This window comes from Actinospineispora acaciae DSM 45401, from assembly GCF_000620785.1.
Lineage (GTDB): Bacteria > Actinomycetota > Actinomycetes > Mycobacteriales > Pseudonocardiaceae > Pseudonocardia > Pseudonocardia acaciae.
On sequence record NZ_JIAI01000003.1, the window covers coordinates 113099 to 340489 of the forward strand.

Sequence of the window (227391 nt, forward strand, 5' to 3'; positions counted from 1 at the left end):
GCTATGACACCGCTAACCACTCACGGGTCTTGACCTGCACGTTTAGCCGAGGACGGACTGGGTGAAGGTCGCGGTGATGCGGACTAGGACGTCGTCGGGGTTGGCGGCCCAGACGGACTCGTTGAAGATCTCGACCTCGATCGGGCCGGTGTATCCGGCGGCGTCGACAGCGCGGGTGAGCGACGGGATGTCGATCGCGCCGTCGCCGGGGATGCCGCGGCCGAACAGCGGGTGCGGTTGCGGCACCAGCCAGTCGCAGACCTGGTAGCTGATCGTCCGCGCGCCCGCGCGGTCGAGGGCCGGCAGCAGGTTGGGGTCCCACCAGACGTTGTAGGTGTCCACGGCGAGGCCGACGTGCGCCGGGTCGAACCGCTCCGCGACGTCCAGCGCCTGGTCCAGGGTCACGATCACGGACCGCTCCGCGCACATCATGGGGTGCAGCGGCTCGACGGCCAGGCGCACGCCGGCGGACGCGGCGTACGGCACCAGCTCGGCGATGCCGTCGGCCACGGCGTGGCGAGAGGCGGCGAGGTCGAGGTCGTCGCGGACGCCGCCGGCCACCAGGTACAGCACGTCGGCGCCGATCGCGGCGGTCAGGTCCACGGCGCGCCGGTTGGCCTCGCGGTCCAGGCCGCCGCCGTCGGGGTTGGTGCCGGTGAAGAAGCCCGCACGGCAGACGCTGGAGACCCGGACGTCGTGGTCGCGCAGCAGCCGTGCGGCACGCTCGACCCCATACTCCTCCACCGGGCCGGTCCAGGCGCCCAGCCAGCCGATCCGGTGCCGGGCAAGGGCGCGGACGACCTCCTCGAACGACCAGCGCTTGACGGTGATCTGGTTGATGCTCAGCCGCTCGGTGCTCACGATGCCGGCTCGAGGGTCAGCTCCGGGACGTCGATCCAGCGCCGCTCGCGGTGCGACCGCAGGGCCAGCTCGGCGAGCTGCACGCCCTTGGCGCCTTCGAGGAGGTCCCAGCCGAACGGGGCGTCCTCCACGACGTGGCGCAGGAACATCTCCCACTGGATCCGGAAGGCGTTGCCGAACTCCTCGTTGTCGGGCACCTGGCTCCAGCCGGCGCGGAAGTCGATGGGGTTCGGGATGTCGGGGTTCCAGACCGGCATCGGGGTGTTGGCCCGCTCCTGGGTGCGGCAGTCGCGCAGGCCGGCGATGGCGCTGCCCCGGGTGCCGTCGAGCTGCCACTCGCCGATCTCGTCGCGGTACGGGCGGGTCGCCCAGGAGGTGGTGAACTGCGCGAGCACGCCGTTGTCCAGCTTGAACATGCCGTACGCGGCGTCCTCGGCGGTGGATCGGTACTCGACCCCGGCCTCGTCCCAGCGCTTCGGGATGTGGATCTCGGCGTGGCAGAGCACGGAGCGGATCGGCGAGACCACGTTGTCGATCAGGTAGCGCCAGTGCGGGTACATGTCGAGCACCAGGCCGCCGCCGTCCTCGGCGCGGTAGTTCCAGGACGGGCGGTTCAGGTGCTGCCAGTCGCCCTCGAAGACCCAGTAGCCGAAGTTGAGCCGGAAGCTGAGCAGGGTGCCGAAGAAGTCGGCGTCGATCAGCCGCTTGAGCTTGCGGATGCCCGGTAGGAAGAGCTTGTCCTGCACGACGCCGTTCTTGACACCGGCGGCGGCGGCCAGGCGGGCCAGGTCCAGGGCCTCGTCCAGGGAGGTGGCGGTCGGCTTCTCGCAGAAGACGTGCTTGCCGGCGGCGATGGCCTTGCGCACGGCGGGGGCGCGTTCCTTGGTGGTCAGCGCGTCGAAGTAGATGGCGTCCTCGGCGTTGTCCAGCGCCTCGTCCAGGTTGGTGGTCCACCTGTCGATGCGGTATCGCTCGGCGAGGGCCTCCAGCTTGGCCGGGTTGCGCCCGACCAGGATCGGGTCGACCACCAGGCGGCGCCCGTCGGCGAGCTCGAGGCCGCCCTGGTCGCGGATGGCGACGATCGAGCGGTCCAGGTGCTGGCGCGTCCCCATCCGGCCGGTGACGCCGTTCATGATGATCCCGACGCGAACTTGGTCCATGGCTGTCAACCCTTCTCGATTTCTGTAAGCGCTTTCTACTGGCGGCGTTCGTCGGATGTCAAGGAGCGCGGGTCAGCAGCCGAGCAGGCGGTACGCGTTGGCGCCGAGCACGGCGGTGCGGTCGGCAGGGGTCAGCCCGCCGGCGGCGGTGACCGCGCGCACGGCGGCGGCATCGCCGGTCGGGAACGGGTAGTCGCTGCCCAGCAGCACCCGGTCGGCGCCGGCGAACTCGACCAGCCAGGACAGTGACCGGGAGGAGTGGGTGAGCGAGTCGTAGTAGAGCGTTCGCAGCACGTCGCTGGGGGTTCGCGCGCCGTCCGGCCGGTCGGGAGCCAGGCGCGCGATCGCGTCGAACCGGCCGGCCTGGTACGGCAGGAACCCGCCGCCGTGCACCACGCACACCCGCAGGTCAGGATGCCTGTCGAACACGCCGGCCAGCACCATCGCGCCGACCGCCGCCGTGGACTGCGCCGGGTTGTCGACGATGTCGCCGAGCCGCGGCCCCTCGCGCGCGCCGCCGGGGGCGGCCGGGCGCTGCCACGGGTGGAGCAGGACGAACGAACCTCGGGCGGACGCCTCGGACCAGAGTGGGTTCCAGGCGGGGTCGTGCAGGGGCGGGCCGGAGCCGGCGGCGGGCAGCTCGACGCCGACGACCCCGGGCACGGCCGCGGTGCGGACCAGTTCGGCGGTGGCGGCGGCCGGGTCGCGGCGGTCGAGGAGTACGAGCGCGCGCAGCCGCTCCGGCTCGGTGGCCGCGAGCGCCGCCATGCCGTCGTTGAGCAGGCGCAGGAACGCCGTGGCGGCGTCCGGCTCCAGCTCGTCCGGGCTCAGCTCCAGCCACGGCGAGACCACCTGCACGTCGACGCCGGTGTCGTCCATCGCCGCCAGCCGCGCCGCCGCGTCGGTGAGCGCCGGCGACACCGGCGGCGTCGACCGCGAGCCGAACCGGATCCGGTCGTCCCCGCCCAGCTCGGGCAGGGACCCGGGCGACGAACCGCGGCGGCGCGAGCGCAGGGCCGCGAGCAGGTCCGGCGGCACCGCGTGCGCGTGGACGTCGACGATGCGGGACGGCGGATCGGGCCTTGAGGTGTTCGTCATGCTGTGCGAGCATAGCCCGAACTGAAAGCGCTTTCTAAGGAGTGTCATGGCTGACCGGGAGGGGACGCTGCGCGGCCGGGTCGTCGCGGTGACGGGCGGCGGGCGAGGGATCGGCAGGGCCGTGGTGCTGGCCGCCGCGGCGCAGGGGGCGAACGTCGCCATCGCGTACCACGACAGCGAGGCGGGCGCGAAGGACGTCGCCCACCAGGCGCGCGGGTACGGGGTCGACGCCGAGGTGTTCGCCTGCGACGTGACCGACCGCGAGCACGTGTTCGGCTTCATCCAGGGCGCGGAGAAGTGCTACGGCCGGGTCGACGGCCTGGTCAACAACGCCGGCATCATGCCGGACTCACCGTTCCTCGAGATGACCGTCGAGGAGTGGGACCGGGTCATCGCCACCGACCTGACCAGCGCGTTCCATGCCTGTCAGGCCGTAATCCCGGGAATGCTGGAGCGCGGCAGGGGCTCCATCGTCAACATCGCGTCCCGGCTCGGGCTGACCGGCTGGCCCGGCGTTGCGCACTACGCGAGCGCCAAGGCGGGCGTCGTCGCGCTGGCGAAGTCGATCTCCCGGGAGTTCGGCCAGCGCGGCGTCCGGGCGAACTGCGTGGCGCCCGGGGTCACCAACACCGACATGGGCCGCACCGTGATGGAGGGCGAGGTCGGACGGCGGCGGATGGCCGAGCTGCCGCTCGGACGGTTCGGCGAGCCCGAGGAGGTCGCCGACTGCGTGGTGTTCCTGCTCTCGGACGCTTCCTCGCTGCTGATCGGCCAGACGCTGAACCCCAACAGCGGCGGGCTGATGCCATGAGCCTCGGCACGGTCCACGATGCCGTCAACCTCATCGACGACGGCGCGGCCGTCTGGGTGGGCGGCTCCGGGGCGGGGCACGGCGTCCCGCAGGCGTTCATCGACGAGCTGGCGGCGCAGTTCGGGCGGGCCGGCCGTCCCCGCGACCTGACGACGGTGCGGGTGGTCGGCATCGGCGACTTCGCCGACGTCGGGTTCTCCCAGCTCGCGCTGCCGGGGCTGGCGCGGCGCACGATCGGCAGCAACATCGGCAACGAGCCCCGGCTCGGTGCGCTCGTGAAGGAAGGCGCGCTGGAGGCGTACTCGCTGCCGCAGGGCGTGCTGTCCGCGCTGTGCCGGGACATCGCGGCCGGGCGCCCCGGGCACGTCACGCACGTCGGCCTCGGCACCTACGTCGACCCGCGGCAGACCGGCAGCCGGCAGAACGCGCGGACCACCGAGGACATCGTCGAGGTCGTCGAGCTGGCCGGCCGGGAGTGGCTGTTCTACCGCGCGCTGCCGATCGACGTGGCCGTCATCCGCGCCACCACCGCCGACGAGGACGGCAACCTGACCTTCGAGCACGAGCCGATCCTGGGCGACTCGCTGGCGCTCGCGATGGCCGCGCACAACAACGGCGGCCGGGTGATCGCGCAGGTCGAGCGGCTGGCCGGCCGGGGTTCGCTGCGCCCGGCCGACGTCCGCATCCCCGGCGCGCTGGTCGACCTGGTCTACGTCGACGCCGCGCAGCGCCAGACCTACCGCACCCCGTACTCGCCCTACTACTCCGGCGAGCTGCGCGCGCCCGCGTCCGGCCAGGGGCACACCCCGCTGGACGTCCGCAAGGTCATCGCGCGCCGCTCGTTCCTGGAGTTCCGGCCCGGGGACATCTGCAACCTCGGGTTCGGCATCTCCCAGCAGATCGGCTCGATCGCCGCCGAGGAGGGCGTGTCCGACGCGCTGACGCTCACCGTCGAGCAGGGCATCTTCGGCGGGGTGCCGGCGTTCGGCGGGGACGGCGGCGCCGGGCACAACTACCAGGCGCGGCTGGAGCAGCCGTCCATGTTCGACTTCTACGACGGCGGCGGGCTGGACATCGCCAGCCTGTCGTTCGCGCAGGTCGACGCCGCCGGCAACGTCAACGTGCACGCGTTCGACGACACCGCGCGCGGCCCCGGCGGGTTCATCAACATCAGCACCAGGACACGGCGGCTGTGCTTCGTGGGCACGTTCACCGCCGGCGGCCTGCGGGTGTCCTTCGACGGCGGCGAGCTGCGCATCGTCCAGGAGGGACGGCACCGCAAGTTCGTCGACGCCGTGACGGAGATCAGCTTCAACGGGGAGCTGGCGGCCGGCAAGGGGCAGTCGGTGCGCTACGTGACCGAACGCGCCGTGTTCGAGCTGGGTGCGGACGGGTTGGAGCTGGTCGAGGTCGCGCCCGGCATCGACGTCGAACGCGACGTGCTGGCCCACATGGACATCAAGCCCGTGGTCGGCGCGTCACTCACGACGATGGATCCCAGGCTGTTCCGGCCGGAGCCGATGGGGGTGTTCCGGTGACCGAGCTGGTGCGCCTGACCCGGGGGGCCTGCGCCGAGATCGTGCTGGACAACCCGCCGATGAACGTGGTGACCGCCGAGCTGACCGCCCAGCTGCGCGCCGCGTTGCACGCCGTGGCCTCGGACGACGAGGTTCGCGCGGTGATCGTTTGTGGTGCCGGCGGGCGGGCGTTCTGCGCCGGGTCGGACATCGCGGAGTTCGAGTCGCTGCACGGGCGCGCCGCCGAGGGCAAGCTGCTGCTGGAGAAGCTGGTCTACCGCCAGCTCGCGCGTCTTCCGGTGCCCACCATCGCGGCGATCGAGGGGCACGCGCTCGGCGGCGGGCTGGAGCTGGCGCTGTGCTGCGACTTCCGGGTCGCCACCCGCCGCTCCAAGCTGGGCATGCCGGAGCTGAAGCTCGGCGTGACGCCCGGCAGCGGCGGCACCCAGCGGCTACCCCGGATCGTCGGGCCGGCGCGGGCGAAGGAGATCATCCTGCTCGGCGAGCCGATGGACGCCGAGACGGCGCTGTCGATCGGCCTGGTCACCCGGGTCGTGGACGTCGGCGGCGCGCTGGACGCGGCGCGCGCGATGGCCGCCACCCTGGCCGGGCGCGGGCCGGTGGCCGTGCGGGTGGCCAAGAAGCTGCTCGATGCGGCCACCGAGACGCCGCTGGAGGAGGGGCTCGCGCTGGAGACCGACGGTTCCGAGCTGGTGTTCGGCACCGACGACGTGCTGGAGGGCGCGCGGGCCTTCCTTGACAAGCGCGCGCCGCGGTTCACCGGCCGCTGAAGCGGGACGGAGAGGGACGGATGACGATGCGGACTGTGGCGCTGTTCGGAACGCCGCTGCGGCGGCGGCACTCGGTGGTCATGCACAACGCGGCGTTCGCGGCGGCCGGCGTCGACGCGCGGTACGAGCTGCGCGAGGTGGACGAGGCCGGGCTGGCCGCGCAGGTCGGCGAGGCCCGCCGCGACGGCTGGCTGGGCTTCCAGGTCACCGCGCCGCACAAGCGGTTCGTGATGACCCTGCTCGACGAGATCGAACCGGACGCGCGGCGGATCGGCGCGGTCAACAGCGTCGCCGCGCGGGACGGCCGGCTGGTCGGGTTCAACACCGACGTGCTCGGGTTCCTGGCCGGCCTGCGTTCGTGTCATCCCGGCGAGCTGGCCGGGCGCTCGGTGGTGGTCGCGGGCTCCGGCGGGGTGGGGCATGCCGCGGTGTACGGGCTGGCCAGCGCCGGGGTCGGTCGCCTGACCGTGCTCGATCTGGATGCCGCCGCGCCCCGGCGGCTGGCCGAGGAGTTCGCCGACTTCGCCACGATCGAGCCGCTGGCCTTCGCCGATCCGGCAGTACCGGCGCGACTCGGTGATGCCAACGTGTTCGTCAACGCCACCTCGGTGGGCATGCTCTCCCCCGGGCCGGTGGTGGACGTCGAGACGGTCAACCGGTCGGCGGCCGTGTTCGACGTCGTCTACATCCCGGCCGAGACCGAGCTGGTCCGCCGCGCCCGCGCCCGGGGTATGCGCGCCGCCAACGGCGACCGCATGCTCGTCGCCCAGGCCGCGACGGCGTGGACCAGGTGGACGGGCCTGCCCGACCCCTCCGCCGTGATGCGCGACGCCGTGGCCCCCCTGCTCGCCGACCCCGACCTGGAGCCCTGACCGCACGGCCGGCACAGCCAGAGTCCGACACTTCGTGATCGTGAACGGAGTGGGGTCCTGCTCCGTCTTGATAGATCGTTCTAGCTCTTGATAGATCGTTCTACTCGAACGGGTGGAGGAGCGGAGGAGCGGGCGGCCGGACGGACGGGCGGACGGGCAGGGCAGACGGGCGGACGGGCAGGGCGGACGGGCCCGCCCGACCCCTCCGCCGTGATGCACGACGCCGTGGCCCCCCTGCTCGCCGACCCCGACCTGGAGCCCTGACCGCACGGCCGGCACAGCCAGAGTCCGACACTTCGTGATCGTGAACGGAGCGAGGTCCCCTCCGCCTTGATAGATCGTTCTAGCTCTTGATAGATCGTTCTACTCGAACGGACGGGCGGCCGGAGGAACGGCCGAGCGGACGGGCGGGGCGGACGGACGGAGCGGACGGACGGCCAGGCCGACGAGACGGACGGGGCAGGGCGGTTGACGCGCCCGCCACCGCTGCGGTCGGCACGCGTCAACCCACCACGGCGGCCACCAAAATGCGATCCTGTGCAGGCCGTGGCGCTCACAGGGAGGGCATCTGGATGGGACGGGTGGACGGCAAGGTCGCGCTGATCACCGGCGCGGCACGCGGGCAGGGCCGATCACACGCGCTGCGGCTGGCCGAGGAGGGCGCGGACATCGTCGCGGTGGACGCCTGCACCGACCTGCCCACCGTGCCGTACCCCGGCGCCACCGAGGCGGACCTAGCCACCACCGCCGCGATGGTGCAGGCCCGGGGCCGGCGGATCCTCGCGCACAAGGCCGACGTCCGCGACTCCTCGGCCCTGCGAAAGATCGTGGCCGAGGCGGTGGCCCAGCTCGGCCACGTCGACATCGTCTGCGCGAACGCCGGCATCGTCAGCTTCGGCCCGACCTGGGAGCTGACCGACGAGGCCTGGCAGGAGGTGATCGACGTCAACCTGACGGGCGTGTGGAAGACGGCCAGGGCCGCGATCCCGCACATGATCGCCCGCGGCGCCGGCGGCTCGATCATCCTCACCAGCTCGGTCGCGGGCCTGGTCGGCTCGCCGAACCTGGCGCACTACGCCAGCGCCAAGCACGGCCTTGTCGGGCTGATGCGCACGCTCGCCGTCGAGCTCGCCCCGCACTCGATAAGGGTCAACTCCGTGCACCCCACCACCGTGGACACCCCGATGGTCGACAACGACCCGGTCCGGAGCCTGTTCCTGCCGGGCGCCGCGCATCCGTCCAAGAACGACGCCGAGCCCAGGATGCGCAAGCTCAACGCGCTGCCCGTGCCGTGGCTGGCGGCCGACGACGTCAGCAATGCCGTGCTCTGGCTGGCCTCCGACGAGGCCCGCTACGTGACGGGCGCCGCGCTGCCGATCGACGCCGGCGCCACCGCGCCCGCGAAGCTCCCACACCGCTAGTCAGGGCCGCGAGGGGCGGCCGGTCAGGGCCGCGACGACGCCGAGCGCCAGGTAGGTGCCCCCGGTCAGGTACCGCTGGCGGCGCAGGAACGCGGGGCGCCGGCCGATCCAGCCGCCCAGCGTCCCGGACGCCAGCGCGTACAGCACGTCGCTGGACAGCCCGATGATCGACATGACCAGGCCGAGCACGATGATCTGCGCGGCCACCGGCCCCCGGCCGGGGTCGAGGAACTGCGGCAGGAAGGCGACGAAGAACAGCGCGACCTTCGGGTTCAACAGGTTGACCAGCATGCCCTCCAGGAAGACCCGGCGCAGCGACTGCGGCGCCCCGGCCGTGTCGAGCGTCAGCGGCTGGTAACGCAGCAGCGTACGAACTCCCAGGTACACCAGGTACGCCGCGCCGAGGTAGCGCACCGCGTCGTAGGCCAGCGCGGAGGAGGCGATGAGCGCGGCCAGCCCGGCCGCCGCGGCGGCGATGTAGACCAGCGTGCCGGTCTCCACGCCGATCGCCGACGCGAGCCCGGCCGCGCGCCCCTGGCTCAGGCCACGGGTGACTATGTAGATGTGGTTCGGCCCGGGGATGGCCACCAGGACGCTCCCGGCCAGCACGAACAGCAACAACGTCGTCAGGCTTGGCACCACGCCATCCTCGCGCACCCGGCCGCTAGCGTTCCAGCCGGCGGCGCTCCAGCTCGAGCGTGAGCCGACCGGCCGCGCCCCGCAGGGCGTCCACCAGCGCCCGCGCCGGGCCGGCCGTGGACTCGGCGGGCCTGGCCAGCAGCACCGGCCGGCTGGCCCTCGGGTCGGCCACCCGCACCAGCGCGACGTCCCGGCGCACCGTGGCGGCGATCAGCCCGGGCACCATGGTGACGCCCAGGCCGGCGGCGACCAGCGCGAGCTTGGCCAGCCAGTCCCGGGCGGTGAACGCCACGGCGGGCGCCCGGTCGCCGTCCGGCCAGGCGCCGAGCAGCCCGTCGGCGCTGTTCGCGCTGCCCACTATCCACCGTTCGCCGGCCAGCTCGCCGGGCCGCACCGCCGAGGCGCCCGCCAGCCGGTGGCCCCGGCCGACCGCGAGCAGCAGCGGGTCGTCCAGCAGTAACTCGGCGGCCACCCCCGGATGCTCCAGGCCTGACGCCTCGGGCACCGCGCCGACGATGGCCACGTCCACCGTGCCGGCCGCGACCCTGCGCAGCTGTGACGGCGTGGTGCCCTCGCGCAGCGTGACCGCCAGGTCCGGGTCGGCGGCGCGCAGCTCGGCGATGGCCAGCGGGGCGAGCGCGGCCATCGCCGTCGGGAACGCCCCGAGCCGCAGCCGCGCCGCCCGTCCCCGCCTGGCGCCCAGCTCGCGCTCCGCGACGGCCAGCCGGTCGAGCACCGCGGCGGCGTGGCCGGCCAGCACGGCGCCGGCGTCGGTGAGCCGCACGCCCCGGTTGGTACGGGTGAACAGCGCCGACCCCGCCGCCGCCTCCAACGCCGCGACCTGCCGCGACACCGCCGACTGGGTGTAGCCGAGGGCGTCCGCCGCCGCCGAGAACGAGCCGCGAGACGCCACCTCCCGCAGCACCCGCAGGCCCTGCACGGTCAGCTCGGACATGTGCCTCCCGCATGGCTGCCATATGCGTCACGCACCACCCGCATACCAGACGCCACCGTACCGCCCGCGGCTAGACTGGCCGCCGTGGCAACTCCCGTTCACGCCGCCGTCGTCCGCTAGCCAGCCGCCGGCACCCGCGCGGTGCCCTCGGCCGACGACATCCTTGATCAACCGAACGGGACCCCATGGACGCACGCCCCGACCCCTGCCCTCACCTCGTCGTGGCCGGCACCACCGTCAGGTGGCTGTCCGCGACCGGCCGGCCGCCGCCCGAGCGGGTGGTGGAGGTGGACGACCGGCTCGGCGCGGACCGGGCGCTGCGGCTGGCCACCCGCCGCATCGGCATGCTGTGGCGCGGCGACTACCGCAACGCGCGCCAGCTGCTCGCCGCGCTGGACCGCCGGGTGCGGCGATCCTCGACGCCGTCGGGGTTCCACGCGCACCGCCGTGAGCAGGCACGTCGCGCCGGCGTGCTGAACATGCTGCTGGTGCCGCTGGACGCCGGGTACGGGCTGGCGCTGCGCCACTCCCCCGACGTGCGGCGGGCCTGCCTGGACGTCTACCCGCCGGACGACGACTACGACGGCGACTACGACGACGGCGACGACGACGACGTCGTCGGTGGCCCGGCGGCGGTGGCGCTGCGGGAGCTGCTCGGGGTGATCGGCGCGCGCGAGTGGCGGGTCACGGGCATCGAGGTGCCGGCGCTGGGCGCGCGCGTGCACCCGCACTACGGGGTGTTCGGCCCGACCCGAGGCGAGTACGTCGACCTGGTCGCCGCCGCCCCGCTGCCGGCCGAACCGCCGGCGCTGGCCTACGACGTGGGCACCGGCACCGGGGTGCTGGCCGCCGTGCTGGTCCGCCGGGGCGTGCGGCGCGTGCTGGCCACCGACATCGACCCGAGGGCCGTGGCGTGCGCGCGGGAGAACGTCCAGCGCCTCGGCATCGCCGACCGGGTGCGGGTGCGGCGGGCCGACCTGTTCCCCGCCGGCCGGGCCGACCTGGTGGTCTGCAACCCGCCGTGGCTGCCGGCCCGCCCGCGCACCCCGCTGGACCGCGCGGTGTACGACCCCGGCGGCCGGATGCTGCGCGGGTTCCTCGACGGGCTCGCCGCCCACCTGAACCCGGCCGGCGAGGGCTGGCTGGTCCTCTCCGACCTCGCCGAGCTGCTCGGCCTGCGCCCGCGCGCCGAGCTGACCGCCCTGATCGAGGCCGCCGGCCTGAGCGTCATCGCCCGGAGCCGGACCCGCCCACGCCACGCCACCGCCGTGTCCGACCCAGCCGCCGACCCGCTGCGCGCGGCCAGGGCCGCCGAGGTGACCTCGCTCTGGCGGCTCAGACGGTGACCCGCTCGCCCGGCCGGGGCAGGTGGAACCGCTCGGCCAGCCCGCGCCGCCCGAACGCCGCGCGCAGCTCCTCGGCGCCCTCGGTGAAGTGCGCCCAGCCCTCGAAGTGCAGCGGTACGACCTGCTCGGCGGCCAGGATCTCGGCGGCCTCGGCGGCGTCCTCGCTGGTCAGCGTCAGGGGACCGCCGGGGACGAGCTCCGTCCGCGCGGCGCCGGCGAACAGCACGGCCACCTGGACCGGGCCGATCCGCCGCGCCACCTCCCGCACCACCGGCAGCGACGCGTTGTCCCCGCTGACGTACACCGTGGGCAGCCCGTCGCCGGACAGCACGAACCCGGTCACCTCGCCGACCAGCGCCTCGGTGCCGTCCGGCCCGTGCTGCGCCGGCACGCCGGTGACCCGCACCGGGCCCAGCTCGACGTCCGTCCAGTTCGGCACCGCCCGCACGTTGCCGCCCAGCCGCCCGGCCGCCGCGTTCGTGGACAGCACCGTCGGCACCGTGGCCAGGTACTCCCGGCCGGCACCGTCCAGGTTGTCCGGATGCTGGTCGTGCGACAACAGCACCGCGTCCACCCGCCCGATCTCGGCCGGCCCGAACGCAGGCCCGGCCAGCTTGGTCAACTTACGGTCGCCGATCGGATAGTCCCCCGGCGGGTCGAAGGTCGGGTCGACCACCAGCCGCACCCCGCCCAGCTCCAGCACCGCCGTCGGCCCGCCCGCGTACCACACATCCACGCTCATGGACCCACCTTCGTCGACGACCGCCGAGACCGCCACGGTCGGGGTCGATCTCGGACGGGGCCGTAGGCCATTCGGGCGGTTCCTATGCGGTTCACAGGTACGGATGGCAGGGTGGCCGACGGCGTTGTCCAGCCCCCCGTGTGCCCGTCGGATCCGAAGCGAGAGTCGACATGGCAAGAAGCGCGTCGTCCGTGATCGTCACCCGGCCGGCCGGGGCGTCGGCGCTGTGACCGGGGCGGCCTGGCACGGCGAGGTGGACGGCTGGTGGGCCGACGTGCTGAAGGTTCCGGCGGACGCGCTGCGGGCCGGCGGCGTGCTCGGGCTCGACCACCTGGACCACGTCGGGGTCGTCGCGGTCGCGGGCGCGGACGCCCCGCTGGTGTACGGGCCGGCCGAGCTCCAACCCGCGCTGCGCGCCGCCGTGCGCGCCAGCGACGGCGACGGTGACCTGCTCGGCGGCGAGCTGCTCACCGCCGCGCTGCCCGGCACCAGCCGCGCCCTGGGTCCCGCCTGGTACGGCTACGCCACGGCCGCGCCCCCGGGCGGCGACGGCCTCGGTGACGGCGTGCGCCCGCTGGCCGAACCGGACCTCCCGCAGCTCGCCCGCCTGCGCGAACAGACCCCCGGACCGGAGCGCGACGAGAGCGGCACCGACGGGCTGCCCGCGTTCGGCTACCGGGAGGACGGCGAGCTGCTGGCCGTCGCCAGCCTCGGCGACTGGCACGGGATGCCCACCATCGGCGTGCTCACCCACCCCGGCGCGCGCGGGCGCGGGCTGGGCGGACGGGTCGTCGGCGCCGCCGTCCGCACCGGCCTGACCCGCCGCGCCGTCGTCCAGTACCGGGCGTGGCACCGCAACCAGGCCTCGATCGCGCTGGCCCGCCGCTGCGGTTTCGTCCACTACTGCGACGGCCTGGTCATCGACCTCGGCGGCCCCACCCCGCGCCCCCACCCGTGAGTGGTTAGCGTTGTCATAGCAACGCTAACCACTCACGGCTCAGTGCCCGACCAGGAGCAGCAGCTGCAGCTCGCCGACCACCGCGCCGAGGATGCCGCCGACCAGGATCAGCTTCCACTCGTCCTGCCGGAACGCCGGGCGCAGCACCGACTCGAACTCCTCCGGGGTGAGCGCGCGCATCGCGCCGGCCACGGTGTGCTCGACGGCCAGGGCGTCGCGCGCGTAGGCCATCGCGGGGGCCATCGCGGCGGGCGCCTCGGCCAGGACGCGGGCGGCGATGTCCGCCTTGAGCCGGCGGTAGCGGTGCGAGCCGACGGTGAGCACCACCAACGGCAGGGCCGGCCCGAGCTGGCGGTCCACCACCCGAGACACGTGCCGCTGCACCAGCCCGATCAGCCGGTCCGACTTGGGGCCGGTGAGCAGCGCCGCCACGATCTTGGGCGCGGTCAGCACCTCGTCCGCGACCACCCGCCCGTAGTCGGTGGCCACCTCGGTGCGCCGCTTCTGGAACAGCCCCTGCCAGCGGAACACGCCGAGGAACCGCCGCTCCTCGCGCGGGTAGAAGATCATCTTCAGCGCCAGCCAGTCCGTGCTCAGCCCGACGATCGCGCCGAAGACCGGCATCACCAGCGGCTCGTGGGTGAGCGACCAGACCGCCGCCTGCAACAGCCCGATGATCAGCCCGAAGTACAGCCCGCTGCGCGCGATGAACCGCAGCTCCGGCTGGCCCACGTCCTTGACCAGCCGGTTCAGCACGCCACGGTCGCCGGCCAGGTTCCGCAGCGCCATGTCCCTGGTGTCCAGGTAGGCCTCGGGGTTGCGCGCGAGGTCGGCCAGCAGCTCGGCCACCGCCTCCGGCGCCTGCTCCGCGACCTGCTCCAGCAGCCGCCGCCGGGCCCGCTCCGGCAGCGCGTCCCACAGCCGGGGCTGGTACCTGGTCATCAGGTCGGTGCCGATCTCGGTCACCGCCCGGCGCAGCGGCTCGCGCAGCTCCTCGGTGATCCGGCCCGGGTCCACCCTGGCCAGGATCTTGCCCGGATCGATCAGGCGCCCGAGCAGCAGGTTCACCGCGACGCTGCCGATGCGCCCCACGTTGCGCGGGATCACGCCCTGCCAGCCCAGGAACGGCCGCACGCCCACAAACTCCACCGGCCGGAACATCATCTCGATGGCCACCAGCTTGGTGACGTATCCGATGAACGCGGCGAGCAGCGGCATCGACAGAACGGTCAGCCAGCTCACCCGATCCCCCGGTCGGTCACCCCGTCATCTTGCCGGACCGCTGGGTGGCCCGGGCGCGAACGGTCGGGGTCTGGGACGGCGTTCGCGCCCGGGCCTGCTCGGCGGCCTGCGAGCGGGCCTTCTCGAAGCCGACGTTGACGATCCACTGGTACCGGATCCGGCCGTCCGGCAGGCGGCGGAACACCGGCTCGCCGACGTCCCGGCGCAGCCGCCGCACCTCGACGGTGACCAGCGACAACCACAACGACTGGGCGGCGAGCCCGAACACGGCGGCGAATGCGTCGACGGTCATGCGCGGCCTCCGGCCCTGGTGGCGGTATGGTGGAGACTCTATCACGCTATCTCGTAATTGCGAGAAGGAGATGGGTATGGCGACGCCGACGGTGCGCAAGCTCCAGCTCGGGCACGAGCTGCGCCGGCTGCGGGAGGCGGCCAGGCTCACCCCCGCCGACGCCGCCCGCGCCCTGGCGTGCACCACGGCGAAGATCAGCCGCCTGGAGTCCGGCGAGAACGCGATCAGCCTCGGCGACCTGAAACTGCTGCTGGAGCTGTACGAGGACGGCCCCGAGCACCGGACGTGGATGATCGAGCTGTCCAGGGACAATCGCCGCCGGCGCCGCTGGACCGGGCACTGGGCCGCCGTTCCGGAGTGGTTCCGCACGTTCGTCGACCTGGAACGGGACGCCGAAGACATCCGGATCGTGGCGTCCGAGGTGATCCCCGGCCTGCTCCAGACCGAGGCGTACATGCGCGCGCTGTTCGAGACGGGGTCGGCAATTGGCGGCCCGACGGACGTCGAAAGCTCGATCAAGACGCGGCTCGAGCGTCAGGCCCTCCTCGACAAGGACGACCCACCGATGCTGAGCATCATCCTGTCCGAGTCCTGCGTGCGCCGGATGGTCGGCGACCGGGCGCTGATGGCCGAACAACTGGAGCACGTGGCCACCATGGCCGGCCGCCGTCGCATTCAGCTGCAATTGCATCCGTTCGACGGTGAAACGACAGTCGTTTTGAAACGTTTCATAATGATCCGGGTACGGACCCTGGGCGGCGACGCGTTACCGTTCGCCTACTGCGAGGACCCGGACGACGCCCGCTACATCGACGATCCGAGGGCGCTTCGGATCTACGAGTCACTGTGGGGCGCGCTGCAGGCTGCGGCGCTCGGACCAGGTGAAACCCGGAGTAGGCTGCGGGAGATGGCCGGTCGGCTCGCGGAAGGTTCTGTCGATGACCACGGATGACTTCGCCGACGCGACCTGGTTCAAGAGCAGCCGCTCGGACGAGAATGTGGCCGAATGTGTCGAGGTCGCCGTGCTTCCCGGCCGAGTCGGAGTCCGCGACTCCAAGGCTCACGGCCACGGCCCCGTCCTGACGTTCCCGCCCGCCCAGTGGCGCGCCTTCGTGACCGCCGTACTCACCGACAAGCTCACCCCGCGCTAGGCCACCGTTTGGGCAGGTCAGAGGCCGTGAGTGGTTAGCGGTGCCATAGCACCTCTAACCACTCACGGGTGGTGAGCTGGGGGTTCCCGGCCTGTGGGGGAAGGCGGTGCGGCGCGTCTCGTAGAGCATCAGTGCGGCGGCCACCGCCAGGTTCAGCGACTCGGCGGTGCCCACCATCGGGATCCGCACGCACGTGTCGGCGGCTTTGAGCAGCTCGTCCGGCAGCCCTTCGCCCTCGCTGCCCAACAGCACGGCCAGCGGCGGGCGGTAGGTCACCGACCAGTGCGCGCGCTCGGCGTACCCGGAGGCGGCCACCACGTCGACGGCCCGCTCGCGCGCCCAGGCCAGGAACGCGTCCGCGCCGGCGGCCGCGATCGGCACCGCGAACAGCGAGCCCATGCTCGCCTTCACGGCGGCGGGCGCGAACGGGTCGGTGGTCTCGCCCAGCAGGATCACCCCGGCCGCGCCGGCGGCGTCGGCGGTTCGGATCACGGTGCCCAGGTTCCCGGGGTTGCCGACGTCGTGCAGCGCCACGAACACCGCGTCCGGCGGCACCGGCAGCTCGCCCAGCGTGGACGTCCGCGCCCGCACCACGGCGAACAGGCCGGGCGGGCGGTCACGGTCGGTCAGCCTGGCCGCCAGCTCCGCGCTCAGCTCGGCCACCCGGGTGCCGTCCGCGCGCCGCCGCGCCACCATCGGCTCGGCGGACGCCGGCAGGTGCTCGGGCACCACCAGCAGCGTCTCGATCTCCCAGCCGGCCTCCACCGCGCGCCAGACCGGCTGCACGCCCTCCACCACGAACGCACCCTCGCGGCGTCGCCCTTTCCGGTCCGTCAAGGCCCGAACCCGTTTGACCAGCGGGTTGGCCGCGCTCGTGATCAACTCCGGTGGACTCATCGCGGCACCAATCTAACTACCGGCGCGCGGAGGGCTTTACTAGCGTGGGACACAGGCACCCCCGAAGGAGCTTTCATGGCCCAGTCCGACTCCTCCCCCAGCACACCGGCCAAGACGGCGCGGCCCAAGACCTCGCGCGCCAAGACGAAGAAGCCGCCCGAGCCCGCGCCGGTGGACGTGGTCACCGAGTTCCTGGCCGCCCTGGAGCGCCTGGACACCGACGCCGCGCTGGCCCTGCTCTCCGACGACGTCGTCTACCAGAACGTCTCGCTGCCCGAGGCCCGCGGCCGCGATGCGGTGGGCAAACAGCTCGCGCTGCTCAACCGCTACGCCACCGGGTTCAGGGCGATCAACCACCGGATCGTCGGTGACGGCCGCACGGTGCTGACCGAGCGCACCGACATCATCGAGATCCGCCGGGTGCGCGCGGCGTTCTGGGTGTGCGGGCGGTTCGAGGTCACCGACGGGAAGATCACCGAGTGGCGCGACTACTTCGACTGGGCGAACGTACTGGCCGGGTTCGCCGCCGGCGCCGGGAAGGCCGTGCTCGGCCTGCTCCGCCGCGCCCGCTGACGCTCGCGGTCAGTCCGGCAGCCGCTCGCCGCTGGTCGGGTGGAAAGCGTGCGTGCGCCCCTGGCCGCGCAGCCCGACCCGGACGGTCTCGCCGAACGCCGGGATCTCCGCGCCCGGCGTGCGCACGATGACCCGTTTCGGCTCCGAACCGATCCGGGCCTCGCCGTACACGAACGCGTCCGCGCCCAGCTCCTCCACCAGCTCCACCGTCATCGAAAGGCCCGGCTCGTCCGCCCCGACCAGCCGCAGCGCCTCCGGCCGGATGCCCAGCGTCACCTCGCTGAGCCCTTCGGCGCGCGCCGCGTCCACGGTGGCCCGGGACAGTGGCACCGCCAGCCCGTCCAGCTCGACGCCGCCGTCGGACAGTGGCACGGCGGTCAGGTTCATCGCGGGCGAGCCGATGAAGCCGGCCACGAACGTGTTCACCGGCCGGTCGTAGAGCTCCCTCGGCGTGGCGCACTGCTGCAGCACGCCGTCCTGCAGCACCGCCACCCGGTGGCCCATGGTCATCGCCTCGACCTGGTCGTGGGTCACGTAGATCGTGGTGGTGCGCAGCCGGGTCTGCAGCGCGGTGATGTTCGCCCTGGTCTCCACCCGGAGCTTGGCGTCCAGGTTGGACAGCGGCTCGTCCATCAGGAACACGCTCGGCTCGCGCACGATCGCCCGGCCCATCGCCACCCGCTGGCGCTGCCCGCCGGACAGCGCGCGCGGGCGGCGGTCCAGGTACGGGGTCAGGTCGAGCATCCGCGCGGCCTCGGCGACCCGCTCGGCGATCTCGGCCTTGGGCCGATGCTTGAGCTTGAGCGCGAACGCCATGTTCTCCGCGACGGTCATGTGCGGATACAGCGCGTAGGACTGGAACACCATCGCGATGTCCCGTTCCTTGGGCGGCATGGACGTGACGTCCCGGCCACCGATGCTGATCGCGCCCTCGTCGACGTCCTCCAGCCCCGCGAGCATCCGCAGCGCCGTGGACTTGCCGGAACCCGACGGGCCGACCAGCACCAGGAACTCACCGTCGGTGATGTCCAGGCTGAGCTTGTCGACGGCGCGCACGGGCGGGGAACCTGGGAAGAGCCGGGAAGCGTCCCGGTAGCTGACCTCGGCCATCCCGGATCATCCTGGCATCTCGCCGCCCGCTTGGGCAGACCTCGGACGAAAAAGAGTCAGCGGAAAAGGCGGCGCAGCAACACCAGCACCACCAGTACAACGATCCCGATCAAGGCGAACTTGATTTTGGGGTCGGACAGCTTGGCGTGTGCCGACTCGTTGACGTCCTCGACCAGCCGCTTCGGGTTGGCCCTTTCGGCAAGCTCATCCAGGGTGCCCGCGAGCGCCGTGCGAGCGTCCTCGATCTCGCGCTGGATGGTGTCCGGGTCGCGTGCCACGACTCCTCCTCGCCTCGAAACGCGCGCGGGACGCGCGCAGGGACCAACGGTAGATCACCCTTTCGTCTGTCGGTGAGCCAGCCGGCCTTCCGCTCACTCGAAACGCGGATAGGCTTTGGACGTGGACGCGGACGAGATTCGTAAGCAGGGCAAAGAGCTCGCCGACAAACTGCGCCACGGCGCGGGCGAGCAGGTCGCCCAGCACGAAGACAAGATCAAGGAAACGATCGGCAAGGTCGTCGACTTCGTCAACGCCAAGACCGACGGCAAGTACGCCGAGCAGGTCGGCAAGGCGGCGAGCTTCGTCGAGCACGGGGTGCACCGGTTGGCCGAGGAGGGCCGCCCGGCCGACCAGCCGGAGGCCACCTCGACGGCGGAGGGCACGGCGGGCGCCGAGAAGCCGGCGACCGGGACATCGACACCCGAGGCGCCGGGGCGGACCGACACCGCCCCACCCGAGACGTCCACGCCCGAGACCTCGCCGTCCGGTACGCCGACGCCTGAGACGCCGAAGCCTCAGACGTCCGCATCCGAGACACCGAGTGCGGAGACGGCGGCGGCCGACGACACTCCCGGCGAGAGCGGCGGCGGGTCGACCCGGGGCGGGACCGGCTCGGGCTCGGATGCGCCGTCGACCGGCTGATCGGGGCAGCGGTAGCGTCGGGGCATGACCTCCCGCCTCGAGCCCGGTGACCCGGCGCCCGGTTTCACGCTGCCCGACGCCGACGGCAAGCCCGTGTCGCTCGCCGATTACAAGGGCCGCCGGGTGATCCTCTACGCCTACCCGGCCGCCAGCACGCCGGGCTGCACCAAGCAGGCCTGCGACTTCCGCGACAACCTCGCCGAGCTCAACGACGCCGGCCTGGACGTCATCGGCATCTCGCCGGACAAGCCGGCCAAGCTGGCCACCTTCCGCGACGCTGAGGGCCTGACGTTCCCGCTGGTCTCCGACCCGGACAAGGCGGTGCTCACGGAGTACGGCGCGTTCGGCGAGAAGCAGATGTACGGCAAGACGGTCACCGGCGTCATCCGCTCCACGTTCGTGATCGACCCGGACGGAAAGATCGAGCACGCGCTTTACAACGTGCGCGCCACCGGTCACGTCGCCAAGCTGCGCAAGGACCTGAAGCTCTGAGCGCGGGTGCCGGCGGCGGGATTCGAACCCGCACTGGCTAGGACCTAAACCTAGTGCCTCCTGCCAATTGGGCTACGCCGGCGCGAGGGTCAGAATACCCAGCCGGGCCGGTCACCCCACGGCCGCTTCCCGCTCGCCCGGGCGCAGCGCCCCGTGCAGGAACAGGTCGACGGCACCGTTGACGTCGAGCACCGGCTCGTTCTCCGACCACCCGGGCGAGCGGGACAGCGCCATCACGACGAAACCGAACCACGAGGCCAGCGTGTACGCGGGCAGGCGGAGCCGGTCGCTGTCCGGTTCGAGCAGCTCGGCGAGCGCGGCCGAAGTGGCGGTGAGCGACTCCTCCCGGCTGTTCTCCGGGGCCGGCGGTTCCGGCCGCTCGCGCTGCAGCGCCCCGGAGGCGTACAGCGCGCCCACCACGGCGCCCATCCGTCCCAGGTAGGCGGTCAGCGCGTCGGCGGCCTGCACCAACCGCTCGCGCAGCGGGTCGTCCAGGGAGATCGACGCGAGCTCGGTGAGCATCCGGTCCGGGCGGATTGCCTCGGCGACGCAGGCCCGCAGCAACGTGTCCTTGTCCTCGAACGCCCGGAAGATCGTCGCCTCCCCGATGCCGGCGGCGCGCGCGATCTGCTGCGTGGAGACGCTGGAGCCGTACTCCGCGACCAGCGGGAGGGCGACCTGGACGATCATGTCCCGGCGCTGCTCGGGGCTCATGCCCGGGGCGCGCTTCCTCGGTGGGTTCATGGCGTCCACCATACCGGAGTGAGTTCTCACTCCGTCATGTCGTCGGCTTTATGCAGAAGTAATCCTTACGAATTTCCTTCAGAAACATCCGCTTGTCCTTGATGGTTCGTCCTATCACGCTGAACGCCATGACAACCACCGAGCTGTCCACACGCCCGCAGGCCGGTCCGGTCGCGGCCTACACCGCCCGGTTCGACCCACGCCTGCTCGCCGCGGTGGGCAGCCTGTGCGTGGCGTTGTCCTCGACGTTCATCAAGGTCTCCGGGGCGAGCGGGGCGACCAGTTCGTTCTGGCGCTGCCTGGTGGCGCTGCCGCCGCTGGCGCTGCTCGCCCTCGCCGAGGCTCGGCGCACCGGCGTCCGCGCGAAGGTCAGGCTGCCGCTCGTGGCCGGGCTCGGGCTCGGGCTGGACATGGTGCTGTGGGGCGAGGCCATCCCGAGGGTCGGCGCCGGCGTCGCCACTGTGCTGCTGTCGGTCCAGGTGGTGATCGTGCCGGTGCTGGCGCTGCTGTTCCTGTCCGAACGGCCGGGGCGGCGGTTCGTGTTCACCACCCCGGTGCTGCTCGGCGGCATCGTGCTGGCGGGCGGGTTCGCCGGCACCGCCGTCACGGGTGCCGACCCGTTCGTGGGAGCGCTCGCCGCGCTCGCGGCCGGCGCCGGGTACTCCGTCTATCTGCTCCTGCTGCGGGTCGGCGGCGGATCCTCGACCCAGGTGCGTTCGTTGCTGCTGGCGACGTTGTCGGCGGGCGCCGTTGCCGTGGCGGTTGGCCTTCCGTCCCACCGGCTCGACCTCGCGCCCGGCTGGCCGACCCTCGGGTGGCTGGTGGCGCTGGGCGTGATCAGCCAGGTCGCCGGGTGGCTGCTGATCGCCGGTGCGCTGCCGAGGATGTCGGCCGCCACGGGCGCGACGCTGATGCTGCTGGAGCCGGTCGCGGCGGTCGGGTTCGGGGTCGTGCTGCTGGGCGAGCGGCCGAGCCCGTTGCAGCTGATCGGCTGCGCGGTCGTGATCGCCGCGGTCTGCTTCGCCGGCCGCGGCCGGCCGGTGGGCGACCCCGCGGTGCCGGGCGGCCTTCTCAACGGCTCGCCGACGTTTCCTCGCCGGGTGCGGGGTGCCGCCCAGGCCCTCCTCGGCCGGTTCGCCCGCCGTGCGGCGCCTGGCCCGATCCCGCCGCCGAGTCGGGGATACTGCTGACGTGAGCCTCCCGATCCCGAGCCTGCTGGTGCCGTTCCTGGTGGTCGTCGCGGTCATCACGATCACGCCCGGCCCGGACATGGCGCTGATGCTGCGCAACGGAGCGCGCGGCGGCGTCCGGTTCGCCTGGTACACCGGGTTGGGCTGCTGTACCGGGATTGCGATGCACGCGTGCGCGGCCGTGCTCGGGCTGTCCGCGCTGCTGGCGGCGTCGGCGACGGCGTTCACGGTGGTCAAGCTCGTCGGGGCGGTGTACCTGGGGTGGTTGGGGGTGTCCGCGCTGTGGCACAGCAGGCCGCGCGGACTCCGTACCCGCCACCGCCCGCACGGCCCGCTCCGTCCGCACCCGAGACAGACCGACCGTCGGTCGGTCTCCGACGACGCGCCCGCCGCGACGCCGGCCAGGCCATTTCGGCGGCGCGACGGCTACCGCCAGGGGCTGCTCACCAACCTGTTCAACCCCAAGATCGCGTTGCTGTTCCTCACCCTGCTGCCGCAGTTCGTCGCCGGCGGCGAGCCCAGGGCCACCACCTCGGCGGTGCTGGCCACGGTGTTCCTGCTGGTCGCGGTGCTCTGGTGCCGGCTGTTCTCGCTGGCGGCGGGCGGGCTGGCCGGCGTGCTGGCCAGGCCGGCGGTACGCACCGCGCTGGAACGCGTGACCGGGGTGGCGCTGCTCGGCCTCGGCGTGCGGGTCGCCGCCGACCGCTCCTAGTCTGTGATCATGCCGTCGGAGTTCGATCAGGGTCTGCTCGCCCCGGTCTGGGCAGGCAGCCTCGCCGAGGCCCGCACCGGGGACGCGGCGCTGGTCCGCGCGCTGCTGGACGCCGAGGTCGCGCTGGCCACAGCGCTGGTCACCGCCGGCCTGGCGCCGGCCCGGTCCGCCGACGTGATCACCCGGGTGGCCGCCGAGCTGCGCCCCGACCCCCGCGAGCTGGCGCTGGCCGCCCGCGCCGGAGGGAACCCGGTAATCCCGCTGGTCCGCGAGCTGCGGGCGGCGGTGTCCTCCGCCGACGAGGACGCCGCGGTCTGGGTCCACCGGGGTGCCACCAGCCAGGACATCCTGGACACCGCGCTGGTCACGGTGTCAGCCCGGGTGTTGGACGACGCGCTGCTGCCCGCGTTGGCCACCGCCGCCGACGCCGCGGCCGCCCAGGCCGCCGCGCACCGAACCACCGCGATCGCCGGCCGCACGCTCACCCAGCACGCGGTGCCCACCACGTTCGGCGCCAAGGCGGCCGGCTGGCTGTCCGGGCTGCTGGACGCCGAGCAACGCTGCCGCGAGGTGCGCGCCCGGCTGCCCGCCCAGTTCGGCGGCGCGGCCGGGACGCTGGCCGCGCTGGGCGAGCCGACCGGGGGCCTGGCCGTCGGCGAGGCGTTCGCCGCCGCGTGCGGGCTGGCGTACCGGGAGACGCCGTGGCACACCGTCCGCACTCCGGTCGCCGAGCTGGCCGCCGCGCTCGCACTCGCCGCCGGGGCGTGCGGCAAGCCCGCGCTGGACGTCACAGTGCTGGCCCAGTCCGAGCTCGGCGAGGTCGCCGGCGACCCGGGCGGGGAGTCCTCGGCGATGCCGCAGAAGCGCAACCCGGTGACCGCCGTGCTCGTCGTGGCCGCCGCAAGAGAAGCACCGTCCGCGCTCGCCGCCGTCCACCTGGGCCTGCTCGCGGAGAACGAGCGCCCGGCCGGGGCGTGGCACGCCGAGTGGCAACCGTGGCGTTCGCTGCTGCGGCTGGCCGGCGGCGCGGCGGAGGCCACCGCGCGCCTGCTCACCGAGCTGCGCCCGGACCCCGCCGCGATGACCGAGACCATCCGGCGCGCCGAGGGCAGCCTGCTGGCCGAGCGGCTGGCCGGCGCGCTGCGGCCGACCCTGGGCACCGGCGCGGCGGCGGCCGTCCGGGAGGCGGCGCTGGCCGGCCGGCTGCCCGAGCTGCTCGCCGAGCACGGTGTGGACGATCCGGCCGGGTACCTGGGCGCGGCGCCGAAGTTCGTGGACCGCGCGCTGGCGCGGTACGCACGTCAGACGGGAAGGGAACCGCATGGAGCTTGATCCGGACGGCCTCGCGGTGCGCCGCGAGGTGCTCGGGCCCGAGTACGTGGACGCCGCGGTGGCCCGCGCCGACGAGTTCACCTCGGAGTTCCAGGAGCTGATCACGCGGTACGCCTGGGGGACGATCTGGACGCGCCCGGGCCTGGACCGGCGGATGCGCAGTGCGATCACGCTGACGGCGCTGGTCGCGGGCGGGCATACGGACGAGCTGGCGCTGCACGTGCGGGGGGCGCTGCGCAACGGCCTGACCGCCGACGAGATCGCCGAGGTGCTTCTGCAGTCCGCGATCTACTGCGGCGTGCCGGCCGCCAACTCCGCGTTCGCCGTCGCCCGCAAGGTCATCGCCGAAGAAACGGCCCCCTGACCGACGCCGGGCACCCCGCGAAACCGGACGGAACCGATCGCGCACCGCTCGCGTCCATACAAGTAGCCGGCCAGACACCGCCACCAGCGGCGCGACCAGCGAACTCCGGCGGCGGGCACGACCGCCGTCGGAGCGGACGACGCGTACGGTTCCCGGCCCGTTCGGGCGCGGGCCGGGACCACGTGCCCGCCGTTCAGTGGATCACGTGCGCCTACCTGGGGGAGGGGGGAGGGCCCACACACAACCACGACCCACGGCACCCACGCCGCCGCCCCCGCGAGTCACCCCCCGGCCAGCTCCCGCAACGCCGGCAGCAACGCCCGAAACGCCCGCCCCCGGTGCGACGCCGCATCCTTCTCGGCGGCCGACAGCTCCGCCGACGTCCGCTCCTCCCCATCCGGCACGAAGATCGGGTCGTACCCGAACCCCCCCGACCCACGAGGCGCACGAGCCAACCGCCCGCGCCACTCCCCATGCGTCACGGTCGTCGCGCCCTCCGGACTCACCAGCGCCGCCGAACACACGAACGCCGCCCCCCGACGCTCGTCCGGCACATCCGCGACCTGCCCGAGCACGAGCTCCAAGTTCGCGACATCATCCCCATGCCGCCCGGCCCACCGCGCCGACAACACCCCCGGCATGCCGTTCAACGCATCCACCGTCAGCCCGGAGTCATCCGCAACCGACGCCAACCCGCTAGCCCCCACCGCATCCCGCGCCTTCGCCAGCGCATTCTCCGCGAACGTCGCACCGGTCTCCGGCGCCTCCGGATACGGCGCGACATCCCCCAACCCCAGCACCTCGATCTCCAGACCAGGCCCGACCTCACCCAGAATCCGCCTCAGCTCACGCAGCTTGCCCGGGTTGCGGGTGGCCAGCAGCAACTTCATTCCTCGTCGGCCCCGGGCAGCTGCCCCGGATACGGCTCGGCCAGCGCGTCGGCCTGGGCGGTGGCCAGCTTGGCGCAGCCGGCCAGCGCCAGGTCCAGCATGGAGTCCAGCGTCGACCGGGTGAACGTGGCCCCCTCCGCGGTGCCCTGCACCTCGACCAGGGTGCCCACGTCGGTGGCCACCACGTTCATGTCCACCTCGGCCCGGGAGTCCTCGTCGTAAGGAAGATCCAGCCGCACCCGTCCGTCCACCACCCCGACGCTGACCGCCGCGATCTGGCAGGACAGCGGCTTCGGGTCGTTGAGCATGCCGGCCGCGCCCAGCCAGGTCACCGCGTCGGCCAACGCCACATAGCCGCCGGTGATCGCCGCGGTGCGGGTGCCGCCGTCGGCCTGCAGCACGTCGCAGTCGATGGCGATGGTGTTCTCGCCGATCGCGGCCAGGTCGATGCAGGCACGCAGCGAGCGGCCGATCAGCCGGCTGATCTCGTGGGTGCGCCCGCCGATCCGCCCGCGCACCGACTCCCGGTCGCTTCGGGTGTGGGTGGCCGAGGGCAGCATCGCGTACTCGGCGGTCACCCAGCCCAGCCCGGAGCCCTTGCGCCAGCGCGGCACGCCGGGCGTCACGCTGGCCGCGCACAGCACCTTGGTCTCGCCGAACGACATCAACACCGAGCCCGCGGGATGCCGCTGGAACCCCCGGACGATCCGAACCGGGCGGAGCTCGTCATCCGCCCTACCGTCTTCTCGTGTCACCGGCCCACCCTACGGCGGCGGCACATCCCACCCCTCCGCACCCACCGTCGCACCACAACATCACCATGCGCAACAGCGGAGATGACGCCAACGTCACTGTGAACCTCGGTGACCCCCCGAGCGTTGGTCCAGGTATGACATTGATCGGCGGACTGCCCGCCCATCCACTGATCGTTCACGGGGTCGTGGTGCTGCTCCCGCTGGCAGCCGTGGGCACGCTGGTGGTCGCGGCCCGGTCGACCTGGCGGCGCAGTCTGGGCGTGCCGGTGTTCCTCATCGCGCTGCTCGGGGTGGGGCTGGTCCCCATCGCGACCAAGACTGGCGACCAGCTCGAACACGTGCTCGGCGGGACCAACCCGCAGATCCAGGTGCATGAGGCCCGCGCGGACCGACTGCTCCCGTTCGCGTTGATCTTCCTGGTGCTGCTGTTGATCACACTGCTGCTGGGCTGGCGCGCGGACCGCGCCGCCGACACCGGCGACGCCGGCACCGCCCGGACGCAGGCCCGCCTGACCACGACGGCGTCGGTGCTGGCCGCGCTCGCCGGGGTGCTGGTCGCCGGCCTGGTGGTGTGGATCGGCGAAGCCGGCGCCACGTCGGTCTGGGACCACGTGGTGGCCGAGTGACGGCTGTGACGGATAAGACGACTGTGACGACAGGAGACGGCTAGACCCGGTACGTCGCGCCGGCGGTGACCACCTCGACCGGGCCGTCGAACGCCGCCTTGGCCTCGGCGAGCAGGTCGGCCGGGTCGTACCACACCTGCACGTGGGTGAGCAGCAGCCGGCCGACCCCGGCGGCGGCCGCGTGCTCGCCTGCCTCCCGCCCGGACAGGTGCACCCCCGGCGGGCGCGGCCCGGTGTGCGGCCAGGTGGCCTCGCAGAGCAGCAGGTCCGCGCCCCGGGCCAGCTCGACCAGCGCGTCGCAGGCCCCGGTGTCGCCGCTGTAGACCAGGCTGCGCCCGCCGTGCTCCAGGCGCACCGCGTAGGACTCGCAGGGATGCACCGTCCGGCACGCCCGCAGCGCGCAGCCACCCACCGACACGCGCAGCCGTTCGGAAAGCTCCCGGAACTCGAAAACGTCGGAGAGGTCCTCCTCGGCGCGCTCGGCCGCCGACGCCGAGCACAGCGCGCCCAGCCGGTCCGCCGTCTCGAGCGGTCCGTAGACCGGCAGCCGCCGGGCGGTGGGCGGGTACGGCGGCGTCGGGTGGTAGCGGCGGTACACCACCAGCGACGCGACGTCGGCGCAGTGGTCCGGGTGCAGGTGCGAGAGCAGCAGCGCGTCCAGGTCGAACGGATCCACATAACGGTGCAGCGCACCCAGGGTGCCGTTGCCGAGGTCGAGCCCGAGCGCGTGATCGTCCATCCGTACCAGGTAGCCCGACGACGGCGAGTCCGGTCCCGGTCCGCTGCCCGAGCAGCCCAGCACGGTGAGTTCCATGGCGGACATCTTGCCCGCACCCGGCCGCTTTGGCCCGATATCTCAGTGGTCAGCCGGCCCGAGGCGACGCCCGGTCCGGAACAGCCACAGCAGCCCCAGCACCGGCAGCACCAACGGCACCCAGCCGTACCCGGCGCCGTACCCCGACCACACCGTGGCGCGCGGGAACGCCACCGGGTCGAACACGCTCAGCGAGCCGACCACCAGCACCCCGACCAGCTCGACCAACACCGCGGTCCAGGCCAGCCGCCGCGCCCCCGGGCCGGACCGGGCGAGCCCGACGGTGGCCAGGATGTACACCACGCCGGAGAACGCGGACAGCAGGTACGCCACCGGCGCCTCGGAGAACCGCGTGGCCAGCTGCACCCCGGCCCGGGCGGTGGCGGCCAGCGCGAACACCGCGTACACCGCGATCAACGCCCGCCCCGGCCCGGTCGCGGTGGGCCGCGCCTCAGCCACCGGCACCGCCCCACAACGAGAGCAGCCGCAGCACCGCCACCCCGACCGCGACCGAGCCCACCGCGATCACCGTGCCGCCCCACCGGTTCGGCGGCTCCGCGCGGGCGAACTGCAGCGCGATCGGCAGCACGCACACCGAGACCAGCAGGTAGATCAGGAACGTGGACGTCTCCGCCGGCCGCGCCCCGCCGAACACCCGGGCGGCGCCGATCAGCGCCTGCGCCACCAGCACCGCCTCGACCGCGCCGGCGGCCAGCACGTGCTCCCGCCCCGGCGGGCGCGCCAGCACGGTGCTGACCAACCCGAAGATCGCCAACGCCCCGGTCAGCACCAGCGCGACGACCGCCAACGAGTGGATCACGAAGCGGACGATACCCGCCCGGGCTCAGGCGCCACCGAACGCGGCGGGCACCGCGACCGGCCCGATCTCCGGCCCGAGGAAGCGCCGGCCCAGCCGGCGGAACGGCTCCGGGTCCCCGGTGGCCAGGAACTCGTGCCCGCGCTCCGGCTCCTCCGCCGGCTCGCGCAGCAGCTCCAGCTCGGAGAGCACGCGGAGTACGTCCTTGGCGGTCTCCTCCGCGCTGGACACCAGGGTGACCTCCGGCCCGAGCGCGAGCTGCAGCACGCCGGACAGCAGCGGATAGTGCGTGCAGCCCAGCACCACGGTGTCCACCTCGGCGCGCTGCAGCGGCTCCAGGTAGCTCTGCGCCAGCCCGAGCACCTGCCGCCCGCTGGTCATGCCGCGCTCCACGAAGTCCACGAACCGGGGGCAGGCCACCGGCACCACCTCGACGTCGCGCGCGCCGGCGAACGTGTCGGTGTAGGCGCCGGACCGGATGGTCACCTCGGTCCCGAGCACCCCGATCCGGCCGTTGCGGGTGGCCGCCACCGCGCGCCGCACCGCCGGCCTGATCACCTCGACCACCGGCACCGGATACCGCTCACGGGCGTCCATCAGGCACGCCGACGACGCCGCGTTGCACGCGATGACCAGCATCTTCACCCCGCGCCCCAGCAGCTCGTCGCCGAGCGCGAGCGACAGCCGGCGCACCTCGGCGACCGGCCGGGGCCCGTACGGGTTGTGCGCGGTGTCGCCCAGGTACACCAGCCGCTCGGCGGGCAGCTGGTCGATCACCGCGCGGGCCACCGTCAGCCCGCCGACCCCGGAGTCGAACACCCCGATCGGCGCGTCCACCGGCAGCTCACGGAAGCTCTCCGACCGCCGCACCCACGGCCTCACCACACCACGCCCCTCCGCACACCGCCCGCTCGTCCCGGTCCGAACGGCCAGTATGACGGCCTCAGCGTGGCAGCACCGGGCCGCCCGCGCCGGACCATCCGCCCGGCGACGGCCCTGGTCCGGCCGGTCCGTACCCGCCGCCCTCCGCGCCCGGGCCGCCGGGACCGACCTCGCGCCGCGCCCGCCGCCGGTCCGCGCCGGCCACCAACCGGGCCGCCAGCACCCCGGCCAGCGCGCCGCACAGGTGCGCCTGCCAGGACACCCCCGGCGTGCCCGGCAGCACCCCCCAGAGGATGCCGCCCCAGAAGAAGAACAGCACCAGCCCCAGCACGATCTGCTTGCCGCTGCGCGCGAAGAACCCTCTGACCAGCAGGAACACCAACCAGCCGAAGATCACCCCGGAAGCGCCGATGGTGGACGCGTCGCTCGGGCCGATCAGCCACACGCCCATCCCGCCGAGCAGCCAGATGGTCGCGGTGACCGCGATGAACTGGCGTATCCCGCCGGCCATGGCCAGGAAGCCGAAGGCCAGGAACGGCAGCGTGTTGCCGGCCAGGTGGTCCCAGTTGGCGTGCAGCAGCGGCGAGAACACCACGCCGTCGAGGTGGTCGACGTTGCGGGAGACGATGCCGCCCGCGCGGTCCAGCATCCCGCCGGTGCCCTGGTCGACGGCCTCGATGACGTAGAGCAGGAACGTGAACACCGCCATGGCCACGGCGGCGGCGAACGGCCTGGCCGGGAGCACCCTGGCGACCGAACGGCTGGATGACGACCGGAGTGGGCTCACCATGGTTTCGAGGCTACGCGAGCGCGGGCGCCATGGGACCAACGAATAATCAGGCCCAGAGCTGGCCGTCCAGGGCGCGCGCGCTCTCGTCCAGGTCGCCGGAGTAGGCGCCGGTGGACAGGTACTTCCAGCCGGCGTCGGCCACCACGAGCACGATGTCGGCGCGCTCGGCGCCGCCGGCCGCCTTCTCCGCGACCGCCAGCGCGGCGTGCAGCACCCCGCCGGTGGAGATGCCGGCGAAGATGCCCTCCTTCTCCACCAGCTCGCGGGTGCGGCGCAGCGCGTCGCGGCTGCCCACCGAGTACCGGCCGGTGAGCACCTCGGGGTCGTACAGCTCGGGCACGAAGCCCTCGTCCAGGTTGCGCAGCCCGTACACCAGCTCGCCGTACCGGGGCTCGGCGGCCACGATCTGCACGTCCGGCTTGTGTTCACGCAGGTAGCGGCCGGTACCGACCAGCGTGCCGGTGGTGCCCAGGCCGGCCACGAAGTGGGTCACGGTGGGCAGGTCGCGCAGGATCTCCGGCCCGGTGGTGCGGTAGTGCGCGAGCGCGTTCTCCGGGTTGCCGTACTGGTAGAGCATGACCCAGTCCGGGTGCTCGGCGGCCAGCTTCTTGGCCACCGCGACGGCCTGGTTCGACCCGCCGGCCGCCGGCGAGGAGATGATCTCCGCGCCGTACATCTCCAGCAGCGTCCGCCGCTCCTCGGAGGTGTTCTCCGGCATCACGCAGACCAGCCGGTAGCCCTTCAGCTTGGCCGCCATGGCCAGCGAGATGCCGGTGTTGCCCGAGGTCGGCTCCAGCACCGTGCAGCCCGGCCGCAGCCGCCCGTCCGCCTCCGCCGCCTCGATCATGGCCAGCGCCGGCCGGTCCTTGATCGATCCGGTCGGGTTGCGGTCCTCCAGCTTGGCCCACAGCCGCACGTGCTCGGCCGGGGCGAAGGACGGCAGCCCCACCAGCGGGGTGTCGCCCACGGCGGCCAGCAGCGAGTCGTAGCGCGCCATCAGGCTCAGGCCCCTCCGGCCACCGCTGGCAAGATCGTCACGGCGTCGCCGTCCGCGACCGGAGCGTCGAGGCCGCCGGCGAAGCGGACGTCCTCGTCGTTGACGTAGATGTTCACGAACCGATGCAGCGAACCGTCCTTGACCAGGCGGTTCTTGATGCCGCCGTGCCGCGAGTCCAGGTCCGAGATGATCTCGGAGACGGTGCTGCCCTTCGCCTCGACGGACTTCTCGCCGCCGGTGTGGGTGCGCAGGATGGTGGGAATCGAAACGGTGACGGCCATGGGTCCTCCTCGTGGTGCGGCCGGGCCGGGAACTGGCGAGCCGGTGGAGACGTCACGACGGGGCCGGATGGATAGAGCGCCCCGCGCCGCGACGCCGGTCAGCGACAGTCGGGGACGTCGTCGGCGCCGGTGTGGGAGAACATGTAGCTCTCGACCACGTCGACCGGCTCCTCGGTGACCTCACCGTCGACGATGCGGAACGACCGGAACTTCGGCTCGATGGCGGGGTTGGTGGCCACCAGCACGTAGTGGGCCTCGGGATACCCGGCGATCTTGACGTCGGTGCGCGAGGGGTAGGCCTCGGTCTCGGTGTGCGAGTGGTAGATCACCACCCGCTCCTCGTCGCGGCTCTCCAGCTCGCGGTGCAGCCGCAGGTCCTCGCCCGAGTCGAACTGGTAGAACGTCGGTGACCGGGCCGCGTTCGTCATCGGGATGAACCGCTCCGGGCGGTCCGACCCGGCGGGCCCGGCGATCACGCCGCAGGCCTCGTCGGGATGGTCCCGACGGGCGTGCGCAACGATCTCGTCCACGAGATCCTTCCGGATCACCAGCACCTGTACAGGGTACGGGCACTCCGCCGAGGTGCGCACGCGATGCGCGCCACTCCCAGGACCGCTAGGCCCGCCGCTACCCAACGCCGGCCCCGACCGGTTCGCGGCGCGCGTCGTACTCGGCCCGCGCCGTCTCCACCTCGGCCATGTGCCGGTACGCCCAGCCGTTGATCGTGCTCAGCAGGTCGACCAGCGAGCGCCCGAGCGGGGTCAGCCGGTAGTCCACCCGCACCGGGACGGCCGGCGTGACGGCCCGCTCCAGCAGCCCGTCGCGCTCCAGCGCGCGCAGCGTCTGGGTGAGCATCTTCTGGCTCGCGCCCGGCACCTCGCGGGACAGCTCGCCGTAGCGGCGCCCGCCGTCCGCGAGCGTGACCAGCACCAGGCTCGCCCACTTGTCGCTGAGCCGGCCGAGCAGCCGTTGCGTCGGGCAGGTCCGCACGTACTCCTGGTACGCCGCGGCCGCCTCGTGGCGACGCTGCGCGGCGGTGCGGGTCGGCATCCGCTCTCCTTCCGGTGCGGTACGCACTCGCGAGTGCCTTCTTACCAAGGCACACGCCCCGTCCATATGTTCCCGATCGGCGAACACAGTGCCGAGACGAGCAGGAGGAAGCGATATGCGCGCGGTGGTGGTACGGACGTTCGGCGGGCCGGAGGCGTTGGAGGTCGCGGAGGTCCCGACGCCGGTCCCCGGGCCGGGCCAGGTGCGGATCCGGGTACGGGCGGCGGCGGTGAACCCGGTGGACGCGTTCGTCCGCTCCGGGATGGCCACCCAGGTCGGCATGCAGCCGGAGCGCGACGGCGACGTGGGCGTCGGCTGGGACGTGGCCGGCGTGGTGGACGCCCTCGGCGAGCACACGGCGGGGTTCTCGGTCGGTGACGAGGTGATCGGGCTGTCCGACCGGCTGGACGTCCCGACCGGCGGCTACGCCGAGTACCTGGTGCTGGACGCCGGCGCGGTGGCGCGCGCCCCGCGCGGGGTGTCCCCGGAGCTGGCGGCCACGCTGCCGCTCAACGCGCTGACCGCCGCCCAGGCCCTGGACCGGGCCGAGCTGGACGCGGGCCGGACGCTGCTGGTCACCGGGGCGGCCGGCGCGGTCGGCGGGTACGCCGTGCAACTGGCCGCCTCGGACGGCATCCGGGTGCTCGCCACCGCGTCCGCCGCCGACGAAAAGCTGGTCAGAAGCCTCGGCGCCGCCGAGTTCGTCCCCCGAGGCGAACACCTCGCCACCGCCGTCCGCGCCCTCGTCCCGTCCGGGGTAGACGCCGTGATCGACGCCGCCGCCCTCGGCACCCGGGCGCTGGACGCGGTGCGCGGCGGCGGCACGTTCGTCGCCGTGCTGGACGTGGCCGTCCCGAAGCCCCTGCGCGGCACCCGGGTCCGCACCGTCTACGTCCAGGCCGACGGCCGCCGCCTCGCCGACCTGGTAGCCCGCACCGAAACCGGCCGCCTCACCCCGAGAGTGGCCGAGACCTACCCCCTGGACAAGGCCTCCGAAGCCCACCACCGCCTCGCCCAAGGTGGCCTGCGCGGGCGCCTCGTGCTGGTGCCGTGACCGACCCGTGAGTGGCTAGGGCCGCTATGACGGCCCTAGCCACTCACGGGGGTCTACAGCGCGGTCGAACGGGTCTGGACGAGGGCGTCCTGTACGAACGTCAGCCAGTGGTAGACGCTCAGGTGCGCGGCGGCGGTCTCGTCGGGCGGTGGGTCCTCGGGCATGTCCTCGGTCACGCCGAGGGTGGTGCCCACGGCCAGGCGCACGTCGTTCAGGGCGGCCAGCCAGGCGTCGGCCTGTTCCACGGTCAGCTCGGCGCGGCCGCCGTCGGGCGGGCAGGTCTCCAGCACCACGGCCGCGGCCTGGGCCTTCGCCTCGATCAGCTCCGGCTCCCTGGCCGCGCGCAGCATGCCGGACAGCTCGGAGTCCTCCCGGTGGAAGTCCGGCAGCAGCCTGGCCAGCACCGCGTCCTCGGGCGCCCGGGTGTGGCCGGAGCGGATGCCGGTCAGCTCGGCCAGCTCGTCGGCGGGGGCGTCCGCCACCCGGTCGGCCAGCATCGAGCTGACCTGCCCGACCAGGCCGCGCAACAGGCTGGCCTCCTGCTGGTCCAGCACCCCGATCAGGCGCAGCTTCGCGCCCCGCCCTTGTCGTTTCCAGCCGTTCACGAGCGCTGCATGGTGGCCCACAGGCCGGCGGCATGCAGCTTCGCCACGTCGCCCTCGACCTTCTCCCGCGATCCGGAGGAGACCGTCGCACGGCCCTTGTGGTGAACGTCGAGCATCAGCTTCGTCGCCTTGTCCCGGTCGTAGCCGAACAGCTTCTGGAACACGTAGGTCACGTAGGACATCAGGTTGACCGGGTCGTTCCACACGATGGTCTGCCAGGGCACCTCGATGGCACCGGTCTCGTCCGCGACCTGCTCTGCCGACTGGGCAGGCGTGGAAAGTGGTGCGGCCATGTCCCTATGGTGACAGCTCCGGCGCGGGCCGTGCACGCCCGGGCGGGAAATCCGGACCGGTCGTGGCGGGCGATTAGGCTGGCGTTCCATGACCGGTTCCCGGAACGACGGCGCCAGCACGGGGCTGCTCACCGACAGGTACGAGCTGACCATGCTCGCCGCCGCGCTCGCCGACGGCACGGCCGATCGCCGCTGCACGTTCGAGGTGTTCGCCCGCCGGCTGCCGGACGGACGGCGCTACGGCGTGGTGGCCGGCACCGGGCGGCTGCTGGACGCGATCTCCCGGTTCCGGTTCGGCGACGCCGAGCTGGCCCAGCTCGCCGAGACCGGGGTCGTCGGGGCGGACACGCTGGACTGGCTGGCCGGCTACCGGTTCTCCGGCGACATCGACGGCTACCCCGAGGGCGAGCTGTACTTCCCCGGCTCCCCCGTGCTGACGGTGACCGGCACCTTCGCCGAGGCCGTGCTGCTGGAGACGCTGGTGCTGTCGGTGCTCAACCACGACTGCGCGATCGCCTCGGCGGCCGCCCGGATGGTGGGCGCCGCCGGTGGCCGTCCGCTGATCGAGATGGGCTCGCGGCGCACCCACGAGCAGGCCGCGGTGGCCGCCGCCCGCGCCGCCTACCTGGCCGGCTTCGCCAGCACGTCCAACCTGGCGGCCGGCCGCGCGTTCGGCATCCCCACGGCAGGGACGGCGGCGCACGCGTTCGTACTGCTGCACGATGACGAGCAGCGCGCGTTCGCCAGCCAGGTCGCCGCCCAGGGCACCAAGACCACGCTGCTGGTGGACACCTACGACATCCGCCGGGGCGTGGAGCGGGCGGTGGCGGCGGCCGGCACCGAGCTGGGCGCCATCCGGATCGACTCCGGCGACCTGGGCGAGCTGGCCCGCCAGGCCCGCGAGCAGCTCGACGAGCTGGGCGCGCGGGCCACCCGGATCGTGCTCTCCGGCGACCTGGACGAGTACGCCATCGCCGCGCTGCGCGCCGAGCCGGTGGACGCCTACGGGGTGGGCACCGCCCTGGTCACCGGCTCCGGGGCGCCCACCGCCGGGATGGTCTACAAGCTGGTCGAGGTGGAGGGGCGGCCGGTGGCCAAGCGCAGCTCGTCCAAGGAGTCCAAGGGCGGCCACAAGTCCGCGCTGCGCCGCTACAAGCCGACCGGCACCGCCCTGGAGGAGGTCGTCCACCCCGTCACGGACCCGGTGCCGCCCGGCCCGCACGACAGGGTGCTGCCGGTGCCGCTGGTCTCCGCCGGCGAGCCGGTGCCCGGGCTGGACACCCTGGAACAGTCCCGCGAGCGGCTGCGCGCCGCGCTCGTCTCGGTCCCCTGGGAGGGCCTCAAGCTGTCCAGGGGCGAGCCCGCGATCCCGACAGTGTTCTCCTAGGGAGCCCACGATGCGTGCCTTGATCATCGTCGACGTCCAGCTCGACTTCTGCGAGGGCGGCTCGCTGGCGGTGGCCGGCGGCGCCTCGGTGGCCGAGCGGATCAACGCCCGCTCCACCTCCGGCGACTACGCCGAGGTGGTGGCCACCAGGGACTACCACGTCGACCCCGGCGACCACTTCTCCGAGACCCCCGACTTCGTGCGCTCCTGGCCGCCGCACTGCCGGGTCGGCACCGCCGGCGCGGCGTTCCATCCCGCGCTGGACGTGGCGCCGGTGCGGGCGGTGTTCTCCAAGGGCGAGTACACCGCCGCCTACTCCGGCTTCGAGGGCGCCGAGCCCGGCGGCCAGGCGCTCGCCGACTGGCTGCGAGCCCGCGGCATCACCGAGGTCGACGTGGTCGGCATCGCCACCGACCACTGCGTCCGCGCCACCGCCCTGGACGCCGCCCGCGCCAACTTCACCACCACCGTCCTCACCGACCTGACCGCCGGCGTCTCCCCCGACACCACCACCGCCGCCCTCACCGAACTCCGCGCCGCCGGCATCACCGTCGCGTGATCCGCGTGGCACACCCACTCCGTATGCCACACACGCGCTGGAGCAGGTGTGCCGGGTACGAACCGGGTGTGCGGCCCGATCGCGGCACGGGCACGCGGTAGCGTCAGCGGTCGTGCCGAGCCAGCTCACCGCGAACGCCCCGACCCCGACGGAGCTGCCTGGGGTGGATGAGTTGTTGGCCACTGCCGTCGAGGCGGTGGGGGGACAGCCGAGGGACGGGCAGGCGCGGATGGTGCATGCGGTGCGGGATGCGCTGCGGTCGGGGGAGCACCTGGCCGTGCAGGCCGGCACCGGGACCGGGAAGTCGCTGGCGTACCTGGTGCCGTCGATCCGTCATGCCATCGAGCGGGACACCACGGTGGTGGTGTCCACCGCGACGATCGCGCTGCAGCGCCAGCTGGTGGACCGCGACCTGCCCCGGCTGGCCGAGGCGCTGGCGCCGGTGCTGGGGCGGGCGCCGACCTTCGCGATCCTCAAGGGCCGGCGCAACTACCTGTGCCTGCACCGGCTGGACGGCGGCGCGGACGCCCCGGAGCCCGACGACCAGCTGTTCGACCCGTTCGCGGTGTCCGCGCTGGGCCGGCAGGTCAAGCGGATGCACGAGTGGGCGGCCAAGACCGACACCGGCGACCGGGACGAGCTGGTGCCCGGGGTGCCGGACTCGGCGTGGCGGCAGGTCTCGGTGTCCGCGCGGGAGTGCCTGGGGGTGTCGCGCTGCCCGGTCGGCACCGACTGCTTCGCCGAGCGGGCCCGGCACGAGGCCGGCCGGGCCGACGTGGTGGTCACCAACCACGCGCTGCTGGCCATCGACGCGCTGGAGAACCGCGCGGTGCTGCCCGAGCACGACGTGGTGGTGGTCGACGAGGCGCACGACCTGGTGGACCGGGTGACCGGGGTGGCCACCGCCGAGCTGTCCGCCGGCCTGGTCAGCGCCGCCGCCCGCCGCTGCGGCCGGCTGGTGGACCAGGCGATCGCGGACCGGCTGGCCGAGGCCGGCGACGGGCTCGGCATGGTGCTCACCGACGCCCCGCTGGGCCGCTGGGAGCGCGGGCTGCCGCCGCCGGTCAAGGGGGCGCTCGTGACGGTGCTGGACGCGGGCGCGAGCTGCCGCACGGCGATCGGCTCGGAACGGCGCGAGGACCCGGCCCAGGCCACCGCGCGCAAGCTCGCGCTCGCCCTGCTCGACGAGGTCACCGAGACCTCCGCGCGGCTGCTCAAGGCGTTCGACGAGGAGGACCCGGCCAAGCGCTACGACGTGGTCTGGCTGGGCGAGCAGGGGCCGGACTCGTCGCGGACCAGGGCGCTGCGGGTGGCGCCGCTGTCGGTCGGCGGGCTGCTGCGCGAGCGGCTGTTCGGCCAGCGCACCGTGGTGCTCACCTCGGCCACGCTGGCCCTGGGCGGATCGTTCGACGCCCTGGCCAGACAATGGGGGCTGGGGCCGGAGAAGCCAACCGAGCCGGACAACACCGAGGAGCCAGACCCGATCCCCGACCCGGAGCGCCCGCGCTGGTCCGGGCTGGACGTCGGCTCGCCGTTCCAGCACCAGCGCGCCGGGATCCTGTACGTGGCCAAGCGGCTGCCCACCCCCGGGCGCGACGGCCTCCCGCCGGCCTACCTGGACGAGATCGCCGAGCTGGTCACGGCGGCCGGCGGCGGCACGCTCGGGCTGTTCTCCTCGATGCGCGCGGCCAAGCAGGCGACCGAGGCGCTGCGTCCCCGGCTGGAGCAGCCGATCCTGTGCCAGGGCGACGACGCCACCGGCCTGCTGGTCACCAGGTTCGCCGAGGACGACGCCACCTGCCTGTTCGGCACGCTGTCGCTGTGGCAGGGGGTGGACGTGCCGGGCCGCTCGCTGCGGCTGGTGCTGATCGACCGCATCCCGTTCCCCCGGCCGGACGACCCGCTGGTGTCCGCGCGGCAGCGGGCGGTGGACGCGCGCGGCGGCAACGGCTTCCTCACCGTGTCGGCCACCCACGCCGCGCTGCTGCTCGCCCAGGGCGCCGGCCGGCTGCTGCGCGGGATGGACGACCGCGGCGTGGTGGCCGTCCTGGATCCACGGCTGGCGACCGCCCGCTACGGCGGTTTCCTGCGCGCCTCGCTGCCGCCGTTCTGGCCGACCACCGACCCCGAGGTGGTGCGTGCCGCGCTGCGCCGGCTGGCCTCGGCGGGCGCCGGCATCACCCGATAGGGCACACTGCCCTATCCATGAGCCCTGTCAGCCGCCGCCGCAGGCCGGCGAAGAAGAAGCGGACGGCAGCACGACCACGCCCGCCACTCCCGTCGCTGCACCCGGCCGAGGAGCCCGACCCTCCGGACGATCACAGTGATGATCACCATGACAACCACCAGGACGACCACCCGGCCGACCGCAGGGCCGACCGCCGGGCCGACCCGAGCCCGCACGAACCGCTGGAGGACCTCCTCTCCGACGCCTCGGACCTGAGCGCGTCGGACGACCCGTGGCTCGCCGAGCAACGCGGGGCGGCGGTGGTCGAGCTGGCCGAGCGCCGTGGTAGCCAGGAGGGTGACCGGGAGCGCACCCTGCTGGACGAGGTCATCCCGCTGCTCGAGGAACGCGCGGACGCGAGCGCGGCGGCGCTGCTGCTCGCCGTCGGCGCGGTGGCGTCGGGCGAGGCCGGGCACACCGCGACGGCGGCGGCCGGGCGGCTGCTGGCGGCCGGGGCGCCCCGACCACCCTGGGCCGACGAGCTTGCCGAGCCGGTGGGGCTCGACGAGTGCTGGCGGGTGGCGCTGCCGACCGCCAAGCTCTCGCTGCTCGGCGCGGTGTGCCGTCGGGCCGAGCGCTCGCGCGCGTTCCTGGTCGTCGTCAACGAGGCCGAAGGCGGGGCCGCCATCGACATCATGTCGGTGGCCCCCCAGCGCCTGGCCGGGGCGATGGAGACGATCGCCGGGACCGAGCCGCGCGACGACCTCAAGCCCACCAGGACCGAGGTCGACCCGGACGAGTTCCGCCGGCTGGTGGTCTCGGCGCTGGACGCGCGGGCCGAACCCGGTCAGGACGACGAGTTCCCCGAGACCGGGCGCCTCAACGGTCCCCCCTTCCGGGTCCTCGCCGCCGTGGTGCGAGCCAACCTGAGCCCGGATATATCCGGGCACGCGCCTTCACCGGTTACCTAAACTCCGCCGGGTGCTCGCCGCCCGTGTAACCGATCCGGTGCTGGCCGCCGGCGTGGGCATCGTCGTCGTCCTGGGCACGCTGCCCCAGCTGCGCGGGCTCGCGGACCTGACCGGGCACCGCGCGCTGGCCTGGGCGCTGATCGCGGCCGCCTGCGCCGCGCTGTGCGTGCGCCGCCGGTATCCGGTGGCGGTCGCGGCGGTCACGCTGGTCGCTGCGCTGGCCTACTACCCGTCGGACGTGCCGGACGGTCCGATCGTGCTCGCATTCGTGGTCGCGCTGTACACGGCGGCCGCGCGTGGGCGGCTGGCCGCCTCGGGGGCGCTGGCGGCCGTCGCATTGATCGCGACCGGGGCCGGCGAGCTGGCCGCGAGTACCCCGCCGCTCGGCGCCGCCGCCGTGTCCCTGCTGGCCGGCTGGCTGGTCGCGGCGGTCACCATGGGCGCGCTGGCCCGCAACGCCGAGCTGCGCGAGCGGCAACGGATCGCCGGCGAGCTGCACGACGTGCTCGGCCACGGCGTGTCGCTGATCAACGTGCAGGCCGGCGCGGCGCTGCACCGCATGGGCGACGACGTCGAGCCGGCCCGCGCCGCGCTGGAGTCGATCAAGCAGACCAGCAGGCATGCGCTGCGGGCCAGCCTGGGCGTGCTCCACGACACGGACCGGCCGGGCCTCGCCGAGCTGACCGCACTGGTCGAACGGGCGCGCCGGGCCGGGCTCACGGTGGTCGCAACGATCGACGACCGCCCGGTGCCCGACGAGCCGGCGCGCGCCGCCTACCGGATCGTCCAGGAGTCGCTGACCAACGTGGCCAGGCACGCTCCGGGCGCTACCGCCACCGTCCGCGTCACCGTGACCACCGACGCCCTGCTGGTCACGGTCGAGGACGACGGCACGGCCGAACACCCGGTTACCGAAGGCACCGGCATCCGAGGCATGCGCCTACGGGCCACCGCGCTCGGCGGCGCGCTCGACGTAGCCCGCACCCCCTCCGGCGGCGTCCAGGTGTCCGCCCGCCTCCCCCACCCGCCGGCATGATCCGGGTGCTGCTCGCCGACGACCAGACCCTGGTCCGGGCCGGGTTCCGGGCCATCCTGGACGGCGAGCCGGACATCGACGTAGTGGCCGAGGCCGGCGACGGCGAACAAACGCTGCGCGCCGCCGCCCGACACCGCCCCGACGTCGTGCTCACCGACATCCGCATGCCCGACCCCGACGGCGTCCACACCACCGCCCGGATCGCCGGCGACCCCCACCTGGCCGCCGTGAGAGTGATCATCCTGACCGGGTTCGACCTGGACGAGTACGTCTACGGCGCGCTGCGCGCCGGGGCCAGCGGCTTCCTGGTCAAGGACGTCGAGCCGGCCGAGCTGGTCCACGCGGTACGGGTGGTGGCCAGGGGCGACGCCATGCTCGCGCCCTCGGTCACCGCCCGGCTCATCGCCCGGTTCGCCCGCCGACCGCTCCTGCCCGCCCGCCTCTCACACCGCGCCCGGCTGCGCGCCCTGCGCACCCTGACCGCCCGCGAGCGCGAGGTCCTCGAACTGGTCGCAACCGGCCTGTCCAACGACGAGATCGCGGCGGAGCTCGTGCTCAGCCCGGCCACCGCGAAGACCCACGTCAGCCACGTCATGACCAAGCTCGACGCCAGGGACCGGGCCCAGCTCGTGATCACCGCCTACGAGTCGGGCCTGGTCACCCCGGGGACGTAGGACCGCAACCCCGGTGGTACCCGAACACGCAACCCCAGCCCGACGACCCGCGCCGCCAGCCCGGCCATGATCGGCGTCATGGCTCGCACCCTCCGGTTCGCCGTCGTGCTCGTCTTCTGCTGGCTGGCCACGATGCTCTACGGCGCCCTGCTGCTGGAGACGTTCGTGTTCTACCCGGACTTCTTCCGCGACGTGCCCAGGTCGCTGACGCTCACGGCCGAGTTCATGACCCCCGTGAAGCCCGGGCACTTCTTCCGGCCGGTCGGGATGGCCACCACCGCGTTCGCGCTGGCCGCCGTGGTCGCGGCCTGGCGGGTGGCCACCGCCCGCCACCTGTTCGCCGCCGCGCTGGCCCTGCTCGGGATCGGCGAGGGCGTCTACTCGGCGCTGTTCTTCTGGCCGAAGTGGACGATCCTGATGACCGAGGGCGCCGCCGTGCACCCGGCCGGCTACCTGCGGCAGGTGGCCGACCAGCTACAGGCCTGGCACTGGCTCCGGGTCGGCGCCTTCACCCTGGCCGTGGCCTGCGTGTTCGCCGGCCTGCTGGCGTTCCACCGGGACCGCGTCACCACCGCCGTCACCACCGCCGTCACCACCGCGCAGCGCAGGTGACCGTGCCCGGCTCGACCTCGGTGAAGCCCGCGTCGCGCACCAGCACGGTGTTCCGGGACGCGCCGCCGTCCGCCTCGGCCAGCACCGCGCGCCACCGATCCGCCGTCGCCGTCCGCACCGCGCAGCGCAGCCCGCCGGCCTGCCATCGCTCCAGGTGATCGGCCGGCAGCGCGGCCGCCAGGATCATGGTGGCGTGCCCGACCTGGGCGGCCGCCTTGCCCACGGTCAGCTCCACCTCGGGGTTCAGCCAGATCACCGGCACCCCCGGCGGCGGCTCCCCCGGAGAGTCGGCCGGAAGGTCCGTGCCGGAGATCTGCAGGCGAGTCACCACCCGTGGCATCGACGACACCAGCCCCGGCACCAACGCCCGCGCCTCGGCGCCACCGACGGCCACGGTCACCCCCGGCAGCTCCTGCACCGCGTCCCAGTGCGCGCCCCGAGCCCGCCTCGCCACCTTCCGGATCTGCCGTGTCACCCAGGCCAGGACCTCGTCGTGCCACTCCCCGCCCGGCGCCGAACGCGGGTCCAGGCACACCGCGACCGCCGCGCTCGCCGCCGCCTCCAACAGCGGGGTCCGCTCCGGCGGCTCCCCCCGCTCCACCCGCAGCACCACCGGCATCGCCCGCACCACCGCGGGATCGTCCTCTACGCCCGTGGCCGCCGCCGGCAGCCGCAGCCAGTCCACATACCGCGCCGCCAGCGGTTCCAACACACCTGTCATGGCAGGGGAACCCGCCGCAGCACGCCCTCCGCGGCGTCGGCGACCTCCACCTCGTCGCGGGTGATGCCCAGCACGAACAGCACGGTGTCCAGGTACGGCACGGACAACGCGGTGTCCGCCACCTCGCGCAGCGCCGGCTTGGCGTTGAACGCCACGCCCAGCCCGGCGGTGTCCAGCATGTCGATGTCGTTCGCCCCGTCACCCACCGCGACGCACTGCTCCAGCGGGATGCCGTACTCGCCGGCGAACCGGCGCAGCGCGGTCGCCTTGCCGGCCCGGTCCACCACCTCGCCGACCACCCGGCCGGTCAGCCGCCCTTCCACGACCTCCAGCTCGTTGGCCTCGCAGAAGTCCAGCCCGAGGTCGTCCACCAATCGCCGCACCACCGGGGTGAACCCGCCGGACACCACGCCACACCGGAAGCCAAGCCGCTTCAGCGTCCGGATCGTGGTCCGCGCCCCCGGCGTCAGCTCCAGCTCGTCGGCGACCTCGTCGAGCACCGTGGCCGGCAGCCCGGCCAGCACCGACACCCGCCCGCGCAGCGACTCGGCGAAGTCCAGCTCGCCGCGCATCGCCGCCTCGGTGACCGCCCGCACCCTGGCCTCGGCGCCGTCCCCGGCGCGGGCGGCCAGCATCTCGATGACCTCGCCCTGGATCAGCGTGGAGTCCACGTCGAACACGATCAGCCGCTTGCTCCGCCGCGCCAGCCCGGCGCGCTCCACCGCCACGTCCACCCCGACCGAGGCGGCCACCTCCACCAGCCGGGCGCGCAGCGTGCCGTGCGGATGCTCCCTGGCGTCCGCCGGGTCCGGCGAGACCATCAGCTCCAGCGCGGTGACCGGGTAGTCGGCCACCCTCCGTATCGAGTCGATGTTCGCCCCGACGCCGGCCAGCGCCCGCGCCACCTCACCGAACGCCCGCGCCGTGATCGGCCGCCCCATCACCACCACGACGTGCGTCGACATCCGCCGCCGCGCGGTGGCCTCGTCCGCTTCTATCGACGTCCGCACCGTCATCGCGATGCTCGCCATGGCCTGCTCCACCGACTCCTGCAGGCCCTCCGGGTCGTGCTCGGTGGCCACCAGCGCACCGAGCGTCAACTGCCCACGGATGACCACCTGCTCGACGTCGAGCAGCTCGACGCCGTGCCGGATCAGCGCGGCGAACAGCACCGAGCTGACCCCCGGCCGGTCCGGGCCGGTCACCGTGATGAGCACCGCCACCCTAACGGTCATCGAGGCGCCCTTCGCGGAGTCGGCTCAGTGTTCTTTGGGGTCACCGCCAGGCACCGCTTCCGGCCCGGATTTCGCCGCCGCCACTTCCGACGGTGTGGCGTGCCTGGAGCCGTGCGCCTCGGCCCGCAGCCGGGGCACCAGGTGCGGGTAGTGCAGCTCGAAGGCCGGGCGCTCGGAGCGGATGCGGGGCAGCTCGGTGAAGTTGTGCCTGGGCGGCGGGCACGACGTGGCCCACTCCAGGGAGTTGCCGTGCCCCCACGGGTCGTCCACCGTGACCACCCTGCCGTAGCGGTAGCTGCGGAAGACGTTCCAGATGAACGGCAGCGTGGACGCGCCCAGCACGAACGCGCTGATCGAGGACACCGTGTTCAGCGTGGTGAACCCGTCGGTGGGCAGGTAGTCCAGGTACCGGCGCGGCATGCCCTCGTTGCCCAGCCAGTGCTGGACCAGGAAGGTGCCGTGGAAGCCCAGGAAGGTCAGCCAGAAGTGGATCTTGCCGAGGGTCTCGTCCATCATCCGGCCGGTCATCTTCGGGAACCAGAAGTAGATGCCGGCGTAGGTGGCGAACACGATCGTGCCGAACAGCACGTAGTGGAAGTGCGCCACCACGAAGTACGTGTCGGTGATGTGGAAGTCCACCGGCGGCGAGGCCAGCAGGATGCCGGTCAGCCCGCCCAGCAGGAACGTCACCACGAACCCCACCGCGAACAGCATCGGCGACTCGAACGTCAACTGCCCCCGCCACATCGTCCCGATCCAGTTGAAGAACTTGATGCCGGTCGGGATCGCGATCAGGAACGTGGTGAACGAGAAGAACGCCAGCAGCACCGCGCCGGTGGCGTACATGTGGTGCGCCCAGACGGCGACCGACAGGGCGGCGATGGAGATCGTCGCGTAGACCAGCGCCTTGTAGCCGAACAGCGGCTTGCGGCTGAACACCGGGAACACCTCGGTCACGATGCCGAAGAACGGCAGCGCCACGATGTAGACCTCGGGGTGGCCGAAGAACCAGAACAGGTGCTGCCACAGGATGACCCCGCCGTTGGCCGGGTCGAACACGTGCGCACCCAGGTGGCGGTCCGCCTCCAGGCCGAGCAGCGCGGCGGTGAGCACCGGGAACGCGATCAGGACCAGGATCACCGTGATGAAGATGTTCCAGGTGAACACCGGCATCCGGAACATGGTCATGCCCGGCGCGCGCAGGCAGATCACCGTGGTCAGGAAGTTGACACCGCCCAGGATCGTGCCCAGACCGGCGATCACCAGACCCATGATCCACAGGTCGCCGCCGACGCCCGGCGAGTGCGTGGCGTTGGCCAGCGGGGTGTAGGCGAACCAGCCGAAGTCCGCGGCGCCGCCCGGGGTCAGGAACCCGGACATCACGATCGTGCCGCCGAACAGGAACAGCCAGTACGAGAACGCGTTCAAGCGAGGGAACGCCACGTCCGGCGCGCCGATCTGCAGCGGCAGGATGTAGTTGGCGAAACCGAACAGGATCGGCGTCGCGTACAGCAGCAGCATGATCGTGCCGTGCATGGTGAACAGCTGGTTGTACTGCTCCGGCGAGAGCACCTGCGCGCCCGGCCGGGCCAGCTCCACCCGCATCAGCAGGGCCATCGCCCCGCCCGCCATGAAGAACGCGAACGAGGTCACCAGGTAGAGAATCCCGATGTCCTTCGGGTCCGTGGTGTGCAGGAAGCGCACCAGGGACGTTCCCTTGACCGTCCGCCGCGCCGGGTACGGGCGCGTCGAGATCGGCTGGGGGGCGACGGCGGTCACTACTACCTCCTGCGGCACCTGCGGATGCGTCTGGGCAATATTAGATCCCGCCGCGCCGCCCCCGGCGGGCCGGTGTCCACAGCGGGTGCGTGAGCTTGGGCTCACGGTTACGCTGAGTGTTTGCTGAGACCCGCAGTGGGGGCACGCACGGGACGATCTAGGTCGCGGGTACGGTCGACCCCGACGGGGGTTCGCCACCAACGTGGCACAGCAGAGACAGCCGAGCCCCCGCCGACAGGCCAGGCGGGGCAGCCGCCAGCCGGGCGCAACCAGCGCTCGGTACCAGACCCCGGTGGAGCGGTCCAGGGACGGCTGGATAACGGATTGATGACAGTTACGCGGCGATACCACCAGGCGCCGGGCCCGCCGTGGGGCGAGCCCGTGTTCCTCGTCATGCGCATCGATCCCGTGCACGCACCGTTATACATGACAAAACCCGAGGCCAGCCCCCCGATGGGCGGCTCGGCCACGCCCGCCCGATACGGCTATGTCTTTGACGCTGCTTGTGATGCGACCGACCATGGAGCGGGTAACAACGAGCCTGCACATGTCGACGTTTCAGGGGATGTCGGGTTGGTGCGAGAACTCGGTCTGGGATCAGACGTACGCCCGGTCAGGGCCTGAAGCAACGGAGGTCAATTGATGGGTCGCACACCCACGCGCGTCGGGGTGGTCGGTTACGGGTACTGGGGCTCCAAGCACGTACGCGTGCTGAACAGCCTGCCCGACGTCGAGGTCACCGTGATCGACCAAGACGAACAGCGGCTGCGTGAGGCGATGTCGAGCTTCCCGTCGGTCCGCATCGCCACCGACCTGGCCGACGAGCTGGAGTCGCAGGACGCCGTCGTCGTCGCCACCCCGCCCGGGGTGCACGCGCCGATCGCGCTGCAGGCCCTCAAGGCCGGGCTGCACACGCTGGTGGAGAAGCCGCTGGCCACCTCGGTCGAGGAGGCCGAGTCGCTGGTGGAGGCCGCGCGCTCCGCCGACGTGCGGCTCATGGTCGGTCACACCTTCGAGTACAACCCGGCGGTCTGGAAGCTCAAGGAGATCATCGCCTCCGGCGAGCTCGGGCGGGTCCTCTACATCGACGCCGCCCGGCTGAGCCTGGGCCGCTACCAGCACGACTGCAACGTGATCTGGGACCTGGCGCCGCACGACATCTCGATCGTGTCCTACCTGCTCGACGAGGTCCCGCAGACCGCGTCGGTGTGGGCGCAGCGCAACGTGGGCGGCCAGCACGAGGACGTGGCCTACATCCGGCTGGAGTTCGAGCAGTCCGGCGCGCCGGCGTTCGTGCACCTGAGCTGGCTGCACCCGGAGAAGGTCCGCCGGGTCACCGTGGTCGGCGAGAAGAAGATGGCCATCTACAACGACATGTCCGACAACGAGCGGATCCGCATCTACGACGTCGGCGTGGACCCGGCCCAGGTGGACGAGGGCGCCTCGCACGGCTTCCCGGTCAGCTACCGGTTCGGCGACATCGTCTCCCCGTTCATCCCGTTCCAGGAGCCGCTGCTGGTCCAGGACGGCCACTTCGTGGAGTGCGTGCGCACCGGCCGCGAGCCGCAGACCCCGGGCGAGCGCGGGCTGGACATCGTGCGCGTGCTGGCCGCCACCGACGTGTCGACCGCCACCGGCGGCCCGGCCACCATCCCGTCCACCCTCGAGGTCGCCGGGAACGGCACCGGCAACGGCTCGGTGCGCCTGAGCGGGGTGCGCCCGTGAGCGAGAATCTGGAGCCGGTCCCGTTCCTGGACCTGGCCGGGGTGAACGGCGCGCTCCGTGAGGAGTACGAGCGGGCGTTCTCCGGCGTGCTGGACCACGGCAAGTTCATCGGCGGCCCCGAGGTCGCCGCGTTCGAGGCCGAGTTCGCGGACTACTGCTCCGCGCGCGAGGCCATCGGGGTGGGCAACGGCACCGACGCGCTGGAGCTGATCCTGGCCGGGCTGGGCATCGGCCCCGGCGACGAGGTGATCGTCCCGGCCAACACGTTCATCGCCACCGCCGAGGCGGTCTGCTACGTGGGCGCCCGGCCCCGGTTCGTGGACGTGCTGCCGGACACCCTGCTGCTCGACCCGGACGCGGCCGACGCGGCGGTGAACAAGAACACCGCGGCGATCATCGGCGTGCACCTGTTCGGCCAGATGGTGGACGTGGACCGGGTCGGCGCGGTGGCCGCCAAGCACGGCGTGGCCTTCGTCGAGGACGCCGCGCAGGCGCACGGCGCCCGGTTCGCCGGCCAGCGCGCCGGCAGCGTCGGGGTGGCCGCCGGGTTCAGCTTCTACCCCGGCAAGAACCTCGGCGCGCTCGGTGACGCCGGCGCGGTGGTCACCCAGGACGCCGAGCTGGCCGGCAAGATCCGCCGGCTGGCCGACCACGGCCGCTCCGCCGACAGCCGCTTCCACCACGACCTGCGCGGGCGCAACAGCCGCATGGACTCGGTGATCGCCGGCGCGCTGTCGGCCAAGCTGCGCGGGCTGGACGCGGCCAACGCCGGCCGGGTGCGGGCCTGGGAGCAGTACGTGGCCCAGCTGCCCGCCGGCGCCACCCCGGTCGCCCGCCACCCCAAGGCCGAGGCCGTCTACCACCTCGGCGTGGTGCAGGTGGAGAACCGCGAGCAGGTCTGCAAGACGCTCACCGAGGCCGGCATCGGCTGGGGCCTGCACTACCCGGTGCCCTGCCACCTGGACGCCGCCTACGGCGACTTCAGGGAGTCGCTGCCGGTGGCCGAGGCCGCGGCCGAGCGCATCCTGTCGCTGCCCATGTCGCCCACCCTGGACTCGGCCCAGGTCGCCAGGGTGTGCAACGTCCTGCGAGATGCCACCAGGGGTGCACCGGCATGACACGTCCGTCCGACGCGACGCGGGGGTCGGGGAGCAACAGCACCCCGACCGCCGTTCCCGGCAACCGGCAACCCCTGCCCGGGCCCCCCGGTGGGCCGCAGGGCGGGTTCCGGCCCGGGCCGCGCTTCGCGCCAGCGCCGCCACCCCGGCGGCGGCTGACGCCCGCGCAGGGGTCGCGCCTGGGCCTGATCTCGGGCCTGATCGTCGTGCTCGGCGCGGCGGCCGGCCTGGCGGTGACGCTGCTGGTGCCCACGCTCTACGCGGCGCGCACCGACATCGAGTACACCGTGTCGAGGGAGAACGCCAGCGAGTTCCTCCGCACCGACCGCAACCTGACCACCCAGACCGTGCTGATCACCAGCCGCACCGTGCTGGGTCCCGTCGCCGACGCGAACGGCGTCTCCCCCGACGAGCTGACCGGCCGGGTCAGCGCCAAGATCCTGATGGGCAAGGACCAGGTCACCAGCGAGGTCATCGAGGTGACCGTGCTGGACCCTGACCGGCAGGCCGGCGTCAAGCTGGCCGACGACGTGGCCAAGCAGTACCTCAAGGTGTTCTCCCAGAACGGGCCGAAGGCCTACCTGCAGGCCCAGCTCGACGAGGCCCGCCGCCAGCTGGCCTCCGCGCCGGCGGCCACCGCGCCTCAGGTCCAGACCCGGATCAACACGCTGCAGGGCCAGCTGGACACCGTGAACATCGCCGGCAACCGGGCGGCCATCCTGGTGCCGGCATACTCGGTGTCGGCACCCGCGTACCCGAACCCCATGCTGTTCGCCGCCACCGGCGCGCTGTGTGGTCTGGTCGTGGCCGCGCTGGTGGCGATCGCACTGTCCCGACGTTGGACGCGGAGTTGATGCTCAGATGACGCGCGCCTCAGACGCCGCCCGCAACACCGGCGACGCCGACCGGCCACCGCGGCCCGGCGGCGGAAGCTCGGGCGGCGGCTCTGGCCCGTCCGGCGGGTCCAACGGCGGCGAGGGCTCGGGCTCCGGCCAGGGTTCCGCCGCCCCGTCGAGACAGCAGCCCGCACAGCAACCGGCGCAGCAGCCCGCCCCGCCCAGGGGTCGCCAGCCGCTGCCGGGGCCACCGCCCGGTGCCCGGGTGCCCGGCCCGCCCATGATGGGTGGCGGCCCCCGGTTCGCCCCGCCCCCGCCGCCGCGCCGCCAGCTCAGCGCCGGCCAGCGCACCAAGCTGGTCGGCATCACCCTGGCGCTGGTCGCGGTGGGCGCCCTGCTGGGCTCGGTCGTCGCGCTGGTGATTCCCACCCAGTACGCGGCGCAGACCACCATCCAGTACAACATCGCCGGCGAGAACACCGGCGACTTCCTCAAGACCGACCGCAACCTGACCACCCAGGTGGTGCTGGTCACCAGCCGCAACGTGCTGCAGCCGGTCGCGGACGCGAACGGCATCTCGGTCGACAGCCTGACCAGGCGCGTCACCGCGACCATCCTGAACAGCAGCAACATCATCCAGGTACAGGTCAAGGACCCGAGCCGGGAGAACGGCATCAACCTGGCCAACGCGATCGCCAAGCAGTACCTCACGGTGGCCAACAGCAGCGGCCCGCAGGGCTACCTGCAGAACCAGCTGAACGAGGTGCGCCGCCAGCTGGCCGCGCCGAGGCCGGGCACCACCGCCGCCGAGACCCAGGCGCTCAACGCGCGCGCGGTCACCCTGCAGTCCCAGCTGGACGAGATGAACGTGACCGCCAACCAGTCCACGGTGCTGGCGCCGGCCTACTCGGTGACCGACCCGGTCTCGCCGAACAAGGGCGTCGCCGGGCTCACCGGCGGGGTGGCGGGCCTGCTCATCGCCCTGATGACAGTCGTGACGCTGAGCCGTCGCTGGACCCGGAGCTGACCATGCCCACCACCGTCGACCCGCACGGCCCCCGGATGTCCTGGCGGATGCCCCGGGTGCTGATGTACCACAACTTCGGCCACCCGCCGGCCAGCGGCGACCCGGAGCACCTGTTCGTCCCGGTTGACGTCTTCCGCGCGCACCTGGAGCTGCTGCGCGACGGCGGCTGGCAGGCGCTGTCCCTCGACCAGTTCATGGCCGTGCTGGACGGCGCCCCGGCGCCGCGCAAGTCCTACCTGGTCACGATCGACGACGGGCACGAGTCCGTGCTCAGCACCGCCGCTCCCATCCTGGCCGAGTACGGCGTCCCCTCGGTGCTGTTCGTGCCGCCAGGCGTGCTCGGCGGCCCGGTGACCTGGAACCCGGCGTACGCGTCGGAGAAGCTCTCCAGCAAGGCCGAGATCGCCACCCTGGCCGGCACCGGCATGGAGGTCGGCGTGCACGGCTACGACCACATCCGGATGCTCGACCTGGACGCCCCGACGCTGCACCGCAACGTGGTGGCCGCGCGCGACGAGGTCACCGAGATGATGGGCTACACGCCCCGCTCGTTCGCCTACCCGTACGGCAGCCACGACGCGGACGCCCGCGCCACGCTGGCCGCCACCGGCTACGCGGTCAGCTTCGCGGTGGCCAGGGAGCGCGGCCGGTTCGCGGTGGACCGGATCTACGTCAAGGGCACCGACTCGCTGGGCATGTTCCGGTTCAAGCTCTCCATGGCCTACCGGTTCGCCTCCAGGGTGGGCGGGCGCACGCCGTGGCTGCGGCACAAGGTCAGGGCACTGGTACAGCTGGTCAAGGGAGGCCAGCGGCGGGACTCTCCCGATCAGGCGGGTCATCGGGGTGGATAGTCCCACCGCTCGATCATGACGGCGGAAGGAGTTCAAGGCGGGTGAGTCGCGGGCACCCACCGAAACCTGGTTCAGACGCGTTCACACAAGGGGCAGCGAAGCGTGAAGGTACGTCCCGATCCGATCTCGATCCGCTCGTCGCGGCGGATCCGGGGCTGATCGCGATGGCCGAACCCACCACCGTCCCGATGAACATGAACCCACACGCCTCGGACGACTCCGCCCGCGAGGCCACCGCCCGCAACTCCGTCACCGTCGTCGTCTGGACCCTGCTGAGCAGGGTGGCCGGGCTGGCCCGGGTCCTGATCATCGGCGCCCTGATGGGCCCGACCTTCTTCGCCAACATCTTCCAGGCCGGCTACGTCCTGCCGAACACCATCCACTCCACGCTGGCCGGCCCGATCCTGGCCATGGTGCTGATCCCGTCGATCGTGCGGGCACTGGACGGCGCCGGAGCCACCCGCGCCAAGGAGCTGCTCAGCAAGGTCGCCGGCCGCATCCTGGGCCTGGCGGCCCTGGGCGCCGGCGGGCTCATGGTGCTCTCCCCCGCGGTGGCCTGGTCGTTCGTCGCCGGCTTCCCGGAGCCGATCCGGCAGCGGGCCTGGGTGCTCACCATCATCCTGATCCTGTTCGTGGCGCCCCAGATCGTGCTCTACGGGGTGTGTGCGTTCGGGGTGGCCGCGCAGCAGTCCCGGGGGCGGTTCGCGCTGCCCGCCGCGGCGCCGGCGATCGAGAACGTCGGCTCCATCGTCACCGTCCTGCTGGCCTCGTGGATCTACGGCACCGGGCTGGAGGTGGACCAGGCGCCGTTCGGCATGATGATCATGCTCGGGATCGGCACCACGCTCGCCGTGGTGCTGCAGGCCGTGCTGCAGATGTACGGCACCTACCGGTGCGGGCTGCTCACCCTGCCCCGGCGGGGCTGGAAGCGCGACCCCGAGTCGGCCGACGCGATCCGCCGGGTGCTGCGCTCGGTGCCGGTCGCGGCGTGCCCCTCGGTCACGAACTACACGCTGACCGCCATCTCCTCCACCGCGCCCGGCGGCGTGCTGGTGGTGCAGCTGTCGTACCAGGTCTACTACGCGCTGTCCTTCCTCGGCACCCGCGCGGTCTCCATGGCCGCGCTGCCCCGCCTCGCCCAGGCCGCCAGCTCGACGAACCTGCGCCGGTTCGGCGTGGCCTGGCGGCAGGGGCTGTTCTTCGCGGTGATCGCCGGGATGCCGCAGCTGTGCCTGCTCGCCGCGTTCGCCGCGCCGACCGCCGACCTGCTGGCCAACGGCGAGCTGCGGGAGGCCAACCTGATCAACGACCTGGCCGGCTGCCTCGCGGTGGCGGCGTTCGCCCAGATGGCCGGCGGCATCCACGACTTCGGCCGGCAGGCGCTGTTCTCCCGGATGGACGACAGGGGCCCGCTGATCGCCAGCTTCGTCGGGCTGTTCGTCGGCATCGCCATCGCGTTCAGCACGCTGGCCCTGCCTCCCGACGGCTCCCGGCTGGCCGGGCTGGTGGTGTGCGTGCTGGCCGGCGAGACGGCCTCCTCGATCACCGTGCTGACCAGGCTGCGGCGGGCGATCCGACCCGAGGCGTTCATCCTTCGCGGGCACATGCTCGCAATCGGGCTGGCCACGGTGGCAATGTTCCCGGTGATCGCGGCGGGGTGGTGGCTGTTGTGGCTGCTGCACCCGGAGCGACTGGTGGAACTGGGTCTCCTGCTGGCGTGCGGGGCCGTCTCGCTCGGCGCGTTCCTGCTGGTGGTCCGGTACATCGGCATGAAGCTAACGGCGGAGCAGGCATGACTCAGACGCACCCACCACCGTCCGCTGCGCACCCGGTGCGCATCGAGGCCAAGGACCCGACCAAGGGCACCGGCTGGATCGTCGGGCTGGCCGTGCTGTGCTCGGCGGTCGCCGGGGCGCTGGGCGCCGCGATCGGCCAGGCGGCCGCCTACGGCTTCGTGGGCGGGCTGTTCGGCATCATGCTGGTCGCCGCCGCCGCCCGGTACCCGCTGTTCGCCACCTACGCCTATCTGTGCACCATGCCGATCCTGGCCGGCATGGACCGGGACAAGCTGATCCCGCTGGTCCGGCCCAACGAGGCGCTGCTGGTCATCGTGATGGCCGGCGCGGTGATCGGGGCGTACCTGCGGATGCTGCGCGGCGACGACGTCCGGCCCCGGTTCCTGCCGGCGGTGGACATCCCGCTGGCGGTCTTCCTGCTGTTCGGCACCATCTGGCCGCTGGCCTCGCTGACCCTGCGCGGCCAGATCCCGACCGGGACGGAGTGGGCCGGCACGCTGATCATCACCAAGCTGGTCGGGATCTACTTCCTGGTCCGCTACACGGTGAGGACCGAGCAGGACATCGTCAGGGCCATCCGGTTCATCGTCTGGCCCGGTGCCGTGGTCGGGCTCATCGCGGTGTTGCAGACGCTGAAGTTCCCGCCGGTGATCGCGCTGCTGAACACCTTCTGGGCGTCGGCGGAGAACGCCGGTGAGATCGCCGAGCTGGGCTCTCGCGGCAGCGCCACCCTGGGCTCCCCGATCGCGGCCGGCGACGTCATCATCATCTCCCTCATCCTGGTCCTCTGCTGCGGCGCCAGGGGCATCCTGGGCCGCCAGGAGCGGCTGATCCTGGCGCTGTGCCTGGGCAGCGGGGTGTTCGCCGCCGGCCAGTTCTCCACCTGGATCGCGGCGCTGGTCGGCTTCGCGCTGATCGCCTGGCGGTTCCCGGAGATGCGCCGGCAGGCCAAGCGGTTCGCCCCGCTCGGCGTGGTCGCGTTGATCATCGGCGCGCCGGCCTTCATCAACCGGCTGGAGGGCATCGGCGAGTACGGGGTGCCCGTCCCGGAGAGCTGGATGGGCCGCTACGACAACCTGGTGTACCTGTACATGCCGCACTTCGATTGGGTGACGATCCTCATGGGGGTGTCACCCAACACGGTGCTGCACGCCCCCGAACGCTGGCGCGAGGTCATCTACCTGGAGTCCGGCATCCTCTGGTTCATCTGGATCGGGGGCCTGCCACTGCTGCTGGCGTTCCTGTGGCTGTCCTTGAGGGTGTTACGCACAGTGCGCCCCGCCATCCGCCATCCGGGTGCCTTCGGTGCGTGCGCGTCAAGTCTGGAAATCGTTTGGCTGTTCTTGCTCGTTCTTACTCTCATTGACCCACATCTTCAGCTCCGTGGCACCGGAGACCTGATCTTCACGTTGCTGGCGATCACCGTTGGAGGGATCGATGCCCGACGTCGGACTTGACTCTGCACTGCCTCAGGCAGCGACTTGGGAGTCAGTTGCGCGCCGAGCGGTGGATCTGTTGGTCTCGGGTCTCGCGCTGGCCGTGCTGGCCATACCGATGATCATCATCGGCCTGACGATCAAGTGGACCAGCGTCGGGCCGGCGCTGTTCCAGCAGCAGCGGGTAGGCCTGGGCGGCCGCACGTTCACCATGTACAAGTTCCGCACCATGCGCACCGGTGTGGGTGACGAGATGCTCCGCGAGCTGATCGCCGCCGAGCTGCGCGGCGAGGACACCTCGTCGAACGGCAGCTACAAGCTCGACGCCGACCCCCGGGTCACCCCGATCGGGGAGTTCCTGCGCAAGACCAGCATGGACGAGCTGCCGCAGCTGATCAACGTGCTGTTCGGCGACATGTCCCTGGTCGGCCCGCGCCCGTGCCTGGAGTGGGAGGCGCGGATGTTCCCGGCCGAGTTCCAGGCCCGGTTCGCGGTGCGCCCCGGCCTGACCGGCCTGTGGCAGGTCTCCGGCCGCTCCACCATGGGTACCCTGGAGATGCTTCACCTGGACCTGGCGTACGTTCGGACCCGCAACCTGGTAGGCGACCTCTCCATCCTGGTCCGGACCATCCCTTCGATGCTGCGGGAGAGCGGCGCTCGATGACCACGCTGTTCGTCGCCACCACCGGCGGTCACCTGGCCCAGCTGGACGGCCTGTCCCGACGGATCCCGCACGACCCGGACTCGGTCTGGGTGACGCATGCCAACGAGCAGTCCACCTCGCTGCTGGCCGGCCGCGACGTCGAGTACGTGCCGTACATCGGCTTCCACTCGGTGCCCGGGGTGTTGCGGGCCGTGCCGCATGCGGCGCGGCTGCATCGGGAGCGGCGGTTCACCCGCGCGGTCTCGACCGGGTCCGGGATCGCGTTGGCGTACCTGCCGTACCTGGCCGCGCGGGGCGTGGAGTGCCACTACATCGAGAGCGCCGCCCGGGTTACCAGCCCGTCCGCGACCGGCAAGCTGCTGCGGCGGTTCCCCGGTATTCATACGCATACGCAGTACCCGAGCTGGGCGGATCCGGGCTGGCACTACGGCGGCAGCAGTTTCGACGTCTACCGTCCGGTCGAGCAGGTTCGTGAGTTCGGCGACACGGTCCGTGTTGTGGTCACTGTTGGGACCGCTGGGGAGTTTCCGTTTCGCCGGCTGATCGAGCCGCTGGCCGAGTTGCTGCGCGAGGACGGGCCGTTGGCTCGTGCCGTGGGGCGGCCGGTGGAGGTGCTCTGGCAGACGGGGTGTACTCCCGTTGACGATCTGGGGATCGCGGCCAAGCCGTTCCTTCCGGCGGCTGAGCTGGCGGAGGCGTTGGCGGAAGCTGACTTCGTGGTCGCTCATGCGGGGACGGGGTCGGCTATGGCGGTTCTGGATGGCGGCCGGTTTCCGCTGATGGCGTTGCGGAAGGAACGCTACGGCGAGGCCGGGGATGACCATCAGCAGGATCTGGCCGCCGAGCTGGTGCGGCGTGGGTTGGCTCGTACTATTCCGGATCCGTCGGCTTTGTCCGTTGACGATCTGATGGGGACTCTGGGGGTGGCCGTGGTGAAGACGGACACGCCGCCGCCGTTCTTGTTGAGTGGATCTGGTTCGTGATCGTGCGTGCCGTCTTTTGTTTCGTTCGAAAATCGCTGGCGCGATTTCCGACGACCTGAGTTTGTAGGTTGCTTGGTGCCGTCCCCCGGTGGCGGCTGGGCGCGTTGGGTCTGGCTTCCTGCGGCAGCCAGGTTTTGTCGGTGCCTGCCGCTAGCGTCTTGGGTATGGCAAACGGGCAGGTCACGACGGGGTTGGCGGAGCTTGCGCCCGGCCCCGAGCTGGCTGCTGCCCTGGATGGGATCGATCTGTCCACAGTGTCGAACGGTGAGATTATCGCGGTGTTGCAGGCCCGCTCGCGGCAGCGCGCCCACGATGACGCCCGGTTCTTGGCGGTGGTGGCTGAGGTCGGCCGCCGCGACCCTTTCGCCGCCCTGGACGAGATCGGGCGGTTGGGCGGGCCGGCGCGGTATGGCGCGGACGAAACCCGGCTGGCGTTGGCCTGGACGCGGCGGGCGGCGGAGGCCGAACACGACTTCGCCGAAGCGCTGACCTCTCAGCTACCGGCGGTGTGGGCGGCGTTGGATGTCGGGGAGATTGACCGCCCCAAGGCCCGCGCTTTCACCGACCATTTGGTAGGTCTGCCTGCTGCGGAGATTGAGCGGATCTGCCGTGCGCTGTTGCCGAAGGCCGGGGGGTTGACGTCGGGGCAGTTGCGGGCGCGGCTGGCGCGCATGGTCATCGCCGCCGACCCCGAGCGTGCCCGTGACCAATACGAGAAGGCCGTCACCGAGCGATCCGTGGTCGGGTATTTGAACCCGGATGGCACCGCCGTGATCACCGCCGACGGGCTGCCACCTGACGAGGCGGCAGCGGCGTGTGAACGGATCGACCGGTTGGCTCGCGCGGCGAAACGAGCCGGGCATCCCGGGCGGTTGGATCAGATCCGCGCGGATGTGTTCCTCGGGCTACTCAACGGCCGCTACGACCAGATGGACCGCGAGCAGATCATCGCCCACCTCCTGCACACCCACAGCGACGGTGCGGCCGTTCCCGCCGGCGTTGAGGTGCGGGTCGAGCTGGCCACCCTGCTCGGCCACAACGACCATCCTGGGGAGATCCCCGGCTGGGGGCCGCTGCACGCCCACCTCGCCCGCCACGTCGTCGCCCGCCAACGCCGCGCCGAATGGCGCTTTGCCATCACCAACCACACCGGCCACCTGATCTGCGGTGGCATCACCCGCCACCGACCCGCCGGCGTCCAGGACGGCGCCGACGGCGGGGTCGTCGAGCTGCACATCCCGGCCACCCTCTTGGCCAAGCTGGCCGCGAACCCGCCACCCGGCTGGGCCTCGGTGATCAGCGACCTGGCCCGCCAGTACGCCGCCTGGCCAGCCACCAAACGAGGGTTCGACCAGAAACCCGGGCGGCGGCTGCCCACCACCGGGCTACGCCGACACACCCAAATCCGCGACCGCACCTGCCGCGGACCGGGCTGCCGCCTGTCGGCGATCAAAACGGAGTTCGACCACACCCGCGACTATCGGTACGGCGGACCCACCATCGAGATCAACGGCGGTCATGTCTGCAACCACGACCATGACCTCAAAACGAAGGGAGGCTGGCGACTCGAACAACCCGAACCCGGAACGTTTACCTGGATCAGCCCACTCGGACAAACCCACATAACCCAGGGCGAATCCGTCATCACCCCACTACTACCCGAGCCCGACGACGATCTACCACCGTTCTGAGCGACGGGCTCATGAGCGGCGGACAAGGTGTACACAGCTGACGCACAGGCGGCGTTCCTACCTTGGGTGCGTGTCCACAGCCACGATCCGCGTGATCCGTCCGCTTCCCGTTACGACGGTTGTCGTGACCGACCGGCCCTCGGCCGCCGCAATGGCGGCGTGGGGGCGGCTGGTGGCCGAGACCCCGGGCGGTGACGTGGCGCAGCTCCCGGGGTGGGCCAGGTTGCGCGGCACGGTGGGGTTCGCGGCGCGGTACGTGTTCGTGTACGCGCGCGGCGAGGAGCACGGACCCGAGGCGGACGGTGAGCTGGTCGGCGGCGCTCAGGTCCTGGAACGGCGGCTGCCGGGCCTGGGCCGTGTGGGGTATGTGCCGTATGGGCCGTTGGTCTCCGAGCGACTCAGTGGCCAGCCAGCGGTCCGCGCGGCCGTCGTCCGGGAGCTCGTCGACGCGCTGAGCGACATGGGGCGGGAGCGGCTGGGGATGCTGTTCGTGCAGCCGCCGCCGGGGGTCGACGCGGTCGGTGGAGGGCTGCTCGGGCGTGGGTTCCGGGTGTCCGACGCCGGTATCGCGCCGGGGCAGTCGCTGCGGCTGGACCTGCGCCAGGACACCGCGGCGCTGCGGGCGGGGCTGAGCAAGCGGCTGCGGACCTGGACCAACCGGTGGGAGTCACGGGGGGTTCGGGTACGGACGGCCACGGTGGACGACCTGCCGACGGTGGCGCGGCTGGTGGCCCAGTCCGGCGAGCACCAGGGGTTCGCCGCGGTGGGCGACGGGTACCTGCGGACCTTGCTGACCGAGCTGCCGGGAGCCGTGGCGTTCATCGGGGAGCTGGACGGCGCGCCGGTGGCGGCCGCGATCTTCACCCGGTGCGCGGACACCGTCAAGCTGCGGTTCGCCGGCATGGACAGGGACGACGCGGTGGCCAAGCTCAACGTCCCGGCCGCCGTGCAGTGGCACGCCATCGGCTGGGCGCGGGCGGCCGGGGTGCGGTGGTTCGACTTCGGCGGCATCAGCCCGGAGGCGGCGGACCTGCTGGCCGACGGCGGGCGCCGGGACGGGCTGCGCGGGGTGGACAGGTTCAAGGCCGGGTTCGGCGGCGAGCTGTACCGCTACCCCCAGGCCGTCGAGCTCATCGCGGGGCGGATGACCAGGTTCGGCTACGACCTGTCCCGGCGGTGGCCGGCGGGGCGGCGGGCGATCGAGCTCGCCAAGGCCGCGTTGCGCACCGGGCGGCTGGGCAGGTCGGCGCCTGTCACTTCGGACACACCAGAACCATCTGTCACACCGATCAGGTTCATCGGCGCGGTCCGGAGCGGATCTGGGCGTGGGGTTGAAACGCCGAACGGGGGGTCGCGCGATACACAGGGTGCCGGCCGCTGAGCCATTGGGTTGAAGCACTCAGCCATTGGTGAGCCGCCGGTCCCGACCGACGTACCGACGAGCGATGAACCGAGGGTGGTCAGGCATGTCCGAGCGGCGTTCGATGGGATCCGGCGAGCTTCGGCTGGAGGAATGGCGTCCGTCGCCCGCCGACATCGCCGAGATCGGCGGCACCGGGGATCTGCTCGGCTCGCTGCGCGGCGTGCTGATCGACTTCGTGCCCGCCCTGCCGTACACGTCGGTGCCGGCCCAGCGCACCACGCCCGAGGTCGCGGCGCGGCTGCGTGGCCACGGCTGACCAGCACGGTCACGGCCCGATCCGGGGCGGCTCAGCGCGACGAGCGGTTGCCCCGGGCCTGGACCGGCCGGGAGGCGGGGTCGGCCTCGTACGCCGGGCGGTCCACCAGCATGACGTTGTCCAGGACGGCGCCGTCGGTGGAGCCGCCGGAGAGGTAGACCCCCCGGTACAGGTTCGGACCGGTGATCGTGTTGTCCCGGACGTCCACGTGCGGGTAGCCGTCCAGGCCCACCGCCTGCGCGCCGCCGACGTCGCAGCGGTTGCCCGCGAACGTGATCGCCCGCGTGTCGGCGGGCACCCCGGGGTTGCCGTGGCGCCCGGTGGCGATCAGGCACTGCTCGTCCACCCGCTCGCAGCGGTTGTCGGAGATCAGTACGTCGTAGCTGGGCGGGCCGTCCGAGGTGAAGGTCTGGAAGCAGTCCGGGTGCGGCGCCTCGTTCTCGGCGTAGCCGGCGGCCGAGATGTCGTGCACGGAGTTCTGGGTGATCCGGAGCTCGCTGCCGAAGAAGCGCACGCCGTCGGCGTCGGCGGCCTTGCGGCGCACCGACCCGCTGACCGCGTTGCCCCGCACGGTGATGCGCTGGCCGGACACCCAGATGCCGGTGCCGTCGGTGCCGTCCACCACGTTGGACTCGACGGCGCCGTCGGTGCAGTTGCAGGTGATGCCGCTCTGCCGGGCGTTGAGCACGTTGTTGTGGTGCGCGCGCAGCCCGGCGCCGCGCAGGCTCAGCCCGCCGCCGTCGCGCAGCGTGAACCCGGCCACCTCGACCTGGTCGGCGTGCACGCTCAGGTCCTGCACCTCGGCGCCGTCGGAGAGCACCCGGATCGGCTGGCCGGGCGCACCGGACCTGGTGATCCGCAGGTTCGCCGAGACCAGCCCGGGGCCGCCCAGGCACACCTGGTCCCCCGGCCGGGCGGTGTCCAGCGCCCGCTGCGCCACGCCCGGGTCGTCGATGAGCGCGCAGCCGCCCGGGGGCAGCGCGTTCTGCGGCGCCGGCGCCGGTCGGTTGGCCGGCACGCCGCCTCCGCTGGCGTTCGCGCCGGTACCGCCGCCGCAGCCGGCCAGCGCCACCGCGAGCACCCCCGCCAGCAACCCCGTCAGCAACACAGCCTGGGGCCTGGACCACACCGGCACCGCGCTCCCCTCGTCGGGTCGTCTGGAGGCGACCGTGTATGTGAAGGCGACAGGGTATGCGAACGGCACCGGCCGGCCAGACAGGTATCGTGGCGGGCGGGACGCTCGCGGGGTCCAGTGATCATGTCAGAGCTCACGTCAAGGAGAGCACCGTCAACGCGATTCAGCGGGTAGACCCCCGCACGGACCCCGGCTGGCAGCGGCTGGCGGGTGGACCGGCCGGCGGCCTGTTCACCTCGCCGCCCTGGATCCGGGCCGTCAGCGACAGCTACGACTTCACCCCGGAGGCCCGGCTCTCGGTGTCCGACGCCGGCGAGCCGGTCGGCGGCTTCGCCTGGGTCACCGTCGACGACATCAGGGGCGAGCGGATCTCCAGCCTGCCGTTCTGCGACCGGGCCGACCCGATGGTGGTCGAACCGGGCGCCTGGGCCGGGCTGGCCGACGACGCGCTGGCCACCGGCACGCCGCTGACCATGCGCTGCTTCTCGGACAACCCGGCGACCGCCGACCCCCGGCTGCGCGCCGTGGGCGAGGTGGCCTGGCACCACACGCCGCTGGCCGGCCTCACCGAGGAGGAGCTGTACAAGAAGATCAGCTCCACCTCCCGGCGCAACCTCAAGGCCGCCGACCGCAACGGCGTGACGGTCACCGCCAGCACCGAGCTGGACGCCGTGCACACCTTCCACAAGCTGCACGTGGGGCTGCGCAAGCGCAAGTACCGGCTGCTGGCCCAGCCGGTGGAGTTCTTCGAGAAGATCTGGCAGCAGTTCACCGGCGAGGACGCGGTGATCACCCTGCTCGCCGAGGTCGACGGCGAGATCGCCGCCGGCGCGATGTACCTGGTCTGGGGCGACAAGCTGTACTACAAGTTCGGCGCCTCGCTGTCCGAGCACCTGCCCAAGCGCCCGAACGACGCGCTGTACTGGGCGGCGCTCAAGCTTGCCATGTCCCGGGGGCTGACCAGCGTGGACTGGGGCGTCTCCGACCTCGACCAGCCCGGGCTGGTGTCCTACAAGCGCAAGTGGGCGAGCGAGGAGCGCCGCGTCGTCACCCTGCGGGGCGGCCCGGACCCGACGCCCAAGAGCGAGGTCGGCGCCATGCTCGGCGAGCTGACCAGGCTCTTCACCGAGGAGTCGGTGCCGGACGAGATCAGCACCCAGGCCGGCGCGCTTCTCTACCGTCACTTCTGTTGACAGGCATTCCACGAGTTTCGTGAGGGGTTCGTTCCAAATGACACAGGACACACGCCGGGTGGTCATCCTCGGCCAGGGCTACGTGGGGCTGCCGGTCGCGATGCGGGCCGTGGAGGTCGGCTTCGACGTGGTCGGCTTCGACGTGGCCAAGGACCGGGTGGACCGGCTGCGCCGGGGCGAGACGTTCATCGACGACATCACCGACGCCGAGGTGGCCGCCGCGCTGGCCACCGGCCGCTACACCCCGTCCTACGACCCCGCCGACATGGCCGGCTTCGACGTGGCCGTCATCTCGGTGCCGACCCCGCTGCAGGACGGCGCGCCCGACCTGTCCTACATCGAGCGGGCCTCGGACACGCTGGCCCCGCACGTGAGCAAGGGCTGCTGCGTGATCCTGGAGTCCACCACGTACCCGGGGACCACCGAAGAGATCGTGGTCCCCCGGCTGGAGGGCGGCAGCGGGCTGCGCGCCGGCGAGGACTTCCAGGTCGGGTTCAGCCCGGAGCGGATCAACCCCGGCGACAAGGTGTACCGGCTGCAGAACACCCCGAAGATCGTGTCCGGGATCGACGAGGGCTCGCTGCGCGCGGTGTCGGAGTTCTTCGGCGCGCTGGTCGACGAGGTCGTGCCGGTGACAGGCACCAAGGAGGCCGAGCTGGCCAAGCTGCTGGAGAACACCTTCCGGCACGTCAACATCGCGCTGGTCAACGAGCTGGCGGTGTACTGCCACGGGATGGGCATCGACGTCTGGTCGGTGATCGACGCGGCGGCGAGCAAGCCGTTCGGCTTCATGAAATTCACCCCGGGACCCGGCGTCGGCGGGCACTGCCTGCCGATCGACCCGTCCTACCTGTCCTGGCAGGTGCGCCGCTCGCTGGGGCAGAGCTTCCGGTTCGTGGACATCGCCAACGACGTCAACGACCACATGCCCGACTACGTGGCCACCCGCGCCACCGCGCACCTCAACCGCGACCGCAAGGCCGTCAACGGCAGCACGATCCTGCTGATCGGGCTGGCCTACAAGCCGAACTCCGGCGACGCCCGCGAGTCCCCGGCCATCGCGGTGGCGAACCGGCTGCGCGACCTGGGCGCGAACCTGCGCGCGGTCGACCCGCTGATCGACACCGAGCACGTGCCGTCCGGGATCGAGCTGGTGGACTGCACGGAGGCCGAGGTGACCGGCGCCGACCTGGTCATCGTGCTGACCGACCACGACGTGGTGGACTGGCCGCTGCTGGAGCGCCACGCGCAGAACGTGCTGGACACCCGCAACCGGCTGCGCAGCCCGTCGGTCGACCGGCTCTAACGAACCTTGGACGGGGTGAGCTGCTCGCGCGCGGACTTCGCCCCGGGTACCGGCACGGCGGCGGCCAGGGTCCGGACCGTGTCCCAGGCGCGGACCCTGGCCGGCCCCTGGTCCTGGGAGTCCCAGACGGCCGCCACGTGCGGCGAGAGGTACGGGCGCAGGAACCGGCTCAGCGAGTAGTCGTCCCGGCGCAGGTAGGACGGCGCTTCCTTCAGGTCGCGGGTGATGTCGATCCAGTACAGGCCGCGCTGGTAGGGCGTCTGCACGGGCCGCTCGCCGTAGACCAGGTGGCGGTACTGCAGCCACGGGAAGTTGATCCCGGCGTGGTACGCCAGCGCCGCCGACAGGTTGTGCCGGGCGTTCACCTCGATGATCTTGTAGACGCCGTCCCGGGGGTCGCGCTTGAACTCGACGTTCGCGAACCCGTGGTAGCCCAGCGCGCGCAGCATGTCCCGGCCGGGGCCGAGCACGTCGGGCAGGTCCCTGGAGACGGCCACGCACGGCGAGCCGGTCTCGGCCGGGGAGTTCCTGATCTTCGCGGCGGTCATCTCCACCAGCGGCTCGCCGGCCCAGAAGTACGCGTTGTAGTTCGCCCCGCACAGCTCGTCGCCGGGGATCAGCTCCTGCAGGATCACCTCGAGGCCGGCGTCGTGCGCCTGCCGGTACTCCGCGACCGCGTGCGCCAGGCCGTCCACCCGCGTCCACTTGCGGCCGAACACCGCGTAGTAGCGGTGGCTGATGGTGGGCTTGAGCACGGCGGGGAACGGTGCCCGTGCGGCGTAGCGCTCGATGTCACCGACGCCGGCGACCGCGATGGTGGCCGGCGAGGGCACGCCGTTGCACTCCGCGAGCAGGTAGGTGTCGGACTTGTCCAGGCACACCCGCGCCACCCGGGCGTCCGGCGCGGCCACCACGTAGCCGGCCCGCACCAGGGCGGCGGCGTTGCTGGACACGGCGGCCAGCGCCTGGTCCGAGCTGGGCACCAGCATCGCCTTCGGGTACCGCGCGGCCAGCCGGACCAGGAACGCCACGAACCTGGCCTCCTCGGCCTCCGGGTGCGGGCAGTCCACCAGCTCCCGGACGAACTTGGACGCCTGACCCATGTCCCGCTTGTGGTACCGGGCCACGACCACCGGAACGCCCCTCGAACCGAGCGCCCGGATGACCGCGAGCCCGGGGGTATAGGCCCCCACCACAACCACAGGCCTCATGAACCGCATCCCTCCCCGCCGAGTCGGTTCGACTCCACCGGCCGGACGCGCTCCGGGCCTTCGGGTGGCCGTCAGCGGCAACCATCGGCTGTCAGCGGACCGACCGTTATCAAGCAGGAACCGAGCGTACGTGACCCCTGTGATAACAGTTTCGGCCGCCCGCCGCGCGCTGAGCTGGGTGAACTCGCGCGCGGCCGTGAGAAGCCGCTCAGCCTCGCTGCGCCGTCTCACCCAACGTCACACCCATTCCCCGACCGCTGCTCCATCCAGCCCGCATTTCACACGGAATTGCGGCAACTGGGTCCACAGCGTGGCGCCTGACGGCGAGATGGCGGAGAAACGTACCTCATCGGGTGGGTGGACCTTGAAAAGTTCCGCCACCATGCGTGTTGGTCGGCGGTGCGGGCGCTCGGCCGGGTTATGGCTGGTGGCGGGCCAGCGTTCGGCGGAGCCTGGCCAGCGCGCCGGGGCGCACGTGCACGCTGTCGAGCGGCAGCCGCTCGCGGCGCAGCGCCGCGCGCACCGCGCGGTGGTCGTAGGGCACCGCGAGGAACCGCACGGTGATCGCGGCGGGGCCGGACTCGGGGACCTCCAGCAGCGCGCACCGCGCCAGCGGCCGCCGCTCCCGCTGCCGGGACTGGCCGACCGAGCCGGGGTTGACCAGGTACCTGGACTCGTGGGCCAGCGTGACCTCGGTGGCCTGGCCGGCGGCGCGCGCCGGTACGGCGTCGGGGATGGTGCCCGAAACAGAATCACGGCCCTGGCGGTAGAGCCACGCGCGGTGGGTGTGGCCGAGCACGAGGACCCGCGCGCCGGGGTGCTCGGCGGCCAGCAGGTCGAGCTGCGCCTCGGCCTGGTCCTCGCGGCGGACGTACTCCTCCGGGTCGGTCAGCGAGCCGTGCGCCATCACCACCCCGGGCACCTCCGCCAGCGGGGGCAGCGCGGCCAACCAGCGGCGGGAGTCGTCGGTGAGCACCGTCCGGGTCCAGGCCAGCGACGCCCGGGCGCGCGGGGAGTACCTGTCGTCGGGCAGCTCGCCGAGGGCGGCCAGCTCGTGGTTGCCGACGATGCAGACCGGGTCGAGCGCGGCCAGCTCGGCGACGCACTCGTTCGGCTGCGGCCCGTAGTCGATCACGTCGCCGGCGCACAGCCACCGGTCCACGCCCAGCTCGGACAGCCGCCGCACGGCGGCGGTCAACGCCGGCAGGTTGGCGTGGACGTCGGAGAGCAGCCCGTAGCGCATGATGTGACGGTCATCGCGCACGGTGCTCAGACTGTTACACACTGCTAAGGACCGCGCCGACGGCGGGTGCGATGTCGGTGAGCCGGCGCACCACCCGGTACCGGCCGCCGCCGCGCTCGGCCAGTGCACTGGCAGCCCGGGTGGCTTCCTGAGCGTCCGGGGCCAGTGGGCAGAGGACGTGCAGGCGGTCGATGCCGGCCAGCGCGGTGGCGGGGTCCGCGCCCGTGGTGTGCTGGCCGTCGGAGAGCAGGATGGCGACACGCTCGTCGGCGGGAGCGGAGGCGAGCTGGCGGGCGGCTTCCCGCAGCGCGGCCGCGATGTCGGTCAGGCCGTGCCCGCGCAGCGAGACCAGCTCGGCGACCAGGTCCTCCGGCGGGCGGTGCACGCCGTGCGGGGCGAGCACGGTGACCTCCTCGCCGAACGCCAGCACGCTCGTGTCCAGCCGCCGGCCCCTGTCGTTCCCGCTGGCCAGCACCACGCCGGCGGCGGCCACCGCGGCCAGCGCCACCGCCAGCCCGGACATCGAGCCGCTGGAGTCGACCAGCAGGCAGACGGCCCGCCGGTGCGCCGTCCAACCCAGCGTGACCAGCTCGTCCCCGGCCGGCGGCCAGCGCCCCGACCAGCCGTCCAGGGTGCGTTCGAGGTCCAGGTCGCCGTCCCCGCCCCGGCGCGGGCCGATCCTGCGGGTGCCCCTGGCGCGGGCCGGCCCGGTGCGGCCCAGCTCGATGAACACCCGGCCGGCCAGGCGGCGGGCGGCGGCGCGCAGCTCACGGTCGGTGGCGCGGGCCAGCTCGGCCAGCAGCGCGGCGGCCGCGTCCGGGTCGGACCGCATGGCCTCGGCGAAGGCATCCTCGTCCAGCTCGCCGACCTTCGGGGACACGGTGGCGAAGGCCTCGTGGCGGGCGGCCAGCTCGGCGCGGCCGTGGGTGCGGGCGGACTGGTTGCGGCGGGGACGGGAACGCTGTGGGGGGCCTGCCCCGTTCGGTGGCGGCGGCAGGCTAGGGGCTTTTCCCGGATCGCCCCCTTCTTCGGGGGGCTCGTCCGGCTCGTCGGGCTCGTCGGGGGGCCAGAGCTGGTCCAGCAGCTCGTCGATCACGGACTCGGCGGTGCGGTCCACGCCGTCGGCCACCCGGATCCGGCCGGACAGCGCGGCGTAGGCGGCGTCCCGCGCGGTCTCCCGGACCGGGGCCGGCTCGCCGCGCAGCCGGCCCAGCCCGGTCAGCAGGTGCACCAGGTCGATGGCGCCGCGCACGCTGGAGCCCATCCGCACGTCGCGGTGCTCCCTGGTGGCCCTGGCCAGCGCGACCGACAGCTCCACCGGCCGCCCGGCGACCCCGGTCATCGCGGTGGTGATGGCCCGCTCGGCGGCCTCGTCCTGGTAGCCGAGCACCACCCGGCACATCCGGTCGGCGATGGCCTGGCTGACCCGGGCGGTCCCGACCGCGTCGAACGGGTTCATCGCGGCGATCAGCCGGAACCTCGGGCCGGCGTGCACCGTGCCCAGCCTTGGCACCGCGATCTCGCCCTCGGTGAGCACGGTGATCAGCACGTTCAGGGTCTCCTCGGGGACCCGGTTCAGCTCCTCCAGGTAGAGCAGCCCGCCCCCGCGCATGGCGGTGAGCAGGGGGCCGTCCAGGAATGTGTCCGGGCGGTAGCCCTCGGAGAGCACCTGGGACGGGTCGAACGCACCGATCAGCCTCGCCGGGGTCAGCTCGGCGTTGCCCTCGACGAACACGACCTCCTGGCCGGTCTCACGCGCGATGGACCGCAGCAGGGTGGACTTGCCGGTGCCCGGCGGGCCCTCGATGACCACGTGCCGGCCGGTGTCCAGCGCGACGGTCAGCACCTCGCGCTCGCGGCGCAGCCCGATGATCGGTGCCAGACCCGTGCTCACGTGTCGTAGCGAATCACACCCCGCACGTTCTTGCCGTCCAGCAGGTCCCGGTAGCCCTGGTTGACCTCGTCCAGGGTGTACGTCCTAGTGATCAGTTCGTCCAGCTTGATCTGGCCGGCCTGGTACATGTTGACCAGCCTGGGGATGTCCCGGAACGGGTCGCCGGAGCCGAACAGCGAGCCCTGGATGCGCTTCTCGAACAGGGTGAGCAGCGCGCCGGGGATCTCCACGGTGTTCTTGGTCGGGTCGGCCAGGCCGGTGATCACGACCGTGCCGCCCTTCCGGATGCAGTGCACGGCGGCCGTGGTGACCTCGGTGTTCACGATGTCCACCGTGATGATCGCCTTGTCCGCGCCGACCCCGTGGGTGAGCTGCTGGATCAGCTCGTGCGCCTCCTCGGCGCCGGCCACGCTGTGCGTCGCGCCGACCTGCTCGGCCATCTCCCGCTTGTTGGCCAGCGGGTCGATCGCCACCACGTTGGCCGCGCCGGCCAGCGCGGCGCCCTGCACGGCGTTGATCCCGATGCCGCCGATGCCGTAGATGGCGATGGTGTCGCCCGGCTCGGTCTCGGCGGCGTGCACGGCCGAGCCGAATCCGGTCGGCACCCCGCAGCCGATCAGCACCGCCTTGTCCAGCGGCACGTCGTCGGCGACCTTGACGCAGGACGTCTCGGAGATGGTGGCGCGCTCGGAGAACGTGCCGATCATGCACATGGCGCCGAGGTCCTCGCCGTTCTGGTGGAACCGGAAGGTCCCGTCCGGCATGCAGCCTTCCAGGATGGTGGCGCCCAGGTCGCACAGGTTGGTCTTGCCGCTGGCGCAGAACCGGCAGTGCCCGCACACCGGCAGGAACGAGCAGATCACGTGGTCGCCGGGCGCGAGCCGGGTGACCCCCTCGCCCACCTCCTCGATGATCCCCGCGCCCTCGTGGCCGCCCACGATCGGGAACCGGGGCACGATGTCGCCGTGGCGCAGGTGCTCGTCCGAGTGGCACAGGCCGGCCGCCACATACCTGATCAGGACCTCGCCGGCCCGGGGCGGATCGAGGTCCACCTCGGTGACCTCGAAGTCCTGGTTCACTCCGCGCAGGATCGCAGCTCTGGTCTTCATTGACCCTCCCAACCGCGCTTCGGGTCATTCGTTCATAGCACCGCGCCCGGGGGTCGTGAAAGATCCGAAAGAGCCTATGCCGCGCTCCGCCGGGGGGTCGGCGGGCGATAGCGTGTCCGGAATGGAACGCGGCCCGGCGACCGAGCCCGAGCCGCCGAGCACGGCGCGCGGTTCGGCCACGGTCGCGGTGTGGACGCTGGTCAGCAGGGTCACCGGGCTGCTGCGGGTGGTGGCCATCGGCGCGGTGCTGGGGCCGACGTTCTTCGCCAACGCGTTCCTGTCCGCGAACACGGTGCCGAACCTGACGTACACCGCTCTGGCCGGCCCGATCCTGGCGCTGGTGCTGGTGCCCGCGCTGGTCCGGTCGCTGGCCGAGCGCGGCGTCGCGGCGTCCGGGGAGCTGCTCGGACGGGTCAGCGGGTACCTGCTGTTCTGGTCGGGGGTGGCGGCGGCCGGGCTGGTGCTGGCCTCGCCGCTGGTGGCGCTGGCGGTGACGGCGGGCATCCCGGACGCGGACACCCGCTGGCGGGCGTGGCGGCTGACCGTCCTGGTGCTGGTGTTCGTGGCGCCGCAGGTGCTCTGCTACACGCTGGCCGCGATCGGGGCGGCGGTGCAGCAGGCCAGGGGGCGCTTCGCGCTGGCCGCCGCGGCGCCCGCTCTGGAGAACCTGGGGCTGGTCGCGACCGTGGGCCTGGTGGCGCTGTGGTTCCGGCCCGGGGTGGACGTGGCGAACGCGTCGCTGACCATGGTGTTCGTGCTCGGGGTGGGCGCCACGGCGTCGGTGGCCACGCATGCGGTGGCGCAGTTGGTCGGCGCCTGGCAGGTCGGGATGCCGGTGCTGCCGCGCCGCGGCTGGCGGGCGGACGAGGCCACCCGGGAGGTCACCGGGCGGTTGCGCCGCTCGGTGGTCGTGGCGGCGTTCCCGTCCGTGTCCATGTTCGGGATGCTGGCGGTGGCGGCCACCGTGCCCGGCGGGGTGTTCGTGTTCCAGGCCGCCATGTCGGTGTACTTCGTGATCGCCGCGCTGGGCGCCAAGGCGGTGACGGTCGCGGCGCTGCCGGGGATGAGCGCCGCTGCGGACGGGCAGGACGCCGAGAGGTTCGGCACCGCGTGGCGGCAGGCGTTGAGCTACTCGGTGATCGCCAGCCTGCCCGCGCTGTGCCTGCTGTGGGCCTACGCCGAACCGGTGGCCGCCACGCTGGCCAACGGCAGGCTGCACGACCCCTCGATCGTGCGCTGGCTGACCGCCTGCCTGGTCGTGTTCGCCATCGCGCAGTTCGCCGACGCGGTCAACGAGGTGGCCCGCCAGGCCCTGTTCGCGCGCCTGGACGTGACCGGGCCGCGCTACGTCAGCACCGTGACGCTGGCGGTGCGGCTGGCGGTCGCGCTGGGCGCGCTGGCGCTGCCGGCCGGCGGGGATCGGCTGATCGGGCTGAGCTGCGCGGTGCTGCTGGCCGACCTGGTCGCCGCGGCCCTCGCGCTGGCCATGGTGCGCGCGGCGATCCGCCCGCAGCCGCTGCTCGACCCGCGCCGGCTGACCGCCGTGCTCGCGGCCGCCGTGGCCATGGTCCCGGCGGCGGTGCTCGGCGCCTGGGCGGTGGAGCGGCTGCACCACCGGGTGCCGCAGCTGGTCGCGGGGGTCGCGCTGGGCGCCACCGCACTGGCCTGCTTCGGGTTCGCGCTGGCGCTGTTCACCGGGCAGCTGCCGACGGTGATCGCCAAGGTGCGGGCTCGCGTGTCCGGCTCTTAGTACCGGGGCAGCCCGCCCCGGCGCATCCAGCCGCGGGCCCGGTCCACCAGGAACCGTCCCGCCGACGCCGAGTCCAGTGCGTCGTAGCCGGCGCGCAGCAGCGTGGACGAGATCAGCTCGACCGCGCGCGGGTACGCATGCAGCCGGCCGCCGAAGGCGACCTTGAACAGCTCCGGCCCGGTCAGCGAGGACGTGCTGAAGCCCTCCGCCCGCACCACCGAGGCGGCGTCCTCCGACAGCCCGCCCACGTCGAACTCGCGCAGGCCGGCGCGCTTGGCCCAGCGGATGGCCTCCCAGTCCAGCGCCGAGGTCACGCTCAGCCGCACCGCCGGGCTGGAGCGGTCCAGGCCGGTGAACCGGCTGCGCAGCACCCCGCCGCAGGCGGTGAACAGCTCGGCGGCGACCGGCTCGCCGTCCACCTCGCCGACGAAGATCTCCGCGTGCCCGCCGCCGGCGAGCCGGTGGTAGAGGTTGCGCACGTAGCGTCCGGACAGCTCGGGGAAGCCCTGGTGCGCGGCGGTGCGGCCGATCAGCCCGATGAGCAGGTCCACGTCACGGGCGGTGCCCCGGCGCACCGCGACCCCGCAGCGCTCCCACTTGCCGGTCCAGCGGCGGATCCGCCTGCTCATGCCGGCGCGCAGCTCGTCCTCGTCGACGGACAGGTCGATGCGCACCGTGGTGGCCGGCGCCACCCCGGCCGTGGAGCACCGGAACCCGCGCGCCAGCAACGCGCGGCTGACGTCGTCCCCACCGTCCGCCGGCTGGACGAACAGCGCGCGCAACCGGTGTCTGGCCAGCCGAGACAGCGCGTCGGCGAGCGCCGTCACCACGGCCGGGCGAGGGGCGCCGGCGGCCACCAGCGGACCGTAGGCGACGTAACCGACCGTGCCGATCACCGGCAGCCGGCGCATCAGCACCTGCGCCCCGCCGACCAACCGTCCGTCCCGCCAGGCGAACACGTACAGCGGCCGGTAGCCGACGCTGCCGCGCACCCCGGCCCAGCCGCTGAGCTGGGTGACATCGCTGCCCGGCAGGTCGGAGACGAGCCCGTCCCACGTCGACAGCGTGGCGACACCGGGCTGCGCGGACACGGTCGTGGAGATCGGCTCGGTCTTCACTCGCAACCGGTCGTCCACCTGCCCTAACTCCAACCGCACCCCCGGACACTAGCAACGTCATAACAGTTTCGAGATGACCGCCGCGGCGAACTCGGCCGTGCCGAGCGCACCGTCCCCCGATCGGTGCGGCGTCAGGTCGTAGGTGTGCCTGCCGTCCGCGAGCGCCGCGGCCACGGCGTCCTCCACCCGGCGCGCGGCCTCGTCCTCACCGAGGCGACGCAGCGCCAGCGCGCCGGACAGGATGGTGGCCACCGGGTTGGCCCGGTTGCGGCCGGCGTGGCGGGGCGCGCTGCCGTGCGCGGGCTCGAACAGCGACACGCACGAGCCGTGGTTCACCCCGGGGACCATGCCGATGCCGCCGACCAGGGCACCGCCGAGGTCGGCCATGATGTCGCCGTACTGGCCGGGCAGCACCAGCACGTCCAGCTCCTCCGGCCGCTGCACCAGGTGTGCGGCCAGCGCGTCCACCGCGATGGTGTCGAACTCCAGGTGGGTGCGGGCGGTCACCACGGCGCGGCCGGTCGCCACGAACAGCCCGTCGGTGGCCGGCAGCACGGTGGCCTTGTGCACGGCGGTCAGCCTGCGGCGGCCGTGGTGCTCGGCGTAGTCGGCGGCGAACTCGAACGCCCGCCTCGCCCCGGCCGCCGAGGCGACCTTGACCGCCAGCGCCGCCCCTGCCGGCACCGGCATGCCCCTCGCGCGCAGCCAGTCGGCCAGCTCCTCGGCGCTGTCCTCGGCAAGCTCGATGCCGGCGTAGACGTCCTCGGTCGTCTCCCTGATGATGATCAGGTCCACGTGCCGCCCCGGAACGCCGGGCAGGGTCCGCACGTGGCGGGCGTTGGCGTACAGGTCCAGCTCGCGGCGCAGCGCGATGTTGACCGAGGGCATGCTGCCGTCCGCCGGGGTGGTGAACGGCCCCTTCAGCGCCACCCCGCGGTCCGCGATGGCCTCGACGACGTGCCGGGGCAACGGCTCCTTCGCGCCGGCGGCCAGGGCGGTCAGGCCAGCCTGGTGGACCTCCCAGTCGAGGTCCGCGCCGGAGGCGTCCAGCACGGCGCGGGCCGCCGCGGTGACCTCCGGCCCGATCCCGTCGCCCGGCAGCAGGATGATCCGGTGACTCATCCGATCGCGCGGACCCGGCCGGTGACCGCCCTGGACACCCGGCCGGCGGCCCGCGCCAGCGCCGGCCCCGGGTCGCTCAGCCGCAGGTAGGGCAGGATCTGGCGGCCATGCGCGACGCTGCGCAGCCAGTCCGCGACGGTCAGCTCGCCGGTGCGGCGCAGCGCGAGCAGGGCGCGGACGTCGTTCGTCGGGTGCCACAGCCGCAGCCCCTCGCGGTACGTCCTCGGCCAGCGCACCGGCTCGCCAAGGATCCGCCGGTAGACCAGCCGCGCCAGGTCGATGCCCGCCGCCGCGACCAGCGCGTTCGACGCCACGAACCGCGCGTTGCACTCCATCAGCCTGAGCGTGCCGTCCCGCGGGTCGCGCTTGAACTCCACGTTGGCCAGCCCGCGCACCCCGGCCGCCCTGACCATCCGCAGCCCGACGTCGCGGACCTCCGGGTTCACGTCGGTGACGTGGTAGCAGCCGAATCCCTGCCGGGGCGGGAACCGACGGATGATCCGCTTGGTGAAATGGAACGCCGGCTCGCCGTCCTCCGCGATGTAGGTGAAGTAGCTGCACAGCAGCGAGTCCGGGCCCTCGATGGTCTCCACCAGCATGCACTCGATGCCGGCCTCGCCCATCGCCCGGTACTGGGCCACCAGCTCCCCGCCGTCGCGCGCGGTCCTGAACTTGCCGGGGAACCGCGCCTGGTACTCGTGCGAGCGCAGCGGCTTGAGCAGCAGCGGGTAGGCGAACTCGTCGCGGCGGGCGAGCAGCTCGTCCGCGCCGCCGACCATCCAGTACCTCGGGGTCGGCACGTCCGCCTTGGTCGCGATCTCGTACGTGGCGTGCTTGTCGAGCATGTCCAACTGGGCGGCCGGGTCGGAGATGTCCAGCTCGAACCGCTCGGCCAGCCGCTCGCGGTTGCGGGCGACCAGCGTCAGCGCGACGTCGTCGCAGGCCAACAGCACGGCACCGGCCAACCGGGCGCCGGGCGCGCCGAGCAGCCAGTCGGTACGGACCCGCTCGTCGTTCTCCCCCGGTAGGAACACCGTCCGGAACGCCCGCGAGTGGCGCAGCTCGCGCCCGGTGCCCAGCCCGTACACCCGCACCCCGAGCGCGGCCAGCCGACGCCCCACCGACAGCGTCTGCGGGTTCCCGCCCACCAATAGCGCCGGCGGCCTCATGGCGAGACCTCGCAGTGCAGCGTCTCCAGGATGTGGTCGGCCCAGCCGTTGTCGAACTCGCCCCGGTCCACCACCCGCACCGTGCACGCCGAGCCGACCAGCGGGCCCACGCCGGGATGCGGTCGGGCCGAGCGGGGCGGCTCGGACCACTCGCGCGTGGTGTCCATGAGCGGCGAGCCTAACCAGGCCGAGGGCCGCGATCACGGCTACCCGTGGCCGGTATTCTCGCCGCGTGCCGCGCATCATCCAGCGACTCGAGCCGCGCCACCGCGCGGTCTGGGGCCGGCACACCGTCAAGCTCCGCCACGGCCTCACCGAGCTGGACCTGTTCTCCGACGAGGTGCTGGCCGCGCTGCTCGATACGTACGACGAGAAGCGCCTGATCATGCACACCATGGCCGACGACGTATCGACCTGGAAGTCGGTGGCCAGGGGCGGGGTGTCCGGGCGGCGCATCCTGGACGCGGTCCGCTCCGGCCGGGTGTGGATCAACATGACGGACGTGCAGGACGCCGACCCCCGATTCCGCGAGCTGCTGGACGCCATCTACGCCGAGTGGGCGCGGGAGGTTCCCGGGTTCAACGCCTTCAAGCGCAAGATCGGACTGCTGGTCTCCTCGCCGAACGCCCGCGTGTTCTACCACTGCGACCCCGCCGGCCAGGCGCTCTGGCAGGTCCGGGGCCGCAAGCGGATCTACCTCTACCCGCCGGCGCCGCCGTTCCTGCAGCCCGCCGAGCTGGAGAACGTGATCCGCAGCGTCACCGCCGAGGAGCTCAGCTACCAGCCCTGGTACGACGACCACGCCGAGGTGTACGACCTCGAACCCGGCCAGATGCTGCACTGGGCGCTCAACTGCCCGCACCGCATCGACAACCATGACGAGATCAACGTCTCGCTGACCAGCGAACACTTCACCCCGGAGATCCTCCGCCGGTGGGCCGTGAACTACGGCAACGGGGTGCTGCGCTCGCTGGGATACACGCCACGCTCGCGCTCGGTGCACGGCGCGGCATTCTGGACGAAGGTCGCCGTCACGACGCTGTGGCGCGCGACCGTCCAGGAGAGGCAGAGTTACAAGCGCGTCCCGGAGTTCGTTCCCGATCCGGACGCCCCCAACGGGGTGCGCCCGATCGCCGCCGCGGGCGTGAGCTGAGGGATTTTCAGTATGGGTGCCCGGTCGTGACCGGGCAGGGGGAGAGTCGCCCGCATCGGGTGACTCACGAAGGGGCCTGTCGTGTTATCAGTTATCGACCCACTCGACGCGCACCAGCGCGAGCTGTGGGGCCACCAGACCGTCAAGCTGCGCCACCACCTGGCGGAGATGGACCTGTTCTCCGACGACTCGCTGGCCAAGCTGATCGAGACCGCCGCGCCGAAGAGCCTGGCCATGCACACCGAGGGCGGCACCGACCCGTCCACCTGGCCGTCCGTGGCGCGCGGCACCGTGCCCGGCGCCGGCGTCCTTGAGGCGGTGCGCGACGGCAAGCTGTGGATCAACCTGGTCGGCATCAGCGAGTGGGACCCGCGCTTCGCCGAGCTGGCCGACAAGATCTTCGCCGAGTTCGCCGCCCAGGTGCCCGGCCTGGACGTGGTCAAGCGCAAGCTCGGCGTGCTGATCTCCTCGCCGAAGGCCACCGTGCATTACCACATCGACATCCCCGGCCAGGCCATCTGGCAGGTGCGCGGCCGCAAGCGGTTCATCATCTACCCGGCCACCGAGCCGTTCCTGCGCCCCGCCGAACTGGAGGAGGCCGTCCGCTCCGCCACCTACGGCGTGGCCACCTACCAGCCCTGGTACGACGAGCACGCCGAGCCGCACGACCTGGCCCCCGGCGACGCCCTGCACTGGGCGCTCAACGGCCCGCACCGCATCGAGAACTTCGACGAGCTGTCCGTGTCCCTGACCAGCGAACACTGGACCCCCGACATCCGCCGCACCTACGCCATGAACTACGGCAACGGCCTGCTGCGCCACTACGGCTGGACGCCGCGCTCGCGCGCGGTCACCGGCCCCGCGTTCTGGGCCAAGGTCGCCCTCACCGCCGCCTACCGCAAGTCCGGCCTGCAGAACAAGAAGGGCTACCAGCGCGTGGCCACCTTCACCGTCGACCCCGACGCCCACAACGGCGTCCGCCCACTCCCCCCGTCCCAGTGGGCCCCGCCGGGAGCCTGACCCGTGAGTGGTAAGAGGCGCCATAGCACCTCTTACCACTCACGACTACGGTCGGCGGGTGCACTCGTCCGACCCGAACTTTCCGTACCGTCGGATCATTGATGATCTTCGGTCGGCGATCCTGACGGGTGAGCTTGCGGCTGGCGAGCGTCTGAGTTCTGAGTGGAAGCTCGCGGAGGCCTACCAAGCCAGTCGTACGACCGTACGCCGAGCGATCGCGGTTCTCAGGGCCGAGGGATTGGTGGTCACCAAACAGGGACAGGGTGCATTCGTGCGGCCGGTCCCTGTTGTGCGACTTCGCCTGACCGGCGCGAACTATCGAAGGCACCGGAGGGAGCGGCTGCCCGGGTTCAACGCTCAGGTCATCGAGCAAGGCCAGCGGCCCGAGCAGCGTCTGCTTGCCGTTGAGTCGATCGGAGCGCCCGCCGAGGTAGCGGACCGGCTCGAGGTCGAGCATGGCGCGCCTGTGGTGGTCCGTCGGCGGTTGTTCCTGGTCAATGACCAGCCGGTCGCCCAATGCGACAGCTACTATCCGCGGAGCATCGCGGAAGGAACTCCGATTGCGGAGAATGGTCGGATCCGTGGTGGCGTGCTTTCTTTCATTGAGGACCCGTCTGGGCCGATCCATCGGGTTGCGGGCCGGTCTGTCGATGACCTGACCAGCAGGATGCCGACGCCGTCCGAGGCCGAAGAACTACAGCTCACCACGGGCATCCCGGTCGTTCGCATCTTGCGTACGATTTATGATGTCGATGACATGCCGCTCGAAGTCCAGGAGTCAATCGCCGCGGCGGACCGGCATGAGTTCCGCTATGAGGTGGACATGCGATGAACTCCGCGTTCGCCGGTGGGCCACTCCGGATCGGTGCCAGCCTGTCGCTCACCGGTCGCTACGCGATGTTCGGCACTCAGGCCGCGCACGGATTGCGCAGTTGGGCCACCCTGGACGGAAACGCCGAGATTGTCATCATCGACGATCGAAGTGAACCGAGCCGGGTAGCACCCGCCCTCTCGAGCCTGACCGACGGGTGCGACCTGTTGTTGGGCCCGTACTCCACACAGCTCATGCGCGCCGCCAACAAGGTCGTCGCGGACCTGGGCAAGCTCCTGTGGAACCATGGCGGATCTGGCGATGACGTCGAGGCGGCCGCCCCTGGACATGTGGTCAGTGTGCTGGCCCCGACGAGCCGCTACGCCGAGCCGTTCGTACAGATGCTCGCCGGGCGCGCGTCCGTCGCGCCATTGTTTCTCAGAAGTGGTCGAGGACGGTTCGGTGCGCAGGTCATCGAGGGGGCCGAGCGCACCGCCGTTCGGCTCGGCATCCCCACACAACGGCTCGCGCCGGACGAGCCACTCCCGGCTCATCACGACGGGGATTGGGACTTCTTCTGCGCGGCCACATTCCCGGATGACGTGGCGACAGTTCGCGAGGCTCTCCACCAGCGTCGACCGCCACGAACGTTGGGGGCCGTTGCGGCCGGCGTGCATGAGTTCGGCGCAGCCGTTCTTCGTCCAGACGGCATCTATGGGATAGCGCAGTGGTTGCCTGGTCGCGGTGGAACCATTCACGTGGGTCCGTCGGAGGACGACTTTCTTGCTGAGTATGCGAAGGCCTCGGGCGGCGTTCCGGACTATCCCGCCGTCCAGGCCGCGGCAACCGCCGCCCTGGCCGCGCACTGCGCGCGGACCGCCGGGGATCTCTCGCGTCCCGCGCTGTGGGCGGCCGCCACCGGACTCCGCACCGCGACGCTGCTCGGCCGTTTCGCCATCGACTCGACGACCGGCGCACAGCGCGAACACCAGACGGTCCTCACCCGCTGGACCGCGGACGGGCTGTCACCGGTCAGCGGGACGACCAGGCTCGATTGAACTTGTATCACCAAGTTGGTACGCTCGGCCCGTCCACCCGTAGACATGCCGTTAGGGATCATCGATGTCCACACGGACCCCCTCCCTCGCCCTGACCGAACTGGTCGGCAACCACCTGACCAAGCGGCGCGGAGAACGTCGCCTGCGCGCGGTCCACGCGCCGATTCATGACACACCCAGCCCGGGCGGATTCCGCCAGGCCGGCGACGAGCCGAAGCAGAATCAGGAACCGGAGCTGAATCACCGAGAGACACGCTGGAGCGGCGAGCCATTCATTTACGCCGTCCATGCGGTCCGCGCGGACGAGATCCGCGCAACCGAGGTTGTGTGGAGTTCACAGGGCAATGCCGAGGAATACGCCGGACAGCTGAGCACCGACCCTGGCGTGCTAGCCGGTGCGGTGACGCGCTTCAGGGTGAACTCACCGGGCGAGCGGAAGGCGCTTGCCATGTATGTGAGCGGTACTCGGCAGCAGGTTCCGCACCTGAGCGATGACCGCCGTATCGCCGCGAACGGATATATCACACACCCCAGCCTGCGGCGGCGTCGCTGAACTCACTATCCGCGAACGTTCAGGCGTGAGCCTTGATTGGTGTGACGCCGGCCGGCCCGATATCACCGGCCGGCTGCTCCGAGACAGACGCGGCGTTGTCGCGGCGCGTAGCGGTTGACAATCATGGACACGGTCACGGCTTATCCGATGGCTCGCGCCTATACATGACGGCCGTGTTACTGCCGTCACCTTGACGCTAGGTTGTTGGTGGCTAGGTAGGGAGGGCGGCGGATGTCGGCGACGTTCTTTGCGGCGGTGCGGGGCGCGCTCGGGGCCGGGGCCGTTGACGTCTCGGACGCGGTCAGGGCCGAGTACGGCCGTAACCGGCTGCCGGGAGGGGACCGCAGGCCGGCCGGTGTGGTCAGCCCGGCGTCCACCGACGAGGTCGCCACGGTGGTCCGCCTGGCCGGCGAGCACGGCGTGACGCTGTGGCCGACCAGCACCGGGCGCAACGCCGGTCTTGGCGAGTTCTCCCCGGTCCGCGAGCATCAGGTGGTCGTGCACCTGGGGCGGCGGATGAACCGGATCGTGGAGGTCGACGAGCGGCTCGGGTACGCGGTCGTCGAGCCCGGCGTGACGTTCCGCCAGCTGCGGGCCGAGCTGGCGCGCCGGGGTGACACGCTCATGCTCAGCGCCACCTCCGGGCCGCCGGACGGCGGCATCCTGGGCAACGCGCTGGACCGGGGCGCCGGCTACACCCCGTACTTCGACCACTTCGGCATGCTCTGCGGGCTGGAGGTCGTGCTGCCGGACGGCGGCGTGCTGCGCACCGGCGACGGGGCATTGGCCGGCGCCAAGACCCGGTTCGTCAACAAGTCGGGCTTCGGACCGTTGCTGGACGGGCTGTTCTCCCAGTCGAACCTCGGGATCGTCACCCGGGCCGCCATCTGGCTGATGCCCCGGCCGCCGGTGATCAAGGGCTTCGCGTTCGCGTTCCCGGAGGACGACGACCTGGCCGAGATCTTCGAGCTGGTCCGCCCGCTCAAGCTCACCAACGCTGTGCCGACCCTGGTCAAGGTCACCTCGGGCAGCTACGGGTTCGGCACCGAGGAGCGCTACCCGTTCCACCGCACCGGGGGCGCCGTGCCGCTGCCCGACGAGGTCCGCGCGGAGCTGCAGGACCGGCACGGCACCGGGGCCTGGTTGGTCTCCGGCGCCCTGTACGGGCCGTCCGAGCAGGCGCTCGAGCCCGGCATCGAACGGATCAGGGCGCACTTCGAGGCGTCCGGGAAGGCCACCTACGTCCCGCACGAGCGGATGGTCGAGGACCCGGTGTACAAGATCCATCTGGACACCTTCGGCGGTGAGCCGACCGACCGCGAGCTCGGCCTGCTCGACTGGCGTCCCGGCGGCGGGGCGACCTGGTTCCTGCCGGCCACCCCGATGCTGGGCGAGGTGGCCCAGCTGCACCAGCGGACGTCCCGGAAGATCCTCACCGAGCACGGGTTCGACTACATGGTCGAGTTCGTCTGCGGTCCCCGCGCCGCCCGGGCGCTGCACATCATCGTCTTCAACCGGGAGGACCCCGCCGAGGTCGCACGCATGAACGCCGCGTACCAGGCCCTGGTGACCGCCTACGACGAGCTCGGCTACCCGATCGGCCGCACCCCCACCGACCGCCAGGAGTGGGCGATGGGCCGACTGCCCGAGTTCGAGCGGACCTGCTCGCGGCTGAAGGCGGCGCTCGATCCGAGCGGCGTGCTCGCCCCGGGCAAGTACGGCATCGAGTGACCCTAGGCGTCCAGCGACGGGGGCAGGGCGAACAGGGGGAACAGGCGCTCGGCGTCCAGGAACGTGGTGGTGGCGAGGATGCGGCCGGACGCCACCTCCAGGACCTGGAGTGCGAACGGTCGGTATTCGCCGCCCTGGTCATCGGCGCGGTACTGGCCGAACGCGGGGAGGCCGTTGGCGACGGTCGGGAGCCAGCGCGCGCGCCGGCACGAGCCGTCCGAGCCGAGCAGCGCCTGGCGCATCTGGTCGCGGCCGCGCAGCCACCAGGAGAACGGCGGCATGGTCATCGTGATGTCCTCGTGCATCAGGGCGATGAGCGCGTCGACGTCGTAGCGCGCGAACGCGTCGACGTAGCGGGCGAGCAGGTCGCGCTGCACCGGGTCGGTCGGGCTGTACGGCTCGGCCGCCGTGACCTCGCGTTCGGCCATCACCGCCCTGGCCCGTTGCAGCGAGCTGTTGACCGACGCCACCGTGGTGTCCAGGGCCTCGGCGACCTCGCGGGCGCGCAGGCACAGCACATCGCGCAGGATCAGCACCGCGCGCTGCGGCGGCGTCAGCCGTTGCAGGGCGGCCACGAAGGCGAGGCTGATCGTCTCCCTCGACACCACCAGGTCGGCCGGGTCCAGGCGGTCGTCCGGGATCGGCTCGACCCAGGCCTCGGGCAGCGGCGGCCCGAGCGGCTCGCCGGCCGCCGAGGGGGGCGCGAGGTCCATCGGGCGGGCACGGCGGTCGGCGGCCTTGCGGGCGTCCAGGCAGACGTTCGTGGCGATCCGGTACAGCCACGAGCGCAGCGACGAGCGGCCCTCGAACCGGTCGTAGCCGCGCCAGGCCCGGACCAGCGTCTCCTGCACGGCGTCCTCGGCGTCGAACGGCGAGCCGAGCATGCGGTAGCAGTAGCCGGTCAGCTCGGCGCGGTGTTCGGCCAGCCACGACTCGGCCGGGAGCTTCTCCGCAACGCTCATGAGCCGAATGTATCCAGGATGGCGTGCAGCCGGTCGGTGATCTCGGGGGCGGTCAGGCCGTAGCTGGGGGCGTAGCAGAGCAGGCGGTCGTAGCGGCCCCGGAAGGCGTCGAGCTGGTCGCGGGCCTCGTCGGGGGTGCCGGCGACGGCCATGGCGGCGAGCATGCGGTCGGACACGGCGGCGATCATGGCGGCGTGGTCGCGGCGTTCCCAGGCGGCGCGGATGGCGTCCACCTCGTCGGTGAAGCGTTCCAGCTCGATGATGGCGCGGTAGGTGCGGACGACGGCGTAGAAGGCGATCTGGGCGGCGGCGTCGCGGCGGGCGGTGGCGGCGTCCTCGGCCACGCTGGTGATCACGTAGCCGGCGATGGGCACGTCCTCGGGACGGCCGGTGCGCCGCGCGCCGGCCGCCAGCGCGGGCCGGACCACCTCGTCGACGTAGCGGCGGGTGTAGATCGGGTGCCCGACCAGGCCGTCGGCGACCGCGCCCGCCGCGGCCACCATCCGCTCGTTCACCCCGGCCAGGTACACCGGGATGTCCGCGCGCACCGGCGGGCGGACCTCGGCGGTGGGCCGCAGCGCCAAGCGGTAGAAGCGGCCCTCATGCTCCACGCCGCCCGAGTCCAGCGCCCACAGCCGGCGCAGCAGCGGGACCAGCTCCTCCATCCGGGGTGCGGTCGACGCGCCGTCCACGCCGTGCCAGTCCCGCTGCATCCGCCGGGTGCCGGTGCCCAGCCCGAGCAGCAGCCGCCCGCCGGACAGCTCGTCCAGGTCGCGCGCCTCGGCGGCGAGCACCAGCGGGGTGCGGCCGACCGCGTAGGCGATGCCACTGGCCAGCGTGATCGTCTCGGTGGCGGCGGCCATCGCGGCCAGCGACACGGTGGCCGAGCGGTCGTAGAACTCGGTGGTGAACACGGACTCGAAGCCGCGCCGCTCGGCCCGCCGCGCCAGGTCGGCCAGCCCGGCCAGGTCGCTGCCGAGTACCGCGATGCCCAGTGAGTCGCTCATCCAGGCGACTCTAGTGACGGCGGCAGGCCGAACAGGGCGAACAGGCTCGGGTCCGCGAACACCACGTTGCGGCTCACCGCCGCGCCGGTGACCGTGAGCACCTGCAGGCTGTGCGCCCGGTACCCGCCGTCCTCGCCGCGCACGTAGGCGGCGAGCGCCGGCTGGCCGTTGGCCGAGGTGCGCAGCATCCGCCAGTCGGTGCCGCGCATGGCGAACACCCGCGCGAGGAACCGGGCGTAGGCGTCGCGCCCGATGTACCAGTTCAGCACCGGCGGCATCTCCAGCACGGCGTCGGCCGCGAGCAGCCGGCTCAGCCCCGCCACGTCGGCCCGCTCGAAGGCGGCGACGTAGCTGTCGACCAGCGCCCGCTGGACCGGGTCGTCCGGCTCCTGGACGCCGTCGCGGTCCACCGCCGTGTCCAGCCGCGCCCTGGCCCGCTGCAGCGCGCTGTTCACGGCGGCGGTCGTGGTGCCCAGCGCCTCGGCCACCTCGGCGGCCGGCCACTCGAAGACGTCACGCAGCACCAGCACCGCGCGCTGGCGGGGCGGGAGCAGCTGGATGGCCGCCACGAACGCCAGCCGCAGGCCGCCCCTGGCGGCGAGCGCGGCGGCCGGGTCGCCCGCGAGCAGCGCGTCCGGCAGCGGCTGCAGCCAGGTCGCCTCGCCGCGCACCATCGGCGCCTCCGGGTCCTCCATCGGGCCGACCAGCCCGGACGGCAACGGCCGGCGGCCCCGCTGCTCCAGCGCGGTCAGGCAGGCGTTGGTGGCGATCCGGTACAGCCAGGTGCGCAGCGACGCCTTCGCGGGGTCGAACCTCGGGTACGCGCGCCAGGCCCGCAGCAGGGTCTCCTGCACCAGGTCCTCGGCGTCGTGCACGGAGCCGAGCATCCGGTAACAGTGCGCCAGCAGCTCACGCCGGTACGGATCGGTCCGCCGCTCGAAGTCGGTCGACGTCGTCATCACCTGCATATGTACCGGAGCCGAGCCCTCCGGTCATCGGTACCGATGAGTCACGGCCGCCCGGGCAGTACATACCGGCATGACCACTACCGATACGAAGACGACAACCGAGGACGAGGCCGCCGTGCGCGCGGTGCTGGACGGCGTCTACGCCGCGTGGGCGGCCGGTGACGCGGACGCGCTGGCCGCCCACTACACCGAGGACGCCACCGTGATCCTGCACAGCGGCGTGTTCAGCACCGGGTCCAACGAGGTCCGGGACGCCATGGCGGCCGGTTTCGCCGGTCCGCTGCGCGGCTCGCGGGCCTTCGACCGGCCGCTGGACCTGCGGTTCCTCGGGCCGGACACCGCCGTCGTGATCGGCGAGGGCGGCATCCTGATGGCCGGCGAGCGCGAGCTGCCGCCGGCAAGGCAGGTGCGGGCCACCTGGGTGCTAACCAGGCGCGACGGTCGGTGGCTGGTGGCGGCGTACCACAACTGCCTGGCACGACCGGCCTGACCGCGAACCCCGGGGACGGGCCTGGCCGAAAACCGGCTGCGGGCGGCGGCGGCCGAGCCGTATGGTGCCGGCCATGTGCGGTATAGCGGCCATGGCCGGCATCGCGTCCATGCGGTTGCGGCGCCACTGAGCGCAGCGGCCAGGCCCGTTCTTCTTCCTCGCTGATCTGGCGTCCCCTCGCGACCTGACGCCGCTGTGCTCCTTCCGGGTCCCTCGTTCCCGCGTTCCCTGGAGCACCCGCGATGTCGCGCGCCCGTTCGTCCTCATCCAACCCGTCAGGCATTCACCTGCTCACCGACCGCCGCCCGATCCGCGAGCTGGTCCGCGCCGCCGCCCTCGGCCCGGGCGACCTCGTGATCGACTTCGGCGCCGGGCCCGGCACCCTCACCGGGCCGCTGGCCGCCACCGGGGCCAGGGTGCTGGCCGTGGAGCGCGACGACGGGTTCGCGCGGCGGCTGCGCGGGCGGTTCGCCGGTGCCCCGGTCCGGGTGGTGCACGGCGACCTGCGCCGGGTGCCGCTGCCCCGCCGGGAGTTCAGCGTGGTGGCCAGCATCCCGTTCGGGGCCAGCACGGCGTTGCTGCGGCGGCTGCTGGGCGACCCGGCGCTGGCGCTGCGCGGCGCGGACCTGGTGGTCGAGTGGGGGTTCGCCCGGCGGGTGACCGCGACGGTCCCGCGCGGGCTGGAGGCGGCGTGGTGGGCCGCGCGGTTCGAGCTGGCGCTGCGCAGGCGGATCCCGGCGGCGTGTTTCACCCCGGCGCCGTCGGTGGACGCCGCGTACCTGCGGGTCCGGCCGGTGGCCGAGCCGCTCGACCGGCGCGGGCACCGGGCGTTGCGGGAGCTGCTGCGCGCGGCGCACGCCCGGCCCGGCGCTCCGGTGCACCGGGTGCTCCGTGAGCTCGGCGGCAAGCGGTGGCTGCCGATGCTCGGCGAGTACGCGGGCGGACCGGCCGGCGAGGTGCCACCCCCTCGGTGGGCGGCCGTCGCTCGTGGGATGGCGGCCGGCGAGCCAGGCCCCGGCTTGAATTAGTTAGGCAAGCCTTGCTTAACTGTGACTATGAGCGCGCGGCGGACGACGGACGGGACGGCCTTCCCCTACTTCGTGACCAAGGTGTTGCGGACCCGGCGGGTCACCCCGCACCTGGTGCGGATCACCGTGGGCGGCGAGGGCCTGTCCGAGTTTCCTTACCGCTCACCGGACCAGTGGGTCAAGCTGTTCTTCCCGCCGGCCGGCCGTGCCACCCCGGAGATCCCGGAGATGGACGGTGACGACGTGCCCGGCTGGTACCGCCGCTACCTGGCGATGCCGGACGGCGTGCGCCCGACGATGCGCACGTTCACGGCCCGCGCGCTGCGCCCGGAGCGTGGCGAGCTGGACATCGAGTTCGTGCTGCACGGCGACGCCGGCCCGGCCAGCCGCTGGGCCGGCAACGCCCACCCCGGCGACGCGCTCGGCGTGCTGGCCGCGCAGGGCGGGTTCACCCCACCGGAGGACCCGCCGTGGCTGCTCATCGCCGGCGACCACACCGCGCTGCCGGCCATCGCGTCGATCCTGGAGTCACTTGATGACGATGATCGCGCGCTGGCGTTCGTCGAGCTGGACGACGCCGCCGACGAACAACCCCTGACCACCGGGCGAGGCGTCCGGCTGCGCTGGTTGCACCGGCGCCCGGACGCCGCGCCCGGAGAGGCGCTGGTCGAGGCGCTGCGGCACACCACGTTCCCGCTGGGCACCCCGTACGCCTGGCTGGCCGGCGAGGCCGGGCTGGTGCGTTCGGTGCGCCGGCACCTGGTCGGCGGGCGCCAACTGCCCAAGGACGCGATCTCGTTCACCGGGTACTGGCGGATGGGCAAGGCGGAGTCCGACGCCTACACCGACGAGGAGCTGGCCGAGGCGCGCGGCTGATCCCGACCCGTGAGTGGCTAGGGTCGCTATGGCGGCCCTAGCCACTCACGGGGTCAGTCGGCGAAGGCGGGCGGGCGCTTCTCCAGGTGGGCGGCGACGGCCTCGGCGAGGTCGGCGGACAGCAGGGTCCCGGCGTTCCAGGTGGCGACCTGGTCGAGGGCGTCGGCGACCGTGTGGTCGCGGGCGTAGGTGATCGCGCGCTTGGTGCCGCGCAGCGCCAGCGGCGACTTGGCGGCCAGCTCGCGGGCGGTCTCCAGCACGCCGGCGCGCAGCTCCTCGGGGGTGTCGTAGCAGCGGTTGGCCAGCCGCAGCTCGGCCGCCTCCCGGCCGGAGACCGTCCGGCAGGTGTACGCCAGCTCCCTGGCCACGCCTTCGCCGACGATCCGGGGCAGCCGCTGCAGCACGCCGACGTCCGCGACCAGGCCCATGTCGACCTCCTTGACCGAGAACCCGGCGTCCGCGCTGGCGTAGCGCAGGTCGCAGGCGGCCGCGAGGTCGAGGCCGGCGCCGATGCAGGCACCGTGCACGGCGGCCAGCACCGGCTTGCGGCAGCGTTCGAACCAGGTCAGCACGTCCTGCAGGTCGGTGATCGTGTGGTAGAGCCGCTCGCTGGCGCGTGCGCGGTCGCCGTCCGCGCCCTGGAAGCCGGCGAGCATGCCTACGTCGATGCCCGAGCAGAAGTGCTTGCCGGCGCCGCTGAGGACCACCACCCGGGCCTCGGGGGTGGCGTCCAGGTCCTTCGCGGCGGCCCGCAGCTCCTGCCACATCGGCGGGTTCAGCGCGTTGGCCCGGTCGGGGCGGTTCAGCCGCAGCTCGGCGACGCCGGCGTCGAGGGTCACGGACAGCGTGCTGTAATCCTGTTTCACCAGGCCTGCATAGCAGCCGGCTCGGTCGTGGTCCAGCTCAGTCGTGGTCCAACACGGCCTTGCCGGCGATCTGGCGGCCGAGCAGCGCGGCGGCCGCCTCGTCGAACCGCCGCCAGGAGCCGCGCCAGCCCACGTCCACCGCCAGCTTCCCGGTCGCGACCAGCTCCAGCAGGAACGCCAGGTCGGCGCCGTACGCCGAGCCGGCCTGGAACGAGTGCAGCGTCCGGCTCGGCCCGACGGTGGCGTACGGCGGGAACTCCGAGGGCCGGCCGGAGGTGCCGCCGATGCTCTGCAGCACGCCGCCGGCCGCGAGCGCGTTCCAGGCCTCGACCAGCCTCGGCCCGCCCACGTTCTCGATCACGACGTCGACCGGGGCGATCCCGCCGAGGCCGTCCACCACCTCGCGGGCGCCCAGCTCGGCGAGCCCCTCGCCCCGGCGCGCCGAGGCGACCACGTGCGCGCCGGCGCCGGCGGCCAGCTGCACCGCGTACCGCCCGACCCCGCCGGACGCGCCGGTGACCAGCACCCGCCTGCCCAGCAGCGAGCCGGACGCGCGCAGCGCACGCAGCGCCGTCACGCCGGCCACCGGGAGCGCGGCGGCCACCCCGAGGTCGACCGACTCCGGCACCACCGCGGCGTCCCGCACCGGCACCGCCCGCAGCTCGCCCCAGGCGCCGGCGCCGCCGAAGCTGAGCACCCGCTCCCCCACCGCGGGGCCGGCGCCGTCGGCGGCGGGTGCGACGACCACGCCGGCGGCGTCCCAGCCGGGCACCGAGCCGGCGGCACGGCCGGCGGCGCCACTGACGTCGCCGTAGTTCAGCGACGAGTTGCGGACCTCGACCAGCAGCTCGTTCGGGCCGGGCACCGGGTCGGGTGCCTCGGACAGGGCGACGCCGGACGGCGAGCCGGGGGTGACGACCAGTGCACGCATGGCTGCCTCTCACGGAGTTCTACGGTTCTTGCAGGGCGAAACCGCGCGCCCCGGGCACCCTATTCCGCCAGAGGGTGAGCCCTACCCCGAGACGGGGGACAGCCCGTGTTGCTCGGGGGCATGCCCCATGGATCACGGCGGGCGCCGGCGGCAACCTTCCTCCATGCGACTCGCCGCCCCCGGTTCGGCCATGACGACCTTCGAACTGTCGTCCGCGCTGGGCCTGTTCGTCCGCCGTGACTTCCTGCCGCCGCCGCTGTGCGCGCGGGCCAGCAGGCGGATGCGCGCGGCCCCGGGCCTGGACGTCACCGCCGGGGGGAACGCGAGCGAGCAGGCCCGCGCGGCGCTGTGCGTGGCACCGGAGGCGGCGGTCGGCGAGGCGGTCGCCGGGCGGTTGCGCGAGGTCCTGCCGGCCGTGGCGGCGCACTTCCGGGTCGAGCTCGCCGGCGTGGCGCAACCGCGCTTCCTGCGCTACGACAAGGGCGACTTCCTGGCCTTCCACCGCGACCGCGACGACCTGTCCGGCGCGCCGGCGGGCGGACCGCGCCAGGTCACCGCCGTGCTGTTCCTCAACGCCGAGGCCGAACGACCCGGCGAGGGCCGCTACGGCGGCGGCGCGCTGGAGTTCTACCTGCCCGACCTGCTGCCGCACGCGGGGTACGAGCGGGCCCGGTTCTCCTTCCCCGCCCGCCCGGGCACGCTGGTCGCGTTCGACGCCAGGGTCCGCCACCAGGTGCGGCCGGTCACCCACGGCCAGCGGCACACCGTGGTGACCTGGTTTCAGGAGGGCTCGGCGGCGACCTGAGGTGGGAAGCCGCCGGTCGCGATCGGTCCCCAGCCGTCGATGTGGATGCGGATGAGCGACTTGTCCTGCCGGAGCATGGCCTCGCGGTACTCGTCCCAGTCCGGGTGCTCCCCGGAGATGCAGCGGTAGTACTCGACGAGGCCGTCCAGCGCGTCCGGCATGTCGAGCACCTCGGCCCGGCCGTCGACCTGCACGTACGGCCCGTTCCATTCCTCGGAGAGGACGCAGATCGACACCCGAGGGTCGCGGCGCGCGTTGCGGGTCTTGGCGCGCGCGGGGTAGGTCGACACCACGATCCGGCCCGAGGCGTCCACCCCGCAGGACACCGGGGACAGCTGCGGGCGCCCGTCCGACCGGGTGGTGACGAGCACGCCCCGGTGCCGTGGCCGGAGGAACTCCAGCAACGCGGCGCGGTCGACGCGCTCGGCGGTTGCGATGCGTGGCATGCGTCGATCGTCCTCCGTCCGCGCGGGGTGCAGAATTCGGGCCATGACCGGACGGGATCGCGACGAGGAGGGCCGGGCGCGCAACGCCCGGCCCCGGGACGCGTCGGGGCGGCCGCTGGCGCGGGGGCTGGCCGGGGTGGACCGGGTGCCCGAGGGCCTGGCGCTGCCGCCGGCCGAGGCGCTGGTCGAGGCGCAGCGGCTGCTGGACGCCGGGCTGCCGTTCCAGGCGCACGAGGTGCTGGAGGGCACCTGGAAGGCCACCGACGGCGAGGAGCGGGAGCTGTGGCAGGGGCTGGCGCAGCTCGCGGTCGGGCTCACCCACGCCCAGCGGGGCAACGCGGTGGGCGCGGCGTCGCTGCTGGAGCGGGGCGCCGGACGGATCGCGGCGTTCGCCGAGGACCCGCCGCACGGCGTCGACGTGGCCGGGCTGGTCGCGCGCGCCACCGCGCTGGCCGACCGGATCAGGTCCGCCGGCCTGACCGCCGTGACCGAAGCCGACCGCCGCCTCCGACTCGCCGGGCGGTAGGGCTCCCATCCGTCCAAGAACCGCGCCTGCCAGGCGGCCAGGATAGGGACGACGACGAGCTGAGGAGGCCGCGATGCCGAGCTGGGAGGACGTGGTGGCGATGGCCGGCGAGCTGCCGCGCGTCGAGGAGTCCACGTCGTACCGCACCCCGTCGCTGAAGGTGGCCGGCAAGAGCTTCGCCCGGCTGCGTACCGAAGCCGAGGGCGGGCTGGTGTTGATGTGCTCGCTGGAGGAGAAGGAGGCGCTGCTGGCCGCCGGAGACCCGGCGTTCTACACCACGCCGCACTACGACGGGTACGGCGCGATCCTGGTCAACCTGGAGAAGGTGGACCCGGGGCAGCTGCGCGAGCTGGTCGAGGAGGCGTGGCGGATCAAGGCACCGGCCAGGCTGCGCAAGGAGTTCGATGCCGGCTAGTCACACCCGCTTGATGACCCCGGCCGACCTCGGGTTCGCGATGGAGCTGACCCGCGCGGCCGGCTGGAACCAGACCGAGGCGGACTGGCGGGCGCACCTCGCGCTGGACCCGGCCGGGTGCTTCGTCACCGAGCTGGACGGGCGGCCGGCGGGCACGGCGGTGCTGGCCGACTACGGCGGCCGGTTCGGCTGGCTGGCCATGGTGCTGGTCCATCCCGAGCACCGGCGTCGCGGCGTCGGCACCGCACTGGCCCGAGCGGCCAGGGAGCACGCGCGCGAACGCGGGCTGGCGCAGGTGCGGCTGGACGCCTCGGAGGCCGGGCGGCCGGTCTACCTCGCGCTGGGGTTCGCCGATCAGTACGGGCTGTCCCGCTACCGGCGTCCTCCGAGCCCGCCGGCGGCGGAGAACGGCGACCTGGGTGCGAGGGAGGTCGGCGCGGACGAGGCGGTGCGCGCGGTGCTGGGCTGGGACGCCGAGCGGTTCGGCGCGGACCGCGGCCGGGTGCTGCGCGAGCTGCTGGAACGGCCGGGCAGCCGGACGTTCCGGTTCCCCGGCACCGGCGCGATGTCCGGGTACGCGGTCACCCGGCTGGGCGCGCCGGCCGTCCAGCTCGGGCCGTGGCTGGCGGACACCGCCGAGGCCGCCGAGGCCCTGCTGCATGCTGCGCTCGCATCCGTACCGGACGAGGAAGTCATCATGGACGTGCCGGAGCCCAACGCGGACGCCACCGCGCTGGCCCTGCGCTACGGCTTCGCGCCGGAGCGGCGGTTCGCCAGGATGAGCTGGCCGGCCGCGCCCGCCGCCGAGGACAACCGGCGCATCTACGCCTCCTCGGGCGCCGACCGGGGCTGATCAGAGGGCCGGACATCGACGATCGCTCTCGGAGTCGGTAATCTCCGTCCCCGGTCCACGTCGGTGTGTTGACCGGCGGCGGGGGTTGGGACGTGCTGTTCTGTCGGGTGCTGGGGCCGCTCGAGGTGGTGGTCGACGGGTCGGTCTCGGAGCTGGGCGGCCCGGCCCCGCGCCGGCTGCTCGCCGCCCTGCTGGCCGCCGACGGCAAGCCGGTGGCCGATGCGGCGCTGGCCGAGCTGGTGTGGGGCGCCGACGCGCCGCCGGTGGTCAGCGGCGCGCTGCAGGTGAACGTCTCGCGGCTGCGCTCGGCGCTGGGCGCGGGCGGGCGCGAGCTGCTGGAGCGCACCGGGGCCGGCTACCGGTTCCGGGTTGAGCCGGAGCAGACCGACGTCGGCCGGTTCGCCGAGCTGGTCGCCGAGGGCGGGCGGCTGTTCGACGGCGGCGACCCGGCCGCGGCCGTACGGGCCTACTGGGAGGCGCTCGGGCTCTGGCGCGGTGAGCCGTGGGCGGAGCTGCCGGAGCCCTCGGTGGCCGGCGTCCGGGTCAGGCTGAACGAGCTGCGCGCGGTCGCGGTGGAGGAGCTGCAGGCGGCCCGGCTGGCGGTCGGGGACACGGTCGGGGCGGTGGCCGCGCTGGGCGAGGCGGTGACCGAGGCGCCGTTCCGCGAGCGGCGCTGGGAGCTGCTGGTACTTGGCCTGTACCGGGCCGGGCGGCAGGGGCACGCGCTGGCCGAGCTGCGCCGGGTGCGCGAGCTGCTGGCCGACGAGCTCGGGGTGGACCCGGGGCCGGCGCTGCGGACCCTGGAGCGGCGGCTGCTCAACCAGGACCCGACGCTGCTGGCCGCGCCGTGCCCGGAACCGCTCCCGACCGCCCCCGCCGGCCCCGGCCCCGCCGCGACCCCCGTCGAGCCCCGACCCGCCCCGGCCATCACCCGCCCGCTGTCGTCGTTCATCGGCCGGCACCGCGAGCTGGAGCTGCTGGCCGGCTCGCTGGCCCGCCAGCGCCTGGTCAGCCTCACCGGCCCGGCCGGGGTCGGCAAGACGCGGCTGGCCATCGAGTACGCCGTCACCGTCACCGACCGGGGCCCGGCCTGGCTGGCCAGGCTGGCCGACGTGTCCACGCCGGAGGCGGTGCCGCCGGCGGTGGCCGCCGCGATCGGCGTCGCCCAGCTCGCCGGCGACCCGGTCGAGCTGATCCAGGGGGCGCTCGCGGGCACCCCCGGGCTGCTGGTGCTGGACAACTGCGAGCACCTGGTCGAGCCGGTGGCCGAGCTGGTGATCGCGCTGCTGGCCAGCTGCCCCGGGCTGCGGATCCTGACCACCAGCCGGGTGTCGCTGGGGGTGGACGGCGAATACCTGCTCCCGGTCGCGCCGCTGGCCGTCGACACCGAGACGACCGGGGACGGGGCGGCGGTGCGGCTGCTGGTGGACCGGGTGCGCGCCGCACGCCCGGACTGGACGCCCAGCGCCGAGGAGCTGGCCAGCGCGCGGCGGATCTGCACCGCGCTGGACGGGCTGCCGCTGGCCATCGAGCTGGCCGCGTCCCGCGAACGCGCCTTCGGCCTTGCCGGGCTGGCCGACCACCTGCACGACCGGCTCACCGTGCTCGGCGCCCCGCCGCGCGGCTCGCTGACCCCGCACGCCACCCTGCGCGCCGCGATCAGGTGGAGCGTCGCGCTGCTCGGCGCCCAGGACCGGGCGATGCTGCTGCGGCTGTGGCCGTTCGAGGGCGGTTTCTCCTGGCCGGCCGCCGAGGCCGTGCAGCCCGCCGACGCCGCCGCCCAGCCCGTGCTGGCCACCCTGGCCTCCCTGGTCGACAGGTCGGTGGTGATGGCCGACACCGGCGCCACCCCCGCCCGCTACCGGCTGCTGGAGACCGTGCGCGCCTACTGCCGCGAGGTCGACCCCGACCCGGCCGCCACGGCCGCCGCGCACGCCGCCTGGGTACGCGGCTTCGTCGCCGACCGCGTCGCGCTGACGACCGGCTCGCGAGCGGGCGACGCCTACCGCGCGCTGGCCGACGAGCTGCCCAACCTGCGCGCCGGCATCGCGCACGACCTGGCACACCGGCCGGTGGACGCGCTGCGCACCGCCGCCGCGCTGGGCCGGATGTGGGTGACCGCCGGCGGCCTCCCCGAGGGCGCCCGGCTGATCCGCACCGCGCTGGAGGCCGCGCCGGACGCCGAGGTCACCGACCGGGTCGACGCCCTGCTCTCGCTGTCCACCGTCTCGTTCCACGCCGGCGACGCCACCGAGGCGGTCGGGCTGGCCGACCGGGCCATCGAGCTGCTCGCCGACGGTGACCAGGACCAGCTGCTGCACGCGCTGATGTGCCGGGCCGCCGGCCTGATCCAGCTCGGCGAGGCCGCCGCCGCCGTGGCCACCGCCGGTGAGCTGGTCGCGAAGGCCGAGCGCCGGGCCGCCCCGGCCTGGGTGCGGGCCAGCGCGCGGCTCTCGCTGGGGACCGCGCAGCTGCTCCAGGGCCGGCGGGCGGAGGGCGAGGCCGCCGTGCTCGCGGCCAGGAACGCGAACGCCGACTGCGGGCACATGTGGGGCAAGGGCACCGCCGAGCTGGTGCTGGCCTGGTGCCTGCTCGGCGACGCCGGCCGCGACCCCGCGATCGCCGGCCGCAGCGCCCGCACCGCGCTGGAGTACCTGAACAGCGCGCTGGACGTGTTCACCGAGCTGCACAACGTGTCCGACTCGCTCGGCGTGCTCTACGCCGGCGCGCACGCGCTGCCCTTCGTCGACCGCGCCGCCGACGGCGTCCGGCTGCGCGCCGCGGTGGTCCAGCACGCCCGGCGGGTGGGCGCGGACTGCCGCCGGTACATCGACGTGGCCCGCGACCGCGTCGAGCCCAGGCTGGACGCCGCCCTCCCCCCTGCCGAACGCGCGGCCGCCGAGCGCGACGGGCGTGCGCTGGGCTGGACGGCCACGGTAGAACTGCTTCGGTAGCCGTGTGACGCGGCTCGCAGTGTGCAAGCGAACCGCAAGCGGCGCGCGCGATCGTGGACCGATGACGCCGCACGCGGCGGCACAGAGGGGACGAGCACATGCGCGCGAACACCCGGCGGGCCGGGTCCACCGACGTCGAACTGGTCGGCGAGCTCTACCAGGCGTTCGCGGTCCGCGACCTGGAACGCATCCGGGCGGCGATCGCGCCGGACTTCGTCATGGAGCAGACCGACCTGCTGCCCTGGGGCGGGCGCCGGCACGGCCCGGAGGGCTTCTTCGAGTTCCTGCGCATCGCGCTCGGGCACGTCGACCCCGTGGTGGAGATCGACGAGCTCTTCGACGCCGGCGGCGGCCGGGTCGTCCAGATCGGGCACGCCACCGGCACCGTCCGCGCCCACGGCAACCGCTTCCGCATCCGCCTGATCCACGTCTGGCAGGTCCGCGACGGCATGCTGGTCTCCCACCGCGCCTACCTCGACGCGCCCGCCATGCTCGCGGCGCTGCGCGGCGGCCGGGACCGGCGGGGTCGCCGGTAGCCGATCAGTTCAGGAGGGCTCGGCGCCGAGGCGGTCCTCCAGCCAGCCCTGGACGTCGGCCACGTGGCGGCTGGCCGCGGTGTAGGTGGCCAGGCTGTCGCGTTGGCGCAGGGCGGTGTAGATGCTCACGTGCTGCTGGTGCGTCCAGGACAGCACGTCGTGCGACACCAGCGCGCGCCAGATCCGGGCCCGCTCGGTGCGGCGGGCCACCGTGGCGCAGAGCTGGCACAGGGTCGGGTTGCGGGCGGCGGCCGCTATCGCCTCGTGGAACGCCAGGTCCTCGCGGACCAGCTCCTCCGGGTCGGTCAGGGTGGCCATCAGCTCGATGCGCGCGCCCAGGTCGTCCAGCTCGGCGTCGGTGATCCGGACGGCGGCCAGCGCGGACGCCTCGGACTCCAGGATCCGCCGGCACTCGAACAGCTCGCCCATGTTTCCGTCCTGGCTCAGCTCCAGGAACCCGCCGAGCCGGCGCATGATGGTGTCCGGCCGCAGGTCGGTGACGAACGTGCCGGAGCCCCGGCGCACCTCGACCACCCCGGCCATGGTCAGTGCCCGTACCGCCTCCCGCAGCGACAGCCGGGACAGCCCCATCCGCCCGGCCAGCTCCGCCTCCGGCGGCAGCCGCTCCCCCGGCCGCAGCCGACCGCCCTCGATCTCCCGCTTGAGCGCCTCGATGGCCGTGTCCACCACGCTCGCGGTGGCATCGGCCGAGGTCACCGCGCGGTCCAAACCGACCCGTCCGGGAAGCTGTACGCCGCCAGCGTCTCCGGCTTGATCTGCGCGCTGTAGCCCGGCGCGGTCGGCGGCAGGTACCGGCTGCCGGCCATCCGCACCGGGTCCACGAAGTGCTCGTGCAGGTGGTCCACGTACTCCACCACCCGATCTTGCATGGACCCGCTGACCGCCAGGAAGTCGAACATGGACAGATGCTGCACCAGCTCGCACAGCCCGACCCCACCGGCGTGCGGGCACACCGGCACCCCGTGCTCGGCGGCCAGCAGCAGCACCGCCACCGCCTCGTTCACCCCGGCCAGCCGGCAGGCGTCGACCTGGCAGAAGCCCAGCGCGCCGGCCTGCAGCAGCTGCTTGAACATCACCGCGTTGTGGCAGTGCTCCCCGGTGGCCACCCGGGCCGGCGCGATCCGCTTGGCGATGGCCGCGTGGCCGAGGATGTCGTCCGGGCTGGTCGGCTCCTCGAACCACCAGATGTCGAACCCGGCCAGCGCGTCCGCCCACTCGATCGCCTCGCCCACCCCGAGGGTCTGGTTGGCGTCGATCATGAGCTTGCGGTCCGGGCCGATGACCTCGCGGGCGATCCGGCAGCGCCGCACGTCGTCGTCCAGGTTGGCGCCGACCTTGAGCTTGACCGAGTCCCAGCCGCCGTCCACCGCCTCGCGGCACAGCCGGGCCAGCTTCTCGTCGGAGTAGCCCAGCCAGCCGGCGCTGGTGGTGTACGCCGGGTAGCCCTCGGCTCGCAGCGTCGCCTCACGGGCGGCGCGCGAGGGGCGCTGGCGTTCCAGCAGCTCGAGCGCCCGTTCGGGGGTCAGGGCGTCGCGCAGGTAGCGCCAGTCCACCAGGTCGACGACCTCGCGCGGGGTCATGTCCGCGAGAAACTGCCAGACCGGTTTGCCGGCGCGCTTGGCCACCAGGTCCCACACCGCGTTGACCACCGCCGCGGTCGCCAGGTGGATGACGCCCTTGTCCGGCCCCAGCCAGCGCCACTGGCTGTCCGAGGTCAGCCAGCGCCAGAAGCCGCCGAGGTCGCCGGCGATCTCGTCCAGGTCGCGCCCGACCACCCGCCCTGCCATGGTCTGCACGGCGGCCGTGACCAGCTCGTTTCCCCGGCCGATCGTGAACGTGAAACCGTGCCCCTCGGCAGCGTCCGCGGTGTCGTCGTCGGTGCGCAGCACCAGGTACGCCGCCGAGTAGTCCGGGGCCTCGTTCATCGCGTCCGAGCCGTCGAGCTGGTCGGAGGTCGGGAAGCGCAGGTCGATGGCGCGCGCGTCAACGATACGGCTCATGGCTCCGCAAGATATCTGATGTCCCGCCGGTCTGCTAGCGCCCGAACGCTTGCAAACCGCCGGACGGCACACCTAATCTGCCCGAGACATCAGATGTCTGGAGGTCGTCATGGTTGCCGTCTCCCCGCCGCCGGGCGTGCTTCCGGCGGCGCTGCGGCGCAAGGTCGGGCGTCGGCTGCTGCCGCCGCTGTTCATCATGTTCGTGCTGTCCTTCCTGGACCGCACGAACGTGAGCCTGGTCAAGGACCAGTTGCAGGCCAGCGCCGGCATCTCGGCGGCGGTGTTCGGCTTCGGCGCCGGGGTGTTCTTCATCGGCTACGCGGTGTTCGGGGTGCCGTCCAACCTGGTGCTGCACCGGATCGGGGCACGCCGCTGGCTGGCCGGGATGATGCTGGTCTGGGGCGTGCTGTCGGCCGCGCTGGCGCTGACCTCCAGCCCGACCAGCTTCTACCTGCTGCGGTTCCTGCTCGGGGTGGCCGAGGCCGGCTTCTTCCCCGGCGTCATCCTGTACATCACGTACTGGTTCCCGAACCGGGAGCGCGGCAAGGCCACCGGCATCTTCCAGTCGGCGGTGGCCATCTCCAGCATCGTGGGCAACCCGGTCGGCGGGTACCTGCTCGGCCTGCACGGGCTGCTCGGCCTGGACGGCTGGCAGTGGATGTTCATCCTGGAGGGGGTGCCCACCGCGCTGTTCGCGCTGGCCGTGCCGTGGCTGCTCACCGACCGCCCGGAACAGGCCCGCTGGCTGTCCACCGCCGAACGAGCCACGCTGGCCGCCGCGATCAAGGCCGACGAGCCGCCGGCCGAGCGCCGGCCCCGGCGCGGGGTGTGGGCGGTGCTGCGCGACTCGCGGGTGCTGCGGCTGGTCTACGTCTACTTCGCGATCCAGCTCGGCGTGTACGGGGTGACGTTCTGGCTGCCCGCGCTGGTCAAGCGGATCGGCGGGCTCTCGGACGTGCAGGTGGGCTTCCTGTCCGCGCTGCCCTGGGTGTTCGCGCTGGCCGGCGTGCTGGTGCTGCCGTGGCTGTCCGACCGCACCGGCAACCGGCGCGGCCCGCTGCTCATCGCGCTGGGCTGTACGACCGTCGGGCTGGTCGGGGGCGCGGCGCTGCCGCCGGTGCCGGGGCTGATCGCGCTGTGCGTGGCGGCGTTCGGGTTCCTGGGCGCGCAGCCGGTGTTCTGGACGGTGCCGCCGACCATCCTGGCCGGCGTGCAGGTCGCGGCGACCATCCCGCTGATCTCCGGGATCGGCAACCTGGGCGGGTTCGTCGGCCCGTCCATCATGGGCGTGACCGAGCAGCTCACCGGCAGCGGCGCGGGCGGGCTGTACCTGGTGGCCGCCGTCGTGGTGCTCGGGTTCGCGTGCGCGGCTACGTTTCGGTGGGTGGGCGCTCGCGCGGACTAGCGCGACCGGCACCGAAGTGAACGCAACCAGCGTGATGAGCGCTGTTGAGCCCGCCGGCGTATGAGGCAGGAAAGGGAGTTCGTGATGCATCTGGTGCGGTATGCGGACCGTCAGGCCGGAGAGGTGCGGGTGGGTCTGCTCGGTGACGACGGCGAGCTGCGCGCGGTGCCGGACGTGCGGCGGGTCGCGGACCTGTTGACGCTGTCCCGGTCCGCGTTCGACGCCGCCCTCGAACAGACCGACCGTCGGTCGGTCTCCGTGCGCGGCGGTGACGTCGTGCTGTTGCCACCGATCGACGGCCGCACCGAGCTGTGGGCCGCCGGCGTGACGTACCACCGGTCCCGGGAGGCGCGCGTCGAGGAGAGCACCGAGCGCTCGGTGTACGAGAAGGTCTACGACGCCGACCGGCCCGAGCTGTTCTTCAAGGCCCCCGCCTGGCGTGTCGTCACCGACCGCGAGCCGATCGCCGTCCGCGACGACTCCCCGCTCAACGTGCCCGAGCCCGAGCTCGCCGCGGTGGCCAACAGCGCCGGCGAGCTGGTCGGCTACCTGGTCGCCAACGACGTCAGCTCGCGCTCCATCGAGGGCGAGAACCCGCTGTACCTGCCGCAGGCCAAGATGTACGCCGGCAGCGCCGCGCTGTCCGTGGGCATCCGCCCCGCCGCCGAGCTGCCCGACGCCGCCGCCCTGCCCATCGAGATGACGGTGACCCGAAACGACCGAACCGTGTTCGAGGGCCGCACCAGCACCGCCGAGCTGCGCCGACCGCCCGCCGAGCTGCTCGAACACCTGTACCACGCGCAGCGGTTCCCGGAGGGCGCCGTGCTCTGCACCGGCACCGGCATCGTGCCCGCGCTGGACGTGACGCTGGCCGCCGGCGACCTGGTCCGGATCACGATCGACGGGGTCGGCGAGCTGGCCAACCCGGTCGTCGAGGGCGCCGCCGCGATGGACTGGCTAATCGCCGCCGCCGACAACCCGCTCGCCCGACCGGGCGCGGCAACCTGACCGCCCGTACGAGCCCGGCCCATCCCTACCATGGGCCACGCCGACCAACCCCCTGAGCGCGAGAGAAGGTGCGCGGCTGTGTCCAGCTCCGAGGTGATCGACTCCGTGCCCGAGACGACGGACGACGAGCTGAACCGGATCCTGTCCGGCGCCGCCGAGGCCGCCGGCCCGTTCGGCGCGCTGCCGCCGAAGACCCGCGCGGCCCACCTGGTCGCGGTCGCGGACGCGCTGCACGCGCACGACGACGAGCTGGTCGAGCTGGCCATCGCCGAGTCCGGGCTGCCCGACGCGAGGCTGCGCGGCGAGCTGAACCGCACGGCCGTGCAGCTGCGGCTGTTCGCCGAGGTGCTCGCCCGGGGTGCGTACCTGGACGTGGTGCTGGACGCGGCCGACCCGGACTTCGCCATCGGCCCCCGCCCCGACCTGCGCCGGGTCAAGCTGCCGATCGGGCCGGTACTGGTGTACGCGGCGAGCAACTTCCCGTTCGCGTTCAGCGTGATCGGCGGGGACAGCGCGTCCGCGCTCGCCGCCGGCTGCCCGGTCGTCCTCAAGTCCCACCCGGGGCACCCCCGGCTGTCCGCCCGCACCGGCCAGGTGGTGGCGGACGCGCTGCGCACGGCGGGCGCCCCGGACGGCGTGTTCGCGGTCATCCACGGCGACCGCCAGGGCGTCGACGCGCTGCGCGACGAGCGGATCGCGGCGGCCGCGTTCACCGGCTCGGTGGCCGGCGGGCGCGCGCTGTTCGACATCGCCGCCGCCCGGCCCAGGCCCATCCCGTTCTTCGGCGAGCTCGGCTCGAACAACCCGGTGTTCGTCACGCCGGGCGCGGTGCGGGCCCGAGGCGCCGAGATCGCGCGCGGCTACGTGGAGTCGTTCACCCTGGGCGTCGGCCAGTTCTGCACCAAGCCGGGGCTGCTGTTCCTGCCCGCCGACCACGGCCTGGAGGACGCGCTGGTCGAGGCGGTGCGCGCGGTGCCGGGCGCGCGGATGCTCACCGAGAAGGTCAGCCGGGGCTACGGCTCCCGCCACGACGCCATCCTGGCCGCCGCCGGGGTCCGCACCCTGGTCGACGGCGGTGACCCGGACGGCCTGGCCGCCGCTCCCACGCTGGCCGCCACCGACTCCGGCACGCTGCTCGACCGGGGCGCCGACCTGCTCGACGAGGCGTTCGGGCCGCTGTCGATCGTGGTCGGCTACGACAAGGTCGACGAGCTGCCCGTGCTCGCGGCCGCGCTGGAGCCCTCCCTCACGGCCACCGTGCACCTCGACGCCGACGACCCCGCCGACACCGAGTCGGCCCGCCCGCTGGTCACCCGGCTGGCGGAACAGGCCGGCCGGGTGCTGTTCAACGGCTGGCCGACCGGCGTCGCGGTGACCCCCGCGATGCACCACGGCGGCCCCTACCCGTCCACCACCGCGCCGCTGCACACCTCCGTCGGCTCGCGGGCCATCGACCGGTTCCTGCGCCCCGTGGTGTTCCAGAACGCCCCCGCCGCGCTGCTGCCCGACGCGCTGCGCGACGACAACCCGCTGGGCCTGCCCCGCGAGACCAACCCGGCCGGCGAGTCCCGCACCTGGGGCTCCTGACCGCTACGCCGAGCCCCGCACCGCCCGGACCAGCCGCGCGGTGTCCGTCAGGTCCTCGAACACGGTGGCCGCGCCGGCCGCGCGCAGGTCGGCGGCGCTGCTCGCGCCGGTGGCGACGGCGATCGCCCGCGCCCCGGCCGCGGCGGCCGCCGCCACGTCGAGCGGGGTGTCCCCGATCAAGACGGTGTCCTCCGGCGCGATGGCCAGGTCGGCAAGGCCCAGGGCCGCCTCGGCGCGGCGCGCGGCCATGGACACCAGCCGCCAGCGTTCCGCGTGGTCCATGCCGAAGGCGCCGCTGGCCAGGTCGAGGCGGTCGGCCAGCCCGAGCGAGGACAGCTTGACCAGCGCGATGGGCCGCATGTTGCCGGTCAGCACGGACTGGTGGACGTCCGCGAGCCGGCCCAGCTCGCGCAGCGCCTCCAGCGCGCCGGGAAGCACCCGGCCGTTGCCGGGGACCTGCGCCGAGCGTGCCGCGTACTCCTCGCCGACCGCCGTGCCGACGCGGTCCACCATCTCCTCGGACGGCTCCAGCGCGTGCAGGTGAAACGTTTCAGCGATGATCGCGCGGTCGGTGCGGCCGGCCATCGGAGCCAGGCGGGTGAGCCGAACCCCGGTGACCCGCTCGAACCCGACCGCGTACGCCTCCCTGCTCACGTTGCGCACCTCGAGCAGCGTGTGGTCGAGGTCCCACAGCACGAGCAGCACGGGACGCAATCTTAAGCGGTCAGGGCGTTCGGATCGCCTTGCCGATCGCGCCGGCGATGGCCAGCGCCAGGGTGTGCGTCACGGTGATGGAGAAGATCACGTCGTGGTCGCCCCTGGTCACCTCGACGGTGCCGTAGATGTCGCCGCCGAACTGGCCGATGTGCAGGTTGCCCTGGCGGTCGAACTCGGTCGGGGTGATGTCGAGCGCCGTCCTGATCCGGTCGACCATGATCATCCGGTTCGCCGCGACGGTGTCCTGGACGATCTTGTGCGTCTGGATCGCGGCCAGGCTGGCGCGGGCGGGCGGCAGCAGCCGCCGGGTGATCTCGGTGGCCATCGCCTCGGCGTTCTTGGACCCGGACATGTTGATCTCGTGTCGCCGCTCGATGCCGTCGGGCACGTACCCGTCCAGCGCGTGCGGCACGCGCCAGGAGACGTTGACGTAGCCGTCGGCGCGCTCGACCAGCGCGAGCGACATGCCGTCCGGCCCCCGGAGCTCGGCCTCACGCGGCGAGACCGAGCCGAGGGAGTCGGACGCCGCCGTCCATGTGCCGCCGCCTTCCAGTCGCGTCGCGATCTGTGCGGCCCGCTGTAACGCAGTGATCATCGATCCGGGTTCACTCCATCGGTCCGGGTCCGCGCGGCGGCGGGCGCCAGCCGTCGGCCCGGGCAGGGGTGAGCGCGGGCAATGACGAGCGGGGGGGCATGGGTCGGGCGGGTGAGGCGTGAGCAGCCCGTGTGCGTTTCGATCGTGGGGTACGGGCAACGTAGAACGCTCAAGTATGTGGGACATCGGGGAACAATCAGGGTTCCCCGATCCCCGCATCTGGGTGACGGACGCTTAGCCCATTAGGGGCATCCGGGCTTCGGATGAGCGTTACCCCTAATTTCGGACCTAATCGGAAGCCCAAGCCTCGCTAAACGTCGCCTCACGTCGTGACGGTTGAGGCGAACGCGCCACAAGTGGCCGGTGAGTCGCTCTTACCGTCCGTTTAGATGTGAAGTAGGTCACGAACCAGCCGGCCGATCTACGCCGCGCGGGGGTCGGTAGGTCACGGTTAGGTGACGCCGGACACGTCGACACGGCCGGCGTCCCCCTCATCGTCGCGGGCGAGGAAGTGAAGAGCGCATGGGCACTGGCTGGGTGTGGCACGAGCTGTACGGGTGGCACGACACCGGAAAGGCGGCCGGGTTCATGACCGGCCCGGGTCTGCAGCCGTTCGGCCACTTCGAGTCGCCGGAGTCCAAGACGCGGTTCGCCTCGCTGGTCGAGGTGTCCGGGATGCTCGACCACCTCGTCCGGGTGCCGGCGCGGCCGGCCACCGAGGCGGACCTGCTGCGGGTGCACGCCGAGGAGCACCTGGCCAGCATGCGCGAGCAGAGCGCCGACCCGCGCGGCGGGGACATGGGCGACGGGCTTTCGCCGTTCGGGCACGGCGGTTACGACATCGCGCGCTGGGCGGCCGGCGGCACCATGGCGGCGGTGCGGGCGGTGCTCGGCGGCCAGGTCGAGAACGCCTACGCGCTGGTCCGCCCGCCCGGCCACCACGCGGTGCCGGAGCGGGGCATGGGCTTCTGCATGTTCGCCAACATCGGCGTGGCGATCCGCTACGCCCAGGCCGAGCTGGGGCTGCGCCGGGTCGCGGTGGTGGACTGGGACGTGCACCACGGCAACGGCACCGAGGCGGTGTTCGCCGCCGACCCGGACGTGCTGACCGTCTCGCTGCACCAGGACGGCAACTTCCCGCCGGACAGCGGCACGATCGGCGACCGGGGTCAGGGAGACGGGTACGGCAGCGCGCTGAACGTCCCGCTGCCGGCCGGATCCGGGCGCGGCGCCTACCTCCACGCCATGGACCGGGTGGTGCTGCCCGCCGTCCGGGCGTTCCACCCCGAGCTGGTCATGGTGGCCAGCGGGTTCGACTCGGCCAACGGCGACCCGCTGGGCCGGATGATGCTCACTTCCGGCGTCTACGCCGAGATGACGCGGCGGCTGATGGACCTGGCCGGCGAGCTGTGCGGCGGCCGGCTGGTGATCAGCCACGAGGGCGGCTACTCCCCGGTCTACGTGCCGTTCTGCGGACTGGCCGTGCTGGAGACCCTGACCGGGCACAAGACCGGGGTGGACGACCCGTACGAGCCGATCTGGTCGCGCTGGCCGGGCCAGGAGCTGGCGGATCACCAGCGGGCGGTGGTGGACGCGGTCGCCGAGCTGCTCGCCGAGGTACCGAGGCCAACGCTGTCCGACCGGTGAGGAGGCCGCCCCCATGACCCGACCCAAGCCCCGGAGGACCAAGCACCTGGTGTTGGGCGCGGTGTGCGCCGTGGCCGCGGTGGCCGCCATGTTCCCGCCGGTGTACCTCGCGGCCAGCGGTCGGGAGAGCTTCCTCGGGCTGCCCCGCTCGCTGGCCTACTTCGTGCTGGTCGGCCTGTTCGTCACGGCCACCGTGGTCGGCCTGTACCTGGCCGAGGAGAAGCGGGGCGACGTGGAATGAGCGTGCTCATCACGTACGGCTCGCTGGCGGTGTTCTTCGCGCTGGTGATCTGGATCCTGCACGTCGCCGGCCGTCAGGACGACACCTTCACCGACTACGCCGTGGGAGGGCGCGCGTTCGGCGCCGTCTACCAGGCCAGCTCGTTCCTCAACACCTGGTGGCCGGGCACGATCTTCATCGGGTTCGCCGGGCTGAGCGCGGCGTCCGGGGTGGTCGGCTTCTACGCGCTGTCCTACAGCCTGCTGACCGTGCTCGTGATGTACGGGATGTCGCGGCGGGTGTGGGTGTGGGGATCGCGGTTCGGGCTGCGCACCCAGTCCGACCTGTTCGCGCTGCGGTTCGACTCGCGGCACATCCGCACCGTGGTGGCGGTGATCGGGATCGTCTCCGGGTTCCCCTGGCTGGTGCTGGGGCTGCAGGCGATGGGCGTGGTGCTCGACCGGCTCTCGTTCGGGCACATCTCGTACAACGCGGCGGTGCTTGCCGGCATCGTGGTGCTGGCGGTGCGGCAGGTCTGGACGATCCGGATGGGCATGCGCGGCGTGGTGATCACCGACCTGTTCCAGGGCGCGGTGGCCTACCTCGGAGGCATCCTGTTGATCATCGCGCTGCTGGTCTGGCTGGTGGTCGAGCGCGGGGCGTCGTTCGATGCGCTGCCCGACGAGTACTTCACGATCCCCGGCGCGGCGGACGGCGGGCCCGGGCCGTTCTACCTGTTCTCGCTGGTGTTCTCCGGCGCGCTGGGCGGCTGGTGCTGGCCGGGGATCTTCGTGCGGCTCTACACCGCGAACGGGGTCCGCTCGCTCAAGCGCTCGGCGTTCCTGGGCACCCCGGTGTCGTTCCTGTTCTACGGGCTGCTCACGGTCATGGCGATGCTGGCGGCCACCATGCCGGCGGTGCGCGCGGACCCGGAGGGGGTGTGGTTCACCACCGCCGAGGCGGCCATGGGCGCGGTCGGGCTGGCGTTCGCCGGCGTGATCGTCTTCGCCGCCACCATGGGGTACACCGACGGCACCATCCAGAGCTCGGGCGCGCAGTTCGCGAACGACATCGTGGGCAACTACGCGCGGCTGTCCGACCGGCGGATGGTGCTGGTCGCCAAGCTCGGCATGGTGGTCTACGTGCTGGTCGCCGCCGTGGTGGCCACCGTCAAGCTGCCCGCGCTGTACACCCTGGCCGTGCTCAGCTACCAGGGCATCATCCAGCTCGCGGTGCCGCAGTTCCTGGGCATCTTCTGGCGGCGGGGCAACAAGTACGGCGCGTTCGCCGGCATGCTGGTCGGGTTCGGGCTGGCCATCGTGCTGGAGGCGGCCTGGCCGACCTCGCTGCCCTGGGCCGGTGGGCTCACGTCCGGGATCGTGGCGCTCGCGGTGAACCTGGTGATCTACGTGGCCTGCGCATACCTGATCCCGGCCGGGGAACGCGACCGGCAGCGGGTGGGCGGGCTGTTCCACAGCATCTGGGCGCCGCGCGAGCCGTCCGCCGCCACCGTCCCTCAGCCCTGACCACCCGGCGGCGCTATCAGCAGCGCGACCAGCACGGCGAGCACCACCCAGCCGGCCACCGTCAGCACTGCCGCGAGCCCGAGCCGCCGCCTGATCGCGGCCACGATCCCGGCCACCCCTGCCAGCGCGCACAGCAACGGTGCCACCGCGTACCCCGCGCCGAGCAGCCAGGCCTGCCGCTCGGGCGGGGCCGACTCCCCGGAGATCCCGGCGAGCAGCAGCGCCATCGCCAGCACGTACAGGGCGCTCAGCGTGCCCGCCGCCGCCAGCGCCGCCGCACCCACGATCGTCACAGTCCTGCCCACGCACGGAAGTTTGCCGTGATCGCGCCCTCGGAAACCTCGGCACGCCGGTCGTCACGCCGCGGGGGCGGCCAGCACCACGCCACGGACCAGACCGACCGTCTACCACGGTGGACGGCCGAGACGGCGTGACCGACCGCCCCGTCCGTCCGTCCGCCCGTCCGTCCGCTCGCGCGAGTAGAACGATCTATCAAGCGCTAGAACGATCTATCTACTTCCCGAACGGCGCCTTGGCCAGGACGCGGCCGTCGTGGCTGGGGATGACCTCGCAGTCCAGGGCGGCCATCCGCTCGAACGTCTCGTAGTAGTCGAACAGGCTGGTGTGGATGGTGGCCGGCACGCTGTCGCGCCAGTCCGAGGCGTTCCAGTTGTCGTACACGCCGATCGTGTCGCCGGCGATCAGGTAACGCCCGGTGTCCGTATCGACGACGACCCCCTGCGAGCCTGGGCTGTGGCCGGGCAGCGGCACGACCGTCACCCCAGGGGCGATCTCGGCCTCGCCGTCGAGGGTCTCGGTGCGGTCCCAGGCGACCATCCACGGCGCCTGCAGGCCGGGCAGCTTCTCGTAGGCGCGCAGGTGGATCGGCAGCGGGTTGATGGCGTACTCCAGCTCCTTGCGCTGCACCAGCACGTGCGCGTTGCGGAACAGCGCGTTGTTCGAGCAGTGGTCCCAGTGCAGGTGGGTGTTCACCACGATCTCGACGTCGTCGGCCTCGACGCCGTGGCGGCGCAGCACGGTGGCCGGCTCGGACTCGTCGTCGCGCACGAACTTGTACGGGTGGTGGGTGGTGACGTACTCGGGCGAGAGCGTCCCGGTGTCCACCACGATCGGCGAGTCGCCGCCCTCGATGACGAACATGTAGACGCTGACGTCGATGCGGTCCTCCCGGCCCTGGGCGTAGAGCACGTTCGCCATCGACACGTCCTCGTTGCGGCCGACGTAGAGCGGCGTGATCGTCAAAGGCTGAGTCTTATTCGAAGGATTGTTCACGAATCGCCTCCGGCGATGAAACCGCTTGATCCAGCCACTCGGACGAGCCTTCGGCCCGCCCTCGCGTCAGGAGCGTGAACAACTCTCATGCGCACTCATCCCCTTCGAGCGTGTACGGCACGTCCAGCTCGGCGGCGAGCCGTCTCAGGTCGGCCAGCGTCTGCGCCGGCAGCCGCAGGCCTTCGGCACGGGCCAGCGCCTCGGCCCGGTCCTCGATCTCGCCCGGGTAGAAGATCTCGGCGGTGCCGGGCGCGGGCGGGTTGGACTTCAGCTCGCCGACGAGCTTGTCCATCCGGGCGGTGAACTCCGGCAGCGGCAGGAACGCGGCGATGTCCAGCGCGAGGTAGAAGTGGCCGCAGCCGCCGCGGTGCTCGGACTGGTACGGGCCGGTGACGGCGGCGCCGAACCCACTGCCGGTGAGCACCCCGGACAGCACGTCCATCATCACCGAGATGGCGTAGCCCTTGTGCGCGGCCATCGGCGCGATGACCCCGGCGATCGCCTCGGCGGGGTCGGTGGTGGGCTCGCCGGCCGCGGTCATCGCCCAGTCCGGCGGGATCGGTTCGCCCCGGTTGCGGGCCAGGTAGATCTTGCCCCGGGCGACGGCCGTGTTCGAGATGTCCATGACCATCTGTTTCCCGGAACCCAGCGGCGCCGCCATCGACCACGGGTTGGAGCCGACCGCCTTCTCCCTACCGCCCCAGGGCGCCATGGCCGGGCTCGCGTTCGTAGCCAGGAATCCAAGACACCCCCGGGGAGGCGCCATCCGGGTGAAGTACGCGGCGGTGCCGAAGTGGTTGGAGTTACGGACGGCCACCGCGCCGATGCCGTGTTGACCGGCCCGTTCGACCGCCTCGCGCGCGGCGTGCGCGGCGAGCACCTGGCCGACCCCGTCGTGCCCGTCCAGCACCGCGACCGCGCCGGCGTCGACGACGGTCTCCGGCGACGTCCGCGCGGACATCACCCCCGACCGCAGCCGGTTGACGTACCAGCCGAGCCGGAGCACGCCGTGCGACTGGTGCCCCCACAGGTCGGCGCGCACCAGGCTGTCCGCGACCAGCTCGGCGTCCGCGCCCGGCACCCCGGCGGCGCGCAGCACCGCACCGGCGAACCCGGCGAGCCGGTCGGGACCCAGACCGGTCAGGACGACACCGCCGGCTCGACCAGGACCAGCCGCTCCTCGGTCATCTCCCGGATGGCGTAGCGCGGCCCCTCCGTGCCGTACCCGCTGTCCTTGACCCCGCCGTAGGGCATCAAGTCCGCCCGCGTGCTCGACGTCGAGTTGATCACGACACCGCCCACCCGCAGCGCCCGCGCCGCCCGGAACGCCGTGTTCAGGTCCCGGGTGAAGATCCCCGCCTGCAGTCCGTACGGAGTGTCGTTGACCGCCCGCAGCGCGTCCTCGGTCTCGGTGAACGGGATGATCGACACCACCGGGGCGAAGATCTCCTCGCACACCACCCGCGCGTCCGCCGGCACGTCCGTCAGGATCGTCGGCGTGATGACGGCCCCGTCCCGCCGCCCGCCCAGCGCGACCCGCGCGCCCGCCGCCACGGCCGCCTCGACCCACTCCTGGGCCCGCTGCGCGGCGGCCTCGCTGATCATCGGGCCGACGTCGGTGGCGTCGTCCTCCGGGTCGCCGACCACCAACTCCGACGCGGCCTTCCCCAGCCGGGACACGAACTCCTCGGCCACGGAGGCATGCACGTAGATCCGCTGCACCGACGTGCACACCTGGCCGGCCTTGCGGAACGCCGCCCGGCAGCACTGCCTGGCCGCGTGCTCGACGTCCGCGTCCGCGCAGACGATCGTGCCCGACACGTTCCCGCACTCCATGGTGGCCCGCCGCATCCCCAGCCGCGACGAGATCTGCTTGCCGGTGGCGGTGCTGCCGGTGAACGTGAAGAAGTCGACCCGCTGGTCGTCCACCAGCATCCGCCCGACCGGATCGCCCGGCCCCAGCAGCAGGTGCAGCAGCCCCGCCGGCAGCCCGGCGTCCAGCAGCATCCGGCACAGCGTGGCCGCCGCGATCGGGGTGAACGGCGACGGCTTGACCACCACCGCGTTGCCGGCGGCCAGCGCCGGGCCGACCTTGTGCGCCACCGTGTTCAGCGGGGAGTTGAACGGCGTGATCGCACACACCACCCCCACCGGCTCCCTGATCGTGAACGCCAACCGGTGGTCGAACCCGGGGGCGCCCTGGATGGGCACGATGTCCCCGGCGATGCGCTTGGCCTCCTCCGCCGAGGTGAGCATGGTCTGCACGGCGCGGTCGGTGTCGCCGAGGCAGTCCTTGACGGTGAACCCGGACTCGCGGGCCACCTCGCGCGCGAGCGTGTCCCGGTTCGCGGCGATCTGCTCGGACACCCGGCGCAGGATCTCGAACCGCCACTGCGGGGTCAGCCGCTCGGACTCGCTGGCCGCCCGGGCGGCCCCGACGGCGTCACGCACCATCTCCGGGGTGGCGTCGTGCGCGAGCGCGAGCGTCTCCCCGGTGTGCTTGTGCAGCACCGGGCGCTCCAGCCCGCTGTAGAGCCACTCGCCGTTGACCAGGCAACCGACCGTCGGCATATCTCCAACTCCTCCTCTAGCTCTTCACGGCGGGTGCCGCGAGCGGCGCGCCGGACAGCGTCGGCCCGCTGGTCTGAAGGTGGCACGCCACCTGCCCGCCGCCGTGCACCGGGGTCGGCTCGGGCATCGCCTGCCGGCACACGTCCATGACGTACGGACACCGGGTCTGCAACGGGCACCCGGGCGGCGGGCTCGCCGGGTCGGGCGCCTCGCCGGCCAGCAGGATCCGCTCCCGGCGCTCGCGGTACGGGCTGGCGTCCGGGATCGCGGACAGCAGCGCCTGGGTGTACGGGTGCGCCGGCTGGTTGTAGATCCGCTCGGCCGGGCCGTCCTCCACGATGTGCCCGAGGTACATCACCGCCACCCGGTCCGAGATGTGCCGCACCACCGCCAGGTCGTGCGCGATGAACAGGTACGACAGCTTGAACTCCGCGCGCAGCCCCTCCAACAGGTTGATCACCTGGTTCTGGGTGGACACGTCGAGCGCGGACACCGCCTCGTCGCAGACGATGAACTTCGGGTTCAGCGCCAGCGCGCGGGCGATCGCGATGCGCTGGCGCTGCCCGCCGGAGAACTCGTACGGATACCGGTCGGCGTGGTGGGCGGCCAGCCCGACCAGCTCCAGCAGCTCCACCACCCGCGCGCGGGCCCGCGGGCCGGACAGCCCGTCGTGCACCAGCAGCGGTTCGGAGACGCTGGCCGCCACGGTGGCGGATGGATCCAGCGAGGAGTACGGGTCCTGGAACACCATCTGCATGTCGCGGCGCACCTTGCGCAGCGCCTCGCCGGACAGCGCCGTCAAATTGTGCCCGGCCACGCTCACCTGCCCCGAGGCGTACGGCACCAGCTTGAGCACCGCGCGCCCGGTCGTCGACTTGCCCGAGCCGGACTCGCCGACCAGCCCGAGCGTCTCGCCCTGTTCGATGTGGAAGCTGACGTCCTTGACCGCCTGCACGGTGCGCGCCCGCGCGAACGTCCCCTTCTTGTGGAAGACGACGTTGAGCCCGCGCACGTCCACCAGCGGCGTCACCGGGCACCGGCCAGGGTCAGCTCGTCGATCCGCACGCACCGGCTGGCCCGGCCACCGTCGAGCGCGCGCAGCGGCACGGCGTCGGCCCGGCACCCGTCGTGGGTGTAGCGACAGCGCGGGTTGAACCGGCAGCCCTCCGGTATCCGCCACGGCTCCGGCGTGCGGCCCGGGATGTAGGGCAGCTCGCGGTCCCGCTCGCCGAGCTGGGGCATCGCGGTGAGCAGGCCCTCGGTGTACGGGTGCTTGGGCTGGACGAACAGATCCCGCCCGACCGCCGTCTCCACCACCTCGCCGGCGTACATCACCACCACCCTGTCGCACAGCTCGGCGACCACCCCGAGGTCGTGGGTGATGAACACGATCCCGCACCCGGTCTCCTCGCGCAGCGAGCGCAGCAGCTCGATGATCTGGGCCTGCACCGTGACGTCCAGCGCCGTGGTCGGCTCGTCCGCGATGAGCAGCTTCGGCCCGCAGATCAGCGCCATCGCGATCATCGCGCGCTGGCGCATGCCGCCGGAGAACTCGTGCGGGTAGTCCCGCACCCGGCCGCGCGCGTTCGGGATGCCGACCAGGTCGAGCATCTCCGCCGCCCGCGCGAACGCCGCCTTCTTCGTCCCGCCGCGGTGCCGCCGGTACGCCTCGGCGATCTGGTCGCCGATGGTGAACGCGGGGTTCAGGCTGGTCATCGGCTCCTGGAAGATCATCGAGATGTCGTTGCCCCGGACGTTGCGCAGCTCGCTCACGGGCAGCGCCGTCAGGTCCCGGCCGTCGTACCAGACGTGCCCGCCGGAGATGCGGCCCGGCGGGGTCGGGATGAGTCCAAGGATGGACAGGCTGGTGACGCTCTTGCCCGACCCGGACTCGCCGACCAGCCCGACGATCTCGCCCGGCCCGACCTCGAACGACACCCCGTTGACCACGTTCGCCCAGCCGTGCTCGGTGGCGAAGTCGATCCGCAGGTCCTCGACGCGCAGCAGCGGCGCGGTCATGAGCCCTCCCCCGTCCGGGTCTCGCGGCCGAACGAGTCCCGCAGGCCGTCGCCGATCAGGTTGAACGACAGCGTCACCAGCGCGATCGCGAAGCCCGGGTAGGCGACCAGCATCGGCGTGCGCCGGATGTCGCCGAACGCGGCGCCGAGCATGCTGCCCCAGCTCGCGGTCGGCGGCAGCACGCCAAGGCCGAGCAGGCTGATCGTGACCTCGGAGAGCAGCGCGGCCGCCATCAGCAGCGACACCTGCACCAGCACCGGCGAGAGGATGTTCGGCAGGATGTGGCGGCGCAGCATCATCCCGCTGGGGGTGCCGATGCTGATCGACGCCTCGATGTAGGTCTCCTGGCGCACCCCGAGCGTGGAGCCCCGCACGATGCGGAACAGCCGGGGCGAGTACACCACGCCCAGCGCCACCATCGCGGTGATCAGCCCGGGGCCGGTCGCGGCGATGATGGCGATGGTGAGCACCAGGGCCGGGAAGGTCATCAGCACGTCGGCCGCCCTGTTGAGCAGCCAGTCGAACCAGCCGCCCAGGTAGCCGGCCAGCATGCCCAGCGGGACGCCCACCGCGACGGCGATCGCGACGGCCAGCGCGGCGGCGCCGATGGAGACCCGCCCGGCGTACATCAGCCGGCTGAGCGTGTCCCGTCCCAGGGTGTCGGTGCCCAGCCAGTGCTTCGCGCTCGGGCCGGACAGCCGGTTGGCCACGTCGATCTGCAGCGGCTCGAACGGCGCTATCCACGGCGCGGCCGCCGCCACCACGATCATCAGCAGCAGCACCGCGAGCGCGGCGACGGCCAGCTTGTTGCGGCGGAACCGGCGGGCAACGCGGCGCACGCCGGGGGCGCGCGGGGTCGGGATCTCTGCCCGTGCCTGTGTCGTGGTCATGACTTCTTGAGCTTCGGGTTGAAGTAACCGTAGGACACGTCGACCACCAAGTTGATCAACAGGATGAGCACGGCGGTGAACAGCAGCACGCCCTGCACCATCGGGAAGTCGCGGGAGAACACCGAGAAGTACGCCAGCTGGCCGAGCCCGGGCAGCACGAACAGCTGCTCCATGACGACGGTCGCGCCGATCAGCCGGTTCGCCTCCAGCCCGAACACCGTGACCACCGGGATGGCCGCGTTCTTCAGCGCGTGCTTGGCGATGACCCTGGCCCGGGGCAGGCCCTTGGCCTCGGCGGTGCGGATGTAGTCCTCGGCCATCACGGCCACCACCCCGGCCCTGGTCTGGCGCGCGATCATCGCCATCGGCGTGATCGCCAGCGCCAGCGCCGGGATGATCAGGTGCCGCAGCCACTGCACCGGGTTCTGCGTCAGCGGCACGTACCCGGTGGCCGGCAGCGCCTGGGTGTTGATCGCCAGCAGCAGCACCAGCATCATGCCGACCCAGAAGTACGGCAGCGCGACGCCGACGCTGGCGCCGACGGTCGCGGCCCTGTCGATCCAGCGCCCCGGGTAGAGCCCGGCGGCCAGCCCGAGCGCCAGGCCGAGCACCGCCGCGAACAGCAGGGTGAGCGCGACCAGCGAGAGCGTGATCGGCAGCCGCAGCACGATCGACGACCAGACGTCCTCACCGGTCAGGTACGACTGCCCCAGGTCGCCCCGGACGGCGCCGGAGAACCAGTGCCAGAACTGCACGAAGAACGGGTCGTTGAGCCCGAGCCGCTCGCGGACCTCGGCGATCTTCTCCGGCGTCGGGTTCTGGCCGGCGATGAGCACGGCGGGGTCGCCGGGCACCAGGATGATCAGGGCGTAGATGAGCAGGCTCACGACGACGAGCAGCGGCACCATCGTCGTGAGCCTGGCTCCGACCAGGCGTAGCACCGCCGCCCTACTTCCTCATCGCGATGCCGCGGAACTGGCGGTTGCCGTCGGAGTAGATCTTCATGCCCATGACCTTGGAGCTCGACGCCATCGGCGTGGTCAGGTGGCACAGGATCACCGGCTGGGCGCCGTCCTCGTGCGCCTTGTTGAACAGCTTGCCGTAGATCTGCGACCGCTCCTGGGTGGTCGCCGCCGCCTTGGCCTCGTCGTTGAGCTTGGCGATCTCCGGGTTCTCGTAGCCGCCCGGGTCGCTGAAGCCGTCCTTGAGGAAGTACGACTCGATCTGGATGCTCGGGTCGGCCTCGGCCTTCTGCTGGACCAGCGACGCGTCGGCGGTCTTGCGGACCGAGAAGTCCTCCATGAGCTTGGGCAGCTCGACCGGGACGATGGCCATCTTGATGCCGACCTCGGCCAGGTTGGCCTGCACCACCTCGGCCACCTTCTGGTAGGCGTCCAGGTTGTTCGTCTCCAGGGTGAACTCGAACCCGCCGGCCAGGCCCTCGCTCTCCAGCAGCTGGCGCGCCTTCGCCACGTCCCGCTTGTGCTTGTCCGGGGCCAGCTCGGGCGCCGAGGCGTAGTACGAGGTCGGGTACATCTGCACCGAGGGCTCGCAGAACCCGTCGGTGACCGCGGCGATGGCGTCCCGGTCGATGGCCAGGTTCACGGCCTTGCGGACGGCGGGCTTGTCGAACTTGGCCCGCGCCACGTTCAGCGCCATGGTGTAGCTGGACATGCTCGGCTTCGAGCAGACCACCAGGCCGGCGTCCTTGGCGGGGCCGTACATGCTGTCGCGCAGGAACGTCGCCGAGGCCGCGCCGCTGATCACCGAGTTGAGCCGGGCGTTGTCATCGCTGGAGATCAGGTAGACCATCTTGGCCACGTTCAGGTTGGCCGGGTCCCAGTAGTTCTGCACGGCTTCGTACTCGACCTTGCTGCCGGGCTGGTAGCTGGTCAGCCGGAACGCGCCGGACCCGCCGGTCGGCTTGAGCGCCTGGCCGGGGTCGTTGAACACCGCCGGGCTCATCATCATGCCCGCCGAGCTGGCCAGGATCCCGACCAGCGGGGCCGCGCCGCCGGCGGTCGAGATCGTGATCGTGTGCGGGTCGACGACGGTCACCGAGGTGACGGTGGCCAGCGGCTGCTGGTTGAAGCTCCCCTTCGCGCGGTGCCGGTCCAGGTTGGCCTTCACCGACGCGGCGTCGAACGGCGTGCCGTCGTGGTAATTCCAGTTCTCGACCAGCTTCAGCGTGATCGACTTGCCCTGGTCCCCGATCGTCCACGACTTGGCCAGCATCGGCCGGGGCTCGCCCTTGTCGTCCAGGTGCACCAGGCTGTCGTAGATCGGGTACAGGTACATCTGGCTGTTGCCCGTGGTGATCTTGTCGGGGTCGAAGCTCGTGTTCGCCACGCTGTAGATCCAGGTGAACGTCGCCGACCTGTCGACGGCGCCGGCCTCGATCGGCGGGCAGTCGGCGATCTTGCCGCCGGCGTTGCTCTTCGCGCTGTTCTCACCCGATCCGCATGCGGTCGTGACGAACAGGCACACCGCTGCCAGCGCAACGATCATTCTCTTGTGCATCGGGGAACTCTCCGTGCTCAATCTGCCGTACCGGCCGAAATTGCGTGGCAGAGGGCGGAATATGCGGTATTTGCCGTCGACCGGTTCGGGCGACGGCGTTCTGTATCGAAAAGCGCTCGGTGACGAGCAAAGCGGGTGTAGGGCCTAGCGGAACGGGGTCGGGGGGAGCGCCACGGCGGGCTACCTCCACTCTCGGTGGCCGTCGAAGCCCGCCGAACCGCCGTTCACACGGCAGTTCGCCCGAGGGCGTCGATGGCCCCGCATTCAGAGGATGACGAACTTTTGTCTGACATAGGTAATCATACGTAGGCTCGCTGTGTCAAGGTTCACGTCGGCCCCGGACCTGCACGGACGCGCTCGCAGTCCGCATCGCGGAATGCGGCAGCACGGCGCCGAACGTGAGCTGTGTCACGGGTGGAGTTCGCTTTTGATCTTGAGATGCGATTCAGAGCGGCGGCGCTAGGTCCGACCAGTCGGTGGCCGTCTCATAGGCGTGGCCGGCGCGCAATACCGTGGCGTCCTGGTGGCGGGCCGCGACGATCTGCAGGCCGATCGGCAGGCCGGCGCGGGTGAATCCGCAGGGGACGCTCAATGCCGGTTGCCGGGTCATGTTGAACGGATAGGTGTACGGGGTCCAGGACGTCCACAATGGGGACGGCCATCCGTCCGGGCAGTTCTGGCCGGCTTCGAATGCCGTGATCGGCATTGTCGGCGTGACCAGCACGTCATAACGCTCGTGGAACCTGGCCATCCGCAGGCCGAGGTCGGCGCAGGCGGCCATCGCGTCCACGTGGTCGGCGGCGGACATCGCCCGGCCGCGCTCGCCGCACTCCCGCAGGCCGGGGTCCAGGCGGTCCAGGTCGGCCTCGGAGAACTTGCGGAGCGCGGCGGCGATGCCGGAGAACCAGAGCACGCAGAACGGCTCGACGGGGTCGGCGAACCCGGGGTCGGCCTCCTCGACCACGGCGCCCAGCTCGCCCAGCGCGCCGGCCGCCGCGACCACCGCCGCCTCCACCTCCGGGTCGTTGCGCACGAACCCGAGGTCGCGGGAGAACCCGACGCGCAGGCCTTTCACGCCGTTTTCGAGGCCGGAGGTGAACGAGTCCGGCGGGGTGGGCAGCGCCGTCCAGTCCCGGCCGTCGAACCGGGCCATGACGTCCAGCATCGCCGCCGCGTCGCGCACCGACCGGGTCATCGGCCCCCGGTGTGAGAGCAGGCCGCTGGCGCCCGGCGGGTACATCGGCACCAGGCTCCCGGTCGGTTTGAGCGCGACCGTGCCGGTGAACGAGGCGGGGATGCGGACCGAGCCGCCGCCGTCCGTACCCACGGCCCAGGCGCACATCCCGGCGGCCACCGCGGCCGCCGAGCCCCCGCTGGAGCCGCCCGGGGTGCGGGCGGTGTCCCACGGGTTGGTGGTGACGCCGAAGCGGGGCGAGTCGGTCACGCCCTTCCAGCCGAACTCGGGCGTGGCCGTCTTGCCCAGCAGCACAGCGCCGGCCTCGCGCAGCCGGGCCACGCTGGGCGCGTCCTCCTCCCACGGCCCGGCCGCGCCGGCCAGGTGGCTGCCGCGCAGGGTCGGCCAGCCCCTGGTGAGCTCGAGGTCCTTGATCGCGGTGGGGACCCCGTCCGCGCTCCCGAGCGGCGTCCCCGCCGCCCACCGCCGCTGCGACGCGTCGGCCGCCCGGAGCGCGGAGGGCTCGTCCACCAGCACGAACGCGTTGAGCGTGTGGTCGTGCGCGGCGATGGTGGCCAGCGCGGCCTTGGTCGCCTCCACCGGGGAGATCTCGCCGCTCCGATAGCCGCGCACCAGCTCCGCGGCCGTCAACCTCCCCAGCATCGTGTCCCTCAGCTCACGGCGGACACGTCGAGGTCCAGCTCGGTCAGCTCGACGACCTCGGCCGGGGTGAAGCCGGGGGCGATCCGCTCCACCTTGAACCGGGTGCCGTCCCAGCGCAGCACCGCCAGGTCGGTGACCACGATGTCCACGCAGGATTGGCCGGTCAGCGGGTAGTCGCACTCCTTGACCAGCTTGGCGTTGCCGGCCGCGTCGAGGTGGGTCATCAGCACCATGACCGTGGCGTCGCCGGCGACCAGGTCCATGGCCCCTCCGATGCCGCCGCCGACCATGTCCGGCGTGCTCCAGTTCGCCAGGCTGGCCTTCGCGTCCACCTGGAAGGCACCCAGCGCGACCACGTCGACCTTGCCGCCCCTGACCATCTCGAAGGACGTGACGCTCTCGAAGAACGACGCCCCCGGGTTGACGTGCACGTAGTGCCCGCTGGCGTTGTAGACCGAGGGGTCGTAGTTCTCCTTGTCGGCGATGGTGCCGTAACCCAGCACGCCGTTCTCCGAGTGCAGCGTGATGTCGCGGCCCTCGATGTAGTTCGAGATCAGGCCGGGGATGCCCAGCCCGAGGTTCATGTAGCTCGGCTCCGGGACCAGGCTGGCCGCCACCTCGGCCATCTGCTCGCGGGTCCACGCCGGCTTGCCGTGGTAGGTCCGCGAGCTGCTCGCGCCCCGGCCGGCCTTGGGGGTCAGGTGGTCGTGCGGCACGTCGACGGTGCTCTTGCACACCCGCGCGACGAAGATCCCGGGCAGGCCGACCCGCTCCGGGTCGATCTCGCCGTCCACGATCTCGTCCACCTCGGCGATCGCGATCTTGGCGGCCTTGGCGAAGCTGGGCATGAAGTTGCGGCCCACGCCGCCGAACTCCAGGTTCCCGAACCGGTCCGCGCGGTCGGCCTTGATCAGCGCGTAGTCGACCTTGAGCCCCTGTTCCAGGACGTGGTCGACGCCGTCGATGGTGCGGACCTCCTTGCCCTCGGCGATCGCGGTGCCCACGCCGGTGCGGGTGAAGAACGCGCCGATGCCCGCTCCCCCGGCGCGCAGCCGCTCCACCAGGGTGCCCTGCGGCACCAGCTCGACGTCGATCAGGCCGGCCGCGATCTGCTCCTCGGCGGCCGAGACGCCCGCGCCCGCCCGCGCCGAGAACGACACGATCAGCCGGTTCACCTGGCGGTTCTCGATGAGCGTGTTGGACCGGTAGGGGCCGGCGCCCAGCGAGTTCGCCACGATGCACAGCTCCCGGGCGCCCTGCTCGCGCAGCGCGACGGTGAGGCTGGTCGGGAAGCTGTGCGTCATCCCGAACCCGGCGATCGACACGCTGGAGCCGTCCGGGACGTCGGCCACCGCGTCCGCCGGTGATGAGTAGATCTTGTTGATAGTCATGTGCGCTATGCCTTTCGGTGCTATCCCGCTATGACCCCGCTATGACCCCGCCGGACGGAACCGCGGTAGTGCGTTCCCGTCGCCGGTGTCCTGGAAGACGACCTCAACGACGTCGCCTATCCGAACCTTCTCCACATCGCATTCCACGATGTTGGTCATTATTCGCGGGCCCTCGTCGAGTTCGACATAGGCGAGCACGTACGGGGTGGAACCGGACCAGGCGCCGAAGGCGCGGCGGATGACGCTGAACGTGTAGATCGTGCCGCGACCGCCGGCCTGCTCCCAGGCGGTGTCGTCGCTGTGGCAGAACGGGCAGACCGGGCGCGGGTACCAGATGGCCTCGCCGCAGGCGTTGCAGCGGCGGATCAGCAGCCGGCCCTGCGCGGTGGCCGCCCAGAACTCCTCGGTGTCCGGGTTGGCCACCGGCACCGGTACCGGCAGCGCGGTTGTCTCGCTCATGAGGCCCTCCCGAGGATCATCGTCGCGCTGCGCATTCGGGTGCCGAGGTCGCCGCCGTTGCCGTGCACCAGGGCGAGGTCGCAGTCGGGCAGCTGGACCTCGGCGTTCGCCTCGCCGCGCAGCTGCCGGACCGCCTCGATGATCTTGGTGACGCCGCCCCGGTGGGCGGGGTGGTTGTTGCACAGCCCGCCGCCGTCGGTGTTGAACGGGAGCTTGCCGTGGGGAGCGACCAGGGCGCCGTCCAGGACGAACCGCCCGCCCTTGCCCTTCTCGCAGAACCCGAGGTCCTCCAGCATCATCAGCACGGTGATGGTGAAGCTGTCGTAGATCGACACGTAGTCGATGTCCGCCGGGGTCACGCCGGCCTCCGCGAAGGCTCGCGGGCCCGACCAGACCGCGCTGGAGTACGTCAGGTCGGCCTTGCCGCCGTTGAGGATCTTGCCTGCCTCGCCCTGGCCGAGGATGGAGACCGACCGTCGGTCTAGCTTGCGCGCGACCTCCGGGCTGACCACCACGACCGCCCCGCCACCGTCGGTGACCACGCAGCAGTCCGCCCGGTGCAGCGGGTCGGCCACCAGCGGCGAGTTGGTCACGTCCTCGACGGTCATGACCTTGCGCAGGAACGCGTTCGGGTTGTGCGAGGCGTGGATCGAGGCGGCCACCTTGATCTCGGCGAGCTGCTCGCTGGTGGTGCCGTACTCGTACATGTGCCGCTGCGCGGCGAGGGCGTACGTGCTGAGGATGCCGGCGCCGTCGAACATCCGCCGCTCGAAGCTGTCCTCCGGGGTGACCGGCCCGCCGCCGCCGGGCTGGATGCCGGTGCGCGGCTTGCCGGCCAGGGTCACCAGCGCCACGTTGCACTTGCCGGCGGCGATGGCGGCCGCCGCGTGCGAGACGTGGTAGATCGGTGACGCCCCACCGCTCTCGGTGGAGTCCATGTAGGTGAGGTTGCGCAGGCCCATGTACTCGGCCATGGAGATCCAGCCGGCGCCGGCGGCGTCGTTGCCGCAGAAGTACCCGTCGACGTCCTCCAGGGTCAGGCCGGCGTCGGCCACGGCGCCGAGGGCGACCTCGGTGTGCACCTGCGCCAGCGACTTGTCCGGAAGTTCACGCCCGGGATGCTCGTAGGCCCCGACGATCAGTGCCTGTCCCTTGGTGCTCATATGGTTCCTTCCGTCCAGGGGCGCCGTGCCCCGAAGACCGTCGCGTTGTCCCTGCCCAGGTCCGGGGCCGGGCTCGGCCGGGGTGGGTCGTACTCGCGCAGCCGCATCGGGAAGCCCTTGCTCCTCGGGTGCTCGTCGGTGCGGTCCAGGTAGACCCGCCGGTCGCGGAAGTGCGGGTCGCGGGCGCGGTCGGCCGCCGTGTACACCGGGGCGCAGGAGATCCCGGCCTCGGTCAGGGTGGCCACGCACTCGGTGCGGGACCGGGCGGCGGTCCAGTCCGAGATCACCCGGTCGACCCGCTCCTGGTTGGCCAGCCACCAGCTTTCGGGGTGTCCGGCCAGCTCGGCGGCGCCGATCACGCCGGCCAGTGCGGCGCGTTCGGCGTCGGTCCGGCAGGCCAGCGCGATCCACTGGTCGGCGCCCAGGCAGGGGTAGACGTCGTGCGGGGTGCTGCCGGGGCGCCGGTTGCCGGTCGGAGCCGCGACCCGCCCGGTCGCCGCGTACTCCGCGATGCGGTCGGCCAGCGTCCAGGTGACCAGCTCGCGCTGGGAGATGTCCAGGTGCTGGCCGCGCACGTCGTGGTGCAGGCAGTAGCCGACCAGGCCGGCGGCGAACAGCGCGACCAGCTGGTCGGGGTAGTTGACGTCGGCGGAGGACCAGATCGGGCCGCCGCCGGGGTACCCGGTGACCGAGGCCAGCCCGGACAGCAGGTCGAGCGTGGAGCCGTAGGAGCGGCCGCGCGCCTCGGGTCCGGACTGGCCCTGGCTGGACAGCGAGACGTAGATCAGCCTGGGGTTGATGCCGGTCAGGGTGGCGTGGTCGATGCCGAGGCGCTCGGTGACGCCGACGGTGAAGTTCTCCAGCAGCACGTCGGCGTCGGCGACCAGGCGGGCCATGGTTGCGCGCCCCGCCTCGGTCTTCAGGTCCAGGGTCACGCCGAGCTTGCCGGCGTTGTTCGACTCGAACAGCGGCGAGTCGCCGTCGGAGTCTGAGTCGGCGAGCTCGGTGCCCATGGCCGGCCACAGCCGGAAGGAGTCCGGCCGGTTCGGAGACTCGATCTTGATGACGGTGGCGCCGTAGTCGGCGAGCAGCCGGCCGGCGGCGGCGCCGGCGGTGATCGTGCCCAGGTCCAGCACGACCACGCCGGACAGCGGCGCCGGTGCCGTCCCGTCCACGGCCGGTGCTCGCCGGGCGGCCGGGAGGGCGCCGTCGGCCCGGCCGTCCAGCTCCGGTGGGCTTCCGCAGCGCCAGGCCAGCGCGCCGAGCCTGGGGATCGGGCCGATCCGGGGCCGCTGCCCGGCGACGAAGCCGCGGGCGCGGTACTGCTCGGAGGCGCAGATGTCGGCCACGTCCGCGCTGAAACCGAACGCCAGCCCGAGGGCCTGCGCGCGCTCGTACACCTCCCGCTTGGGCAGCCGCGCCGCCCACCGCTCGATCACCGGCCACCACAGCCCGGCCAGCTCGGCGCGGCCGGCCTCGTCGCGCAGCCTCGGGTCGTCCAGCGCCGGGTCGCCGACCAGGCCGCGCACGGTGTCCCACTGGTCGGGCTGGAACACGATGCCGACCCAGCCGTCGGCGGCGGGCACGATGCGCCACGGCCCGGTGAACACGCCCGCGCGGTTGGGCACGTTGCCGCCGTGGGCGTAGATGACGTCGCTCTTCCAGTCGATGTGCGCGGCCACGTCGCACAGCGCCACGTCCACCACGTCGCCCGCCCCGGTGTGCTCGCGGCGGCGCAGCGCGAGCATCGCGCCGTAGAAGCCGACGAACGCGGCGGCGTGCGCGGTCTGCTCGCCGCCCAGGCTCAGCGGCGCCCGGTCCGGCTCGCCGATCATGGTGGCCAGCCCGCCGTAGCTCTCCGCGAGCAGGCTGTCCGAGTGCTGGTCGGAGCGGTCGTCGTCGAGGCCGTACGGGGTCAGCCAGGCCACCACCAGGCGCGGCCAGTCCCGGCGGATGCGCTCGGGGGTCAGGCCTCGGGCGGCGGCGCGGCGCGGGCCCAGGTCGGTGACCAGCAGGTCGGCGTGCGCCAGCAGCCGCTCCAGCTCGTCCTCCGGCACGGCGCGCTTGTCGGCGTTGAGCGTGGCGTAGGTGAAGTTGACGCCCGAAGCGTCCACCGGCTCGCGGGTGCGCCCCGGGTCGCCGCCCGGTGGCTCGCACCGCAACACCTCGTGCCCGAACCCGGCGAACAGCCGCCCGCACACCTGTGCAGCCGTGTCCCCGGACAGCTCGACGACCCGCGTCGACGTCATGGGCGGGCGTCCTGGGCCGGTTTGTTCACCGCTCGCCGGTAGGTGGCGTTGCCGTCGCTGAGCACGTCGGTCCGGGCCTGGATCTGCACCCTGACGTCCTGGCCGTACTGGATCGCGTTGGTCCAGTCCGAGATGTGCATCGGGATCTCGTGCAGCGCGCGCTTGGACCAGGTCAGCGTCACCGCGTCGAAGCCGGCGATCCGCCGGGCCAGCTCCAGCGCGGCGTCGGCCAGCCGCTCGGCGGGCACCGCCTGGTTCACCAGGCCCCACTCGGCCGCCGTGGCCCCGCTGATCCGGTCCGCGGTGAGCACCATCCAGGCCGCGCGCTTGGGCCCCAGCCGCAGCTGGGTGGACGGCCCGGCCAGGCTCGGGTACAGCCCGAAGCCCACCTCGGGCATGCCGATCGGCGCGTCCTCGGCGGCGATCGCCAGGTCGCTGGAGTTGATCAGGGTCAGCCCGCCGCCGAGCGCGTACCCGTTGACCGCCGCGATCACCACCGCCGGGTGCGCGCGGATCTTCTCCTGCACCGCCGCCCAGCTGGTCCGGCGGCCCTCGGGGGTGTCGTCGGCGTCCATGCCCTCCTCGCCGGACTCCTTGAGGTCCACCCCGGAGCAGAACGCCGGCCCGTTCCCGGTCAGGATGATCACCTTCGCGGCGCCGTGCAGGGCATCGAGCGTGTCGAGCAGCTCGGTGCGGGCCGCGCGGCTCATCGCGTTGCGCTTGGCCGGCCGGTTCAGCGTCACCCGCGCGACGCCCTCGCCGAGGTCCTCGCGCAGGACCAGAGCCTCCATGTGGGCAGAGCTCACCGGGCGGCTCCCTCTGCAACGGCGAACTTGACGATGGTCCGGCCGCTCGCGTTCGGCTCGAACACCGCGCGCACCGGCAGGTCCAGGCGCAGCTCGTCCGGCGGGTCGACCAGCGTGCTGATCATGAAAGGCCCCTCGGCGAGCTTGACGTACGCCACCAGGTAGGGCAGCTCGTCGGCGAACGCGGGCAGGTAGCGCTGGTGCATGGTGAACCAGGACCAGAGGGTGCCGGCGCCGCTGGCCGCCTTCCAGGTGAACGATCCGGACAGGCACTCCGGGCAGACCGGCGCCTGCGGGAACCAGCGCGCGCCGCACGCGTCGCACGCCTGTAAGCGCAGCTCGCCGGCGGCACAGCCGTCCCAGTAGGGCCTGTTCTCGGCCGTGACCTCGGGCAACAGCGCGGTGTACGCCTCGATATCCATTGCCTAAACTCCTATGCGGTCGTCAGGACGTGAGACGTGACGATCGGCGAGGCGCACATGTACTGGACGGTCTCGCAGTTCGCGACCTGCCGTGCCCCGGCTTCGCCGCGCACCTGTCGGACCGCCTCGACATGGAAGGCGAACCCCTGCATGTAGCTTTCGCCGGTGTGGCCGCCGGAGGTGTTCAGCGGCCTCGGGCCGTCGAAATGGATCCGCCCGTCGCGCACCCATTCCCAGGCGCTGCCGCGCTTGGCGTGGTCGAAGCCTTCCAGCGTGAACAGGATCGTGGGCGTGAAGTTGTCGTACACCTGCAGGCAGTCCATTTGTTCCGGGGCGAGCCCGGTCTGCTGGTAAAGCTGAGCCGATACGCTCTGGCACGCGGAGTAGAAGAAGTCCTCGCTGGTGTAGTGGTTGGTGAGCGCGGACATCCCGGCGGTGCCGGCGACCCGCACCGGCGGCTTGCGCAGCGAGCGCGCCCGCTCCAGCGAGGTGACGATGAACGCGACCCCGCCGTCGTTGATGATGCAGTAGTCCAGCTTGCGCAGCGGTTCGGCGATGAAGCGCGAGGCCAGGTACTCCTCGCGGTCGATCTCGTCCTGGAAGACGGCGATCGGGTTGCGCGCGGCGTTGCGGCGGTTGTTGATGGCCAGCGGCGCGAGCGCGTCGTCCGGGGCGCCGTAGAGGTGCCGGTAGCGCTGGTACATCAGCGAGACGTACGCACCGGGCGACGTCATCCCGTACATGGTGTCGTAGCCGACCGTCGGGCCGCCGCCCTCGCCGCCGTACTTCATCCCCACCGACCGGCCATTGGTGGCGTACACGCAGGCCACCACGTCGGCGAAGCCGCTGCGCACCAGCGCGCAGGCCTCCTGCAGGGCGATGCCGCTCATCCGGCCGGTGCCCTCGAGGTCGTGCACGAACTTCACGTTGTGGGTGCCGATCACGTCGGCCATCCGCGCGTAGTTCAGGTTCGTGCATATCAGCGCGTCGATCTCGCTCTTGTCGACGCCGCTGTCGTCCAGCGCGTCGCGCAGCGCGCGGGCGCCCAGGTCGTAGAGGTCCTTGGGGACGTTCTTATTGGCGTAGAGCGCGCGGAAGTCGGACTCCCCGACACCCACGATCGCCACGTCGTCCACGCTTTTCCACATCTTGCCTCTCAAGTGTGTATTTATTCACAATCGTCGAGACGAATCCGGGCGCGCGCCGATACCGAGCGCCGTTCGTGAACGGCTCCCCTGATGAATGTGACCGCGCTTACTGCTTCTTTTCGAGTATCCGAACGGCTTCCAGCGCGGCCTGGGCGGCCGCCCGTACGTGCCGGTGTGACGCCTCGCGGGCCCGCTCGGGCGAGCGTTCCTGGATCGCGGCGGCAAGGTCGAGGTATTCCTGGATGGATTCCTCCCGGCGACCGGGAATGGTCACCGACAGGCTGCGCAGGGCATGAATTCGGGTGTGCAGCGGGGCGAGGGTCGCCTGCAGCAGCGAGTTGCGCGCGCCGGCCAGCAGCAGCTCGTCGAACTCGTATATCGCCCGCAGCCGCTCCTCCCCGGAGGCCTTCGGCTGCACCTTCTCGACCAGGGCGGCCACTTCCTCGTCGGTGGCGCGGCGCACGAACAGCTCGGCGGCGGCCGGTTCCAGTGCGTCGCGCACCTCGTAGATCTCGCGCACCTCGGCGCTGCCGAGCACCGCGACCCGGACCCCCCGGCTGGGCGCCGTCTCCATCAGGCCGAGGGTCAGCAGGTGGCGCACGGCCTCGCGGATCGAGGTGCGGCTGACGCCGGTGAGGTCCATGAGCTCGCGCTCGGTGAGCCGCGTCCCCGGCAGCAGCACGCCGTCGGCGATGGCCTGACGGACCCGGCGCACGACCATCTCCGGTACCGACTCGGAGGGACGGTCGATGAGCAGGTCGAGCTTCGGGTTCGTCACTACGGCCCCCTACTTTGTCTGACGTATTGAATACTACGTCGGCGCCTGAATGAACGTCAAGACGAGCGGTCTTGCGTCGGTGTTCAGTTATCTGTCAGGCTGTCTTACAGTTTGGCAGGTTGGAGAGGTGTTGCGTCTATGTGCGCAGAGCAGAGGCCGGTGGGCATCGCGCCGTTGTCGCGGACCAGTTCGGCGGTCGCGGTGCGTGACGAGCTGGCGGCGATGATCCGTGATGGGCGCTTCCCCGTCGGGTCGAGGTTGCCCGGCGAGATCCACCTGGCCGAGGCGTTCGGGGTGAGCCGGCCGGTGGTGCGCGAGGCGCTGGGCGGGCTGCGCGCGGCCGGCATGATCGAGAGCCGGTCGGGGGCCGGGACGTTCGTGATCGGCCGGGACCGCTCGGATATCGGCCTGTCGTTGTTGGGCACGACGAACTCCGCCGAGCTGCACGAGGTGCGCATGCACCTGGAGGTGCCGGGCGCCGCGCTGGCCGCCAGCCGCCGGTCGGACGAGCAGCTGGCGCGGCTGCGGGAGATCGCGGACGGCAGCGGCGAGGACGACGACGTCGTCGAGTGGGTGCGCGCCGACCTGCGGTTTCACGTGCTGATCGCCGAGATGACCGGCAACTCGCTGCACGCCAGGCTGGTCGGCGAGCTGCGCGAGCTGCAGTTCGAGCAGTCCGTGCAGATGGCGCGCCGGTTGGGCGGGCTGGGGGCGCCGATCCGCGAGCACGGGGCGATCGTCGAGGCGATCGGGGACGGCGACCCGGAGCGAGCTTCTCGCGCCATGAGCGAGCACCTCGGCGCGATCCTCGACCGCGCGCAGATCGCTCGGTCCTACCAGGAGTTTTCGCGATGACGCTTCCTGATCACGGGCGGTTCGGGTACTCACCGATCGTCTCCCGGCCTCGGTTCTCCTGGCCCGGGGGCGCGCGGCTGGCGCTGTATGTCGCCGTCAACACCGAGCACTTCGGGTACGGCGAGGGCGGGCTCGGGCTGCCCTACTCCCCCGGGCTGCCGCATCCGAACACGTACAACTGGGCGTGGCGCGAGTACGGCAACCGGGTCGGCGGGTTCCGGCTCGCGGAGCTGCTGTCGCGGCACGACATCCGCCCGACGGTGCTGCTCAACACCGCCGACTACGACCACGCGCCGGAGCTGATGGCGGCCTACCGGGCGGGCGGCGCGGAGTTCGTCGGGCACGGGCACACGAACTCGGTGCACCCCAACGAGCTGGACGAACGGGCCGAGCGGGAGCTGGTGGACCGGGTGTACCGGGCCATCGAGGCGCACGAGGGCGGTCCACCGGCGGGCTGGATGAGCCCGGGTGCGAACCCGAGCCGGGTGACCGAGGACCTGCTCGCCGAGCGGGGCTTCCGGTACACGCTGGACTGGCCGATGGACGACCAGCCGGTCTGGCTGCGCACCCGGGGCGGGCCGCTGCTGTCGGTGCCGTACCCGCACGAGGTCAACGACGTGCCGATGGTGGTGATGCACCACGGCACGGCGGAGGCGTTCGCCGCCATGGTCGTCGACTCCTTCGACGAGCTGCTCGAGCAGTCCCGCGCGCAGCCGCTGGTGTTCGGCATCTCGGTGCACACGTTCATCGTCGGCCAGCCGTTCCGGTTGCGCCGGTTCCGGGCCGCGCTGGAGCACATCCGCCGGCGCGGTGAAGGGGTGTGGTTGACCACCGCCGGGGAGATCGCGCGGTACTACCGCGACGAGGTCTGCCCGCCGCCTGGTGACGGGCGGTGACCGTCGGGGCCGCGCGGGAGGTGCTGGCCGGTTTGGTGGCGGAGTTGTGCGCGGACGACGAGATCGACTCGTTCCGGGCGGTGTTGGAGGACGAGCTGGGGCGTGCGGGGACGCCGGCGGCGGTGTGGGGCGGTGGGGGCGGACGCGAGCTGTCGGTCGGCTCGGTCGGCTCGGTCGACGAGGTGCTGGCGGCGTGCGCGGACGCTCAGGAACGCACGAACTGTTTCGTGGAGATCTCTACGGACGGGGTCTGGAGCGCGGGCGGGTCGGGGGTGTTGGCCGGGGTGCCGTACGCGTTCAAGGACATGTTCACCCGGGGCGGGCGCCGGCCGGGGCTGGGCGTGCGTGGCGCGCTGGTGCGGACGCGAGCGGACGAGAGCACCTGCCTGGACCGGTTGGACGCCGCGGGCGCGGTCCCGGTCGGGCGGCTCAACCTGGATCCGTACGGCTACGCCGCGACCGGGCTGAACGACGTGCACGGCGACGTGCGCAACCCGTGGAACCCCGAGCACATCGCCGGCGGCTCGTCCAGCGGCGCGGCGGCGGCGGTGGCGGCCGGGGCGCTGCCGCTGGCGGTGGGCAGTGACACGGCGGGGTCGGTGCGGATACCGGCGGCGCTGTGCGGGGTGGTCGGGCTCAAGCCGACCTACGGGCGGGTGCCGAGGACGGGCTGCGTGCCGCTGTCGTACTCGCAGGACACCATCGGCATCATCGCGGGCACGGTGGCCGACGCGGCGCTGGCGCTGTCGGTGATGAGCGGGCACGACCCGGGCGACCCTTCGTCGTTCCGCGCGCCGGCTTTCTCGCCGTCGTCGCCGCCGGACGGGGCGAGGCCGCTGGACGGCGTGCGGGTCGGGGTGGACGAGGAGTACCTGCGCGGGCTGTGCGACCCCGAGGTGCTCGACGCGGTGTTGCGCGCCCGGTCCGTGCTCGGCGAGCTGGGCGCGCGGACCGTCCCGGTCCGGCTGGACGAACTGCACGGCTACGACGTCGCCGCCTCGGTGCTGACCTGGTGCGAGGCGGGCGCGGTGCACGAGCGGGCGCTGGCCGGCGCGCCCGGCGCCTACCCCGGCTCGGTCCGTACCCGGCTGCACCAGGCGCTCGCCGCGCACGGCACCGACCACGTCAACGCCCTACGGCTGCGGGGCGCCGCGCTGCGCGGGTTCCTGAGCGGGGTGTTGGCCGGCTGCGACGTCATCGCCACCGCCGCCGCGCCGGTCCCGGCGCCTCGACGTGACGCCGCCCGCGCCGACCCGCTGGCCACCACCGCCCGCCTGCTGTCCGCCAACCGGCCGTTCAGCTTCCTCGGCCTACCCGCGATCACCGTCCCAGCCGGGCGCTCGCGTCGGAACCTGCCGCTGGGGCTGCAGCTGGTGGCCAGGCCGTGGGCGGAGGCGACCCTGCTGCGGGTGGCGGCCGCGTACGAGACGTCATCGAAGGAGGACCAGTGACCCAGACCCAGCGCGTCGGCATCGTCGGCCTCGGACCGATCGGCCGGGCGGTGGCGGACGCCCTGTCCGTCGGGATCCCCGGCTACACCCTGTCGGCGATCTGCGCACGCCGGCCGGACCGGGCCGCCGAGTTCGCCCGGAGCCTGGCCACCCCGGTGCCGGTGCTCGACCTGGACCGGATCCACGACCGCTGCGACGTGCTGGTCGAGTGCGCCCCGGCGGCCGTCTTCGACGCCGTCGCGCGCCCGATGGTCGAGGCCGGCAAGGGCCTGGTGGTGCTCAGCGCGGGCGCGCTGCTGGACAACTGGGGACTGGTCGAGCTGGCGGAACGGACCGGCGCCTCGATCACCGTGCCGTCCGGGGCGATCGTCGGGCTGGACGCCCTGCAGGCCGCCGCCCAGGGCGAGGTCACCGAGGTGCGGATGACCACCCGCAAGCCGGTCGGCGGGCTGCTCGGCGCGCCGCACCTGCGCGGGCGGGAGGACGAGCTGCGCGCGCTGACCGAGCCGCTGCTGCTGTTCGAGGGGTCCGCGCGGGAGGCCGCCACCGGATTCCCGGCCAACCTCAACGTCGCGGTGGCCGTCTCGCTGGCCGGCATCGGGCCGGACCGCACCCGGCTGGCGGTCTGGGCCGACCCGGCGCTGACCCGCAACACCCACCGCATCGACGTCACCTCGGACTCGGCGGAGATGAGCATGACCATCCAGAACATCCCCTCGGAGAACCCCAAGACCGGGCGGATCACCGCGCTGAGCGTGCTCGCCCACCTGCGCAAGAGCACCGCCACCCTGCGGATTGGAACCTGATCATGGATTTGGGCATCGACGGCCGTGTCGCGCTGGTGACCGGCGCGGGCGGCGGGCTGGGTACGGCGATCGCGCTGGCGCTCGCTCGTGAAGGGGCGGTCGTGGTCGGCGCGGACCGCGACGCCGCCGCGCTGGACGAGCTGGGCGCCGCGATGCGCTCGGAGTCTCGACGGTTCCACCCGCTGGCCTTCGACCTGACCGACGGTGATGCACTACGCGCCGCGGCCGGCGGGCTGGCCGACACGGTCGAGCCGCCGGACATCCTGGTCAACAACACCGGCGGACCGCCGCCGACCCCGATCGCGGAGCTGCCCGCCGAGGACTGGAACGCCTGGTTCGCCGCCATGATCACCCCGGTGACCACCCTCACCGGGCTGCTGCTGCCGGCCATGCGCGCCCGAGGCTGGGGACGGATCATCACCAGCGCCTCCTCCGGGGTGGTGGCCCCCATCCCGAGCCTGGGGGTGTCCAACTCGCTGCGCTCGGCCCTGGTGGCCTGGTCCAAGACCCTGGCCGCCGAGGTCGCCGGCGACGGCATCACCGCGAACGTGGTCGTCCCCGGACGCATCGCCACCGCTCGCGTCCGCGCCCTGGACCGCGCCAAGGCCTCACGCACCGGCCAGACGCCCGAACACGTGGCCGCCGCCAGCACCGCCACCATCCCCGTCGGCCGCTACGGGCACCCCGACGAGTACGCCTCCGCCGTGGCCTACCTCGCCGGCGCGCCCGCCTCCTTCATCACCGGAACGATCATCCGCGTCGACGGCGGCATGATCCCGAGCATCTGAGGACTCCATGACCGTTTACAGCGAAGAGCAACGCGACGCGATCAGGACCCGGTTCCTGGCCGTGGACACCTCCAACGTGGCCGACGCGCTCGACGAGGCCGACCTGCCCGACCAGGGCCTGCACCCGGAGCTCACGGCGCTGTCCGGGGAGCGGGTGGCCGGCTGGGCGTTCACCATCGCCGGCTCGATGACCCCGTACGAGGGCACCGGCGACCCGGCCAAGATGGCCGCCTGCGCCCGCGTCGGCCCCGGCGAGGTGACCGTCTGGGCCGGCGACGGCGAGGGCGTCTGCTACTTCGGCGAGCTGATCGCGCTGGGCATGGCCGAGCGCGGCGCCGTCGGGGCGCTGGTGGACGGCGGCGTGCGCGACCTGAAGTGGCTGCGCCAGCACGGCTTCCCGGTGTTCGGCCGCTACCGCACGCCCGTGCAGTCCATCGGGCGCTGGCGGGTGACCGGCGCGCAGGAGCCGGTGTACCTGCGCGGCGCCACCACCCGCTGGGTCACCGTGCGCCCCGGCGACTTCGTGCTCGCCGACGAGGACGGCGGGATCGTCGTCCCGGCCGCCGCGATCGACCGCGTCCTGACCAGGGCCGAGGAGCTGACCCGCACCGAGGTCCAGATCAGGGCGGCCATCGCCGAGGGCCTGTCGCTGCAGGAGTGCCTGGACAGGTTCGGCCACGTCTGACGCTCGGAGTCATCTGTTCTGCCGATGACTCCGACCGATTCTTTGCGATGTACAGATGACTCGCCCTCGCCCGATAGTTGACGCGTTCAGCGGGCGTTCAGCGAGGAGCGCAGATGACCGAACGCATCGACAGCCCGGCCGCCACGCCGGCTCGGCAAGGATCACCGTCCGGGCTCGAGATCGAGAAACGGACCATCGAACACATCCCGCTCGACGAGCGGCACGGCCGTACCCGCCAGCTGTTCACGGTCTGGTTCGGCTCGAACCTGATGCTGCTCACGGTGGCCACCGGGGTGCTCTCGACCACCGTCTACGGGCTGTCCCTCGGGCCGGCGCTGCTGTCGCTGACGATCGGCAACCTGGTCGGCGGCGTGGTGATGGCCCTGCACGCCGCGCAGGGCCCGCGGATGGGCGTGCCGCAGATGCTGCAGACCCGGGCGCAGTTCGGCTCGGTGGGCAGCCTGCTGGTGGTCGCCCTGGTCGTGTTCATGTACACCGGCTTCTTCGCCTCGAACATGGTGCTCGGCGGCCAGGCCCTGACCGGCCTGCTCGGCCTCCCGCTCCCCGCCGCGATCGTGCTGATCGGGCTGGTCAGCCTGGTCAGCGCGGTCGCGGGCTACCGGCTGATCCACGCCGTGACCGGGGTGATGAGCGTGGTCGCCGGGCTCGCGCTGCTGCTCGCGTTCGCGTTCGCCCTGTTCGCGGGCGGCGTGCCGGGGCTGGCGCTGTCCGGGGGCGCGTTCAGCTGGACGGGTTTCATGGGAACGCTCTCGCTGGCCGCCCTCTGGCAGATCGCCTACGCGCCGTACGTGTCGGACTACACGCGCTACATGAGGCCGGACACCGGCGTGCGGCCGGCATTCTGGGCGACCTACAGCGGGTGCGTGCTCGGCTCGCTGCTGCCGATGGTGCTGGGCACGCTGGTCGGCCTGGCCTCGGCGGACGGGGACACGGTCGGTGGGCTCGCCCGGGTGACCGGTGTGGTGGGGCCGGTGGTCATCGCGGTGTTCGCGCTCGGTATCGCGGCTACGAACGCGATGAACCTCTACTGCGGGGCGCTCTCCATGATCACTGTTGGTCAGACGGTAAGGCCGGTGTGGACGCCGAGGGCGGGGACCAGGGCGGCGTGTGCGGGCATCATCTTCGTGTCCGCGGTGGCCATGGCGCTGGCCAGCAGGGATAACTTCTTGGTGACCTTTGCTAACTTCATGCTCTTGTTGCTCTGCGTGTTGATTCCGTGGACGGCGGTGAATCTGGTCGACTATTATCTTATTCGTCGCGGGGACTACGACATTGCCTCGCTGTTCCGGCCGGATGGGGGTGTTTACGGTCGGGTCAATGTGGCGGCCGTGTGTTGTTACGTTGTGGGCATCTTGGTGCAGTTGCCGTTCTTGAGTACGAGCGTCTACACCGGGGTGGCGGCCGAGGCGCTCGGCAAGGTGGACATCTCGTGGATCGTGGGGCTGGCCGTTGTTGGGCCGCTCTATTACGTGTGGGTTCGTTGGCGTGCGCGCCGTTGATTTGTTTCGTTCGAAAATCGCTGGCGCGATTTCCGACGACCTGAAATTATGTTTGGTTGCGTTGGGATCCACTCCATGGTCCTACCCTGCGTCACCCACCACCGCATGATCCACCGCGCCGGCTGGACGATCCACATGGTCAACGGATGGCCAGAATTCATCCCCCCAAAATGGCTCGACCACACCCAAACACCACGACGAAAACCCAAACCACTCGACATACTCCGAACCTGAGACATACGGCGGAGTCCGATCCGTAGCCAGGTATCGGGCGGTGGGTCAGCCGGGCAGGACGAATCCCTCCGGGGGGTCGGGGGGTCGGTGTGGGGTGGCCGGTTGAGGGGGGCTCGGCGGGGCGGGGGGTTGGCGGGCGGCCAGGGTGGCTTCGGCGCGGCGGCGGCGGGTCACCAGGACGGCGGCCAGGTACTCCTCGGCGGGGGTTCCGTGCGGCGGCGGCGGGCTGACGTGCGCGAAGACCTGGTGGGCGAGGCTGTTGCCGAGGGTGGCGCGGTGGGCGGGGTCGAGCTCGTGGGTGCGGCTCAGGAACTGGCGGGCGTGCAGGGCCAGGGCGTCGGGGAGGCGGGAGAGGTCCAGGGCTTCGGCCCAGGGCTCCAGGTATGGGGGCATGGCGAGGTAGAGGGGGTCCGGGGTGGGTTGGCGTTCGCGGACGACGACGGTGCCGGCGAGCATGTCGCCAAGGCGTCGGCCCCGGGGCGAGACGAGGGAGCTGACCACCGCGACGGCGCCGGTGAAGCCGCTGAAGCCGCCGAAGTCGATGATCAGGCCGGCCAGGCCTCGGGCCAGGGCGTGGCGGAAGCTGATCGGGCCGCCGTCCTCGCGGACCACCCGCAGGCCCAGCGCCAGTTTGCCCAGGGAACGGCCTCGGGTGAGGGTTTCCCAGGTCACGGGGTAGCCGACGAACACGATGATGAGCAGCGCGATCACGACGGCGGCCTGCAGCGTGCCGTCGACCGAGGGCAGCAGCGCGAACGTCATCGCCAGCACGATGCCGAACATGGTGGCCATCACCAGCAGGTCGAGCACGAAGGCGAGCGCCCGGCTGGGCAGCTTCGCCAGCCGCAGCTCGAGCACCACGGCATCCCCGGTGACCAGATCGCTCACGGGAATTAGTGTGCCCGTTCAGGGGGGTGACCGGTATGGAAATCGACAGTTACCGGGCCGCGCACGAGCCGGAGTGGCGGCGGCTCGAACGGTTGGTCAACCGCCGGTCGCTGTCCGGGGCGGAGGCCGATGAGCTGGTCACGCTCTACCAGCGGGTGGCCACCCATCTGTCGGCGATCCGCTCGTCGTCCCCGGACCCGGCGCTGGTGGGGTGGCTGTCCTCCGTCGTGGCCAAGGCGCGGTCGGTGGTGACCGGGTCGGCCGAGCCGAACTGGCGGGACGCGGCGCGGTTCCTGGTCGTGGGTTTTCCGGCCGCCTGTTACGGGGCTCGTCGCTGGTGGGTGACGATCGCGGTGGTGGCGCTGTTGGTGGCCTGGGCGGTCGCGGCGTGGGTGGCCGGCAGCCCGGACGTGCGGGCCGCGATCGGGGCGCCGGACGAGATCCGCCGGCTGGTCGAGCACGACTTCGAGGCGTACTACTCCTCGGCGCCGGCGGGGTCGTTCGGCACGCTGGTGTGGACGAACAACGCGCTGGTGGCCGCGACCTGCCTGGTGCTCGGGGTGTTCGGGGTACCGGTGGTGTTGGTGCTGTGGTCGAACACCGTGAACCTGGGGGTCGCGGCCGGGCTGATGGCCGCCGCCGGCCGATTGGACCTGTTCTTCGGGCTGATCACGCCGCACGGGCTGTTGGAGCTGACCGCCGTGTTCATCGCCGCCGGCGCCGGGCTGCGGCTGGGCTGGACGGTGGTCGACCCGGGGCCGCGACCGCGCGGGGAGGCGCTGGCCGCGCAGGGCAGGGCCACCGTCGGGATGGCGCTCGGGTTGGCGTTGGTGCTGCTGGTCTCCGGGGCGATCGAGGCGTTCGTGACCCCGTCCGGGCTGCCGACCTGGGCCAGGGTCGGCATCGGCGTGCTGGCCGAGGCGCTGTTCCTGGCCTACGTGGTGGTGCTGGGGCGGCGGGCGGTGCGGGGCGGCGAGACCGGCGACATGGCCGAGTCCTCGCGCGGCGACAGCGCACCGGTCACGGGTTGAGCATCCTCAGAGCCGGCCGGCCGCCTTCAAGGCCAGGTAGCTGTCCGCGACGGCAGGCGCCAGCTCCTCCGGGGTGGCGTCGACGACCGTGACGCCCAGGCGCTCCAGCAGCCGGCCGGTGCGCAGCCGCTCGGCGCGCGCCCGCTCGGCCGAGGCCGCGTCGTACACCGCCACCGAGTCGCCGCGGCCGGCCGCCATCGCGGTGACCGCCGGGTCGGCCACCGAGGCGACCATCACCCGGTGCCGCAGCGACAGCGCCGGCAGGCCGGGCAGCAGTCCCTCCTCGACGGGCGCCGCGTCCAGGCCGGTGAACAGCACCACCAGCGAGCGGCGCGAGGTGCGGGCCAGCACCGAGGCGACCATGCCGCGCACGTCCGTCTCCACCAGCCGGGGTTCCACCGGGGCCATCGCGTTGACCAGCGCGGGCAGCAGCTCGGCCGGGCCGACGCCGGAGACGCCGGCGCGGACCGCCCGGTCGTAGGCCAGCAGGTCCACCCGGTCGCCGGCGCGGGAGGCGAGCGCGGCCAGCAGCAGGCTCGCGTCCATCGCGGCGTCCAGCCGGGGCGCGTCCCCGACCCGGCCGGCCGAGGTGCGGCCGGTGTCGAGCACGAGCAGGATGTGCCGGTCCCGCTCCGGGCGCCAGGTCCGCACCATCACGTCGGCGGCGCGCGCGGTGGCCCGCCAGTCGATCGACCGCACGTCGTCGCCGAGCACGTACTCCCGCAGCGAGTCGAACTCGGTGCCCTCGCCGCGCACCCGGACCAGGGCGCGGCCGTCCAGCTCGCGCAGCCGGGCCAGCCTCGACGGCAGGTGCTTGCGCGAGGTGAACGGCGGCAGCGCGCGCACCGTCCACGGCACGACGTGCCCGCCCTGGCGCGCGGCCAGCCCGAGCGGGCCCACCGACCGCACGGTCACCCGGTCGGCGGGGCGGTCGCCGCGCCGGGTCGGCCGCAGCGTCACCTCCAGCCGGCGCCGTTCCCCCGCCGGCACCCGCAGCGGATGGCGGCCAGGGGTCGCGCCGGCGCTGGGCGGCCAGGCGTCGCGCAGGGTCCCGCGCACCGGGCGGCGGCCGGGGTTGTGCACGACCAGGTGGACGGTGGCGTCCCGGCCCAGCCGCACCGAGGTGTCGCCGGAGCGCCACATCCGCAGCCCCCGCACCGACCCGGCCAGCGCGAGGTCCACCAGCACCCCGGCCAGCAGCGCGCCCTCCACCACCGCGAGCCCCCACCACGCCGGCAGCGCGAACCCGACGACCAGCGCACCGATCGCCGCCAGCAGCGCAGCGCGCCCGGTGACCGCCACGGCCGGCGCCTACCGGGGGACCGGGACGGCGGTCAGTACCCCGTCCACCACGCCGTCCGCGGTGACCCCGTCCAGCTCGGCCTCCGGGCGAAGCCGCAGCCGGTGCCGCAGCGCCGGGCGGGCCAGCATCTTCACGTCGTCGGGGGTCACGTACTCGCGTTCGGACAGCCACGCGGCGGCCCGGCAGGCGGCCAGCAGCGCGGTGGCCGCCCTTGGCGAGGCGCCCAACTGCACGGCGCTGGCCGAGCGGGTCGCCCGGCACACGTCGGCGAGGTAGCCGAGCACCTCCGGGCGGACGGTGACCCGCTGCACGGCGGCGCGGCCGGCGGCCAGGTCGGCGGCGCCGGCGACCGGGGTGACGCCGGCCGCCTCCAGATCGCGCGGGTCGAACCCGCCCGCGTGCCTGGCCAGGATGGCCAGCTCGTCGTTCCGCTCCGGCAGCGGCATCGTGATCTTGAGCTGGAACCTGTCCAGCTGGGCCTCGGGCAGTGGGTAGGTGCCCTCGTACTCCACCGGGTTCTGGGTCGCGGCCACCACGAACGGGTCGGGCAGCGGGCGGCCGACGCCGTCCACCGAGACCTGCCGCTCCTCCATCGCCTCCAGCAGCGACGCCTGCGTCTTGGGCGGGGTGCGGTTGATCTCGTCGGCGAGCAGCAGGTTGGTGAACACCGGGCCGTTGCGGAACGAGAACTCGGCGCTGCGCGCGTCGTAGACCAGCGAGCCGGTGACGTCGCCGGGCATCAGGTCCGGGGTGAACTGCACCCGCTTGCTGTCCAGCGCCAGGCTCCTGGCCAGCGCCCGTACCAGCAGCGTCTTCGCCACCCCCGGCACGCCCTCGATCAGCACGTGGCCCCGGCACAGCAGCGCGATCACCAGCCCGGTCACGGCGCCGTCCTGCCCGACCACCGCCTTGCCCACCTCGCGGCGCAGCGCGTGCAGCGCCCGCCGGGCCGCCTCGGCATCGCTGACCGTAGGGACACTCACGTTCGACGGACCTCCCGCTCGCAGTTGTCCAGCCGGTCGGCCAACTCGACGAGGGCCGCGTCGTCCTCCGGGGCCGGACCGTACAACAGTGCCTCGACGTCCGAGCCGGCCCGGCCGGTTCGCGCGCCGACCGCCCGTACCAGCGCCGCCGGCTCCGGGCCGTCCCCACGGCCCAGCCCGACCAGGCCGGCCAGCCGGATGCGGACGGCGGCGCGCAGCGTCTCGGCGGCGTGCCCGCGCGCCTGCGCCCGCCGGTACAGCCGCGCGCGGCCGCGTACCGTCTCGATGGCCCTGACCACCACCGGCAACGGCTCGCGGACCACCGGCCCGAGCCGGCGCGAGCGCCACAGCACCGCCACCGCGGCGGCCACCCACAGCTGCGCGACGGCCCACCGCCAGCCCGGCGGCACCAGGTCCTCCAGGTCGCGCTCCTCGCCGGCGGCGGGCGCCTCCAGGCCGGGCATGTACCACAGCAGCGTCGGCTTCGCCCCGAGCAGCCGCAGCGCGAGCGCGGCGTTGCCCTCCGAGGCGAGCGAGCCGTTGGTGAGCGGCCCGGGCTCGCCGATCATGGTGACCGCCCGTGCCCCGACGCTCACCCGCACCAGCGCGTCCCCGCCGCCGGGGCCGGTACCGGCGACGGGTTCGTCGGGATAGCAGCCCAGCCCACCCGCCGCCCGGTACAGGTGACCGCCCAGCTCGACGGTGCCGGCGGCGCGCGCGGCGGGCAGCTCGCAGCGCGGCTCTCTGGTGCGGGTCGGCGCGCGCAGCGTGGTGAGCTCGACGCCGGGGGCGAGCGCCGCGAGCGCCTCCTGGTTCGGCGCGACCAGCACCAGGTCGGCGCCGGAGCGCCGCAGCGCCGCGAGTTGGTTGGCGCTGAGCAGCTGGGGGAACGGCACCAGCACGGTGGCCGCCGGGCCGGCCGCGCCGACCGCGCCCGCGTCCCGGGTGAGGGTCACCGTGACACCGCGTTCGGTCAGCAGCCGCGCCAGCGCCCTGCCGCCGGACCCGTCCACCGCCTCCGGGTTCAACAGGCCCACCGGCGGCCGGGCGGAGAGGGTGGCGATCACCAGGGCGATCACGATCACGAACGCCCCGACCAGCAGCGGCGCCCTGGACGCCCGCCACATCGCGGCGGCGCGCGGATCGAGGGCGGTCATGCCGGTGCACCGGCGTGCTCGACCGGCCTGGCCCGGCGGACGGCCTCGTCCACGTCACGCATCCGGGCGTCCATCCACGCCTGGGCGGGCACGCCGCCGTACCAGACGTCGTCGAAGAGGTGCGCGGCGGCGCGCAGCGGCTCGGCGCAGGTCGGGAGCACCCGGCCGGCCTCGACGGCGACCTCGGCGGCCGTCCGCCCGGCGTGCGCGTCGAGCAGGTCGCGCTCCTCCAGCTCGCGCACCACCGCGCGCAGCCGCTCCCGGATCGCCAGCGCCCACTCCCCGCGCTCGGCGTGCGCGTCGGCGGCCCGGCGGTGCTCGGCGGCGGAGGCGGGCCCGGCTCCCAGCGGCGCCGACCCCCGGGTGGCCACCCGGCCGATGCGGCCCAGCCGCAGCCGCACCGCGATCACCGCCAGCACCACGACCGCGGCCAGCGCGAGCAGCCCCCAGTACCCGGCGGGAGACATCGCGGACGCGCGCTCCAGCAGCTCGCCCAGCAGTTCGAACACCCAGCGCAGCACCCGGGCGGGCAGCGACATGTCCGGCGTCGCGTACTCCGGGCGGGACAGCTCCACCACGGCCGCCCGCCGTGCCTCGTCACGCCCGATGTCGATCGGGACGTCCGCGATCGTGATCACTCAGCCTCGGCAAGCCTGGCCAGCTCGATGTCCAGGCCCTCACGGCGGATCCGCTGGTCGTAGTAGATCAACCCGCTGATCCCGGCCTGGAACGGCGTGGTGATGGTGCCGGCGATGATCCCGCCGAGCACGGTTCCGACCAGCAGGAACACCATCGCCCCGGCCCCGGCGTTCGAGCCGCCCATGCCGACAAGGAGACCGCCGACCATGGCGAACGGAATGACGAGGATGAAGCTCAACGCCACGACGATGACCCCGGCGAGCAGCAGGATGCCGCACACCCGCCACCACTGCCCGCGAACCAGGTGGAACGACCGGCGCAGTGCCCCGAGCACCGAGATGTCCTCCAGGACGTAGGCCGGAACCGCAAGCGACCACGACACGTACAGGTACGCGAGCAGGACCAGGGCGGCCGGCACGATCGTCAACGCCACCGCCGCGATGGCGCCGCCCGGGAGGCCGCCGGCCACCGTCGCCACCACCGCTCCGGCCGCGACGCCGCCGACCAGCACCAGCGTGAGGACCAGCAGCAGGATGACCCCGAACACACCGAGCAGCCTCGGCCGGGCGATCGCCCACACCTCACCGAACCGTGGCCGCCGGCCGAGCACCGCGCGAGAGATCACCGCCATGAGCAGGCCGGTGAGCAGCGACTGGGCCGCGAACCCGACGACCGTGCCGAACAGCCCGCCCACGTACCCGCCGGCACCCGTGTTCGACATCCGCTCGATGTCGGACTCACGGACCGGACCGCTGAACAGCGTCACCAGCCCGGCGAACTCGGTGAACCGCGCGGCCACCTGGATCAGCTGCGAGAGCGTGATCACCACGGCGGAAAGCCCGAGGGTGATCTTCGGGTTCGCCCGGATGTAGGAGATGGCGCCGTCCAGGATCTCGCCGACGCCCAGCCGCCGCAGCGGGATCACTCCCGGCTTGGGGGCCGGCGGCTGCCCCCAACCGCCGACCGGACCGCCCTGGCCCGTCCACGGCGCCTGTCCGTAAGGCTGCTGTCCGTAAGGCTGTGGCTGCCCGTACGGCGGGTAGCCGGGTTGCGGTTCGGGCGTCGACCCCGAGGGTGCGTTCGGATCCGTCATCTCGGCCCCCCAAGGCGTCGGCGCAGTGAGGATGTTGCCACCCTCACTGCGCGCGCGATACCTAGTTGGGCTACCTCGGCGTGCCGACCACCTCGCCGGCCGCCCTCACGAGCTGTCCGACCAGATCGGCGAGCGCCTCGGTCAGGCCGGGGTCGGCCAGCGAGCCGTCCTCGGTGAAGGCGTCGTCGGCCAGGGCGACCGGCAGCTCGGTGTCGATGACGTCGGCGCCGATCAGGCCGAGCACCTTGCGCAGCTCGGCCTGCGCCCACACGGCGCCGAACACGCCGGTGGACGCGCCGATGACGGCGACCGGCTTGGCGCGCAGCGCGTTGTTCGGGAACGGCCGCGACGCCCAGTCCAGCGCGTTCTTGAGCACCCCCGGGATCGAGCCGTTGTACTCCGGGGTGGCGATCAGCACCGCATCGGCCGCGCCGATCGCCTCCCGCAGCGCGAGCACCGGCTCGGGCGCGTCACCGTCCTCCAGGTAGGGCGGGATGTCGCCCAGCCCGGAGTAGACGTCCATGACCACCCCGTCCGGGAGCGTCGAGGCGGCCACCTCCAGCAGCTTGCGGTTGTGCGAGCCGACCCGCAGGCTGCCGCTCAGACCGAGCAACCGCATGGTGGTTACGCCTCCTTGACCAGCTCGGCACGCACCGTGAGCTTGACCTCGTTGGCGAGCGCGTCGCCGCCCTTGGGCAGCTTGGCGTCGAAGGTGAAGTTCCAGTCGCGGCGGTCCACCGTCGCCTCGAGCTCCACGCCGGTGCGCAGGTTGCCGCCCAGGTCCTCGACCGGCGGCTGGTAGGTGCCGGTCGCGGTGAACGGCTTGGTGATCCCCTTGATGGTCAGCTCGCCGTCGACCCGGGCGCTGCCGTCCTCGCGCAGCACCACGTCGGTGGACCGGAACGTCAGCTCCGGGTAGTTGGACGAGTCGAAGAAGTCCGCGCCGCCGAGCACGTGCCCCCGGAAGTCCGGGTTCTTGATCGACAGGGACTCCACGCGGACCGCGCCCTGCAGGCGTACGCCCTGCTCGTCGGCATCAACGCGGGCGTCGATGTCGTCGAACGAGGCGTTGAACATGGACACGCCCATGTGCTTGACGGAGAACTGGAACAGCGAGTGGATGGGGTCGGCGACGAACGTGCCGACCAGGGGCTGTGTGCTGGTGGTCATCTCTGCATCCTTCGGAGGTTCATGGGTTCGGACTAACCGGAATTTCTTCCGCTTCTTGTAGACTAAGCGGAATCGCTTCCGGATGCAACCGGGGCTAGATTCTCTCAGGAACGTGGAGGCAGTGATGGCGACCAGGCGCACGGGCGCCGACGACCGGGGGCGCTCGGACCGGGCGGACCTGCCGGTGCTCGGGCAGCCACCGGCCGAGCGGGCGGACGCCGCGCGCAGCCGGCGCGCGCTGCTCGCGGCGGCGCGGGCCATGGTCGGCGAGTGTTGTGGCGGGCTCGCCGGGCTGTCGATGTCCGAGCTCGCGGAGCGGGCGGGCGTCGGCGTCGGCACCATCTACCGCCGGTTCGGGGACCGAGGCGGGCTCGCCCTCGCGCTGCTCGACAACGAGGAGAAGCGCTTCCAGTGGGCGTACATCTTCGGGCCGCCGCCGATGGGCCCGGAGGCGCCGCCGTTGGTGCGGCTGCGCGCGTTCATGCACGCCTACCTGGACCGGCTCGAGGTGGAGGCCGACCTGCACACCGTCAGCGAGCTCGCCTCGCCGACCAGCCGCTACCGCAGCGCGCCGTACCGCACCCACCACACCCACCTGGTCATGCTGATCCGCGCCGCCGAGCTGGACGTCGACCCCGGCTACCTGGCCGACACGCTGCTGGCGCTGCTCTCCGGCGGGCGCTACATCCACCACCGCCGCGAGCGCGACATGGCCCCCGCCGAGATCAAGGCCGCCATGGACCAACTGCTGGACCGCCTGCTCGAGCCGTGAGCGCCACTCACGGGTCCGCGTCACGAGCGCCGCGCGCGGTCCAGGAGGCCCCGCGTGAAGCCGGGTTCCAGATCCTCGAGGTTGTTCCAGCCCGGCTCCTGTCGGGTCTGGTTGCCGGCCCAGAACGCCATGACGCCGCCGTCGCGCGGAGTCCGGGCGAAGTTCGCCACCGACCACCCGTTGCCGCCGTCGTGCCCGGCGACCCGGCCGGCGGGGGTGTCCACGATGTTCCAGCCGTAGCCGTACGACTCGCCCGGCTCGGTGGTCGGCGTGTACGGGGTGACGAGCCTCTCCCTGGCGCTCGCCGGCAGGACCGCGTCGCCGGCCAGGGCGCGGTGCCAGCGGAACATGTCGCGGGCGGTGGACAGGATGCCGCCGTTGCCGCGCAGGTTCCAGTACGGGCCGTCGGGTGCCCACGGGCGTTCGTACGGGCGGCCGTGGGGCTTGCCCCCGGCGTCGTACTCCACGGCGACCTGGCGGGGCTCCCAGCGGGGAAGCACGTATCCGGTCCTGGTCATGCCGGCCGGGGCGAACAGGTGCTTCGCCAGGAACCGCTCGTATCCCATCCCGGAGGCCTTCTCCACGATCGCGGCCAGCATGCTGTAACCGACGTTGGAGTAGTGGAACTCAGCACCGGGGGCGGACAGCGGCGCCGAGGCCAGCGCCCCGGCCAGCATCGCGTCGCGGGAGAGCACGTCGTAGTCGTCGCCGAGCCCCTCGACCAGGCCCGCCGTGTGCGTCAGCAGGTGGTGCAGGGTGATCCCGCGCTTGTCCGCCGGGACCGGCCCGAGGTGTGTGCCGATCGGGTCGCTCACCCGCAGCCTGCCCATCGACTCCAGCTTCACGATCGCGGCGGCGGTGAACTGCTTGCTGACCGACCCGATGTCGTAGACCGTGTCGCAGCTCGCGGCGATCCGCGCCTCGCGGTCGGCCATGCCGAAGCCCTCGCAGTGGACGATCCGGTCGCCGTGCGCCGCGATGACCGTGCCGCCGGGGCCCTTCGGCAGGGTGCGGGCCACGAAGGCGCCGACGGACTCGGGGGCGGGCGCGGCGCGGGGCACGGGAAGCGCTGGGTAGCAGGCGGCGACCGCCAGCGCGACCAGCAGCGGCAGGCCGGCGCGGATCCGGGACAATGTGACCTCCATCGGTGCGGCGTCGAAGCGGGCACACGGTGACCGGCGCGGTCGCCGCTGATCAAGGTGTTCGGGTGTTCGGGTGTGTGCGGAACGCCGTACGGCCAGCTCAGCGCGCTCATCTCGGGAGTGACATGACGACCACCGCGCCGCCGTCGCCGGAGGCGGCCACCGACGAGGCCTCGTTCGTCGCCGCCCTGCGCCGGCTCAAGGCGTGGTCGGGCCGCAGCTTCCGGCAGCTCGAACGCGCCGCGTCCGCCGCCGGTGACGCGCTGCCCTACTCGACGGTCGCCACCATGCTCGGCAGGAACTCGCTGCCGCGCGAGGAGCTGGTCGTGACCTTCGCCAGGGCCTGCGGCCTGGACGGGGACGAGGCGCGCCGGTGGACGGTGGTGCGCGCGGCGATCGCGGACCGGGCGGCGGCGGGCGCGGTTCTCACGGACGGCGCAACCGCGCCCCGCCGGCGGCTGGCGTCCCGGTGGTGGCCGGCGGTCGCCGGGGCGGCGGCGCTGGCCATCGCGTTCGCCTGCGGCGTGGCGGTCGCCTCGGGGTTCGGCGGGGACTCGGTCGAGGAGCAGGAGACGGTCATCGGCGCGCCGTGACCGCTACCGGTGCCTGACCAGGGCTAGGAGCACGGCGGCTGCTTGGGCGGGAACGGTCACGTCGTGCCCGGTGAGCTCGGTGAACCGGCGCAGCCGGCCGCGCACCGTGTTGCGGTGGCAGTAGAGCCGGGCCGCCACGTCGGCCACCGCGCCGGACTCCGCGTACGCCCGGACCGTCTCCAGCAGGCGCTCCCGCTCCCGTTGCGGCGCCCGCGCCAGGCCGCCGAGCACGGACTCCACCAGGTCGCCTGCGGTGTCGGCGAGCCGGGCCGCGGCCAGTGGCAGGAAGGCCTCCGACAGCTCGGTGGGGCCGTCCAGGTCGGGGAGCACGTCGACGATCTCGCCGGCCAGCCGGGCACCGCGGGGCACGGCGGCCAGCCCGTGCGCGAGCGGCCCGACCCCGCACGGCACCCCGGCCAGCGCGGCGCGCACCGGGGCGCCGGTCCCGCCGTCCCAGCGCGCCAGCAGCAGGTTGTGCCGCCCGGCGGACTGCACGTGCACCATCCGCCCGCCCGCCGCCAGCCGGTCCGCCGCCCGGCGCAGCAGGTTGCCGGCCTCGGCGGTCGCGGCGGCCACCAGCAGGTCGGCGGTGGGGTCCACGTCCAGCGCCACCGCCACCCTCGCCACGTCGTCCGGCGCCGGGTCGTCGTCGCTGAGCAGCGCCGCGAGCAGCATGGTCCGCTCGCCGAGCCGTTCGCGGGCCAGCAGCGCGGCCTCGGTCTGGTAGCTGAGCTGGATCCGCGCGGTGTACCGCTCGACCGCGTTCCACACGTCCTGCACGTGCGCCACCAGTAGTCCGTCGTCATCCGGCTCCGACAGCTCCCGCAGCGCCGCCCAGAGCACGGTGAAGTCCAGCCGTACCGCCGTGAGCAGGTCGTTGAGCGGCACCCCGAGCCGGGCGCGGTCCCTGCCGATGGACTCGCCCGTGCCGAGCAGCCAGTCCGGCACCTCCAGGCCGGCGATCCGGCGCAGCAGGTACTGCATGGTCAGGTGGGCGTCGGTGACCAGCCGCTCGGTGGGCACCACGCCGCGCCGGTACGGCGGGATGGCCCGCACCCGGTCGATGAACTCGGTGACCAGCCCGTCCGCGTCCGCGCGCAACCGCCCGACCAGCGCCGCCCAGCGCGCCTGGTCGCCGTCCGGTCCGTGGGCGGAACTGTGCATATGCACAATCTAGCGGCCGGATCTCGTGGCGTATCCGCCTTTCACGGCTCGCGTTCGGTGCGGATGCTGTGCCGATGCTCGTTCCGCAAACGCTTCTCTCGGTGCCGATGCCACGAGCATCGCGGGCGGCGCGGCCATGCACCTGACACCGCGCGAGCAAGAACGGCTGTTGCTGCACAGCGGCGCCGAGCTGGCCAGGCGCCGGCTGGCCAGGGGCGCTCGCCTGGGCGCTCCGGAGGCCGTGGCGCTGGTCTGCGACGAGATCTGCGAGCTGGCCTGGGACGACGTCCCCTACGCCGATGTCGTGACGCGCGCCCGCGCCATACTCACCCCCGACCAGCTGGTCGACGGCGTGCCGGCCGCGGTGCCGTCGCTGCAGGTCGAGGCGCTGTTCCCGCACGGCTCGGTGCTCGTGCACGTGGACGCCCCGTTCGGCCCGCCGGACACCGACGCGCCGGGAGCGATCAGGCCGGCCGCCGGCGAGGTCGAGCTCGCCCCCGGCCGCCCCCGAACCACAGCCGTCCTGCGCAACACCGGCCACGCCCCGATCTGGGTCTCCTCGCACGTACCCCTGGCCAACCTGAACCCCGCGCTCCAGATCGAGCTGCCCCCCGAAACCGCCGCCGCGCCCGGCCGCTACCGCCTGGACATCCCCGCCGGCACCGCCCTGCGCGTAGACCCCGACGCCCACCGTGAGACGCCCGTGGTCCTGATCGGAGGCGACACCCCATGAGCGCGGTGGAGCGGTCGGCGTACGCGCGGCTGTACGGGCCGAGCACCGGCGACCGGGTGCGGCTGGCCGACACCGACCTGTGGGTCCAGGTCGAGGCGGACGACACCGAGCCGGGCGAGGAGCTGCTCGGCGGCTGCGGCAAGACCGCCCGTCACGGCGCGCTGGTCACCGCCCGCGCGGACCGGGCCAGCAAGCTGGACATGATCGTGCTCGGGGTGCTGCTGCTGGACCCGGTGCTGGGCGTGCGCAAGACCAACATCGGCATCAAGGACGGCCGGGTGGTGGGCGTGGGCCGGGCCGGCAACCCGGACGTGCAGGACGGCGTCGAGCTCGTGGTCGACGCGCACACCGCGATGATCACCGGCGAGGGCCTGATCGCCACCCCGGGCATCGTGGACTCGCACGTGCACCTGTCCAACGCCGAGCTGGTGCCCGCCGCGCTGGCCGCCGGGGTGACCACGATCGTCGGCATGGGCATCGGCGGGGTGTGGGACGTCGGCGCCAACCCCCGGTACAACCTGCACGCCCTGATCGAGTCCTGGGCCGAGGTTCCGCTGAACGCCGCCTTCCTGGCCAGGGGCTCGTCGACGTCGACGGACCTGCTGGAGCAGGCGGTGGCGGCCGGCTGCGGCGGTTACAAGATCCACGAGGACTGGGGAGCGACCCCGCCCGTGATCGACACCTGCCTGGCCGTGGCCGAGCAGGCCGACCTGCCGGTGGCGCTGCACACCGACACGCTCAACGAGTCCGGCTACCTGGCCGACACCCTGGACGCCGTGGGCGGGCGGACCGTGCACGCCTACCACGTGGAGGGCGGCGGCGGTCACCCCGACCTGCTGTCCATCGTGTCCCGGCCGAACGTGCTGACCTCCTCCACCACCCCCACCCTCCCCCTCACCCCCTCCACCGTGTCCGAGCTCGTGCCGATGACGCTGACCGTGCACCGTGGGCACGCGCACCTGCCCAGCGACGCGAGCATCGCGGCCAGCCGGATCCGCGAGCACGCCATCTCGGCGGAGAACTGGCTGCACGACCAGGGCGCGATCAGCATCGTCAACTCCGACTCGCTGGGCATGGGCCGGATCGGCGAGACCGCGCGCCGCACCTGGCAGCTCGCGCACGCGCAGGCCACCCTGACCGGCGAGACCGGCCCGGACGTGCCCAACAACGAGCGGGTGCTGCGCTACCTGGCCAAGCTCACGCACAACCCGGCCGTCGCGCACGGCCTGGCCGCCCAGGTGGGCTCGATCCGGCCCGGCCGGCTGGCCGACATCGTGCTCTGGCAGCCGGCGTGGTTCGGCGCGCAGCCCGAGCTCGTGATCAAGTCCGGGTTCGTGGCGTGGGGTGCGGCCGGTTCGGGCTCGGGCTCGACCCGGCTCACCCAGCCGCGCCGGATGCTCCCGTTCTACGGCGGGATGGGCGCGGCGCCGGCGCGGCTGTCACACGTGTTCGTGTCCGGGCACGCGGCCGTGGACGAGCTGCCGCGCGGGCGCAACTACACAGCCATCGCCGGCAGCCGTGGGCTGGGCTGCGCGGACATGCTGCGCAACACGGCCACGCCGACTGTCGAGGTGCCGGGCGAGCCGGTGCCGGTTCGAGTGGACGGCCGGGACATCCCGCTGCACCATTCGACAGTCCTCCCGCTCACCCGCCTACACCATCTGGGGTGACCACATGCGCGTTGACCTGCTGATTCGTAACGCCTCCATTCTGACCGTGGATGACGCGCGGCCGAGGGCCAGTTCGCTCGCCGTGCATCACGGCCGGGTGTTCGCGTTGGATCCGGAGGATCTGCGCGCCGACATTGAAATAGACGCGGGCGGGGCCGTTCTGGTTCCGGGTTTCGGCGACGCGCACAACCACATGGCGTGGTTCGGCCAGGGCCTCGGCGAGGTCGACCTGACCGGCCTGCACGCCCTGGACACCCTCTACGACCGCATCGCCGAACGCGCCGCCACGCTGCCCGCCGACGCGTTCGTGATCGGCGCCGGCTACGACCACACGGCGATCGGCGGCCACCCGCACCGCACCGCCCTGGACCGCGCCGCCGGCGGCCGCCCCGTCGTGCTCAAGCACCGCTCCGGCCACGTGACCACCGTCAACACCCCCGTGCTCGACCGCATCGGGGTCCTCGCCGGCACCGCAACCGTCCCCGAGGGCGGCGTGGTCGTCCGCGACGAGGACGGCGACCCCACCGGCACCCTGGAGGAACAGGCCCAGACCCTGGTCAACGCCCTGCTCGTGCCGTACCCCGTCGACGACCTGGCCAGCGCGGTCGGCGCGGCGTCGCGGGTCTACTCCGCCGAGGGCCTCACCCACGTCACCGACTGCGGCATCGGCGGCGGCTGGGTGGGCCGCTCGTCGCTGGAGCTGGCCGCCTATCAGCGCGCCCGCGCGAACGGCGAGCTGACCGTCCGGGTCCAGCTCATGCCGGTGATGGACGCCCTGCACCCGGTGGCCGGCCACCGCGACGACCCGCACCGGCGAGGCCTCGACCTGGGCGTGTGCACCGGCTTCGGCGACGAGTGGGTCCGCGTCGGCCCGGTCAAGGTGTTCATGGACGGCTCACTGGTCGCCCGCACCGCCGCGATGCGCGAGCCGTTCTGCGACCGGCACAGCCACGGCTACCTCCAGGACGACCCGGAGCTGCTGCGCCGCAACATCCTGGACGCGCACGCCACCGGCTGGCGGATCGCCGCGCACGCCATCGGCGACCGGGCCGTCGACACCCTGCTCGACGTCTTCACCGAGGCCTTCGCCACCCATCCCCGCCCGGACGCCCGCCCGCGCATCGAGCACGCCGCGGTGACCAGCCCGGAGCAGGTCACCCGAATGGCCGCGCTCGGCGTGACCCCCGTGCCCCAGGCCAGGTTCCTCTACGAGATCGGCGACACCATGGCCGAGGCCGTCGGCCCCGACCGCGCCGGCTCGCTCTACCGCCACGCCAGCTTCCTGCGCGCCGGCATGCGGGTGCCCGGCAGCTCGGACCGTCCGGTCGCGGCCGGCTCCCCGCTGCTGGGCATGCAGTCCATGGTCCAGCGCCTGACCGCGACCGGAGCGGTGATCGGCGCGGACGAGCGGGTCGACGCGACGACAGCGCTGCGCGCCTACACCCTCGACGCCGCCTGGACCGCCGGCGAGGAGCACGAACGCGGCAGCCTCACCCCCGGCAAGCTCGCCGACTTCGTGCTGCTCTCCGACGACCCCACCGCCGTCGACGCCGACCGCATCGGCTCCATCGGCGTGCTCGCCACCTACGTCGGCGGAAACGCCGTGCACACCACCCGTGAGTGGTTGGCGTTGCTATGACAACGCTAACCACTCACGGGTCCTGACCATGGAGGATCCCATGAGCGCACCAAAGACGGTGACGGTCACGGACGCGGATGCGCGCAAGGTCGCGTTCGGCGCGTTCGTCGGCACCGCGCTGGAGTGGTACGACTTCTTCCTGTACGGCAGCGCGGCGTCGCTGGTGTTCAGCAAGCTGTTCTTCACCAGCCAGAACGCGGTGGTGGCGCTGGCCGGGGCGTTCGCCTCGTTCGCCGTCGGGTTCGCGGCCCGGCCGCTGGGCGCCGTCATCTTCGGCCACCTGGGCGACCGCATCGGCCGGCGTCGCTGCCTGATCATCACGGTGACGATGATCGGCGTGGTCACCGGCGTGATCGGGCTGCTGCCCACGTACTTCGACATCGGCGTGGCCGCGCCGATCCTGCTCACGCTGCTGCGCCTGCTGCAGGGCGTGGCGGTCGGCGGCGAGTGGGGCGGCGCGGTCACCCTGGCCGTGGAGCACGCGCCGATCGAGCGGCGCGGCCGCTACGCCGCGATGCCGCAGATCGGCTCGCCCATCGGCACCCTGCTGTCCTCCGGCGCGCTGCTCGCGGTCCAGCTGATGCCGCAGGACGCCATCGACTCGTGGGGCTGGCGGCTGCCGTTCCTGGCGGCGTTCCCGCTGCTCTACATCGCGCTGTGGCTGCGCCGCCGGGTCGAGGAGTCGCCGCTGTTCGAGCGGCTGCTGGAGGAGGACGAGGTGGCCAGCGCCCCCGTGCGCGACGTGCTCACCAAGGCGTTCCCGCAGCTCGTCGTCGGCGCCGGCGCGGCGTTCCTGGGCATCGGCGGGTTCTACCTGGCCACCACGTTCGTGCTCGCCTACGGCACCAAGACGCTGGGCATGTCGAGCTCGCTGATGCTCAACGCCACCCTGGCGGCGGGGGCGCTGGAGATCGGCGTGCTGGTGGTGGGCGGCCGGCTGGCGGAGCGGTTCGGGGCGGCCAGGATCACGATCGTCGGCGGGGTGATCTCGGCGCTGGTCGCGTTCCCGATGTTTTGGATGATCGACACCAAGAGCGCGGCGGCGGTGGTGATCGGGGTGGCGCTCGGCGTGGCCTGCCTGTCCATCCCGTACGCGGTGATCGGCCCGCTGCTGGCCGACCTGTTCCCGGCCCGGCTGCGCTACAGCGGCCTGGCGCTGTCGTCCAACATCGCCGGCGTGGTCAGCGGGTTCGTCCCGCTGGCGGCCACCGGGCTGCTCGCGGCCGGGGGCGGCAAGTCCTGGGGTCCCGCGTTGCTGCTCGTCGCGATCGCGCTGATCACGGCCGTGTCCGGCGCGCTGGCGCCGAGGCTGTCGCTGTCGCGGGACCGGGTGGTCGCGCAGTGAGCTCAAGGAGGACGGCCGGCGCGGCGATCGTCGCCCAGTTGGAGGCGCTCGGGGTGCGGCGGGCCTACGGCGTGCCCGGCGAGAGCTACCTCGAAGTGCTCGACGCCCTGCACGACAGCCCGATCCACACGGTGGTGTGCCGGCAGGAGGGCGGCGCCGGGTTCATGGCGCTCGCCGAGGCGCGGCTGACCGGCGGGCCCGGGGTGGCCATGGTGACCCGGGGGCCGGGCGCGGCCAACGCCGCGATCGCGGTGCACACCGCGTGGCAGGACGCGGTGCCGCTGGTGCTGCTGGTCGGGCTGGTGCCGGCCGACGACCGCGACCGCGAGTCGTTCCAGGAGTTCTCCCCCGCCGGGTGGTTCGGCTCGACCGCCAAGAAGGTGCTCACCGTGGAACGCCCGGAACGGGCGGCCGCGCAGGTCGCCGAGGCGTTCGCGGTGGCCTCCTCGGGGCGGCCGGGGCCGGTGGTGGTCGGGTTGCCCGAGGATGTGCTGGTCGGGCCGGCCACCGCGAGCCCGGTGCCGGCGCGGGCGGTCGCCGACGGGGCGGTCTCGGCGGCGCAGCGCGATCGGCTCGGCGCGCTGTTGGACGCCGCGCGGCGGCCGCTGGTGATCGTCGGCGGGTCCCGGTGGACGGCGGACGGCGCGGACGCGGCGGCGGTGGCGGGCTGGGCGGCCCGGCGCGGCCTGCCGGTGGCCACCGACTGGCGCTGCCAGGACATCGTGGACCACGACAGCCCCGCGTACGTGGGGTGGCTGGGCTACGGCCGCGACCAGGTGCTCGCCGACGCCCTGGACGCCGCCGACCTGCTGCTGTTCGTCGGCTGCGGCTACGGCGACGTGCTCTCCGGCGGCTACCGGGGCGGCGCTCCGGACGCGGTCACCGTGGTCGTGGACCCCGCCCCGGAGCTGTCCACCCACCAGCGCCGCGTGGACCTGCACCTGCTGGCCTCCCCTGCCGCGTTCGCCGCCGCCGTCGCCGAGGACGGGGGCGGTGGCGAGCCCGACCCGGACTGGGCGAAACGGCTGCGCGCGGCCGCGGTGAGGTTCGCCACCCCGGCATCCGGCTCGGGCACCGGACAGGGCGTCGACCTGGACGCCGCGATGGCCGCGCTCTCCGACCGGCTGGAGCCGGACGCGGTGGTCACCTACGGCGCGGGCAACCACGCGCTGTGGGCGCAGCGGTTCCTGCCGCACCACGGGCCCGGCACGCTGCTCGCGCCGCGCAACGGGGCGATGGGCTTCGGCGTGCCGGCCGCCGTGGCCGCCTGCCTGGTCCACCCCGGCCGGCAGGTGGTCTCCGTGGCCGGCGACGGCTGCTTCCTGATGAACGGCCAGGAGCTGGCCACCGCCGTGGCCTACGGCGCGAGCCCGGTCATCCTGGTCGCGGACAACTCCCAGTACGGCACCATCCGCGAGCACCAGGAACGCCACCACCCCGGCCGGGTCAGCGGCACCGCGCTGGTCAACCCGGACTTCGGCGCCTTCGCCCGCTCGTTCGGCGCCCACGGCGAACGGGTCTGGACCACCGGCGACCTCCCCGCCGCCCTGGACCGCGCGTTCGCGTCCGGCACCGCGGCCGTCCTGCACCTGGACGTCGACCCCGCCGTCCTCGCCCCGCGCGGAGCGCGTTGAGGGACGATGCGGACATGGTCGCGGTGACCCGGCTGGTGACGTTCGCCGATGTCGATGATCAGCATGCTGGTCCTGGGCAGCTGTCGGTGTCGCTACGGCATGAGGCCGAACTCGCCGACGGTCGCCGGGTGCCGCTGCTGCATGACCGCGGCTGGGGCGAGAGTTACGCCCATGGCTCGCGGCCGGACAGCTGGGCCGAGAAGTCGGTCGCGGACATCGAGCGCACGGCACGCGTGGTGGTCGGCCCGGACGAGCCGTCCGAGGGGTTTTCACGGGACGACATGGACGCAGGCCACTGGACACACCTCGCCGAGACCCTGCGGAACCAAGGAGTCGTGATAGACCCGAGGGAGCTGCGGCGGCTGCCGCACGACGTCGTACTCAGCCAGTGGCTGCGCGCCCGTATCGCTTGCGACCCTCGGTAGCTGTCGCCCGTTCACCGAAGGGCGTCAAGATCCGCCGCAAGAGTATCGATCTTGTCCGTGCCGGCGCGCACGAAGTAGGTGTCACCGAACCACCGTCCCCACACGTCGATCACTACCGCACGAGTGATCGACTGACCTTCACGCAGGAGCCCGGCGAAGTCTTCGGCCTCGGGCTCGTACTCATCAGCGGGAGCCCCCATCGCGAGCAGGCCCTCCGGGTCATGCCGGTTGAGCACCTTCCGAACCGCGGCGAACGGTGGCCGGGTATCCCGCGAGTTGGTCACCGGACCAGCATTCCACCCCTCACGGACTCCGGAGGGGCTCGTCGGCGTCCTCCATCGGGGTGACGGTGCCCGCGTCGCCGTCGACCTGGATCTGTTGGCCGCTGGTGAGGCGTTGGGTGGCCACGCCGGTGCCGAGCACGGCCGGGATGCCGTACTCCCTGGCCACGATCGAGCTGTGGCTCAGCGGGCCGCCCACGTCCGTGACCACCGCCGAGGCCATCGCGAACAGTGACGTCCAGGCCGGGGTGGTCATCCGGGCCACCAGGACGTCGCCGGCGCGCATCTGGCCGAACTCCTCCGGGCCGGCCAGCACCCGGGCCGGCGCGGTGACCCGGCCCGCGCTGGCGGCCACGCCGGTGATGACGTTGCCGGTCTGTCCCTGGTCGCCGGACGGCATCATCCTGGTCATCCAGCGCGGCATGCCCACCACGGGCAGCATCTGCGGCGGGCTGGCCAGCCGCTGCCCGCGCCAGGTCATCTTGCGCTGCTCGATCGCGCGCGTGAGGCCGGCCGGGGCGGCGCCGGACGGTTCGAGCTGGGCGCGCAGCTCGTCGTGGCGCAGCCAGAAGACGTCCGAGGGCTCGGCGAGCACGCCGGCCTTGACCAGGCGACCGCCCAGCTCCAGCAGCATCCGTCGCATCGGCGGCCAGGCCAGTCCGATGTCGGCCAGCGCGTCCTCCCTGGCCGGGCCGGTGCGCTGGGCCCAGCGCAGCAGGCGGGTGAACCCGGCGCGGCGCAGCGGCCCCAGCCTGCCGCGCGCCGCGCCGGCCCCCTCCTCCCGCGCGGCGGCCGCGCGGGACTGGCGCAGGCTCGGGTCGGCGCCCTGGCCGCGCAGGTAGAACCGCAGCGTGTCCAGCACCGGCGCCGGGTCGTCGGCCGGCACCGGGGCGACGAAGTCCAGGTTGTAGACCACGTGCCCGAACCGCGCGAGGTGCTCGTCGAACCGCTCCCACCACGCCGTCCACAGCGCCGGCGCCACCCCGGCCGGCGCGTCACCTCGGGCGAGCATGGCCGCGTTGGCCGTCGACTCGATCGCGGCGGCCAGCTCCGGGTGCTCGCGGGTCCATTCCGCCAGGGCGTACAGGGACTTCTCCGCGCGGATGGGCAGGCTGTCGTAGCCGAGCAGGAACGTCACGGCCGTAGGGTCGCCGTCGCGGTGGACCAGCCGGTCGTAGTAGCGGGCGAACAGCGCCTCGCTGATCCCGGCGGACGGGATGACCGACTGCACCGCCGTGTAGTAGACGGTGCCGGCGTCGAGCAGCTCGTGCACCCCGGCCAGCAGCTCCGCCTCGGACATCTCGGACACCGGCCTGGCCGCCCACCGCGCCACCAGCCGGGCGTAGCGGGGATGAGCCCGGTCCCGCCAGCCCCGGTAGCCCATGTCGCCGGCGCCGGTGACCAGCTTGGCCAGCGCGATCGGCATCCGGTAGACCATCCGCCGGAACGCGGCCTTCCGGTAGTGGTAGTACGCGTAGCCGTTCACCGTGGGCAGCCCGAGGTCCCCGGGCCGCATCACGCCGGCGCCGAACACCGACCGCATCAGCGCCCCCAGCGACCGGGCCACCGAGCCGTCGATCATGTCGGCGAACAGCGGGGACAGCGGGTCGGGCAGCTGCTCGACGATGCTGGCCCGGAAGTACCAGCTCCTCGGGTACGGCAGCGGCCACTCGGTGGGGACGTCACCAGTCGGCTCGGGCAGCGCGGTGATCGGCCGGGACTGCACGATCCGGAACTCGCCGCCCGCGTAGGCCCACTCGATGTCCTGCGGCGCGCCGTAGTGCTCGGCGATCCGGGCGCCGATGCCGGCCAGCTCGGTCACCGCCCGGTCGTCGAGCACCTGTTCGCGGCGGCGCGCGTCGGGCACCTGTTCCTCGGCCGTGCCGTGCTCGGCGTAGCCGGTCATGACCCGCTTGTCGGCGGTGTGCCGGGACAGCACCCGCCCGCTCGCGGTGTCCACCACCACGTCGTCGGTGCTCACCTGCCCGCTGACCACCGACTCCCCCAGGCCCCAGGCGGCGCTGACCACCGTCTGGTCCCGGCGGCCGTTGGCCGGGTTGGCGGTGAACATCACCCCGGCGGCGTCGGCGGGCACCATCGTCTGCACCACCACGGCCAGGCTGACCTGGCCCGGGTCGATGCGCTGGCGGGCGCGGTAGGCCATCGCCCTCGCGGTCCACAGCGAGGCCCAGCAGTCCCGGACGGCGGTGCGCAGCTCGTCGGCGCCCCGGATGTTGAGGTAGGTGTCCTGCTGGCCGGCGAAGCTGGCATCGGCCAGGTCCTCCGCGGTGGCCGAGGACCGCACCGCGACCGCCGGCTCGCCGCCGCCGGTGCCGCGCAGCAGCCGGTACGCCGCGCCGGCCGCCGCCGCGATCTCCGCCGGCATCTCGTGCGCGGCGAACAGCGCCCGGATCCGCTCGGACGCCCGGTCGAGCTCCGCCGAATCGGCCGGGCCGTCCGAGCCGGCCAGCTCGAGGATCCGGTCCCCGATCCCGGCGGCGGCGACGAACCGGCGGTACGCATCCGTGGTGATCACGAACCCGTGCGGGACCGGGAAACCGGCCCTGCGCAGCTCGCCGAGGTTGGCCGCCTTGCCACCGGCGAGCGGTATGTCGTCGGCGCCGATCTCGTCCAGCCGCCGGGTGTAGCCGTTCACGTCCGTTCCTCCTGGAGTAGATCAGGCCGAGGTCGTCGCCGACCTGGCCGGCCGCGACTCGATGGCCTTGGCCAGCTCGTCCCGGAACCGCTCGCACCGCGCCAGCACCGAGGGCGCGACCTCGGCGAGCGCGGCCGGGTCGGGCTCGCCGGGCGGTGCCACCGCGGCCCGGACGGCGTAGGCCAGCGCGGCGCCGGACACCTCCGGGTCGGCTTCGGGCGCGTGCGAGAGGGGCCGGTAGAGGTAGAAGCCGGTCTGCACCGCGTTGAGCAGGTAGCGCTGGGTGTCGACGTCCAGGTCGGTGCGCATCAGGCCGCGGTCGCGGAGCAGCTCGAACATCTCGTTCGCCAGGTCCGCCTTCAGCCCGCGCATCGGCTCGACGGCGCCCTCGTCGGCCAGGTCGCCCAGCAGCTCGGTGTCCCGGGAGAACATCGCCCGCAACAGCGGCCGGCGCTGCACCGCGAGGTAGGTCAGCCGGGCCTGCTCGGCCGGCAGCACCGACGCCGGGTCCCGCCGGATCGCCTCGGCCAGCTCGTCCAGCAGCCCCAGCGACTCGCGCATCAGCACGCACATGAACAGCCAGGCCCGCGACTCGAAGTGCAGGTAGACGGTGCCCTTGCCGACCCCGGCGCGCTTGGCCACCTCCTCGACGGTGACCCGCTTGTACCCCCAGCGCAGCGCCAGGTCGGCCGCCGCGTCCAAGATCCGCCGCGCCCGCTCCGCGTCCGACATGCCACTCACTCTCTGACCGTTGACTGGATTTCAAATCTGGTCACGAGTCAGCATAGCGCGCCCCGGCGTGCCGCCGACAACCGATTAGTTCGCACGTGCGCGCGCACCGTGCCCAAGACCGGCCACCGCCCCCGGCCCGGCCACCGCTCCCGGTCCTGCCACCGCTCCAAGACCGGCCACCGCTCCAAGACCGACCGACGGTCGGTCTGTCCATATTTTGAGACGGCTGGATCACGGCGGCCCCGGCGCGCGGGCATCCGAAACGAGCGGACAGGCCGAGCGCGCACTACCCGACGGCGTGACCGTGCGTGACGGTTCGGAGTGGACGCGGCCCGCATTGATCCGCGTTCGGTTCGTCGAAATCGACACGAACGGTGCCGTACCACCGCTATAACAAACGCTGACGTCGATTACGGCGCACGACACCCCAGGCATGGCCGGCTCGCACGACCACGCTGCGTGAGCGACCGCCGCAAGCAAGAACGGCTCGACAGGGCGGCCAGCGCCGCGCCCGCGCCCCCGCCGCGCCCTAGACCGACCGTCGGTCTAGGACGGTCAGGTGCCCGTCCACTCCGGCCGCTGGCCGGTGCCGAACAGGCGGACGCCCTCGGCGAAGTCGACGCTGCCGTAGACGCGCTCGGTCAGGTCGTCGCCGGGCGGCAGGTTGGCGCGGCGCAGCCGGACCAGCGCGCGCTTGGTCGCCCACATGGTCAGCGGCGCGTGCCCGGCCAGGGTCTCGAGCGTGCTGGCAAGCACGGACTCCAGGTCGTCGGCGGACACCAGCTCGGCGACGAACCCGGCGGCGTGCGCGTCCTCGGCGGACAGCATCCGGGCGCGCAACAACATGTCCAGCGTCCGCCCCGGCCCCAGGTGCGAGACCAGCAGCGCATAGGTGTGCATGGCCAGGCAGTTGCCGAGGGTACGCGCGGTGGGGATCCCGAACCGCGACGACGAGGTCGCCAGCCGCAGGTCGCAGGACGCCGCCAGCGCGAGCCCACCACCCACGCAGTAGCCCGAGATCGCGGCCACCGTCGGCACCGTCACGTCCTCCAGCCGCCGCAGCACCCGCGTGATGCGTTCCTCGTACGCCACGCCGGCGGCCCCGTCGAAGCCCGCGAACTGCCCGATGTCCGTACCCGACACGAACGCCTTGCCGCCCGCGCCGCGCAGCACCATGGCCCGCACGCCGTCCTCGGAGTCCGCCCGCTCACATGCCTCGTACAACCCCTCGTACATCGCGAACGTCATGGCGTTGTGCGCGGCCGGCCGGTTGAACGTCACCAACAGCGCGGCCCCGTCGCGCTCCACCACCAGCTCGTCGCTCACCGCGAACCCCCCGCCGCGCCGGACTCGATCATGTCTTCGACCTGCGCCGAGGAGTAGCCCAGCTCCCCCAGCACCGCGCGGGTGTCGGCGCCCAGCACCGGCCCGGCGGCGTCACGCCGCACCGGGGTGCCGGACAGCCGCATCGGCGAGCCGAGCTGGCGCACTGTGCCCAGCTCGGGGTGCGGGGCGTCCCAGTAGTAGTCGCGTCGGGTCAGATGGTCGTCGGTGAACACCTGGCCATAGTCGTTGATCGGCGCGCAGGGCACACCTTGGGACCCCACCGCGTCGAGCACCTCGGCCACCGTCCGGGTCGCGGTGACCGCCTCGATCGCGGAAAGCAGCTCGTCGCGGTGCCGGAACCGGCTGGTCGCGTCGGCGTAGCGCGGGTCGGCGTGCGCGTCCGCCAAATCCAGCCCGGCGCACAGGCCGTCCCAGGTCTTGCGGGTCACCGCGCCGATGGTGACCCAGCCGTCCCGACAACGCACCGCCTGGTACGGCGCCTGCGTCTGGTGCGCGGACCCGAGCGGGCGCCCCACCCGCCCGGCGCCGAAGTACCCGGCCGCCTCCCAGACCGCCAGCGACACCCCCGCCTCGAACAACGACACGTCGACCCGCTGCCCAGCGCCGGACCCGGACCCTGAAGGACGCAACGCGGCGGTCACCGCCAGCGCGGTGTAGAGCCCGCACACCAGGTCGCAGATCGGCACCCCGACCTTCGCCGGGTCGCCGTCCGGGGTGCCGGTGATGCTCATCAGCCCGGACCGGGCCTGCGCCATGATGTCCAGCCCGGGCAGCCCGGCCAGCGGCCCGTCCTGCCCGAACCCGGACGCCGAGGCGTACACCAGCCCGGGGTTCACCTCCGCCAGCTCATCGGGCCCCAGCCCGAGCCGGCGCAGCGCGCCCGGGCGCAGGTTCTCCACCAGCGCGTCCGCGCCCTCGGCCAGCCGCAGGAACGCCTCCCGGCCGGCGTCCGAGCGCAGGTCCAGCGCGACCGACTCCTTGTTGCGGTTCAGCCGGACGAACGCCGCCCCGTGCGGATGGCCACCCTCGCGGGGGCCGCTGCCCCGGGTCGGGTCGCCTTCGTCCGGGTGCTCGATCTTGATCACCCGGGCACCCAGGTCGGCGAGCTGCATGGTGGCGAACGGCCCCGCCATGAACACCCCGACCTCGATCACCGTCACACCGTCCAAGGGTCCAGTCATGGCCTACAGCCAACCCGGTACCACCAGCAACAGCCAAGTGATCGGCGGCCCGACCGCCACCATGGAGAACCCCCACCGCATCAGCCGGCGGTACACGTAGTCCCTGCTCTCCTCCGGCGTGCTCGCCGTGACCAGCGCGCCCGAGGTGGAGAACGGGCTGGAGTCGACCACCGAGGCGGAGATGGCCAGCGCGGTGATCAGCCCGACCGGCCCGACGTGCCCGGCCAGCAGGAACGGCACCGCCAGCGGGATCAGCGCGCCCAGGATCCCGGTGGTGGACGCGAACGCCGACACCGCCCCGCCGATGTAGCAGATCACCAGTGCGGCCAGCAGCGGGACGCCGATCAGCGCCACCTGGTTGCCCAGGAACTTGATCGTGCCCAGCTCCTGCATCAGGTTGACGTAGGTCACGATGCCGCAGATCAGCAGCACCGTCGGCCACGCCACCTGGGCCACCGCGCCCTTGTAGGTGTGCGGCGCGAGCAGCGAGAGCAGCACCACCGCGGTCACCGCGAGCAACCCGACGTCGAGCTGGAACGCCAGCGCGCCGACCGCCAGCGCCACCAGCACCACCAGGGTGAGCGCCCGGTTCAGGTCCAGCGTGGTGACCGGCGCGTGCTCGCCATCCGTGAAACCGGCCCCTGTCGCGCCCGTGGCCTGGGACCGCGCCGCGCCCGGCCCGCCCCCGGCGGCCACCCCGACGGGCTCCTGCTCGACCACCCGCCCGAGCAGTTCGCGCCCGCCGAACAGGAAGAACACCACCACGTTGAGCAGCACGTTGAAGACCAGACTGCCCAGGAACAGGGCCAACGGGCTGCCGGGCAGATTGGCCTTCGCCACCACCCCGTTCGTGATCACACCGAAGATGCTCAGCGGCGAGAACCCGCCGGCGCTGGCCCCGTTGATGATCGACAGCCCCATCAGAACCGGGTTGATCCGGTGCCGCACCGCGAACCCGAGGCCGACCGGCGCGATGATCGCCACCGCCGCCGGGACCACCGCGCCGAACGCGCTGAGCAGGCCGGTGACCGCGAACATGATCCAGGGTATGAGCGCGATCCGGCCCCGGACCCCGCGCACCGCCACCTGGACCAGCCAGTCGACGGTGCCGTTCGCCCTGGCGATGGCGAACAGGAACGTGACCCCGACCAGGATCACGAACAGGCTGCCCGGGAAGCCCTCGAATATCTTGTCGGCGACGTCGTCGGGCTTGCCGCCGACCGCCACCGAGCCGATGACGAACGCGGCGACCAGCGCTATCGCGCCGAGGTTGATGGGGTACACGGTGGCCAGCACGAACGCTGCCACGAGTACCAGGATCGCAATGACATGAATGGACACGGCATTCCTCCCGGCGGACGTTGACGGGCGGGAAATGTTCCGTCTCACGGCATGGAGTGCTGTAAAACGGCGCGGGGATGTTAGGGGTGCGCTACCCCACAGTCAATAACCGAGCTTCGCGCTCAGCTCCCTCGCCGCGTCCCTGACCGCCGCGCCGAGATGCTCCTCGGACTCCGAGGACATCCGGCTGACCGGAAGGTTGACGCTCATGCTGGCGATCGGGTGCCGCTGCGCGCCGAGGACCGCCGACGCCACGCAGCCGACGTCCGAGCGCCACTCGCCCCGGTTCACCGCGAACCCCCGCTCCCGGATGTGGGCCAGTTCCGCGCGCAGCCCGGAGGCGTCGTCGATGGTCGTCTCGGTGAAGCGGGGCAGCTCGCGCACCAGCATCCGGTTGACCAGCTCGGGCCGGCCGTGCGCGAGGATCGCCTTGCCGTTGGCCGAGGCGTGCAACGGGAACGCGTGCCCGAGCGCCATGATGATCCGCACCGGCTTGGACGTCTCCAGCCGCTCGATCAGCACCACCCGGTCCTCCTCCGGCACCGCGAGGTGGATCGTCTCGTCGGTGCTCCGGCGCAGCTCCTCCATGATCGGAAGGGCCGCCTTGCGCAGGTCCAGCTCCAGGCTGACCTGCCCGCCGACGGTGAGCGCCTTGCTGGTCATCACCCACCGGGTCAGCTCGTCGGCCGACGGGCGGATCCAGCCCGCCGTGTTCAGCGTGACCAGCGCGCGCTGCACCGAGCTCTTGGGGATCCCCAGCTCGCGCGCCAGCTCGCCCACGCCCACCGGCTGGCGCGCGGCGACCTCCTCCAACACCCGCAGCGTGTTGAGCACGTTTCGCATCCCTTGACTCCCTCGGACCGCACACCTACCATCCCCGGGCCGTCTCGCCGCACAGCGTGCCATTAAACGGCACAGAACGGAACCCGATGCCGCGTGACCACTCACAGTGGACGTCACTTCCTGCAGATCCCCGGCCCGACCAACGTCCCGGACCGGGTGCTGCGGGCCATGTCCGCGCCGACCATCGACCACCGGGGCCCGGAGTTCGCCGCGCTGGTCCGTGAGCTGCTGCCGGCGCTGGGCCCGGTGTTCGGCACCGAACGGCCGGTGGTGATCTACCCGTCGTCCGGCACCGGGGCCTGGGAGGCGGCGCTGGTCAACACGCTGAGCCCCGGCGACCGGGTGCTCGCCAGCGAGACCGGGCACTTCGCCACGCTGTGGGCGAAGCTGGCCACCGGGCTGGGGCTGGACGTGGAGCTCATCCCCGGTGACTGGCGCCACGGCGCCGACCCGGACGCGATCGCCGACCGGCTGGCCGCCGACGAGGAGCACGCGATCAAGGCGGTCTGCGTGGTGCACAACGAGACGTCCACCGGCGTGACCAGCCGGGTGCCGGCGGTGCGGGCCGCGATGGACGCCGAGGCGCACCCGGCGCTGCTGCTGGTGGACACCATCTCCTCGCTGGCCTCCATCGACTACCGGCACGACGAGTGGGGCGTGGACGTCACGGTGGCCGGCTCGCAGAAGGGGCTGATGCTGCCGCCGGGGCTGGGCTTCAACGCGGTGAGCGCGAAGGCGCTGGCCGCCCACGCAGACGCTCGGCTGCCCCGGAGCTACTGGGACTGGACGCCGATCCTGGACGCGAACGCGAGCGGCGCCTTCCCGTACACACCGGCCACGAACCTGCTGTTCGGGCTGCGCGAGGCGCTGGCCATGCTGAACGAGGAGGGCCTGCCGGCGGTGTTCGCCCGCCACCAGCGCCACGGCGCGGCCACCCGGGCGGCGGTGCGCGCCTGGGGCCTGGAGGTGCTCTGCGCGGACGAGCGGGAACACTCCGGATCGCTGACCGCCGTGCTCCTGCCGAACGGCCACGACGCCGACGAGGTGCGCCGGGTCATCCTGGAGCGGTTCGACATGTCGCTGGGCTCCGGGCTGGGCAGGCTGGCCGGCACGGTGTTCCGGATCGGCCACCTCGGGCACTTCAACGACCTCACCCTGGCCGGCACGCTGTCCGGGGTGCAGATGGGGCTGCAACTGGCCGGGGTGCCGACCAAGCCGGGCGGTGTGGAGGCCGCGCTGGAGCTGCTGCGGGAGGCGGGGGAATGACCGAGCTGGCGAACGCCCTGCGCCACGAGCTGGACGGCGAGGTCGCGTTCGACGACTACACCCGCCACCTCTACTCCCGCGACGCCAGCATGTACTCGATCACCCCGCGCGGGGTAGTCACGCCCCGGCACGCCGACGACGTGGTCGCCGCGGTCACGCTGGCCGCCGAGCACGGCGTGCCGGTGCTGTCCCGGGGCGCCGGCACCAGCCTGGCCGGCCAGACCGTCGGCGACGCCCTGGTGCTGGACTTCTCCCGGCACATGAGGACGATCCTCTCGCTGGACCCGGACGCGAGGACGGCCCGGGTGCAGCCCGGCGTGGTGCAGGACCAGCTCAACCGGGCGGCCGGCGCGCACGGGCTGATGTTCGGCCCGGACACCTCCACGTCCAACCGGGCCACCCTCGGCGGCATGATCGGCAACAACTCGGCGGGCAGCGGGTCGGTCCGCTACGGGATGACGATCGACCACGTGCGGGCGCTGGACGTGGTGCTCTCGGACGCCTCCCGTGCGGCGTTCGACCCGGCGTCGGAGAGCGCGCTCGGGGGTCGGATCCACCGCGAGCTGCCGGCGCTGGTGGAGAAGTACCGCGACGCGATCGACACCGGCTTCCCCGAGTTCTGGCGCCGCGCCGGCGGCTACCGGCTGGACCGTCTCGCGGGCGGCGAGCTGGACCTGGCCCGGTTCGTGGTCGGCTCGGAGGGCACCCTGGTGGTGGTCACCGAGGCGACCGTCGGGCTGGTGCCCAAGCCGAGCCGGACGGTGATCGCGGTCGGGCACTTCCGCTCCACCCAGGCCGCCATCGCCGCCACCGAGGACGCGCTGGCCTGCGACCCGTCGGCGGTGGAGCTGATGGACCGCACCATCCTGGACCTGTCCCGGGAGAAGATCGAGTACGCCGCGCTCGGCTCGATCCTGCACGACGACCCGGACGCGCTGCTGTTCGTCTCCTTCACCGGGGACGACACCGACGAGCTGCGCGGGAAGCTGGACCGGCTGGGCGCGCTGTGGGACCGGCACGGGCACGGCTACCACACGCTGCTCGCCCAGACCCCCGAACAGCAGTCCGCGCTGCTCAAGGTCCGCAAGGCCGGGCTCGGGCTGCTGATGGCCGCCAGCACCGGGTCCAACCGCCCGCTCGCGTTCGTCGAGGACACCGCCGTGCCGCCGGAGCGGCTGGCCGACTACACCGCCCGGTTCGCCGCCGTGCTGGAGCGCCACGGCATGCGCGCCGGGTTCTACGGGCACTGCTCGGTGGGCTGCCTGCACATCCGGCCGTTCGTGGACCTGTCCCGCCCCGACGAGGTGGTACGGATGCGCGCGGTCGCCGAGGAGATCCGCGACCTGGTCGTCGAGTTCGGCGGCGCCAACTCCTCCGAGCACGGCGACGGCCTGGCCCGCAGCGAGTTCAACCGCCACCTGTTCGGCGACCGGCTCTACGAGGCGATGCGCGAGGTCAAGCGGATCTTCGACCCGGACAACCTGCTGAACCCCGGCAAGATCGTCGACGCACCGTCGATGACGGACAACCTGCGCGACGCCGCCCTCCCCCCGGCCCCGCCGCTGCGCACCGCGCTGGACTTCACGGTCATCTCCGGCGGCGCTGGACCCGACGGCATGCGCGGAGCCGCCGACAGGTGCATGAACATCGGCCTGTGCCGCAAGACCGACGCCGGCGTGATGTGCCCGTCCTACCAGGCCACCCGCCGCGAACAGGACTCCACCCGAGGCCGGGCCAACGCCCTGGTCAAGGCCCTCACCTCCACCAACCCCGCCGCCGCCCTGGCCGACTCACAACTGCACGACGTGCTCGACCTGTGCCTGATGTGCAAGGCCTGCGCCAGCGAGTGCCCGCTCTCGGTGGACATGGCCACCCTCAAGTCCGAAACCCTCCACCAAACGCACCAGACCCACGGCACGCCACTGCGTTCCCGCGTCTTCGCCGCCATCCGCACCCTCAACCGCCTCGGCGCCGCCACCGCCCCCCTCTCCAACCTCCCCGCTCGTCTCGCCGTCGCCCGCCGCCTGCTGGGAATCGCCCCCGCCCGCCCCCTCCCGAAGTTCGCCCGCCAAACCCTCCCCCGCTGGTATCACCGCAGGTCACAACCCGTGAGTGGTAAGCGGGGCTATAGCACCGCTTACCACTCACGGCCTTTGACCTGCACTTTTGTTGCGGACTCGTTCACGTCGTACACCGAGCCGGCGGTGGGGATCGCGGCGGTGGAGCTGTTGGAGCGGGCGGGCTGGCGCGTCGAGCTGGTGGACGGCGGGTGCTGCGGGCGGGCGGCGTACTCCAAGGGGCTGTTGGACAAGGCGAAGCGGCAGGCGTCCGGGCTGGTCGACGCGCTGGACGGGCCGAGCGACGGACCGATCGTGGGGGTCGAGCCGTCGTGCCTGCTCACGCTGCGCGCCGAGCACCGGGCGCTGCTGGGCGCGGACGACCAGAGGGTTTCGCGGGTGGCCGGGCGGGCGCGGCTGGTGGAGGAGCTGCTGGTCGAGGCCGTCGAGGACGGGTCGCTGAGGCTGGGCGCGGACACCTGGCCGGCCGGGCGGCGGATCCTGTTCCACGGGCACTGCCACCAGAAGGCGGAGGTGGGCACGGCGGCCACCGTGGAGCTGCTGCGGCGGATCCCGGGTGCGGAGGTCGTCGAGCTGGACGCCGGGTGCTGCGGGATGGCCGGCTCGTTCGGCTTCGAGGCCGAGCACTACGACGTGTCGATGACGATCGGCGAGGACCGGCTGTTCCCGGCCGTGCGCGCCGAGCCGGCGGACACCGTCGTGGCCGCCACCGGGGTGTCCTGCCGCCAGCAGATCGCGCACGGCACCACCCGCCGCGCCTGGCACCCCGTCGAGCTGGTCCGGGCGGCGCTCACGGAGTGACACGGCGAGCGTCAGGCGGCGAGCAGGGCGCGGCCGGTCGGGGTGAGCCGGACCGCGCCCGGGCCGCCGCCGGTGGCGATCAGGCCGGCCCTGGCCAGCCGGGCGCCGACGAACTGGTCGGAGATCCCGATGCCGTCCACCGCCAGCAGCCCGCCCAGCTTCGCGGACAGCTCGCACCGCCCGGCCGCCACCGCCCGCAGCACCGCCCGGTCCCGTGAGCTGATCGTCCCTGTCATGATGTCCGCCCCCTCCGGTCGGGCTCGGCAACCTTCTATCTGGTCGTCGAACGGATAGACCGGAAACAGACACCTCGCGAACCGGGTCGGCCGATCCGTATCGGTCAAGCCCGGCGCGACCGGGCGTGCTCCGGGCTGAGCACGTCCGGTTCCGGGGTGGCCAGCGCCAGCCGCAGGAACTGCTGCGCCTGCGGGGACGGCCGGTCCGCGCGCCGGCGCAGCACGGCGGTCTCCACCACCGGCACGTGCCGCGACAGTGGGCGCGCCACCACGTCCGCACCCACCAACCGGCGCACCGACGCGGGCAGCACCGACACCCCCAGCCCGGCCCCGACCAGCGCGACCACCGTGTGCACCAGCCCCACCTCGCGCAGCGTCGGCTCGAACCCGGACAACCGGCAGGCACCCTGCAGGTGCGGCCGCAGCCCGCCCCAGGTCGCCGGCGCCGGGGTCAGGAAGGTCTGGTCGGCCAGCGCGGCCAGGTCCACCAGCTCGCCCACGCCGGCGGCCAGCGCCCGGGGCAGCACCGCCACCAGCGGTTCCCGGTGCAGCACGGCGACGTCCAGGTCCTGGCCGTGCACCGGCCCCGCGCCGGGCGGCGGCAGGTACACCACGCCGAGGTCGGCGCGCCGCGCGCGGACGTGCTCCACCACGGCGTCCGGGCCGTCCTCCACGAAGTCGACCGCCACGTCCGGGTGGTCGGCGTGGAAACGGCGGAGCAGGTCGGCGAGCACCGTCCACACCGTGGCGGAGACGAATGCGCAGGTCAGCCGGCCGGCCCTGCCTTCGCCGAGGCGGCGCACCGAGTCGGTGGCGGTGTCCATCCCGGCGAGCAGCCGCCGCGCGTGCTCGAGCAGGTGCGCGCCGGCCTCGGTGAGGTCCACCCCGCGCCGGTGCCTGACCAGCAACGTCACCCCGAGCTCGTGCTCCAGCCTGGCCAGCTGCGCGGACAGCGGCGGCTGGGTGAGGTGCAGCCGGGCCGCCGCGCGGGTCACCGAACGCTCCTCGGCGACCACGACGAAGTAGCGCAGCTGGCGCAGGTCCATACATCATCGTATGGCTAGCAGTCGAAACAAGTATTAGACATATGACTGATCGACAACGAACCTAGAAGGGCTCCCAACGAGCCCGACGACGCGGTCGGAGGCCCCGTGCTCCAGGACGAATCCCGAGAGTTCAGCTACGAAGCGCTGCCCGGCCGGGTGGTGTTCGGCCCCGGCATCGCGCGCCGCGAGCTGGCGGCCGAGGTGGACCGGCTCGGCGGCGCGCGGGTGCTGCTGATCGCCACCGAGCGGGGCGCGACGCTGGCCCGCGAGCTGGCCGAACCGCTGGGCGGGCGGGTGGTCGCGGAGTTCACCAACGTCCGCCAGCACGTGCCGCTGCCGATCGCCGAGGAGGCTCGCAAGCTGGCCGCCGAGGTGGGCGCGGACACGCTGCTCTGCGTCGGCGGCGGCGCCGTCACCGGGACCGCCAAGGCGGTGGCGTTCACCTCCCGGCTGCCGATCCTCGCGGTGCCCACCACGTACTCCGGCTCCGAGGTCACGTCCTCGTGGGGGATGACCACCGGGTCCCGCAAGGCCGTCCGGATCGACCCGCAGGTGCTGCCGAGGACGGTGGTCTACGACCCCGAGCTCACGCTGGACCTGCCCGCCGAGATCACCTCCACCAGCGGGTTCAACGCGCTCGCGCACTGCGTGGAGGCGTTCTGGGCGAGCGGGCGCAACCCGATCTCGTCGCTGGTCGCCGAGGAGGGCATCCGCGCGCTGGCCGCCGGGCTGCCCGCCGTTCACCGCGCGCCGCGCGACCCGGGAGGGCGAGCCGAGCTGCTCTACGGCGCCTACCTGGCCGGATCCGCGCTGGCGGTCGCCGGCTCCGGGCTGCACCACAAGATCTGCCACGCGCTCGGCGGCGCCTACGACCTGCCGCACGCACAGACCCACGCCATCGTGCTGCCTCGGGTGATGGCGTTCAACGCCCCGGCCGCCCCTGACTCGGCCCGCCGCATCGCCCGCGCGCTCGGCGTGGACGACCCGGCGAAGGGCCTGCGCGAGCTGTCCGCCGAGCTGGGCATCCCGGCCGGCCTGCGCACCCTGGGCATGACCGAGGACCAGGTGGACGAGGCCGCCGCGCTGGTGGAGCCCTCGGTGCCGGCGACCAACCCGCGCCGGGCCGACCGGGCCGCGCTGCGCGAGATCATCCACGCCGCGTGGGCCGGCGCGGCGTACACCGAACCCGCCGCAACCAAGGGGTAGCCATGACCGACGACCAAGCCGCCCGCGAGCAGGCCGTCACCGACCGGGTGCTGGCCAGCTTCGACAACGCCCCGTCCGAGCGCTACCGCGAGGTGATGCGCAGCCTCATCAGCCACCTGCACGGCTTCGCCCGCGAGGTGCGGCTGACCCAGGAGGAATGGGACGCCGCCATCGCGTTCCTGACCAGGGTCGGGCACATCACCGACGACCGGCGTCAGGAGTTCATCCTGCTCTCCGACGTGCTCGGGCTGTCCATGCTGACGGTCGGCATCAACGCCCCCGCGTCGGCCGGCGCCACCGAGTCGACGGTGTTCGGCCCGTTCTTCGTCGAGGACGCGCCGGAGATCCCGCTCGGCGGCGACATCGCCCAGGGCGCCAAGGGCGTGCCCTGCTACGTCGAGGGCACCGTCCGCTCCACCGACGGCAGCCCGCTGCCCGGCGCCCGGATCGACGCCTGGGAGTCCGACGAGGACGGCTTCTACGACGTGCAGTACGAGGGCGAGGTGACGGCCGGGCGGGGCTGGCTGCGCGCCGGGGAGAACGGCGAGTACCGGTTCTGGTCGGTGAAGCCCTCGGCGTACGGGATCCCGGACGACGGCCCGGTGGGCGAGCTGCTCGCCGCCGGCGGCCGAGGCACGATGCGCCCGGCGCACCTGCACTTCAAGGTCACCGCGCCCGGGCACCGCACGCTGATCACCCACGTGTTCGTGGCCGGCGACAAGTACCTGGCCGAGGACGTCGTGTTCGGCGTCAAGGACAGCCTGGTCGCCGAGTTCGCCGAGCACGACGGCGGCACCGCCCCGGACGGCTCGCCGCGCGACGGCCGCTGGGCACACCTGCGCTTCGACCTCACCCTGGCGCCCATGTCATGAGCACGCCCGACCTGGACACCGACGTCCTGGTCATCGGCAGCGGCCCGGCCGGGGCGGGCGCCGCGCTCGCCCTGGCCACCCTCGGCGTCGACCACCTGGTGATCACCAAGTACCGCTGGACGGCGAACACCCCCCGCGCGCACATCACCAACCAGCGCACCGTGGAGATCTTCCGCGACCTGGGCATCGAGGCGGACGTGCTGGCCCAGGGCACCGAGCACAAGCTCATGGGCGACACGGTGTTCTGCACCAGCCTGGCCGGCGAGGAGATCGGCCGGGTCCGCACCTGGGGCACCCACCCGGCGCGGGAGGCGGACTACACGCTGGCCAGCCCGTCGCCGAACTGCGACATCCCGCAGACGCTGCTGGAGCCGATCCTGATCGGGCACGCCGCCTCGCGCGGCAGCCGGATCCGGTTCGACACCGAGTACCTCGGGCTCGACCAGGACCCCGACGGCGTCACCGTCCGCGTCCGCGACCGGATCAACGGCCGCGAGTCGCGGATCCGGGCGCGCTACGTGCTCGGCGCGGACGGCGGGCGCTCGCAGGTGGCCGCCGACGTCGGCCTGCCGTTCGAGGGCCGGATGGACGTCGCCGGCAGCATGAACATCGTCTTCCACGCCGACCTGTCCGCGTACGTGGAGCACCGCCCGAGCGTGCTGTACTGGGTGCTGCAGCCCGGCGCGGACATCGGCGGGATCGGGCTCGGCCTGGTGCGGATGGTCCGGCCGTGGAACGAGTGGCTGATCGTCTGGGGTTACGACATCAACCAGCCGCCGCCGGACGTGGACGACGAGATGGCCACCAAGATCGTCCACGAGCTGGTCGGCGACAAGAGCATCCCGGTGACCATCCGCTCCACGTCTCTCTGGGGCAACAACAAGTGCTACGCCACCCGGTACCGCGCCGGGCGGGTGTTCTGCCTCGGCGACGCCGTGCACCGGCACCCGCCGTCGAACGGGCTGGGCTCCAACACCTCCGTCCAGGACGCCTACAACCTGGCCTGGAAGCTGGCCTACGTGCTGCGCGGCGTGGCCGGCGAGGCCCTGCTGGACTCCTACGACGCCGAGCGCGCGCCGATCGGGCGGCAGATCGTGCTGCGGGCGAACAAGAGCATCGAGGAGTTCGGGCCGATCTTCGCCGCGCTCGGCCTGACCGACACCGGCGACCCGGAGCTGATGCGCGCCCGCATCGCCGCCCGCGCGGACGACACCCCGGAGGCGGCCCGGCGGCGGGCGGAGCTGCGCGCGGCGCTGGAGCTCAAGGACTACGAGTTCAACGCGCACGGCGTGGAGCTGGGCCAGCGGTACGCCGCGTCGGCCGGCGGCGCGGTGGCCGCCGACGGCACGCCCGAGCCCGCCTACACCCGCGACCCCGAGCTGTACTACCACCCCACCACCTGGCCCGGCGCGCGCCTGCCGCACGTCTGGCTGGCCGACCGCGCCGGCCACAAGGTGAGCACCCACGACCTGGCCGGCAACGGGCGGTTCACCCTGCTCACCGGCATCTCCGGGCAGTCCTGGGCGGACGCGGCGGCCGAGGTTGCCGACGAGCTGGGCATCGAGATCGCCGCGCACGTGATCGGCCCCGGCCGCCCGTACATCGACGTCTACGAGGACTGGTCGCGCGCCCGCGAGGTCGCCGAGGACGGCTGCGTCCTGGTCCGCCCCGACGCCCACGTGGCCTGGCGCTCCGCCACCCTGCCCGACAACCCGCCCGCCGACCTCCGCCGCGCCCTGACCACCGTTCTCGCACGTCAGACCCCGTGAGTGGCTAGGGGCGCCATAGCACCCCTAGCCACTCACGGGTCCTGACCAGCAAAGGAGCTGAACATGGACGGAGTGGCTGCCAGAGAGAGCGCCCGGCCGGTACGGGGCGACGCGGGCTTCGACGTCGTCGCGGACGTGGTGGTGGTCGGGGGTGGGGGCGCCGGGTTGCCCGTCGCGCTGTTCAACCGGTGGCGGGGCAACGAGGTCATCGTGCTGGAGAAGGCCCCCGAGCTCGGCGGGACCGCGAAGAAGGCGGCGTTCTGGTACTGGGTGCCGAACAACCGGCCGATGCGCGCCGCCGGGCTGACCGACGAGAAGGACGACTTCCTGCGGTACGTGGCGCGGCTGTCGCGGCCGACCCGCTACGACCCGGACGGCCCCACGCTCGGGCTCACCGAATGGGAGTACGCCATGGCCGGGGCCATCCACGACAGCGCCTCCGAGGCGGCCGAGCTGCTGGCCGAGCGCGGCGCGCTGCCCTACCGGCACTGCCCCGCCGTGCCCGACTACTGGTCCGAGCTGGACGAGGACAACGCCCCCTACGGGCGGGTGCTGGTGCCGGCGGACGCGTCCGAGTCGATGGCCGACGGCGGCGAGAACGCCATCCGCACGCTGACGGCCGCCGCCCGCCGCGACGGCGTCGAGCTGCGCACCGGCCACCGCGTCCAGCGGGTGATCCTGAACGCGACGAGGGTGGCCGGCGTGGAGGCCACCACGGCCGACGGCCACACCCACCGGATCGGCGCGCGCAAGGCCGTCGTGTTCGCGACCGGCGGGTTCACCCACGACGACGACCTGCGGGCGAACTTCCTGGGCGTGCCGGCGTACCGGGGCTGCGCGGTCGCCACCAACGAGGGCGACTTCGTGCGGATCGCGGGCCCGCTCGGCGCCCAGCTGCGCAACATGAACTACGCCTGGATGTGCCCGGTGCCGCTGGAGCGCTCCGGCCGCGCCGACCTGGTCGGCATGTTCTCGGTGTCCGGCGACTCCATGCTGTTCGTGGACAAGACCGGCCGGCGGGTGGTCAACGAGAAGCTGCCCTACAACGAGCTGGCCCAGGCCTTCTTCCGCTGGGACCCGGCCGCCGCCGAGTACCCCCACCTCGTGCTCGTCCAGATCTGGGACCAGCGCGCGGCCGAACACAGCGCGAGCGACGAGTACGGCCGGCTGATCGTGCCGCCGGGCACCGACGACTCGCACGTGATCAGGGGCGAGACCCTGGACGACCTGTCCTCCGCGATCGCCGACCGCCTCGCCAAGGTCGCCGCCACCACCGGCGGCCTCCGGCTCTCACCCGGCTTCGCGGAAACCCTCAAAGCCACCGTGACCAGGTACAACGACCTGGCCGCCGCCGGGCGCGACACCGACTTCCACCGGGGCGAGACGCCCGTCCAACAGCTGTTCAACGGCCCGGTGAAAGAAGAACCCGGCCGGGAGAACCCGACGCTGTGGCCGCTCGCACCCCATGGCCCGTACTACGCCGCCCTGGTCACCGGCGGCACCCTGGACACCAAGGGCGGCCCCCGCACCGACCCCGACGGCCGCGTTCTCGACGACACCGGCGCGCCCATCCCCGGCCTGTACGGCGTGGGCAACTGCGTCGCGTCCGCGTCCGCCCAGGCCTACTGGGCCGGCGGCGCCACCCTCGGCCCGATCATCGCCTTCGCCCACCGCACAGCGCTCGCCATCACCCCGTGAGTGGTTGGCGTTGTCATGGCAACGCCAACCACTCACGGCCTCTGACCAGGGAGTTCAGCATGGCCGTGACCACCCAGCACATGACCGACGAACAGCGCAAGTCGGTGGCGCTGGAGTACCTCAAGGCGTTCGACAACGGCGGGACCACCAGCGACGGCGGCTCGATCCTTGACCTGTTCGCCTCGGACGCGCAGGTGTACTTCCCGAAGTGGGGCATCGCCGAGGGCCGCGAGCAGATCGGGCGGATGTTCGGTGACATCGGAGCGACCCTGAAGTCGATCAAGCACGACTACGCCGGCTTCAACTGGATCTTCACCGGCGGCGACACGCTGGTCGCGGAGGGCACGAGCTACGGCGAGCACCGGGACGGCCCGTGGCGCGCCGGCGTGCCGGACTGGGGCGCCGGGCGCTGGTGCGACGTGTTCGAGGTTCGGGACTTCCTGATCCAGCGGGTGTTCATCTACCTGGATCCGGACTACGCGGGCAAGGACACCGCCCGCTACCCCTGGCTCGCCACCCGCTGAGCCGAGGTTCTACGAGGCGACGTCCTCGATCGTCGCATCCGCCGCGGCGCGCTGGACGGCGTCGCAGCCCTTGTGTGCCGCGGACTTGCTTTCGTACGCCTCGCCGGTCGCCACGACCTGTCCGTTGCTGGCTTTGAGCCGGAACCTGAACTTTCCGGCCCGGTCTTCGTAGATTTCGAACTTGCCGGCCATCTGCGCTCCATGACTGTGCGTGGATCTGTCAGGTGTGGAAAGCCGGGGCCGCCGTGAGGGGGCGGGTCGGCGGCCCCGGCCCGTACCCCCGCTCGCCCGCTCCCCAGCAGACCGAGCAGGGAGGGCATCACCGATGCCATGCCCGAACACACTGGCTTCCCGAGCGCGCCGCGTTCATGCACGCCCCCGCGAAAAGCTTCGCCGGCCCCGTCAGATGTCGAACCGGTCGGGGTCGGCCCGCCGCCAGTCCGACGCCCAGTCCGCCGGTGGTTGCGCGAGCAGCTCGTCGGGGCCGAGCCAGTTGTAGAGCTCGGCGTAGGAGCACACCCGGGTCGGGCCGACGCGGCGGCGCAACATGTGCGGGCGCAGGTCGCCGGGGTGTTGGACGCCCATGGCGGCCATGATCTGCGTCGCGCTGCGCACGGTGGCGTGCTGGAACCGGCGCACCCTCGCGGACTTGTCGGTGACGTCGAGCGCCCGGGCCCTGGCGGGGTCCTGGGTGGTGACCCCGACCGGGCAGCGGTTGGTGTGGCACCGCTGCGCCTGGATGCAGCCGACCGCGAACATCATGGCGCGGGCGGCGTTGGTGTAGTCGGCGCCCTGGATCATGCGTTTGACGATGTCCGAGCCGGTGGCGACCTTGCCGCTGGCGCCGAGCCGGATCCGGTCCCGCAGCCCGGTGCCGACCAGCGCGTTGTGCACGGTGATCAAACCCTCGGTCAGGGGCATGCCGACGTGGTCGACGAACTCCAGCGGGGCCGCGCCGGTGCCGCCCTCGGCGCCGTCGACGACGATGAAGTCCGGCGTGACGTCCTCGGCGCGCATGGCCTTGCACACCGCGAGGAACTGGGCGCGGGAACCGACGCACAGCTTGAACCCGGTCGGCTTGCCGCCCGCCAGCTCGCGCAGCCGCCCGATGAAGCCGACGAGCTCGCGCGGCGTGGAGAACACCCGGTGATACGGCGGTGAGACCACCGTTCGTCCCCTCGGCACGTCGCGGACCCTGGCGATCTCGGCGTTGACCTTGCCGCCGGGCAGCACGCCGCCCAGCCCGGGCTTCGCGCCCTGGGACAGCTTCAGCGACACGCACTTCACCGCGTCGTGCGCGGCCTTGTCGGCGAACTCCGGCTCATCGAAACCACCGTCGGCGGTCCGGCATCCGAAGTAGCCGGTGCCGATCTCCCAGATGAGGTCCCCGCCGTGGCGCAGGTGGTACTCGGACAGGCCGCCCTCACCGGTGTCGTGGGCGAATCCGCCTTCGGCTGCGCCCTTGTTCAGCGCCAGGATGGCGTTGGCCGACAGCGAACCGAAGCTCATTGCCGAGACGTTGAGCAGCGCCATGTCGTAGGGGCGGGTGCAGCCCGGGCCGCCGACGCGCACCCGCGGATGCTCGCCCGGCTCGGCGACCGGCGCCATCGAGGGCACGAACGACTCGTAGCCCTCGGCGTACACGTCGAGCTCGGTGCCGAACGGCGACTCGTCCTCGGTGCCCTTCGCCCGCTCGTAGACGATGCTACGAACGTCCCGGTCGAACGGGCGGCCGTCGGTGTCGCGCTCGATGAAGTACTGCTGGATCTCCGGGCGGATGCTCTCCAGGAGGTACCGGGCGTGGCCGAGGATCGGATAGTTCCTCAGCACCGAATGCCGCCGCTGCGTGAGGTCGTAGACGCCCACGAGCGCCAGCGCGACCAACGGCACGCCCGCGACCAGCCACCACCACGACGCGATCGTCGCGGCGGCCACCGCGATCGCCGCGGCCACCGCCACGGCACCGACGACCAGCGCCCTCGTCATGTTTCGACGTTACTTCCCATCGGGCGCGAACAGCCGCACCGGCGCGGGCCCGTCGTCGGACCCGCGCCGGTGCGGACGTCAGCTAGTGGTGGCCGGTCAGCCGGCGGACCAGAGCACGGCGCCGTTGCTGCCGACGACCGCTACCTTGCCGTCGTCACGCACCTCGAGCTGTGCGCCCGGGTTGCCGGCGGTCGGGGTGGCCCAGACCGCCTTGTTGGCGGCGCTGTAGATCACCAGGTTGCCCTCCTTCTGCATGATGGCCTTCGCGCCCGGGTTGCCGGCCGTCGGGGAGGCCCACACCGAACGGTTGTCAGCCGTATAGAGGACGAGGTTGCCTTCCTTCTGCTGGATCAACTTGTACCGGCCACCGACCGACTTGACGGTGTCACCGGCCGACAGCGTGGCGCCCGACGGCACCTTGCCGGTGGCGAACACCTCGGCGGGCAGCGGAGCGGCGGCGGCCACCGGGGCGGCCACCGGAGCGGGACCGTCCGAGGGAGCGGCGGCGGGGGCGGTGGCCACGGCGGCGGTGACCAGGGCGACGGCCGTGCCGGCCAACAGGTTGACGAACACTGGAGAATTCCTCACTTCCGCGCACCTCGGCAACACCGAGGCGCTGACAACTGCAGAGCAACTTCGTGCGCGCTTCGGAGCCCGCGTCAGCTAGGTCACCGGACACCTCCCGACGGTCACTGTCTACGGCGAGTGCCACGGGGGTCACCTGCCGTAAGAGTTCAACCCTGAGAGCCGCTATCAGGTTACGGTTTCAGTGCGGAAGGATCACAACTGTCACATGAACCACACCCGGCGCATTAAGCTGCCACTGCATTCGTGTGCCCCAGACATGCGTGAGCGGCCGGCGCGTACGCCGGCCGCTCACGCAATCGACTATCCGTCAGGTCACTGCGAGCCCTGGCTGGACCACAGCGGCCGGTTGGACGTCGAGTAGACGACCACGTTGCCGTCGTTCTGGACGTTCAGGTACGCACCCGGGTTCGACGCGGTGCGGGTGTCCCACAGCGGCCTGCCGGACGAGGTGGTGACCACCAGGTTGCCGTCGCCCTGCATCGTGGCCTTCGCCCCCGGGTTGCCGGTGGTCTTGGTCGACCACACCGCCGTGCCGCCGCCGCGGTAGAGCACCAGGTTGCCGTCGCTCTGCATCTGCAGGCTGTACTCGCCGTTCTGCGACTTCACCGAGTCGTTGACGGCGAGGGTCCGGCCCGAGGCCAGCTTGCTGATCCCCATCGACCGCGACCACAGCGCCCGTCGCGCGCTCGAGTAGAGCACCAGGTTGCCGTCGTCCTGCACGGCCAGCCAGGCGCCGGGGGACGTGGTGCCGGTGTCGAACAGCGGCTTGTTGGCCGCCGAGTAGGTGACCAGGTTCCCGTCGGTCTGCATCACCGTGCGCACGCCGCTGCCCGTGGTCTGCGTGCTCCAGACGGGGGTGCGCGGCGCGCTGTAGAAGACCAGGTTCCCGTCCGACTGCTGGGTCAGGAAGTACCTGCCGTTGGGTGAGCGGACCGACTGGTTCTCGTTCAGGGTGGCACCGGATGCCAGCGTCCCGGACCCAGAGAACGGGGCGGCCGGGAGCGGCGCGGGCGCGGCGTACGCCACCGCGGGCGCGGCAAGGAGCGGGGCCAGCGCCACGGCGGCACCGACCAACAGCTTGGAGAACACCTTCAGACCTCGATTCGGTTGTCGAGCGAGCCAGTCGGTGGCACGCGGGGTCGTGGCGCAGCGGAACGAACGATCACGCCCGGCTAACGGCACACTCAATCAACCGAAGGGAGTACCTCTTGGTTACTGCTTGAGGACTAGAGCTTCACAGTTGCCTCACAGGACTCACTCATCTGGCGAAATGAGTGAGTGATTCTCAGCCGTCCAGCCGGACCGGGAGGCGGGTCAGGCCTCGGATCAGCGTGCTGTCCCGCCAGCTCAGCTCGGCCGGCTCGACGGCCAGCGACATCGCGGGGAACCTGCCGAGCAGGGTGCGGAACGCGACGTCGCCCTCCAGGCGGGCCAGCGGCGCGCCGAGGCAGTGGTGGATGCCGTGGCCGAACGCGAGGTTCGGCGCGTCCCGGTGCAGGTCCAGCTCGTCGGGGCGGTCGTACCGATCGGGGTCGCGGTTCGCCGAGGCCAGCGACACGATGACGACCTCGCCGGCCGGGATCTCGGTGCCGGCGATGGTGACGGGTTCGAGGGTGTGCCGGAAGGTGGCCAGGTTGAGCGGGCCGTCGTAGCGGAGGAACTCCTCGACGGCCGACGGGGTCAGGTCGGGGTCGGCACGCAGCTCGGCCAGCCGGTCCGGGTGGCGCAGCAGGGCGAGCATGCCGTTGCTGATCAGGTTGACTGTCGTCTCGTGCCCGGCGAGCAGCAGCAGGAACGCCATGGACACCGCCTCGCGCGTGGACAGCCGATCGGCATCCTCGGTGCCGATGCTCGTTCCGCTGGCGCTGCTCTCGGTAGCCCGGACGATCTCGGAGAGCATGTCGTCGCCGGGACGTTCGCGCTTGTCCGCCACCAGCGCGACCATGTACTCGCCCATCGCCGTCGCGGCCGCCTTGCGCTCCTCGAGCGGCGCGGCGGACAGCGTGGTGTTCGACCAGGCCCGGAAGGCGTCCCGGTCCTCGATCGCCACGCCGAGGATCTCGCAGATCACCGTCAGCGGCATCGGGAAGGCGAACGTGTCGATCAGGTCGACGGTGCGCGGGCCGGCCGCCATCGAGTCGGCCAGCTCGGTGGCGATGGCCTCGATGCGCGGGCGCAGGGCGGCGATCGCGCGCCCGGTGAACGCCCTGTTCACCAGCTTGCGCAGCCGGGTGTGGTCGGGCGGGTCGGAGTTGAGCATGTGCGAGGTGAGGTCCAGCGCGAACCGGGACCGGTGCCGCTGGCTGGCGCTCTGCACCCGCAGCAGCTCCTCCATGTGCGCGGCGTCCTTGCCCAGCCGTGGGTCGTTGAGCGCGGCCCTGACGTCCCGGTAGCGGGTCACCAGCCAGATCCGCAGGCCCTGCGGCGAGCGGGCCGCGACCACCGGCCGCTCCCGGCGCAGCAGCGGGTAGAGGGCGTGCGGGTCGGTCATGAAGTCGGGTCCCAGTTCGAGCAAACCCTCCGGCTCCCCGGCTTCCATGCGACTGTTCGTGCTGGTCATCGGGCCGATCCTCCCGGGTTGCGAGGTTTTCTACCGTAGGGGCGGGCAGGCCGGGCGGGCGAGCCGATTGCACGCCTCTCCAGGCTCTCCCGCCGCGACCAGCCGGGCGTAGTAACCGTCCAACGCGAGCAGTTGGTGGTGCGTGCCGCGTTCCACCAACCGGCCGCGGTCGAGCACCACAATCTGGTCGGCGTCGCGCACGGTGGAGAGCCGGTGCGCGATCACCACGGTGGTGCGGACGGCGGCCCGGCGGGCGATGGTGGCGCGTACGGCCGCCTCGGTGCGGGTGTCCAGCGCGCTGGTCGCCTCGTCGAGCACCACGATCGGCGGGTCCCGCAGCAGCAGCCGGGCCAGCGACAACCGCTGCCGCTCGCCGCCGGAGAACCGGTGGCCCCGGTCGCCGACCAGCGTCCGGTAGCCGTCGGGCAGCCCGGCGATCAGGTCGTGGATGCGCGCCGCGCGGCAGGCCGCCTCGAGGTCGGCGTCCGAGGCGTCCGGCCGGGCGAACCGGAGGTTCTCCGCGATCGTGGTGTGGAACAGGTAGGTGTCCTGCGCGACGAACCCGACGCCGTCCGCGATCGAGGCCGGCGCCACGGTGGCCAGGTCCTGGCCGTCCACCAGCACCCGCCCCCGGTCCGGGCGGTGCAGCCCGAGCAGCACGTGCGCCAGCGTGCTCTTGCCCGCGCCGGACGCGCCGACCACGGCGGTGACGGTGCCCGGGCGCGCGCTCAGCCACACCCCGGCCAGGGCGGGCCGCTCCGCACCGTCGTAGCTGACGGTCACGTCCTCGACGGCCAGCTCCCCGGCGGACACCCGCAGCCGGGGCGCGTGTGGGCCGGGGGCCGGCGGTGCCGGCAGGTCGAGCACCGCGAACACCCGCTCGAACAGCGCCAGCGAGCCGGAGAACCCCTGGCCGGCGTTCTGCAGCGCGGTCACCGGCCTGATCACCCTGGTCAGCGTGGTGGCGAAGGCGACGACGGTGCCCAGGCTGATCGCCGCGCCGACGGCCATCTGCACCCCGGCCACTGTGTAGACGGCGGCGGGCAGGGTGGTCAGCGCGGCGCCGCGCAGCGAGATCCGCCAGCGGCCGGCCAGCGCGGTGCGCAGCTGGGTGTCGGCCAACCGGGCGGACTCCGCGCCGAACCGCTCGCGCTGGTCACCGGCCCGCCCGAGGGTGCGGGCGAGCACCACCGCCGAGGCGGTCAGCGACTCCTCGATCAGCCCGCCCAGCGCGGAGAACCCACGCTGGCGGCGCGTGGTCAGCGCGCGGTGCTCGCGGCCGACCCGGCCGGTGATGGTCATCAACAGCACGGCGGCCACCACCGCGACGATGCCCAGCCGCCAGTCCAGCACGATCAGCGCGGTCGCGGTGGCCAGCAGCAGCATGCCGTTCTGGATCGCCGAGCTGAACAGGCCGGTGAGCACGGCGACCAGGCCGTCCACGTCGGTGACCAGGTGGGTCTGCAGCTCGGCGGTGCGGGAGTGGGTGAAGAAGGCCAGCGGCATCCGCTGCAGGCGGTCGAACATCCCGGTGCGCAGGCCGTGCACGATCCGGTGGCCCGTCGAGTGCGCCAGCCTGGTGGAGCTCACCCCGGCCACCGCGCCGACCGCCGCCGCCAGTGCGGTCGCCCCGGCCAGCGCGGCGAGCAGCGCCAGGTCGTGGTGCGGCAGCGCGTCGTCGAGCATGGCCCGCACCAGGAACGGCGCGGCGGCCACCGCGGCGGACTGGACGAGCACGCTGGCCGCGAGCCCGCCCAGCCGCCCCCGGTGCGGGTACAGCAGCCCGGCCACCCGGCGCAGCAACCGGGCGTCGGCGATCGGTCCGCTCGTGCTCCCGGCCGCGGTCACCGATCCGCCGTCGGTGTGTACTCGGCCAACCGGACCATCAGGCCGGCGGCCACGGCGAGCAGCTGGCGCTCGGCGGGCGTCAGCAGCTCGGCCATGGCCCGCCCCAGGAAGGCGTCCCTGGGCGCGGCGTCCTTGCCCAGCGCCTCCAGGCCGGTCTCGGTAATCGTCAACAATTGCTGACGTTTATCGGCTGAATTTGTGACGCGACGCACGCATTCGCCATCGACCAGCGCCTCGATCGACCGGGTCAGTGCCTGCGGCGTGGTCCGCCCGCGCCGGGCCAGCTCGCCGGACGTCTGCGGCCCGTAGTCCATGAGCTGCGCCAACAGTGAGAGCTTCGTGCTGGACAGCCCGTCGGGCGGGCGCTCCTGCCGCAGCCGCCGCGCCAGCCGCTGTACGGAACGCCGCACGACCGAGGCCGGATCCTCGACATCCATACGCAGCAGCGTAACATTTTCTTGCTTATCAGACCTCCGGGTAGCGAGTGTCCAGCGAGACCTTCTCCCACGCGTCCAGGTCGGCGAGCTGGCGGCGCAGCTTCTCCCGGATCCGGGTCACCGCCTCCGGGCCGAGCGGCAGCCGGAGCGGGGACGACTCGTCGCGGACCGCCCGGATGATCGCCTCGGCGGCCCGCCGGGGGTCGTTCGGCTGCGCCCCGTCCCCGGTGGCGAAGTGCTCCCGCAGCCGCCCGGCCGGGGTGGACCGGTAGTCGTCGATCGGCTCCGCGAACTCCATGGACCGGCCGAGGAACTCGGTGCGGAACGGCCCCGGCTCGACGATCGTGACCCGGATCCCGAGCGGCCCGACCTCCCCGGCCAGCGCCTCGGACATGCCTTCCAGGGCGAACTTCGAGGTGGCGTACAGCGCGTGCCCCGGGTTGCCGACCGCCCCGCCCACCGACGACATCTGGACGATGTGCCCGCTCCGCCGGGCGCGCATGTGCGGCAGCACCGCCCTGGTCACGGCCAGCACGCCGAACACGTTGGTGGCCATGATGCGGCGGATCTGCTCGTCGGAGAGCTCCTCCAACGCGCCGAGCAGCCCATGCCCGGCGTTGTTGACCAGCACGTCGATCGCCCCGGCCCGCTCGACGGCCTCGGCCACCGCGGCGCGCACCTGGTCATGGTCGGTGACGTCCAGCGGCAGCCGGACCACGTCGTCGGCGCCCGGGCCGACCAGGTCGTCGAGCGCCGTGACGTTCCGCGCGGTGGCGACCACCCGGTCGCCGTGGGCCAGCACCGTCTCCGCCAGGACGCGCCCGAGGCCGGTGGACGCGCCGGTGATGAGCCATGTCTGTGAAGTCATGCCTCTCATCCTCCGCGCACTCCACTCAGAAGAGCCAGACAGGTTTGCGCTGGAACTCATCGCGACCGATTATCAATCGCATGGAACTGCGCCAGCTCGCCTACTTCGACGCCGTGGTCCGCCACGGTGGCTTCACCCGGGCCGCCGAGCAGCTGCGGGTGGCGCAGCCGGCGGTGTCCGCGCAGGTCCGCCGGCTGGAGTCGGAGCTGGGCGTCGAGCTGCTCGCCCGTACCACCCGCCGGGTGCGCCTGACCAGGGCCGGCGAGCTGGTGCTGGCCAGGGCGCGGCGGGCGCTGGCCGAGCTGGACGGGGCGCGCAGCGACCTCGCGGAGCTGGCCGGCGTGCTGCGCGGCCGGGTCCGGATCGGCGCGATCCAGGCGATCGGCCCGTTCGACCTGCCGGCCGCGCTGGCCGCGTTCCACGCCCGCTACCCGGAGGTCGACATGGAGCTGCGGACCGCACGGCTGCGTGGCCTGGTGGCCGCCCTGGATGCCGACGAGATCGACCTCGCGATCGGACCGCTGAACGACTCGCTGCCCGCGCGGGTGGCCAGCCGGCCGCTGTTCGACGACGAGCTCGTGCTCATCACCGCCCCCGACCACCCGCTGGCCGGCTCTTCCGCCGTTGCGCTGAGCGCCGTGCGCGACGAGCCGTTCGCCTGCCTTCCGGCGGACAGCGGACTGCGCGCCATCCTGGACCGGGCGTGCGCCGCGGCCGGCTTCGCCCCTCGGGTCCGCTACGAGAGCACCGGCGTGCAGCAGCTACGGAAGCTGGTCAGCCACGGCCTGGGCGTGGCGCTGCTGGCCCGTTCGATCGCCGAGTCGCCGGGCCGGCCGGTGTGCGCGCACCCGATCCTGCCGGCGCCGATCCAGCGCCCGGTCGGCCTGCTGCGGCTGCGCGACCGCCCGCTCGGGCCGGCCGCCCAACACTGCCACGCCTTCCTGGCCGCCCGCGCCGACGCCCTCAGCCGCTGACCGGCGGCGCCCCGGCGGCCTCGGCGAGCCGGTGGAACTCCACCGGGTCGTGCGCGCAGAACACGGTGACCTCGGACCCGTGTCCGCCGACCAGCTCGCGCAGCCGCTCCTGGTTGTCCAGCCTGGACCGCCGCTCGGTCTGCACCAGCGACTCGAACAGCGCGAGCCCGGGCGGGCAGTGCGGCGCGTCGGCGTCGAGCTGGCCGTGGAAGAAGTACGAGTCGCCGGCGTTGAGCAGCCAGCCGTCGCCGGTGTCCACCGCTACCCCGGCATGCCCCCGGGTATGTCCGGCCAGCGGGACAATAAGGATCTCCGGGCCGAGCCCGTCCAGCTCCCGCACCGCCTCGAAGCCGAACCACAGCTCGCCGTCCGCCGGGTACGGCCGGAACATCGGCCGGTGCGCGAACTGCGCCCGCCGGTACCGCAACCGCTCCGACCGGTCCCTAGGTTCGCGCATCGCCCGCAGCTCGGTCTCGTAGACGTGCACGACCGCGTCCGGGAAGTCGACCAGCCCGCCCGCATGGTCGAGGTCCAGGTGGGTGAGCACCACGTGCCTCACGTCCTCGGGCGCGAACCCGAGCCCGGACACCTGCTCGACCGCGCTCTCCGCGTACTCGATGACCGGGTTGGTGAGCAGCCGGAACGCCTTGCCGAGCCACTCGTTCGGCCGCGTGCTCGCGGGCGTGCCGACCCCCGTCTCGACCAGTACCAGCCCGTCGTCGGTCTCCAGCAGCAGGCAGTGGCAGACCATCTCGGCGCGCCGGTGCAGCCCCGGCCGGCCGTCGAGCAACCGACCGCCGAGCGGGCGCATGGTGCCGCAGTTCAGATGATGGACTCGCATGGGCCACTCCCCTGTCGACCGGCGCTCACCGCCGTCCCGACCCTAGCCGCTTCTATGACGATCGGTCTACAAATAATCGTCGATGCGGTGACGCTGCCGCGACATCCGCCCGGATCACCCGCTCGGCGCCGGCCGCGGCTCGTAGTCTGTTGTCATGGGGTCGACGGTGACCGTGAACGGCGGCCAGCGGCTGCACTATGTGGATCACGGCGGCACCGGGCCGGCGGTGGTGCTGCTGCACAGCTTCCTGATGGACGGCGACATGTTCGCCCCCCAGGTGGCCGCGCTGGGCGACGAGTTCCGGCTGATCACCGTCGACGAGCGCGGCCACGGCGGCACCCCGGCCGACGCGCCCTTCGACTTCTGGGACGTGGCCGACGACGTGCTCGCCCTGCTGGACCGGCTGGGGGTGGCCAGGACCGCCGTGATCGGCACCAGCCAGGGCGGGTTCGTCGCGTTGCGCCTCGCCCTGGCCGCCCCGGACCGGGTGTCCGCGTTGGCGGTGCTGGGCACGTCGGCGGCCGCCGAGGACGCCGAGATCGCCGCGAACTACCGACAGCTCGGCCAGGCATGGGTGGACAACGGCCCGGCCGAGCAGCTCCTGGACGCCGTCGCCGCCGTCTGCCTGGGCGACGCGGACGCCGAGGCATGGAAGGCCAGGTGGCGCACGGTCACCGGCGACCGGTTCGACCGGATCCTGCACGCCCTGGTCAGCCGGGACGGGCTGCTGTGCAAGCTGGCCGCGATCCGCTGCCCGGTCCTGGTGCTGCACGGCTCGGCCGACCGCGCGTACCCGGTGTGCCGGGCGGCGGAGATCGTCGAGGCGGTGCCGCGCGCCGAGCCGCTCGTCGTGGTGGACGGAGGAGCGCACTTCCTGAGCCTCACCGACGCCGAGGCGGTCGCACCTCACCTGCGCGCCTTCCTCACCAGCTACGCCTGACCCGCGCCGCCATACACGCGGGCGGGTTCCGCGGTGAAGAACTGCGCTCAGTGTCACGCCCCACTGTGCCCGAACACCCACCCAACCGGGTAAGCGCCGCCTTAGCCTGGTCGCATGGAGCGGGCCAGACGATTGGGTGAGCATCCGCGCGCCGGCCGCGAGCCGGTGCACCCCGACGACGCCGGCCCGCCGACGGGCGACCACCGCCGTATCGCCGACGGCGGCGGGACCACCGCGTGAGCTCCTGCCCGACCGACACCTCCGCCCATACCGAACCGACACCGTCCCCCCGCCGGGGACGGTTCCGATTGCCCCGCATCCCCGCCTTCGCGGTGACCGCCGCCGCCTTCACCTCCGTCCTCGCGGCCGCGGGCGTACCGGCCCCGCTGTACGTCGTCTACCAGCAACAGTTCGGCATCCCGGACGCCGGCCTGACCGCGGCCTTCGCGATCTACATCGTGCCCATCGCGACCGCGTTGCTGCTGTGCGGGCGGCTCTCCGACCACGTCGGGCGGCGCCCGATCGCCGTGCTGTCACCGCTGCTCGGGGTGGCCGCCTGCCTGGTGCTGATGAACGTGCACGGGCTGGGAACCCTGCTGCTCGGGCGCGGACTTCAGGGGGTGGCGACCGGGCTGGGCACCAGCGCACTCGGCACCTTCCTGCTCGACCTGCACCCGCCGGGACGGCTCACGCTGGCCGCGGCGGTAACGAGCGTCGGCCCGATGAGCGGCGTGGCCACCGGAGCGGTGCTGTCCGGCGCGCTGGTCCAATACGGTCCGCATCCCACCACACTGGTGTATGTGCTGTTCGCGGCCGTGCTGGCGGCCTGCGCGATCGGGGTCGCCTTCGCTCCGGAGACGAGCCCACGCCTGCCCGGAGCGCTGCGTTCGCTGCGCCCGGCGCTGCGGCTGCCCGCCTCGGTGCGGCCGATCTTCCTGGCAACGACCGGCTGCTTCGTCGCCTGCTGGTCGCTCGGCGGCTTCTACCAGGCACTCAGTCCGTCGCTGACCGCCCACGAGCTCGGCCACTCGGACCACCTGGTCGGCGGGCTGGCGGTCGCCTCCCTGATCGGCACCAGCGGGCTCGGCGGGCCCCTGACGGCCCGGCTGCGACCACGCACCGCGATGCTCGGCGGCGTGACCGTGCTCACCCTGGGCACGCTGGCGATCCTGGGCGTGCTCGCCGTGCGCAGCACGCCCGGCTTCTTCGCCGCGAGCGTGGTCACCGGGCTCGGCCTGGGCGCGGCCTTCCTCGGCGGGATGCGCACGCTCGTCGGCCAGACCGCCCCGGTCGACCGCGCCGGGGTGCTGTCCGCCGCGTACCTCGCCGCGTACCTCGGCTCGGCCACGCCCAGCTTCCTGGCCGGCGTGCTGGTGCCGTTCTGGGGCCTGCGGACGGTGGCCGGCGCCCTCGGCGCACTGGTCGTCGGCCTGAGCCTGCTCGCGATCGCCATCACGCTGCTCCGGGTGCGTCCGGCTCAGCGCGACTGACCCCCGCCATCCAGGAACCGAGCTGGCGGCGCTGCCACGCGAGGCCGGCCAGCACGGCGACCACGGTGGCGACGCTGGTGAGGATCAACGGCTGACGACTGCTCGGGGTGAACGCCATGCCGACCAGCACCCCGATGAGCAGCACCAGGACCACGATCGACAGGTAGGGAAAGCCCCACATGCGCACCGGCAACGCCGCGCTGGCCTCGCGCCCGAGGCGTCGCCGGCCGGCGATCTGGGTGCAGGCCACACAGAGGTAGACCACCACCGCGACCGCCCCCGACGAGTTGAGCAGGAAGGTGAAGACGACGTCGGTGGGCAGGAAGTAGTTGGCCAGCACCGCCACGAATCCCGCGGCGGCCGAGCCCAGCACCGCACGGGTGGGCACGCCGGCCCGGTTGACCCTGCGCAACCAGGCGGGCGCCTCGCCTCGGGTGGCCATGGAGAACACCATCCGAGACGAGGAGTAGATGCCGGAGTTGAGGCAGGACAACACGGCGGTGAGCACGATGAGATCCATGACCGTCGCGGCGCTGGGAATGCCGAGGTGCCCGAGCACCGCGGTGTACGGGCTGGCCGTGACCTCGGCCGACGAGCTGGGCAGCAGGGTGACCACGACCGCGATGGATCCGACGTAGAACACGATGATCCGGGTGGCCACGCTGCGCATGCTGCGGCGCACCGTGTCGGCGGGGTTGACCGACTCGCCGGCGGCCACCGTCACCAGTTCAGTACCGAAGTAGGAAAGGAAAACGGTCAGCGCGGCCGGCAGCAGCGCGCCCACCCCGTTCGGGAACAGCCCGCCGTGCCCGACCAGGTTGCTCGCCCCCGGAGCCGGAACATGTGGCAGCAGGCCGGCGATCGCGACCAGGCCGACCAGGATGAACGCGACGATGCTGGCCACCTTGATCAGGGCGAACCAGTACTCGAAGCGCCCGAACGAGCGCACCGCCGCCAGGTTCACCCCGGTCAGCACCGCCATGAACACCAGTGCGACCAACCAGGTCGGCACCCCGGGAACCAGGTGCTGTGCGATGGCCGCGCCCGCGATCGCCTCGAAGGCCACGATCACCGCCCAGTGGTAGGCGTACAACCACCCGACCGCCAGCCCCGCCCATGGGCCGAGCTCCCTCGTGGCGTACGCGGAGAACGAGCCGGTGTCCGGCGCGGCCACGGCGAGCTCCGCCAACATCCGCATGACCAGCACGATCAGCACCCCGATGCCCGCATAGGCGAACACCACGCCCGGACCGGTGGAGTTGATCGCCTTGCCGCTGCCGACGAACAGCCCGGCCCCGATGACGCCACCAATGCCGATCATGGTGAGCTGCCGGGTGCTCAACGCGGGCTTCAACCCCGAAGGCGACGCTGCCCGCGGCGGATGAACTGTCATGGCGGCTCCTCGATGCCACTCGACGGGATGTGTCCCAGCTCACTCAATCCTGGTTGCGGTCAATGATGGAGACGCAACTCCAGTTTCGTCAACCCCTTCGAGCGAACCTGTGGACAGCTGTCCGCCCAGCCCGGCAATGACGCAACTATGGTTGCGTGGTGGACAACACGAACACCCGCGTGCCGCCGAAGAGATTCAATCCGGAAGCGCCGGCGAACTACCCACAGCTGCGCGAAGTCCTCCAGGACCGGCTGCCGACCCTGGCCCCCGGGCAACAGCGCATCGCCCGGCTGCTACTGGACGACCCCGAAGGCACGTCGTTCCGCAGCATCGGCGAAACGGCACGACTGGCCGAGGTGCACTCGTCCTCGGTGGTCCGTTTCGCCGGCCTCCTCGGGCTCGCCGGCTACCCGGCCCTGGTGCGGCTGTGCCGCGAGCAGCTCGCCATGGAGGCGCACCTGGTCCGCCGGCTCGAGCAGGCGAAAGAACACACCGAGACGACGAAGCTGCTCGGCGCAATCGCCGAGAACGACACGCGCAACCTCACCCGGACGTTCGCCCGGATCGACAGGGGCGACTGGGAACGTGCGGTGTCACTGCTCCGCACGGCGCGAGTCGTGCACGTCGTGGGCATGCGCAAGTGCTACTCGGTCGCCCACCTGCTGACCTATCTGCTGCACATGGTGCGTCCGGGCGTGCGCCAGATCGGCGGCGCGGGCGGCCTGCTGGTCGACGAGCTGCGCGAGCTGGCCGCCGACGACGTCCTGGTTGCGGTTTCCATACGTCGCTACACCAGGGACACGGTTCGCGCCGTGGAGTTCGCGCGACAGCACGGCGTCGCCACCATCGCGCTGACCGACGATCCCTCCTCTCCGCTGGCCCGGGCGGCCAGCCTCACGTTCTACCTGGAGACCGGCAGCGTCACGGTGCTGCGTTCGCTGTCGACCTTCACCGCCGTCGTCCAGGCGCTGGCCACCTCGGTCGCGGTGAGCCTGGGCAAGCGCGGCAGGGACGAGCTGCGGACCGACGAGAGCCTGCTGGAGAGCTTCGCCGTCTACAGCCCGATGGAGGCAATCTTCGCAGAAGAATAGTTGCGATTCAACCTTGCGACGCAACTTTCTTTGCGTCACACTTGCCGCATGACACCCGTGCTCGCCGAGCGCTCCGGAGCCACGCTGCGGCTCACGCTCAACCGCCCCGACCGCCTCAACGCGGTCAGCGAGGCGCTCTACGACGAGCTGCTGGCGCGGTTGCGCGACGCCGACGCGCAACCGGATGTGCGCGCGGTCGTGCTGGCCGGCTCCGGCCGCGCGTTCTGCGTCGGCGCCGACCAGAAGGCGCACGGCGCCGGCGCCAGGACGCCGGAGCAGCGTGCCCGGTACGTGGAGCTGGCCTGGCGGGTGTGCGACCAGATCCAGACCATGTCGACGCCGGTGGTCGCCTCGGTGCACGGCTACGCATTGGGTGCCGGCGCGGAGATCGCGACCAGCGCCGACTTCATGGTGATCGCCGATGACGCCCAGATCGGCTTTCCCGAGGTCTCGATCGGCACGTTCGTCGGGGGCGGCGTCACCCGCCGACTGCCTCGGCTGGTCGGGTTGCGCAGGGCGACCGACCTGCTCATCCTCGGCGAGCGCTGCACCGGCCGGCAGGCGGCGGCCTGGGGCCTCGCCCACTCCTCGGTTCCCGCCGACGATCTGGGCGCCTCGACGGACGAGTTGGCGAGGAAGCTGGCCTCGAAGGCTCCTATCTCGCTGGCCCGGATGAAGTCGGCCCTGCGTGGCGAGCAGCCGATGGACGCGGTGTTGCGCAGCGAGGCGCGCGACCTGCTCGAGATCATGGCCACCCAGGACTGGGCCGAGGGTGTGGCCGCGTTCGCCGAGCGCCGCGATCCGGTGTTCCGGGGGAGATGAGCATCGATGACGGCGACTCATCCCGCTCCGGCCCGGTCAGGTACGTCGGCAGACACCGCCGCCGAAGCCGCCCGCACCGCACTCGACAGGCTGTTCGATCCCCGCTCGGTGGCCGTGATCGGCGCGTCGAGCGACCCGGGGAAGCGCGGCTACCAGGCGGTACGCGCGTTGCGCCGCTCCGGCTTCCGGTACCCGGTGTATCCGGTCAACCCCCGGGGTGGGGAGCTGCTCGGGCTGCCGGTGCTGTCGAGCGTCGCGCAACTGCCGCCCGGGGTGGACGTCGCGCTGGTGGCGCTGCCCGGCCGAGCGGTGCCGAGCGTGCTGCGCGAACTGGCGGCGGTCGGGGTGGGCGGCGCGGTGGTGCTGGCGAACGGCTTCCGCGAGACCGGGCCGGCCGGCGCCGCGCTCGAGGCCGAGCTCGCCGACGCCATCGCCGGCACCGGCATGCGGGTGGTCGGGCCGAACACCTCCGGGATCCTGAACGCCGCCACCGGCGCGAACCTGGTCGGCGTGCCGCAGGCGCCGGCCGGACCGGTCAGCGTCCTGACCCAGAGCGGGAACATGTTGCTGTCCCTGCTCGCCGACGACCGCGCGATCGGCGGCCCGGGCTTCCACACGTACGTCGGGCTGGGTAACCAGGTGGACATCGGCTACCACGAGTGCCTCACCCACCTCGCCGGGTCGCGCGGCACCGGGTCGATAGCCGTGCACGCCGAAGGGCTCTCCGACGGGAGGGCGTTCCTTGTCGCGGCGGCCGAGGCCACCCGGACGTGCCCGGTGGTGCTGTTGCGCGGCGGTCGGTCCGAGGCCGGTCGCCGCTCGGCGTTGTCCCATACCGGGTCCATCGCGGGATCGGACGCGGTGGCCGGCGCGGTGCTCTCCCAGGCCGGGGTCGAGCTGGTCGAACGATCCGACGAGCTCGCCATGCTCGCCGGGGTCCTGGCCACCACCGCCCCGGTGCCCGCGGGGACGGGCGTGGCCGTGCTCTCCGACGGTGGCGGGCAGGCCACCCTCGCCGCGGACGCCCTTGCCAGGTCCGGCGTCGAGCTGGCCACCCTGGGCGAGCACACCCGCACCGCGCTGCGAGCCGTGCTCGGCCCGCCGGCCTCGGTGGCCAACCCGGTCGACGTCGCCGGCGCGACCGACTCCGACCCGGCGCTGTTCACCACCGCCGCCGAGCTGCTGTTCCGGGACCCCTCGGTCGGCGCGGTGCTGCTCGTCGGCCTGTTCGGCGGCTACCACCTGCGGTTCGATGCCGCGCTGAAGGACATCGAGGATGCCACCGCGGGCGACCTGGGGGCGCTGGCCGCCCGGCACCGCCTGCCGCTGCTGGTACAGAGCTGCTACACGGCGGAGCGGCCGGCCAGCCACGACGTCCTCAGAGCCGCCGGCGTTCCCGTACTTTCCTCGATCGACCACGCCGTGCGCGCGGTCGCCGCCCTGCACCGCCGTGGCCAACGGCTGGCCACCGCCGGCCGGCGTTCCTCGTTGCGGCTGCCGATCGCTCGCGTCGGCGGTACCGCACACGTGCTGGACGAGCCGACCGCCCGCCTGCTGGTCGAAGCGGCCGGCCTGGGGACCGGGCGCTGGTCGCTGGCCCGCTCGCCGCGGCAGGCGGTCGCCGCGGTGCGCGCGGCCGGTGTGCCGTGCGCGCTGAAGGTCGTCTCGCCGCGGGTGGTGCACAAGTCCGAGGTCGGCGGCGTCCGGCTCGGGGTGACCGCCGCCACGGCGGCCGACGACTGGGCCGCGATCCGCGACTCGGTCAGGTCCGCGATGCCTGGCGCGGAGATCACCGGCATGATCGTCACCCCGATGGCGCCGACCGGGGTGGAGCTTCTGGTCGGCGCGACCGTCGACCCGACGTTCGGGCCGGTGATCGCGTTCGGCACCGGCGGTGTGCTCGTCGACGCCCTCGCCGATGTCGCGTTCCGGGCCGCGCCGTTCACCCGGCTCGAAGCAACGGAAATGATCGAGGAGACGGTCGCCGCCAGGATGCTGGACGGCTACCGTCATCTCCCCGCCGTCGACCGCGATGCGTTGGCCGAGTTCCTGGTCCGCGTGGGCGAGTTCGTCGCCAACACCGCCCACCTCACCGAGCTGGACCTCAACCCCGTGCTAGCGAACGGCTCGACGATCCTCCCGCTCGACGTGCGTGCGGTGGTCAATCGTGACGGCTAACGGCGTCCACGCGCGGCGATCACGATCGCCCCCCGGTCACAGGGAGACCGACGTCCACGGCTCGCGCCCCGGGACGTCCCGCCCGAACGAGTCCGGATTGGTGCCGAGCGACTCCGCGCTCTCCAACGCGATGCGCTGCACGGCCGCCGTCAACGGGAAGATCGACAACGGTTCGCTCAACCGATGATCGGTGATCGTGGTGACCGGCACACCCGAGCGCTCGGCCGCACCGGCGATCTCCCCGATCCGCGACGACAACGGCCCGCCACCGTCCAGGCAGACCAGGTGGTCGTTCGCGCGCAACGCCACCGACGGCCCGTGCAGGAACTGCTCTAGCGAGAGCCCCTCGCTGGCCACGTAGGCCGCCTCACGGATCTTCAGCGCCCCCTCGGCGGCGGTCCACTGGTTGATCCCCGCGCCGGTGAACTCGATCAGGCGAGCGGGCGGTGCCACGCCCACGGGGGTCTGGACGACCGTCTCCACCGCCTTCGGGATCTCGGTGAGCGGCCCGAGCTCGGCGCCGAGAGCCTCGGCGAGCTGCGCCATCCGCAACAGTGCGGCCAGGTGGCTCGCGGTGTAGGCGGCCGAACGCTCTCGCGCGACCGTGTGGAGGTCCGCGTCGGCCACCTCGACGCCGCCGATCCGCACGACCTCGATGCCGCGTTCGGCCGCGAGCGCGCGGGCCTCACCGGTGAACCGCTTGGTCCCGGTGTGGGACAGCGCGATCACGACCTCGGCGTCGTCGAGCAGCCCTCGGTCGAGCGCGGCGTCGGCGGACTGGGCGGCGGTGGCGCGCGTGCCGGCGTGGCGCAGCAACCAGGCGCCCTGCTCGGCGGCGTGCCAACTCGTACCCGTGCCGATCACCAGCACCCGCCGGCCGGAGAGGCGCTCGGCGAGCCGCCCGACCGGGCCAGGCTCGGCGATCAGGCTCGCAAGCGCCTCGGCCTGGCCCTGCATGGTGGCCCACATCACGCTCTCGCCGGGTTGGGTCGGCATCGGCTCCTCCTCATGTGGTCGACGGCCGCGCTGGACTCAAACCTAGGATCGACCGTCGGCAAGGTCCAGCTCACCGCGGATGGCTCACGCCGGGCTGGTCCCCGGGGCTCAGCGCCCCGCGCCCCGGCGTCCCGGCCACCGCCACGTGCCTCCGACAGCCCGCGAGGACGGCCACGCTCACCGCGAGCAACCAGATCATGCCGAGCGCACCCACGGTGGCCGTCGTACCCCATCCGTTGGCGGCATAGAAGTTCGCGGGGACGTTGCCGAAGAACAGCGACGGCACGAACGCCAGGTTGACCAGCGCCAACAGGTACGCCGACCGGCCGGCCCACCGGGGCAACGCGCCGGTGCGCACCGCGGCATGTCCGAAGGCGAGCAGGAAGAGCCCCTCGAGCAGGCGGGAGATCGAGCCGTACAGGATGTAGGTGCCGGGCACAGCGATGGTCGGGTCGATCGGCGTTGGCGAGGCGATCACCGCTCCCGTCTCCAGGCCGGTGGACACGAACACGACGGTGACCCACATCAGGCCGGCGGCGCTGGCGAGCGCCCCGACCCACTCGTACCCCGCCCGCGCCGCCACGACGAGGTGCCGGAAGCCGGTCATGGACACGACCAGGCAGGTGAGCCCGACGATGCCGAACAACGTTCGGGCCAGCACGTTGGACTGAGGCGGCGCATCGGCGTACACGAAGTACAGCGGCAGCTCGATCAGCGTCAGGACCGAGGCGGCCAGTCCCGCCAGGCCGGTAAGACGTCGCACGCTCAGGTCGTCCATCGGTCGCCCCCTGCCTTCCGTTCCGAGCGTCGGCCCGCGATCACGAGCATTAACGTATCAGTGAAACTATATCTAGCACACTAATAAACCGACAGGATTGGGGCGCCAAACGGCGGACGGCCCGACAACCCGACGCCACGATCGACGGGCACGGCCTGGCGATCCTCGGCAACGCGGGCGACTATGGCCGTCGGACGGCCGACCGGTGTGGCGTGCGGTGGAGGGAGCGGGCGTTGGAGCTGCGACAACTGCTCTACTTCGTCACGGTCGCGGACGAGCTGCACTTCGGCAGGGCCGCCGAGCGGCTGCACATCGTCCAGCCGGCGGTGAGCCAGCAGATCCGCCGGTTGGAGCGGGAGCTGGGCGTCGAGCTGTTCGACAGGTCGCCGAGGCGCGTGCGGCTGACCGCCGCCGGCGAACGGTTCCTGCCGGAGGCGCGAGCGACCCTGGCCGCCGCCGAGCGCGCGCGGGCGGTGGCCGCCGAGCACGGCGAGCCGGGCGCGCTGCGGCTGGGTACCAGTGAAGGGCTCGGCGACCACCTGGACCGGGTGCTCGGCCGGCTCGCCGCGCTCGCCCCCGAGCTCACCGTGCGGCTCGGTTACACCCGCACCCAGGCCAGGCTGGACCAGGTCAGGGACGGCCAGCTGGATGCGGCGTTCGTGCGGGGCATCGAGCACAGCCCCGGGTTGCGGCTGGAACCGATCTGGGAGGACCGGCTGCTGGTCGCGTTGCCCGCGGACCACGGCCTCGCCGGCGGCGCACACGTCGACCTGGCCGACCTCGCCGGGCTGCCGCTGCGGCTGGTCGAGCGCCGCCTCAACCCCCCGCTGGTCGACCGCGTGCTCACCGCCTGCCAGGACAGGGGCTTCAGCCCGACCATGGCGCCACCGGCGGACCGCCTGCAGAACACGCTCGCGCTCGTCGGCGTCGGGACACCGTCCTGGACTCTGGCCTACGAGGCGCAGGCCAGGGTGCTGCGCGGCCCGAGGGTGGCCTTCCGCCCGAGCCGGCCGCCCATCTCGATCACCAGCTACCTCGCCGTGCCCGAGGAGGGCCACCCGCGCTGGCTCGACCCGCTGCTCCGGGCCTGCCGCGATCACGATTCGTGATTGCTGCGCGTGCGAACCGCGTCTTGGTCAAGCGTCGGATCCGCGATGGACTGGAACACGTCGACGACACCACAACCATCGGGAGGAAACAGATGCCGATCGTCACCGTGCAGCAGGGTCCGCGCAGCGTCGAGCTCAAGCGTGACCTGGTCAAGAAGATCACCGACTCGTTCGTCGAGGCGTACCAGATCCCCGCGGAGACCGTCCAGGTCTGGATCCACGAGGTGCCGACGGACAGCTGGGCGAACGCCGGGAGGCTCGTCGTGGACAGGTAGGGCAGGCCGGCGGCCGCGTCGGACGCCCATGAGTGACGCCGGCCGCCACGGCGACCGGCGCCACTCACCTCACGGCGCCCTCCGCGCCTCACCTCCCACGCAGCGCCAGGGCGCCGGCCGCCACCGACGCCAGTGCCAGCGCCGGCATCGCGGCGGTGTCCAACCCGACCTCGGACACCGCGAACAGCCCCAGCGCGGAGGCGAGCACGCCGGCCACCGCCACGGCGGTCCCGGCCGCACCGGGCCGGCGAGGCCGCTCGAACCGCCGGCAGGCCAGCACCAGCGCCGCGCACACCAACGCGCACGCCGCCAGCCAGCACGGCAGCACCAGCAGCCACACCGGCGTGTCGGCGGCCGGCAGCCGCACGCCGGCCAGCAGCAGCGCGCCCTGAACCAGATAGCAGGCGGTGAGATGCCAGCAGAAGATGGTCATGATCATCGAGTTGCCCGTGGCCACCCCGAGCCAGACCCGGGGGCGGTCGGCCAGCGCGGTCCCGGCCTGGCGCAGCAGCAGCGCCACCCCGACCAGGAAGACGCTCTGCGCGAGCAGCGCCAGGGTGGGCGGCGCGGAGTTCGACACCTCGTTGCCGGGCAGCCCGACCATCGGCACCGGGTACGCCGAGGTGCCGAACACCAGCAGCACGGCACCGGCCAGCCCGCCCACCGCGAGCAGCGCCGCCAGCCGCCGGCCGCCGCGCGCCAACGTCCCGTCCGCGTACCCGTAGCCCAACTGGTGCACGGCCAGCCAGACGAACAGCAGGTTCGCGTACCCGGCCGGCGGCAGCACGCTCGCGACCAGGTCGACCACGGCCGTCGCGGCCGTCAGCGCACCGAGCACCGGCCACAGCCCGAACCGGTGGTGCAGCCGCATCATGGCCGGCGCGGCCAGCACGATGACCAGGTACACGCCGAGGAACCACAGTGGCACCGTGATCCGGTGCAGGCCCTCGGCGAACACCCCGGTGTCCAGCCCGGCGAGGTGCATGAGCGCGGCCAGTGCCGCCCAGACCGCCAGCATGGCCACCGCCGGCGGGAGCAGCCGTGCGGTGCGGCCGAGCACGAACGTGCCGGTCGGCGGCCGGTGTCGCAGCGCGCGGGCGTGCCCGAAACCGCCCACGAAGAAGAACAGCGCCATGACCTGCCACACCCAGGTGGACAGCATGCCCGGCATCGAGGTGCCGACGGTGCCCGCGCCGTGCAGCGTCAGCAGCGCGACGACCCAGTGCCCGACCGCGACCATGCCGATCGCGAACAGCCGGAGCAGGTCGGCGTAGCGGTCCCGGTCGGCCGGGGTGGCGGCCGCGAGTTCGGCGGCGCCGTGCGGAAGTGTGGTGGTGTTCGCCATGCCGACAAGGCTCCCGGCGGCGGGCACCCGTCACATCCGTACGACTACGCAAACGCCTCAGCCCGCGGGCGGCACCGACTCGTCGACCTGCCTGATCACCACCCGGCCGAACCGGGCGTCCGGGAACCTGGCGGCGATCTCGGTCACTCGCTCGATGTTCGCGCAGTCCAGCACGAAGTAGCCGGCCAGGTGCTCCTTGATCTCCGCGAACGGCCCGTCGGTGGTCAGCCGCTCGCCGTCGCGCACCCGGACCGTCCGCTCCTCGGCGGGGTCGGTCAGCGGCACCCCGGTCACCAGCTCGCCGGACTCGGAAAGCTCGGTCAGCAGGGCCTCGAACTCCTTGGACATCTGCTCGCGGTCGGCGTCGGTGACACCGTCCTGGTACAGGAACGAGGGGTGCGCCCAGTTCCTGGGGCTGGTGTAGATCAACATCAGGTACTTCATGCCGTGCCCTCCGGGTCGTCTCGCCGCCCCACGAAACCTGGGGCGTCACACCCCATGGTCGGAGCCCGCCCCCGCCGCCGGACATCGGTCCGGGCGGGCGCGATCAGCAGCCGGCCATCAGGTTCCCGATGGCGTCGACCAGCCGGTCCCGGTCGGCGGGCGCCAGCTCGCCGGTCAGCTTGTCCAGCCGCGCGGTCACCTCCCGGTGCGCCTCGTCGGCCAGCCGGGCGCCCTCGGGGGTCAGCGTGATCCGAAACGCCCGCCGGTCGCGGGGATCGGTGGCGCGGGCGACCAGCGCGCGCCGCTCGAGCCGGTCCACCAGGCCGGTCACGCCGGACTTGCCCAGGTGCAGCGCGCGCCCGAGATCGGCCATGCCGACCGGGCCGGCGATGAGCTGGCAGAGCAGCTGGGCCTGCTGCGGGGTCAGCCCGAGCTCCCGGCTGACCTCGCCGTACAGGTGCAGAACCACATGGGACAGCCGCACCAGCGCGGCCGCCAGCCCGATCCGCTCCGGCTGCCCGGTCAGCTCCGCCATCACCCCTGCCTCCGCGATCAAGGGTACTTGACGGCCGCCCGAATCCCGACCTACGTTAGTTCATAGTACGTACAATCCGCACTACGAACTAAGGGAGGCGGCCATGCCAGCGACGGTGGCGGTCATCGGTGGCGGGTACGGCGGGATCACGGTGGCCAAGGCGCTCGACGACGTGGCCGACGTGGTGCTGGTCGAGCCCAGGGACGCGTTCGTGCACAACGTGGCCGCGCTGCGCGCCGTCGTCGACCCGGCGTGGCCGGAGCGGCTGTTCTTCGGTTACGAGCGGTTGCTCGACCGCGGCCGGGTGGTACGCGACCGCGCGGTACGGGTGGACGGCACGGCGGTCACGCTCGGCTCCGGCGAGCGGATCATCGCCGACTACATCGTGCTGGCCACCGGGTCGGCGTACCCGTTCCCGGCGAAGATCCCGATCGAGGACCGCGCCGGGGCCATCGCCGCCCTGCGCGCCACCCACGACGACCTGGCCAGGTCCGACGGCGTGCTGCTGCTCGGCGCCGGGCCGGTGGGCCTGGAGCTGGCCGGCGAGCTCAAGGCGGCCCGGCCGGACCGGGCGGTGACCATCGTGGACCCGGCCGGCGACGTCCTGGCCGGCGGGCTGTCCGGGCTGGCCGGCGGCTTCCCCGAGGAGCTGCGCGCCGAGCTGCGCCGCCAGCTGGACGCGCTGGGTGTCGAGCTGGTGCTCGGCACCTCGCTGGCCGAGCAGCCGCCGTCCGAGCCCGGCGAGGTGAAGGCGTTCTCCGCCACCACGGTGGACGGCCGCCGGATCGTCGCGGACATCTGGTTCCGCTGCTACGGCGTGGTCGCGACCAGCGACTACCTGGCCGGCGAGCTGGCCAACGCCCGGCGGGCCAACGGCCAGGTCGAGGTCACCGCCGAGCTGCGGCTGCCCGGCCAGGACCGGGTGTTCGCCATCGGTGACCTGACCGCGCTGCCCGAGGCCAAGATGGCCAAGGCGGCCGGCGAGCACGCCGAGGTGGTCGCCGGCAACATCCGCACGCTGATCAGCGGCGGCGACCGGCTGGCCGGCTACCGCCCCGGCGGGCCGGCGATCTCGCTGCCGCTGGGCCCCGCCGGCGGCGCCAGCTACGCCCCCGGCGTGGGCCTGCTGGGCGCCGAGGACACCGCCCGGCTCAAGGGCGCCGACCTGCGCACCGGCCCGCTGCGGGAGACATTCGGCCAAGCGGAGTAACGCGACACGCCGGACCGGGCGAACTGACCGTTGCGGCACGGGCCGTGGCCCCTTATCTTGCAACCTGTTCTATTTCGGCCTGAGCTGTCACATCCGTCACGGGCAACGCAATCACACCCTCCTGAGTGGAACCGGTTTCCGCCCATCGAGACGCCCGTCCGAGAGGAGTGTCCAGGATGAACCGGCAGGCATCGGGGGTCGGCCTTGTCGCGGCGGCGGTGGCGGCGCCGTCTCGCCCACTGCCGCGATCACGGCGGCCGGGATCGGTCTCGGACGGCCACGTCGGCACCCGCGCCGGCACCGGCGTCGGCACCCACACCGACACCCACACCGACACCCGCGTCGGCGCCGAGGAGCTCCGGAAGCGGCTGCAGGCCTGGCTGCCGAGCGTGCTGCCCCCGCACGCCGAGCCGGTGGTGACCGACGCGTGGGTCTCGGACGCGAACCCGCTGTCCGGCGACATGGTGCGGTTCGACGCCGTCTGGGGGCAGCCGCCGAACCGGTGGAGCCGCGAGCTGTCGGCCAAGCTCGCGCCCAGGGACACCGTCGTGCCGCTGTTCCCCCGCCACGGTCTGGACCGCCAGTTCGAGACCATGCACGTGGTCCGGGAGAACACCAGGGTGCCGGTGCCGGCGCCGCTGTGGCTGGAGACCGACCCCGAGCCGCTCGGGACACCGTTCCTGGTGATGCAGCGCGCGCAGGGGCGGGTCCCGCCGGACATGGTCCCCTACAACTTCGGCTCCTGGCTCACCGAGGCCACCGACGCGCAGCGCGCCACCCTGCAGCACACCTCGATCGACGTGCTGGTCAAGCTGCACGACATCGCCGAGCCGGGGGTGCGCCGCGCGTTCCCGAGCCCCGGCACCCGGCCGCCGCCGTCCGCGGCGAGCGCGCTGGCCGACCATGTGGAGCGCCAGCGCGCCTACCACCGGTGGGTCACCGCCCGGGGTCCGGACGCGCCGATCATCGGCCGCTGCTTCGACTGGCTGGAGGACAACTGGCCGCGCCGGGTGGGCCAGGCCGTGCTCGGCTGGGGCGACGCGCGGATCGGCAACATCACCTACGACGGCTTCACCCCCGCCGCCGTGCTGGGCTGGCGGATGTCCGCGCTCGGGCCACGCGAGCTGGACCTCGGCTGGTTCATCTACCAGCACCGGTTCTTCGAGGACCTGGCGGCGGTGGCCGGCCTGCCGGGGCTGCCCGGCTTCCTGCGCCGCGACGACGTGTGCGGCGACTACGAGGCCATGTCCGGCTACCGACCCCGGGACATGAACTTCTTCACCCTCTACGCCGCGCTGCGCTACGCGATCGTGCTGCTGCGCGTGCGGCACCGGGCCATCCGCCTGGGCCGGGCAGTGGTGCCCGCCGACCCCGACGACATGCTCCTGCACCGGCCGGCGCTGGAGGCGATGCTCGCCGGCACCTACTGGGCCGGGGTCGGCTGACCGGGCCTACTCGTCGTCCGGGCGCGCGTGGTTGGGCTTGCCCGGCGTGGGGTCGCGGGACAGGTCGATCAGCGGGTCCAACGGGGCGCCGTCGGGCGCTTCGTGCGATCCCACGTGCTCGGCCGGCCGGTCCTCGGCGTCCGGCTCTTCGGGCGGGGCGCCAGCGTGTTCCGTCATGTGTTCCCCCTCCTCCGGGTTGTTCGACGGCGTCCCAAGTTACCTAACGGTCACGCGAGGCCGGCGCGATGGTGACGGAGATCCGACGTGCCCCCGTTCGGTCCAGGCGTCATGATGGTCGGTGTGACGTCCGACGTACCGCACCCGGAGCTGGCCGCCAAGATCAGGGCCGACGTGCCTCGGTCCGCCCGGATCTGGAACTACTGGATGGGCGGCAAGGACAACTACCCGGTCGACAGGGAGGCCGGCGACGCCTGGATCAAGGTGCATCCGGAGATCGTCCCGATGGCCCGGCAGTCCCGGCAGTTCCTGATCCGGGTGGTGCGCTACCTGGCCGGCGAGGCCGGCATCCGGCAGTTCCTGGACATCGGCACCGGGCTGCCCACCATGCAGAACACCCACGAGGTGGCGCAGTCCGTGGCGCCGGAGTCGCGGGTGGTCTACGTGGACAACGACCCGTCCGTGCTCGCGCACGCCCGCGCGCTGCTGACCAACACCACCCCCGAGGGCGTCACCACCTACGTGCACGCCGACGTCCACGACCCCGACCAGATCATCGCCGACGCGCACAACGTGCTGAACTTCAGCGAGCCGATCGCGGTCATGTTCATGGGCATCATGGGCCACGTGTCCGACTACGAGGAGGCGCGCTCCATCGTCCGGCGGATCATGGCGACCGTCCCGCCGGGCAGCTACCTGGCGCTCAAGGACGGCACCAAGACCAGCCAGGCCATCGACGAGGCCGAGACGTCCTACGCCCAGACCGGCGCGATCCCGTACGCGTTCCGGAGCCCGGAGCAGATCGGCGGGTTCTTCGAGGGCCTGGAGCTGGTCGAGCCCGGCCTGTCGACGATCTCGCTGTGGCGCCCGGACCCCACCGAGGTGGGCACCGTCAAGCCGACCGACTCGCACGGAGCCGTCGGCCGCAAGGTGTAAGTCTCAGCGCTCGGTAAGTCTCAGCGTTCGGCGGCCAGCCTCACCCCCAGCCCGATGAACAGCCCGCCCGTCGCGACGTCGATGCGGCGGCGGGCGGCGCGGCGGCGGCGCAGCCAGGCCCCGATCTGCCCGGCGAACACGCCGACGGCGCCGTCCACCAGGAACTCCAGCGTGACCAGGATGGCGCCGAGGATGACGAACTGCAGCCAGACCTGACCGAGCTGCGGCGCGATGAACTGCGGCAGGAAGGCGATGGTGAAGGTGACCATCTTCGGGTTCAACAGGTTGGTCAGCAGGCCGCTGAGGTACGCCCGCCGCCCGGACACCCCGCCGCCTGCGGCCGGCATCTCGGCGGCCGCGCCCGCGCCCCGCTGGCGGATGAGCTGCACCCCGAGGTAGATCAGGTAACAGGCGCCCGCGATCCGCACCACCGTGAACGCGACGGGCACCGTCTCGAACAGCGCGACCAGGCCGGCCGCGGCCACCGCGACGTGCACGACCTCGCTGGTGGCGACCCCGGCGGTGGCGAGCAGCCCGGCGCGCGGGCCACCCCGCATCCCGCAGCCCAGGATGAACAGCATGTCCGGGCCGGGCGTGACCATCGCGACGGCCGTGGTCACCACGAACAGCACCAGCAGGTGGAAGTCGAGCGGCATGCCCTCATCCTGGCAGGCCGCACCGACAGTGTTAGCCAGATTCTGAGGGTTGTTCACGAATCGCCTCCGGCGATCCAACCACCTGATCCAGCCGCTCGGACGAGCCTTCGGCCCGCCCTTGCGCCAGGAGCGTGAACAACCCTCAGAACTACCCGCCTTGCCGAGGCCGAGGGATCGGGTAGGCATGCGGCCGGGTACGGGTGCCGCGCAGCAGGCTCCTGGCGGTGGTGATCAGCCGGTGGCCGGCCGGGTTCGCGGTGACCAGGTCATAGGTGGTCCGCACCACCCCCGGGCGGATCAGCTCGACGGGCGTCGGGTAGCGGAACGCGGTGCCGTTGAACTGCAGCTTGCTGCGCTGCGCGCTGGGCCACTCGTCGCTGCTGTGGATGCCGTGGTCGATCATGTCGCTGAGCATCCGCTCCGGCAGCCCGCCGAAGTCCAGCCACCGGCAGCCGCGCGCCCTGGCCCACTTGATGATCTCCCACCGGACGGCGGCCGGGACGCTGAGCTTGCCGGCCTCGCCGGAGGCGTCGAAGCCGCCGAGGCGCCCGCGCACCATCCCGGCGCACACCGTGACCAGGTCGGCGGACACCGGCACCCCGCGCACCTCGCCGATGAACAGTGCGACGTGCCCGCCGGCGGCCAGCTCGCGGTACAGCGTGCGCACGTAGGACCGAGGCGGCGGCGCGAAGCCCTGGCGCTCGCCGCTGCACCGCATCAGGGCGAGCAGCAGCGGCAGGTCGCGCTCGTCCCCGAGGCGGACGCGCACGCCGTGCGCATCCCACCTGTTCGTCCATGATTTCAGCCGCCGGGAGAACCCGGACCGGATCTCCTCCAGCGGCCGGCGCAGGTCCAGCCGGTAGGAGCCGGCCGGCGCGATGCCCGCATGGGACACCCGGAAACCCCTGGCCAGCAGCCCGGAGCTGACGTCGTGGGCGTGCTCGGGCGGCTGCACGAACAGCATTCGCAGGGTGCCGGCCAGGATGGCCAGCTCGTCGGCGAGCGCGGTGGTCACGGCGGCGCGGCCGGAGCCCGCCACGGGCGAGGTGGCGATGACCGGCCCGTACGGCAGGTACCCGACGTCGAGCAGGCCGAGCACCCGCCGGCACAGCACGAGCGCGCCGCCGGCCAGCTCGTCGTCCAGGTAGGCCAGCAGGTAGATCGGCGAGTAGCCGGCCTCGGCGCGGATGGCGGCCCACGCGGAGAGCTGGGTGACGTCGGCGCCCGGGGTGTTCGCCACCAGCCGGTCCCAGTCCCGTACCGCCAGGTGACCGGGCACGAACAGCCGGGAGATGGTCAGCTGGGCGTTCATCGCGCGCCTGCCTCGGGCCGGGGCTTGCGCGCGGCGAGTCGCTCCAGCGCACCGAGGGCGAACCTGTCGCGCTCGCGCACCTCCAGCCCGGCCGCGACGACCAGCTCGTACGGGCGGCGGCGGAAGTGCTCGCCGTGCAGCGGCACGCTGAACCACTCGACCACGCACTGCGCCGCCCGCACCGCCGGGTTCGTGGCCACCACGTGGTCGGCCAGCAGCAGCCACCCGCCCGGGCGCAGCACCCGCGCCATCTCCGCCACCGCGCGACGGTGGTCGGGGACGGCGCACAGCGAGAACGTGCAGACCACCGTGTCGAAGCGGCCGGTGTTGAGGCCGGCGATGTCGAAGTCCAGCGCCTCCGCGCTGCCGGTGCGCAGCTCGACGTCGCGCCCCAGGTCGGCGGCGCGCTTGCGGGCGATCGCCAGCATGGCCGGGCTGATGTCGATCCCGGTCACCGCCGCGTCGGGCGGGTAGTGCGCCAGGTTCAGCCCGGTGCCGACGCCGACCTCCAGGACCCGCCCGGACGCGCGCGAGCCGATCCACTCGCGGGTGTCGGCGAACAGCGCGCGCTCCAGCACCCCCATCCGATGGTCGTAGGCGGGCGCCATCCGGTCCCAGTGCCGCTGCCAGCGGGACCGGTACGCCGCATGTGTAGACCGCAGTGCTCGCACGAGATGCCTCCCGCACTTCATCCGGGCAGCCCCGACCGCCCGAAGAGTTCGCTCCCGGTCTGCTACACGGATTGGTCGGGGCAGTGGTTCAACCCTCAATCGGTCGGGGGTAGCCGCCGTCCGAAGCATTGGCTTAACCTCTTCCCATGCAGAGGTCCGACCAGTCGTCGAGGCCAGGGCGGCTGTACCTGTCCGTCGCCCAGGACCTGCTGACGGCGGTCGCGCGGGGCGACTACTCCCCCGGTGTCCGGCTGCCGGGCGACCGCGAGCTGGCCGGCCGGCTGGACGTGTCGCGGGCGACGGTGCGGGAGGCGATCCTCGCCCTGGAGCTGATCGGCGCGGTGGAGGTGCGCCACGGCGACGGCACCTACGTGCGCGGGCCGCACCCCGGGGTGGCCGGCATCGAGGAGTCCGCCCTGGACGTCGCCCCGAAGGAGCTGATCGGCGCGCGCCGGGCGCTGGAGCCGGTGGTCGCCTCGCTCGCCGCCGCGCACGCCGACCCGGACACCCTGCGCGCGCTGGGACGCAACGTCGACGAGGCCGCCGAGCTGGTCGACGAGCCGGCCGAGCTGCCCCGGTTCATGGACCTCGGGCTGCGGTTCCACGCCGTGCTCGCCGCCGGCTGCGGCAACTCGCTGCTGGCCGAGATCGTCGGCCAGTTCGTCAGCGCGGAGACGCACCCGCTGTGGCTGCTGGTCAACCAGCACGCGGTCAGCTCGCCGGCGGCCAGGGCCGGGCAGCTGCGCGAGCACCGGGCGGTGCTGGCCGCGCTGGCCGGGGGTGACGCGGACGCCGCCAGGGACGCGATGAGCGCGCACCTGGCCTCGGTAGACACGGTGATCTTTCAATGACACTTGACCAGAGGGTGGAGACGCATGACGTACGACCTGGTCGTTCACGGCGGGACGGTGGTCAACGCGGGCTGGTCGGGGCCGGCCACCGTGGTGGTGTCCGGGGGCACGGTGGTGGCCGTGCAGGACCCGGCGCTGCCGTTGCCGCCGCATGAGCGCGCGCTGGACGCGGGCGGCCGGCTGGTCATCCCGGGAGGGGTGGACCCGCACTGCCACATCGGCCAGCGCCTCGGCGACTACCAGCAGCTCGACGACTACGCCTCGGCGAGCGTGGCGGCGTTGCACGGCGGTACGACCACGGTCGTCGACTTCGCCATCCCGGAGCCGGGGCAGGCGCCGCTGGCGGCCGTGCAGGAGCGGCGCGAGCTGGCGTCGGCGTCCCGTTGTGACACCGCGATGCACGGCTGCGTGATCGCCTGGGAGGACGGGGTCGCGAAGCAGCTCGCGGAGATGGCCGAGCTGGGGGTACGGACGGTCAAGATGTTCACCACGTACCGGGACGTGGTGATGGCCGGGCCGGACACGGTGCTGGAGGTGCTGCGGGCACTGCACGAGCTGGGCGGCATCGGCTACGTGCACGCCGAGGCCAACCACGTCATCGAGGACGCCCAGGAGCAGGCCGCGGCCGCGCACCGCACGCACGCCCGGCACCACTCGTACACCCGTCCCGAGCTGGCCGAGGCGGCCGCGGTGACCGAGGTGCTGGCCACCGCCGAGCACGTCGGCGCCCCGGTCTACTTCGTGCACCAGACCACCGCCGAGGCCGTCGACCTAGTCCGCGCCGCACGGCGCCGTGGCGTGCGCGCGTACACCGAGACCTGCCCGCATTATCTGACGCTGGACTCGTCCGTCTACGACACCGAGCACCCGGAGCGGTTCGTCTGCTGCCCGCCGCTGCGGGGCTCATCGACGGTGGCCGCGTTGCGGGCGCGAGCGCTGGCCGGGGACGTGGACACCCTGGGCTCCGACCACTGTTGCTACTCCGCCGGGCAGAAGGCCGAGCACCGCGACGACGTGCGGGTGATGCCGAACGGGCTGCCCGGGGTGGAGACCCGGCTGCCGGTGGCGTTCACCGAGCTGGTGGCCCGCGGCGGGATGCCGGTGGAGCGGTTCGTCGCGCTGTTCGCGAGCAACCCGGCGCGGTTGAACGGGCTGACCGGCAAGGGCGTGATCGCGCCGGGCGCGGACGCCGACCTTGTCGTGCTCGACCCGTCTCTTACCCGGACGGCGGACGCCAACGAGCTGCACATGGCCACGGACTACACCCCGTACCAGGACCGACGGCTGGTGGGCTGGCCCGAGGCGGTGGTCTCCGCCGGCCGGGTGGTGCTCGACGCCGACGGCTTCCACGACCCCGGCCCGGTCGGCCGCGCGCTGGCCGCCGACCCGATCCCGGAGCACCTTCTGACCTGACCGTTACGGAGCATCCACATGACAACGCCGTCATCGAACCCCGTGGAAGAGCGCCGCGAGCGCGCCGCCCGAGACCTGGCCGCCGCGCTGGACCGCATCCCGTTCCGCCGGGCGCACATACTGATCCTGGTGCTTGTCGCGTTCGGCGCGCTGTTCGACGCGATCGAGCAGTACAACGCCGGGCTGGCCGCGCCGCTGATCGCGCGGCAGTGGTCGCTGTCCAACGCGCAGGTCGGGCTGCTGACCACGCTCACCTTTGCCGGCATGGCGATCGGCTCGCTCATCGCCGGCGTCACCGGTGATCGGTACGGGCGGCGCGTCACCTACATGTACAACCTGGCGCTCTACACCGTGGGCGCGCTGCTCGCCGCGTTCGCCCCGGACCTCGGGTGGCTGCTGGTGGCCCGGTTCGTGGTCGGGATCGGGCTCGGCGGCGAGCTGAACACCGGACTCACCCTGGTCGCCGAGCTGATGCCGACCAGGTTCCGGGGCGCTTCCGTGGCCACCGTGAACATCGCGGCCGGCGGTTTGGGCATCTTCGCCTCGTCCGCGCTGGCCGCGCTCGTCCTCGGGCCGCTGGAGTCCGTGCTGGGCGGGCCCACGGTGGCCTGGCGCTGGCTGCTCGGGCTGCTGGCCGCGCCGGCGGTGTTGGTGTTCGTCTACCGGTGGTTCCTGCCGGAGTCGCCCCGGTACCTGCTGGTCCAGGGGCGGGTGTCGGACGCGAACCGGGTGCTGTCCGGGCTGGCCGCGAACCGGCTGCGGTTCCGTGGTGAGGTCACCCGGTACCTGGACGCGGCGGAGGGCGAGCGGCTGCCCCGGCAGCGGATCCGGCTCGCGGAGATCTTCCAGGGCCGGCTGGCGCGGAACACGGTGGTCATCTGGGTGGTGTCCGCGATGACCTTCGGCGCGCAGGTCACGATCACGGTGTTCATGCCGACGGTGCTGGTCGCGCGCGGGCTGGACGTGTCCACCTCGCTGGCATACACCACGGTGATCAACATCGGCGGGCTGGTCGGGGCCGTGTTGGCCAGCGTGTTCGGCTATCGGTTCCGTCGCCGCGTGGTGCTGGGTTATGGCTCGCTGGTCGCCGTGGTGGTCGCCGTCGGGTTCGGCGCGTCGGCCAGCCTGGGTGCGGTGCTCGCACTGGGCGGGCTGCTGCAGCTGATGTTCATCCTGCTCAACACGACGAGCTGGGTGTGGGCGCCGGAGCTGTACCCGACCCGGGTGCGCGCGTTCGGCACCGGCGCCTCGGTGACCGTCGGGCTGGTCTCCGCCTCGCTGATCCCGCTGCTGGCCGGGGCGCTGGTCGACGTCGCCGGCGTGGTCGGGATGTTCGCGCTGGTCGGCGTGATGTACCTGGTGATGGCGGTGGCCGTGCGGTTCGGCCCGGAGACCCACGGCGTGCCGCTGGAGCGCTGAGCGGTTACCCGGGGCCGAACGCCTTCAGGAAGGTGCGGACGGCGGCCTGGGTCACGGCGCGCAGTTCCTCGGCGCCGACCTCGCGGCTGCCCAGCCGGGTGCGCCCGGCCATCGACCCGATGAGCAGCGAGACGAACTGCTCCGCCGCCAGCACCGGGTCGTCCAGGTCCAGGCGGCCGGCCACCGCGAGCCGGGCGAACCGGTCCGCCAGCGCATCGGCCACCCGGTCCGCCACCCCGACCTGGACGATCTCGAACAGCGTCGGGAACTGGACGACCTCCGAGGCGAGCAGCCGCCACAGCGCCAGCGACCGGGCCTCCACGTAGCACTCCAGCAGCCGGTACCCGACCTCCTCGAGCAGCGCGGCCAGCTCGCGGCCCGGTTCGGCCAGCCGGTCCACCACCGCCAGGTTGCGCGCCAGCGCCCGCTCGGCCTGGGCCTCGACCGCCCGCAGCAGCAGGTTCTCCTTGTCCTGGAAGTGGCTGTAGACGGTGGCCTTGGCCACGCCGGCCTCGGCGGCGATCACGTCGACGCTGGCCTGCGCGTATCCCTCCCGCGCGAAGACGGCGAACGCCGCGTCCAGGATCGCGAGCCGCTTGTCGATACGCCCCCTGCCGGCGGTGACCGCGCTCATGGCCTCACCCTACGGCTCGTGGAATAGTTCCCGGCGACCCCGCGTTATCGGGATTGACGCCCCGCTCGACGGGCCGCTAGCCTCGGTGGCGTCTCCCTTTCGTGGATGCAGGTGTACGTCCTCCCACGAAGGATTCTTCTCTCCCTCCGTTGAACCGGCTTCGGCCCGTGAACGGGGATCTTCGCGCGGCGCCTTCTTGCCGCATCCACCCTCACCTTCGAGAAAGACACCCAGATGAACGACAACAACGCTTCCACCCTGCCCGCCGCCGGGATCCTCGACATCGTGGACAACCGCGCGTTCGTCCGCGCCGACGGCTACCTTCCGGGGCCGCGCGACGTCCTGGTGTCGCGGCGGTTGGTCACCGAGAACGGGCTGCGCCGCGGCGACACCGTCACCGGCACCGCCCGCCCCGCCGGCCCGCGCGACAAGTTCGCCTCGCTGGCCACCGTGGACACCGTCAACGGCCAGCACCCCCGCCACGCCCTGACCCGCCCGGCGTTCTCCGAGCTGGTCCCGATCCACCCGAACGAGCGCCTGCGCCTGGAGACCGAACCGCACGCCCTGACCACCCGGGTCACCGACCTGCTGATGCCCGTCGGCAAGGGCCAGCGCGCCCTGATCGTCGCGCCGCCCAAGGCCGGCAAGACCACCGTGCTGCGCGCCATCGCGCACGGCCTGGCCAAGAACAACCCGGAGTGCCACCTGATGCTCGTGCTGGTCGGCGAGCGCCCCGAGGAGGTCACCGACCTGGCCCGGGGCGTGCCCGCCGAGGTCGTCGCCGCCACCTTCGACCGCCCGCCGCGCGAGCACACGGCGCTCGCCGAGCTGGCCATCGAGCGCGCCAAGCGCCTGGTCGAGCAGGGCCGCGACGTCGTGGTCATGCTCGACTCGCTGACCCGCCTGGGCCGGGCCTACAACCTAGCCGCGCCTACGTCCGGCCGGATCCTGTCCGGCGGCGTCGACTCGACCGCCCTCACCCCGCCCAAACGCTTCCTCGGCGCCGCCCGCAACATCGAGAACGGCGGCTCGCTGACCATCTTCGCCACCACCCTGGTCGAGACCGGCTCGCTCGGCGACACCGTCATCTTCGAGGAGTACAAAGGCACCAGCAACGCCGAGCTGCGCCTGGACCGCGCCACCGCCGCCAGGCGTGTCTTCCCGGCCGTGGACGTCGGTCAGACCGGCACTCGCAAGGAAGAGCTCCTGCTGAACCCGGACGAGCTGGCGGCCACCCAGGCCCTGCGCCGCGCGCTCGACGGCCGAGGCGCGCACGCCATCGACGTGCTGCTCGACGGCCTGCGCAAGACCCACACCAACGTCGAGTTCCTGGCCCAGCTCGGTGCGTTGTCTGGATCCAGGTCGTCTGCCACCATGTGACGCCCCTGCACACCGCGACCCGAGGAGCCGCCATGTCCTCCCGCCTCAACCCGTACCTCAGCTTCGACGGCAACGCCCGCGAGGCGATGGAGTTCTATCGAGAGGTCTTCGGTGGAGACCTCGTGCTTCACACCTTCGGCGAGCTCGGTGGGATGGAGGGTGCTGACGCTGACAAGATCATGCACGGGATGCTGGAGACCGAGAGCGGGTTCAGCCTGATGGGCGCGGACAACCCGCCCGGAATGGACCGTACGGTTGGTAACAATATTACCGTGGCGTTGAGTGGGGATAGCGTTGACGAGCTGCGGGGGTATTGGGAAAAATTGTCCGATGGTGGGACCGTTTCGGTGCCGTTGGAGAAGCAGATGTGGGGCGACGAGTTCGGGGCGTGCCAGGATCGGTTCGGGGTGCCGTGGTTGGTGAACATAGGCTCTGGTTCGTGATCGTGCGTGTCGTCATTTGTTTCGTTCGAAAATCGCTGGCGCGATTTCCGACGACCTGAATTTGTAGGTTGCTTGGTGCCGTCCCCCAGTGGCGGCTGGGCGCGTTGGGTGGGGTTGGTTCTGTCTGTGTCCGGGACGGCGCGGTGGTCGCCGGGAATTGTCGGTGCCTGCCGGTAGCGTCTTGGGTATGGCAAATGGGCAGGTCACGACGGGGTTGGCGGAGCTTGCGCCCGGCCCTGAGCTGGCTGCTGCCCTGGATGGGATCGATCTGTCCACAGTGTCGAACGGTGAGATCATCGCCGTGCTGCAGGCCCGCTCACGCCAACGCGCGCACAATGACGCCCGGTTCTTGGCGGTGGTGGCTGAGGTCGGCCGCCGCGACCCCTGCGCTCGACTGGACGAGGTCGGCCAGTTGGGTGAGCCGACCCGGTATGGCGCGGACGAAACCCGACTCGCCCTGGCCTGGACCCGCCGCGCCGCCGAGGCCGAACACGACTTCGCCGAGAACCCGGACGGCACCGCCGTGATCACCGCCGACGGCCTGCCACCCGACGAGGCGGCCGCGGCGTGTGAACGCATCGACCGGTTGGCCCGCGCCGCCAAACGCGCCGGACACCCAGGAAAGTTGGACCAGATCCGCGCCGATGTGTTCCTCGGGCTACTCAACGGCCGCTTCGACAACCTCGACCGCGACCAGATCATCACCCACCTCCTCCACAGCGACACCGACACCGACGGTGCGGCCGCCCCCACCGGCGTCGAAGTACGGGTCGAACTGGCCACCCTGCTCGACCTCAACGACCATCCCGGGGAGATCCCCGGCTGGGGACCCCTGCACGCCCACCTCACCCGCCAGCTCGTCGCCCGCCAACGCCGCGCCGAATGGCGATTCGCCATCACCAACCACACCGGCCACCTGATCTGCGGCGGCATCACCCGCCACCGGCCCGCCGGTATTCAGGGCGGCGCCGACGGCGGGGTCGTCGAACTGCACATCCCGGCCACCCTCTTGGCCAAGCTGGCCGCCAACCCGCCACCCGGCTGGGCCGCAGTGATCAGCGACCTCGCCAGGCAGTACGCCGCCTGGCCAGAAACCAAACAACACCTCGACCAACGGCCTGGGCGGCGGCTGCCCACCGTCGGGCTACGCCGACACACCCAAATCCGCGACCGCACCTGCCGCGGACCCGGCTGCCGCCTGTCCACAACCAAAACCGAGTACGACTACACCCACGACTACCGCTACGGCGGACCCACCATCCAGATCAACGGCGGCAACGTCTGCAACCACGACCATGACCTCAAGACGAAGGGAGGCTGGCGACTCGAACAACCCGAACCCGGAACGTTCACCTGGCACACCCCACTCGGACAAACCCACACCACCCAGGGCGAACCCGTCATCACCCCACTACCCGAGCCCGACGACGATCTACCACCGTTCTGAGCGGTCAGATTCCGATCCGGTCGGCCAAGAGTGCGCGGTGGTACTCGCCGTCGCCGAGGAACAGCCGGCTCGATTGTGCGCGCTTGAAATGTAGGTGCGCGTCGTGTTCCCAGGTGAAGCCGATGCCGCCGTGGATCTGGATGTTCTCCGACGCGGTGAAGAAGTAGGCGTCCGAACAGTAGGCCTTGGCCAGGCTGGCGACGACCGGCAGCTCGTCGGAGTCGTCGGCGACCGCCCAGGCGGCGTACTGGACGGCGGCGCGCGCGGACTCGACGCGCATCAGCATGTCCGCGGCCTTGTGCTTGACGGCCTGGAAGCTGCCGATCGGGCGGCCGAACTGGGTGCGCACCTTGGCGTAGTCGACGGCCATGTCCAGGGTCCGCTGCGCGCCGCCGAGCTGTTCGGCGGCCAGGGCCACGGCGGCCTTGTCCAGGGTGCGGGCGAGGGGGCGGGCGGCCTCGCCGACGGTGCCGATGGGGCGGGCGGGGGCGTCGGCGAGCTCCAACCTGGCCAGCTTCCTGGTCTGGTCCAGGGTGGGCAGCGGGGTGCGGCGCGCCGTGGCGTCGGCGGCCGCGCCGAGAGAAGCGCCAGCGGAACGAGCATCGGTACAGTCCACCGCGAACAGGGTGAGGCCGGAGGGGGTGCGGGCGGGCACTAGCACGAGGTCGGCGACGTGGCCGTCGGGCACGAACGACTTGAACCCGGTCAGCCGCCAGCCGCCGCCGGTGTCGGTCGCGGTGGTCGAGACGGACTCCAGGTCCCAGCGGCCGTCGTCCTCGGTCACCGCCAGGGTGGCCAGCGTGGTGCCGTTCGCGATGCCGGGCAGCAGTTCCTTGGCGGCCTCGGTGTCGCCGGCGTCCAGGATGGCCCCGGCGGCCAGCACCGCGGTGGCGAAGAACGGGCCGGGCAGCAGCGCGCGGCCCATCTCCTCGAGCACCAGCGTCAGCTCGACGTAGCCGAAGCCGCTGCCGCCGTACTCCTCCGGGATGGCCAGGCCCTGCAACCCGAGCTGTGAGGCCATCTGCCGCCACACCGACGGGTCGTAGCCGAGCGGGTCGTCCATCAGGGCTCGCACCGCCGAGATGGGCGAGCGCTCGTCCAGGAACCGGCGCAGCGAGCGCCGCAGCTCCTCCTGCTCGGGGCTGAACACCAGGTCCATCGCGCGCTTACCCCCGTACCGCCGGCTTGAAGTGGCGTTCGATCATCTCGGCCAACTGTGGCACCGGCCACCGTTCGGTGCCGACCAGCTGGCACGCGGGCTCCGGCTTGGTGAACAGCGACACCTCGTATCCGCGCGCGCCGATCACCTGGCCGGTGAGCCAGTCCGAGGCCTCGCCGGCGAGGTAGGCGACCACCGGTGCCACGTTGTCCGGCGACCGCGTCGGGTCGTCCGCGCCGGCGAGGCCGGGGCGGCGGCGTTCGTCGGGCACCGAGTCGGTCATCCGGGTCGCGGCGCCAGGGGAGATCGCGTTCGCGGTCACGCCGTAGCGGCCCAGCGCGTTCGCGCAGGAGTAGGTGAACCCGACGATGCCCATCTTGGCCGCCGCGTAGTTCGGCTGGCCGGGCGCGCCGAACAGGCCCGACGTGGAGGTGAAGTTGATCAGCCGGAAGTGGCCGTCCGGGTCGCGGCGCGAGCGCCAGTACGCGGCCGCCGGCTTGGTCGTGTTGAAGTGGCCCTTCAGGTGCACCCTGATGACGTCGTCCCACTCCCGCTCGTCCATGTTGAAGATCATCCGGTCGCGCAGGATGCCGGCGGCGTTGACCAGCACGTCCAGCGTGCCGAAGGTGTCGACGGCGGTGCGGACCAGCTTCTCGGCGGCCACCGCGTCGGTCACGTCGGCGCCGTCCGCGACGGCGGTCCCCCCGGCGGCGGTGATCTCCTCCGCGACGAGCTGGGCAGGGCCGGCGTCCGCGCCACTACCGTCCAGAGCGGCGCCCAGGTCATTGACCACCACCGACGCTCCCTCGGCGGCCAGCAGCCGGGCCACGCCCGCGCCGATCCCCCGCCCGGCCCCGGTGACCACCGCGACCCGCCCGGCCAGCATGCCGCTCATGATCGAACCCCCGCCGGGCGCGGCTCCCGGGGCAGCCCGAGCGCGCGCTCGGCGATGATGTTGCGCTGGATCTCGCTGGTGCCGGCGTAGATGGTGCCGGCCCTGCTGGCCAGGAACAGGTCCTGCCACGGGTCCAGCTCGTAACCCTCACCCTCCGGCCTGACCAGCCCGTTCGTCCCGGCCAGGTCCATCGCGATCTCGCCCAGCCGCCGCTCGTACTCGCTCCAGAACAGCTTCGAGATCGACGCCTCCGGCCCGGGCTCGCGCCCCTCGGCCAGCCGCGCCAGCAGCCGCAGCCCCTGGTAACGCATGATCTCGACCTGGGTGTACGCCCAGGCCAGGCGCTGGCGGACCAGCGGGTCGCGGTCCCGGCCCACCGAGCGCGCCAGCTCCACGACCTCCCAGAACCGCCGCTCGAACCGCAGGTGCGCAACGGTGGCGTTGCCGGTGCGCTCGTGGCCGAGCGTGGTCATCGCCACCCGCCAGCCGTTGTTCACCCCGCCGATGATGTTGAACAGCGGGGCGCGGGCGCCGTCGAAGAACTCCTCGCCGAAGTGCTCGGCGCCGGTGAGCTGGCGCAGCGGGCGCTTCTCGATGTGGTTGTCGTCCCCGAACGGCACCAGCACGTAGGACAGGCCGTCGTGCTTGCCGACGCCCGCGTCGGTCGCCGTCCGGCACAGTACGAAGATCATGTTCGCCCGGCGGAACGCCGAGGTCCACACCTTCTGGCCGGTGATCACGATCTCGTCGCCCTCGATCACGCCCCGGGCCTGCACGCCGGCCAGGTCGGAGCCGTGGTCGGGCTCGGAGAACCCCTGGCAGTAGACGTGCTCCCCGGAGACGATCTTGGGGAGGAAGTGGTCGCGCTGCTCGTCCGTGCCGTGCACCATCACCGACGGCCCGACCATGTTCTCGCCGAAGTGCCGGCGCACCCTGGGCACGCCGGCGCGGTGGCACTCCTCGCTGTAGATCGCGTCCTGCACCGGCGTGAAGCCCCGGCCGCCGAACCGCTCCGGCCAGACCGGGCAGATCAGCTTCGCGTCCAGCAGCCGCCGCTCCCACTCGGCGTAGACCGGCCCGGACTCGGCCTCGAAGTAGGCCCCGCCCCTGCCGCCACCGGTCAGCGGGGGTGAGTTCCAGTCGACCAGGCCGGACAGACCGGCCGGGGCGTTGGCCTCGATCCAGCCTCGGATCTCGGCGCGGAACCGGGCGGCCTCCGGCCCGAGGTTGAGCTCCATGAGCGGACCCCCATCGCCGATCTTAGAATTCGATTCTATTTTGAACCGCACACGCGGGCATCGTCAACAGCCGGCAGTGGCCCGAGCACACGAGAGCTGACCACGCACGCGGCGAGCCCCAGCACGGACAGCGAGCAGAGGACGATCATGGCGTCGCGGTAGCCGTCCTGGAGCGGTGCCAGCGCCGGGTCGAGGTGGCCGCCCACGCGCTGGGCGAACAGCCCGGAGCGCAGCTCGGGCGGCAGGTGGACGGCCAACATCGTCAGCGAGACCGCCGTGCTCAGCAGCACGCCGACGTTCTGGATGGTGACCCGCAGCGCGTTCACGATGCCCAGCCGGTTGCCCGGGGTGATCTCCAGGATCGCCGTGGTGTTGGCCGCCAGGAAGACCCCGGAGCCCCAGCCGATCAGCACGAACGCCGCCCCCATCGGCCAGTACCCGGAGTGCGCGACCACCAGCGGCAGCAACACCAGCAGCCCCGCCGTCGCGACCAGCGCACCGAGCGTGGCCACCGACTTGGCGGTCCGGCGCGCGGTCAGCCAGCCCACGGTGGACGAGCCCAGCATGGTGCCGATGGGCAGCCCGAGCACCTTGAGCCCGGCGGCGAACGCCGAGTCGCCCCGGGTGAGCTGGAAGTACAGCGCGAACAGCACGACGATCGAGAACCGCGCCATGGCGTTCAGGAACGCGGCCAGGTTCGCCCAGCCGAACCCGGGGTCGCGCAGCAGCCGGGGGTCCACCACCGGCTCGGCCACCCGCCGCTCGTAGCCCAGGAAGCCGACCAGCGCGACCAGGCCGGCGCCGAGCAGCGCCAGCACGCGCGGGTCGCCCCAGCCGGACTCCGTCACCAGGGACACCCCGATGACCAGCGTGGCCATCGCGGCCAGGAACAGCGCGTTGCCGGGCAGGTCCAGGCGCTCCCGGCCGCCGTGACGGGCCACCGGGCGCAGCGCGACCGCTGCCCAGGCCACGCACGCAAGCCCCAGCGGGACGTTGAACCAGAACACCCACCGCCAGCCAAGGCCGTCGGCGAGCAGCCCACCCGCGGTCGGGCCGATGAGCTGGGCCAGCGAGAACGACGCCAGGTACAGGCCCATGCCACGGCCGAGCAGCCGGGGCGGGAACGCCGAGGTGACCAGCGCCGCGCTGTTGGCCAGCATCATCGCGGCGGATGCGCCCTGCGCGAGCCGCAGCCCGACCAGCACCCAGACCGTCGGGGCCAGGCCGGCGAGCAGGCCGCAGGCGGTGAACACCGACAGCCCGATGAGGTACATCTCGCGGCGGCCGAAGATGTCCGCGAGCCGGCCGAAGAACACCAGGCTCACGCAGTTGGCCAGCATGAACGACAGCAGCAGCCAGCTCGACGCCACCGAGCTCGCGCCGAAGTGCCTGGCCACCACGGGCAGCGCCACGTTCAGCGTGCTGGTGTTCAGCCCGACGACGACGCTGGCCAGCCCGACCACGGAGAGCACCCGCCAGGCATAGGACGCGGGCTCAGGCACCGGTCAGGACGAGCACGTCCAGGGCCTCCACCCGGGGGCCGTCCACCCACAGCGGGTTGACCTCCAGGGTGCGCAGCGCGGGACCGAGCGCGAGCGCGGACCCGGCGATCCGGGCGATCACCTCGCAGAGCCGGTCCAGGTCGGCGGGCCGGCGCCCGCGCGCCCCGGCCAGCAGCGGCGCCCCTCGCAGCTCGGCCAGCATCTCGCGGACGTCGGCGGCGCAGACCGGCAGCGCGCGCAGGCTGACGTCGGCGAGCGCCTCGACGAACACCCCGCCGAGCCCGACAGCGAGCACCGGCCCGAACGCAGGGTCCACCGTGACCCCGGCGAACACCTCGACGCCGCCCTCACGCATGGCCGCGACGAGCACACCGTCCGCATCAGCCCCAGCCGCGGCCCGTATCGAGGAGAACACCGCCCGCACCTCCCCCGGCCCGGCCAGCCCCAGCGCCACCCCGCCGACGTCCGACTTGTGCGTCACCGACGCCGCGCAGACCTTCAACGCCACCGGGTACCCGATCCGCCCGGCCGCCGCCACCGCCGCGTCCACGTCGCCGACCAGCACGGCCGGCACCACCGGCACCCCGCACGATGCCACCAGCTCGCGCCCGCGCGCCTCCGACCACGGGCCGTCCGGCACCCCGTCGACCACCGCCGCCTCCGCCAGCACCGGCCGCGCCCCACGCTCGCGCGCCCGTGACCAGCGAACCGCATGCCCCAGGGCCTTGACCCCGAACTCGATGCCGCCCAGCGCGTGCAGCCCGTACTCGTCCAACAACCCGGCGGTGTACGGCGTGACGTCGGTACACGTGGTGAGGAAGTGCACGATCGGCCGGCTGGCCCGCCGACGGGTCTCGGCTACGGCTCGCAGCCGCCGGCGCACCGGCTCCTCGTCCGGCGGCGCCGCGTCCGGCAACGTCAAACTGTGAAAGACGAAGTCGACATTGGGATCCCCCGCGACCACGTCCAGCGCGGTCTCCGGGATGTTGGCGGCCGCCGCGCGCTGGTCGGCCAGCAGGAACCCGGTGACGTCCAGCGGATTGCGGACCGAGGCGAACGGCGGCAGTACCTCGCGGAGCCGCCGCAATGTCGGCCCGGCGAACTCCGGGACGGTCAGGCCCGCGTCGGCGCACCTGTCCGCGATGATGTCGCAGGCCCCGCCGGACGCGGTCACCACGCCCATCCGCGAACCCGCCGGCACCGCGCCGGACTGCCCGAACAACCCGGCGGTCACCAACAGCTCCTCCAGGCTGTCCACCCGCACCACGCCGAACTGCCGCAGCACCGCCCCGACCACCGCGTCGTCCCCGGCCACCGCCCCGGTGTGCGCCAGCGCGCTGGCCCGCGCGGCCTCGCTGCGCCCGACCTTGAGCGCCACGATCGGCTTGCCGGCCGCCAGCGCCCGCCCGGCCAGCTCCAGGAACCGCTCGGGCTGACGGATCGACTCCAGGAACAGCGCGATGACCTTCGTATCCGCGTCCTCGATCAGGTACTCGATGACGTCCGCGGCGGTGAGCACCGCCTCGTTGCCCATCGACGTGAGCAGGCTGATCCCGATCGCCCTGGCCCGCGCGAAGGCCAGCACCGCGCTGGCCAGCGCGCCGCTCTGCAGCACGATCCCCACCGGCCCACGGCGCAGCGGCGGCGCGATCCGCAGCCCGAACGGCGCCGAGCCGGCCTGGGCGTTGATGTAGCCGAGGCAGTTCGGGCCGAGCAGCGTCACATCCCGCTCCACCGCCAGCGAGGCCAGCCGCCGTTCCCGCTCCCGCCCCTCGTCCCCGCTCTCGCCGTACCCGGCGGCCAGCACGATGACGTTGCGGATGCCGGCGTCCGCCGCGTCGTTCAGCACCCCCTCCACCGCGTGCGTGGGCACCAGCGAGAACGCCAGGTCGACCGGCTCCTCCAGCTCGGTCAACCGGGCCACGGCGGGCAGTCCGAACACGGACGAATGCCGAGGGTGCACCGGCACCAGCGCGCCCGGCAGCTCCGCCGTGCGCAGGCTGTCCACGATGAACCGCGCCCACCCCGACCCGTCCGAGGCCCCCACCAACGCCACCGACCGGGGCGCGAAGAACGACCGCAACCGCTCCGGACTCACCACCGCCCGCCGCTCCCACTCCCCGACCATGCATCCTCCCTGGTCAGGACCCGTGAGTGGTGAGCGTTGTCATAGCAACGCTAACCACTCACGGGTCACCTTGACAGCGATGCGGTGTTCGTCCTAGAACTTGATTCTAAGACGAGACTCGGCCGGAGGCGATTCGATGACCCGACCAGCGGCGATCGCGGGCGTGTACGAGTACCCGAAGCGGCGGGTGGACGGGCTGAGCAAGCTGCAGATCAAGGCGGAGTCGGCCACCCGCGCGCTGGAGGACGCCGGGCTGGGCTGGTCGGACGTGGATGCGATCTACGACGCCGGGGAGGTTGGGTCGACGTCCGGGTTCGCGGTCGCGGAGTACTTCGGGATCAGCCCGCGCGTCGTGGACACCACCGCCGTAGGCGGCAGCTCGTACCAGTTCCACGCCGCGCACGCCGCCCGTGACCTGGCCGACGGGCGGGCCAGGGTGGCACTGCTGACCTACGGCTCGCTGAACAAGAGCGCCGGCCCGCCGCCGAGGGGCGGTGCCGAGCTTCCGAGCGCGAACATGGAGGGGCCGTACGGGCTGAGCCTGATCGGCAGCTACGCGCTGGTCGCCCAGCGGCACATGCATGAGTACGGCACCACACAAGAGCAGCTGGCCGAGATCGCGGTGACCACCCGGGCGCACGCGGTGCGCAACCCGGAGGCGGTGGCCGGGCTCGCCGACATCGGCATCAGGCACACCGGCGAGCTGACGGTCGACGACGTGCTGGGCTCGCGGATGATCGCCGACCCGCTGCACCTGCTGGACTGCTGCATCGTGTCCGACGGCGGTGGCGCGGTGGTGATCGTCGCCCCCGAGGTGGCCGCCGACCTCCGCAAGCCGCCGGTGTGGATCCTCGGCACCGGGGAGGCGCTGGGCTACCCCCAGAGCGGCCGGGACATCACCACCACCGCGGCGGCGATCTCCGGGCCGGAGGCGTTCGGCCGCGCCGGGGTGCGGCCGGAGGACGTCGACATCGCGATGATCTACGACTCGTTCACGATCACGGTGCTCACCCTGCTCGAGGACCTCGGGTTCGCGAAGAAGGGCGAGGGCGGCTCCTACGTGGCGGGTGGGCGGCTGCGCTTCGACCGGCCGGGGGCGCCGGCGCTGAACACCGACGGCGGCGGGTTGTCGTCCAACCACCCGGGCATGCGCGGGATCTTCCTGCTGATCGAGGCGGTGCGGCAGCTGCGCGGCGAGTCCACCGCCCAGGTCGACGGCGCCCGGCTGGCGGTCGCGCACGGCAACGGCGGCCAGCTCGGAACCCGCCACTCCGCCGCCACCGTGATCCTCGGGAGGGACTGAAACGATGACCGAGACCCGGCCGCTCCCGGCGCTCGACGAGCCCGACACCGGACGGTTCTGGCAGGCCACCGCCGGGCACCGGCTGGTCTACCGGGAGTGTCGCGCCTGCGGGCACGTCGAGTTCTTCCCGCGACGGCACTGCACCGAGTGCGGCGGCATGGAGCTGGACGAGCGCGAGTCCGCCGGCGACGGCGTGGTCTACAGCTACACGGTGATCCGCCGCCACCAGCACCCGTACTTCCGGGCCAGGGCGCCGTATACGGTCGGGTTCGTGGACCTGGACGAAGGCCCGAGGATCCTCGCCGAGATCGCCGGCGACCCGGACGGGGTGCGCATCGGCCAGCGGGTCGCCGTCGAATGGGAGGACCACGAGGAGCTGGCCGTGCCGATATTTCGGTCGAGTCCGCCCGTACCCTGAGACGATGGTGACCCGGGCCGGCCGGCAGTGGGGCAGCACCGAGCGCACCCGCGCGGTGTTCCTCGACGCCGCGCGTGAGGTGTTCGCCGAGCGGGGGTTCGGCGACGCGAGCATCTCCGAGGTCGTGGAGCGGGCCGGGGCCAGCGTGGGCAGCCTCTACCACCACTTCGGCGGCAAGGGCGAGCTGTTCCGCGCGCTGTGGGAGCGACACCATGCCGAGCAGCAGGCCATCGCGGCCGGCGCGGTGGCGGCGGCCCGCGAGCGCGGGGTCGCGGACTCGTTCGAGCTGTTCCTGGCGGGCTCGCGGGCCTACCTGGAGGCCACCTGGGCGCGCCGGGACCTGGTGAAGATCTTCCAGGACGGCGACACCCCGCCCGGGTTCGCCCAGCTGCAGCGCAAGGGCGGCCAGGACTGGATCGCGCAGAACTTCCGGCTGCTCGGCGCCGGCGACGACGCCGTGCACCGGGCGCTGGTGTTCCTGGTGACCAACTTCATCGGCGAGGCGCGCAGGGAGGTGGCCCGCGCCCGCTCCGAGGAGGAGGCCGCCGCGCTGGTCAACGCCATGATCGAGGTGCTGGCCCGGATGCGCCCGGTGGTGGAGGCCGACTTCACGGTACAGCTCACGAGCTGACCGCGGGCCGCTCCTTGGTGAACAGCCAGGCCTGGAACAGCGCCTTCAGCGACTTCCCCGACACCCGCTCGGCGAGCTCGACGAACTGCTCGGTGGTGCCGTTCGCATAGCGGTGCTCGGACACCCACGTGCGCAGGATGGTGAAGAAGGCGTCGTCGCCGACCGCGTCGCGCAGCGCCTGCAGGGTCATCGCGCCCCGGGTGTACACGGGCCTGTCGAGCAGCCGGTCCGCGCCGGGATCACCGGGCGCGAGCAGCCAGTAGTCGTCGTCGGCGGAATGCGCCCGGTAGGCCTTGGCGGCGAGGTCGCGCGCGGTGGCCTGGCCGGTGTGCTCGGACCACATCCACTCCGCGTACGTGGCGAAGCCCTCGTTGAGCCAGATGTCGCGCCAGCCGTGCGGCGAGACGGTGTCGCCGAACCACTGGTGCGCGTTCTCGTGCACCACCACGTTCATGTCCGGCCCGGTGGCGAACTCACCGCCGAGGTAGACCGGCCGGGTCTGGAACTCCTCGGCGTCCTCCTCCTCGTCGGCGGCCACCACCGCGCCCTCCGCCTCGAACGGGTACGGGCCGAACAGGCTCGACGCCCAGGTGACGACCTCGTGCGTGCGCGACACGCTGGCCTGCGCGGCCGCCCTCACCTCGGAGGAGAGCCGCCGGTCGTACGCGATGATGATCGGCCGGCCCTCCGGGGTCGTGCCGTTGTCGATCTCGTAGTGGCCGATGGCCAGGAACGCGAGGTAGCTGGCCTGCGGGTGGGTGCCGCGCCAGCTCCACCGGGTCCGGCCCCCGTCGGCGGGCGAGGAACCCAGGAACAGCCCGTTCGAGAGCGCCTGGGTGCCGTCCGGCACGGTCACCGCGACGTCGTAGGTGGCCTTGTCCAGCGGGTGGTCGTTGCACGGGAACCAGGCGGTGGCGTAGTGCGGCTCGCTGACCGAGACCGCGCCGTCCCGGTTGGTCTTCCAGATCTTCTCGCCGTTGACCCGCACCTCGGACGGCGTGCCGTGGTAGCGCACGGCCACCGTCGCCCGCTGCCGCTCGGCCAGCGGTTCGGGCGGCGTGACGACCAGCTTGGCGTCCTTCTTGGAGAACGTGGCCGGCCTGCCGTCAACGGTGACCGACGAGGCGTCCAGGCCGAAGTCGAACGAGAAGCCGGTCAGCCGCTGGGTGGCGGCCAGCCGGATCGTCGCGGTGCCGTCCAGGTCGTCGTCCCCGGGCTGGTACGACAGTTGCAGGTCGTAGTGCTCGACGTCGTAGCCGACGTTGCCGTCGGTGGGGAAGTACGGGTCCCCGATGCCCCGCCCGATCTCCGGGTCGGCCGCCGTGCCGGCCGGGTGGGGCGAGCACGCCGCGAGGGCGACTGTCAGGACGGCACCAACGAATCGCCCGAGCCTCGTCACCACCCGATGATCCCGGCCAACGCGGCCACCGTGACAGCCCCAACCTGATGAACCCGCACGCATTCGGATGCAACAGGTTGGTGGGTCAGGTCGTCCGCGCCACCGAGGCCGCGGTGGACGCGGACGCGCGCCGCCACGGACCGCCGAACATCAGCGAGGCCGGGACGAACATCGCCAGGCAGCCCATCGCGATCATCAACCAGCCCGCCCAGCCCACCGCCTCCACCGCGTGCGGCACCACGAACAGCGTGACCACCGCCATGGCCCTGGTCATGAAGCCGTAGATGCCCCACGCCGTGCCCTGCAGGCGCGGGTCCACGTCCTCGGCGTCCTCGGAGTAGTTGGCCATCCACGGCCCGTACGCCACCCCCAGCGCGCCGCCGAGCAGCGCGCCGGTGACCATCAGGTGTGCGGCGGTCACGCCATCCCGCCCGACCAGGCCGGTCAGGTAGCCGGCGATCACCAGCGCGGCCAGGGTGCCCGCCACGCAGATCGGCTTGCGCAGCCGCAGCCGGTCGGAGACCCGGCCGATCACCACCAGGGTCAGCAGGTTCAGCACCCAGAACGCGGACATGATCCGGGAGGCGGCGGCAGCGCTCATCCCGAAGCTGTGGCTGATCATGGTCTGGCCGTAGAGCATCAGCGTCAGGTACAGCATCAGCCACAGCGAGATGCCGATGACGTGCGCCCAGATGGTGCGGCTGGCCAGCAGGTCGCGCACCCGCGGCGGGCGGTCGCGGTTCGGCCCGGCCCCCAGGGCCTGGCGCTCGGTCTCGCGGATCCGGTCCCGCAGCTCCGGCGACAGCTCGGCGATGTTGAACGCGATCACTACGGAGACCGCCAGCGACACCACGCCCATGATGACGAACTGCGAGCGCCAGGAGTCGGCGAACAGCGGCAGGGTGAGCCCGGCGACCGCCCCGGCGAGGAAGTTGGACCCGACGGGGCCCCAGGTCCAGAAGCCGAACGCCTGCGCCCGGCCCATCCGGGGCGAGAAGTCCCGCACCAGCGGCGCGGTGTGGGCCAGCGCCATGCCGTCCACGAAGGCCAGCGCGATGCGCGCCACCAGCAGCTGGGTGGGCGTGTGCACCAGCGTCATGGCCAGGCAGAGCAGGCCGGTGACCAGCATCAACGGCACCAGGAGCCGGATCCGTCCGTAGTGGTCGGCGAGACGGCCGCCGGCGGCGGTGGCGAGCGCGCCCGCGATGGCGGCGACAGCGGACACCGAGCCGTAGGTGGCCAGCGACATGTGCAGGTCGTCGAGCAGCAGCGGGACGACGGGCGCGATCTGCGCCTCGTAGTTGCCGATCAGGACGGCCAGCACGGCCATGGTGAGTATCCGGATCCGCCGTGCGCCTACGGGGTATTCGGTGAGCTGACGGACATAGGAGAGCCTCATTGCTCTGACCCTTCGCCGGCCTGTCGTTAGATCTAGAATGTCCCTCTAGAACTGACCTCTAGAAGGTTCACTCGCGAGCCGGAGGCTTGTCAAGCGCGCGGACCAGCGGGAGGAAGGCGAGCAGCGCGGCGGCCTGGGCGGCCAGCACGAACCACGGCAGGGCGGCCGGCGCGGCGTCGTAGAGGGCACCGGTGACGGCGCCGCCGGCCAGCCAGGCCAGGCCGTAGACGGTGGTGAACACCCCGTAGCCGGAGCCACGGCGGCCGGCGGGCACGAGGTCGGCCACGGCCGCGCGCATGGTGGACTCGTGTACGCCCAGCGCGACGCCCCAGACCAGCGCGCCGGCCCAGACCATGGCGACGCCCCCGCCGAAGGACAGGAACGGCACGGCGGCGGCCAATACGGGCAGCACGACCAGCCCGCGCAGGCCGTAGCGGTCATAAGCCCAGCCGGACGCCACCGCCGCCAGCGCGTCCACGCCCATCGCGGCGGCGTAGACGACCGGGATCTGCCAGTCCGGCATCAGCTGGTGAGCCTTGAGGTGGTAGGCCAGCACGCCGAACGTGGCGTACCCGGTCATGGTCAGCGCGGCGAACAGCGCGTAGATCCAGAACCGGCGCGGGAACCGCCACCACGGCTCGCTCGGGTGCCCAACTCGCCCGGTGCGGGGCGCGGCGGCCTCGTACTCCAGCGGACGGGGCACGGCGCGGCGCAGCCAGAGCAGGGTCAACACGGCCAGGGCGCCGGGCACGGCCAGCACCGCGAACCCCAGCCGGTACCCGGAGATGCCGATCATGGCGGCCATCAGCAGCGGCCCGAGCAGCGCCCCGGACTGGTCCAGCGCCTCGTGCAGCGCGAACGCCTTGCCGCGCCCGATGCCGCTGCCCGCGCCGGCCAACATCGCGTCGCGGGCGGGCGTGCGCACCGCCTTGCCGAACCGCTCGGTGATCACCGCGGTGGCGGCCTGGCCGAACGTCTGGGCCACCGCGAGCAGCGGGACGGCCACCACGGTGATCAGGTACCCGGCGATGGTGATCGGCCAGTAGCGCCGGGTGCGGTCCGACAGCGGCCCGGTGACCAGCCGGAACACCAGCGCGACCGCCTCGCCCGCCCCGGTCACCAGGCCGACAACGGCGGCGCCGGCGCCGAGCGTGGCCAGGTACGGCCCGGTGATCGCCCGCGCGCTCTCGTACACCAGGTCCGCGAGCATGCTGACCACCCCGAAGGCCAGCACGAACCGCCACGGCGTCAGGCGGTTGCGCGACACGACCGGCTCACACGGCGGTGTTGCGCGACCCGCCCTTGGAGACCAGCTCCAGGTGCTCGTTCATCGCGGCGCGCGCGGCCTCGGCGTCGCCGGCGGCGATCGCGTCCACGATCCGGCCGTGCATCCGGGTCACCCGGTGCGCGACCTCGGTGGACGTGTTCGGCCGGAACTTGAGCATCTGCACCGAGCGCAGCGCGCGCACCGAGGCCCGCAGCGCCCGGTTGCCGGACGCCTCGGCCACCAGCAGGTGGAAGTCCAGCGCGCGCTCGGTGAACCTGGCCGGTTCGCCGCTGTGCCGGTCGCAGTCCGCGACCGCGGCGCGCATCCGCTCCACGTCCTCGGGGGTGGCGCGCTGGGCGGCCAGGCTCGCGGTCATCGGCTCCACCGCGCGCATCGCCTCGGTCAGCTCGTCCCAGCTGATGCCGGTCAGGTGCAGCTGGATGGACAGCGCGTCGGCGAACCGGTCGGGGTCGCCCTCCGCGATCCGCAGGCCGCCCCGGGCGCCGACCTTGACGTCGACGATGCCCTGCGCCTCCAGCGAGCGGATCGCGTCCCGCACGGTGATCCGGCTGACCCCGAAGCGCTGCGCCAGCTCGGTCTCGGTGCCCAGCCAGTCGCCGGCCCGCATCCCGGCGAAGAACGCCTCCTTGATCTGGCTGACCACGTGCTCGGACGCGCGCGCGGTCCGCACCTGTTTCCAGGCGATCGCGCCGGCCTCGTCACTCACGCCGCAAAGTCCCTCTCGTGTCCCACTGCGGGCAAAATGTATAACGTTTGTCGCTCTCCGCCCACAACAGGGTCCGCTCAGGCCAGCTCGGCGGCGATCCGCAGGAACGCGTCGTTCTCCTCCGGGGCGCCGATGGTGACCCGCACGCCCGCGCCCGCGAACGACCGGACGATCACCCCGCGCCGCTCGCTCTCGGCGCCGAAGTCCGCGGACCGCTCCCCGATCGGCAGCCAGACGAAGTTCGCCTGCGAGGCCGGAACTTCGTACCCCAGCCCGGCCAGCTCCTTGCTCACCCGCTCGCGCTCGGCCACCACCCGCGCGACCCTGGCCGCCATCGCCGTGGCGGCGGCCGGTTGCAGCGAGGCCACCGCCGCCGCGCCGCCCACGCTGGACACCGAGAACGGCAGCGTGACCTTGCGCAGCGCGGCGGCCAGCTCCGGCGCGGCGACGCCGAACCCGACCCGCAGCCCGGCCAGCCCGTACGCCTTGGAGAACGTCCGCAGCACCACCAGGTTCGGCCGCCGGGCCAGCAACCGCATGCCGTCCACCCCGGACGGGTCGGTGACGAAGTGGTGGTACGCCTCGTCCAGCACCACCGGGACGGTGGCCGGCACCCGGTCGAGGAACCGCTCCAGCTCGGCGCGCGCGACCGCCGTCGAGGTCGGGTTGTTCGGCGTGCAGACGAAGATCGCCTGCGTGTCGTCCGTGACGGCGGCGGCCATGGCGTCCAGGTCCAGGGCGTGCTCGCGCAGCGGCACCCGGACCGGGGTGGCGCCGGCGATCCGGGCGGCGGAGCCGTACACGTCGAACGACGGGGTCGGGACGATCACCTCGCCGCCGGGCTCGGCCGTCGCCTCCACCACGTTGCGGCACAGCGCGACCGAACCGCACCCGGTCACCACCTGCTCGGGCTCTACCCCGTACGTCTGCGCAACCGCCTCGCGCAGCGCGGTGGCGTGGAAGTCCGGGTAGCGGTTCGGGCTGGTCACGGCGGCCGCCATGGCCTCGGCGACGCCCGGCAACGGGTCGAACACGGTCTCGTTGGAGGACAGCTTGACCGGCGCCGCCACCCCGCGCTCGCGCGCCACCCGCTCCGGCGTCCGCCCCGGCCGGTAGCTCGGCAGCTCGCCCAGCACCGCCCGCGTTCGCACAGTCATCCCTGTCCGCCTTTCAGTTCGCCTCAGTTCGCCGACCCGCCGCCGAGGATGGACTTGAGCTTGGTGGTGCCGGGGCCCCAGAGCTTGTTCATCGCGGCCGGATCCGGGACGTCGAGGACCTTGAGCCGGTCCACCGGCGGCAGGTCGGGGCCGGTGGGGGCGCCGGGCATCAGCGGGTAGGTGCCCAGGTCCACGAACCGCTGCTGGCCCTCCTTGCTGAACAGCCACTCCTGGAACAGCTTGGCCGCGTCGGTGTTGGCCGCGCCCTTGACCAGGCCGAAGAAGTTCGGCTCGATCATCACGCCGTCGGCGGGGTGCACGAACGCGAGCGGGGCGCCCTTCTTCTTGTCGTTGGCGTAGTAGTTGTAGATCGTGGTCAGCACGATGCCGAACTCGCCCTGCGCCACTGCCTGGTCGGCCAGCTCCAGCTCGCGCTTGACCGTGAGCTTGTTCGCGGCCAGCTTGTGCAGCCAGGCGTCGTCGACCACGCCCGCGGACTGCAGCTTGATCAGCATGTCGGACGCGGCGCTGGGCTGGCTGGGGTCGCCGGAGACGATCTGGCCGCTCCAGCGCGGGTCGGCCAGCTCGGCCCAGGACTTGGGCGCGTCCGCCGCCTTGATCTTGTCGGTGTTGTACATGAACCCGAACAACGTCCCGGACGCGCCCCAGAGCATGTCCTTCGGGCCCCGGAACCGGTGTCCCAGCGCGGCGGCGGTGGTCGGGACGTAGGGCTGGTAGTAGTCCTTGTCCAGGTAGATGTACGTGGTCGACTCGATCAGGTCGGCCACGTGCTTGCCCGAGGAGAACTCGGTGGCCAGCCGCGACTCCAGCTCGGCGCCGGTGTACGGCTGGCCGCTCACCGACAGCCCGGGGAAGCGCTTCTCGAACGCCTTGTTCACCACCGGCTGGTAGACGGCCTGGTTCGGGCCGTAGATCACGATCTTGGTCTTGCCGCTGTTGACCGCGGCCGTGTAGAGGTCGCGCATGGTCCGCTCGGCGGGCGCGGAGACGCCGAGCGGGGCCAGGTCCAGGCTCTGTGCGTCGACGCTCTTGGTTCCCGATCCGCCGCACGCGGTGGTGAGCAGTGCGGCGGCCAGCGCGGCCAGCCCAAGTCCTCGGATGTTCATCCCGTTCCTCTCAGCAAGGTCCGCCGGGACAGCACCGCCCGGACGACTCCGACCACGACGCCGACCGCCGCCATGGCCGTCGAGATCACGCAGAACACCGCCGCCGCCTGGGAGATCTCGCCGCTCTGATAGAGCTTGAGCACCTCGACCGAGACGGTCTGGCTGGTCGGCGAGGCCAGCAGCACCGGGATCGCCAGGTTCCCGGAGATCATGATCGCCACCAGCAGCCAGCCGGACAGCAGGCTGGGCACGATCAGCGGGACGACGACCCCGGCGAACGCCCGCACCCGCGACGCCCCGCCGATCCGGGCGGCCTCCTCCAGGTCGCGGGGGATCTGGGCCAGCGCGCCCTCGGCCGCCCGCATGCCGACCGGCACCGCGCCGATGAACAGCCCGACCAGCAGGATCCAGATGGTGGCGTAGAGCTGGTTGAGCCCGGGCACGGACAGGAACGACCACATGATCCCCAGCCCGAGCACGATGCCGGGAAGCGCCATCGGCATCCACACGCTGATCGTGACCAGCCGCTCGGCCAGGCCGCCCCGAGTGCGTAGCACGGCCGCCAGCCCGGTGCACACCACCACGGTGACCAGGCCGCCGAGCACGGCCAGCAGCGCGGTGTCCCGGATCGCGCCGGTGATCTCCGCGTCGTCCAGCACGGCGGCGTAGTTGTCCAGCGAGAAGCCGTCGTAGCGGCCGAACAGCGACTGCAGCGAGCCGAGGTAGAGCTGCGCCAGCGGGAGCACGAGCGCGAGCAGCCCGTACCCCAGGATGCCGCCCGTACCCAGCCACCGCGCGCGGCCCAGCTTCCAGCGCTCCAGCCGGTACGACTTGCCGCTGACGGTGGTGAACTCGCGGCCGCCGAGCAGCCGCGCGCGCACCGCCACCAGCGCCAGGATGATCAGCATCAGGCACATCGCCAGCGAGCTGGCCTCGGCGTACTGGCCGCCGTAGGTGGCGTTGATGTGGCTGTAGATCTGGGTGGGCAGCACCCGGATGCCGGCCGGGATCCCGATGATCTCCGGGATGTCGAACGCCTCCAGGAACGCCAGCATGGTCAGGAACGCCGCGCCGCTGATGGCCGGGGTGAGCAGCGGCAGCTGGACCCGGAAGAACGTGCGCGCCCGCCCCGCGCCCGCGGTCAGCGACGCCTCCTCCAGCGAGCGGTCCATGGTCAGGAACGGCCCGAGCAGCAGGAAGTAGCTGAACGAGGCGGCCTTGAGCGAGCTGACCAGGATCAGCCCGAACCAGGACTCGACGTTGAAGAAGCCGTGCCCGGCCCCGGTCAGCCACTGGTAGACCGTGTTGAGCAGCCCCACCCGCTGGTTGCCGAGCATGCCCCAGGAGATCGCGAAGAACAGCGGCGGCATCGCCAGCACCAGGCCCATCATCGGCGTCACCAGCCGCCGTAGCGGGGTGTCCGTCCGCGCCACCACCCAGGCGAAGAACAGCGCCAGCAACGTCGACACCACCGTGACCGACACCGCGAAGAAGACGGTCTGCGCGAGCACCTGGTAGGTCACCGGGGACAGGTAGGTGTCCACCAGCTTGGTGACCGTCCAGCCGCCCGGAGTCCCCGGCAGCGAGGTCCGGAACGCGCCGACCGCGACCATCACCACCGGCCAGAGGAACACCGCCGCGCACGCCGCCGCCAGCAGCACCCTGGCCGCGCGCGGCCGGCGGGGACGCGCCGGGGCGAGCATGCTCACAGCCGGAGGCGTCGTTGCCGTCATGCCGCTCCCTTGCGGACGCGCGGACCCGTCAAATAGCTAATGCTTTGAAGTTATGATGTTTACGTCACAACGGGTTGTCAAGGGAGCACGGACATGGAGATGACCGGCGGCGAGGCACTGGCGCACCAGCTGGCCAGGGAGGGTGTCACCGAGCTGTTCGGCGTGCCGGGCGTGCAGTTGGACTCCGCGGTGGACGGCCTGGCCGGCGTGCGCGACCGGGTGGCGTACCTGAACACCCGCCACGAGCAGGGCGCGGCGTACATGGCCGACGGCTACGCCCGCACCACGGGGCGGCCCGGGGTGTGCATGGTGGTGCCCGGCCCGGGGGTGCTCAACGCGATGGCGGCGCTGGCCACGGCCTATGCGTGCTCCTCGCCGGTGGTGTGCATCGCCGGACAGATCCCGTCGGACGCGATCGGCCGCGAGCTGGGGATGCTGCACGAGGTTCGGGGGCAGAGCGCCACGCTGGGCACGGTCACCAAGTGGAGCGGGTTCGCGCGCGGCCCGGGCGAGGTGCCGGCGCTGGTCAGCGAGGCGTTCCGGGCGGTGCGCTCAGGGCGGCCGCAACCGGCGGCGGTGGAGATCCCGCCGGACGTGCTGGCGGCGAGCGCGGACGTCGAGCTGGCCGAGCCGTCCGGGGCGCCGGCTTTGGTCCAGCCCGATCCGGCGGTGGTGGCGCGGGCGGCCGCCGCGCTGGCCGGCGCGAAACGGCCGGTGATCTACGCGGGCGGCGGGGTGCTGGCCTCGCGCGGCGCCCAGGAGCTGCGGGCGCTGGCCGAGCACCTGCGGGCGCCGGTGATCATGAGCCAGCACGGGCGGGGCGCGCTGGACGACAGGCACCCGCTCGCGCTGACCAGCCTGGCCGGGCGGCGGGTGCTGCCGCTGGCCGACGCCGTGCTGGTGGTCGGCAGCCGGTTCGTCACCGGCAAGGCCGTGCCGGTGTCCACCGCGCCGGACGCCACGCTCGTACTCCTGAACGCCGCCGAGCGCGACCTCGGCGAGCCCCGCCGCGCGGACGTGGCGCTGCACGCGGACGCCCGGCTCGGCCTGGCCGCACTGCGCGCGGAGCTGGACGGCGCGCCCGCCGCCCGGCCAGGTGTGACGGCGGAGCTGGACGCCGCCCGCGAGCACGCCGCCAAGGAGATCGCGGAGATCGTCCCGCAGGCATCCTGGGTGCGGGCACTGCGCGCGGCGATCCCGGAGGACGGCATCCTGGTCAACGAGCTGACCCAGGTCGGCTACCTGTCCGAGGTGGCCTACCCGGTCTACCACCCCGGCACCTACCTCACGCCCGGCTACCAGGGCACCCTCGGCTACGGCTTCCCCACCGCGCTGGGCGCCGCCGTCGGCAACCCCGGCCGGACCGTGGTGTCGATCAACGGCGACGGCGGCTTCGGCTGGGGCAGCTCCGAGCTGGCCACCGCCCGCAAGTACGACATCGGCCTGGTCACCGTCGTGTTCACCGACGGCGCCTTCGGCAACGTCCGCCGCACCCAACGCACCCGCTTCGGCGGCCGCGTCCTCGGCACCGACCTAGTCAACCCCGACCTGGTCACGCTCGCCGGCGCGTACGGCATCCCCGGCGTGCGGGTCACCACCCCCGACGCGCTCACGTCCGCGATCGCGACCGCCGCCGGGTACGCCGGCCCCACCCTGATCGAGGTCCCGGTCGGCGAGATGCCCAGCGCCTGGCACCTGATCCACGACTTCATCCCCAAGCCTGCGGCCACGGGGTGACCCCGCACCCGGACGCGCCGCCGCACCTCGCGCGCGTTGGGGACGACCGCCCCTAGGCTCCCCGCGTTATATCAGCAACTAGG

221 protein-coding genes, 1 tRNA gene and 1 pseudogene are annotated in these 227391 nt (G+C 72.7%); 106 read left to right on the plus strand and 117 right to left on the minus strand.

Features of this window, described 5'->3' with window-relative positions:
• Positions 1–42 precede the first annotated feature (42 nt).
• The 3 genes from N912_RS0117330 to N912_RS0117340 form a co-directional block, all read right to left on the minus strand.
• Positions 43–861, minus strand: coding sequence for a sugar phosphate isomerase/epimerase family protein (locus N912_RS0117330; protein ID WP_037065242.1), 819 nt, complete (start codon positions 859–861; stop codon positions 43–45).
• On the minus strand, positions 858–2021 hold the full coding sequence (locus tag N912_RS0117335; RefSeq protein WP_028923402.1) for a Gfo/Idh/MocA family protein: 1164 nt from the start codon (positions 2019–2021) through the stop codon (positions 858–860). Before N912_RS0117335 ends, N912_RS0117330 begins: the two co-directional genes overlap by 4 nt.
• Before the next feature lie 72 nt (positions 2022–2093).
• Complete coding sequence (locus N912_RS0117340) at positions 2094–3119, minus strand: amidohydrolase family protein (RefSeq protein ID WP_028923403.1); 1026 nt, start codon at positions 3117–3119, stop codon at positions 2094–2096.
• Between the two features lie 46 nt (positions 3120–3165).
• On the opposite strand from N912_RS0117340, the gene N912_RS0117345 reads away from it, so the two are divergent.
• From N912_RS0117345 to N912_RS0117365, 5 genes are all read left to right on the plus strand, one after another.
• Positions 3166–3930, plus strand: a complete 765-nt coding sequence (locus N912_RS0117345; RefSeq protein ID WP_037065244.1) for an SDR family NAD(P)-dependent oxidoreductase — start codon at positions 3166–3168, stop codon at positions 3928–3930.
• Positions 3927–5468 carry an acyl CoA:acetate/3-ketoacid CoA transferase gene (locus tag N912_RS52630; RefSeq protein WP_051580354.1) on the plus strand — a complete coding sequence of 514 codons (1542 nt, stop codon included), beginning with the start codon at positions 3927–3929 and terminating at the stop codon, positions 5466–5468. Before N912_RS0117345 ends, N912_RS52630 begins: the two co-directional genes overlap by 4 nt.
• The gene (locus N912_RS0117355; RefSeq protein WP_037065245.1) at positions 5465–6238 is read left to right on the plus strand and encodes an enoyl-CoA hydratase/isomerase family protein; all 774 of its coding nucleotides are present in this window, start codon (positions 5465–5467) and stop codon (positions 6236–6238) included. The genes N912_RS52630 and N912_RS0117355 overlap by 4 nt, the downstream gene beginning before the upstream one ends.
• 20 nt (positions 6239–6258) lie before the next feature.
• Positions 6259–7110, plus strand: a complete 852-nt coding sequence (locus N912_RS0117360; protein ID WP_037065247.1) for a shikimate dehydrogenase family protein — start codon at positions 6259–6261, stop codon at positions 7108–7110.
• 572 nt (positions 7111–7682) lie between these two features.
• A complete protein-coding gene (locus N912_RS0117365) occupies positions 7683–8531 on the plus strand; it encodes a mycofactocin-coupled SDR family oxidoreductase (RefSeq protein ID WP_028923407.1) in 849 nt (282 codons plus the stop codon).
• On the opposite strand, the gene N912_RS0117370 is transcribed toward N912_RS0117365, so the two are convergent.
• Positions 8532–9170, minus strand: coding sequence for a LysE family translocator (locus N912_RS0117370; protein WP_028923408.1), 639 nt, complete (start codon positions 9168–9170; stop codon positions 8532–8534).
• Between the two features lie 25 nt (positions 9171–9195).
• Positions 9196–10125 (minus strand): LysR family transcriptional regulator, encoded by a 930-nt coding sequence (locus N912_RS52635; RefSeq protein WP_051580356.1) that lies wholly within the window; start codon positions 10123–10125, stop codon positions 9196–9198.
• Positions 10126–10310: 185 nt separating this feature from the next.
• Here N912_RS52635 and N912_RS0117385 point away from each other — a divergent pair, with 185 nt between their 5' ends.
• Positions 10311–11471: a 50S ribosomal protein L11 methyltransferase gene (locus tag N912_RS0117385; RefSeq protein ID WP_051580357.1), complete on the plus strand. Its 1161-nt coding sequence runs from the start codon at positions 10311–10313 to the stop codon at positions 11469–11471.
• On the opposite strand, the gene N912_RS0117390 is transcribed toward N912_RS0117385, so the two are convergent.
• Positions 11461–12213: an MBL fold metallo-hydrolase gene (locus N912_RS0117390; RefSeq protein ID WP_028923410.1), complete on the minus strand. Its 753-nt coding sequence runs from the start codon at positions 12211–12213 to the stop codon at positions 11461–11463. The genes N912_RS0117385 and N912_RS0117390 overlap by 11 nt on opposite strands.
• Before the next feature lie 226 nt (positions 12214–12439).
• On the opposite strand from N912_RS0117390, the gene N912_RS60435 reads away from it, so the two are divergent.
• The gene (locus N912_RS60435; RefSeq protein ID WP_051580358.1) at positions 12440–13171 is read left to right on the plus strand and encodes a GNAT family N-acetyltransferase; all 732 of its coding nucleotides are present in this window, start codon (positions 12440–12442) and stop codon (positions 13169–13171) included.
• 39 nt (positions 13172–13210) lie between these two features.
• On the opposite strand, the gene N912_RS0117400 is transcribed toward N912_RS60435, so the two are convergent.
• Both N912_RS0117400 and N912_RS0117405 read right to left on the minus strand, forming a co-directional pair.
• Positions 13211–14413 carry a DUF445 domain-containing protein gene (locus N912_RS0117400; RefSeq protein ID WP_028923411.1) on the minus strand — a complete coding sequence of 401 codons (1203 nt, stop codon included), beginning with the start codon at positions 14411–14413 and terminating at the stop codon, positions 13211–13213.
• A gap of 16 nt (positions 14414–14429) precedes the next feature.
• Complete coding sequence (locus N912_RS0117405; RefSeq protein ID WP_028923412.1) at positions 14430–14705, minus strand: hypothetical protein; 276 nt, start codon at positions 14703–14705, stop codon at positions 14430–14432.
• 76 nt (positions 14706–14781) lie between these two features.
• Here N912_RS0117405 and N912_RS52645 point away from each other — a divergent pair, with 76 nt between their 5' ends.
• Both N912_RS52645 and N912_RS0117415 read left to right on the plus strand, forming a co-directional pair.
• Positions 14782–15657 (plus strand): helix-turn-helix domain-containing protein, encoded by an 876-nt coding sequence (locus N912_RS52645; RefSeq protein ID WP_169747899.1) that lies wholly within the window; start codon positions 14782–14784, stop codon positions 15655–15657.
• A complete protein-coding gene (locus N912_RS0117415) occupies positions 15644–15856 on the plus strand; it encodes a DUF397 domain-containing protein (protein ID WP_028923413.1) in 213 nt (70 codons plus the stop codon). The genes N912_RS52645 and N912_RS0117415 overlap by 14 nt, the downstream gene beginning before the upstream one ends.
• A 54-nt stretch (positions 15857–15910) precedes the next feature.
• Here the strand turns inward: N912_RS0117415 and N912_RS52650 are convergent, their stop codons facing one another.
• Positions 15911–16753, minus strand: a complete 843-nt coding sequence (locus tag N912_RS52650) for a TrmH family RNA methyltransferase (protein WP_051580359.1) — start codon at positions 16751–16753, stop codon at positions 15911–15913.
• A 75-nt stretch (positions 16754–16828) separates the two neighbouring features.
• Here N912_RS52650 and N912_RS0117425 point away from each other — a divergent pair, with 75 nt between their 5' ends.
• Positions 16829–17326 carry a limonene-1,2-epoxide hydrolase family protein gene (locus N912_RS0117425; protein ID WP_028923414.1) on the plus strand — a complete coding sequence of 166 codons (498 nt, stop codon included), beginning with the start codon at positions 16829–16831 and terminating at the stop codon, positions 17324–17326.
• Between the two features lie 9 nt (positions 17327–17335).
• Here the strand turns inward: N912_RS0117425 and N912_RS0117430 are convergent, their stop codons facing one another.
• Entirely contained in the window at positions 17336–18436 is a 1101-nt protein-coding gene (locus N912_RS0117430; protein WP_028923415.1) for an ABC transporter ATP-binding protein, read from the minus strand.
• 56 nt (positions 18437–18492) lie between these two features.
• Complete coding sequence (locus tag N912_RS0117435) at positions 18493–18714, minus strand: DUF3618 domain-containing protein (protein WP_028923416.1); 222 nt, start codon at positions 18712–18714, stop codon at positions 18493–18495.
• A gap of 121 nt (positions 18715–18835) precedes the next feature.
• Here N912_RS0117435 and N912_RS0117440 point away from each other — a divergent pair, with 121 nt between their 5' ends.
• On the plus strand, positions 18836–19357 hold the full coding sequence (locus N912_RS0117440) for an antitoxin (RefSeq protein WP_028923417.1): 522 nt from the start codon (positions 18836–18838) through the stop codon (positions 19355–19357).
• Between the two features lie 24 nt (positions 19358–19381).
• Positions 19382–19849 carry a thioredoxin-dependent thiol peroxidase gene (gene bcp, locus N912_RS0117445; protein WP_028923418.1) on the plus strand — a complete coding sequence of 156 codons (468 nt, stop codon included), beginning with the start codon at positions 19382–19384 and terminating at the stop codon, positions 19847–19849.
• Between the two features lie 7 nt (positions 19850–19856).
• On the opposite strand, the gene N912_RS0117450 is transcribed toward bcp, so the two are convergent.
• Positions 19857–19931 (minus strand) — tRNA-Leu (locus tag N912_RS0117450).
• Positions 19932–19960: 29 nt separating this feature from the next.
• Positions 19961–20593, minus strand: coding sequence for a TetR/AcrR family transcriptional regulator (locus tag N912_RS0117455; RefSeq protein ID WP_245645321.1), 633 nt, complete (start codon positions 20591–20593; stop codon positions 19961–19963).
• 128 nt (positions 20594–20721) lie between these two features.
• On the opposite strand from N912_RS0117455, the gene N912_RS52655 reads away from it, so the two are divergent.
• Genes N912_RS52655 through pcaC form a run of 4 tightly spaced genes read left to right on the plus strand, consistent with a single transcriptional unit; the run spans position 20722 to position 24191 of the window.
• Positions 20722–21783, plus strand: coding sequence for a DMT family transporter (locus N912_RS52655; RefSeq protein WP_064745307.1), 1062 nt, complete (start codon positions 20722–20724; stop codon positions 21781–21783).
• A gap of 1 nt (position 21784) precedes the next feature.
• Complete coding sequence (locus N912_RS0117465) at positions 21785–22495, plus strand: LysE family translocator (protein WP_245645322.1); 711 nt, start codon at positions 21785–21787, stop codon at positions 22493–22495.
• A 9-nt stretch (positions 22496–22504) separates the two neighbouring features.
• On the plus strand, positions 22505–23827 hold the full coding sequence (locus N912_RS0117470; RefSeq protein ID WP_028923421.1) for a lyase family protein: 1323 nt from the start codon (positions 22505–22507) through the stop codon (positions 23825–23827).
• Complete coding sequence (gene pcaC / locus N912_RS0117475) at positions 23817–24191, plus strand: 4-carboxymuconolactone decarboxylase (RefSeq protein ID WP_028923422.1); 375 nt, start codon at positions 23817–23819, stop codon at positions 24189–24191. Before N912_RS0117470 ends, pcaC begins: the two co-directional genes overlap by 11 nt.
• 281 nt (positions 24192–24472) lie before the next feature.
• On the opposite strand, the gene rdgB is transcribed toward pcaC, so the two are convergent.
• Together rdgB and rph are read right to left on the minus strand one after the other, a co-directional pair.
• Positions 24473–25081: an RdgB/HAM1 family non-canonical purine NTP pyrophosphatase gene (rdgB, locus tag N912_RS0117480; protein ID WP_028923423.1), complete on the minus strand. Its 609-nt coding sequence runs from the start codon at positions 25079–25081 to the stop codon at positions 24473–24475.
• Positions 25078–25836: a ribonuclease PH gene (gene rph / locus N912_RS0117485; protein WP_028923424.1), complete on the minus strand. Its 759-nt coding sequence runs from the start codon at positions 25834–25836 to the stop codon at positions 25078–25080. Before rph ends, rdgB begins: the two co-directional genes overlap by 4 nt.
• Positions 25837–25970: 134 nt before the next feature.
• On the opposite strand from rph, the gene N912_RS0117490 reads away from it, so the two are divergent.
• A complete protein-coding gene (locus tag N912_RS0117490; RefSeq protein ID WP_028923425.1) occupies positions 25971–26462 on the plus strand; it encodes a DUF2231 domain-containing protein in 492 nt (163 codons plus the stop codon).
• 40 nt (positions 26463–26502) lie between these two features.
• On the opposite strand, the gene N912_RS0117495 is transcribed toward N912_RS0117490, so the two are convergent.
• The 9 genes from N912_RS0117495 to N912_RS0117535 form a co-directional block, all read right to left on the minus strand.
• A complete protein-coding gene (locus tag N912_RS0117495; protein WP_028923426.1) occupies positions 26503–27276 on the minus strand; it encodes an MBL fold metallo-hydrolase in 774 nt (257 codons plus the stop codon).
• A 42-nt stretch (positions 27277–27318) separates the two neighbouring features.
• A complete protein-coding gene (locus N912_RS52660; protein WP_037065499.1) occupies positions 27319–27735 on the minus strand; it encodes a hypothetical protein in 417 nt (138 codons plus the stop codon).
• Positions 27728–28096, minus strand: coding sequence for a hypothetical protein (locus N912_RS0117505; protein ID WP_028923427.1), 369 nt, complete (start codon positions 28094–28096; stop codon positions 27728–27730). Before N912_RS0117505 ends, N912_RS52660 begins: the two co-directional genes overlap by 8 nt.
• 24 nt (positions 28097–28120) lie before the next feature.
• On the minus strand, positions 28121–28936 hold the full coding sequence (gene murI, locus N912_RS0117510; protein WP_028923428.1) for a glutamate racemase: 816 nt from the start codon (positions 28934–28936) through the stop codon (positions 28121–28123).
• A 100-nt stretch (positions 28937–29036) separates the two neighbouring features.
• Positions 29037–29765 (minus strand): rhomboid family intramembrane serine protease, encoded by a 729-nt coding sequence (locus tag N912_RS52665; RefSeq protein WP_084210973.1) that lies wholly within the window; start codon positions 29763–29765, stop codon positions 29037–29039.
• Between the two features lie 46 nt (positions 29766–29811).
• The gene (locus N912_RS0117520; protein ID WP_028923429.1) at positions 29812–30762 is read right to left on the minus strand and encodes a PLP-dependent cysteine synthase family protein; all 951 of its coding nucleotides are present in this window, start codon (positions 30760–30762) and stop codon (positions 29812–29814) included.
• 5 nt (positions 30763–30767) lie between these two features.
• A complete protein-coding gene (locus N912_RS0117525; protein ID WP_028923430.1) occupies positions 30768–31043 on the minus strand; it encodes a MoaD/ThiS family protein in 276 nt (91 codons plus the stop codon).
• A 98-nt stretch (positions 31044–31141) separates the two neighbouring features.
• On the minus strand, positions 31142–31597 hold the full coding sequence (locus N912_RS0117530) for a M67 family metallopeptidase (RefSeq protein WP_028923431.1): 456 nt from the start codon (positions 31595–31597) through the stop codon (positions 31142–31144).
• 73 nt (positions 31598–31670) lie between these two features.
• The gene (locus N912_RS0117535; protein ID WP_028923432.1) at positions 31671–32093 is read right to left on the minus strand and encodes a winged helix-turn-helix transcriptional regulator; all 423 of its coding nucleotides are present in this window, start codon (positions 32091–32093) and stop codon (positions 31671–31673) included.
• 115 nt (positions 32094–32208) lie between these two features.
• On the opposite strand from N912_RS0117535, the gene N912_RS0117540 reads away from it, so the two are divergent.
• Positions 32209–33147, plus strand: coding sequence for an NADP-dependent oxidoreductase (locus tag N912_RS0117540; protein WP_028923433.1), 939 nt, complete (start codon positions 32209–32211; stop codon positions 33145–33147).
• Positions 33148–33200: 53 nt separating this feature from the next.
• Here the strand turns inward: N912_RS0117540 and N912_RS0117545 are convergent, their stop codons facing one another.
• Positions 33201–33752: a DUF2017 domain-containing protein gene (locus N912_RS0117545; RefSeq protein WP_028923434.1), complete on the minus strand. Its 552-nt coding sequence runs from the start codon at positions 33750–33752 to the stop codon at positions 33201–33203.
• Positions 33749–34045 (minus strand): ATP-dependent Clp protease adapter ClpS, encoded by a 297-nt coding sequence (gene clpS / locus N912_RS0117550; RefSeq protein WP_028923435.1) that lies wholly within the window; start codon positions 34043–34045, stop codon positions 33749–33751. The genes N912_RS0117545 and clpS overlap by 4 nt, the downstream gene beginning before the upstream one ends.
• 88 nt (positions 34046–34133) lie before the next feature.
• Between clpS and N912_RS0117555 the strand changes: the two genes are divergently transcribed.
• From N912_RS0117555 to N912_RS52670, 7 genes are all read left to right on the plus strand, one after another.
• Positions 34134–35432 (plus strand): nicotinate phosphoribosyltransferase, encoded by a 1299-nt coding sequence (locus N912_RS0117555; protein ID WP_028923436.1) that lies wholly within the window; start codon positions 34134–34136, stop codon positions 35430–35432.
• A 10-nt stretch (positions 35433–35442) separates the two neighbouring features.
• On the plus strand, positions 35443–35991 hold the full coding sequence (locus tag N912_RS0117560; RefSeq protein WP_028923437.1) for an isochorismatase family protein: 549 nt from the start codon (positions 35443–35445) through the stop codon (positions 35989–35991).
• 112 nt (positions 35992–36103) lie between these two features.
• Positions 36104–38179, plus strand: a complete 2076-nt coding sequence (locus tag N912_RS0117565) for an ATP-dependent DNA helicase (RefSeq protein WP_051580361.1) — start codon at positions 36104–36106, stop codon at positions 38177–38179.
• Positions 38180–38196: 17 nt separating this feature from the next.
• Entirely contained in the window at positions 38197–39129 is a 933-nt protein-coding gene (locus N912_RS0117570; RefSeq protein ID WP_028923439.1) for a hypothetical protein, read from the plus strand.
• A gap of 10 nt (positions 39130–39139) precedes the next feature.
• Positions 39140–40165 carry a sensor histidine kinase gene (locus N912_RS0117575; protein WP_028923440.1) on the plus strand — a complete coding sequence of 342 codons (1026 nt, stop codon included), beginning with the start codon at positions 39140–39142 and terminating at the stop codon, positions 40163–40165.
• Positions 40162–40839, plus strand: coding sequence for a response regulator (locus N912_RS0117580; protein WP_028923441.1), 678 nt, complete (start codon positions 40162–40164; stop codon positions 40837–40839). The genes N912_RS0117575 and N912_RS0117580 overlap by 4 nt, the downstream gene beginning before the upstream one ends.
• A 78-nt stretch (positions 40840–40917) precedes the next feature.
• A complete protein-coding gene (locus N912_RS52670; protein WP_156993701.1) occupies positions 40918–41451 on the plus strand; it encodes a hypothetical protein in 534 nt (177 codons plus the stop codon).
• Here the strand turns inward: N912_RS52670 and N912_RS0117590 are convergent.
• From N912_RS0117590 to ctaD, 3 genes are read right to left on the minus strand one after another with little or no spacing between them, the layout of a single operon-like run.
• Positions 41429–42172 carry a peptidyl-tRNA hydrolase gene (locus N912_RS0117590; RefSeq protein ID WP_028923442.1) on the minus strand — a complete coding sequence of 248 codons (744 nt, stop codon included), beginning with the start codon at positions 42170–42172 and terminating at the stop codon, positions 41429–41431. The genes N912_RS52670 and N912_RS0117590 overlap by 23 nt on opposite strands.
• Positions 42169–43407, minus strand: a complete 1239-nt coding sequence (gene serB, locus N912_RS0117595; protein ID WP_037065261.1) for a phosphoserine phosphatase SerB — start codon at positions 43405–43407, stop codon at positions 42169–42171. Before serB ends, N912_RS0117590 begins: the two co-directional genes overlap by 4 nt.
• A 24-nt stretch (positions 43408–43431) precedes the next feature.
• A complete protein-coding gene (gene ctaD / locus N912_RS0117600; protein ID WP_028923444.1) occupies positions 43432–45186 on the minus strand; it encodes an aa3-type cytochrome oxidase subunit I in 1755 nt (584 codons plus the stop codon).
• Positions 45187–45828: 642 nt separating this feature from the next.
• Between ctaD and N912_RS52675 the strand changes: the two genes are divergently transcribed.
• The 12 genes from N912_RS52675 (at position 45829) to N912_RS0117660 (ending at position 58992) form a co-directional block, all read left to right on the plus strand.
• Positions 45829–46911: a Gfo/Idh/MocA family protein gene (locus N912_RS52675; RefSeq protein ID WP_084210975.1), complete on the plus strand. Its 1083-nt coding sequence runs from the start codon at positions 45829–45831 to the stop codon at positions 46909–46911.
• Entirely contained in the window at positions 46908–48029 is a 1122-nt protein-coding gene (locus tag N912_RS52680) for a DegT/DnrJ/EryC1/StrS family aminotransferase (protein ID WP_037065264.1), read from the plus strand. Before N912_RS52675 ends, N912_RS52680 begins: the two co-directional genes overlap by 4 nt.
• Entirely contained in the window at positions 48026–48883 is an 858-nt protein-coding gene (locus N912_RS0117615; RefSeq protein WP_156993703.1) for a YveK family protein, read from the plus strand. The genes N912_RS52680 and N912_RS0117615 overlap by 4 nt, the downstream gene beginning before the upstream one ends.
• A gap of 7 nt (positions 48884–48890) precedes the next feature.
• Positions 48891–49892, plus strand: coding sequence for a YveK family protein (locus N912_RS0117620; protein ID WP_156993705.1), 1002 nt, complete (start codon positions 48891–48893; stop codon positions 49890–49892).
• A 2-nt stretch (positions 49893–49894) separates the two neighbouring features.
• Complete coding sequence (locus N912_RS0117625) at positions 49895–50743, plus strand: polysaccharide deacetylase family protein (protein WP_028923447.1); 849 nt, start codon at positions 49895–49897, stop codon at positions 50741–50743.
• Positions 50744–50907: 164 nt separating this feature from the next.
• Positions 50908–52539: a murein biosynthesis integral membrane protein MurJ gene (murJ, locus tag N912_RS0117630; protein ID WP_028923448.1), complete on the plus strand. Its 1632-nt coding sequence runs from the start codon at positions 50908–50910 to the stop codon at positions 52537–52539.
• The gene (locus N912_RS52685) at positions 52536–53996 is read left to right on the plus strand and encodes a hypothetical protein (protein ID WP_156993707.1); all 1461 of its coding nucleotides are present in this window, start codon (positions 52536–52538) and stop codon (positions 53994–53996) included. Before murJ (N912_RS0117630) ends, N912_RS52685 begins: the two co-directional genes overlap by 4 nt.
• Positions 53997–54045: 49 nt before the next feature.
• Positions 54046–54639 (plus strand): sugar transferase, encoded by a 594-nt coding sequence (locus N912_RS0117640; protein ID WP_245645323.1) that lies wholly within the window; start codon positions 54046–54048, stop codon positions 54637–54639.
• Positions 54636–55622: a glycosyltransferase gene (locus N912_RS0117645; RefSeq protein WP_028923450.1), complete on the plus strand. Its 987-nt coding sequence runs from the start codon at positions 54636–54638 to the stop codon at positions 55620–55622. The genes N912_RS0117640 and N912_RS0117645 overlap by 4 nt, the downstream gene beginning before the upstream one ends.
• 164 nt (positions 55623–55786) lie before the next feature.
• Positions 55787–57313, plus strand: coding sequence for a 13E12 repeat family protein (locus N912_RS0117650; protein WP_028923451.1), 1527 nt, complete (start codon positions 55787–55789; stop codon positions 57311–57313).
• A gap of 124 nt (positions 57314–57437) precedes the next feature.
• Positions 57438–58694, plus strand: coding sequence for a lipid II:glycine glycyltransferase FemX (locus N912_RS0117655; protein ID WP_245645324.1), 1257 nt, complete (start codon positions 57438–57440; stop codon positions 58692–58694).
• An 85-nt stretch (positions 58695–58779) separates the two neighbouring features.
• Complete coding sequence (locus tag N912_RS0117660; protein ID WP_028923453.1) at positions 58780–58992, plus strand: hypothetical protein; 213 nt, start codon at positions 58780–58782, stop codon at positions 58990–58992.
• Between the two features lie 31 nt (positions 58993–59023).
• Here N912_RS0117660 and N912_RS60440 read toward each other — a convergent pair whose 3' ends face one another.
• Positions 59024–60100 (minus strand): right-handed parallel beta-helix repeat-containing protein, encoded by a 1077-nt coding sequence (locus N912_RS60440; protein WP_051580365.1) that lies wholly within the window; start codon positions 60098–60100, stop codon positions 59024–59026.
• 83 nt (positions 60101–60183) lie between these two features.
• On the opposite strand from N912_RS60440, the gene N912_RS0117670 reads away from it, so the two are divergent.
• Both N912_RS0117670 and N912_RS0117675 read left to right on the plus strand, forming a co-directional pair.
• Positions 60184–61320 (plus strand): lipid II:glycine glycyltransferase FemX, encoded by a 1137-nt coding sequence (locus tag N912_RS0117670; RefSeq protein ID WP_084210977.1) that lies wholly within the window; start codon positions 60184–60186, stop codon positions 61318–61320.
• Between the two features lie 37 nt (positions 61321–61357).
• On the plus strand, positions 61358–62626 hold the full coding sequence (locus N912_RS0117675) for a nucleotide sugar dehydrogenase (protein WP_028923455.1): 1269 nt from the start codon (positions 61358–61360) through the stop codon (positions 62624–62626).
• Here N912_RS0117675 and N912_RS65175 read toward each other — a convergent pair.
• The 4 genes from N912_RS65175 to N912_RS0117695 all read right to left on the minus strand — a co-directional run bounded on the left by N912_RS65175 (position 62623) and on the right by N912_RS0117695 (position 68083).
• Positions 62623–63837, minus strand: coding sequence for a carboxylate--amine ligase (locus tag N912_RS65175; RefSeq protein ID WP_156993709.1), 1215 nt, complete (start codon positions 63835–63837; stop codon positions 62623–62625). The two genes, N912_RS0117675 and N912_RS65175, sit on opposite strands and share 4 nt — an antisense overlap.
• Before the next feature lie 418 nt (positions 63838–64255).
• Positions 64256–65101: a metallophosphoesterase family protein gene (locus tag N912_RS60445; protein WP_156993711.1), complete on the minus strand. Its 846-nt coding sequence runs from the start codon at positions 65099–65101 to the stop codon at positions 64256–64258.
• Positions 65102–65114: 13 nt separating this feature from the next.
• Complete coding sequence (locus N912_RS61545) at positions 65115–66974, minus strand: AAA family ATPase (protein WP_064745310.1); 1860 nt, start codon at positions 66972–66974, stop codon at positions 65115–65117.
• Positions 66971–68083, minus strand: coding sequence for an NDMA-dependent alcohol dehydrogenase (locus N912_RS0117695; protein ID WP_028923457.1), 1113 nt, complete (start codon positions 68081–68083; stop codon positions 66971–66973). Before N912_RS0117695 ends, N912_RS61545 begins: the two co-directional genes overlap by 4 nt.
• Before the next feature lie 121 nt (positions 68084–68204).
• On the opposite strand from N912_RS0117695, the gene murJ (N912_RS0117700) reads away from it, so the two are divergent.
• Positions 68205–69833: a murein biosynthesis integral membrane protein MurJ gene (gene murJ, locus N912_RS0117700; RefSeq protein WP_028923458.1), complete on the plus strand. Its 1629-nt coding sequence runs from the start codon at positions 68205–68207 to the stop codon at positions 69831–69833.
• Here the strand turns inward: murJ (N912_RS0117700) and N912_RS0117705 are convergent.
• From N912_RS0117705 to N912_RS64525, 4 genes are read right to left on the minus strand one after another with little or no spacing between them, the layout of a single operon-like run.
• Positions 69830–70990, minus strand: coding sequence for a lipid II:glycine glycyltransferase FemX (locus tag N912_RS0117705; RefSeq protein WP_156993713.1), 1161 nt, complete (start codon positions 70988–70990; stop codon positions 69830–69832). The two genes, murJ (N912_RS0117700) and N912_RS0117705, sit on opposite strands and share 4 nt — an antisense overlap.
• 18 nt (positions 70991–71008) lie before the next feature.
• A complete protein-coding gene (locus N912_RS0117710) occupies positions 71009–72073 on the minus strand; it encodes an isocitrate/isopropylmalate family dehydrogenase (RefSeq protein WP_028923460.1) in 1065 nt (354 codons plus the stop codon).
• Complete coding sequence (locus N912_RS0117715; protein ID WP_169747900.1) at positions 72070–73242, minus strand: carboxylate--amine ligase; 1173 nt, start codon at positions 73240–73242, stop codon at positions 72070–72072. The genes N912_RS0117710 and N912_RS0117715 overlap by 4 nt, the downstream gene beginning before the upstream one ends.
• Complete coding sequence (locus N912_RS64525) at positions 73239–73409, minus strand: hypothetical protein (protein ID WP_169747901.1); 171 nt, start codon at positions 73407–73409, stop codon at positions 73239–73241. Before N912_RS64525 ends, N912_RS0117715 begins: the two co-directional genes overlap by 4 nt.
• A 65-nt stretch (positions 73410–73474) precedes the next feature.
• On the opposite strand from N912_RS64525, the gene N912_RS52705 reads away from it, so the two are divergent.
• The 6 genes from N912_RS52705 to N912_RS0117745 all read left to right on the plus strand — a co-directional run bounded on the left by N912_RS52705 (position 73475) and on the right by N912_RS0117745 (position 79568).
• Entirely contained in the window at positions 73475–74395 is a 921-nt protein-coding gene (locus N912_RS52705; protein WP_051580367.1) for a cupin-like domain-containing protein, read from the plus strand.
• An 81-nt stretch (positions 74396–74476) separates the two neighbouring features.
• On the plus strand, positions 74477–75415 hold the full coding sequence (locus N912_RS52710) for a hypothetical protein (protein WP_051580368.1): 939 nt from the start codon (positions 74477–74479) through the stop codon (positions 75413–75415).
• Positions 75416–75473: 58 nt separating this feature from the next.
• Positions 75474–76247, plus strand: a complete 774-nt coding sequence (locus tag N912_RS0117735; protein WP_028923462.1) for a GntR family transcriptional regulator — start codon at positions 75474–75476, stop codon at positions 76245–76247.
• Positions 76244–77284 carry an ABC transporter substrate-binding protein gene (locus tag N912_RS0117740; RefSeq protein WP_028923463.1) on the plus strand — a complete coding sequence of 347 codons (1041 nt, stop codon included), beginning with the start codon at positions 76244–76246 and terminating at the stop codon, positions 77282–77284. Before N912_RS0117735 ends, N912_RS0117740 begins: the two co-directional genes overlap by 4 nt.
• 64 nt (positions 77285–77348) lie before the next feature.
• Positions 77349–77837 carry a hypothetical protein gene (locus N912_RS63565; RefSeq protein ID WP_156993719.1) on the plus strand — a complete coding sequence of 163 codons (489 nt, stop codon included), beginning with the start codon at positions 77349–77351 and terminating at the stop codon, positions 77835–77837.
• 231 nt (positions 77838–78068) lie between these two features.
• Positions 78069–79568 carry an FAD-binding oxidoreductase gene (locus N912_RS0117745; protein ID WP_028923464.1) on the plus strand — a complete coding sequence of 500 codons (1500 nt, stop codon included), beginning with the start codon at positions 78069–78071 and terminating at the stop codon, positions 79566–79568.
• 2 nt (positions 79569–79570) lie between these two features.
• Here the strand turns inward: N912_RS0117745 and N912_RS0117750 are convergent, their stop codons facing one another.
• From N912_RS0117750 to N912_RS0117760, 3 genes are read right to left on the minus strand one after another with little or no spacing between them, the layout of a single operon-like run.
• A complete protein-coding gene (locus N912_RS0117750) occupies positions 79571–80530 on the minus strand; it encodes a sigma-70 family RNA polymerase sigma factor (protein WP_037065272.1) in 960 nt (319 codons plus the stop codon).
• Positions 80527–81537, minus strand: coding sequence for an LLM class flavin-dependent oxidoreductase (locus N912_RS0117755; protein ID WP_028923466.1), 1011 nt, complete (start codon positions 81535–81537; stop codon positions 80527–80529). Before N912_RS0117755 ends, N912_RS0117750 begins: the two co-directional genes overlap by 4 nt.
• Positions 81534–82496 carry a sigma-70 family RNA polymerase sigma factor gene (locus N912_RS0117760; protein ID WP_028923467.1) on the minus strand — a complete coding sequence of 321 codons (963 nt, stop codon included), beginning with the start codon at positions 82494–82496 and terminating at the stop codon, positions 81534–81536. The genes N912_RS0117755 and N912_RS0117760 overlap by 4 nt, the downstream gene beginning before the upstream one ends.
• Positions 82497–82575: 79 nt before the next feature.
• Between N912_RS0117760 and N912_RS0117765 the strand changes: the two genes are divergently transcribed.
• The 3 genes from N912_RS0117765 (at position 82576) to N912_RS0117775 (ending at position 84899) form a co-directional block, all read left to right on the plus strand.
• Positions 82576–82995: an SgcJ/EcaC family oxidoreductase gene (locus tag N912_RS0117765; protein WP_028923468.1), complete on the plus strand. Its 420-nt coding sequence runs from the start codon at positions 82576–82578 to the stop codon at positions 82993–82995.
• Between the two features lie 242 nt (positions 82996–83237).
• The gene (locus N912_RS0117770) at positions 83238–84023 is read left to right on the plus strand and encodes a 23S rRNA (adenine(2058)-N(6))-methyltransferase Erm(C) (protein ID WP_084210980.1); all 786 of its coding nucleotides are present in this window, start codon (positions 83238–83240) and stop codon (positions 84021–84023) included.
• A 27-nt stretch (positions 84024–84050) separates the two neighbouring features.
• Positions 84051–84899 (plus strand): siderophore-interacting protein, encoded by an 849-nt coding sequence (locus tag N912_RS0117775; protein ID WP_084210981.1) that lies wholly within the window; start codon positions 84051–84053, stop codon positions 84897–84899.
• Positions 84900–84952: 53 nt separating this feature from the next.
• Here the strand turns inward: N912_RS0117775 and N912_RS0117780 are convergent, their stop codons facing one another.
• Both N912_RS0117780 and N912_RS0117785 read right to left on the minus strand, forming a co-directional pair.
• Positions 84953–85765 carry a crotonase/enoyl-CoA hydratase family protein gene (locus N912_RS0117780; RefSeq protein WP_037065274.1) on the minus strand — a complete coding sequence of 271 codons (813 nt, stop codon included), beginning with the start codon at positions 85763–85765 and terminating at the stop codon, positions 84953–84955.
• 37 nt (positions 85766–85802) lie between these two features.
• Entirely contained in the window at positions 85803–86696 is an 894-nt protein-coding gene (locus tag N912_RS0117785) for a zinc-binding dehydrogenase (RefSeq protein WP_028923472.1), read from the minus strand.
• Between the two features lie 190 nt (positions 86697–86886).
• Between N912_RS0117785 and N912_RS60450 the strand changes: the two genes are divergently transcribed.
• Positions 86887–87501 carry a 2OG-Fe(II) oxygenase gene (locus N912_RS60450; protein WP_028923473.1) on the plus strand — a complete coding sequence of 205 codons (615 nt, stop codon included), beginning with the start codon at positions 86887–86889 and terminating at the stop codon, positions 87499–87501.
• On the opposite strand, the gene N912_RS0117795 is transcribed toward N912_RS60450, so the two are convergent.
• Complete coding sequence (locus N912_RS0117795; RefSeq protein WP_028923474.1) at positions 87477–87947, minus strand: PPOX class F420-dependent oxidoreductase; 471 nt, start codon at positions 87945–87947, stop codon at positions 87477–87479. The two genes, N912_RS60450 and N912_RS0117795, sit on opposite strands and share 25 nt — an antisense overlap.
• 43 nt (positions 87948–87990) lie before the next feature.
• Between N912_RS0117795 and N912_RS0117800 the strand changes: the two genes are divergently transcribed.
• The 5 genes from N912_RS0117800 to N912_RS0117820 all read left to right on the plus strand — a co-directional run bounded on the left by N912_RS0117800 (position 87991) and on the right by N912_RS0117820 (position 93231).
• Positions 87991–88473: a DUF309 domain-containing protein gene (locus tag N912_RS0117800; protein ID WP_028923475.1), complete on the plus strand. Its 483-nt coding sequence runs from the start codon at positions 87991–87993 to the stop codon at positions 88471–88473.
• 73 nt (positions 88474–88546) lie between these two features.
• On the plus strand, positions 88547–88888 hold the full coding sequence (locus N912_RS0117805; protein WP_028923476.1) for an MmcQ/YjbR family DNA-binding protein: 342 nt from the start codon (positions 88547–88549) through the stop codon (positions 88886–88888).
• Positions 88889–88901: 13 nt separating this feature from the next.
• Entirely contained in the window at positions 88902–89741 is an 840-nt protein-coding gene (locus tag N912_RS0117810; RefSeq protein WP_028923477.1) for a GNAT family N-acetyltransferase, read from the plus strand.
• Positions 89742–89833: 92 nt separating this feature from the next.
• Positions 89834–92695, plus strand: a complete 2862-nt coding sequence (locus N912_RS52720) for an AfsR/SARP family transcriptional regulator (RefSeq protein ID WP_169747902.1) — start codon at positions 89834–89836, stop codon at positions 92693–92695.
• A gap of 98 nt (positions 92696–92793) precedes the next feature.
• On the plus strand, positions 92794–93231 hold the full coding sequence (locus N912_RS0117820) for a nuclear transport factor 2 family protein (protein ID WP_028923478.1): 438 nt from the start codon (positions 92794–92796) through the stop codon (positions 93229–93231).
• A gap of 9 nt (positions 93232–93240) precedes the next feature.
• On the opposite strand, the gene N912_RS0117825 is transcribed toward N912_RS0117820, so the two are convergent.
• Both N912_RS0117825 and N912_RS0117830 read right to left on the minus strand, forming a co-directional pair.
• Entirely contained in the window at positions 93241–93948 is a 708-nt protein-coding gene (locus N912_RS0117825) for a FadR/GntR family transcriptional regulator (protein WP_028923479.1), read from the minus strand.
• Positions 93945–95252, minus strand: a complete 1308-nt coding sequence (locus tag N912_RS0117830; RefSeq protein ID WP_028923480.1) for an enolase C-terminal domain-like protein — start codon at positions 95250–95252, stop codon at positions 93945–93947. The genes N912_RS0117825 and N912_RS0117830 overlap by 4 nt, the downstream gene beginning before the upstream one ends.
• 109 nt (positions 95253–95361) lie before the next feature.
• On the opposite strand from N912_RS0117830, the gene N912_RS52725 reads away from it, so the two are divergent.
• The 3 genes from N912_RS52725 (at position 95362) to N912_RS0117845 (ending at position 99252) form a co-directional block, all read left to right on the plus strand.
• Positions 95362–96657, plus strand: a complete 1296-nt coding sequence (locus N912_RS52725; RefSeq protein WP_084210984.1) for an MFS transporter — start codon at positions 95362–95364, stop codon at positions 96655–96657.
• Positions 96658–96741: 84 nt separating this feature from the next.
• Positions 96742–97665 (plus strand): fumarylacetoacetate hydrolase family protein, encoded by a 924-nt coding sequence (locus N912_RS0117840; protein ID WP_156993721.1) that lies wholly within the window; start codon positions 96742–96744, stop codon positions 97663–97665.
• 78 nt (positions 97666–97743) lie between these two features.
• Positions 97744–99252 carry an aldehyde dehydrogenase (NADP(+)) gene (locus N912_RS0117845; RefSeq protein ID WP_028923482.1) on the plus strand — a complete coding sequence of 503 codons (1509 nt, stop codon included), beginning with the start codon at positions 97744–97746 and terminating at the stop codon, positions 99250–99252.
• A 3-nt stretch (positions 99253–99255) separates the two neighbouring features.
• On the opposite strand, the gene N912_RS0117850 is transcribed toward N912_RS0117845, so the two are convergent.
• Entirely contained in the window at positions 99256–99957 is a 702-nt protein-coding gene (locus N912_RS0117850; protein WP_051580370.1) for a haloacid dehalogenase-like hydrolase, read from the minus strand.
• 19 nt (positions 99958–99976) lie between these two features.
• Entirely contained in the window at positions 99977–100564 is a 588-nt protein-coding gene (locus tag N912_RS0117855; protein WP_028923484.1) for a hypothetical protein, read from the minus strand.
• A gap of 522 nt (positions 100565–101086) precedes the next feature.
• On the opposite strand from N912_RS0117855, the gene N912_RS52730 reads away from it, so the two are divergent.
• From N912_RS52730 to N912_RS0117870, 3 genes are read left to right on the plus strand one after another with little or no spacing between them, the layout of a single operon-like run.
• Entirely contained in the window at positions 101087–102211 is a 1125-nt protein-coding gene (locus tag N912_RS52730) for a class II histone deacetylase (RefSeq protein WP_037065276.1), read from the plus strand.
• Between the two features lie 13 nt (positions 102212–102224).
• Positions 102225–102452: a hypothetical protein gene (locus N912_RS0117865; protein WP_028923485.1), complete on the plus strand. Its 228-nt coding sequence runs from the start codon at positions 102225–102227 to the stop codon at positions 102450–102452.
• A complete protein-coding gene (locus N912_RS0117870; RefSeq protein WP_028923486.1) occupies positions 102449–103957 on the plus strand; it encodes a sodium:solute symporter family protein in 1509 nt (502 codons plus the stop codon). The genes N912_RS0117865 and N912_RS0117870 overlap by 4 nt, the downstream gene beginning before the upstream one ends.
• Here the strand turns inward: N912_RS0117870 and N912_RS0117875 are convergent.
• The 18 genes from N912_RS0117875 to N912_RS52740 form a co-directional block, all read right to left on the minus strand.
• Positions 103948–104262 carry a hypothetical protein gene (locus tag N912_RS0117875; RefSeq protein ID WP_156993723.1) on the minus strand — a complete coding sequence of 105 codons (315 nt, stop codon included), beginning with the start codon at positions 104260–104262 and terminating at the stop codon, positions 103948–103950. The two genes, N912_RS0117870 and N912_RS0117875, sit on opposite strands and share 10 nt — an antisense overlap.
• Before the next feature lie 208 nt (positions 104263–104470).
• A complete protein-coding gene (locus N912_RS0117880; protein WP_037065281.1) occupies positions 104471–105220 on the minus strand; it encodes an N-acyl homoserine lactonase family protein in 750 nt (249 codons plus the stop codon).
• Positions 105221–105335: 115 nt separating this feature from the next.
• Positions 105336–106394 carry an Ldh family oxidoreductase gene (locus tag N912_RS0117885; RefSeq protein WP_028923489.1) on the minus strand — a complete coding sequence of 353 codons (1059 nt, stop codon included), beginning with the start codon at positions 106392–106394 and terminating at the stop codon, positions 105336–105338.
• A complete protein-coding gene (locus N912_RS0117890) occupies positions 106391–107821 on the minus strand; it encodes an aldehyde dehydrogenase family protein (RefSeq protein WP_028923490.1) in 1431 nt (476 codons plus the stop codon). Before N912_RS0117890 ends, N912_RS0117885 begins: the two co-directional genes overlap by 4 nt.
• A gap of 16 nt (positions 107822–107837) precedes the next feature.
• Positions 107838–108851 (minus strand): ABC transporter ATP-binding protein, encoded by a 1014-nt coding sequence (locus N912_RS0117895; protein WP_028923491.1) that lies wholly within the window; start codon positions 108849–108851, stop codon positions 107838–107840.
• Entirely contained in the window at positions 108848–109840 is a 993-nt protein-coding gene (locus N912_RS0117900; protein WP_028923492.1) for an ABC transporter ATP-binding protein, read from the minus strand. The genes N912_RS0117895 and N912_RS0117900 overlap by 4 nt, the downstream gene beginning before the upstream one ends.
• Entirely contained in the window at positions 109837–110730 is an 894-nt protein-coding gene (locus N912_RS0117905) for an ABC transporter permease (protein WP_028923493.1), read from the minus strand. Before N912_RS0117905 ends, N912_RS0117900 begins: the two co-directional genes overlap by 4 nt.
• Positions 110727–111671 (minus strand): ABC transporter permease, encoded by a 945-nt coding sequence (locus N912_RS0117910; RefSeq protein ID WP_028923494.1) that lies wholly within the window; start codon positions 111669–111671, stop codon positions 110727–110729. Before N912_RS0117910 ends, N912_RS0117905 begins: the two co-directional genes overlap by 4 nt.
• Before the next feature lie 7 nt (positions 111672–111678).
• The gene (locus tag N912_RS0117915; protein ID WP_084210986.1) at positions 111679–113250 is read right to left on the minus strand and encodes an ABC transporter substrate-binding protein; all 1572 of its coding nucleotides are present in this window, start codon (positions 113248–113250) and stop codon (positions 111679–111681) included.
• 445 nt (positions 113251–113695) lie between these two features.
• Complete coding sequence (locus N912_RS0117920; RefSeq protein ID WP_028923496.1) at positions 113696–115087, minus strand: amidase; 1392 nt, start codon at positions 115085–115087, stop codon at positions 113696–113698.
• 8 nt (positions 115088–115095) lie between these two features.
• Entirely contained in the window at positions 115096–116478 is a 1383-nt protein-coding gene (locus N912_RS0117925; protein WP_051580371.1) for a 3-oxoacid CoA-transferase, read from the minus strand.
• A gap of 39 nt (positions 116479–116517) precedes the next feature.
• On the minus strand, positions 116518–116937 hold the full coding sequence (locus tag N912_RS0117930) for a Zn-ribbon domain-containing OB-fold protein (RefSeq protein ID WP_028923498.1): 420 nt from the start codon (positions 116935–116937) through the stop codon (positions 116518–116520).
• Positions 116934–118100, minus strand: a complete 1167-nt coding sequence (locus N912_RS0117935; RefSeq protein ID WP_028923499.1) for a thiolase domain-containing protein — start codon at positions 118098–118100, stop codon at positions 116934–116936. Before N912_RS0117935 ends, N912_RS0117930 begins: the two co-directional genes overlap by 4 nt.
• The gene (locus tag N912_RS0117940) at positions 118097–120349 is read right to left on the minus strand and encodes a CaiB/BaiF CoA-transferase family protein (protein WP_028923500.1); all 2253 of its coding nucleotides are present in this window, start codon (positions 120347–120349) and stop codon (positions 118097–118099) included. Before N912_RS0117940 ends, N912_RS0117935 begins: the two co-directional genes overlap by 4 nt.
• Entirely contained in the window at positions 120346–121155 is an 810-nt protein-coding gene (locus tag N912_RS52735) for an enoyl-CoA hydratase/isomerase family protein (protein WP_156993725.1), read from the minus strand. Before N912_RS52735 ends, N912_RS0117940 begins: the two co-directional genes overlap by 4 nt.
• Positions 121152–121577: a Zn-ribbon domain-containing OB-fold protein gene (locus tag N912_RS0117950; RefSeq protein WP_037065287.1), complete on the minus strand. Its 426-nt coding sequence runs from the start codon at positions 121575–121577 to the stop codon at positions 121152–121154. Before N912_RS0117950 ends, N912_RS52735 begins: the two co-directional genes overlap by 4 nt.
• Before the next feature lie 11 nt (positions 121578–121588).
• Positions 121589–122713: a thiolase family protein gene (locus N912_RS0117955; RefSeq protein ID WP_169747903.1), complete on the minus strand. Its 1125-nt coding sequence runs from the start codon at positions 122711–122713 to the stop codon at positions 121589–121591.
• A gap of 118 nt (positions 122714–122831) precedes the next feature.
• Complete coding sequence (locus N912_RS52740; RefSeq protein WP_051580373.1) at positions 122832–123503, minus strand: GntR family transcriptional regulator; 672 nt, start codon at positions 123501–123503, stop codon at positions 122832–122834.
• Positions 123504–123641: 138 nt separating this feature from the next.
• On the opposite strand from N912_RS52740, the gene N912_RS52745 reads away from it, so the two are divergent.
• The 7 genes from N912_RS52745 to N912_RS0117995 all read left to right on the plus strand — a co-directional run bounded on the left by N912_RS52745 (position 123642) and on the right by N912_RS0117995 (position 130504).
• Complete coding sequence (locus tag N912_RS52745; protein ID WP_064745311.1) at positions 123642–124358, plus strand: FadR/GntR family transcriptional regulator; 717 nt, start codon at positions 123642–123644, stop codon at positions 124356–124358.
• Positions 124355–125254, plus strand: a complete 900-nt coding sequence (locus tag N912_RS0117970; protein ID WP_028923503.1) for a polysaccharide deacetylase family protein — start codon at positions 124355–124357, stop codon at positions 125252–125254. The genes N912_RS52745 and N912_RS0117970 overlap by 4 nt, the downstream gene beginning before the upstream one ends.
• Positions 125251–126705, plus strand: coding sequence for an amidase (locus N912_RS52750; RefSeq protein WP_051580375.1), 1455 nt, complete (start codon positions 125251–125253; stop codon positions 126703–126705). The genes N912_RS0117970 and N912_RS52750 overlap by 4 nt, the downstream gene beginning before the upstream one ends.
• Positions 126702–127511, plus strand: coding sequence for an aspartate dehydrogenase (locus N912_RS0117980; protein WP_037065290.1), 810 nt, complete (start codon positions 126702–126704; stop codon positions 127509–127511). Before N912_RS52750 ends, N912_RS0117980 begins: the two co-directional genes overlap by 4 nt.
• A gap of 2 nt (positions 127512–127513) precedes the next feature.
• Positions 127514–128299, plus strand: a complete 786-nt coding sequence (locus tag N912_RS0117985; RefSeq protein ID WP_028923505.1) for an SDR family oxidoreductase — start codon at positions 127514–127516, stop codon at positions 128297–128299.
• Positions 128300–128306: 7 nt separating this feature from the next.
• Entirely contained in the window at positions 128307–128984 is a 678-nt protein-coding gene (locus tag N912_RS0117990) for an RraA family protein (protein ID WP_084210987.1), read from the plus strand.
• Positions 128985–129097: 113 nt separating this feature from the next.
• Positions 129098–130504, plus strand: a complete 1407-nt coding sequence (locus tag N912_RS0117995; protein WP_028923507.1) for a purine-cytosine permease family protein — start codon at positions 129098–129100, stop codon at positions 130502–130504.
• A gap of 279 nt (positions 130505–130783) precedes the next feature.
• Here the strand turns inward: N912_RS0117995 and N912_RS0118000 are convergent, their stop codons facing one another.
• Positions 130784–131626, minus strand: coding sequence for an RDD family protein (locus N912_RS0118000; protein WP_028923508.1), 843 nt, complete (start codon positions 131624–131626; stop codon positions 130784–130786).
• A gap of 35 nt (positions 131627–131661) precedes the next feature.
• Here N912_RS0118000 and N912_RS0118005 point away from each other — a divergent pair, with 35 nt between their 5' ends.
• Positions 131662–132657, plus strand: coding sequence for a stage II sporulation protein M (locus N912_RS0118005; protein WP_028923509.1), 996 nt, complete (start codon positions 131662–131664; stop codon positions 132655–132657).
• A 6-nt stretch (positions 132658–132663) separates the two neighbouring features.
• On the opposite strand, the gene N912_RS0118010 is transcribed toward N912_RS0118005, so the two are convergent.
• The 7 genes from N912_RS0118010 to N912_RS0118040 all read right to left on the minus strand — a co-directional run bounded on the left by N912_RS0118010 (position 132664) and on the right by N912_RS0118040 (position 139002).
• Positions 132664–133959, minus strand: coding sequence for a DUF58 domain-containing protein (locus N912_RS0118010; protein WP_028923510.1), 1296 nt, complete (start codon positions 133957–133959; stop codon positions 132664–132666).
• A gap of 9 nt (positions 133960–133968) precedes the next feature.
• The gene (locus tag N912_RS0118015) at positions 133969–134943 is read right to left on the minus strand and encodes an AAA family ATPase (protein WP_028923511.1); all 975 of its coding nucleotides are present in this window, start codon (positions 134941–134943) and stop codon (positions 133969–133971) included.
• Positions 134940–136100 carry a DUF4350 domain-containing protein gene (locus N912_RS0118020; RefSeq protein WP_028923512.1) on the minus strand — a complete coding sequence of 387 codons (1161 nt, stop codon included), beginning with the start codon at positions 136098–136100 and terminating at the stop codon, positions 134940–134942. The genes N912_RS0118015 and N912_RS0118020 overlap by 4 nt, the downstream gene beginning before the upstream one ends.
• Positions 136097–136738 (minus strand): DUF4129 domain-containing protein, encoded by a 642-nt coding sequence (locus N912_RS0118025; protein ID WP_028923513.1) that lies wholly within the window; start codon positions 136736–136738, stop codon positions 136097–136099. The genes N912_RS0118020 and N912_RS0118025 overlap by 4 nt, the downstream gene beginning before the upstream one ends.
• Positions 136735–137832, minus strand: a complete 1098-nt coding sequence (locus N912_RS52755) for a DUF7847 domain-containing protein (protein WP_156993727.1) — start codon at positions 137830–137832, stop codon at positions 136735–136737. Before N912_RS52755 ends, N912_RS0118025 begins: the two co-directional genes overlap by 4 nt.
• A 70-nt stretch (positions 137833–137902) precedes the next feature.
• Positions 137903–138451 (minus strand): NADPH-dependent FMN reductase, encoded by a 549-nt coding sequence (locus N912_RS0118035; RefSeq protein WP_028923514.1) that lies wholly within the window; start codon positions 138449–138451, stop codon positions 137903–137905.
• 5 nt (positions 138452–138456) lie between these two features.
• Complete coding sequence (locus N912_RS0118040) at positions 138457–139002, minus strand: YceI family protein (protein WP_028923515.1); 546 nt, start codon at positions 139000–139002, stop codon at positions 138457–138459.
• 124 nt (positions 139003–139126) lie between these two features.
• Between N912_RS0118040 and N912_RS52760 the strand changes: the two genes are divergently transcribed.
• Positions 139127–139774, plus strand: coding sequence for a TetR/AcrR family transcriptional regulator (locus N912_RS52760; protein WP_051580377.1), 648 nt, complete (start codon positions 139127–139129; stop codon positions 139772–139774).
• A 20-nt stretch (positions 139775–139794) separates the two neighbouring features.
• On the opposite strand, the gene N912_RS0118050 is transcribed toward N912_RS52760, so the two are convergent.
• Positions 139795–140919 (minus strand): serine hydrolase domain-containing protein, encoded by a 1125-nt coding sequence (locus N912_RS0118050; protein ID WP_084210988.1) that lies wholly within the window; start codon positions 140917–140919, stop codon positions 139795–139797.
• Between the two features lie 122 nt (positions 140920–141041).
• Here N912_RS0118050 and N912_RS52765 point away from each other — a divergent pair, with 122 nt between their 5' ends.
• Entirely contained in the window at positions 141042–141509 is a 468-nt protein-coding gene (locus N912_RS52765; RefSeq protein WP_037065294.1) for a helix-turn-helix domain-containing protein, read from the plus strand.
• 3 nt (positions 141510–141512) lie between these two features.
• Here N912_RS52765 and N912_RS52770 read toward each other — a convergent pair whose 3' ends face one another.
• Positions 141513–142673, minus strand: a complete 1161-nt coding sequence (locus N912_RS52770) for a helix-turn-helix domain-containing protein (RefSeq protein WP_037065541.1) — start codon at positions 142671–142673, stop codon at positions 141513–141515.
• A gap of 136 nt (positions 142674–142809) precedes the next feature.
• Here N912_RS52770 and ureA point away from each other — a divergent pair, with 136 nt between their 5' ends.
• Genes ureA through N912_RS0118090 form a run of 6 tightly spaced genes read left to right on the plus strand, consistent with a single transcriptional unit; the run spans position 142810 to position 150119 of the window.
• Positions 142810–143406, plus strand: a complete 597-nt coding sequence (ureA, locus tag N912_RS52775) for an urease subunit gamma (RefSeq protein WP_037065296.1) — start codon at positions 142810–142812, stop codon at positions 143404–143406.
• The gene (locus tag N912_RS0118070; RefSeq protein WP_028923517.1) at positions 143403–145076 is read left to right on the plus strand and encodes an urease subunit alpha; all 1674 of its coding nucleotides are present in this window, start codon (positions 143403–143405) and stop codon (positions 145074–145076) included. The genes ureA and N912_RS0118070 overlap by 4 nt, the downstream gene beginning before the upstream one ends.
• 4 nt (positions 145077–145080) lie before the next feature.
• On the plus strand, positions 145081–146715 hold the full coding sequence (locus N912_RS0118075; protein WP_037065298.1) for an amidohydrolase: 1635 nt from the start codon (positions 145081–145083) through the stop codon (positions 146713–146715).
• Between the two features lie 40 nt (positions 146716–146755).
• A complete protein-coding gene (locus tag N912_RS0118080) occupies positions 146756–148060 on the plus strand; it encodes an MFS transporter (protein ID WP_028923519.1) in 1305 nt (434 codons plus the stop codon).
• Positions 148057–149694: a thiamine pyrophosphate-dependent enzyme gene (locus tag N912_RS0118085; RefSeq protein WP_028923520.1), complete on the plus strand. Its 1638-nt coding sequence runs from the start codon at positions 148057–148059 to the stop codon at positions 149692–149694. Before N912_RS0118080 ends, N912_RS0118085 begins: the two co-directional genes overlap by 4 nt.
• Positions 149695–149708: 14 nt before the next feature.
• Complete coding sequence (locus N912_RS0118090; RefSeq protein ID WP_037065544.1) at positions 149709–150119, plus strand: hypothetical protein; 411 nt, start codon at positions 149709–149711, stop codon at positions 150117–150119.
• A gap of 11 nt (positions 150120–150130) precedes the next feature.
• On the opposite strand, the gene N912_RS0118095 is transcribed toward N912_RS0118090, so the two are convergent.
• From N912_RS0118095 to N912_RS0118125, 7 genes are all read right to left on the minus strand, one after another.
• On the minus strand, positions 150131–150403 hold the full coding sequence (locus tag N912_RS0118095; protein ID WP_156993729.1) for a hypothetical protein: 273 nt from the start codon (positions 150401–150403) through the stop codon (positions 150131–150133).
• A gap of 19 nt (positions 150404–150422) precedes the next feature.
• Positions 150423–153056: a PEP/pyruvate-binding domain-containing protein gene (locus tag N912_RS0118100; RefSeq protein WP_028923523.1), complete on the minus strand. Its 2634-nt coding sequence runs from the start codon at positions 153054–153056 to the stop codon at positions 150423–150425.
• 21 nt (positions 153057–153077) lie between these two features.
• A complete protein-coding gene (locus tag N912_RS52780) occupies positions 153078–153788 on the minus strand; it encodes a TetR/AcrR family transcriptional regulator (RefSeq protein ID WP_051580379.1) in 711 nt (236 codons plus the stop codon).
• A gap of 555 nt (positions 153789–154343) precedes the next feature.
• The gene (locus N912_RS0118110) at positions 154344–155114 is read right to left on the minus strand and encodes an enoyl-CoA hydratase/isomerase family protein (protein WP_028923524.1); all 771 of its coding nucleotides are present in this window, start codon (positions 155112–155114) and stop codon (positions 154344–154346) included.
• Complete coding sequence (locus N912_RS0118115) at positions 155111–156316, minus strand: CaiB/BaiF CoA transferase family protein (protein WP_028923525.1); 1206 nt, start codon at positions 156314–156316, stop codon at positions 155111–155113. The genes N912_RS0118110 and N912_RS0118115 overlap by 4 nt, the downstream gene beginning before the upstream one ends.
• 3 nt (positions 156317–156319) lie before the next feature.
• Entirely contained in the window at positions 156320–157657 is a 1338-nt protein-coding gene (locus N912_RS0118120; protein WP_028923526.1) for an SLC13 family permease, read from the minus strand.
• A 102-nt stretch (positions 157658–157759) separates the two neighbouring features.
• Positions 157760–158500, minus strand: coding sequence for an IclR family transcriptional regulator (locus N912_RS0118125; protein ID WP_028923527.1), 741 nt, complete (start codon positions 158498–158500; stop codon positions 157760–157762).
• A 93-nt stretch (positions 158501–158593) separates the two neighbouring features.
• Between N912_RS0118125 and N912_RS0118130 the strand changes: the two genes are divergently transcribed.
• Both N912_RS0118130 and N912_RS0118135 read left to right on the plus strand, forming a co-directional pair.
• Positions 158594–159766, plus strand: a complete 1173-nt coding sequence (locus N912_RS0118130) for a pyridoxal-phosphate-dependent aminotransferase family protein (protein WP_028923528.1) — start codon at positions 158594–158596, stop codon at positions 159764–159766.
• Positions 159763–162645 carry an FAD-binding and (Fe-S)-binding domain-containing protein gene (locus N912_RS0118135; protein ID WP_028923529.1) on the plus strand — a complete coding sequence of 961 codons (2883 nt, stop codon included), beginning with the start codon at positions 159763–159765 and terminating at the stop codon, positions 162643–162645. Before N912_RS0118130 ends, N912_RS0118135 begins: the two co-directional genes overlap by 4 nt.
• Positions 162646–162656: 11 nt before the next feature.
• On the opposite strand, the gene N912_RS0118140 is transcribed toward N912_RS0118135, so the two are convergent.
• On the minus strand, positions 162657–162881 hold the full coding sequence (locus N912_RS0118140) for a hypothetical protein (RefSeq protein WP_028923530.1): 225 nt from the start codon (positions 162879–162881) through the stop codon (positions 162657–162659).
• A gap of 104 nt (positions 162882–162985) precedes the next feature.
• The gene (locus N912_RS52785) at positions 162986–163927 is read right to left on the minus strand and encodes a LysR family transcriptional regulator (RefSeq protein WP_051580381.1); all 942 of its coding nucleotides are present in this window, start codon (positions 163925–163927) and stop codon (positions 162986–162988) included.
• Between the two features lie 105 nt (positions 163928–164032).
• Between N912_RS52785 and N912_RS0118150 the strand changes: the two genes are divergently transcribed.
• The 5 genes from N912_RS0118150 to N912_RS0118170 all read left to right on the plus strand — a co-directional run bounded on the left by N912_RS0118150 (position 164033) and on the right by N912_RS0118170 (position 169996).
• Complete coding sequence (locus tag N912_RS0118150; protein ID WP_037065300.1) at positions 164033–165133, plus strand: maleylacetate reductase; 1101 nt, start codon at positions 164033–164035, stop codon at positions 165131–165133.
• Positions 165134–165135: 2 nt separating this feature from the next.
• A complete protein-coding gene (locus N912_RS0118155; RefSeq protein WP_028923532.1) occupies positions 165136–166005 on the plus strand; it encodes a dioxygenase family protein in 870 nt (289 codons plus the stop codon).
• Positions 166002–167774, plus strand: coding sequence for an FAD-dependent oxidoreductase (locus N912_RS0118160; protein WP_028923533.1), 1773 nt, complete (start codon positions 166002–166004; stop codon positions 167772–167774). Before N912_RS0118155 ends, N912_RS0118160 begins: the two co-directional genes overlap by 4 nt.
• A 63-nt stretch (positions 167775–167837) precedes the next feature.
• Positions 167838–169472 (plus strand): FAD-dependent oxidoreductase, encoded by a 1635-nt coding sequence (locus N912_RS52790; RefSeq protein ID WP_051580382.1) that lies wholly within the window; start codon positions 167838–167840, stop codon positions 169470–169472.
• A 59-nt stretch (positions 169473–169531) separates the two neighbouring features.
• Positions 169532–169996, plus strand: coding sequence for a nuclear transport factor 2 family protein (locus tag N912_RS0118170; protein WP_028923534.1), 465 nt, complete (start codon positions 169532–169534; stop codon positions 169994–169996).
• 9 nt (positions 169997–170005) lie between these two features.
• Here N912_RS0118170 and N912_RS0118175 read toward each other — a convergent pair whose 3' ends face one another.
• The 8 genes from N912_RS0118175 to N912_RS0118210 all read right to left on the minus strand — a co-directional run bounded on the left by N912_RS0118175 (position 170006) and on the right by N912_RS0118210 (position 178292).
• Positions 170006–170188: a YegP family protein gene (locus N912_RS0118175; protein WP_028923535.1), complete on the minus strand. Its 183-nt coding sequence runs from the start codon at positions 170186–170188 to the stop codon at positions 170006–170008.
• A 210-nt stretch (positions 170189–170398) separates the two neighbouring features.
• Complete coding sequence (locus N912_RS0118180; RefSeq protein WP_028923536.1) at positions 170399–171982, minus strand: FMN-binding glutamate synthase family protein; 1584 nt, start codon at positions 171980–171982, stop codon at positions 170399–170401.
• 96 nt (positions 171983–172078) lie between these two features.
• Positions 172079–172570 carry a lectin gene (locus N912_RS65180; protein WP_156993731.1) on the minus strand — a complete coding sequence of 164 codons (492 nt, stop codon included), beginning with the start codon at positions 172568–172570 and terminating at the stop codon, positions 172079–172081.
• Between the two features lie 312 nt (positions 172571–172882).
• Positions 172883–173659, minus strand: coding sequence for a hypothetical protein (locus N912_RS52800; RefSeq protein ID WP_051580384.1), 777 nt, complete (start codon positions 173657–173659; stop codon positions 172883–172885).
• Between the two features lie 196 nt (positions 173660–173855).
• On the minus strand, positions 173856–175130 hold the full coding sequence (locus N912_RS0118195; RefSeq protein ID WP_156993739.1) for a cytochrome P450 family protein: 1275 nt from the start codon (positions 175128–175130) through the stop codon (positions 173856–173858).
• 30 nt (positions 175131–175160) lie between these two features.
• Positions 175161–176978, minus strand: a complete 1818-nt coding sequence (locus tag N912_RS52805) for an ABC transporter ATP-binding protein (RefSeq protein ID WP_051580385.1) — start codon at positions 176976–176978, stop codon at positions 175161–175163.
• The gene (locus tag N912_RS0118205; protein WP_028923538.1) at positions 176975–177415 is read right to left on the minus strand and encodes a MarR family winged helix-turn-helix transcriptional regulator; all 441 of its coding nucleotides are present in this window, start codon (positions 177413–177415) and stop codon (positions 176975–176977) included. The genes N912_RS52805 and N912_RS0118205 overlap by 4 nt, the downstream gene beginning before the upstream one ends.
• A 28-nt stretch (positions 177416–177443) precedes the next feature.
• A complete protein-coding gene (locus N912_RS0118210; RefSeq protein WP_037065304.1) occupies positions 177444–178292 on the minus strand; it encodes an SDR family oxidoreductase in 849 nt (282 codons plus the stop codon).
• A gap of 71 nt (positions 178293–178363) precedes the next feature.
• On the opposite strand from N912_RS0118210, the gene N912_RS52810 reads away from it, so the two are divergent.
• A complete protein-coding gene (locus tag N912_RS52810) occupies positions 178364–179257 on the plus strand; it encodes a LysR family transcriptional regulator (protein ID WP_037065305.1) in 894 nt (297 codons plus the stop codon).
• Here N912_RS52810 and N912_RS0118220 read toward each other — a convergent pair.
• The gene (locus N912_RS0118220) at positions 179247–180098 is read right to left on the minus strand and encodes an MBL fold metallo-hydrolase (RefSeq protein WP_028923540.1); all 852 of its coding nucleotides are present in this window, start codon (positions 180096–180098) and stop codon (positions 179247–179249) included. The genes N912_RS52810 and N912_RS0118220 overlap by 11 nt on opposite strands.
• 154 nt (positions 180099–180252) lie before the next feature.
• Between N912_RS0118220 and N912_RS0118225 the strand changes: the two genes are divergently transcribed.
• The 3 genes from N912_RS0118225 to N912_RS52815 all read left to right on the plus strand — a co-directional run bounded on the left by N912_RS0118225 (position 180253) and on the right by N912_RS52815 (position 182528).
• Positions 180253–181038, plus strand: a complete 786-nt coding sequence (locus N912_RS0118225; RefSeq protein ID WP_028923541.1) for an alpha/beta fold hydrolase — start codon at positions 180253–180255, stop codon at positions 181036–181038.
• Positions 181039–181152: 114 nt separating this feature from the next.
• Complete coding sequence (locus tag N912_RS66480; protein WP_281176281.1) at positions 181153–181278, plus strand: hypothetical protein; 126 nt, start codon at positions 181153–181155, stop codon at positions 181276–181278.
• 68 nt (positions 181279–181346) lie between these two features.
• The gene (locus N912_RS52815) at positions 181347–182528 is read left to right on the plus strand and encodes an MFS transporter (protein WP_051580386.1); all 1182 of its coding nucleotides are present in this window, start codon (positions 181347–181349) and stop codon (positions 182526–182528) included.
• Here N912_RS52815 and N912_RS0118240 read toward each other — a convergent pair.
• Complete coding sequence (locus N912_RS0118240) at positions 182491–183882, minus strand: amino acid permease (RefSeq protein ID WP_028923542.1); 1392 nt, start codon at positions 183880–183882, stop codon at positions 182491–182493. The genes N912_RS52815 and N912_RS0118240 overlap by 38 nt on opposite strands.
• 197 nt (positions 183883–184079) lie before the next feature.
• Here N912_RS0118240 and N912_RS52820 point away from each other — a divergent pair, with 197 nt between their 5' ends.
• From N912_RS52820 to N912_RS0118255, 3 genes are read left to right on the plus strand one after another with little or no spacing between them, the layout of a single operon-like run.
• Positions 184080–185012, plus strand: coding sequence for a MurR/RpiR family transcriptional regulator (locus N912_RS52820; protein WP_245645326.1), 933 nt, complete (start codon positions 184080–184082; stop codon positions 185010–185012).
• 48 nt (positions 185013–185060) lie between these two features.
• Entirely contained in the window at positions 185061–185834 is a 774-nt protein-coding gene (locus N912_RS0118250; protein WP_051580387.1) for an enoyl-CoA hydratase/isomerase family protein, read from the plus strand.
• Between the two features lie 6 nt (positions 185835–185840).
• Entirely contained in the window at positions 185841–188012 is a 2172-nt protein-coding gene (locus tag N912_RS0118255; protein WP_084210991.1) for an acetate--CoA ligase family protein, read from the plus strand.
• Positions 188013–188048: 36 nt separating this feature from the next.
• Here the strand turns inward: N912_RS0118255 and N912_RS0118260 are convergent, their stop codons facing one another.
• Both N912_RS0118260 and N912_RS52825 read right to left on the minus strand, forming a co-directional pair.
• On the minus strand, positions 188049–189008 hold the full coding sequence (locus tag N912_RS0118260) for an SIS domain-containing protein (protein WP_028923545.1): 960 nt from the start codon (positions 189006–189008) through the stop codon (positions 188049–188051).
• Positions 189009–189078: 70 nt separating this feature from the next.
• Positions 189079–189786 carry a hypothetical protein gene (locus tag N912_RS52825; RefSeq protein ID WP_051580389.1) on the minus strand — a complete coding sequence of 236 codons (708 nt, stop codon included), beginning with the start codon at positions 189784–189786 and terminating at the stop codon, positions 189079–189081.
• A 233-nt stretch (positions 189787–190019) separates the two neighbouring features.
• Here N912_RS52825 and N912_RS0118270 point away from each other — a divergent pair, with 233 nt between their 5' ends.
• Entirely contained in the window at positions 190020–190895 is an 876-nt protein-coding gene (locus tag N912_RS0118270; RefSeq protein ID WP_028923546.1) for a LysR family transcriptional regulator, read from the plus strand.
• A 92-nt stretch (positions 190896–190987) separates the two neighbouring features.
• On the plus strand, positions 190988–191170 hold the full coding sequence (gene dmpI / locus N912_RS0118275; RefSeq protein WP_028923547.1) for a 4-oxalocrotonate tautomerase DmpI: 183 nt from the start codon (positions 190988–190990) through the stop codon (positions 191168–191170).
• Between the two features lie 88 nt (positions 191171–191258).
• Here dmpI and N912_RS52830 read toward each other — a convergent pair whose 3' ends face one another.
• The 3 genes from N912_RS52830 to N912_RS0118290 all read right to left on the minus strand — a co-directional run bounded on the left by N912_RS52830 (position 191259) and on the right by N912_RS0118290 (position 193494).
• Positions 191259–192515, minus strand: a complete 1257-nt coding sequence (locus N912_RS52830; protein ID WP_051580390.1) for an acyltransferase family protein — start codon at positions 192513–192515, stop codon at positions 191259–191261.
• A 57-nt stretch (positions 192516–192572) separates the two neighbouring features.
• Complete coding sequence (locus N912_RS0118285; RefSeq protein WP_028923548.1) at positions 192573–192959, minus strand: YciI family protein; 387 nt, start codon at positions 192957–192959, stop codon at positions 192573–192575.
• A gap of 103 nt (positions 192960–193062) precedes the next feature.
• Positions 193063–193494 carry a MarR family winged helix-turn-helix transcriptional regulator gene (locus N912_RS0118290; RefSeq protein WP_037065310.1) on the minus strand — a complete coding sequence of 144 codons (432 nt, stop codon included), beginning with the start codon at positions 193492–193494 and terminating at the stop codon, positions 193063–193065.
• A gap of 103 nt (positions 193495–193597) precedes the next feature.
• On the opposite strand from N912_RS0118290, the gene N912_RS0118295 reads away from it, so the two are divergent.
• Together N912_RS0118295 and N912_RS52835 are read left to right on the plus strand one after the other, a co-directional pair.
• Complete coding sequence (locus N912_RS0118295; protein ID WP_028923550.1) at positions 193598–194704, plus strand: FAD-dependent oxidoreductase; 1107 nt, start codon at positions 193598–193600, stop codon at positions 194702–194704.
• 176 nt (positions 194705–194880) lie between these two features.
• On the plus strand, positions 194881–196149 hold the full coding sequence (locus N912_RS52835) for a phosphotransferase family protein (protein ID WP_084210992.1): 1269 nt from the start codon (positions 194881–194883) through the stop codon (positions 196147–196149).
• Between the two features lie 6 nt (positions 196150–196155).
• Here the strand turns inward: N912_RS52835 and N912_RS63570 are convergent, their stop codons facing one another.
• A complete protein-coding gene (locus tag N912_RS63570) occupies positions 196156–196326 on the minus strand; it encodes a hypothetical protein (RefSeq protein WP_156993741.1) in 171 nt (56 codons plus the stop codon).
• 123 nt (positions 196327–196449) lie between these two features.
• Here N912_RS63570 and N912_RS0118310 point away from each other — a divergent pair, with 123 nt between their 5' ends.
• The gene (locus N912_RS0118310) at positions 196450–197262 is read left to right on the plus strand and encodes an SAM-dependent methyltransferase (protein WP_028923551.1); all 813 of its coding nucleotides are present in this window, start codon (positions 196450–196452) and stop codon (positions 197260–197262) included.
• A gap of 20 nt (positions 197263–197282) precedes the next feature.
• On the opposite strand, the gene N912_RS0118315 is transcribed toward N912_RS0118310, so the two are convergent.
• The 3 genes from N912_RS0118315 to N912_RS0118325 form a co-directional block, all read right to left on the minus strand.
• Positions 197283–197918 carry a LysE family translocator gene (locus tag N912_RS0118315; RefSeq protein ID WP_028923552.1) on the minus strand — a complete coding sequence of 212 codons (636 nt, stop codon included), beginning with the start codon at positions 197916–197918 and terminating at the stop codon, positions 197283–197285.
• A gap of 148 nt (positions 197919–198066) precedes the next feature.
• Positions 198067–199230: a lipid II:glycine glycyltransferase FemX gene (locus N912_RS0118320; protein ID WP_028923553.1), complete on the minus strand. Its 1164-nt coding sequence runs from the start codon at positions 199228–199230 to the stop codon at positions 198067–198069.
• Positions 199227–199901 carry a class I SAM-dependent methyltransferase gene (locus tag N912_RS0118325; RefSeq protein WP_342670863.1) on the minus strand — a complete coding sequence of 225 codons (675 nt, stop codon included), beginning with the start codon at positions 199899–199901 and terminating at the stop codon, positions 199227–199229. The genes N912_RS0118320 and N912_RS0118325 overlap by 4 nt, the downstream gene beginning before the upstream one ends.
• 146 nt (positions 199902–200047) lie before the next feature.
• Here N912_RS0118325 and N912_RS0118330 point away from each other — a divergent pair, with 146 nt between their 5' ends.
• From N912_RS0118330 to N912_RS52840, 3 genes are read left to right on the plus strand one after another with little or no spacing between them, the layout of a single operon-like run.
• Positions 200048–200752, plus strand: coding sequence for a FadR/GntR family transcriptional regulator (locus N912_RS0118330; RefSeq protein ID WP_028923555.1), 705 nt, complete (start codon positions 200048–200050; stop codon positions 200750–200752).
• A gap of 24 nt (positions 200753–200776) precedes the next feature.
• Positions 200777–202165, plus strand: a complete 1389-nt coding sequence (locus N912_RS0118335) for an amidohydrolase family protein (protein ID WP_028923556.1) — start codon at positions 200777–200779, stop codon at positions 202163–202165.
• 18 nt (positions 202166–202183) lie between these two features.
• Positions 202184–203584, plus strand: a complete 1401-nt coding sequence (locus N912_RS52840; RefSeq protein WP_064745312.1) for an MFS transporter — start codon at positions 202184–202186, stop codon at positions 203582–203584.
• Positions 203585–203588: 4 nt separating this feature from the next.
• On the opposite strand, the gene N912_RS0118345 is transcribed toward N912_RS52840, so the two are convergent.
• Complete coding sequence (locus tag N912_RS0118345) at positions 203589–204218, minus strand: TetR/AcrR family transcriptional regulator (protein ID WP_028923557.1); 630 nt, start codon at positions 204216–204218, stop codon at positions 203589–203591.
• A 225-nt stretch (positions 204219–204443) separates the two neighbouring features.
• On the opposite strand from N912_RS0118345, the pseudogene N912_RS52845 reads away from it, so the two are divergent.
• The 3 genes and pseudogenes from N912_RS52845 to N912_RS0118360 form a co-directional block, all read left to right on the plus strand.
• Positions 204444–205598, plus strand: a pseudogene (locus N912_RS52845) (transcription termination factor Rho, short form); the annotation flags it as partial.
• A 32-nt stretch (positions 205599–205630) separates the two neighbouring features.
• Positions 205631–206041 carry a VOC family protein gene (locus tag N912_RS0118355; protein ID WP_028923558.1) on the plus strand — a complete coding sequence of 137 codons (411 nt, stop codon included), beginning with the start codon at positions 205631–205633 and terminating at the stop codon, positions 206039–206041.
• 157 nt (positions 206042–206198) lie between these two features.
• Positions 206199–207488, plus strand: a complete 1290-nt coding sequence (locus N912_RS0118360; RefSeq protein WP_156993743.1) for an HNH endonuclease signature motif containing protein — start codon at positions 206199–206201, stop codon at positions 207486–207488.
• Positions 207489–207492: 4 nt separating this feature from the next.
• On the opposite strand, the gene N912_RS0118365 is transcribed toward N912_RS0118360, so the two are convergent.
• Genes N912_RS0118365 through N912_RS0118385 form a run of 5 tightly spaced genes read right to left on the minus strand, consistent with a single transcriptional unit; the run spans position 207493 to position 214410 of the window.
• Positions 207493–208647 carry an acyl-CoA dehydrogenase family protein gene (locus N912_RS0118365; RefSeq protein ID WP_028923560.1) on the minus strand — a complete coding sequence of 385 codons (1155 nt, stop codon included), beginning with the start codon at positions 208645–208647 and terminating at the stop codon, positions 207493–207495.
• A gap of 7 nt (positions 208648–208654) precedes the next feature.
• Positions 208655–209542, minus strand: coding sequence for an SDR family NAD(P)-dependent oxidoreductase (locus N912_RS0118370; protein WP_037065315.1), 888 nt, complete (start codon positions 209540–209542; stop codon positions 208655–208657).
• A complete protein-coding gene (locus N912_RS0118375) occupies positions 209539–210780 on the minus strand; it encodes an acyl-CoA dehydrogenase family protein (protein WP_028923562.1) in 1242 nt (413 codons plus the stop codon). Before N912_RS0118375 ends, N912_RS0118370 begins: the two co-directional genes overlap by 4 nt.
• A 35-nt stretch (positions 210781–210815) precedes the next feature.
• Entirely contained in the window at positions 210816–212282 is a 1467-nt protein-coding gene (locus tag N912_RS52850; RefSeq protein WP_064745313.1) for an MFS transporter, read from the minus strand.
• Positions 212275–214410, minus strand: a complete 2136-nt coding sequence (locus tag N912_RS0118385; protein WP_037065318.1) for an acetate--CoA ligase family protein — start codon at positions 214408–214410, stop codon at positions 212275–212277. Before N912_RS0118385 ends, N912_RS52850 begins: the two co-directional genes overlap by 8 nt.
• A 136-nt stretch (positions 214411–214546) precedes the next feature.
• Between N912_RS0118385 and N912_RS0118390 the strand changes: the two genes are divergently transcribed.
• Genes N912_RS0118390 through N912_RS52855 form a run of 3 tightly spaced genes read left to right on the plus strand, consistent with a single transcriptional unit; the run spans position 214547 to position 216762 of the window.
• Positions 214547–215713, plus strand: coding sequence for a thiolase C-terminal domain-containing protein (locus N912_RS0118390; protein WP_028923564.1), 1167 nt, complete (start codon positions 214547–214549; stop codon positions 215711–215713).
• A gap of 4 nt (positions 215714–215717) precedes the next feature.
• Positions 215718–216131 carry a Zn-ribbon domain-containing OB-fold protein gene (locus N912_RS0118395; protein WP_028923565.1) on the plus strand — a complete coding sequence of 138 codons (414 nt, stop codon included), beginning with the start codon at positions 215718–215720 and terminating at the stop codon, positions 216129–216131.
• 4 nt (positions 216132–216135) lie between these two features.
• Positions 216136–216762, plus strand: coding sequence for a TetR/AcrR family transcriptional regulator (locus tag N912_RS52855; protein ID WP_051580393.1), 627 nt, complete (start codon positions 216136–216138; stop codon positions 216760–216762).
• Here N912_RS52855 and N912_RS52860 read toward each other — a convergent pair.
• From N912_RS52860 to N912_RS52870, 7 genes are all read right to left on the minus strand, one after another.
• Positions 216752–218161, minus strand: coding sequence for a M1 family metallopeptidase (locus N912_RS52860; RefSeq protein WP_169747904.1), 1410 nt, complete (start codon positions 218159–218161; stop codon positions 216752–216754). The genes N912_RS52855 and N912_RS52860 overlap by 11 nt on opposite strands.
• An 85-nt stretch (positions 218162–218246) precedes the next feature.
• The gene (locus tag N912_RS52865; protein WP_064745314.1) at positions 218247–219560 is read right to left on the minus strand and encodes an MFS transporter; all 1314 of its coding nucleotides are present in this window, start codon (positions 219558–219560) and stop codon (positions 218247–218249) included.
• A gap of 67 nt (positions 219561–219627) precedes the next feature.
• Positions 219628–220827, minus strand: a complete 1200-nt coding sequence (locus tag N912_RS0118415; protein WP_028923566.1) for an MFS transporter — start codon at positions 220825–220827, stop codon at positions 219628–219630.
• Positions 220828–220834: 7 nt separating this feature from the next.
• Positions 220835–221554 (minus strand): FadR/GntR family transcriptional regulator, encoded by a 720-nt coding sequence (locus N912_RS0118420; RefSeq protein WP_028923567.1) that lies wholly within the window; start codon positions 221552–221554, stop codon positions 220835–220837.
• A gap of 77 nt (positions 221555–221631) precedes the next feature.
• Positions 221632–222711: a histidinol-phosphate transaminase gene (hisC, locus tag N912_RS0118425; protein ID WP_028923568.1), complete on the minus strand. Its 1080-nt coding sequence runs from the start codon at positions 222709–222711 to the stop codon at positions 221632–221634.
• Between the two features lie 23 nt (positions 222712–222734).
• Positions 222735–223838: an ABC transporter substrate-binding protein gene (locus tag N912_RS0118430; RefSeq protein ID WP_028923569.1), complete on the minus strand. Its 1104-nt coding sequence runs from the start codon at positions 223836–223838 to the stop codon at positions 222735–222737.
• Entirely contained in the window at positions 223835–225571 is a 1737-nt protein-coding gene (locus tag N912_RS52870) for an ABC transporter permease (protein ID WP_084210993.1), read from the minus strand. The genes N912_RS0118430 and N912_RS52870 overlap by 4 nt, the downstream gene beginning before the upstream one ends.
• 93 nt (positions 225572–225664) lie before the next feature.
• Here N912_RS52870 and N912_RS0118440 point away from each other — a divergent pair, with 93 nt between their 5' ends.
• Positions 225665–227308, plus strand: a complete 1644-nt coding sequence (locus N912_RS0118440; RefSeq protein WP_028923570.1) for a thiamine pyrophosphate-binding protein — start codon at positions 225665–225667, stop codon at positions 227306–227308.
• Positions 227309–227391 lie beyond the last annotated feature (83 nt).

Bases quoted from the DNA above. Each gene is read 5' to 3' on its own strand.
- N912_RS0117335 (WP_028923402.1), bottom strand. From the start codon at position 2,021: ATGGACCAAGTTCGCGTCGGGATCATCATGAACGGCGTCACCGGCCGG.
- N912_RS0117340 (WP_028923403.1), bottom strand. From the start codon at position 3,119: ATGACGAACACCTCAAGGCCCGATCCGCCGTCCCGCATCGTCGACGTC.
- N912_RS0117345 (WP_037065244.1), top strand. From the start codon at position 3,166: ATGGCTGACCGGGAGGGGACGCTGCGCGGCCGGGTCGTCGCGGTGACG.
- N912_RS52630 (WP_051580354.1), top strand. From the start codon at position 3,927: ATGAGCCTCGGCACGGTCCACGATGCCGTCAACCTCATCGACGACGGC.
- N912_RS0117360 (WP_037065247.1), top strand. From the start codon at position 6,259: ATGACGATGCGGACTGTGGCGCTGTTCGGAACGCCGCTGCGGCGGCGG.
- N912_RS0117365 (WP_028923407.1), top strand. From the start codon at position 7,683: ATGGGACGGGTGGACGGCAAGGTCGCGCTGATCACCGGCGCGGCACGC.
- N912_RS52635 (WP_051580356.1), bottom strand. From the start codon at position 10,125: ATGTCCGAGCTGACCGTGCAGGGCCTGCGGGTGCTGCGGGAGGTGGCG.
- N912_RS0117385 (WP_051580357.1), top strand. From the start codon at position 10,311: ATGGACGCACGCCCCGACCCCTGCCCTCACCTCGTCGTGGCCGGCACC.
- N912_RS0117390 (WP_028923410.1), bottom strand. From the start codon at position 12,213: ATGAGCGTGGATGTGTGGTACGCGGGCGGGCCGACGGCGGTGCTGGAG.
- N912_RS0117405 (WP_028923412.1), bottom strand. From the start codon at position 14,705: ATGACCGTCGACGCATTCGCCGCCGTGTTCGGGCTCGCCGCCCAGTCG.
- N912_RS52645 (WP_169747899.1), top strand. From the start codon at position 14,782: ATGGCGACGCCGACGGTGCGCAAGCTCCAGCTCGGGCACGAGCTGCGC.
- N912_RS0117415 (WP_028923413.1), top strand. From the start codon at position 15,644: ATGACCACGGATGACTTCGCCGACGCGACCTGGTTCAAGAGCAGCCGC.
- N912_RS52650 (WP_051580359.1), bottom strand. From the start codon at position 16,753: ATGAGTCCACCGGAGTTGATCACGAGCGCGGCCAACCCGCTGGTCAAA.
- N912_RS0117425 (WP_028923414.1), top strand. From the start codon at position 16,829: ATGGCCCAGTCCGACTCCTCCCCCAGCACACCGGCCAAGACGGCGCGG.
- N912_RS0117430 (WP_028923415.1), bottom strand. From the start codon at position 18,436: ATGGCCGAGGTCAGCTACCGGGACGCTTCCCGGCTCTTCCCAGGTTCC.
- bcp (WP_028923418.1), top strand. From the start codon at position 19,382: ATGACCTCCCGCCTCGAGCCCGGTGACCCGGCGCCCGGTTTCACGCTG.
- N912_RS0117455 (WP_245645321.1), bottom strand. From the start codon at position 20,593: ATGAACCCACCGAGGAAGCGCGCCCCGGGCATGAGCCCCGAGCAGCGC.
- N912_RS52655 (WP_064745307.1), top strand. From the start codon at position 20,722: ATGACAACCACCGAGCTGTCCACACGCCCGCAGGCCGGTCCGGTCGCG.
- N912_RS0117470 (WP_028923421.1), top strand. From the start codon at position 22,505: ATGCCGTCGGAGTTCGATCAGGGTCTGCTCGCCCCGGTCTGGGCAGGC.
- pcaC (WP_028923422.1), top strand. From the start codon at position 23,817: ATGGAGCTTGATCCGGACGGCCTCGCGGTGCGCCGCGAGGTGCTCGGG.
- rdgB (WP_028923423.1), bottom strand. From the start codon at position 25,081: ATGAAGTTGCTGCTGGCCACCCGCAACCCGGGCAAGCTGCGTGAGCTG.
- N912_RS0117490 (WP_028923425.1), top strand. From the start codon at position 25,971: ATGACATTGATCGGCGGACTGCCCGCCCATCCACTGATCGTTCACGGG.
- N912_RS0117495 (WP_028923426.1), bottom strand. From the start codon at position 27,276: ATGGAACTCACCGTGCTGGGCTGCTCGGGCAGCGGACCGGGACCGGAC.
- N912_RS52665 (WP_084210973.1), bottom strand. From the start codon at position 29,765: ATGGTGAGCCCACTCCGGTCGTCATCCAGCCGTTCGGTCGCCAGGGTG.
- N912_RS0117520 (WP_028923429.1), bottom strand. From the start codon at position 30,762: ATGGCGCGCTACGACTCGCTGCTGGCCGCCGTGGGCGACACCCCGCTG.
- N912_RS0117525 (WP_028923430.1), bottom strand. From the start codon at position 31,043: ATGGCCGTCACCGTTTCGATTCCCACCATCCTGCGCACCCACACCGGC.
- N912_RS0117535 (WP_028923432.1), bottom strand. From the start codon at position 32,093: ATGCCGACCCGCACCGCCGCGCAGCGTCGCCACGAGGCGGCCGCGGCG.
- N912_RS0117540 (WP_028923433.1), top strand. From the start codon at position 32,209: ATGCGCGCGGTGGTGGTACGGACGTTCGGCGGGCCGGAGGCGTTGGAG.
- clpS (WP_028923435.1), bottom strand. From the start codon at position 34,045: ATGGCCGCACCACTTTCCACGCCTGCCCAGTCGGCAGAGCAGGTCGCG.
- N912_RS0117555 (WP_028923436.1), top strand. From the start codon at position 34,134: ATGACCGGTTCCCGGAACGACGGCGCCAGCACGGGGCTGCTCACCGAC.
- N912_RS0117560 (WP_028923437.1), top strand. From the start codon at position 35,443: ATGCGTGCCTTGATCATCGTCGACGTCCAGCTCGACTTCTGCGAGGGC.
- N912_RS0117570 (WP_028923439.1), top strand. From the start codon at position 38,197: ATGAGCCCTGTCAGCCGCCGCCGCAGGCCGGCGAAGAAGAAGCGGACG.
- N912_RS0117580 (WP_028923441.1), top strand. From the start codon at position 40,162: ATGATCCGGGTGCTGCTCGCCGACGACCAGACCCTGGTCCGGGCCGGG.
- N912_RS52670 (WP_156993701.1), top strand. From the start codon at position 40,918: ATGGCTCGCACCCTCCGGTTCGCCGTCGTGCTCGTCTTCTGCTGGCTG.
- N912_RS0117590 (WP_028923442.1), bottom strand. From the start codon at position 42,172: ATGACAGGTGTGTTGGAACCGCTGGCGGCGCGGTATGTGGACTGGCTG.
- serB (WP_037065261.1), bottom strand. From the start codon at position 43,407: ATGACCGTTAGGGTGGCGGTGCTCATCACGGTGACCGGCCCGGACCGG.
- N912_RS52675 (WP_084210975.1), top strand. From the start codon at position 45,829: ATGGGTCGCACACCCACGCGCGTCGGGGTGGTCGGTTACGGGTACTGG.
- N912_RS0117615 (WP_156993703.1), top strand. From the start codon at position 48,026: ATGACACGTCCGTCCGACGCGACGCGGGGGTCGGGGAGCAACAGCACC.
- N912_RS0117620 (WP_156993705.1), top strand. From the start codon at position 48,891: ATGACGCGCGCCTCAGACGCCGCCCGCAACACCGGCGACGCCGACCGG.
- N912_RS0117625 (WP_028923447.1), top strand. From the start codon at position 49,895: ATGCCCACCACCGTCGACCCGCACGGCCCCCGGATGTCCTGGCGGATG.
- murJ (WP_028923448.1), top strand. From the start codon at position 50,908: ATGGCCGAACCCACCACCGTCCCGATGAACATGAACCCACACGCCTCG.
- N912_RS52685 (WP_156993707.1), top strand. From the start codon at position 52,536: ATGACTCAGACGCACCCACCACCGTCCGCTGCGCACCCGGTGCGCATC.
- N912_RS0117645 (WP_028923450.1), top strand. From the start codon at position 54,636: ATGACCACGCTGTTCGTCGCCACCACCGGCGGTCACCTGGCCCAGCTG.
- N912_RS0117650 (WP_028923451.1), top strand. From the start codon at position 55,787: ATGGCAAACGGGCAGGTCACGACGGGGTTGGCGGAGCTTGCGCCCGGC.
- N912_RS0117660 (WP_028923453.1), top strand. From the start codon at position 58,780: ATGTCCGAGCGGCGTTCGATGGGATCCGGCGAGCTTCGGCTGGAGGAA.
- N912_RS0117670 (WP_084210977.1), top strand. From the start codon at position 60,184: ATGCGAACGGCACCGGCCGGCCAGACAGGTATCGTGGCGGGCGGGACG.
- N912_RS0117675 (WP_028923455.1), top strand. From the start codon at position 61,358: ATGACACAGGACACACGCCGGGTGGTCATCCTCGGCCAGGGCTACGTG.
- N912_RS65175 (WP_156993709.1), bottom strand. From the start codon at position 63,837: ATGAGGCCTGTGGTTGTGGTGGGGGCCTATACCCCCGGGCTCGCGGTC.
- N912_RS0117695 (WP_028923457.1), bottom strand. From the start codon at position 68,083: ATGAAGACCAGAGCTGCGATCCTGCGCGGAGTGAACCAGGACTTCGAG.
- murJ (WP_028923458.1), top strand. From the start codon at position 68,205: ATGGAACGCGGCCCGGCGACCGAGCCCGAGCCGCCGAGCACGGCGCGC.
- N912_RS0117710 (WP_028923460.1), bottom strand. From the start codon at position 72,073: ATGAGTCACCGGATCATCCTGCTGCCGGGCGACGGGATCGGGCCGGAG.
- N912_RS0117715 (WP_169747900.1), bottom strand. From the start codon at position 73,242: ATGAGGCCGCCGGCGCTATTGGTGGGCGGGAACCCGCAGACGCTGTCG.
- N912_RS64525 (WP_169747901.1), bottom strand. From the start codon at position 73,409: ATGGACACCACGCGCGAGTGGTCCGAGCCGCCCCGCTCGGCCCGACCG.
- N912_RS0117740 (WP_028923463.1), top strand. From the start codon at position 76,244: ATGAACTCCGCGTTCGCCGGTGGGCCACTCCGGATCGGTGCCAGCCTG.
- N912_RS63565 (WP_156993719.1), top strand. From the start codon at position 77,349: ATGTCCACACGGACCCCCTCCCTCGCCCTGACCGAACTGGTCGGCAAC.
- N912_RS0117745 (WP_028923464.1), top strand. From the start codon at position 78,069: ATGTCGGCGACGTTCTTTGCGGCGGTGCGGGGCGCGCTCGGGGCCGGG.
- N912_RS0117750 (WP_037065272.1), bottom strand. From the start codon at position 80,530: ATGAGCGTTGCGGAGAAGCTCCCGGCCGAGTCGTGGCTGGCCGAACAC.
- N912_RS0117755 (WP_028923466.1), bottom strand. From the start codon at position 81,537: ATGAGCGACTCACTGGGCATCGCGGTACTCGGCAGCGACCTGGCCGGG.
- N912_RS0117760 (WP_028923467.1), bottom strand. From the start codon at position 82,496: ATGACGACGTCGACCGACTTCGAGCGGCGGACCGATCCGTACCGGCGT.
- N912_RS0117765 (WP_028923468.1), top strand. From the start codon at position 82,576: ATGACCACTACCGATACGAAGACGACAACCGAGGACGAGGCCGCCGTG.
- N912_RS0117770 (WP_084210980.1), top strand. From the start codon at position 83,238: ATGTCGCGCGCCCGTTCGTCCTCATCCAACCCGTCAGGCATTCACCTG.
- N912_RS0117775 (WP_084210981.1), top strand. From the start codon at position 84,051: ATGAGCGCGCGGCGGACGACGGACGGGACGGCCTTCCCCTACTTCGTG.
- N912_RS0117785 (WP_028923472.1), bottom strand. From the start codon at position 86,696: ATGCGTGCACTGGTCGTCACCCCCGGCTCGCCGTCCGGCGTCGCCCTG.
- N912_RS60450 (WP_028923473.1), top strand. From the start codon at position 86,887: ATGACGACCTTCGAACTGTCGTCCGCGCTGGGCCTGTTCGTCCGCCGT.
- N912_RS0117795 (WP_028923474.1), bottom strand. From the start codon at position 87,947: ATGCCACGCATCGCAACCGCCGAGCGCGTCGACCGCGCCGCGTTGCTG.
- N912_RS0117800 (WP_028923475.1), top strand. From the start codon at position 87,991: ATGACCGGACGGGATCGCGACGAGGAGGGCCGGGCGCGCAACGCCCGG.
- N912_RS0117805 (WP_028923476.1), top strand. From the start codon at position 88,547: ATGCCGAGCTGGGAGGACGTGGTGGCGATGGCCGGCGAGCTGCCGCGC.
- N912_RS0117810 (WP_028923477.1), top strand. From the start codon at position 88,902: ATGACCCCGGCCGACCTCGGGTTCGCGATGGAGCTGACCCGCGCGGCC.
- N912_RS0117820 (WP_028923478.1), top strand. From the start codon at position 92,794: ATGCGCGCGAACACCCGGCGGGCCGGGTCCACCGACGTCGAACTGGTC.
- N912_RS0117830 (WP_028923480.1), bottom strand. From the start codon at position 95,252: ATGAGCCGTATCGTTGACGCGCGCGCCATCGACCTGCGCTTCCCGACC.
- N912_RS52725 (WP_084210984.1), top strand. From the start codon at position 95,362: ATGGTTGCCGTCTCCCCGCCGCCGGGCGTGCTTCCGGCGGCGCTGCGG.
- N912_RS0117840 (WP_156993721.1), top strand. From the start codon at position 96,742: ATGCATCTGGTGCGGTATGCGGACCGTCAGGCCGGAGAGGTGCGGGTG.
- N912_RS0117855 (WP_028923484.1), bottom strand. From the start codon at position 100,564: ATGATCACTGCGTTACAGCGGGCCGCACAGATCGCGACGCGACTGGAA.
- N912_RS52730 (WP_037065276.1), top strand. From the start codon at position 101,087: ATGGGCACTGGCTGGGTGTGGCACGAGCTGTACGGGTGGCACGACACC.
- N912_RS0117865 (WP_028923485.1), top strand. From the start codon at position 102,225: ATGACCCGACCCAAGCCCCGGAGGACCAAGCACCTGGTGTTGGGCGCG.
- N912_RS0117870 (WP_028923486.1), top strand. From the start codon at position 102,449: ATGAGCGTGCTCATCACGTACGGCTCGCTGGCGGTGTTCTTCGCGCTG.
- N912_RS0117890 (WP_028923490.1), bottom strand. From the start codon at position 107,821: ATGCCGACGGTCGGTTGCCTGGTCAACGGCGAGTGGCTCTACAGCGGG.
- N912_RS0117900 (WP_028923492.1), bottom strand. From the start codon at position 109,840: ATGACCGCGCCGCTGCTGCGCGTCGAGGACCTGCGGATCGACTTCGCC.
- N912_RS0117905 (WP_028923493.1), bottom strand. From the start codon at position 110,730: ATGACCACGACACAGGCACGGGCAGAGATCCCGACCCCGCGCGCCCCC.
- N912_RS0117915 (WP_084210986.1), bottom strand. From the start codon at position 113,250: ATGCACAAGAGAATGATCGTTGCGCTGGCAGCGGTGTGCCTGTTCGTC.
- N912_RS0117920 (WP_028923496.1), bottom strand. From the start codon at position 115,087: ATGCTGGGGAGGTTGACGGCCGCGGAGCTGGTGCGCGGCTATCGGAGC.
- N912_RS0117925 (WP_051580371.1), bottom strand. From the start codon at position 116,478: ATGACTATCAACAAGATCTACTCATCACCGGCGGACGCGGTGGCCGAC.
- N912_RS0117930 (WP_028923498.1), bottom strand. From the start codon at position 116,937: ATGAGCGAGACAACCGCGCTGCCGGTACCGGTGCCGGTGGCCAACCCG.
- N912_RS0117935 (WP_028923499.1), bottom strand. From the start codon at position 118,100: ATGAGCACCAAGGGACAGGCACTGATCGTCGGGGCCTACGAGCATCCC.
- N912_RS0117940 (WP_028923500.1), bottom strand. From the start codon at position 120,349: ATGACGTCGACGCGGGTCGTCGAGCTGTCCGGGGACACGGCTGCACAG.
- N912_RS0117950 (WP_037065287.1), bottom strand. From the start codon at position 121,577: ATGGATATCGAGGCGTACACCGCGCTGTTGCCCGAGGTCACGGCCGAG.
- N912_RS52745 (WP_064745311.1), top strand. From the start codon at position 123,642: ATGTGCGCAGAGCAGAGGCCGGTGGGCATCGCGCCGTTGTCGCGGACC.
- N912_RS0117970 (WP_028923503.1), top strand. From the start codon at position 124,355: ATGACGCTTCCTGATCACGGGCGGTTCGGGTACTCACCGATCGTCTCC.
- N912_RS0117985 (WP_028923505.1), top strand. From the start codon at position 127,514: ATGGATTTGGGCATCGACGGCCGTGTCGCGCTGGTGACCGGCGCGGGC.
- N912_RS0117990 (WP_084210987.1), top strand. From the start codon at position 128,307: ATGACCGTTTACAGCGAAGAGCAACGCGACGCGATCAGGACCCGGTTC.
- N912_RS0117995 (WP_028923507.1), top strand. From the start codon at position 129,098: ATGACCGAACGCATCGACAGCCCGGCCGCCACGCCGGCTCGGCAAGGA.
- N912_RS0118005 (WP_028923509.1), top strand. From the start codon at position 131,662: ATGGAAATCGACAGTTACCGGGCCGCGCACGAGCCGGAGTGGCGGCGG.
- N912_RS0118020 (WP_028923512.1), bottom strand. From the start codon at position 136,100: ATGACCGCCCTCGATCCGCGCGCCGCCGCGATGTGGCGGGCGTCCAGG.
- N912_RS52755 (WP_156993727.1), bottom strand. From the start codon at position 137,832: ATGACGGATCCGAACGCACCCTCGGGGTCGACGCCCGAACCGCAACCC.
- N912_RS0118035 (WP_028923514.1), bottom strand. From the start codon at position 138,451: ATGCGGTTGCTCGGTCTGAGCGGCAGCCTGCGGGTCGGCTCGCACAAC.
- N912_RS0118040 (WP_028923515.1), bottom strand. From the start codon at position 139,002: ATGACCACCAGCACACAGCCCCTGGTCGGCACGTTCGTCGCCGACCCC.
- N912_RS52760 (WP_051580377.1), top strand. From the start codon at position 139,127: ATGGCGACCAGGCGCACGGGCGCCGACGACCGGGGGCGCTCGGACCGG.
- N912_RS0118050 (WP_084210988.1), bottom strand. From the start codon at position 140,919: ATGGAGGTCACATTGTCCCGGATCCGCGCCGGCCTGCCGCTGCTGGTC.
- N912_RS52765 (WP_037065294.1), top strand. From the start codon at position 141,042: ATGACGACCACCGCGCCGCCGTCGCCGGAGGCGGCCACCGACGAGGCC.
- N912_RS52770 (WP_037065541.1), bottom strand. From the start codon at position 142,673: ATGCACAGTTCCGCCCACGGACCGGACGGCGACCAGGCGCGCTGGGCG.
- ureA (WP_037065296.1), top strand. From the start codon at position 142,810: ATGCACCTGACACCGCGCGAGCAAGAACGGCTGTTGCTGCACAGCGGC.
- N912_RS0118070 (WP_028923517.1), top strand. From the start codon at position 143,403: ATGAGCGCGGTGGAGCGGTCGGCGTACGCGCGGCTGTACGGGCCGAGC.
- N912_RS0118075 (WP_037065298.1), top strand. From the start codon at position 145,081: ATGCGCGTTGACCTGCTGATTCGTAACGCCTCCATTCTGACCGTGGAT.
- N912_RS0118080 (WP_028923519.1), top strand. From the start codon at position 146,756: ATGAGCGCACCAAAGACGGTGACGGTCACGGACGCGGATGCGCGCAAG.
- N912_RS0118090 (WP_037065544.1), top strand. From the start codon at position 149,709: ATGGTCGCGGTGACCCGGCTGGTGACGTTCGCCGATGTCGATGATCAG.
- N912_RS52780 (WP_051580379.1), bottom strand. From the start codon at position 153,788: ATGTCGGACGCGGAGCGGGCGCGGCGGATCTTGGACGCGGCGGCCGAC.
- N912_RS0118115 (WP_028923525.1), bottom strand. From the start codon at position 156,316: ATGACTGGACCCTTGGACGGTGTGACGGTGATCGAGGTCGGGGTGTTC.
- N912_RS0118125 (WP_028923527.1), bottom strand. From the start codon at position 158,500: ATGCGAAACGTGCTCAACACGCTGCGGGTGTTGGAGGAGGTCGCCGCG.
- N912_RS0118135 (WP_028923529.1), top strand. From the start codon at position 159,763: ATGACCGAGCTGGCGAACGCCCTGCGCCACGAGCTGGACGGCGAGGTC.
- N912_RS0118140 (WP_028923530.1), bottom strand. From the start codon at position 162,881: ATGACAGGGACGATCAGCTCACGGGACCGGGCGGTGCTGCGGGCGGTG.
- N912_RS52785 (WP_051580381.1), bottom strand. From the start codon at position 163,927: ATGGACCTGCGCCAGCTGCGCTACTTCGTCGTGGTCGCCGAGGAGCGT.
- N912_RS0118155 (WP_028923532.1), top strand. From the start codon at position 165,136: ATGACCGACGACCAAGCCGCCCGCGAGCAGGCCGTCACCGACCGGGTG.
- N912_RS0118160 (WP_028923533.1), top strand. From the start codon at position 166,002: ATGAGCACGCCCGACCTGGACACCGACGTCCTGGTCATCGGCAGCGGC.
- N912_RS52790 (WP_051580382.1), top strand. From the start codon at position 167,838: ATGGACGGAGTGGCTGCCAGAGAGAGCGCCCGGCCGGTACGGGGCGAC.
- N912_RS0118170 (WP_028923534.1), top strand. From the start codon at position 169,532: ATGGCCGTGACCACCCAGCACATGACCGACGAACAGCGCAAGTCGGTG.
- N912_RS0118175 (WP_028923535.1), bottom strand. From the start codon at position 170,188: ATGGCCGGCAAGTTCGAAATCTACGAAGACCGGGCCGGAAAGTTCAGG.
- N912_RS0118180 (WP_028923536.1), bottom strand. From the start codon at position 171,982: ATGACGAGGGCGCTGGTCGTCGGTGCCGTGGCGGTGGCCGCGGCGATC.
- N912_RS0118195 (WP_156993739.1), bottom strand. From the start codon at position 175,130: ATGACCAGCACGAACAGTCGCATGGAAGCCGGGGAGCCGGAGGGTTTG.
- N912_RS0118205 (WP_028923538.1), bottom strand. From the start codon at position 177,415: ATGGATGTCGAGGATCCGGCCTCGGTCGTGCGGCGTTCCGTACAGCGG.
- N912_RS0118210 (WP_037065304.1), bottom strand. From the start codon at position 178,292: ATGAGAGGCATGACTTCACAGACATGGCTCATCACCGGCGCGTCCACC.
- N912_RS52810 (WP_037065305.1), top strand. From the start codon at position 178,364: ATGGAACTGCGCCAGCTCGCCTACTTCGACGCCGTGGTCCGCCACGGT.
- N912_RS0118220 (WP_028923540.1), bottom strand. From the start codon at position 180,098: ATGCGAGTCCATCATCTGAACTGCGGCACCATGCGCCCGCTCGGCGGT.
- N912_RS0118225 (WP_028923541.1), top strand. From the start codon at position 180,253: ATGGGGTCGACGGTGACCGTGAACGGCGGCCAGCGGCTGCACTATGTG.
- N912_RS66480 (WP_281176281.1), top strand. From the start codon at position 181,153: ATGGAGCGGGCCAGACGATTGGGTGAGCATCCGCGCGCCGGCCGCGAG.
- N912_RS0118250 (WP_051580387.1), top strand. From the start codon at position 185,061: ATGACACCCGTGCTCGCCGAGCGCTCCGGAGCCACGCTGCGGCTCACG.
- N912_RS0118255 (WP_084210991.1), top strand. From the start codon at position 185,841: ATGACGGCGACTCATCCCGCTCCGGCCCGGTCAGGTACGTCGGCAGAC.
- N912_RS0118260 (WP_028923545.1), bottom strand. From the start codon at position 189,008: ATGCCGACCCAACCCGGCGAGAGCGTGATGTGGGCCACCATGCAGGGC.
- N912_RS52825 (WP_051580389.1), bottom strand. From the start codon at position 189,786: ATGGACGACCTGAGCGTGCGACGTCTTACCGGCCTGGCGGGACTGGCC.
- dmpI (WP_028923547.1), top strand. From the start codon at position 190,988: ATGCCGATCGTCACCGTGCAGCAGGGTCCGCGCAGCGTCGAGCTCAAG.
- N912_RS52830 (WP_051580390.1), bottom strand. From the start codon at position 192,515: ATGGCGAACACCACCACACTTCCGCACGGCGCCGCCGAACTCGCGGCC.
- N912_RS0118285 (WP_028923548.1), bottom strand. From the start codon at position 192,959: ATGAAGTACCTGATGTTGATCTACACCAGCCCCAGGAACTGGGCGCAC.
- N912_RS0118290 (WP_037065310.1), bottom strand. From the start codon at position 193,494: ATGGCGGAGCTGACCGGGCAGCCGGAGCGGATCGGGCTGGCGGCCGCG.
- N912_RS0118295 (WP_028923550.1), top strand. From the start codon at position 193,598: ATGCCAGCGACGGTGGCGGTCATCGGTGGCGGGTACGGCGGGATCACG.
- N912_RS52835 (WP_084210992.1), top strand. From the start codon at position 194,881: ATGAACCGGCAGGCATCGGGGGTCGGCCTTGTCGCGGCGGCGGTGGCG.
- N912_RS63570 (WP_156993741.1), bottom strand. From the start codon at position 196,326: ATGACGGAACACGCTGGCGCCCCGCCCGAAGAGCCGGACGCCGAGGAC.
- N912_RS0118315 (WP_028923552.1), bottom strand. From the start codon at position 197,918: ATGCCGCTCGACTTCCACCTGCTGGTGCTGTTCGTGGTGACCACGGCC.
- N912_RS0118320 (WP_028923553.1), bottom strand. From the start codon at position 199,230: ATGAACGCCCAGCTGACCATCTCCCGGCTGTTCGTGCCCGGTCACCTG.
- N912_RS0118330 (WP_028923555.1), top strand. From the start codon at position 200,048: ATGCAGAGGTCCGACCAGTCGTCGAGGCCAGGGCGGCTGTACCTGTCC.
- N912_RS0118335 (WP_028923556.1), top strand. From the start codon at position 200,777: ATGACGTACGACCTGGTCGTTCACGGCGGGACGGTGGTCAACGCGGGC.
- N912_RS52840 (WP_064745312.1), top strand. From the start codon at position 202,184: ATGACAACGCCGTCATCGAACCCCGTGGAAGAGCGCCGCGAGCGCGCC.
- N912_RS0118345 (WP_028923557.1), bottom strand. From the start codon at position 204,218: ATGAGCGCGGTCACCGCCGGCAGGGGGCGTATCGACAAGCGGCTCGCG.
- N912_RS0118355 (WP_028923558.1), top strand. From the start codon at position 205,631: ATGTCCTCCCGCCTCAACCCGTACCTCAGCTTCGACGGCAACGCCCGC.
- N912_RS0118365 (WP_028923560.1), bottom strand. From the start codon at position 208,647: ATGGACCTGGTGTTCAGCCCCGAGCAGGAGGAGCTGCGGCGCTCGCTG.
- N912_RS0118370 (WP_037065315.1), bottom strand. From the start codon at position 209,542: ATGAGCGGCATGCTGGCCGGGCGGGTCGCGGTGGTCACCGGGGCCGGG.
- N912_RS0118375 (WP_028923562.1), bottom strand. From the start codon at position 210,780: ATGGAGCTCAACCTCGGGCCGGAGGCCGCCCGGTTCCGCGCCGAGATC.
- N912_RS0118385 (WP_037065318.1), bottom strand. From the start codon at position 214,410: ATGGTCGGGGAGTGGGAGCGGCGGGCGGTGGTGAGTCCGGAGCGGTTG.
- N912_RS0118390 (WP_028923564.1), top strand. From the start codon at position 214,547: ATGACCCGACCAGCGGCGATCGCGGGCGTGTACGAGTACCCGAAGCGG.
- N912_RS0118395 (WP_028923565.1), top strand. From the start codon at position 215,718: ATGACCGAGACCCGGCCGCTCCCGGCGCTCGACGAGCCCGACACCGGA.
- N912_RS52855 (WP_051580393.1), top strand. From the start codon at position 216,136: ATGGTGACCCGGGCCGGCCGGCAGTGGGGCAGCACCGAGCGCACCCGC.
- N912_RS52865 (WP_064745314.1), bottom strand. From the start codon at position 219,560: ATGAGGCTCTCCTATGTCCGTCAGCTCACCGAATACCCCGTAGGCGCA.
- hisC (WP_028923568.1), bottom strand. From the start codon at position 222,711: ATGACTGTGCGAACGCGGGCGGTGCTGGGCGAGCTGCCGAGCTACCGG.
- N912_RS0118430 (WP_028923569.1), bottom strand. From the start codon at position 223,838: ATGAACATCCGAGGACTTGGGCTGGCCGCGCTGGCCGCCGCACTGCTC.
- N912_RS52870 (WP_084210993.1), bottom strand. From the start codon at position 225,571: ATGACGGCAACGACGCCTCCGGCTGTGAGCATGCTCGCCCCGGCGCGT.
- N912_RS0118440 (WP_028923570.1), top strand. From the start codon at position 225,665: ATGGAGATGACCGGCGGCGAGGCACTGGCGCACCAGCTGGCCAGGGAG.